General features: G+C 70.6%; 145 protein-coding genes, 2 tRNA genes and 1 pseudogene. 87 read left to right on the top strand and 61 right to left on the bottom strand.

Annotated elements, in window-relative coordinates:
* The first annotated feature begins 135 nt into the window (after nucleotides 1-135).
* Complete coding sequence (locus KIP79_RS09900; protein ID WP_308169642.1) at nucleotides 136-1,794, top strand: S8 family serine peptidase; 1,659 nt, start codon at nucleotides 136-138, stop codon at nucleotides 1,792-1,794.
* A 48-nt stretch (nucleotides 1,795-1,842) separates the two neighbouring features.
* Complete coding sequence (locus KIP79_RS09895) at nucleotides 1,843-2,241, top strand: DUF2784 domain-containing protein (RefSeq protein WP_214104398.1); 399 nt, start codon at nucleotides 1,843-1,845, stop codon at nucleotides 2,239-2,241.
* On the opposite strand, the gene KIP79_RS09890 is transcribed toward KIP79_RS09895, so the two are convergent.
* Complete coding sequence (locus KIP79_RS09890) at nucleotides 2,208-2,927, bottom strand: hypothetical protein (protein ID WP_214104397.1); 720 nt, start codon at nucleotides 2,925-2,927, stop codon at nucleotides 2,208-2,210. The genes KIP79_RS09895 and KIP79_RS09890 overlap by 34 nt on opposite strands.
* Nucleotides 2,928-3,165: 238 nt before the next feature.
* Between KIP79_RS09890 and pyk the strand changes: the two genes are divergently transcribed.
* A complete protein-coding gene (pyk, locus tag KIP79_RS09885; protein WP_214104396.1) occupies nucleotides 3,166-4,599 on the top strand; it encodes a pyruvate kinase in 1,434 nt (477 codons plus the stop codon).
* Nucleotides 4,600-4,861: 262 nt separating this feature from the next.
* On the opposite strand, the gene KIP79_RS09880 is transcribed toward pyk, so the two are convergent.
* Nucleotides 4,862-4,934 (bottom strand) — tRNA-Leu (locus KIP79_RS09880).
* A 323-nt stretch (nucleotides 4,935-5,257) separates the two neighbouring features.
* Between KIP79_RS09880 and KIP79_RS09875 the strand changes: the two genes are divergently transcribed.
* The 8 genes from KIP79_RS09875 (at nucleotide 5,258) to KIP79_RS09845 (ending at nucleotide 12,704) form a co-directional block, all read left to right on the top strand.
* Nucleotides 5,258-5,845, top strand: a complete 588-nt coding sequence (locus KIP79_RS09875; protein ID WP_308169641.1) for an ANTAR domain-containing response regulator — start codon at nucleotides 5,258-5,260, stop codon at nucleotides 5,843-5,845.
* A 190-nt stretch (nucleotides 5,846-6,035) separates the two neighbouring features.
* Nucleotides 6,036-7,328 (top strand): ABC transporter substrate-binding protein, encoded by a 1,293-nt coding sequence (locus KIP79_RS09870; protein ID WP_214104395.1) that lies wholly within the window; start codon nucleotides 6,036-6,038, stop codon nucleotides 7,326-7,328.
* A 186-nt stretch (nucleotides 7,329-7,514) separates the two neighbouring features.
* Nucleotides 7,515-8,807, top strand: coding sequence for a branched-chain amino acid ABC transporter permease (locus KIP79_RS09865; RefSeq protein ID WP_250212951.1), 1,293 nt, complete (start codon nucleotides 7,515-7,517; stop codon nucleotides 8,805-8,807).
* Between the two features lie 10 nt (nucleotides 8,808-8,817).
* The gene (locus tag KIP79_RS09860; protein ID WP_214104394.1) at nucleotides 8,818-9,804 is read left to right on the top strand and encodes a branched-chain amino acid ABC transporter permease; all 987 of its coding nucleotides are present in this window, start codon (nucleotides 8,818-8,820) and stop codon (nucleotides 9,802-9,804) included.
* Nucleotides 9,794-10,732 (top strand): ABC transporter ATP-binding protein, encoded by a 939-nt coding sequence (locus tag KIP79_RS09855; protein WP_214104393.1) that lies wholly within the window; start codon nucleotides 9,794-9,796, stop codon nucleotides 10,730-10,732. Before KIP79_RS09860 ends, KIP79_RS09855 begins: the two co-directional genes overlap by 11 nt.
* Nucleotides 10,729-11,511 carry an ABC transporter ATP-binding protein gene (locus KIP79_RS09850; RefSeq protein WP_214104392.1) on the top strand — a complete coding sequence of 261 codons (783 nt, stop codon included), beginning with the start codon at nucleotides 10,729-10,731 and terminating at the stop codon, nucleotides 11,509-11,511. Before KIP79_RS09855 ends, KIP79_RS09850 begins: the two co-directional genes overlap by 4 nt.
* Before the next feature lie 258 nt (nucleotides 11,512-11,769).
* Nucleotides 11,770-11,955: a glycosyltransferase gene (locus tag KIP79_RS46685; RefSeq protein WP_250212950.1), complete on the top strand. Its 186-nt coding sequence runs from the start codon at nucleotides 11,770-11,772 to the stop codon at nucleotides 11,953-11,955.
* On the top strand, nucleotides 11,952-12,704 hold the full coding sequence (locus KIP79_RS09845; protein ID WP_250212949.1) for a glycosyltransferase: 753 nt from the start codon (nucleotides 11,952-11,954) through the stop codon (nucleotides 12,702-12,704). The genes KIP79_RS46685 and KIP79_RS09845 overlap by 4 nt, the downstream gene beginning before the upstream one ends.
* Nucleotides 12,705-12,925: 221 nt before the next feature.
* Here KIP79_RS09845 and KIP79_RS09840 read toward each other — a convergent pair whose 3' ends face one another.
* Nucleotides 12,926-13,306: a hotdog fold thioesterase gene (locus tag KIP79_RS09840; protein WP_214104460.1), complete on the bottom strand. Its 381-nt coding sequence runs from the start codon at nucleotides 13,304-13,306 to the stop codon at nucleotides 12,926-12,928.
* A 75-nt stretch (nucleotides 13,307-13,381) separates the two neighbouring features.
* Here KIP79_RS09840 and polA point away from each other — a divergent pair, with 75 nt between their 5' ends.
* The 7 genes from polA (at nucleotide 13,382) to KIP79_RS09805 (ending at nucleotide 22,209) form a co-directional block, all read left to right on the top strand.
* Nucleotides 13,382-16,063, top strand: a complete 2,682-nt coding sequence (gene polA / locus KIP79_RS09835; RefSeq protein ID WP_214104391.1) for a DNA polymerase I — start codon at nucleotides 13,382-13,384, stop codon at nucleotides 16,061-16,063.
* A gap of 51 nt (nucleotides 16,064-16,114) precedes the next feature.
* On the top strand, nucleotides 16,115-17,191 hold the full coding sequence (locus KIP79_RS09830) for a polysaccharide deacetylase family protein (protein WP_214104390.1): 1,077 nt from the start codon (nucleotides 16,115-16,117) through the stop codon (nucleotides 17,189-17,191).
* A gap of 188 nt (nucleotides 17,192-17,379) precedes the next feature.
* Nucleotides 17,380-18,846 (top strand): 30S ribosomal protein S1, encoded by a 1,467-nt coding sequence (rpsA, locus tag KIP79_RS09825; RefSeq protein ID WP_214104389.1) that lies wholly within the window; start codon nucleotides 17,380-17,382, stop codon nucleotides 18,844-18,846.
* 95 nt (nucleotides 18,847-18,941) lie between these two features.
* Complete coding sequence (locus tag KIP79_RS09820; RefSeq protein ID WP_214104388.1) at nucleotides 18,942-19,460, top strand: GNAT family N-acetyltransferase; 519 nt, start codon at nucleotides 18,942-18,944, stop codon at nucleotides 19,458-19,460.
* 2 nt (nucleotides 19,461-19,462) lie between these two features.
* Nucleotides 19,463-20,041: a dephospho-CoA kinase gene (gene coaE, locus KIP79_RS09815; RefSeq protein WP_214104459.1), complete on the top strand. Its 579-nt coding sequence runs from the start codon at nucleotides 19,463-19,465 to the stop codon at nucleotides 20,039-20,041.
* 106 nt (nucleotides 20,042-20,147) lie between these two features.
* Nucleotides 20,148-21,914: a hypothetical protein gene (locus KIP79_RS09810; protein ID WP_214104387.1), complete on the top strand. Its 1,767-nt coding sequence runs from the start codon at nucleotides 20,148-20,150 to the stop codon at nucleotides 21,912-21,914.
* A 4-nt stretch (nucleotides 21,915-21,918) separates the two neighbouring features.
* Nucleotides 21,919-22,209 (top strand): WXG100 family type VII secretion target, encoded by a 291-nt coding sequence (locus KIP79_RS09805; RefSeq protein ID WP_214104386.1) that lies wholly within the window; start codon nucleotides 21,919-21,921, stop codon nucleotides 22,207-22,209.
* 7 nt (nucleotides 22,210-22,216) lie between these two features.
* Here the strand turns inward: KIP79_RS09805 and KIP79_RS09800 are convergent, their stop codons facing one another.
* The 4 genes and pseudogenes from KIP79_RS09800 to KIP79_RS09785 all read right to left on the bottom strand — a co-directional run bounded on the left by KIP79_RS09800 (nucleotide 22,217) and on the right by KIP79_RS09785 (nucleotide 26,362).
* Complete coding sequence (locus tag KIP79_RS09800) at nucleotides 22,217-22,702, bottom strand: hypothetical protein (protein ID WP_214104385.1); 486 nt, start codon at nucleotides 22,700-22,702, stop codon at nucleotides 22,217-22,219.
* A 107-nt stretch (nucleotides 22,703-22,809) separates the two neighbouring features.
* Nucleotides 22,810-23,583, bottom strand: coding sequence for a sporulation protein (locus tag KIP79_RS09795; protein WP_214104384.1), 774 nt, complete (start codon nucleotides 23,581-23,583; stop codon nucleotides 22,810-22,812).
* A gap of 38 nt (nucleotides 23,584-23,621) precedes the next feature.
* Nucleotides 23,622-24,851: pseudogene (locus tag KIP79_RS09790) on the bottom strand (SPFH domain-containing protein).
* Nucleotides 24,848-26,362, bottom strand: coding sequence for an SPFH domain-containing protein (locus KIP79_RS09785; RefSeq protein ID WP_214104383.1), 1,515 nt, complete (start codon nucleotides 26,360-26,362; stop codon nucleotides 24,848-24,850). The pseudogene KIP79_RS09790 and the gene KIP79_RS09785 overlap by 4 nt, the downstream one beginning before the upstream one ends.
* Before the next feature lie 153 nt (nucleotides 26,363-26,515).
* On the opposite strand from KIP79_RS09785, the gene uvrB reads away from it, so the two are divergent.
* Nucleotides 26,516-28,630: an excinuclease ABC subunit UvrB gene (uvrB, locus tag KIP79_RS09780; protein ID WP_214104382.1), complete on the top strand. Its 2,115-nt coding sequence runs from the start codon at nucleotides 26,516-26,518 to the stop codon at nucleotides 28,628-28,630.
* 41 nt (nucleotides 28,631-28,671) lie between these two features.
* Here the strand turns inward: uvrB and KIP79_RS09775 are convergent, their stop codons facing one another.
* Together KIP79_RS09775 and KIP79_RS09770 are read right to left on the bottom strand one after the other, a co-directional pair.
* On the bottom strand, nucleotides 28,672-29,289 hold the full coding sequence (locus tag KIP79_RS09775) for a DUF4126 domain-containing protein (protein WP_214104381.1): 618 nt from the start codon (nucleotides 29,287-29,289) through the stop codon (nucleotides 28,672-28,674).
* Entirely contained in the window at nucleotides 29,274-29,996 is a 723-nt protein-coding gene (locus tag KIP79_RS09770; RefSeq protein WP_214104380.1) for an acyltransferase, read from the bottom strand. The genes KIP79_RS09775 and KIP79_RS09770 overlap by 16 nt, the downstream gene beginning before the upstream one ends.
* A gap of 156 nt (nucleotides 29,997-30,152) precedes the next feature.
* On the opposite strand from KIP79_RS09770, the gene pyrG reads away from it, so the two are divergent.
* From pyrG to KIP79_RS09705, 13 genes are all read left to right on the top strand, one after another.
* Nucleotides 30,153-31,820 (top strand): CTP synthase, encoded by a 1,668-nt coding sequence (pyrG, locus tag KIP79_RS09765; protein WP_250212948.1) that lies wholly within the window; start codon nucleotides 30,153-30,155, stop codon nucleotides 31,818-31,820.
* Entirely contained in the window at nucleotides 31,817-32,425 is a 609-nt protein-coding gene (locus tag KIP79_RS09760; protein WP_308169640.1) for an NUDIX domain-containing protein, read from the top strand. Before pyrG ends, KIP79_RS09760 begins: the two co-directional genes overlap by 4 nt.
* A 33-nt stretch (nucleotides 32,426-32,458) precedes the next feature.
* On the top strand, nucleotides 32,459-33,367 hold the full coding sequence (locus KIP79_RS09755; RefSeq protein WP_308169639.1) for a site-specific tyrosine recombinase XerD: 909 nt from the start codon (nucleotides 32,459-32,461) through the stop codon (nucleotides 33,365-33,367).
* A gap of 157 nt (nucleotides 33,368-33,524) precedes the next feature.
* A complete protein-coding gene (locus KIP79_RS09750; RefSeq protein ID WP_308169649.1) occupies nucleotides 33,525-34,367 on the top strand; it encodes a ParA family protein in 843 nt (280 codons plus the stop codon).
* Nucleotides 34,368-34,394: 27 nt separating this feature from the next.
* A complete protein-coding gene (locus tag KIP79_RS09745; protein ID WP_214104378.1) occupies nucleotides 34,395-35,279 on the top strand; it encodes a segregation and condensation protein A in 885 nt (294 codons plus the stop codon).
* Nucleotides 35,272-35,901, top strand: a complete 630-nt coding sequence (scpB, locus tag KIP79_RS09740; RefSeq protein ID WP_214104377.1) for an SMC-Scp complex subunit ScpB — start codon at nucleotides 35,272-35,274, stop codon at nucleotides 35,899-35,901. Before KIP79_RS09745 ends, scpB begins: the two co-directional genes overlap by 8 nt.
* Nucleotides 35,898-37,763 (top strand): pseudouridine synthase, encoded by a 1,866-nt coding sequence (locus KIP79_RS49310; protein ID WP_214104376.1) that lies wholly within the window; start codon nucleotides 35,898-35,900, stop codon nucleotides 37,761-37,763. Before scpB ends, KIP79_RS49310 begins: the two co-directional genes overlap by 4 nt.
* Nucleotides 37,764-37,797: 34 nt before the next feature.
* The gene (aroH, locus tag KIP79_RS09730; RefSeq protein ID WP_214104375.1) at nucleotides 37,798-38,157 is read left to right on the top strand and encodes a chorismate mutase; all 360 of its coding nucleotides are present in this window, start codon (nucleotides 37,798-37,800) and stop codon (nucleotides 38,155-38,157) included.
* A gap of 120 nt (nucleotides 38,158-38,277) precedes the next feature.
* Entirely contained in the window at nucleotides 38,278-39,372 is a 1,095-nt protein-coding gene (locus tag KIP79_RS09725; RefSeq protein WP_214104374.1) for a prephenate dehydrogenase, read from the top strand.
* A 91-nt stretch (nucleotides 39,373-39,463) separates the two neighbouring features.
* Nucleotides 39,464-40,099 carry a (d)CMP kinase gene (gene cmk, locus KIP79_RS09720; RefSeq protein WP_214104455.1) on the top strand — a complete coding sequence of 212 codons (636 nt, stop codon included), beginning with the start codon at nucleotides 39,464-39,466 and terminating at the stop codon, nucleotides 40,097-40,099.
* 31 nt (nucleotides 40,100-40,130) lie between these two features.
* Nucleotides 40,131-41,540: a ribosome biogenesis GTPase Der gene (der, locus tag KIP79_RS09715; protein ID WP_214104373.1), complete on the top strand. Its 1,410-nt coding sequence runs from the start codon at nucleotides 40,131-40,133 to the stop codon at nucleotides 41,538-41,540.
* Nucleotides 41,541-41,611: 71 nt separating this feature from the next.
* Nucleotides 41,612-42,859: a sensor histidine kinase gene (locus KIP79_RS09710; RefSeq protein ID WP_214104372.1), complete on the top strand. Its 1,248-nt coding sequence runs from the start codon at nucleotides 41,612-41,614 to the stop codon at nucleotides 42,857-42,859.
* A complete protein-coding gene (locus KIP79_RS09705; protein ID WP_214104371.1) occupies nucleotides 42,850-43,497 on the top strand; it encodes a response regulator in 648 nt (215 codons plus the stop codon). Before KIP79_RS09710 ends, KIP79_RS09705 begins: the two co-directional genes overlap by 10 nt.
* Here KIP79_RS09705 and KIP79_RS09700 read toward each other — a convergent pair.
* The 6 genes from KIP79_RS09700 to KIP79_RS09675 form a co-directional block, all read right to left on the bottom strand.
* Nucleotides 43,494-45,338 (bottom strand): multicopper oxidase family protein, encoded by a 1,845-nt coding sequence (locus KIP79_RS09700; protein WP_214104370.1) that lies wholly within the window; start codon nucleotides 45,336-45,338, stop codon nucleotides 43,494-43,496. The genes KIP79_RS09705 and KIP79_RS09700 overlap by 4 nt on opposite strands.
* Nucleotides 45,335-45,787 (bottom strand): DUF6220 domain-containing protein, encoded by a 453-nt coding sequence (locus KIP79_RS09695; RefSeq protein WP_214104369.1) that lies wholly within the window; start codon nucleotides 45,785-45,787, stop codon nucleotides 45,335-45,337. Before KIP79_RS09695 ends, KIP79_RS09700 begins: the two co-directional genes overlap by 4 nt.
* Before the next feature lie 167 nt (nucleotides 45,788-45,954).
* Complete coding sequence (locus tag KIP79_RS09690; RefSeq protein WP_214104368.1) at nucleotides 45,955-47,439, bottom strand: MFS transporter; 1,485 nt, start codon at nucleotides 47,437-47,439, stop codon at nucleotides 45,955-45,957.
* Between the two features lies 1 nt (nucleotide 47,440).
* Nucleotides 47,441-48,067 (bottom strand): LppX_LprAFG lipoprotein, encoded by a 627-nt coding sequence (locus KIP79_RS09685; protein WP_308169638.1) that lies wholly within the window; start codon nucleotides 48,065-48,067, stop codon nucleotides 47,441-47,443.
* A gap of 109 nt (nucleotides 48,068-48,176) precedes the next feature.
* On the bottom strand, nucleotides 48,177-48,632 hold the full coding sequence (locus KIP79_RS09680; RefSeq protein ID WP_214104367.1) for a MarR family winged helix-turn-helix transcriptional regulator: 456 nt from the start codon (nucleotides 48,630-48,632) through the stop codon (nucleotides 48,177-48,179).
* A gap of 46 nt (nucleotides 48,633-48,678) precedes the next feature.
* Nucleotides 48,679-49,317 (bottom strand): 4'-phosphopantetheinyl transferase family protein, encoded by a 639-nt coding sequence (locus tag KIP79_RS09675; RefSeq protein WP_214104366.1) that lies wholly within the window; start codon nucleotides 49,315-49,317, stop codon nucleotides 48,679-48,681.
* 233 nt (nucleotides 49,318-49,550) lie between these two features.
* On the opposite strand from KIP79_RS09675, the gene KIP79_RS09670 reads away from it, so the two are divergent.
* The gene (locus KIP79_RS09670; RefSeq protein WP_214104365.1) at nucleotides 49,551-49,979 is read left to right on the top strand and encodes a CBS domain-containing protein; all 429 of its coding nucleotides are present in this window, start codon (nucleotides 49,551-49,553) and stop codon (nucleotides 49,977-49,979) included.
* An 81-nt stretch (nucleotides 49,980-50,060) separates the two neighbouring features.
* Here the strand turns inward: KIP79_RS09670 and KIP79_RS09665 are convergent, their stop codons facing one another.
* Nucleotides 50,061-53,369 carry a S8 family serine peptidase gene (locus tag KIP79_RS09665; RefSeq protein ID WP_308169637.1) on the bottom strand — a complete coding sequence of 1,103 codons (3,309 nt, stop codon included), beginning with the start codon at nucleotides 53,367-53,369 and terminating at the stop codon, nucleotides 50,061-50,063.
* Nucleotides 53,370-53,702: 333 nt separating this feature from the next.
* Here KIP79_RS09665 and KIP79_RS09660 point away from each other — a divergent pair, with 333 nt between their 5' ends.
* The 11 genes from KIP79_RS09660 (at nucleotide 53,703) to KIP79_RS09610 (ending at nucleotide 64,358) form a co-directional block, all read left to right on the top strand.
* Entirely contained in the window at nucleotides 53,703-53,957 is a 255-nt protein-coding gene (locus KIP79_RS09660; protein WP_214104364.1) for a Smr/MutS family protein, read from the top strand.
* Between the two features lie 377 nt (nucleotides 53,958-54,334).
* Nucleotides 54,335-55,432 carry an amidohydrolase family protein gene (locus KIP79_RS09655; protein WP_214104363.1) on the top strand — a complete coding sequence of 366 codons (1,098 nt, stop codon included), beginning with the start codon at nucleotides 54,335-54,337 and terminating at the stop codon, nucleotides 55,430-55,432.
* 3 nt (nucleotides 55,433-55,435) lie between these two features.
* A complete protein-coding gene (locus KIP79_RS09650; protein WP_214104362.1) occupies nucleotides 55,436-55,792 on the top strand; it encodes a metal-sulfur cluster assembly factor in 357 nt (118 codons plus the stop codon).
* A gap of 32 nt (nucleotides 55,793-55,824) precedes the next feature.
* Nucleotides 55,825-56,661 (top strand): mycofactocin-coupled SDR family oxidoreductase, encoded by an 837-nt coding sequence (locus KIP79_RS09645; RefSeq protein WP_214104361.1) that lies wholly within the window; start codon nucleotides 55,825-55,827, stop codon nucleotides 56,659-56,661.
* A 263-nt stretch (nucleotides 56,662-56,924) separates the two neighbouring features.
* Complete coding sequence (locus KIP79_RS09640) at nucleotides 56,925-58,055, top strand: sugar ABC transporter substrate-binding protein (protein ID WP_214104360.1); 1,131 nt, start codon at nucleotides 56,925-56,927, stop codon at nucleotides 58,053-58,055.
* Nucleotides 58,056-58,088: 33 nt separating this feature from the next.
* On the top strand, nucleotides 58,089-59,525 hold the full coding sequence (locus KIP79_RS09635) for an ATP-binding cassette domain-containing protein (RefSeq protein ID WP_214104359.1): 1,437 nt from the start codon (nucleotides 58,089-58,091) through the stop codon (nucleotides 59,523-59,525).
* Complete coding sequence (locus KIP79_RS09630) at nucleotides 59,525-60,592, top strand: ABC transporter permease (RefSeq protein ID WP_214104358.1); 1,068 nt, start codon at nucleotides 59,525-59,527, stop codon at nucleotides 60,590-60,592. Before KIP79_RS09635 ends, KIP79_RS09630 begins: the two co-directional genes overlap by 1 nt.
* 40 nt (nucleotides 60,593-60,632) lie before the next feature.
* Nucleotides 60,633-61,760, top strand: a complete 1,128-nt coding sequence (locus KIP79_RS09625) for an acyl-CoA dehydrogenase family protein (RefSeq protein ID WP_214104357.1) — start codon at nucleotides 60,633-60,635, stop codon at nucleotides 61,758-61,760.
* The gene (locus tag KIP79_RS09620; RefSeq protein WP_214104356.1) at nucleotides 61,757-62,635 is read left to right on the top strand and encodes an acyl-CoA dehydrogenase family protein; all 879 of its coding nucleotides are present in this window, start codon (nucleotides 61,757-61,759) and stop codon (nucleotides 62,633-62,635) included. Before KIP79_RS09625 ends, KIP79_RS09620 begins: the two co-directional genes overlap by 4 nt.
* 107 nt (nucleotides 62,636-62,742) lie before the next feature.
* Complete coding sequence (locus tag KIP79_RS09615; protein WP_214104355.1) at nucleotides 62,743-63,552, top strand: SDR family NAD(P)-dependent oxidoreductase; 810 nt, start codon at nucleotides 62,743-62,745, stop codon at nucleotides 63,550-63,552.
* Nucleotides 63,553-63,596: 44 nt separating this feature from the next.
* Nucleotides 63,597-64,358: an IclR family transcriptional regulator gene (locus KIP79_RS09610; protein WP_308169636.1), complete on the top strand. Its 762-nt coding sequence runs from the start codon at nucleotides 63,597-63,599 to the stop codon at nucleotides 64,356-64,358.
* Here the strand turns inward: KIP79_RS09610 and KIP79_RS09605 are convergent.
* The 5 genes from KIP79_RS09605 to KIP79_RS09585 all read right to left on the bottom strand — a co-directional run bounded on the left by KIP79_RS09605 (nucleotide 64,349) and on the right by KIP79_RS09585 (nucleotide 67,519).
* Nucleotides 64,349-64,684 carry an HPr family phosphocarrier protein gene (locus tag KIP79_RS09605; RefSeq protein WP_214104354.1) on the bottom strand — a complete coding sequence of 112 codons (336 nt, stop codon included), beginning with the start codon at nucleotides 64,682-64,684 and terminating at the stop codon, nucleotides 64,349-64,351. The genes KIP79_RS09610 and KIP79_RS09605 overlap by 10 nt on opposite strands.
* Nucleotides 64,668-65,051 (bottom strand): dihydroxyacetone kinase phosphoryl donor subunit DhaM, encoded by a 384-nt coding sequence (gene dhaM, locus KIP79_RS09600; protein ID WP_214104353.1) that lies wholly within the window; start codon nucleotides 65,049-65,051, stop codon nucleotides 64,668-64,670. Before dhaM ends, KIP79_RS09605 begins: the two co-directional genes overlap by 17 nt.
* Complete coding sequence (gene dhaL / locus KIP79_RS09595; protein WP_214104352.1) at nucleotides 65,051-65,677, bottom strand: dihydroxyacetone kinase subunit DhaL; 627 nt, start codon at nucleotides 65,675-65,677, stop codon at nucleotides 65,051-65,053. Before dhaL ends, dhaM begins: the two co-directional genes overlap by 1 nt.
* An 88-nt stretch (nucleotides 65,678-65,765) precedes the next feature.
* Complete coding sequence (dhaK, locus tag KIP79_RS09590; RefSeq protein WP_214104351.1) at nucleotides 65,766-66,758, bottom strand: dihydroxyacetone kinase subunit DhaK; 993 nt, start codon at nucleotides 66,756-66,758, stop codon at nucleotides 65,766-65,768.
* Complete coding sequence (locus tag KIP79_RS09585; RefSeq protein ID WP_214104350.1) at nucleotides 66,755-67,519, bottom strand: MIP/aquaporin family protein; 765 nt, start codon at nucleotides 67,517-67,519, stop codon at nucleotides 66,755-66,757. The genes dhaK and KIP79_RS09585 overlap by 4 nt, the downstream gene beginning before the upstream one ends.
* Nucleotides 67,520-67,670: 151 nt before the next feature.
* On the opposite strand from KIP79_RS09585, the gene KIP79_RS09580 reads away from it, so the two are divergent.
* The 6 genes from KIP79_RS09580 (at nucleotide 67,671) to KIP79_RS09555 (ending at nucleotide 74,626) form a co-directional block, all read left to right on the top strand.
* Nucleotides 67,671-68,444: a cyclase family protein gene (locus KIP79_RS09580; RefSeq protein ID WP_214104349.1), complete on the top strand. Its 774-nt coding sequence runs from the start codon at nucleotides 67,671-67,673 to the stop codon at nucleotides 68,442-68,444.
* Complete coding sequence (locus KIP79_RS09575; RefSeq protein ID WP_214104348.1) at nucleotides 68,441-70,054, top strand: thiamine pyrophosphate-binding protein; 1,614 nt, start codon at nucleotides 68,441-68,443, stop codon at nucleotides 70,052-70,054. Before KIP79_RS09580 ends, KIP79_RS09575 begins: the two co-directional genes overlap by 4 nt.
* 18 nt (nucleotides 70,055-70,072) lie before the next feature.
* On the top strand, nucleotides 70,073-70,816 hold the full coding sequence (locus KIP79_RS09570) for a lysophospholipid acyltransferase family protein (RefSeq protein ID WP_214104347.1): 744 nt from the start codon (nucleotides 70,073-70,075) through the stop codon (nucleotides 70,814-70,816).
* Between the two features lie 375 nt (nucleotides 70,817-71,191).
* Nucleotides 71,192-72,484: a DUF1996 domain-containing protein gene (locus KIP79_RS09565; RefSeq protein WP_214104346.1), complete on the top strand. Its 1,293-nt coding sequence runs from the start codon at nucleotides 71,192-71,194 to the stop codon at nucleotides 72,482-72,484.
* Nucleotides 72,485-72,523: 39 nt separating this feature from the next.
* Nucleotides 72,524-73,105, top strand: a complete 582-nt coding sequence (locus KIP79_RS09560; RefSeq protein WP_214104345.1) for a DUF305 domain-containing protein — start codon at nucleotides 72,524-72,526, stop codon at nucleotides 73,103-73,105.
* Nucleotides 73,106-73,165: 60 nt separating this feature from the next.
* The gene (locus KIP79_RS09555; protein ID WP_308169635.1) at nucleotides 73,166-74,626 is read left to right on the top strand and encodes an AAA family ATPase; all 1,461 of its coding nucleotides are present in this window, start codon (nucleotides 73,166-73,168) and stop codon (nucleotides 74,624-74,626) included.
* On the opposite strand, the gene pruA is transcribed toward KIP79_RS09555, so the two are convergent.
* Together pruA and KIP79_RS09545 are read right to left on the bottom strand one after the other, a co-directional pair.
* The gene (gene pruA / locus KIP79_RS09550) at nucleotides 74,607-76,289 is read right to left on the bottom strand and encodes an L-glutamate gamma-semialdehyde dehydrogenase (protein ID WP_214104344.1); all 1,683 of its coding nucleotides are present in this window, start codon (nucleotides 76,287-76,289) and stop codon (nucleotides 74,607-74,609) included. The two genes, KIP79_RS09555 and pruA, sit on opposite strands and share 20 nt — an antisense overlap.
* Nucleotides 76,289-77,200, bottom strand: coding sequence for a proline dehydrogenase family protein (locus KIP79_RS09545; RefSeq protein WP_214104343.1), 912 nt, complete (start codon nucleotides 77,198-77,200; stop codon nucleotides 76,289-76,291). Before KIP79_RS09545 ends, pruA begins: the two co-directional genes overlap by 1 nt.
* A gap of 75 nt (nucleotides 77,201-77,275) precedes the next feature.
* Between KIP79_RS09545 and KIP79_RS48915 the strand changes: the two genes are divergently transcribed.
* A complete protein-coding gene (locus tag KIP79_RS48915) occupies nucleotides 77,276-78,298 on the top strand; it encodes a PucR family transcriptional regulator (protein WP_214104342.1) in 1,023 nt (340 codons plus the stop codon).
* 4 nt (nucleotides 78,299-78,302) lie between these two features.
* Here KIP79_RS48915 and KIP79_RS09535 read toward each other — a convergent pair whose 3' ends face one another.
* Entirely contained in the window at nucleotides 78,303-79,364 is a 1,062-nt protein-coding gene (locus KIP79_RS09535; protein ID WP_214104341.1) for a glycosyltransferase, read from the bottom strand.
* A gap of 123 nt (nucleotides 79,365-79,487) precedes the next feature.
* Nucleotides 79,488-81,272 carry a SpoIIE family protein phosphatase gene (locus KIP79_RS09530; RefSeq protein WP_308169634.1) on the bottom strand — a complete coding sequence of 595 codons (1,785 nt, stop codon included), beginning with the start codon at nucleotides 81,270-81,272 and terminating at the stop codon, nucleotides 79,488-79,490.
* Between the two features lie 41 nt (nucleotides 81,273-81,313).
* Between KIP79_RS09530 and KIP79_RS09525 the strand changes: the two genes are divergently transcribed.
* The gene (locus tag KIP79_RS09525; protein ID WP_214104339.1) at nucleotides 81,314-82,018 is read left to right on the top strand and encodes an ANTAR domain-containing response regulator; all 705 of its coding nucleotides are present in this window, start codon (nucleotides 81,314-81,316) and stop codon (nucleotides 82,016-82,018) included.
* A gap of 4 nt (nucleotides 82,019-82,022) precedes the next feature.
* Here KIP79_RS09525 and KIP79_RS09520 read toward each other — a convergent pair whose 3' ends face one another.
* A complete protein-coding gene (locus KIP79_RS09520; protein ID WP_308169633.1) occupies nucleotides 82,023-82,373 on the bottom strand; it encodes an STAS domain-containing protein in 351 nt (116 codons plus the stop codon).
* A 187-nt stretch (nucleotides 82,374-82,560) separates the two neighbouring features.
* On the opposite strand from KIP79_RS09520, the gene KIP79_RS09515 reads away from it, so the two are divergent.
* Complete coding sequence (locus tag KIP79_RS09515; RefSeq protein WP_214104338.1) at nucleotides 82,561-83,316, top strand: SigB/SigF/SigG family RNA polymerase sigma factor; 756 nt, start codon at nucleotides 82,561-82,563, stop codon at nucleotides 83,314-83,316.
* A gap of 97 nt (nucleotides 83,317-83,413) precedes the next feature.
* Nucleotides 83,414-83,827 (top strand): ATP-binding protein, encoded by a 414-nt coding sequence (locus KIP79_RS09510; RefSeq protein WP_214104337.1) that lies wholly within the window; start codon nucleotides 83,414-83,416, stop codon nucleotides 83,825-83,827.
* A 310-nt stretch (nucleotides 83,828-84,137) separates the two neighbouring features.
* Here KIP79_RS09510 and KIP79_RS09505 read toward each other — a convergent pair whose 3' ends face one another.
* Genes KIP79_RS09505 through KIP79_RS09490 form a run of 4 tightly spaced genes read right to left on the bottom strand, consistent with a single transcriptional unit; the run spans nucleotide 84,138 to nucleotide 85,886 of the window.
* The gene (locus KIP79_RS09505; protein ID WP_308169632.1) at nucleotides 84,138-84,554 is read right to left on the bottom strand and encodes a CBS domain-containing protein; all 417 of its coding nucleotides are present in this window, start codon (nucleotides 84,552-84,554) and stop codon (nucleotides 84,138-84,140) included.
* Nucleotides 84,555-84,559: 5 nt separating this feature from the next.
* Nucleotides 84,560-84,748 (bottom strand): hypothetical protein, encoded by a 189-nt coding sequence (locus KIP79_RS09500; protein ID WP_214104336.1) that lies wholly within the window; start codon nucleotides 84,746-84,748, stop codon nucleotides 84,560-84,562.
* 5 nt (nucleotides 84,749-84,753) lie between these two features.
* Nucleotides 84,754-85,305: a hypothetical protein gene (locus KIP79_RS09495; RefSeq protein WP_214104335.1), complete on the bottom strand. Its 552-nt coding sequence runs from the start codon at nucleotides 85,303-85,305 to the stop codon at nucleotides 84,754-84,756.
* On the bottom strand, nucleotides 85,305-85,886 hold the full coding sequence (locus KIP79_RS09490) for a hypothetical protein (protein WP_214104334.1): 582 nt from the start codon (nucleotides 85,884-85,886) through the stop codon (nucleotides 85,305-85,307). The genes KIP79_RS09495 and KIP79_RS09490 overlap by 1 nt, the downstream gene beginning before the upstream one ends.
* Nucleotides 85,887-86,000: 114 nt before the next feature.
* Here KIP79_RS09490 and KIP79_RS09485 point away from each other — a divergent pair, with 114 nt between their 5' ends.
* Complete coding sequence (locus tag KIP79_RS09485) at nucleotides 86,001-86,300, top strand: DUF6458 family protein (protein WP_214104333.1); 300 nt, start codon at nucleotides 86,001-86,003, stop codon at nucleotides 86,298-86,300.
* A gap of 132 nt (nucleotides 86,301-86,432) precedes the next feature.
* Here the strand turns inward: KIP79_RS09485 and KIP79_RS09480 are convergent, their stop codons facing one another.
* Both KIP79_RS09480 and KIP79_RS09475 read right to left on the bottom strand, forming a co-directional pair.
* Entirely contained in the window at nucleotides 86,433-87,038 is a 606-nt protein-coding gene (locus KIP79_RS09480; protein WP_214104332.1) for an FMN-binding negative transcriptional regulator, read from the bottom strand.
* Nucleotides 87,039-87,092: 54 nt separating this feature from the next.
* Nucleotides 87,093-87,518 (bottom strand): hypothetical protein, encoded by a 426-nt coding sequence (locus KIP79_RS09475; protein ID WP_214104331.1) that lies wholly within the window; start codon nucleotides 87,516-87,518, stop codon nucleotides 87,093-87,095.
* A gap of 84 nt (nucleotides 87,519-87,602) precedes the next feature.
* Here KIP79_RS09475 and KIP79_RS09470 point away from each other — a divergent pair.
* Nucleotides 87,603-87,676: transfer RNA gene (locus tag KIP79_RS09470), tRNA-Pro, on the top strand.
* Between the two features lie 147 nt (nucleotides 87,677-87,823).
* Here KIP79_RS09470 and KIP79_RS09465 read toward each other — a convergent pair.
* The 5 genes from KIP79_RS09465 to KIP79_RS09445 all read right to left on the bottom strand — a co-directional run bounded on the left by KIP79_RS09465 (nucleotide 87,824) and on the right by KIP79_RS09445 (nucleotide 91,902).
* Entirely contained in the window at nucleotides 87,824-88,351 is a 528-nt protein-coding gene (locus tag KIP79_RS09465) for a tyrosine-type recombinase/integrase (protein WP_250212969.1), read from the bottom strand.
* A 130-nt stretch (nucleotides 88,352-88,481) separates the two neighbouring features.
* On the bottom strand, nucleotides 88,482-88,967 hold the full coding sequence (locus KIP79_RS09460; RefSeq protein ID WP_214104329.1) for a YxiG-like protein: 486 nt from the start codon (nucleotides 88,965-88,967) through the stop codon (nucleotides 88,482-88,484).
* Nucleotides 88,968-89,001: 34 nt separating this feature from the next.
* Complete coding sequence (locus KIP79_RS09455; protein ID WP_214104328.1) at nucleotides 89,002-89,712, bottom strand: hypothetical protein; 711 nt, start codon at nucleotides 89,710-89,712, stop codon at nucleotides 89,002-89,004.
* Between the two features lie 126 nt (nucleotides 89,713-89,838).
* Nucleotides 89,839-91,155, bottom strand: a complete 1,317-nt coding sequence (locus tag KIP79_RS09450) for an MrcB family domain-containing protein (protein WP_214104327.1) — start codon at nucleotides 91,153-91,155, stop codon at nucleotides 89,839-89,841.
* Nucleotides 91,156-91,320: 165 nt separating this feature from the next.
* A complete protein-coding gene (locus KIP79_RS09445) occupies nucleotides 91,321-91,902 on the bottom strand; it encodes a TetR/AcrR family transcriptional regulator (RefSeq protein WP_214104326.1) in 582 nt (193 codons plus the stop codon).
* A gap of 107 nt (nucleotides 91,903-92,009) precedes the next feature.
* Between KIP79_RS09445 and KIP79_RS09440 the strand changes: the two genes are divergently transcribed.
* Nucleotides 92,010-93,026: an aldo/keto reductase gene (locus KIP79_RS09440; RefSeq protein ID WP_256447183.1), complete on the top strand. Its 1,017-nt coding sequence runs from the start codon at nucleotides 92,010-92,012 to the stop codon at nucleotides 93,024-93,026.
* A gap of 348 nt (nucleotides 93,027-93,374) precedes the next feature.
* Here KIP79_RS09440 and KIP79_RS09435 read toward each other — a convergent pair whose 3' ends face one another.
* Nucleotides 93,375-93,938 (bottom strand): hypothetical protein, encoded by a 564-nt coding sequence (locus KIP79_RS09435; RefSeq protein WP_214104324.1) that lies wholly within the window; start codon nucleotides 93,936-93,938, stop codon nucleotides 93,375-93,377.
* 481 nt (nucleotides 93,939-94,419) lie between these two features.
* On the opposite strand from KIP79_RS09435, the gene KIP79_RS09430 reads away from it, so the two are divergent.
* Nucleotides 94,420-94,659, top strand: coding sequence for a hypothetical protein (locus KIP79_RS09430; RefSeq protein WP_214104323.1), 240 nt, complete (start codon nucleotides 94,420-94,422; stop codon nucleotides 94,657-94,659).
* Between the two features lie 257 nt (nucleotides 94,660-94,916).
* Here the strand turns inward: KIP79_RS09430 and KIP79_RS09425 are convergent, their stop codons facing one another.
* Nucleotides 94,917-95,738 carry an MOSC domain-containing protein gene (locus KIP79_RS09425; RefSeq protein ID WP_214104322.1) on the bottom strand — a complete coding sequence of 274 codons (822 nt, stop codon included), beginning with the start codon at nucleotides 95,736-95,738 and terminating at the stop codon, nucleotides 94,917-94,919.
* A gap of 890 nt (nucleotides 95,739-96,628) precedes the next feature.
* On the opposite strand from KIP79_RS09425, the gene KIP79_RS09420 reads away from it, so the two are divergent.
* Entirely contained in the window at nucleotides 96,629-97,414 is a 786-nt protein-coding gene (locus tag KIP79_RS09420) for a hypothetical protein (protein WP_214104321.1), read from the top strand.
* Nucleotides 97,415-97,720: 306 nt separating this feature from the next.
* Here KIP79_RS09420 and KIP79_RS09415 read toward each other — a convergent pair whose 3' ends face one another.
* The 16 genes from KIP79_RS09415 to KIP79_RS09340 form a co-directional block, all read right to left on the bottom strand.
* The gene (locus tag KIP79_RS09415; RefSeq protein ID WP_214104320.1) at nucleotides 97,721-98,326 is read right to left on the bottom strand and encodes an energy-coupling factor transporter transmembrane component T family protein; all 606 of its coding nucleotides are present in this window, start codon (nucleotides 98,324-98,326) and stop codon (nucleotides 97,721-97,723) included.
* Complete coding sequence (locus KIP79_RS09410; RefSeq protein WP_214104319.1) at nucleotides 98,323-98,997, bottom strand: energy-coupling factor ABC transporter ATP-binding protein; 675 nt, start codon at nucleotides 98,995-98,997, stop codon at nucleotides 98,323-98,325. The genes KIP79_RS09415 and KIP79_RS09410 overlap by 4 nt, the downstream gene beginning before the upstream one ends.
* The gene (locus KIP79_RS09405; RefSeq protein ID WP_214104318.1) at nucleotides 98,994-100,172 is read right to left on the bottom strand and encodes a thiolase family protein; all 1,179 of its coding nucleotides are present in this window, start codon (nucleotides 100,170-100,172) and stop codon (nucleotides 98,994-98,996) included. Before KIP79_RS09405 ends, KIP79_RS09410 begins: the two co-directional genes overlap by 4 nt.
* On the bottom strand, nucleotides 100,169-101,479 hold the full coding sequence (locus KIP79_RS09400) for an AMP-binding protein (RefSeq protein WP_214104317.1): 1,311 nt from the start codon (nucleotides 101,477-101,479) through the stop codon (nucleotides 100,169-100,171). The genes KIP79_RS09405 and KIP79_RS09400 overlap by 4 nt, the downstream gene beginning before the upstream one ends.
* A gap of 1 nt (nucleotide 101,480) precedes the next feature.
* Nucleotides 101,481-102,107, bottom strand: a complete 627-nt coding sequence (locus tag KIP79_RS09395) for a biotin transporter BioY (RefSeq protein ID WP_214104316.1) — start codon at nucleotides 102,105-102,107, stop codon at nucleotides 101,481-101,483.
* A 159-nt stretch (nucleotides 102,108-102,266) separates the two neighbouring features.
* Nucleotides 102,267-103,175: a MurR/RpiR family transcriptional regulator gene (locus KIP79_RS09390; protein WP_214104315.1), complete on the bottom strand. Its 909-nt coding sequence runs from the start codon at nucleotides 103,173-103,175 to the stop codon at nucleotides 102,267-102,269.
* A gap of 172 nt (nucleotides 103,176-103,347) precedes the next feature.
* Nucleotides 103,348-104,670, bottom strand: a complete 1,323-nt coding sequence (locus tag KIP79_RS09385; RefSeq protein ID WP_214104314.1) for an ArgE/DapE family deacylase — start codon at nucleotides 104,668-104,670, stop codon at nucleotides 103,348-103,350.
* A complete protein-coding gene (locus KIP79_RS09380) occupies nucleotides 104,667-105,623 on the bottom strand; it encodes a branched-chain amino acid ABC transporter permease (RefSeq protein WP_214104313.1) in 957 nt (318 codons plus the stop codon). Before KIP79_RS09380 ends, KIP79_RS09385 begins: the two co-directional genes overlap by 4 nt.
* Entirely contained in the window at nucleotides 105,623-106,498 is an 876-nt protein-coding gene (locus KIP79_RS09375) for a branched-chain amino acid ABC transporter permease (protein WP_214104312.1), read from the bottom strand. The genes KIP79_RS09380 and KIP79_RS09375 overlap by 1 nt, the downstream gene beginning before the upstream one ends.
* Nucleotides 106,485-107,216, bottom strand: coding sequence for an ABC transporter ATP-binding protein (locus KIP79_RS09370; protein WP_214104311.1), 732 nt, complete (start codon nucleotides 107,214-107,216; stop codon nucleotides 106,485-106,487). The genes KIP79_RS09375 and KIP79_RS09370 overlap by 14 nt, the downstream gene beginning before the upstream one ends.
* On the bottom strand, nucleotides 107,213-107,947 hold the full coding sequence (locus tag KIP79_RS09365) for an ABC transporter ATP-binding protein (RefSeq protein WP_214104448.1): 735 nt from the start codon (nucleotides 107,945-107,947) through the stop codon (nucleotides 107,213-107,215). The genes KIP79_RS09370 and KIP79_RS09365 overlap by 4 nt, the downstream gene beginning before the upstream one ends.
* Nucleotides 107,944-108,759, bottom strand: a complete 816-nt coding sequence (locus KIP79_RS09360) for an SDR family NAD(P)-dependent oxidoreductase (RefSeq protein ID WP_214104310.1) — start codon at nucleotides 108,757-108,759, stop codon at nucleotides 107,944-107,946. Before KIP79_RS09360 ends, KIP79_RS09365 begins: the two co-directional genes overlap by 4 nt.
* Before the next feature lie 12 nt (nucleotides 108,760-108,771).
* Nucleotides 108,772-110,379, bottom strand: a complete 1,608-nt coding sequence (locus KIP79_RS09355; RefSeq protein WP_214104309.1) for a gamma-glutamyltransferase family protein — start codon at nucleotides 110,377-110,379, stop codon at nucleotides 108,772-108,774.
* On the bottom strand, nucleotides 110,372-111,217 hold the full coding sequence (locus KIP79_RS09350; protein WP_214104308.1) for a polysaccharide deacetylase family protein: 846 nt from the start codon (nucleotides 111,215-111,217) through the stop codon (nucleotides 110,372-110,374). The genes KIP79_RS09355 and KIP79_RS09350 overlap by 8 nt, the downstream gene beginning before the upstream one ends.
* A 10-nt stretch (nucleotides 111,218-111,227) precedes the next feature.
* Nucleotides 111,228-112,526: an ABC transporter substrate-binding protein gene (locus KIP79_RS09345; RefSeq protein WP_214104307.1), complete on the bottom strand. Its 1,299-nt coding sequence runs from the start codon at nucleotides 112,524-112,526 to the stop codon at nucleotides 111,228-111,230.
* Between the two features lie 192 nt (nucleotides 112,527-112,718).
* On the bottom strand, nucleotides 112,719-113,471 hold the full coding sequence (locus tag KIP79_RS09340; protein WP_214104306.1) for an SDR family NAD(P)-dependent oxidoreductase: 753 nt from the start codon (nucleotides 113,469-113,471) through the stop codon (nucleotides 112,719-112,721).
* Nucleotides 113,472-113,652: 181 nt separating this feature from the next.
* On the opposite strand from KIP79_RS09340, the gene KIP79_RS09335 reads away from it, so the two are divergent.
* The 24 genes from KIP79_RS09335 to KIP79_RS09220 all read left to right on the top strand — a co-directional run bounded on the left by KIP79_RS09335 (nucleotide 113,653) and on the right by KIP79_RS09220 (nucleotide 141,745).
* Nucleotides 113,653-114,942 (top strand): type I glutamate--ammonia ligase, encoded by a 1,290-nt coding sequence (locus tag KIP79_RS09335; protein ID WP_214104305.1) that lies wholly within the window; start codon nucleotides 113,653-113,655, stop codon nucleotides 114,940-114,942.
* The gene (locus KIP79_RS09330; RefSeq protein WP_214104304.1) at nucleotides 114,932-116,065 is read left to right on the top strand and encodes an amidohydrolase family protein; all 1,134 of its coding nucleotides are present in this window, start codon (nucleotides 114,932-114,934) and stop codon (nucleotides 116,063-116,065) included. Before KIP79_RS09335 ends, KIP79_RS09330 begins: the two co-directional genes overlap by 11 nt.
* Complete coding sequence (locus KIP79_RS09325; protein WP_308169631.1) at nucleotides 116,062-117,249, top strand: M20 metallopeptidase family protein; 1,188 nt, start codon at nucleotides 116,062-116,064, stop codon at nucleotides 117,247-117,249. Before KIP79_RS09330 ends, KIP79_RS09325 begins: the two co-directional genes overlap by 4 nt.
* Nucleotides 117,250-117,848: 599 nt before the next feature.
* Nucleotides 117,849-118,610, top strand: a complete 762-nt coding sequence (locus KIP79_RS09320; protein ID WP_214104303.1) for a DeoR/GlpR family DNA-binding transcription regulator — start codon at nucleotides 117,849-117,851, stop codon at nucleotides 118,608-118,610.
* Nucleotides 118,607-119,548 carry a 1-phosphofructokinase gene (gene pfkB / locus KIP79_RS09315; protein ID WP_214104302.1) on the top strand — a complete coding sequence of 314 codons (942 nt, stop codon included), beginning with the start codon at nucleotides 118,607-118,609 and terminating at the stop codon, nucleotides 119,546-119,548. The genes KIP79_RS09320 and pfkB overlap by 4 nt, the downstream gene beginning before the upstream one ends.
* A 60-nt stretch (nucleotides 119,549-119,608) precedes the next feature.
* The gene (mtlA, locus tag KIP79_RS09310) at nucleotides 119,609-120,703 is read left to right on the top strand and encodes a mannitol-specific PTS transporter subunit IIC (protein WP_214104301.1); all 1,095 of its coding nucleotides are present in this window, start codon (nucleotides 119,609-119,611) and stop codon (nucleotides 120,701-120,703) included.
* Between the two features lie 4 nt (nucleotides 120,704-120,707).
* Nucleotides 120,708-121,016, top strand: a complete 309-nt coding sequence (locus KIP79_RS09305; RefSeq protein WP_214104300.1) for a PTS sugar transporter subunit IIBC family protein — start codon at nucleotides 120,708-120,710, stop codon at nucleotides 121,014-121,016.
* A complete protein-coding gene (locus KIP79_RS09300) occupies nucleotides 121,009-121,473 on the top strand; it encodes a PTS mannitol transporter subunit IIA (RefSeq protein ID WP_214104299.1) in 465 nt (154 codons plus the stop codon). Before KIP79_RS09305 ends, KIP79_RS09300 begins: the two co-directional genes overlap by 8 nt.
* The gene (locus KIP79_RS49305) at nucleotides 121,473-122,513 is read left to right on the top strand and encodes a zinc-dependent dehydrogenase (RefSeq protein WP_214104298.1); all 1,041 of its coding nucleotides are present in this window, start codon (nucleotides 121,473-121,475) and stop codon (nucleotides 122,511-122,513) included. Before KIP79_RS09300 ends, KIP79_RS49305 begins: the two co-directional genes overlap by 1 nt.
* A gap of 13 nt (nucleotides 122,514-122,526) precedes the next feature.
* Nucleotides 122,527-122,811 (top strand): HPr family phosphocarrier protein, encoded by a 285-nt coding sequence (locus KIP79_RS09290; protein ID WP_214104297.1) that lies wholly within the window; start codon nucleotides 122,527-122,529, stop codon nucleotides 122,809-122,811.
* Nucleotides 122,804-124,477: a phosphoenolpyruvate--protein phosphotransferase gene (ptsP, locus tag KIP79_RS09285; protein ID WP_214104296.1), complete on the top strand. Its 1,674-nt coding sequence runs from the start codon at nucleotides 122,804-122,806 to the stop codon at nucleotides 124,475-124,477. Before KIP79_RS09290 ends, ptsP begins: the two co-directional genes overlap by 8 nt.
* Nucleotides 124,474-127,074, top strand: coding sequence for an AAA family ATPase (locus KIP79_RS09280; protein ID WP_214104295.1), 2,601 nt, complete (start codon nucleotides 124,474-124,476; stop codon nucleotides 127,072-127,074). Before ptsP ends, KIP79_RS09280 begins: the two co-directional genes overlap by 4 nt.
* A 210-nt stretch (nucleotides 127,075-127,284) precedes the next feature.
* Nucleotides 127,285-127,872, top strand: coding sequence for a DUF742 domain-containing protein (locus KIP79_RS09275; protein ID WP_214104294.1), 588 nt, complete (start codon nucleotides 127,285-127,287; stop codon nucleotides 127,870-127,872).
* Nucleotides 127,873-127,966: 94 nt separating this feature from the next.
* Nucleotides 127,967-129,394, top strand: a complete 1,428-nt coding sequence (locus KIP79_RS09270; RefSeq protein WP_214104293.1) for an acyl-CoA carboxylase subunit beta — start codon at nucleotides 127,967-127,969, stop codon at nucleotides 129,392-129,394.
* Between the two features lie 218 nt (nucleotides 129,395-129,612).
* Entirely contained in the window at nucleotides 129,613-132,366 is a 2,754-nt protein-coding gene (locus KIP79_RS09265; protein WP_214104292.1) for an AAA family ATPase, read from the top strand.
* Nucleotides 132,359-135,181 carry an ATP-binding protein gene (locus KIP79_RS09260; RefSeq protein WP_214104291.1) on the top strand — a complete coding sequence of 941 codons (2,823 nt, stop codon included), beginning with the start codon at nucleotides 132,359-132,361 and terminating at the stop codon, nucleotides 135,179-135,181. The genes KIP79_RS09265 and KIP79_RS09260 overlap by 8 nt, the downstream gene beginning before the upstream one ends.
* Before the next feature lie 375 nt (nucleotides 135,182-135,556).
* Complete coding sequence (locus KIP79_RS09255; protein WP_214104290.1) at nucleotides 135,557-136,249, top strand: LuxR C-terminal-related transcriptional regulator; 693 nt, start codon at nucleotides 135,557-135,559, stop codon at nucleotides 136,247-136,249.
* A gap of 179 nt (nucleotides 136,250-136,428) precedes the next feature.
* Nucleotides 136,429-136,632, top strand: coding sequence for a DUF5988 family protein (locus tag KIP79_RS09250; RefSeq protein ID WP_214104289.1), 204 nt, complete (start codon nucleotides 136,429-136,431; stop codon nucleotides 136,630-136,632).
* Nucleotides 136,633-136,767: 135 nt separating this feature from the next.
* On the top strand, nucleotides 136,768-137,283 hold the full coding sequence (locus KIP79_RS09245) for a cold-shock protein (RefSeq protein ID WP_214104288.1): 516 nt from the start codon (nucleotides 136,768-136,770) through the stop codon (nucleotides 137,281-137,283).
* Between the two features lie 41 nt (nucleotides 137,284-137,324).
* On the top strand, nucleotides 137,325-138,353 hold the full coding sequence (locus tag KIP79_RS09240) for a GDP-mannose 4,6-dehydratase (protein WP_214104287.1): 1,029 nt from the start codon (nucleotides 137,325-137,327) through the stop codon (nucleotides 138,351-138,353).
* 20 nt (nucleotides 138,354-138,373) lie between these two features.
* The gene (locus tag KIP79_RS09235; RefSeq protein WP_214104286.1) at nucleotides 138,374-139,234 is read left to right on the top strand and encodes a 3-hydroxyacyl-CoA dehydrogenase family protein; all 861 of its coding nucleotides are present in this window, start codon (nucleotides 138,374-138,376) and stop codon (nucleotides 139,232-139,234) included.
* Nucleotides 139,231-139,500, top strand: coding sequence for an acyl carrier protein (locus KIP79_RS48200; protein ID WP_214104285.1), 270 nt, complete (start codon nucleotides 139,231-139,233; stop codon nucleotides 139,498-139,500). The genes KIP79_RS09235 and KIP79_RS48200 overlap by 4 nt, the downstream gene beginning before the upstream one ends.
* On the top strand, nucleotides 139,493-140,602 hold the full coding sequence (locus KIP79_RS09225; RefSeq protein WP_214104284.1) for an acyl-CoA dehydrogenase family protein: 1,110 nt from the start codon (nucleotides 139,493-139,495) through the stop codon (nucleotides 140,600-140,602). The genes KIP79_RS48200 and KIP79_RS09225 overlap by 8 nt, the downstream gene beginning before the upstream one ends.
* Before the next feature lie 33 nt (nucleotides 140,603-140,635).
* The gene (locus KIP79_RS09220; RefSeq protein ID WP_214104283.1) at nucleotides 140,636-141,745 is read left to right on the top strand and encodes an HAD-IIIC family phosphatase; all 1,110 of its coding nucleotides are present in this window, start codon (nucleotides 140,636-140,638) and stop codon (nucleotides 141,743-141,745) included.
* On the opposite strand, the gene KIP79_RS09215 is transcribed toward KIP79_RS09220, so the two are convergent.
* On the bottom strand, nucleotides 141,704-142,423 hold the full coding sequence (locus KIP79_RS09215; RefSeq protein WP_214104282.1) for an O-methyltransferase: 720 nt from the start codon (nucleotides 142,421-142,423) through the stop codon (nucleotides 141,704-141,706). The two genes, KIP79_RS09220 and KIP79_RS09215, sit on opposite strands and share 42 nt — an antisense overlap.
* A gap of 131 nt (nucleotides 142,424-142,554) precedes the next feature.
* On the opposite strand from KIP79_RS09215, the gene KIP79_RS09210 reads away from it, so the two are divergent.
* Nucleotides 142,555-170,559, top strand: a complete 28,005-nt coding sequence (locus KIP79_RS09210; RefSeq protein WP_214104281.1) for a type I polyketide synthase — start codon at nucleotides 142,555-142,557, stop codon at nucleotides 170,557-170,559.
* Between the two features lie 160 nt (nucleotides 170,560-170,719).
* Here KIP79_RS09210 and KIP79_RS09205 read toward each other — a convergent pair whose 3' ends face one another.
* Complete coding sequence (locus KIP79_RS09205) at nucleotides 170,720-171,631, bottom strand: RpnC/YadD family protein (RefSeq protein WP_214104280.1); 912 nt, start codon at nucleotides 171,629-171,631, stop codon at nucleotides 170,720-170,722.
* Nucleotides 171,632-171,799: 168 nt separating this feature from the next.
* On the opposite strand from KIP79_RS09205, the gene KIP79_RS09200 reads away from it, so the two are divergent.
* Nucleotides 171,800-172,009: a hypothetical protein gene (locus KIP79_RS09200; protein WP_214104471.1), complete on the top strand. Its 210-nt coding sequence runs from the start codon at nucleotides 171,800-171,802 to the stop codon at nucleotides 172,007-172,009.
* A 126-nt stretch (nucleotides 172,010-172,135) separates the two neighbouring features.
* Here the strand turns inward: KIP79_RS09200 and KIP79_RS09195 are convergent, their stop codons facing one another.
* The 4 genes from KIP79_RS09195 to KIP79_RS09180 all read right to left on the bottom strand — a co-directional run bounded on the left by KIP79_RS09195 (nucleotide 172,136) and on the right by KIP79_RS09180 (nucleotide 175,905).
* Entirely contained in the window at nucleotides 172,136-173,041 is a 906-nt protein-coding gene (locus KIP79_RS09195) for a hypothetical protein (RefSeq protein ID WP_214104279.1), read from the bottom strand.
* 79 nt (nucleotides 173,042-173,120) lie between these two features.
* On the bottom strand, nucleotides 173,121-173,315 hold the full coding sequence (locus tag KIP79_RS09190; protein ID WP_214104278.1) for a ferredoxin: 195 nt from the start codon (nucleotides 173,313-173,315) through the stop codon (nucleotides 173,121-173,123).
* 35 nt (nucleotides 173,316-173,350) lie between these two features.
* Nucleotides 173,351-174,526 (bottom strand): cytochrome P450, encoded by a 1,176-nt coding sequence (locus KIP79_RS09185; protein WP_250212945.1) that lies wholly within the window; start codon nucleotides 174,524-174,526, stop codon nucleotides 173,351-173,353.
* Nucleotides 174,527-174,543: 17 nt separating this feature from the next.
* Entirely contained in the window at nucleotides 174,544-175,905 is a 1,362-nt protein-coding gene (locus tag KIP79_RS09180) for a glycosyltransferase (protein WP_214104277.1), read from the bottom strand.
* 336 nt (nucleotides 175,906-176,241) lie between these two features.
* On the opposite strand from KIP79_RS09180, the gene KIP79_RS09175 reads away from it, so the two are divergent.
* Together KIP79_RS09175 and KIP79_RS48910 are read left to right on the top strand one after the other, a co-directional pair.
* Nucleotides 176,242-199,404, top strand: a complete 23,163-nt coding sequence (locus KIP79_RS09175; protein WP_214104276.1) for a type I polyketide synthase — start codon at nucleotides 176,242-176,244, stop codon at nucleotides 199,402-199,404.
* 39 nt (nucleotides 199,405-199,443) lie between these two features.
* The coding region (locus KIP79_RS48910) for a type I polyketide synthase (protein WP_214104275.1) at nucleotides 199,444-219,085 on the top strand (19,642 nt) is incomplete at its 3' end.

Below are 219,085 nucleotides of genomic sequence, written 5' to 3'. Positions count from 1 at the left end.
CCCCGCCTTTGGCGGGGCGCCGTCCCCATTTATCCGGCATTGGTTTGCTAAAGAGCAAATATCGCGAATGTGTTGAATGGCTTGCGGTTGTCGGGAGCGGGGGAGAAAGATCACATTCGAGCAAGGAGGCTTTAGGTGATCAAGCGGGGGCGGGCTACCCGGGTTCTGGGGCAGAGCGGGGTGGCCATGATGGTGGCCGCGGTGACGGCGTGCTCGGGAGCGGGCCCTGGGACGGCGGCGGACGGATCCTCCCGTGAGGAGTACCTGGTCTTCTACGCCCCCGGCCAGCGGGACGCCGCCGCGACGGCCGTCACCGGTGCCGGGGCCTCCGTCGAGGCCGATGACCCCCGCCTCGGCTACCTGGTCGTCCACGCCGCCCCCGCGATCCGCCTGGACACCGTCCCGGCCGTGGTCGCCGTGGCCGCCAACCGCCGCATCGGCGCCACCACCCGGGCCCGCTGGGAGTCCCGCAAGGAGCAGGCCGTCATCCCGAACGCCCGGGAGGCCGCCGCCGTCGCCCCCGAACCCCTTGCCTCCCGCCAGTGGGACATGAAGATGATCGGCGCCACCCCCACCGGCTCGTACGCCAGGGAGCGCGGCAGCCACAAGGTCCTGGTCGGCGTCATCGACACCGGCATCGACGGCAAACACCCCGACATCGCCCCCAACTTCAACCGCGCGCTGAGCCGCAACTTCGTCATCGACCGGCCCACGGACTCCAACGGCAAGAAATTCGACGGCCCCTGCGAGTACAAGGGCTGCAAGGATCCCGCCGACGTCGACGACGAGGGCCACGGCACCCATGTGGCCAGCACCATCGGCTCCCCGCTGAACGGCATCGGCATCGGCGGCGTCGCGCCCGGGGTCTCCCTGGTCAACCTGCGGGCCGGGCACGACTCCGGTTTCTTCTTCCTGAAGCCGACCATGGACGCGCTCGCGTACGCGGGCGACACCGGCATCGACGTGGTCAACATGTCGTTCTATGTCGACCCGTGGACGTTCAACTGCCCGGCCAACCCCGCCGACTCCCCGGCCGAGCAGGCCGAGCAGCGCGGCATCCTGGAGGGCATGCGGCGGGCCGTCGCCTACGCCCGCACCCGCGGCGTGACCCTGATCAGCGCCATCGGCAACGGCGCCACCGACCTGGGGCACCCGACCGCGGACCAGGCCAGCCCCGACTACCCGCTGGGCGCCGAGCGGACCCGCAAGGTGGACAACACCTGCCTGAACGTGCCGGCCGAGCTGAACGGGGTGATCTCGGTCTCCTCGGTCGGGCCGAGCGGGCGCAAGTCGTCCTTCTCCGACTACGGCATCGAGCAGACCGACGTGGCCGCGCCCGGCGGGGACCTGCTCGACAACGGCACCTCGATCAAGGGCATCCGGCGGGCCATCCTGGCCGCCGCCCCCGAGCACGCGCTCCGCGCCAAGAAGATGATCGACAAGCAGGGCCGTCCCAAGGACGGCTCGGTGGTCAGGGACTGCCGGCGGGGCACCTGCTCCTACTACCAGTACCTGGAGGGCACCTCCATGGCCGCGCCGCACGTCACCGGGGTGGTGGCGCTGCTGGTGGCCCGGTTCGGCAAGCCCGGCAGGGGCGGTCTCGCACTGAACCCGGCGACCGCGGAGCGGCTGCTGTACGCCTCGGCCAAGCCCCGGCCCTGCCCCACGCCGCGCGCTTTCCGGTACTCGGCCGGCGAGGTGCAGACTTGTGAGGGAGGGGCGAAGAAGAACGGGTTCTTCGGGCATGGGGTGGTCAACGCGCTCCGGGCGGTGTCCCTACCCATCGACAGGTGAGTAGCCGGGCTCAGGCCCCGGGCGCCGCTCCCGCCCTAACGTGAAGTCATGATTTATCGGGTTATCTGGGAATGCACGATGGTGGTGCACTTCCTCGTCATCGCGTACATGGGGCTGGGGGGCTTCCTGGCCTGGCGGTGGCCCCGGCTGATCTGGCCGCACCTGGGGTTCGCGGTCTGGGGGCTGGTGCAGCTCACCGGCGCGGTGGAATGCCCGCTCACCGCGCTGGAGAACTGGGGGCGGACCCGGGCGGGGGAGCACGCCCTGGCGCCCGGCGGCTTCATCGACACCTACATCGAGGGGGTGGTCTACCCAGCCTCCTACGTCTGGCTTGTCCGGGCGGTGGTGATCGGCACGGTGCTGATCTCCTGGGCCGGGTTCGCCGTGCTCCGCCACCGGGCGCGTACCAGGGTTCAGGTGGGCAGGTCGCACACGTCCACGGCGTAGTTCTGGAACTCCAGGCCGAGCGCGGTCGGCGGCACCACCATCATGTTGTAGATCTCCCCGCCCTCGGTGGCGGCCGCCTGGATCGAGAACAGGACCGCCTGCTTGCTCTCCGCGAACGCGTGCGGATCGCACCGGGTCGGGGTGACCAGCGCCGGGATCTCCAGGCTCGGCCCGGTCAGCACGGCCACCGGGTGGCGCCGGCCGGAGACCGGTTCCAGCCGGTAGTGGGTGGTCCCCAGCAGGTCGTCGATGGTCACCGGCCCGGTCGCGGACCTGCGTTTGACGGTGAGCACACCCCGCAGCCGGTCCCCGTCCCGGGTCCAGGCCGGCCCGAAGGCCACCTCGACCGCCTGGGACAGGATGTAGCTCGCGCACTCGGTGTGCACCAGGCGGGTCAGCAGGGGATCGGTGGCCGGGATCGGGAAGCGCACCTCCCGCGAGGGCCCGTCCCCGGCCCGCATCCGCATCACCACGGTGGCGGGCTTGGCCGGCGGGATCTTTTCGGGGTCGCAGCGGGCCGGGCCGTACGGGATGGACAGGTCGGTCCGCGGGGTGCGGCCGAGCGGCATGTCCCAGCGGCGGAAGGGGACCGTTTCAAACGAGTCGCTGACCAACTGCAGCTCTTCCACCAAGATCGTGACAGGGCCGGTGTTGGTGACCGCCACCGACAGCTTGTGCAGCGGCACGTCCGAACGCCACTGCTGCAAGGAGACCGAAACGCCGGTTGGGGGCCCGGGAGATTCGGTAGCCTGGGCACCGCACGCGAGGACGCCGAACAGTGTCGAGACGGCAGCTAACCTTATGAAATACCCCATGTGGGGAAAGGCTAGGTCACCGTGGCGATCGCGTGAAGTCACTGACAATTTGGCCACAGCAATAGAAGCCGTCACTATCAAGTGGTCTGGACCAATTAGGCTAGGAGCCGTGAGCCGTCGAGCAAAGATCGTCTGTACCCTAGGTCCCGCCACCTCCTCACCGGAACGTCTCCGCGAACTGATCGCGGCCGGTATGGACGTGGCGCGATTCAACCTCTCCCACGGCAGCCATGAGCTGCACCAGGAGATCCTCGACCGGGTACGGGAGGCGGCCGCCGACTGCGGTCGCGCCGTCGGCGTCCTCGCCGACCTGCAGGGCCCCAAGATCCGCGTCGGCAAGTTCGCCTCCGGGCCGGTACGGCTCGGCGTGGGCGACGTCCTGACGATCACCACCGAAGACGTGCCGGGCGACCGCGACATCGTCTCCACGACCTACAAGGGCCTCCCCGGGGACGTGAACCCCGGCGACACCATCCTGGTCGACGACGGCCGTCTCAACCTCCAGGTCACCAAGGTGGACGGCCCCAGGGTCACCACCCGGGTCGTGGTGGGCGGCATGATCTCCGACAACAAGGGCCTCAACCTGCCCGGCGTCGCGGTCAGCGCCCCCGCCCTCACCGAGAAGGACGAGGAGGACCTGCGCTGGGCCCTGCGCGCCGGCTTCGACATGATCGCGCTGTCCTTCGTCCGGGCTCCCGAGGACGCCGTGATCGTGCACAAGATCATGGACGAGGAGGGCGTACGCCTGCCGCTCCTGGCCAAGGTCGAGAAGCCGCAGGCGGTGGAGCGCCTCGAAGAGATCATCGACGCCTTCGACGGCGTCATGGTGGCCCGCGGCGACCTCGGCGTGGAACTGCCGCTGGAGCAGGTGCCGATCGTGCAGCGCCGGATCATCGAGCTCTGCCGGGAGAAGGCGCACCCCGTCATCGTCGCCACTCAGATGCTCGACTCGATGATGAGCGCCCCCCGGCCCACCCGCGCCGAGGCCTCCGACGTGGCCTACGCGGTGATGGACGGCGCCGACGCGGTGATGCTCTCCGGTGAGACCTCGGTCGGCAGCTATCCCACCGAGGCCGTCTCCACCATGGCCCGCATCGCGATCGCCGCCGAGAGCGCCACCCTGCACGCCACCCACAACCTCGACCGGCTGCCCGAGACCACCGGCGGCGCCATCGCCCGCGCCGCCGCCGAGGTCGGGGCCATCGTCGGCGCCCGGGCCCTGGTCGCCTTCACCATGTCCGGCGAAACCGCCCGCCGCCTGGCCCGCTACCGCAGCCCGATCCCGCTGATCGCCTTCACCTCCAACCCCCAGATCGTCGGCCAGCTGGCCCTGACCTGGGGCGTGCAAACCTTCGAAGTCCCCTTCGTCCACCACACCGACGACATGGTCCGCCAGGTGGAAGCCTCCCTCCTGGCCTTGGGCGACTTCGAAAAGGGCGACAAAATCGTCATCGTCGCCGGCTCCCCCCCAGGCAACCCAGGCTCCACCAACGCCCTCCGCGTCCACACCATCGGCTCCGCGGTAGCCCACCCCTCCGCCTAACCCACGGTTCCACCGGAAAGCGCACCACCTCCCCGGCGGTGCGCTTTCCCCTTTCACAAGGGCACACCATCTGATCTCAAAGGCGACCACGCCACTAAACCCACCCAACCACGGCAATCATCGACCATGGTCATATGTGGGGTTTGCCCGGCCGCTGCCGGTGTCTGGACTGAGTGGAGGGAGCGCCAGCGACCGGAGGGAGGGAAGACACCGGCTGCGGAGCGGCCGGGCCGGCGAGCCGGAGGCTCGCCCATAAGCACAGTGCCCTGAGTGGGATTCGAACCCACACTAGATGGTGTTTGAGACCATTTCCTCTGCCGTTGGGATATCAGGGCTAACGGGAACCAGACGTCTCATCATTATCGCCACTGGCCCCCGGGCGTGGTCCTAATTTGACGTGCTCTCCAGCATGAGCCGGAGATTCAGCCGCACCGCGTCACGCGGAGCCGCTGTGGCTTCCTGCTTCACCGACCTGTGCCACCGAAGTGGTCTTCCCAGGTCTCCACAGGCTTTCGAGCCCCGGAGGACTCCGTTCCCGCCCGTCCGACGGTACCTGACGGGGTCACTCTACCGGACGTTGATCCGTCCTGGCGGCGAATCGGCCCTTCCTGTCACCGCCGGGCGGACGATTCCGGCGGACATCGGTAACCTCTAGTGCGTGACAGGAACGCAGCGGCGAGTGGTGATCGCGGAAGACGAGGCGCTGATTCGCCTCGACCTGAAGGAGATGCTGGAAGAGGACGGCTACGCGGTCGTCGGGGAGGCGGGCGACGGCGAGACCGCTGTGAAACTCGCCACCGAGCTACGCCCTGATCTGGTCATCCTGGATGTGAAGATGCCCGTCCTGGACGGTATCTCGGCGGCCGAGCAGATCGTCTCCGAGCGGATCGCCCCCTGCCTGATCCTCACCGCGTTCTCCCAGCGTGACCTGGTCGAGCGTGCCAGGGACGCGGGCGCCATGGCGTACCTGGTGAAGCCGTTCACCAAGGGTGACCTGGTTCCGGCGATCGAGATGGCGGTCAGCAGGCACGAGGAGATCGCCGCCCTGGAGAAGGAGGTCACCACGCTCTCCGAGCGTCTGGAGACCAGGAAGCTGGTGGAGCGGGCGAAGGGCCTGCTGATGGCCCAGCACGGCTGGACGGAGCCGCAGGCGTTCCGGTGGATCCAGAAGGCCTCGATGGACCGCCGTCTGAGCATGCGCCAGGTCGCGCAGGTGGTCGTTTCGGAGTCGTCTGGTACCCCTTGACCGTTTGTGTGGGACGGATGAGACGGCCGTCGCTAAGTTGAGGACTTATTACGACTCCGCATCCAAGTGCCCTCAGTTCTGATGCACCGCTGGTCAGGGCAATGTCGGGTTATGTACGTTTCCAGCATTCGATACGGGCCCGCGTCGGCTGCGCCGCTGCGTCCCGGGCATGGATGAAGGAGAACACTGCATGATCCGCATTGCCCCCATCGGGCGCGCGCTGGCGGTCGCCACTGCGGCCAGCCTTGCCCTCACGGCCTGTGGTGGTGGGGAGGAGACCGCCGCGCCGGCGTCTTCAGCGCCTGCCGAGACCACGACCTCGGCGGCCGCCCCTGCGGCCGGTGGCGACGGCGTCCTCACGATCGGCGCGTTGCTCCCGCAGACCGGTGACCTCGCCTTCCTTGGCCCGCCGGAGTTCGCCGGTGTGAAGCTGGCCGTCAAGGAGATCAACGAGGCGGGCGGCGTCCTCGGTAAGCCGGTCGTCGAGATCGACACCGACTCGGGTGACACCAAGACCGACATTGCCTCGCAGTCGGTGGACAAGCTGCTGGCCCAGAACACCGACGTCATCATCGGCGCGGCGTCCTCCGGTGTCTCCAAGACGGTGATCGACAAGATCACGAACGCTGGTGTGGTGCAGTTCTCGCCCGCGAACACCTCCCCCGAGTTCACCACCTACCCCGACAAGGGCCTGTACTTCCGTACCGCGCCCTCCGACGTGCTCCAGGGCCGGGTGCTCGGCGACCTGATCCTGCAGGACGGCAGCGACACCGTGGCGATCCTGAACCGTCAGGACTCCTACGGCAACGGCCTCGCCGACGAGGTCGAGAAGTCGGTGAGCGGCGGCGGCGGCCAGATCGTGGCCAAGACCCCCTACGACCCGGCGGCGGCCGACTTCTCCGCGGACGTGGCGAAGATCAAGGAGGCCAACCCCAAGGCCCTCGCCCTGATCTCGTTCAACGAGACCACGAAGATCATCCCCGAGCTGAAGAAGCAGGGCATCGGCCCGGACAAGATCAAGATCTACTTCGTGGACGGCAACCTGGCCGACTACTCCAAGGACTTCCCGAAGGGCACCCTGGAGGGCGTCAAGGGCACCCTGCCCGGCGCCAAGTCGCCTGACGACTTCCGTCAGAAGCTGCTCGCCGTGGACCCGTCGCTGAAGGACTACAGCTACGCCCCCGAGTCCTACGACGCGACGATCCTGTCCGCCCTGGCCGCCGAGGCCGCCGGCTCCGACGCCGGCACCGCCGTGGCCGGCAAGCTGATCGACGTGAGCAAGGGCGGCGAGAAGTGCACCGACTTCGCGGCCTGCCTCGCCCTGCTCAAGGCCGGCAAGGACATCGACTACGACGGCGTGAGCGGTCCGGTCGAGTTCAGCGACGCCGGTGACCCGTCCGAGGCCACCATCGGCATCTACCAGTACGCCGCTGACAACACCTACGCCAACGTCACCTACCTGTCCGGCAAGGTCGCGGGCTGACGCCCTGACATGCGGTGGTGAAGAGCCCTGGTCACGAGGCCGGGGCTCTTCCCATGACCCGTAAGAAACAAAGGTCACCGATTGGTGACGAAAGGTCCCTATCGGGACCCCGGAGAAATATGCTCCGGCCAAACAAATCAGGCTGGCTGGGCACAACTCGGCCATGACCTAAGTGAGGGAATTGCTTTGCGCAGAGCCGTGATGGTTTTCACGGCCTTCATGGGTGCGCTCCTCTTCGCGCTCGCCTCGCCCGCCTTCGCGGACGGCGAAACGCTCCGGGGCACGCTCCAAAACCAAGGCCAGCCGGTGACCGGCGTTAAGATCACCGTGACCTCGGGAGACGGCCAACCCGTCGGAGAGGCCACGTCGGATGCCGAAGGAAAGTGGGAAGTCCCCGTCCCGGCGGCGGGTAGTTACCAGGTCACCCTCGACCAGGCCACCCTGCCCACCGGCACGGTGCTCAGGCTCAAGGACCGTGCGACGCTCACCGTCCAGGTCTTCGAAGGTAACTACCGCAATGTTTTGTTCGCACTGGCCAGCGGGAACGCGGACGGCAGTGGCGCCCAGCCGGACGACGGCTCGTCGGCGAGCAGCGCGTTCTGGACCCGGGTGGCCCAGTTGGCCTTCGAGGGCCTCAGTCTCGGCCTGGTCATCGCGCTCGGCGCGCTGGGCATCTCCCTGATCTTCGGCACCACCGGCCTCACCAACTTCGCCCATGGCGAGTTGCTCACCGTCGGCGCGTTCGCCGCCCTCGTCCTGAACACCACCCTCGGTCTGCACCTGCTGGTCGCCGCCCCGCTCGCGGTGCTCATCTCGGCCGCCTTCGGGTACGGCCAGGAGCGCTTCTTCTGGGGCCCGCTCCGCAACCGCAAGACCGGCCTGGTGTCGATGATGATCATATCCATCGGCGTGGCGATTTTCCTGCGGTATCTCGTCCTTTTCCTGTTCGGCGGGGAGAACGTCCCGTACGAGCAGTACGTCGCGCAGGACGGCATCCAGCTCGGCCCCATCTCCACCACCCCCAAGGGCCTGATCGCGATGGGCGTGGAGATCGTCGTACTGATCGCGGTCGGCCTCGCGCTGACCTACACCCGGCTGGGCAAGGCGACCAGGGCCGTCTCCGACAACCCCGCGCTGGCCGCATCCTCGGGCATCAACGTGGACCGGATCGTGCGGATCGTCTGGGCGATGGGCGCCGCGGTCGCGGGCCTGGCCGGGATCATGCTGGGCACCACGCAGATCCTCAACTTCCAGATGGGCCAGCAGGTCCTGCTGCTGATGTTCGCCGGAGTGACCCTGGGCGGTCTCGGCACGGCCTTCGGCGCGCTGGTCGGGGCGCTGGTGGTCGGCATGTTCGTGCAGATCTCCACGATCTGGATCCCGCCGGAGCTGAAGACGGTCGGCGCGCTGGCCGTGCTCATCATCGTGCTCCTTGTCAGGCCGCAGGGTATTCTCGGCCGCCGCGAGCGGATCGGTTAGGACGAAGATCATGGATTGGGAACTCATCTTCTCCCGGGCGCTCTCGGCCGGTATCGGCACCGAGGCCGTCATCTACGCGCTCGCCGCGATCGGCCTGAACATCCACTTCGGCTACACCGGCCTGCTCAACTTCGGCCAGGCGGGCTTCCTCGCCGTCGGCGCCTACGGCCTGGCCACCACGATCACCACCTTCGGGCTGCCGTTCTGGCTGGGCGTCACGGTCGGGCTGGTCGGCGCCGTGCTGTTCGCGCTGCTGCTCGGCATCCCCACACTCCGCCTACGCGCCGACTATCTGGCCATCGTCACCATCGCGGCGGCGGAGATAGTCCGGCTGGTGGTGCGCTCGGTGGCGCTGCGGGGGACCTTCGGCGGGACCGACGGCCTGGACTCGTTCTCCGGTGACTTCTACGCGCTGAATCCCTACTCACCGGGCTCCTACGGATTCTGGCTGATCAAGTTCGACCATCGCACCCTGTGGGTGCTGACCGTCGGCTGGATCCTGGTCGCCGCCGCCTGCGCGGTCGTCTACCTGGTCATGAAGAGCCCGTGGGGCCGCGTGCTGAAGGCCATCCGCGAGGACGAGGACGCGGTACGCAGCCTGGGCAAGAACGTCTTCTCGTACAAGATGCAGGCCCTGGTCTTCGGTGGCGTGGTCGGCTCGCTGGCCGGTTTCCTGTTCGCGCTGAGCCGGGCGGCCACCCAGCCCGACCTGTTCAGCACCGAGTTGACCTTCTTCGCCTACACCGTGCTGATCCTCGGCGGGGCGGCCAGGGTGGCCGGTCCCGTGGTCGGTGCGATGATCTTCTGGCTGCTGCTGATCCTGGTCAAGACCGGCATGGAAGAAGCGGTCAACCACCAGGTGATCACTTTCATCACGGTGAACCAGGTGGGCTCGATCAACTACATGCTGGTCGGCCTCGGACTCATCCTCCTGCTGATCTACCGGCCGCAGGGCATCTTCGGCGACAAGAGGGAGATCGCGCTCGATGCACGCTGAAACCGTGAACCGCAGAGCGCAGGCGCAGGCCGCGTTCGCCGAGGTGGCGCCGGAACCCGGCGCGCCCAAGCCGGACCCGATCCTGGTGGTGGACGACGTGATCCGCCGCTTCGGAGGCCTGACCGCGGTCGACGTCAAGCACGTGGAGATCCAGCGCGGTTCGATCACCGCGCTGATCGGCCCCAACGGCGCCGGCAAGACCACCTTCTTCAACCAGCTCACCGGCTTCGACACCGCCGACGCCGGCACCTGGACGTTCAACGGCAGGCAGCTGAACGGCCTGCCCGCCCACAAGGTCGCCCGGCAGGGCATGGTCCGCACCTTCCAGCTCACCAAGGCCCTGTCCAAGCTGACGGTGCTGGAGAACATGCGGCTGGGCGCCCAGAAGCAGCGCGGGGAGAACTTCTTCCGCGCGCTGGTGTCCTCGCTCTGGCAGGGCCAGGAGGACGAGATCACGGTCCGGGCCGAGGAGCTCCTTGAGCGCTTCAAGCTGGACAAGAAGCGGGACGACTTCGCCGGTTCGCTCTCCGGCGGCCAGCGCAAGCTGCTGGAGATGGCCAGGGCCCTGATGGTCGGCCCCGAGCTGGTCATGCTGGACGAGCCGATGGCGGGGGTCAACCCGGCCCTCACCCAGTCGCTGCTCGGCCACGTCAAGGACCTGCGTGAGCAGGGCATGACCGTGCTGTTCGTGGAGCACGACATGGACATGGTCCGCGACATCAGCGACTGGGTGATCGTGATGGCCCAGGGCGCGGTGATCGCCGAGGGCCCGCCTGACACGATCATGGCAGACCCTCGCGTGATCGACGCGTACCTCGGGGCGCACCACGACGCCCCGCTGACCGTGGCCGAGGCCGAGCAGCAGTTGCACGAGGCCGAGGCCGAACTGGAAGCCGAGCTGGTGCCGGAAGTCGAGGAGAAGGCATGAGCGCCGAAGAGTCCAGCGCGGCCGTCATCGACCGCTCCGACCACCTGGCGGGCGCGGCGAACGCGCTGCTCCGGGCCGACGAGCTGTTCGCCGGGTACCTGCCGGGCGTCAACATCCTCAACGGCTGCGACCTGTACGTCGCCAAGGGCGAGCTGATCGGCATCATCGGGCCGAACGGCGCCGGCAAGTCGACCCTGCTGAAGTCCCTGTTCGGCCTGGTCAACATCCGGAAGGGCACGGTCACCCTGAACGGGGAGGACATCACCGGCCTGAAGGCGCACTCGCTGGTGGCCCGCGGCGTCGGTTACGTGCCGCAGACCAACAACGTGTTCCCCAGCCTGACCATCGAGGAGAACCTGGAGATGGGGTCCTTCCAGGTCCCCAAGAAGTTCCGGGAGCGCTTCGAGTTCGTCTGCGAGATCTTCCCGGCGCTCAAGGAGCGGCGCAAGCAGCGCGCCGGGTCGCTGTCCGGTGGCGAACGGCAGATGGTCGCCATGGGGCGGGCGTTGATGACCGAGCCGTCGGTCCTGCTGCTGGACGAGCCGTCGGCGGGCCTGTCTCCCAAGCTGCAGGACCTGGTGTTCATCCAGGCTCAGCAGATCAACCAGGCCGGGGTCACCGTGATCATGGTTGAGCAGAACGCCCGTCGTTGCCTGCAGATCTGTCATCGCGGATACGTCCTGGACCAGGGGCGCAACGCGTACACGGCGAAGGGCAACGAGCTGATCAACGACCCCAAGGTCATCGAACTCTACCTGGGCACTCTCGCCCGGGCCTGATCTTCACGAGGCACCAGCCCTCGTGAAGTCTCCGCCGAAGGATGGACAGGCGGTCCCCAGCCGGACACCGGCTCGGGGCCGCCTGTTCTCGTTCCGGGTGCCGGCACCGTCCATAGCGGCCGACAAAAGGCAAAGGCAAGGAGATGCCACTCCTTGCCACTCTCAACTTATAGCGGGCCGGGGGGCTTGCGGCAAGACCCGGGTCATGCCTCAGCATTGACGGCCGAGGCCAGAACCTGCAGAAATGGGAGATTGCCCATGCGTGTGTTGTTGTCGACCTGGGGGTCGCGTGGGGACGTCGAACCGCTGGCGGCACTCGCGGTGCGGTTGCGGGAACTCGGTGCGGAGGTGCGGGTGTGCGCGCCGCCGGACGAGGAGTTCGTGTCGCTGCTGGCCGGTGCACCGACAACAAGGCGCTGTGGGAGCAGGACGCCCAGCGGGTGAACGCGCTGTACGGCGAGGCGGAGAACAGCCACCGGGCGTCGATCGGCCTGCCACCGGTGGACAACGTCCGTGACTACGTCTTCACCGGCCGGCCGTGGCTGGCGGCGGACCCGATCCTGTGCCCGTGGCAGGAGCCGTCGGATCTCGACGTCGTGCAGACCGGGGCGTGGATCCTGCCGGACGAACGTCCGCTCCCGGAAGAGCTGGCGGCGTTCCTGGACGCCGGCACGCCGCCGGTGTACGTGGGCTTCGGCAGCATGCCCATGCGCGCCTCGGCGGACGTCGCCCAGGTGGCCGTCGAGGCGATCCGCGCGCACGGCCGCCGCGTACTCGTCGCCCGCGGCTGGGCCGACCTGGCCCTGGTCGATGACCGGGACGACTGTTTCGCCGTCGGCGAGGTCAACCATCAGGCACTGTTCGGCCGGGTGGCCGCCGTCGTGCACCACGGCGGCGCGGGCACCACGACGACCGCCGCCCTGGCCGGCGCCCCTCAGGTGGTGGTGCCACAGATCGCGGACCAGCCGTACTGGGCCGGCCGGGTGGCCGAGCTGGGCATCGGCGCGGCGCACGACGGCCCGACGCCAACCTTCGACTCCCTGTCCGCCGCGCTCAGCACGGCCCTGACCCCCGAGACGCGGGCACGAGCGAGAGCCGTGGCCGGCGAAGTCCGCACCGACGGAGCGATGGTGGCCGCGAAACTGCTACTCGACGCGGTTTTCGGTCCTCAGTCCGCCGGTAACGCGGAATGAGCCCGTGGTACGCCTTTGGGACCATGCACCACTTCCCCGGCGATGCACGTTGTCTACTCGGTTTCCCACGGGCTCTGGGGGGTCTACCGTAGCGACCCCAGTGGCGGATGCGCAAAGAGAGCGACCAGAATGTTGCGATTTATGGTCCCTCTGGGCGGGTTTTTCGGTCGCTCGCCCGGCCGCTCAGGCGCCCCGCGTCATCTCCGGCGTCCCGAGCCGTCTCAGGCGTCCCGCAACATGCAGGTGAGCCGCGAGGTGCAGACCAGCCGCCCCTGCTCATCGGTGATCTCGATCTGGTAGGTGGCGAGCGTGCGCCCCCCGTGCACGCGGGTGGCCGCGGCGGTGACGTACCCGGCGGTCGCCGAACGGTGGTGGGTGGCGTTGATCTCGATGCCCACCGCGATCCGCCCGGCCCCGGCGTGCAGGGACGCGCCGATCGACCCGCACGTCTCGGCCAGCACCACCGAGGCGCCGCCGTGCAGCAGGCCGTACGGCTGGGTGTTGCCGTGGACCGGCATGCGGGCGACCACCCGCTCCGCCGACGCCTCCAGGAACTCGATGCCCATCCGGCCGGGCAGGTGATCGGTCCCGGCCTCGTTCATGAGTGCCACGAGCTCTTGGGTCAAGGCTCTTCCTTCCGCGGGGTTTCTGTCGTAGGGGCAGACTAGGCTGCTCGTGTGCCGAAGAACGAAGCCACCCCCACCCGTCCCCGTCTCCTGCTCCTGGACGGGCATTCGCTGGCGTACCGGGCGTTCTACGCGCTGAAGGACGCCAACCTGATGACCACCGACGGCCAGCACACCGAGGCGGTGTACGGCTTCACCTCGATGCTCACCAACATTCTCCGGGACGAGCAGCCCACCCACATCGTGGTCTGCTTCGACCGGAGCGAGCCCACCTTCCGGCACGAGGCGTTCGCGGCCTACAAGGCCAACCGCTCCGAGACCCCCGAGGACTTCCGCGGCCAGGTCCAGCTCATCTTCGAACTGCTGGACGCGCTCCAGATCAGCCGCCTCTCGGTGCCCGGCTACGAGGCCGACGACCTAATCGCAACCCTGGCGAGCCAGGCCGCCGCCGAGGGCATGGACGTGCTCATCGTCACCGGCGACCGCGACGCCCTCCAGCTCGTCGACGACCGGGTCACCGTGCTGATGACCCGGCGCGGCATCAGCGACATGACCCGCTTCACCCCCGAGGCGGTCCGGGAGAAGTACGGGCTGAGCCCCGTCCAGTACCCCGACTTCGCCGCGCTCCGCGGCGACCCGAGCGACAACCTGCCGAGCATCCCCAGTGTGGGGGAGAAGACCGCGATCAAGTGGATCGCCGACTTCGGCTCCCTGGACGAGCTGGTCCGCCGGGCCGACGAGGTCAAGGGCAAGGTGGGCGAGAAGCTCAGGGAGCACCTCGGCCAGGTGATCCACAACCGCATGCTGACCGAGCTCAAGCGGGACGTCGCGCTGGAGGTGCGCCCCGCGGGGCTGACCATGGGCCAGTGGGACCGGGAGAAGATCAACGAGCTGCTCGACTCCCTGCAGATCCGGGGCGAGCTGCGCGAGCGCCTGTTCAAGACGCTGGGCACCGCCGAGGGCGAGATCAAGGGCGGGGTCGAGGTGGAGGTCACCACGCTCGGGCCCGGCGAGGTGGCGGCCTGGCTGTCGGCGCTGCCCGAGGGGCGGTGCGGGCTCGCCTTCAAGGGCGCCTGGGGGAGCGGCACCGGCCGCCTGGAGGGCGTCGCCGTCGCCTCTCCGGACGGCTCGGCGGGCTACCTGGACCCCACCCAGCTCACCGCGGAGGACGAGGGCGCCCTGGCCGCCTTCCTGGCCGACGAGAAGCGCCCGAAGGCCGTGCACGACGCCAAGGGCCCCCTGCTGGCGCTCTGGGCGCACGGGATGGACCTGCGCGGCCTGACCTGTGACACCGCGCTGGCGGCCTACCTGGCGCTGCCCGGGCAGAAGTCCTTCCCGCTGGAGGATCTGGTCCGCCGCTACCTGCACCGCGAGCTGCTGCCGGAGAGCGAGGCCGGGGGCCAGACCAGCCTGTTCGAGACCGACGACAGCGCCGCCCAGGAGCTCGGCATGCGCGCCCAGGCGGTGCACGACCTGGCCGTGGCGCTGGAGGAGCACCTGTCGGCCCGCGGCGGCACCCGGCTGGTGACCGAGGTGGAGCTGCCCCTGGTCCGGGTGCTGGCCGAGGTCGAGCGGGCCGGAATCGCCGCCGACCGGGAGTACTTCGCCGCCCTGGAGGCCGAGTTCGCCGCCGCCGTCAAGCAGGCCGTGGAGGCCGCGCACGCCTCGGTGGGGGAGCAGTTCAACCTCGGCTCGCCCAAGCAGCTCCAGGAGATCCTGTTCACCCGGCTCAACCTGCCCAAGACCAAGAAGACCAAGACCGGCTACACCACCGACGCCGACGCCCTGGTCTGGCTGGCCGCGCAGACCGAGCACGAGCTGCCCACCATCATGCTCCGCCACCGCGACCAGCAGAAGCTGCGCACCACGGTGGAGGGCCTGATCAAGGAGATCGGCGACGACGGGCGCATCCACACCACCTTCAACCAGATCGTGGCGGCCACCGGGCGGCTGTCCAGCGAGAAGCCCAACCTGCAGAACATCCCGATCCGCACCGCGGAGGGCCGCCGCATCCGGAAGGGCTTCGTGGTCGGCGAGGGCTACGAGACCCTGCTCACCGCCGACTACAGCCAGATCGAGCTGCGCATCATGGCCGACCTGTCCGGCGACGCCTCGCTGATCGAGGCCTTCGAGTCCGGCCACGACTTCCACCTGGCCACCGCGGCCAAGGTTTTCGACGTCGGCCCGGGTGACGTCACCGGCGAGATGCGGGCCAAGATCAAGGCGATGAACTACGGGCTCGCCTACGGCCTGTCCGACTTCGGGCTCTCCGGGCAGCTGAACATCCCGGTGGCCGAGGCGCGGGCGCTCAAGGACGGCTACTTCGAGGAGTTCGGCGGGGTCCGCGACTACCTTGAGGCGATCGTGGCGCAGGCCCGCAAGGACGGCTACACCGAGACCATCCTCGGCCGCCGCCGCTACCTGCCCGACCTGACCAGCGACAACCGGCAGCGGCGGGAGATGGCCGAGCGGATGGCGCTGAACGCGCCCATCCAGGGCTCGGCCGCCGACATCATCAAGGTGGCCATGCTCAACGTCCAGCGGGCCATCCGGGGCATGCGCTCCCGCATGCTGCTCCAGGTCCACGACGAGCTGGTCTTCGAGGTCGCCCCCGGCGAGCTGGCCGAGCTCATGGAGCTGGTGGTCGCCCAGATGCGCGGGGCCTACCGGCTGCGGGTGCCGCTGGACGTGTCCACCGGCGTCGGGCCCACCTGGGAGGACGCCGGCCACTGACCCGGCTTTCGCCGCCCGGTTGGCTGGGCCCCCAGCTAACGCTAGGGTCGGATGACTGTGCGGAAGTTAGCCGGGGTGACCGCCGTCGCCAACGTGGTCGTCGTGGCGACCGGGCTGGTCGTCCTGGCGTTGCTCCCGGCTGCCGACAACCGGGCCGCGCCGAAGGAGCCCGCGGCCTCGCCGTCCCCCACGTTGCCCGCGCCCACGCTGCCCCCGCCCACCCCGGCCACCGTGGAGTCGGCCCGCAAGGTCAAGGCCAACGAGCTGGGCCAGGTGCCCGTGCTGATGTACCACCGCATCCAGAAGAAGCGGCTGGCCTCCATCGACCGGACCCCGGCGCAGCTCAAGAGCGAGCTGGAGAAGCTGGCCAAGCGCGGGTTCGTGCCGATCACGGCGGCCGAGTTCGTGGCCGGGGAGATCAACATCCCGGCCGGCGCCCACCCGGTGGTGCTCACCTTCGACGACGGCAGCCCGTCCCACTTCGCCCTGGACGCGCGGGGGCTGCCCAAGAAGGACACCGCGATCGGGATCATCTTCGAGGTGGCGGCCAAGTATCCGGCCTTCCGGCCGGTGGCCACGTTGTGGATCAACGGCACGCCGTTCGGCCTGACCGCGGAGGCCGAGCAGGCCAGGGCCGTACGGTGGCTGCTGGACCACGGGTTCGAGGTGGGCAACCACACCTACAGCCACCCGGACCTGCGGCGCCTGCCGCCCAAGAAGGTCAGCGAGCAGATCGTGCGCCAGGAGCGGCTGCTGCGCAAGCTCGGCGTGACCTCCTCCACCACCTTCGCGCTGCCGTTCGGGTCCCGGCCGAGGAAGGCCGGCGTGGCCCATGACGGAAAGTGGGACGGGACCAAGTATCATTTCGACGGTGTCTTCCTGGCGGGGGCGCAGCCGTCGGTGTCGCCGTTCGACAAGGGCTTCGACCGGTGGGCGATCCAGCGCATCCAGTCCAACGGGACGGCGGGGGACTGCCGGAAGTGGTGCTCGACGTACTGGCTGGAGTGGTTCCAGAAGCACCCGGGAAAGCTTTACACGGCCGACGGGGATCCGGAGAGCCTCTCCCTTCCGGAAAGCCTTCGGGATGATATAGGTTCAAAGTGGTCAAAAAAGGTCATCGTGTACTAAGGGACTTGTGAGGCCCTCCGATTGACCAGAACCGTCAGGTCTCATATGCTGATCGCTGCGCTGTGGGCTCGCGCGCGCCTCAAAGGGAGCGGGCTCGCGCTCGCTCATCCCTTCCGACGGTTGAACGAAACAGGGCCTGCCGCGCTTCGGTCACAACGACATCTGTCCGGTTCGGAGCAATTCCACACATGACGAGCAGCACTGAGGCCACCTCGAGCACCCCGCAGGTAGCGGTCAACGACATCGGTTCCGAGGAGGCCTTCCTCGCCGCGATCGACGAGACCATCAAGTACTTCAACGACGGAGACATCGTTGAAGGCACCGTTGTCAAGGTCGATCGAGACGAGGTCTTGCTCGACATCGGCTACAAGACCGAGGGTGTCATCCCGTCCCGCGAGCTCTCCATCAAGCACGACGTCGACCCGGCTGAGGTCGTCGCCGTGGGCGAGCACGTCGAGGCCCTGGTTCTCCAGAAGGAGGACAAGGAAGGCCGCCTGATCCTGTCCAAGAAGCGCGCCCAGTACGAGCGCGCCTGGGGCACCATCGAGAAGATCAAGGACGAGGACGGTATCGTCACCGGCACCGTCATCGAGGTCGTCAAGGGCGGTCTCATCCTCGACATCGGTCTTCGCGGCTTCCTCCCGGCCTCCCTGGTCGAGATGCGCCGGGTCCGCGACCTCCAGCCGTACGTGGGGCGCGAGCTCGAGGCCAAGATCATAGAGCTGGACAAGAACCGCAACAACGTGGTGCTCTCCCGCCGCGCCTGGCTGGAGCAGACCCAGTCCGAGGTTCGCCAGACCTTCCTCAACACCCTGCAGAAGGGCCAGGTCCGCAAGGGCGTCGTCTCCTCGATCGTCAACTTCGGTGCGTTCGTGGACCTCGGCGGCGTGGACGGCCTGGTGCACGTCTCCGAGCTGTCCTGGAAGCACATCGACCACCCCTCCGAGGTCGTCGAGGTCGGCCAGGAGGTCACCGTCGAGGTGCTCGACGTGGACATGGAGCGCGAGCGCGTCTCCCTCTCGCTCAAGGCCACCCAGGAAGACCCGTGGCAGCAGTTCGCCCGGACCCACCAGATCGGCCAGGTCGTGCCCGGCCGGGTCACCAAGCTGGTGCCGTTCGGTGCGTTCGTCCGGGTCGAGGAGGGCATCGAGGGTCTGGTCCACATCTCCGAGCTGGCCGAGCGGCACGTCGAGATCCCCGAGCAGGTCGTCCAGGTCGGCGACGAGATCTTCGTGAAGATCATCGACATCGACCTCGACCGGCGCCGCATCTCGCTGTCCCTCAAGCAGGCCAACGAGGGCGCCGGCGTGGACGTCGAGTTCGACCCCACGCTGTACGGCATGGCCGCCACCTACGACGACCAGGGCAACTACATCTACCCCGAGGGCTTCGACGCCGAGACCGGCGAGTGGCTCGAGGGCTTCGACAAGCAGCGCGAGGAGTGGGAGCGGCAGTACGCCGAGGCCCAGGCCCGCTTCGAGGCGCACAAGAACCAGGTCGAGAAGGCCCGCGCCGAAGAGGCCGAGGCCAGCGAGGCCGCCCCGTCCAGCTACTCCGGCGAGACTCCGGCCCAGTCGGCCTCCTCCGGTGGCGCTCTCGCCTCCGACGAGGCGCTGGCCGCCCTCCGGGAGAAGCTCGCGGGTGGGCAGAGCTAACTCTTGTTTCGGGAAAAGCCCCGCTCCGGCGGGGCTTTTTTCGGCCCTCCTTCTGATCTACTTTGTAAAGGCGCCCGCTCGGCCGCGTACCCGCGATGAGCGGTAAGGTGGCGCGCGTGCCGGACATCGAGCGGGCCCTGCCCGAGGACGCGGGGGAGATCCTCACCCTCCAGCGTGCCGCCTACGTGAGCGAGGCCCAGCTCTACGGGGATCCGTTCATCGCGCCCCTGGTCGAGTCGCTGGAGCAACTCCGCAAGGTGGTCGAGAGCGCCGTCGTGCTCAAGGCCGTCGCGGGCGCGCGGATCGTCGGCGCGGTGCGCGGGCAGCTCTCCGAGCCCGGTGACCAGGGCACCCGCACCTGCGTGGCCGGGCGGCTGGTCGTCGCCCCCGACCTCCAGGGACAGGGTGTCGGGACCGCGCTGCTCACCGCCCTGCACGCCGCCGTGCTGGCCGAACACCCGCAGACCCATGCCTTCGACCTGTTCACCGGCCACCTCTCCGACGGCAACCTGCGCCTCTACCGCCGCCTCGGCTACCGCGAGACCCGCAGGGAACGCCTCCAGGACCACCTGACCCTGGTCCATCTGCGGCGCCCCGCTAGGCTGCCGTCGTGAAGATCGGACTCACCGGCGGGATCGGGTCGGGCAAGAGCGAGGTCGCCAGACGCCTGGCCGCCAAGGGCGCGTTCGTGATCGACGCCGACCAGATCGCCCGTGAGGTCGTGGCGCCCGGCACCCTTGGCCTGGCCGAGATCATCGACGCCTTCGGCTCCGGCGTCCTCCACCCCGACGGCGCGCTCAACCGCGAAGCCCTCGGCAAAATCGTCTTCAACGATCCGCAAAAGCTCGCTCAACTCAACGCCATAGTCCACCCCAAGGTCGGCGCCCGGGTGGCCGAGCTCCAGGCCGCCGCCCCACCCGACGCCATCGTGGTCTACGACGTCCCTCTCCTCGCCGAGAACAACCTCGCCCACCTCTACGACAAGATCATCGTCGTAGACGCCGACGACAGCACCCGCCTCACCCGCCTCACCACCCACCGCAACATGCCCCCCGAGGACGCCCGCTCCCGGATGGCCGCCCAGTCCACCCGGGAAGCCCGGCTCGCCCTCGCCGACATAGTGATCGACAACAACGGCTCCCTGGACGCCCTCGACACCCAGGTCACAAAGGTCTGGGACGAACTAACGCAATAGCGACTCTTAGGTAACTGCTGCCCCAGATTGCTGGTATCGCGTACCTCCCCGTAGCCCCTGGCTAACCTCTGAAGGGGGCCGTCGTCTCAGGTGCGGGAGGGCACTGTTGGGCGAGTTCATGGGGATGGACCCCGCGGGGGTGCAAGCCCTGATCCGGAACATGGAGTCCGGCAAGAGCGTGCTCGCGGGCATCCGCCCGGGCCTGGAGGACGCCATCCGCGAGGCGGGCCCGGACTGGGCGGGAACGGGCGGGGTGACGGCGATGTACCGCGCCTGGGCCTTCTTCCACGAGTCGCAGGCGGATCTGCGGTGGCGGCTGGACCTCCTGAGCCAGGTCCTGCCACCGGGCTCGCCCGCGTTGACCACCGTGCGCGTGCCCTTCACCAGCCAGTCGCAGGCCGCCGCCGAGGGTGCGGCGGTCGGGACGGCGCTGGCGAAGGCGCTGGACGCCCATCTGGCCGAGGGAACGCACCAGTCCTGGGCGGCGGTGGAGGAGGCCCTGGCCGGGGCCGGGCCGGCGTCGGCCGACCCGGCGTACGCGTGGGCCCTGCTGGCGAAGCTGGGCGGGCCCGAGCGGTTACGGACGATCTTCGGGCAGTGGATGGTCATGCACAACGGCGGCCCGCGCCGTGGCCTGGACCGCGAGATGCTGGGCAAGGCGCAGCCGTCCCTGGGGGCGCTGGCACAGGCGTTCGCCGCCGCGGAGAGCTCGGGCAGGTTGCCCGAGGAGTGGCGTACGGATGTGCTGACCCGCGCCGACCCGGCGACCTTGTCGACGATGGTGGCCCTCTCCCGCCCGTCCGGGGCGCTCCTCAACGAGGTGGCGCTCCGCCAGTTCACCGCGCCGACCGCCGGGTTCAATCCCACCTCGCCTGACCCCGACTGGAACACCGTCAATGTGCTCGGTGCCTACGTCGGCGATCCGGCGGCCCTCCAGCGACTGCTGGCCGAGCACCGGGACCTGGCCGGGAAACTGCTCCACCCGAATTTGGCCAAGGGCACCGGAACCCCGCACTTCGACGAGTTGCTCGCCGATGTGCTGGGCCGCGCCCTGGATCCGCACATGGGCTCGGCCCTGACCAGGGAAAGAGCCTGGACCAACCTGATCGACGGAGTGGGGTACGACGGAACCGAAAAGTTGTCCGGCCACTACGCGACATTCGAGAACTCGGCCGTCAACCAGGCGCTGGCCAGGAATCTGACGCCGTACCTGGGCCAACTGGCACTGGGCCAGGTCTACGCCGACTCTCCGGAGCTGGGTCTTGTTCCCGCCGGCCCCTGGAAGGGCCTGCACGAGGATGTGGCCGCCCGTTTCGTCGGCGCACTGATGCAGGATCCCGCCACGGCCAAATCCCTTACAGCGGACTTCCAGGCCTACGTCCGCGGGCTGGACGTTGGCCAGGCTCATCCGTTCAGCGCGGACCCGGACGAGCGCGCCGAGTTCACCCGGCTCAGCGCCCAGGCGGGCGGCCTGGCGAATCTGCTGCTGGGCGGCTCCACCTATGCCGAGTTCAATGACGATGAGTTCATCGACATGGTGGCGGACGTCGCGCTGCTACCGGTGAACTACACCATCGCCAGGCTCGCGAAGGATGCCAAACCGTTTGCCAGCACCATGATCGATTATCGCACCGGCCCCTTCAAGGACGAGTTGGCGGACGTACTCAAAGATCACCTTGACGAGAGGACCCCGGAGACGGCCCGGGTCGTGGCGGGCCGGATCATCGAGCTCCAGGTGGGCCAGGTACTGGAGGCACTGAAGAAACACGGGCATGAACCGCTCACTGCTGAAGATCAGGAACGACTTCGGCAGGAATTCAGAGGCCGTATGTACCCCGCACTTAGCAAGGCTCTCGAAAAGCGAGGGGGGTAGCAGAGTGGTCGAGAACCCGTATCGCGTTCTACACGAAGCGGTGGCGAAAGAGGCCTTGGCGACGGTTCTGGAGAGCCGCGCCGGAGATCTTGAGGCCGTCTTCCGAGGCGTTCCGCTGGCCCCGGGCGGCAGCGACGCCTACTGGACCGGAGCCGCCGCGGAAAGGTTCGCCAACGAGGCTCGTCCCCTGGCGCGCGACATCGTTGAACTCGCCGAAGCGTGCAGGTCCACGGCGCAAAACCTCCGGCGGAGCGCCGAGCGTATTCGTGCTACGGCGATGCTGCCCTCGCCGTGAGTGAGGTTCAGCCCTCTTCCGATTCGAAGCAGTCGGTCTTTCCGACGACCAGAATGTTCGGTTCCGTGGGCCGGGCTGCGACCATGAACGTGACCGCGGACTCCGGGTTGTGAACAACGATGACCGAAAGGTTGTTGTCCCAGAAATCGAGGCTGTCGACGAGTTTGTCGTATTTCATCAGGCCTAGATAGCCGCTCGCCACCAAGGACGCCGTGCCAGGCGTTCGCGTGCCGTCGGGAAGGAAGTTTCCCTGAGCGCGGAAGAACCGCTGTCTGGACCCTGGAATGCAGCCCGTGTCTGAGTCCTTCTCCGCTTTCTCGGTTATCTGGAATCGGCCTACCTGGGAGAACGTATGGGAGGCCAGCAGCTTCTCGCCGTCGCGTACCAGGTTTTGCGTGGCCTCCGCGAATGTCGGCGGTGGCGGTTCGGACGAGCACCCGGCCAGGGCGGCTAAACAGATTCCTGCGGCGGCGATCCGGGAGGCAAGCTGCACAATCCGGAGGGTACCCGAGTTGTCCCATTGACTTGATGAGTTTCCCGTACCGGATATGGGTAACGGCTCCCGCGGGCGATCACGCGAGAGCCGTACGGGGGAAGGCGTCAGAACCAGCCGCGGCGTTGGGCCATTGCGTGGAGGCCTGCGTTCAGGGCCTGTTCGGCGGTGGCGGGGTTGCCGTTGAGGGGGATGGTGAAGCGGTTGTAGACGTCGTGGCCGGAGGTGAGGAAGCCGCCTCGTTTGTCGGCTTCGAGGATGACGTCCATAGAGTGCGGGCCGGTGATGAAGGTGAGTTCCAGCGCCTGGAAGTGGCGGTTCCACGGCGGGCCCGCGTAGTACTCGATCTCCTGGTAGAAGGGCATGCGGGAGCCCTGCAGGGTGCCCCGCTCCAGGTCGGCCTTGCTGAAACGGAAGCCCATCCGGTCCAGCGCGGTGATCAGGTGCTCCTGGATGGGGAGCGGGTTGACGAAGAGCGGGTCGAGGTCGCCCTTGTCCAGGGCCCCGGCGAGGGAGAGTTCGGTGGCCACACCGAGGGTCATGCCGCGCAGGGGGTGCCCGCCGATGGCGCTGATCGGGGTCTCCCAGGGCACGGGGATCTGGAACGGCTGGGCGTGCGCAGCGTTCGGCTGGAGGTGGAAGGGACCGGCGACCTGCTGGCGAAGGAAGCTGAAGGTCTGCCGGTACTCGTTGTCGCCGCTCTCCACCTCCACGACCGCGGTGAAGTCGACGAAGATGCCCTCGACCCGGTAGTCGCTGCCGCCGCCGCGGAAGTTGACGGTGCCGGCCAGCGTCTCGCCGGGCCGGACGGAGGTGGTGTGCAGGACGGTGTCGACTTCGACGCCGGCGCCGAAGGCGGCCATCAGCTTGCGGAAGACCATCTTTTTTCAGGCTCCTTGGAGGGGGTGGTCAGTTGTTCTCAACGGGAGGCCGGGTCTGCGGGGTTCCCCAGACCGAGCTTGGGCAGGAGTTGGGCGAGCAGCAGCGCCCCGGTCGGGTCCGCGGTGCCGGAGGTGCGGATGACCAGTGGGGTGGGGGCGTGCTCGGCCAGTTTGGCGCCGACGTCGAGCCGGCGCCGGGCGAGTTCGTACTCCAGGACGGCGCGGTTGTCGCGGTAGGCGTCGGCGAGGCGGCGCAGCGCGGTGGCCTCGTTCTCGGCGGCGGTGAGTTCGGCCCGCCCGCGCGCCTCGATCTCCCAGCGCACCCGCTGGGCCTCGGTCTCCTGCTCCTCCAGCATGCGGGCGACGTCCTTGCGCGCGGTGTTCTGCGCGGCCTTGACCTCGACGAGGCGGGCGTCGCGGGTCTTCTTGGCCCGCTCGATCTCCATGAGCAGGGTGTCGATGCGGCGCTTGCGGGTGAGCTCCCACTCCCGCTCGTACGCGCTGAGCTCCTTGGCGATCTTCTCCCGGGTGGCCAGGTGCTGCTGGTAGGCGTCGGGAAGCTGCACGTCGGGGATGTTCGCCCCGGTCACCCGCACGCCGTACCTGCCGAGCTGGCGGTTGAGGGCCTCCTGCATGTCGCCGACGTCGGAGCCGCGCAGGTCGTAGGCGCGCTCGGTGGTGACCCGGCGGCTGCGCTGCCGGATGGCGTCCTGGACGGCGCTGCTCAGCACCAGGTCGAAGTTGCCGGCGCCGATGGTGCGGACGAACGCGATCGGGTCGATGATCTTGAATTTCAAAAAGAATTCAATGGACTTCAGCGGCACGTTCTCGGCCGTGGGGCAGGCCGAGATGGGGGCCGTGTACGGGATCTCGGTGGAGGTGTCCACGACGGCGTCCACCCGGTCCCACGGGAGCTACAGGTAGTGCCGGCCGGGGCTGAGGGTGCCGGTGATCGCGCCCCACCGGCTGCGCACCCCGGTGGTGCCCTCCTCGATCTCGATGATGGCCCGGCGCCAGAGCCAGATCGCCGCGATCACCAGCACCAGCACGGCCGCGCCCCCGGCCAGGGGGCGGAGCCAGCCGGGGCCGAGCGTGGCCGTGCCGGCCAGGTAGAGGGCCAGCAGCAGTAAGGAGACCCAGGCGTAGCCGCGCCGGTCCTTGGGGATGACAACGGGGACCAGCTGGCCGCGCTCGCCGCCGCGGAGCAGCTGGCGGATGTCGGACCAGGGCGCCAGCGACTCCCTGATCTTGGAGAATTCCCGGCTCATCGCTTCAGCCCCTCGATCTCGGCCTGCCGGCCGTCCACCCGGGCCTGGATCTCGTCGAGGCGGGCCCGGATGGCGTCCATGTCGGCCTGGGTGAACAGGATGGCCTCGCCGGTGCCGATCAGGTCACGGGCGAGGGTCAGGAAGTTGAGGGTCTCCTGGTCGCCCAGCTGCACCACCTGGGGCAGCCGGTCGGCCACCGACTCCAGCTTGTCCAGCACGTCCTGCTGGTAGCGGTAGTTGAGGATCTCCGGCGCCCGGGCGCTGCTCAGTGCCCGGATGTCCAGCGCCTGGGCCTCCAGCAGCGCGGAGTTGGCCTTGGCGGTGCTCTCCGCCTCGATCAGCCGCTGCTGGGCCTGGGCCTTGGCCCGGTGCGACTCGCGTTCCAGCGCGGTGTCCATCTGGGCCTGGTAGGTGGCGATCTCGGCCTGGATGGCGGAGAGCGTCTCCTGGAACCCCGCCAGTTCCCTGGTCAGGTCGCCCTCGTTCTGCTCTTTGCGGAGCTGGAGCTCGTACTCGTAGGTGTAGGCCTCCTTGGCCACCCGGACCATCTCGGGGGCGGCCAGGTCCATGCGGTACTCCTGGCTGGACGGCTCGGCGTGGGTGATGTTGACGTCGGTCATCCGTACGGCGGGCAGGAACTGCTGGTTGAGGTTGTCCAGGATGCCCTGGGTGGATTCGCCGACCAGGTCGTAGATGTCCTCGGCGCGCTGGGAGTAGATGAGGCTCCGGGTGACCTCGCTGATGGCGTTCTGGAGCTTGGACTGGAAGCCGCCGACCGAGCCGAGCACGAAGATGAACTCGGCGGGGTCCTCGATCCGGAACTGCAGGAACAGGTCCACGGAGGCCTTGACGCCCTGCTGGGTGGGGGCCTCCCTGATGGGGGCGTTGAAGGGGTACTCGCGGGTGGTGTTGACGATGTAGCTGACCCGCTTCCAGGGGCTGAACAGGGTGACCCGGCCGGGCTCGGCCACCTGGACCAGCTTGCCGAACTTGGTGATCAGCGCGCGGCAGCCCTCGGGCACCATGACCACGCTCCGCCGCCACCACAGGAACGCCGCGGCCAGCGCCAGGGTGATCCAGTAGTGCGGGCCGAACAGGGCGTCCAGCTCGATCAGGCCGGTGACGCCGAGGCCGATGGCGCCGAGCAGGGCCAGGCCCAGCAGCGGGAAGACCACCTTGGCGGTGCCGCCCTTGGGGATGACCACGGGGGAGATGACGTGCACGGGTAAGCCGTCGGGGCCCTGGCCCTGGAAGCTGCGGTTGACGATCTCTCCGGCCTCGGCCAGCGAGGCGCTCCGGGCGTCGATCAGGGTGCCGGTGGAGGCGGTCTGCTCGCGGGCGTCCTGGAAGTCACCCGGGTCGAGCCGGAACGCGGCCGTCTCGCCGCCCGCCACGCCGCCGAACGCGTCGCCCACCGCGGTCAGCACGGCCTGCCGGGGATCACCGCCCTGGGCCACCGTCTGGGCGACGGCGCGCACACGCTGGGCGGCGCCTTGATATGGAGTCGACATCACGCTCCTCAGTCATCATCCGCTGGCGTCCGAATCCGATGCATCCGAAATCCGGTGAGAACGGACGTTAGCGGTACGGACTTGATGATCGCTTGCAGTGCGCGGAGAACCGGGGCACGGAATTGTCGGACCCGGCGCGTAAGTTAGGGAAGCGTGAGGCCGGTTACAGATTTGCAGCGCAGGGTGGCGCCTTTCGAGGTGATCACGGAGATGACGCCGTCCGGGGACCAGCCCACCGCGATCGCGGAGCTGGAGCGCCGGGTCAAGGCGGAGATGAAGGACAACGTCCTGCTCGGCGCCACCGGCACCGGCAAGACGGCCACGGTCGCCTGGCTGATCGAGCGGTTGCAGCGGCCGGCGCTGGTCATGCAGCCCAACAAGACGCTGGCCGCCCAGTTCGCCAACGAGCTGCGCCAGATGCTGCCCAACAACGCGGTGGAGTACTTCGTCTCCTACTACGACTACTACCAGCCGGAGGCGTACGTTCCGCAGAGCGACACCTACATCGAGAAGGACTCCTCGATCAACGAGGAGGTCGAGCGGCTGCGCCACTCGGCCACCAACTCGCTGCTCACCCGGCGCGACACGGTCGTGGTGGCCTCGGTCTCCTGCATCTACGGCCTGGGCACCCCGCAGGAATACGTGGATCGCATGCTCCGCCTCAAGGTCGGCCAGGAGCTGGAGCGCGACCGGCTGCTCCGCCGCCTGGTCGACATGCAGTACGCGCGTAACGACCTGGCCTTCACCCGGGGCACCTTCCGGGTCCGCGGCGACACCATCGAGATCATCCCGATGTACGAGGAGCTCGCCGTCCGGATCGAGATGTTCGGCGACGAGATCGAGAAGCTGGCCACGCTGCACCCGCTGACCGGCGAGGTGGTCACCGAGGACACCGAGCTCTACATCTTCCCCGCCTCCCACTACGTGGCAGGACCGGAGCGCATGGAGCGGGCGATCAACGGCATCGAGGCGGAGCTGGCCGAGCGCCTGGCGGTCCTGGAGGGGCAGGGCAAGCTGCTGGAGGCGCAGCGGCTGCGCATGCGCACCACCTACGACGTGGAGATGATGCGGCAGGTCGGCACCTGCGCGGGCATCGAGAACTACTCGCTGCACATCGACGGCCGGGAGCGCGGTTCGGCGCCGAACACGCTGCTGGACTACTTCCCTGAGGACTTCCTGCTGGTGCTGGACGAGTCCCACCAGACCGTGCCGCAGATCGGCGCCATGTACGAGGGGGACGCCTCGCGTAAGCGCACCCTGGTGGAACACGGGTTCCGGCTGCCGTCGGCGCTGGACAACCGCCCGCTGAAGTGGGAGGAGTTCCTGGAGCGCATCGGGCAGACCGTCTACCTGTCGGCCACGCCGGGGCCGTTCGAGCTGGGCCGCGCCCAGGGCGAGGTGGTCGAGCAGGTCATCCGGCCGACCGGTCTGGTCGACCCGGAGATCGTGATCAAGCCCACCAAGGGCCAGATCGACGACCTGATGGAGGAGATCAGGGCCCGCGCCACTCGGGACGAGCGGGTGCTGGTCACCACGCTCACCAAGAAGATGGCCGAGGACCTCACCGACTACCTGCTGGAGAACGGCATCCGGGTGCGCTACCTGCACAGCGAGGTGGACACGCTCCGCCGCATCGAGCTGCTGCGGGAGCTGCGCAGCGGCGAGTTCGACGTGCTGGTCGGCATCAACCTGCTCAGGGAGGGCCTGGACCTGCCGGAGGTCTCCCTGGTGGCGATTCTGGACGCCGACAAGGAGGGCTTCCTGCGCTCGGGCACCTCGCTCATCCAGACGATCGGCCGCGCCGCCCGTAACGTCTCCGGCCAGGTGCACATGTACGCCGACCGGGTGACCCCCAGCATGGAGGCGGCGATCGACGAGACCAACCGCCGCCGGGCCAAGCAGGTCGCCTACAACCAGGCCAACGGCATCGACCCGCAGCCGCTGCGCAAGCGCATCGCCGACATCCTCGACTCGCTCAACCGGGAGGACGCCGACACCGCCGAGCTGCTCGGCGGCGGCGGGCGGCAGCAGTCCCGGGGCAAGGCGCCGGTGCCGGGGCTGTCCTCCCGTCCGGCGGCCGGTCAGCACGCCAAGGCGATCGTCGGGGAGATGCCGCGCGCCCAGCTGGAGTCGCTGGTCGAGTCACTCACCGAGCAGATGCACGCCGCCGCCGCCGACCTCCAGTTCGAGGTGGCCGCCCGCCTCCGCGACGAGATCAAGGAACTCAAGCGCGAGGTCCGCGACATGCGAACAGCGGGGGTGAAGTAGCACGGCGGGGTGAAATAGCGAGCGTCAGGCTTGAGCGAGCGTCAGGCCGGTCCGGCGGTTCCTCGCTGGGCCAGGCGTGCCCGGCGGTTGGCGCGGTAGCGGCGGATCCTCCGGACGGCCAGCCAGCCCACCAGGGCGAAGACCACCAGGGCCAGCACCACCAGGACCGGGAGGAAGACGGCCACCAGGCTGAGGGTCAGCGCGCTGGCGTCCTCGGCCGTGCTGACCACCGGGGCGCCCAGGCCGGCCGTGCCGGCGTTCACCACCGGGCGGGCGGTGGACTTGACCACGTGCACGATCAGGGCGGTCAGGATGCCGAGCACCCAGGCGACCCCCGGATGTTCGGCCATCCAGGTGGAGTTGTCCAGCTCGGCGGCGGCCGTGGTGGCGCTGAAGACCACGCCGCCGGAGGCGGGCCGTACCGCGGTCTGGATGATGTCGTTGACGTGGTCCACCACCGGGACCTTGTCCAGCACCAGCTCGGCCAGGAGCAGCACTCCGATGATCGCCAGCACCCAGCCGCTGGACAGCCAGGCGTACTCCGCCGGCAGCCGCACCCGGTCGGTGACGTTGGCCAGCACCCCGACCACCAGCAGCGGGATGTAGGCGTTCAGCCCGGCCGCCGTGGACAGCCCCAGCCCCGTCAGCGTCGCGAACAATCAGCCTCCCGTGGTTCGCCCGTCGCACCGTCCAACGGACGAGCCCGCCCCGGGGTTACCGGCACCAGCACGGTTTCCTTGCGCTCCGGCGCGTGCCAGCCCCGCTCCGGTGTGAAGGTGCGCACGATCCGCCCGGGCACCCCCGCGATCACGCAGTGGTCGGGGAACTCCCCGCGTACCACGGCGCCCCCGGCCACCACCGACTGCCGTCCGATCCGGGTTCCGGGCAGGATGATCGCCCCCGCTCCCAGCCAGCACCCGTCCCCGATCTCGACCGGGTTGTTCCGCGGCCACTGGCGCCCGATCGGCAGCTCGGGGTCGTCGTAGACGTGGTTCTGATCGGTGATGTACACGTACGGCCCGGTGAACACGTCCGATCCGATCACGATCGACTGGTGTCCCACGATGTGCGACCCCCGCCCGATCGAGCAGCCGCGCCCGATCCGCACGATCGTCTCCGGCCCGAGGTCCACCCCCGGCCCCATGCCCGCCGAGATCGAGACCCGTTCGCCGACCAGGGTGTACGGCCCGATCTCGATCCACTCCTCGCCGAAGATGGCCCCCACCGGGAAGGACAGGCAGGCGCCCTCGCCCAGGTTCCGGAACCGGTAGCCCGCGGGGTTGTGCGGGCTGACCGCCCCCAGTTCTTTCAGGTAGGCCCAGCCGCGGTGGATCAGCCGCCCGGCGGCCCGCCTCAGAATCGACATATCCGGACAAGTTACCCGCCCGTCCGACCGCAGGCTATGGCGGGTTCGTGCACGTGGTGACCCGTTCAAGGGAAGCCTTTGATATTCTGAGAGCCCGTGGGCATGCCCGCCGTCTCTACCGACGCGTCGGCTTTACTTCGGACCACGGGAGACTCCTTGCGCAACGCCGTTCATACCAAGCATCTGTTCGTCACCGGCGGCGTCGCCTCAAGCCTCGGCAAGGGGCTCACCGCCTCCAGCCTGGGGCGGCTGCTGAAACTCCGCGGACTACGGGTCACCATGCAGAAACTCGACCCGTACCTGAACGTGGACCCCGGGACGATGAACCCGTTCCAGCACGGTGAGGTGTTCGTCACCGACGACGGGGCGGAGACCGACCTGGACGTCGGCCACTACGAGCGGTTCCTGGACACCGAGCTGCACGGCTCGGCCAACGTGACCACCGGCCAGATCTACTCCAACGTGATCGCCAAGGAGCGGCGCGGGGAGTACCTGGGCGACACGGTCCAGGTCATCCCGCACATCACCAACGAGATCAAGGAGCGCATCCGGGGCATGGCCGGCCCCGAGGTGGATGTGGTGATCACCGAGGTGGGCGGCACCGTGGGCGACATCGAGTCGCTGCCCTTCCTGGAGGCGGTCCGGCAGGTGCGGCACGAGGTGGGCCGCGACAACGTGTTCTTCCTGCACGTGTCCCTGCTGCCGTACATCGGGCCCAGCGGCGAGCTGAAGACCAAGCCGACCCAGCACTCGGTGGCCGCGCTGCGCAGCATCGGCATCCAGCCGGACGCGATCGTCTGCCGCTCCGACCGGCCGATCACCGGCTCGCTCAAGCGCAAGATCAGCCTGATGTGCGACGTGGACGAGGACGCGGTGGTCTCCGCGATCGACGCCCCCTCCATCTACGACATCCCCAAGGTCCTGCACCGCGAGGGCCTGGACGCGTACGTGGTGCGCCGCCTCGGCCTGCCCTTCCGCGACGTGGAGTGGCAGGAGTGGGACCAGCTGCTGCTGCGGGTGCACGAGCCCGCCAAGGAGGTCACCGTCGCCCTGGTGGGCAAGTACGTGGACCTGCCCGACGCGTACCTGTCGGTCACCGAGGCGCTGCGCGCGGGCGGGTTCGCCAACGACGCGCGGGTCAACATCCGCTGGGTGACCAGCGACGACTGCGCCACCCCCGAGGGCGCCGCCCGCGAGCTGGACGGCGTGGACGGGGTGCTCATCCCCGGCGGCTTCGGGGTGCGCGGCATCGAGGGCAAGATCGGGGCGATCCGGCACGCCAGGGAGCAGAAGGTTCCGCTGCTGGGCATCTGCCTCGGCATGCAGGGCATGGTCATCGAGGCCGCCCGGAACCTGGCGGGTCTGGACGGCGCCAACAGCGCCGAGTTCGACTCCGACGCCAAGCACCCGGTCATCTCCACCATGGCCGACCAGCAGGACGTGGTGAACGGCGACCGCGACATGGGCGGCACCATGCGGCTGGGCCTGTACACCGCCAAACTCACCGACGGCAGCCTGGCCCGCAGGCTGTACGGCAAGCCCAGGGCCGAGGAGCGCCACCGCCACCGGTACGAGGTGAACAACGCCTACCGGGAGCGGCTGGAGCGGGTCGGCGTGGTCTTCTCCGGCCTCTCCCCGGACGGCCGCCTGGTGGAGTACACCGAGCTCGCCGTGGACGCCCACCCGTTCTTCGTCGGCACCCAGGCCCACCCCGAGTTCCGCTCCCGCCCGACCAGGGCGCACCCGCTCTTCAAGGGCCTCATCGCGGCCGCCCTGGATTTCGCCGAGGCCCGCGCCGACGCCAAGGCGGTGAAGTCCTCGTGACCATCCAGGACCTGCACGACGCCTGGGACGTGACCGCCTCCAGGGAGCGCTTCTCGGCCCGGGTCATCTCCGTGGTCACCGACACCGTCCGGATGAAGGACGGCGAGCTGGCCGACCGCGACTACGTCGCCCACCCCGGCTCGGTGGCCGTGGTGGCGATCCGCGACGGCCGGGTGCTGATGATCCGCCAGTACCGCCACCCGGTGCGCCGCCAGCTCTGGGAGCTGCCGGCCGGGCTGCGGGACGTGCCGGGGGAGCCGCTGGCCGAGTGCGCGGCCCGGGAACTGGCCGAGGAGGCCGGGTGCCGGGCGGCCACCTGGCACACGCTGCTTGACCTGTACACCTCGCCCGGGATGAGCGAGGAGCGCATCCGGATCTTCCTGGCCCGGGACGTGACCGAGATCCCGCCGGAGGAGAACCACTACGTGCACCGGTTCGAGGAGATCGACATGCCGGTGGAGTGGGTTCCCCTGGACCAGGCGGTCCAAGGCGCGCTGGCGGGAATGATCCACAATTCCCCCGCCATCGCCGGTATTCTCGCCGCGTACGCCGCCTCCGCCAACGGCTACACGGGCCTTCGGCCCGCTGACGCGCCGGAGGCCTGACCGGAGGGAGGGACGCTGAACGAGCCCGAGGCCGTGCTGTCCAGCTACCTCTCCCATCTGGCGGTGGAGCGGGGGCTGTCCGCGAACACGCTCGCGTCCTACCGCCGTGACCTGCGGCGTTACGTCGACCATCTGGCGGCGCGCGGGCTGGCCTCGATCGCCCAGGTGGCCGAGTCCGACGTGGTGGCCTTCCTGACCTCGCTCAGGGAGGGCGACGAGGAGCATCCCGCGCTGGTCGCCAGCTCGGCCGCGCGGGCCGTCTCCGCCGTCCGCGGCCTGCACCGTTTCGCGCTGCGCGAGGGGGTGGCGGGCCACGACCCGGCCCACGAGGTACGGCCCCCGCGCCAGCTCAGGCGGCTGCCCAAGGCGATCACCGTGGAGCAGGTGGAGCGCCTGATCGCCGCCTCCGGGCCCGGCGACGCGCCGCTGACCCTGCGCAACCGGGCCCTGCTCGAGGTCCTGTACGGCACCGGCGCGCGCATCTCCGAAGCCGTCGGCCTGGCCGTGGACGACGTGACCGGCGGCGGCCCCGCCGACGAGCTGCGGCTGCGCGGCAAGGGGGGCAGGACCAGGATCGTGCCACTGGGCCGGTTCGCCCGGTCGGCGCTGGACGCCTACCTGGTCCGGGCCCGGCCGTTCCTGGCCGTCCACGGCCGGGGCACGCACGCGCTGTTCCTCAACGCCCGGGGCGGCCGGCTGACCCGGCAGGGGGCCTGGGAGGTGCTCCAGTCGGCGGCCGAACGGGCGGGTCTGTCAGGGGTGTCCCCGCACATGTTGCGCCATTCGTTCGCAACCCACCTACTGGATGGCGGCGCGGACGTTAGGGTTGTGCAGGAACTACTGGGCCATGCCTCGGTGACCACCACCCAGGTGTACACCTTGGTCACGGTCGACCGGCTACGTGAGGTCTACGCGGCCGCTCACCCCCGGGCCCAGCGATAAGATCAACCTGCTTGTCCTTATTCTGCCCGCCCGTGGCGCGTCGCCTTGCCGCATACGTGTCCACCCTCTAAATTCAGTGCGGTTCGGGACCGTCAGGGAGGTTCTTCAATTGACTGCGACCACAGACGCGACGTGGACCGCGGGGACCTCCGGCTCGCTGGGCCCCACTGGCCGTCCCCGTCCGGTCTTTCCCGACCCGATCCCGCCGGAGGAGCACGGCCCGGCCCGGATCGTCGCCATGGTCAACCAGAAGGGCGGCGTCGGCAAGACGACCACCACCATCAACCTGGGCGCCGCGCTGGCCGAGGTGGGCCAGCGGGTGCTGCTGGTGGACTTCGACCCGCAGGGCGCGCTCTCGGTCGGCCTGGGCATCGACCCCCGCCCGCTGGAGAGCACCATCTACGACCTGTTGATGGAGGAGCCGGACATCACCACCGAGGACGTGCTCCTCGGCACCAGCGTCGAGGGCATGGACCTGCTGCCCAGCAACATCTTCCTCTCCGGCGCGGAGATCCGGCTGGTCAACGAGGTGGCCAGGGAGTACGCGCTGCAGCGCGCCCTGGAGCCGCTGCTGCCGTACTACGACATCTGCCTGATCGACTGCCAGCCGTCCCTGGGCCTGCTCACCGTGAACGCGCTCACCTGCGCGCACAGTGTGATGATCCCGCTGGAGTGCGAGTTCTTCGCGTTACGCGGGGTGGCCCTGCTGATGGAGTCGATCGGCAAGGTCCAGGAGCGGCTGAACAAGAACCTCGAGATCGACGGCCTGCTGGCCACCATGTACGACCCCCGCACCCTGCACGCCCGTGAGGTCCTGCAAACGATCATGCAGGGCTTCGGCGACAAGGTCTTCCACACCGTCATCAACCGCACGGTGCGTTTCCCCGACGCCACCCTCGCCGGGGAGCCCATCACCCAGTTCGACCCCAGCTCGATGGGCGCCACCGCCTACCGCGAACTCGCCAGGGAACTGCTGGCCCGCTGGCCCGCGCGCGTCTGAGTGTGTGGGCTGCGCCACAATGGGTGAGTGAGCGAACCGGAGACGAGCGAGGGCTTCCATGTGCACCTGGAGGTCTTCGAGGGTCCGTTCGATCTGTTGCTCGGGCTGATCGCCAAGCACAAGCTGGACATCACCGAGGTCTCCCTGCACAAGGTGACCGACGAGTTCATCTCCTACATCCGGTCCAGGGGGCCGGAGTGGGATCTTGATCAGACCAGCCATTTCCTGCTGGTCGCGGCCACGCTGCTCGATCTGAAGGCGGCCCGGCTGCTGCCCACCGGCGAGGTCGAGGACGAGGAAGATCTGGCCCTGCTGGAGGCGCGGGACCTGCTGTTCGCCCGGTTGCTGCAGTACCGGGCGTACAAGGAGGTGGCCAAGGTGTTCTCGGGGCGGATGGCCGAGGAGGCGCTGCGGTTTCCCCGGGTGGTGCCGATGGAGCCGGCCTTCGCCAACCTGCTGCCGGAGCTGGTGCTCGGCATCGGGCCCGAGCAGCTGGCGAAGATCGCGATGAAGGCGTTCACACCCAAGGCGCCGCCGTCGGTTTCGGTCACCCACATGTACCAACCGCTCGCCAGCGTGCGCGAACAGGCCGCTATCCTGGTGGAGCGGCTGCGGCGGGCCGGGCGGGCCACCTTCCGCTCGCTGACCGCCGACTGCGCGGGCACCTTCGAGGTGGTGGCGCGTTTCCTGGCCGCCCTGGAGCTCTTCCGGGAGGCCGCGGTCTCCTTCGAGCAGCTGGAACCGCTCGGGGATCTGTACGTGACCTGGACCGGCAGCAGCGACGGCGACGTCTCCGTGGGTGACGACTACGACGCGGGCGCCGCCAAGCCGGGGCAGGCGGAGCAAGAGCCTCAGACGGGGCAAACGGGGCAGTTGCCGGATGAGGCCAGTGAGGAGCCGGGCGATGGGTGATCAGCGGGGCGACATCGACGGCAGAAGCGCGCCGGAAAGCCTGCTGGACACCGAACCGGACGCAGAAGTGCGCTCGGCGGAACCCGCCCTGCGGGCCGCGCTTGAGGCCATCCTGCTCGTCGTGGACGAGCCGGTGGCGGAAGTCTCGCTGGCGCAGGTGCTGGAGCGCCCGACCAGCGAGGTGGCGGCCACCCTGCGCGAGCTGGCCGCGGAATACACCTCCGCCGGGCGGGGTTTTGACCTCAGAGAGGTCGCCGGTGGCTGGCGGTTCTACACCCGCGCCGAGTGCGCCCCGGTGGTGGAGCGCTTCGTGCGGGACGGCCAGCAGGCCCGGCTGACCCAGGCCGCGCTGGAGACCCTCGCCGTGGTCGCCTACCGGCAGCCCGTCAGCCGGGCCCGGGTGGCGGCCATTCGCGGTGTCAACAGCGACGGCGTGATGCGCACGCTGGCCGCGCGCGGCCTTGTCGAGGAGGCCGGGACCGACCCGGAGAGCCAGGCCGTGCTCTACCGGACGACCAGCTACTTCCTTGAACGACTGGGGCTGCGGGACCTCGACGAGCTGCCCGCCCTGGCCCCCTTCCTTCCCGATGACGTGGAAACCCTAGAGGAGCAACCGAAGTGAACAAGCACAGCACCCCGTCCGGTGATGGACGCGGTCGAGGCCGCAGCGGCGGCGCCCCCCGAGGCGGCCGCGACGGCCGTCCCTCCTTCCGCGCCGACCGCGACGGCAACCGCGGCGGTAACAGCGGTGGCAACCGCGGTGGGTACGGCCGGCCCGCCCCCCGCGAGCGGAGCGATCGACGCGACGAGCGAGGCTCCGCCGACCGCCGCCCCTACGACGGCCCCCGCGAGCGCTCCTACGACGGCCCGCGTGACGACCGTGGCGCCTCCCGGGACTCCTACGGCCGCAGGGACGCCCGTGACGGCGGCCGGGGCGGTTACGGGCGCGACCGCTCCCGCGAGGACGTACGGGGCTCCTACGGCCGCTCCGAGTCACGCGGCTACAACCGGGGCGACTCTCAAGACCGTGGCTACAACCGGGGCGAGTCCCAGGACCGCGGTTACAACCGGTCCGACTCCCAGGACCGTGGCTACAACCGGTCCGACTCTCGGGACCGCGGCTACGGCCGTGGCGACGACAGCCGCGGTTCCCAGGGCCGGTTCACCCGCCCCGAGCGCGAGGAGCGCAGCCCGCACCGGAACGAGGGCCGGTACGAAGACCGCAACGAGCGGCGGTACGAGGGCCGCAGTGAGGGTCGCGGCGAGGGCCGTAACGAGGGCGGCGGGACGCGCGCCCGCTACGGCAGGCCGGAGGGCGGCCGCGGTGGCTACGGCGACAGCCGCTCCAACGACCGTTCCTACGACCGGGACGGCGGCTCGCGTGGCTACCGTGAGGGCAACCGCGAGGGCTCCCGTGACCGCGACTACGGCCGTCCCGGCCAGGACCGCCCCCGCCAGGACCGTCCCGGCCAGGACCGTCCCCGTCAGGACCGTCCCCGTCAGGACCGTCCCCGCTACGACCGCCCGGCGGGCGATGACCGTGGCGGCTTCCGGGGCGACCGGGGCGGCGCACGCCGCGACGTCCAGACCCTTGGCGGCGGTTCCCGGGGCCGTTTCGGACGTAACAGCTCCCGCAGCGATTTCCGTACCGCGCGCCCTGGCGGGACCGATGAAGCGTTCAAGTCCGCCCGCCAGCCGCGCCGCGACCCGGACTTCTACGACGCCGGCTACACCGACGAGCGTGACACCACCGAGGTCCCCGGTGGCGAGCGGCTGCAGAAGGTGCTCGCCCAGGCGGGCGTGGCCAGCCGCCGCGCCTGCGAGGACATGATCGGCGACGGCCGGGTCACCGTGGACGGCCAGGTGGTGCGCCGGTTCGGGGCCAGGGTGGACCCCGCCAAGCAGGTCATCCACGTGGACGGCAAGCGCATCCCGACCGCCCCCGACCTGGTCTACTACGCCCTGAACAAGCCGATCGGCGTGGTCAGCACCATGGAGGACCCGGAGGGCCGCCGCTGCCTGCGGGACTTCGTCCAGGAGCTGGCCCCGCGCCTGTTCCACGTCGGCCGCCTGGACACCGAGACCGAGGGTCTGCTGCTGCTCACCAACGACGGCGAGCTGGCGCACCGGCTGACCCACCCCAGCTACGGGGTGAAGAAGAAGTACTGGGCGAAGGTGCCGGGCCCGGTCTCCCGGGACCTGCACCGGGTGCTCCGCAAGGGCATCGAGCTGGAGGACGGCCTGGCCAAGGTGGACGAGTTCCACATCGTCCAGGAGCACGGCCAGCAGGCGCTGGTGGAGGTGGTCCTGCACGAGGGCCGCAAGCACATCGTGCGCCGGCTGCTTGAGGAGTCCGGGCACCGCGTGATCGATCTGGCCAGGATCGAGTTCGGCCCGGTGAAGCTGGGCCGGTTGAAGCCCGGTACGGTGCGGGCGCTGACTCTTCAGGAAGTGGGGGAGCTCTACGCGGCGGTAAAGCTGTAGCCTTTCCCGACGATATTCACTTAAAGGGGACAAAATGGTTCGGGCGATCCGTGGGGCCATCCAGGTGGACGGCAACGACCGTGACGCGATCATCTCTGGCACGACAGAACTCGTCAGCGAGGTAATGGAGCGCAACCGGCTCACCACCGACGAGATCATCAGCGTGATCTTCACGGCCACCCCCGACCTGACCGCCGAGTTTCCCGCCCTGGCCGCGCGCAAGCTCGGCTTCCACGACGTGCCGTTGCTGTGCGCCAGCGAGATCGACGTGCCGGGGGCGCTGCCGCGGGTGGTCCGGCTGATGGCCCACGTGGCCACCGACCGCCCGCGCCAGGAGATCCAGCACGTCTATCTCCGGGGCGCGGTGGCCCTTCGGGTGGACATCGCGCAATAACGAAGGAAAAAACAGTCAGCGAGTCAGTAATTCGCCCGCCCGGTATGTGACGGGGCCAAGGGCGCATAGTGGAAATCGCACCCGAACGAGCACGGTAAGAATCCCGAGGAACCCCGGACCATGACCCCGAACCAGGGCGGCATCACCAGCGTTGTCATCGTCGGAACCGGACTGATCGGCACCTCCGCCGCCCTGGCCCTGCGCCGCCGCGGGGTTCGGGTCTACCTCGTCGACCGTGATCCCGGCGCGCTCCGGCTGGCCAGGGAGCTCGGCGCGGGTGAGGAGTGGCACCCGGGGGACCGCGGGCCGGTGGACCTGGCCGTGATCGCGGTGCCCCCGCAGTTCGTCGCACACGAGCTGCTCGGCCTGCAGAAGAACGACGCGGCCCGCTGGTACACCGACGTGGCCAGCGTCAAGGCGCTGCCGCTGGCCCAGGCCGTGCAGCTCGGCTGCGACCTGACCACGTACGTGCCGGGGCACCCGCTGGCCGGGCGGGAGCGTTCGGGGCCGGGGGCGGCCAGGGCCGACCTGTTCCTGGGACGGCCGTGGGCGCTCTGCCCGGCCCCGGAGAGCGCGCCGGAGGCCGTACAGGCGGTGCTGGAGCTGGTGGCGCTCTGCGGGGCCAACGCGGTGACCGTGGACGCGGCCGAGCACGACGAGGCGGTGGCGGTGATCTCGCACGCGCCGCACGTGGCCTCGGCGGCGGTGGCGGCCCGGCTGGCGGAGGCGTCGGAGACGGCGCTGGGCCTGTCGGGGCAGGGGGTGCGGGACGTGACCCGGATCGCGGCCAGCGACCCGCGCCTGTGGACCGGCATCCTGTCCGGCAACGCGGGCCCGGTGGCGGCCATCCTGGAGGCGGTGGCGGACGATCTGGCCGAGGCGGCCCGCGCGCTGCGCGAGTTCGCCGCCGGAGGCGCCGCCATCGAGCCGGTGACCGAGCTGCTGCACCGGGGGGCCGCCGGGACCGGCCGCATTCCGGGCAAGCACGGCGGCCCGGCCCGTAGGTACGAGGTGGTGCAGGTGGTCATCGGGGACCGGCCGGGCGAGCTGGCCCGGCTCTTCCAGGTGGCCGAGCAGGTCGGGGTGAGCATCGAGGACGTGCGCCTGGAGCACGTGCCGGGACTGCCGCTTGGCGCCGTGGAGCTGTCGGTGCAGCCGACCGCGGCGGCGGTCTTCGCGGCGGCGCTGCGCGAGCACGGATGGCAGGTTCCCTAGCGTTTGCCGGTACCTTTGGGTGGCGGAAAACTCAAAGGGCAGCGGAAAACTCAAGGGCAAGGGAGCCGTGGTGTCGGGTCTGGTCGTCGCGATGGACGGGCCGTCGGGGTCGGGCAAGTCGAGCGCCTCGCGCGGCGTGGCCCGTGCCCTGGGGTTGCGGTACCTGGACACCGGGGCCATGTACCGGGCGGTCACCTGGTGGATGCTGACCCACGAGGTCGATCTGGCCGACCCCGCCGCCATCGCCGCCCGCGCGGGCGAGCCCCGGCTGGAGATGAGCACCGATCCCGACGCGCCGGGCGTGCGGCTGGACGGCGAGCCGGCGGACGGCCCGATCCGGTCGGCGGAGGTGACCCGGGCGGTGTCGGCGGTGAGCGCGGTGCCCGAGGTGCGGCAACGCCTGGTGGCCCTGCAGCGCGAGCTGATCGGCGCGGGTGGCATCGTGGTGGAGGGCCGGGACATCGGCACCGTGGTGGCCCCGGACGCGCCCGTCAAGGTCTATCTGACGGCCAGCGAGGAGGCCCGCGCGACGCGCCGCAACGCCGAGCTGACCGGCTCCACGGTGGCCGCCCAGCGGGTCGAGCTGGCCCGCAGGGACACGCTCGACTCGACCAGGAAGACCGACCCGCTGGCCATGGCGGCCGACGCGGTGGAGCTGGACACCACGCCGATGACCCTCGACGAGGTCATCGCGGAGGTGCTGAGACTTGTCAAGGAACGCGGCTGACTCCAGCCGCGGTGAAAGGGAACACGCGATCATGAGCGCGGGGGAGTACGACGACGACGGCTGGATCGAGGACGAGCTCGACGAACTGGAAGGCGAGCCCACCTCAGAACAGCAGGACTCTGGCCCGCTGCCGGTGGTGGCCGTGGTCGGCCGCCCGAACGTGGGCAAGTCCACTCTGGTCAACCGCATCATCGGCCGCCGGGAGGCGGTCGTGGAGGACGTGCCTGGCGTGACCAGGGACCGGGTGACCTACGAGGCCAACTGGCGGGGCCGCCGGTTCACCCTGGTGGACACCGGCGGCTGGGATCCGGATGCCACCGGCATGGCGCTGAAGATCGCCGAGCAGGCGCAGATCGCGGCCGAGCTGGCCGATGTGATCATGTTCGTGGTGGACGCCAGCGTCGGCATCACCGACTCCGACGAGGCGGTCGGGGCGGTGCTCCGCCGCTCCGGCAAGCCGGTGGTGCTGACCGCCAACAAGGTGGACAACCAGATGCAGGAGCTGGAGGCGGGCGAGCTCTGGTCGCTCGGCCTGGGCGAGCCGTACCCGGTCTCCGCGCTGCACGGCCGGGCCAGCGGCGACCTGCTCGACGTGGTGCTCGACGCGCTGCCCGCGACCCCGCCGCAGACGTTCGGCGAGCGGCGCGGCCCGCGCCGGGTGGCCCTGCTCGGCAAGCCGAACGTGGGCAAGTCCTCGCTGCTCAACCGGGTGGCCGGGGAGGAGCGGGTGCTGGTGGACCCGATGGCGGGCACCACCAGGGACCCGGTGGACGAGCTGGTCGAGCTGGGCGGCAAGACCTGGCGGTTCATCGACACGGCCGGCATCCGGCGGCGGGACCGGGAGCTGAAGGGCGCCGACTTCTACGCGGCCATGCGCACCCGGGCCGCGCTGGAGCGGGCCGAGGTGGCGATCGTGCTGATCGACGCCTCCGAGGTGCTGACCGAGCAGGACCTGCGCATTCTCTCGCTGGTCATCGAGTCAGGCCGGGCCATGGTGGTGGCCTTCAACAAGTGGGACCTGGTGGACGAGGACCGCCGGTACTACCTGGAGAAGGAGATCGAGCGGCAGCTGGTGCGCACGCCGTGGGCGCTCCGGGTGAACATCTCCGCCCGCACCGGGCGGCACGTGGAGAAGCTGGTCCCGGCGCTGGAGCTGGCCATCGAGTCGTGGGGCACCCGGGTGCCGACCGCGCGGCTCAACCAGTTCCTCACCGAGCTGGTGCAGGCCACCCCGCCGCCGGTTCGGGGCGGCAAGCAGCCCAAGATCCTGTTCGCCACCCAGGCGTCCGTGGAGCCGCCCAAGTTCGTGCTCTTCACCTCGGGCTTCCTGGAGGAGACCTACCGGCGGTTCATCGAGCGCCGGCTGCGGGAGGAGTTCGGGTTCGCCGGTTCGCCGATCGAGGTGAGCATGAAGATCCGGGAGAAGCGGAAGAAGAAGTAGGGTCTGCCCTACCTTTGGCTGGGCGGTGGACCGGCTCGTTGGCAAGGAACGAAAATCCTAGTTTGAGAGCCATGAGAACCCTGACTCGCCGCCTGGTAACCGACACCGGCTACCTCCTGCTCGGCTTCCCCCTGGGGATCATCTCCTTCGTGCTGCTCGTCACCGGCCTGTCGGTCGGTGCCAGCCTGGTGGTCATCTGGGTGGGCGTGCCCATCCTGGCCCTGACCCTGCTGACCGCCCGCGGCCTGGCCGACCTGGAGCGTGCCCGGCTGTCCGGGGTGCTCGGCCGCGAGGCGGCCCGCCCGCGCTACCCGGAGCCGCCGCCGGAGTCCGGCTGGCTGCGCCGGTCCGTCCAGCCGCTGATGAGCGGTCAGGGCTGGCTGGACGTGCTGCACGGCCTGGTCAACTTCCCGGTCGCGACGGCCACCTTCTGTGTGGCGATCACCTGGTGGGCGGCGGCGGTGGCCGGCATCACCTACCCCCTGTACGGCTGGCTCACCAGCCGCATCCCCGGCAACACCGAGCTGCCCGAACTGCTCGGCCTGGGCGACGGCTACGGGATCAACTCCGTCTGGTACGTGACGATGGGTCTGCTCTTCCTGATCACCCTCTACCCGGTGATCCGGGGCATGGCCGTACTCCAGGCCGGCCTGGGCAGGAGCCTGCTGACCGGGGTGGCCGAGCTGCGCGAGCGCATCGACGACCTGACCGAGGGCCGGCAGGCGGCCGCGCACGCCGAGGCCAACGCGCTGCGCCGGCTGGAGCGGGACATCCACGACGGGCCGCAGCAGCGGCTGGTGCACCTGGCCATGGAGCTGTCCCGGGCCCAGCGGGAGCTGGAGCGGGACGCCGGCGCCGCCAGCGCCACCATCGGCCAGGCCATCAAGGCGACCAGGGAGACCCTGGACGAGCTGCGCGCCCTCTCCCGGGGCATCGCGCCGCCGATCCTGGCCGACCGCGGCCTGGCCCCGGCGCTGGCCGCGCTGGCCGGGCGGTGCACCGTCCCCGTGGAGCTGGACGTGCGCACCGAGGAGCGGTTCCCGGCGCTGGTGGAGAACACCGTCTATTTCGTCACCGCTGAGGCGCTCACCAACGTGGCCAAGCACAGCCGGGCCACCCTGTGTACGGTCACCCTGGTCCGGGTGGACGACACGCTGCTGCTCACCATCGGCGATGATGGGGTCGGCGGCGCGCACGTCGCCAAGGGACACGGCCTGTCCGGTCTGGCCGACCGGCTGCGCGGGGTGGACGGCGAGCTGGCGGTGCGCTCCCCGGCGGGCGGGCCGACGATGATCGTGGCGGAGGTGCCGTGCGGGTAGTGGTGGCGGACGACGCGGTGCTCATCCGCGAAGGCCTGGTCCGCCTGCTTGAGGAGTTCGGCTGTCAGGTGGTGGCGGCGGTGGGCACCGGCGATGAGCTGGTGGCCGCGGTCGCCGAGCACCGGCCCGACGTGTCGGTGGTGGACGTGCGCATGCCGCCCAGCTTCACCGACGAGGGCCTGCGGGCGGCGGTGGCGGCCCGGCAGAAGGTGCCGGGCGCTCCGGTGCTCATCCTCTCCCAGTACGTCGAGGTCTCCTACGCCGACGACCTGCTGGCCGACGCCAGGGGCGCCGTCGGCTACCTGCTGAAGGACCGGGTGGTCGACGTGGAGGAGTTCATGTCCGGCCTGCGCCGGGTGGCCGGGGGCGGGACCGTATTCGACCCTCAGGTGGTGGCGCAGCTGATGGTCCGCCGCCGCCGCGACGACCCGCTGGCCTCGCTGACCCCGCGCGAGCGGCAGGTGCTGGCGCTGATGGCGGAGGGCCGCTCCAACCCGGCCATCTCCCGCGAACTGGTGGTCACCGAGGGCGCGGTCGAGAAGCACATCCGGGGCATCTTCGTGAAACTCAACCTGTACGCCGACGACACCGACCAGCACCGCCGGGTCCTTGCGGTGCTGGCCTACCTCCGTTCTTAGGCGGGGTGGTTCCCAGCGGGCCCGCCCAGGTCGTACGGGCTGGTGACCCCCTCGTAGGCGAGGTGGAACTCCATCCCCTGGACGGCGTGCGCCAGGTCGTGGCAGTGCGACATCCACATCCCCGGGTTGTCGGCGGTCAGGGCCACCTCCCAGACCTCGCCGGGGCGCACGTCGAAGGTGTCCATCCAGATCCCGTTGGCGGGCCTGCCGTTCTTGGACACGACCTGGACGTGGTGGCCGTGCGGATGCATCGGATGGGTGTCGCCGCTCCGGTTGACCACCCGGATCAGCACCCGCTGGCCCTCCCGCACGAGGGGGGTGGGGATGTTGGGGAAGCCCTTGCCGTTGACCGTGTACGCCAGCCGGGGCAGGCCGTCGACCATGGCGAAGGTGCGGTCCAGCACCCAGGTGATCTCCTGGTCGTACCGGCCGGGGGTGGCGGTGGGGGAGCCGTAGGCGGTGATGTCCAGCGTCGGCCCGGTGGCCGCCGGTGGCGGGGTGTCCCCGTTGACGAGCAGACCGGGATGGCCCTGGACGTCCAGGTAGACCGGCCCGGAAGGCATGGTGAAGGTCAGGTCGTACCTGCCCCCTGCCGCCAGGCGCAACCGGCCGCCGTTCAGTTCGGTGGCCCCGGGGACGTCGGTTCCGTCCACGGCGGCCAGCCGGTAGGCGACCCCGGTGAGGCCCAGTTCGATCGGGAGGCTGTTGGTGTCGACCACGCGGAGCCGTACCGGGCTGCCGGGCGGGATGGTGGTCTTGACCAGGGCGTCCGACGGGGGCTGGTCGTCCACGGCCATGGTCATTCCCGCGCCGAAGGAGTGCAGGGCCACCGTGTGGTCACCGTCGGCGGGTTCCACGATGAGCAGGCCGAACAGGCCCTTGGCGACGGCGACGCTGGAGTTCTGGTGGCTGTGGTACCAGTACGTCCCGGGATCGGTGGCCTGGAACCGGTACACGTGGCTGCCGCCGGGCAGGACGGCGTCCTGGGTCACCCCGGGCACCCCGTCCTCGGCGCTGGGCACGTCGTACCCGTGCCAGTGAATGGTGACGGCCTGCTGGCCGGGCAGTTCGTTGCGGAGGGTCACCTCGACGTGCTCGCCCTGGCGGACCCGGAGGGTGGGGCCGGGGGACTGGCCGTTGAAGGTCCAGGCCTCCACGGCGCGGCCGGACGGGAAGGTGATCGTGCGGGCCTGGGCGGTGAGCGTGAACCTGCGGGCGTCCGGCGCGCGCACGCCGGTGAACTGGGTGACGCTCCGCCCGGCGGAGGCGGTCTGCTCGTGTCCGGCGTGCAGCGGCGTGCCGGCGAAGGCGGCCGAGGCCGTCCAGGCCACGGCCAGCAGCAGCACCGCCGTCCCGGCCAGCCGCCACCGGTCGCCGGTGCGGCCCGCCAGGATCCGGTAGGCCAGCGCGGACGCGCCCCCGACGGCGAGCAGCAGCACGACCGCCGCCGCGACCGTGACCGGGTAGCCGATCACGATCGCGCAGGCGACCCCCGCCACCGCGCCGATCGCGGCCAGCGCGAGGGGGAGCAGCCGCGGCGGCGGCACCGGCCCGCCCCGGATCAGCGCGGGCAGGCTCACCGCCGCCGAGGCCACGGCGGGCGCCACCAGCAGCGGCAGCGCCAGCAGGACCTTCTCGGCCACGAACCACCAGCCGGACCCGGCCAGCAGGACCGTGGTGAGCACCCGGAGCGCCGTCACCAGCAACGCCGCGGCGACCAGTGCCACGGCGAGCGGGTTCCCGGCGCGCCGGGCGATGGACACCCCGGCCGCCGCCGCCCAGACGGCGGCGGCCAGGATGAGCAGGAGCTGGTCGAGGCCGGCCAGCAGGGCGGTGCTCACGCCGACACGGTCACCGGGTTCGCGGCGCCCTCCTTGACCAGGGCGCGGGACTTGCGGAACAGGTGCACGGTGACCCCCAGCAGGGCCACGCCGACCAGGGCGTGGAAGCCGAGCACGTACAGGCTGGCCGGGGTGGTCTTGTTCTCGTCGGCGCCGAGCAGGCCGGCGATCTCGAAGACCACGAACAGCTGCACGATGACCAGGCCGAGTGGCGCGATGGACAGCCAGATCAGCCGGGCGCCGGCCTTGGCGACGGCGGCCACGATCGTGGTCAGCAGGGAGAGCACCGGGAGCACCATGGTGCCGTTGATGATGTGCGGCATGATCGCCGCGTCCTCCGCGCCGGGAGCCGGAACCGGGCGCTCGAACGCCCCGAAGGTGGCGAAGTAGAACTGGGCGAGCACGGAGATGAGCATTACGGTGGCGAACCCGAAGAAGACCTTGCGCATGGGGGCTCCTGATTTATGTTCGGTCAGCCCCGGGACGGGGGCATACCGGGCAAGAGTGCGGTATCCCGCGTCCCGGCCGCCTGGGACGACTGTCCCTAATCGACCGGGAAATCCGCACGTCCCGATGGTGACCGTTCAGCGCCGGCCCGGCTTGAGCACCCCTCTACTCAATCTCCGGGCATGGCCAGCGCGAGAATCGCCCCGGCCGCGCAGAGCACCGCGGTGAGCAGGAAGATCTCCGAATACTCGGTGTGCAGCGCCGCCTTCACCGCCGCCTCGTACGCGGCGAGCTTCCGCGTGAACTCCTCGGCCGGGATCCCGAACGGCAGCGGCGTGTCCAGGTGGGCGGTGAGCGACTGGAACCGGTGGAAGCCCCAGGCCGACACCCCGGCCAGGCCGAGCAGCATGCCCATCATCCGGGCCACCACCACGGCGGCGGAGGCCACCCCGTGCCGCTGCGCGGGCAGGCTGCGCAGCACCGCCGAGGAGACCGGCGCGATCACCAGCCCGAGCCCGAGACCGGCCACGACCAGGTCCACGTCCACCCGGGTCAGCTCTGCCCCCAACTCCAGCGGCCACTGCCAGATCCTGAAATATCCGGCGGCGGCCAGCACCAGCCCGGCGACCGCCACCGGCCGCTCCCCGAACCGCCGGGCCAGCAGCCCGCCGAGCAGCGCGGCCACCGCCAGCGCCACCAGGAACCGGGTGAGCACCAGCGCCCCGCCCACCGGGTCCTTGCCGAGCAGCGTCTGCGCCACCAGTTGCACGTCCACCAGGGTCACCAGTAGCGCGGCGCCGGTTACGAAGCTCACCCCGAGCGTGGCCAGCAGCGGGCGCTTGGGTACCCCCGACAGGTCCAGCAGCCGGACCGGGGCGCGCAACTCCCAGGCGACGAACCCGGCGAACACCGCGAACCCCGCCACCACGCAGGGCAGCCCCCAGGGCGGCAGCACCGCCTTGTCCGGTTCCGGGTTGTACAGCCCGGCCACCAGCAGGCCCAGGGCCACCGCCAGCAGCAGCCCGCCGGTCACGTCGAGACCGCCCCGTACGGGCGGCTCACGCCGCGCGGGCACCCCGTAGTGGACGACGACCGCCGCCAGCAGGGTCAGCGGCAGGTTCACCCAGAAGATGGTGCGCCAGCCGTGCAGTTCCCAGCCGAACAGGGAGACCTGGAGCGCGGCGAGCCCGGCGCCGTACAGGGGGCCGAGCACGCTGCCGAGCTCCTGGGCGGCGCCCACCACGCCGAGCGCGACCGGGCGGGCGCGGGCGTCCCACAGGTCGCCGATCAGGGCCATGGTGATCGGCAGCAGGGCGCCGCCGGCGATGCCCTGGAGGGTGCGCCCGGCCACCAGGACCGGGATGGACTCGGCCAGCGCGGTGATCAGGGATCCGGCCGCGAAGCCCGCCAGACAGGCCTGGATCAGCGGGCGCCTGCCGTATCGGTCGGAGAGGCGGCCGAGCAAGGGCATCGCGGCCACGTAGCCGAGCAGGAAGCCGGTCACGATCGGGGTGGCCCGCTCCAGGTGGCCGACCGGCACGTCCACGTCGGCGGCGATGTCGATCAGGACGGTCACCACCACGTACGCGTCCAGCGCGGCCAGCAGCACGGCCGCGCCGCCGACGCCGAGGGTGATCCCGCGGGCCCTGCTCACGTCACGCCGGGGGCGGGGCGATGTCGACGGGGGCGTCGTAGCCGGCCAGCGTGACCGTCACCTTGCCGCCGGTGAGCGTCAGGTCGATGCGGCTCAGGCGGCTGGTGGCCTTGTCGATCAGCAGCGTGCCGGGCACGCCCTCGGTGACGCCGGGCACGACCTTCTTCAGCTGGTCCGGCGGGAGGGTAACGCTCACCTTGTACGCGCCGGACTCCTCCGACTGCACGGTGGGGTTCTGGGCGGCGGCCAGCAGTTCGGGCACGCCGGGGATGATGGTGCCCGGGTCGTAGATGGCGGCCAGCTGGGCGCGGCTCATCGACTTCTGGAAGCCCCCGGTCGGGCCCTTCAGGTAGACCGCGTCGCCGACCAGCACGAACTCGAACTCCTGGAGGACGCCGATCATGATCTGCAGCGAGCCCTTGGCGTCGCCCTCCCGGGTCAGGTCACCCTCGGCCCGCCGCACCGGCACCGGCGGGCTGCCCTCGGTGGCCAGCGTGAAGGCGACGGTCTTGACCGCGGCCATCGCGGCGGCCGAGCGCTTCAACAGGTCGGGCCCGGACGGCAACTCAGCGCTGGAGGAGCACGCCGCCAGCAGTCCGGCCATCACCAGCCAGAGGATTCGTCTCACCCGGCGATGGTATTAATGAAAAAGGCGTGATCTGAACAGCCACAGCGGTGAGTACTCTCGTCGGCGTCTAAGTGGCTGGTCAAGGGACGGGTTTTTCATTAAGTGCCCGCTATTTGCCCTGCAGGAGCGCGATAACCGGGCGGTAGATCTCCTCCATCGCCGCCACCTGCTCCGGGCTGAGCAGGTCGATGAGGTTGCGGCGCACCCCGGCCACGTGCTCCGGCGCTACCCGCTGGATGGTGTCCCAGCCTTGCTCGGTGAGCACCGCGAACGTGCCGCGCCGGTCGTCCTCGCAGTTCTCCCTGACGACCAGGCCGGCCGTCTCCATCCGGGAGATCTGGTGGGACAGGCGGCTGCGGGACTGGATGGTGGCCTCGGCCAGATCGCTCATCCGCATCCGCCGCTCCGGGCTCTCCGACAGGTTCACCAGGATCTCGTAGTCGTTGAAGGAGAGCCCGTGTTCCTGGAGGTCGCGGTCGAGCCGGTGGGTGAGGAGCCTGTGCGCCGCCAGGTGGGCGCGCCAGGCACGCTGCTCTTGGGGGCTCAGCCAGCGGGGTTCTGCCACCCCTCCAGCATAAAGATCAGGTACGGCCGCCGCGCGCACACGGGGGTCAGCCCCCGAGTAACCGCAGCTCACCCGGCTCGTCGAAGATTGCGGTGGCCATCACCGTGCCGGCCGTCCACTCCAGCAGGTGCCGCCCGTCCCACTGGTGGGCGCGGCCCTCGAAAGGGAGCTTGGACAGGTCCACCTCGCGCAGCCGGTCCAGGGCCAGCTCACCCCGCTTGACCAGGGCCTCCTTGCGGACCCACTGGCGGATCAGCTTCCGGTTGTCCAGCCCGACCAGCCCGGCCTCGGTGGGGGTCAGGGCCAGCGAGACCAGGTTCTCGTCGGCCTGCCCGGCGGTGGCGTGCTCGGCGTCCACGCCGACCCGGCCGGCCCCGGCGGCGGCCGAGACGTACCCGGCGGTGTGCGCCAGGCTCACCGACAGTTGCGGGGCCTCGGCGATGGCGGGGCGGCCGTGGCCCTTCCCGCACCGGTCGCACCGCTGCACCAGGGTCAGCACGCAGGGCCGTACGCCAAGGAGTTCGGCCGCGCAGTACCGGACCAGGAGGTGGGCCGCGATGAAGTCGAGCTTGTCCTGTTTCCGGGTGAAACGCTCGGCACGCTCGTGCTCCACCTCGGTCAGCGTGCCGCCGACGGCGTCAAGGACCTCGTCGGTGTAACCGGCGACGGCCAGAGGGGCGCGCATCACCCCAGATTAGGGAAGGTATATGTCGATCAAGTGAACTACGGGCGGTAGCCGGAAGGCGGGGGATTCGCGGTGACTTTACCGAATCGTGGGGAAGAGGGCACGCACACACCTTGACGGAGTGTGATCGGCGGATGTTCCGTGTTGGGACAGGTTTTACCCCGGTGTCGGGTTAGCTGTCGCGCCGTGTGGGGATTCCCGAGGGAACCCCCGGGCGAGAAAGGTGGTGTCGATTGCTCATCGGTACGATCTTGCAGGGCAAGGGAACCGGTGTGGTGACCGTGACTCCGAAGTCCACGGTCGCGGAACTGCTCGGCGTGCTGGCCGAGCGGAACATCGGCGCGGTGGTGGTCTCCGAGGACGGAGTCACGATCGCGGGCATCGTTTCGGAACGTGACGTCGTACGACATCTGAACCAGCGCGGTGCGGATGTCCTGGGTGGGCCGGTTTCCGCGATCATGACGTCCGAGGTGCGCACCGTCGCGCCGGACGCGAACGTCGAGGACCTCCGCCAGACCATGACCAACCATCGGATCAGGCACGTCCCCGTGGTGCGGGACGGACGGCTCATCGGCATCGTCAGCATCGGCGATGTGGTGAAGAGCGCCATCGAGGAGCTGGAGAGCGAGCGGGAGCACCTGGTCGGATACCTGCGGGGCTGATCCCCCGGCGGCACCAGGCGGCGGAAACCAGACGTGGAACGGGCCCGGCGAAGATCCGCCGGGCCCGTTCGTCGTGTGCCGCTACTGGACGGTGATCTTGTCCACTTCCACGGTGATGCCCTTCACCTGATCGGTGTCGGTCGCCGTGGTGATCGAGCCGACGCCCTTGGTGACGCCCTTGACCTTCATCGTGTAGGTCAGGGAGCCGCCGGGGGCACCCGGCGTGCTGGTGATCCGGTAGTCCGACGACGGCCCGGTGCCGGCCGGGATCTGGCCGCCCGCCGTGCCCTCGGAGTTCTCCGCGCCCACGGTCAGGCCGTAGGCGTCACCCGGGTAGGCGATCGGGCCCGGGTAGGCGAAGGTGACGTCCTCGGTGCCGTTGATGCCGATCCAGAGCTGGAACACCTTCTGGTCGGTGGTGCCGTACAGGTTCAGCTTCCACTCCGCGACGATCCAGGTGGCGACGCCGTCGGTGAGGGTGGCGACCTGGATGCCCGGCGCGCCGGTGCCGTTCAGGTCCGTCCAGAACGGGGCCAGCACCCCGTTCGGCGGGGCCACGTCGGGCAGCGACTGCGGGGTGAACTGGATGTCGGCCTGGCCGGTGGTGCCGCCCGCGACCGCGTATCCGTTGGAGGTGAAGCCGATCCGGTTGTAGGTGCGCCCGGCGTACTGGAACGGCGGCACGTTGAAGTTCAGCGCCTCCTCGTCGCCGACCGGGTTGGTCGCGATGCCGAAGGCGTCCAGCGGGATGTAGCCGAACAGCGCGCCCGGCGCGATGGCCGGGGCGTCCGGCTGGCGGCCCTGCAGCGTCTTCTTCACGGTGGCGATCTGGGTGCCCACCTTGGTGGCGCCGGTCACGCTGTTCAGGCGGAGCTTGCTGTCCAGCGTGCTCAGCGCGGTGACGTCGGTGGTCTGCAGGGTGTTGTTCTGCACGGTGACCGTACAGGTGGACTCGCCGGTGTTGCGCGCGATGGTGGTCGGCGCGCAGGTCTGCTCGATCGGGACCGCGCCCTGCTTGCGGTAGAACGCCACCGGCAGGTGCTGCTCGGTCTTCCCGCCGACCTGCTTGAGGTCCACCTGGCCGAAGTACTGCCCCTCGGGCACGTCCGGCGCGGCGATGACCACGGTCAGGTTGGCCGACTTGCCCGGCTGGAGGATGAACAGCGGCGGCAGCACCGCGATGGTCGCCCCGCTCACCGTCTTGCCGGTCGCGGTGAAGGTCACCGTCTTGTTGGTCACGTTGGTGACCTTGCGCTTGGCGGTGATCAGGCCCGGCATGGTGGGCGCGTTCACCGACGGGATGTTGAGGTCGATCCGGTTCAGCGGGTCCCCGGCCGAGGCCGCGAACTTCGCCGCCGTCTCGTCCAGGGCCAGCGCCGCGTCCCCGGCCTTGGTCAGGTCGATGCGGCCGCCGCCGAAGTCGAACGGGTCGGCCGGGGTGACCCGGTCCTGCTTGGTCACCTTGGTGGTGGCCGTGGTCTCCAGGGCCGACTTGACCTGGCCCGGCGTCCAGTCCGGGTGCAGCGCGAACAGCAGGGCCGCCGCGCCCGCCACATGCGGGGAGGACATCGAGGTGCCCGCGATGACCTGGTAGAGGTTGCCCGGCGGGCCCTCCAGCGGGGATTCCGGCGTCGGCGTGTGCCCGGCCAGGATGTGCAGGCCGGGGGCCGTCACGTCCGGCTTGAGGAAGTCGCCGCCGGGGCCGCGCGAGGAGAACGTGGTGATCGCGTCACCCTGCCAGGTCGCCTTGGCGCCCTGGGTGAACTTGGCCGTGCTCCCCGGGTTGGCGGCCAGGTGTGCCAGCAACTGGTCGGTCTGGGGCTTGTCGATGTGCACCGTCGGCAACCAGTGGTTGTCGGTCATGATGTCCAGCGACGTGGAGTTGTACAGGATCAGCCCGGCCGCGCCGCCCTGCCGGACGTTGAAGCCCTTCAGCACCCGGTTGGGCCCGCGCTCACACGCGACGATCTTCCCGGTGAACAGCCCGGGCGGCGCCGGGTTCGTGCAGAGCGCGTTGCTGTACGGCGGCGCCGAGGCCAGCACCACCGGCAGCGGCGAGGCGATGCCCTGGGTGATCGACGAGCCGGTGAGGGTGGGCCCGCCGGTGAGGGTGATGGTGGACTGGTAGGTGCGGGTCTGGGTGGAGGCGGCCACCGTGGTCACCCACGGGCTGCGGTGGTCGGTGGTGCTCGCGCCCGGGCCGGAGTTGCCGGCGGAGGCGGACACGAAGATGCCCGCCGCGTACGCGTCCAGGAAGGCCAGCTCGACCGCGTCGCTGTACGGGTCGGAGCCGCCCGAGATGGAGAAGTTGATCACCCGCACGCCGTCCAGGATGGCCTGCGCCACGGCCGCCACCGAGTCGGACTGGAAGCAGCCCTCGGCGCCGCAGACCTTGTAGACGGCCACGTGCGACGCGGGGGAGATGCCCTGGATGGGGCCGCGGGAGATGCCCAGCGGGTTGGCGTCGGCCACCGGAGCACCGGCCGAGGTGGTCGCGGTGTGCGTGCCGTGACCGTTGGAGTCGCGGGCGCTGCCGGCGTAGACCTCGCCGCCCACCAGCGCGTTGTAGGTGTCGATGAACGGCTGGCCGGAGATCAGCTTGTTGTTGCAGACGAACACGTCGGTGGCCGGGGTGAGTGGGTTGTCACCGAAGTTACAGGTCCTGGGGGTGCCGTCGGCCTTCGCCGGAGGCGCCGGGAGGGAACCGGCCGCGGCGAACGACGGGTGCTCCGGCCACGCGCCGGAGTCCAGGATGCCGACGATCACGCCCTTGCCGGAGTTGGCGGCGCCGCCCAGCTTGCTGTAGACGGTCGGGGCGCCGATGAAGGCGGGGCTGGAGTCGGTGAGCGGCTTCTCCATGCGGTCGGCCTGCACGGCCGCCACACCCGGCAGCCGGAGCAGTTCGGCCGCCTTGTCGCCCGGCACGGTGAGCGCCACGCCGCCGTACACGGTGCGCAGCTTCTGGCCCACCTTGGCGCCGGAGACGCGCTTGGACAGCTCGCCCAGGAAGGTGTTCTCGATGCCTTCGATGTGCTTCAGGTAGTTCTTGGCTGCGGTGCTCTTCAGATCGAGCGCCTTGCCGGTCACGTCGGGGCTGGTGCCCGGCAGTCCGGCCACGTCGCCTTTGTACGCGGCCAGTGAGTCATAGTCCAGCTTGACCACCACGTTCACCGGCGCCGAGGACTGCGACCGGAGCAGGGCCTCATCGCTCTTGGCGAGCTGGCCGCTGGTGGACTTGGCGCCGACCATGCGCTCCGGGTTGGTGAGCGCGGTGGCGGTCAGCGAGGGAGTGGGGGACGGGGTTGGATCGGCGATCGCCGATCCCGCCGGCACCACCGCCGCGACCAGGCCGAGCACGGCCATGGTCGAGGTCAGGCGTAAGTGCCTCAAGCGTGGCTTCCTTGACACGACACCTCCATTTGGGGCTGCGGGACTCGTCACCGCACAGCAAGAGGCGTCGCGCCACCCCCGGGAGGCGCCATGAGGGCGCGCGGAAGAGACTCAACCCTCCCCGGTTTGGTTGACGACAACCGGTTGTCCCACGCGGGACCCCCGATCTGACAGGGAGTCTAACTAGCCACAATTTCCGCCGCTAGATACCGCATTGCCGGGCACCGTGCCTATTTTGGACAGTGCCATCGCCCAATCCTTCGGATCGGCGGACTTGACTGTGTCAATGACCGCGCCTCCGGCACGGCGGGCTTGGCTCCTAGACTCAAGCCCATGAAGCTCAAGCTCGATCTCCATGACGTCTTCAACAAGGGCGACCAGATCGACCGCGCGCTCAACGCGATCATCCAGGAGGCCATCCAGAAGAAGGCCACCGAGGTAGAGATCATCCCCGGCAAGGGCTCCGGCCAGCTCAAGAAGCGCGTCCTCCGCTTCCTCGACCAGAAGCACATCAAGGCCCTGTACCACCGCATCGACAAGGACGCCAAGAACCACGGCCGTCTCTTCGTCTACTTCCGCCACAAGTAACCACCCGGGGTGGCCGTAGGTGCTGACCATCTGCGGCGGGTGTGGCCTGGCGCCCTGAGCTGTTCGCACGCCGTGGTCGCGCGCAGTGCGCGGGACCACGGCTTTCGCATGCCCGGAAACCGGCCCTGAGCTGCGTTGTTTCCAACAGCGCACCGGTCGTGGAGGGCGTTCGTGAAGTGCCATTGTCTACCAAACGTTCGGCTGATAATGTCCGGGTCATGGTGAGACCGGCGGAATGAACGCGTCGCGATCATCGGCGGCACCCAGATCGTCCTGGTGTCCGCCCCGAAAACTGTTGACGATGCTGTAACACGACGTCTAGCCTCACCAATCGATTGGTAGGCAAATCGCCAGTCTCCGCCCTGAGAGGACCGGTCATGCTCAACGGCAAATTCGTAATCGACGCGGTCGCCCACGCATTCAACCTCACCGAGGACAACTTCGCCTTCCCCAAACACGCCCGTCCGATAACGGACATGATCTACGGGGTCATCAGCGCCGCTCCCGAGGGCTACCGGCTGGCGCCCGAGGCCACGTTCCGCGACTGGGACATGGCCGACACCGCGGCCATGTTCTTCCGGGAGAGCGACACCGACGTCGCGGTCTTCCACCCGACACCGATCTTCGCGTACAAGGACGGCCTCTCCGGCGTGGAGAAGGGCGTGGACGCGCTCCGGCGGTATCCGCAGCGGTTCATCGCGTCCTACGCGGCGGTGGACCCGCTCATGGGCAAGAAGGCGTTCGAGGACCTGGAACGGCAGGCGGAACTGCTCAACCCCATCGGCCTCAAGCTCTACCCGACCAGCTGGGTGGGCGACCGCGCGGGCTCATGGCGGATGGACGACCCCAAGATCGCCTTCCCGCTCTACGAGCGGGCCGCCGAACTCGGCATCAAGGTCGTCGCGGTGCACAAGGCGATCCCGCTCGGGCCCGCCCCGACCCAGCACTCCTTCGACCCGGTCGACGTGGACGGCGCGGCGGACGCGTTCCCCGAGCTGGAATTCCAGATCGTGCACGGCGGCGCGGCCTTCACCGAGGAGACCTCCTGGCTGCTCGCCCGGCACACCAACGTCACGGTGACCATGGAGAGCCTGAACATCATCCTGGCCAACCAGCCGCGCACCTTCGCCAAGATCCTGCTCGGGCTGCTGCACGTGGGCGGCGCCCCGGTGATGGAGAAGCTCTACTGGGCGACCGGCACCATGCAGTACCACCCCCGTCCCTGCCTGGACATGTTCGAGGATTTCACCTTCCCCGAGGACCTGCTGGAGAACTACGGGCTGTTCGGCCCGATCCCGCAGATCACCGACCGGGACAAGGCCAACATGCTCGGGCTCAACTACGCGCGGGCGCACGGGCTGGACGTCGAGGCGCTCAAAGCCGGGATCAAGGGCGACGAGTTCGACACCGGGGCCTCGGCCCGGGACGCCTCGCCGTACTCGACCACCTCGGTGGCCGACCTGGTGGTGGGCTGAGCGATGGGCGCGGTGGACGCGGGCTCGCTGGAGCGCGCGATCAGGGACGGGCTCGCGCGCGTGAAGGACCCCTGCAGCCTCGCCTCCGTCTTCCCGATGAACCTGGACGAGATGGGGCTGCTGGAGGACATCGAGATCGGCCAGGACGGCGACGTCGTGGTACGGCTCCGCCTCACCTCGCCGTCCTGCCTCATGATCGGGTTCCTGGCCACCGAGATCGAACGGTTCGTGGCCCCCGTGGAGGGTGTGCGCACGGTCACCGTGACGCACGACACCGGGATGACCTGGGATCCCAGCATGATCCGTGCGGACGTGCGGGAACGCCGCCGCCTCGCGCTGCTCGACCGGTACGGCGGCTGAAGCTCCCAGGCACTCATCTGGAGGAGAACCATATGACAACCCCATCGTTGGCGGGCAAGGTAGCCCTCGTCACCGGTGCGGCCCGCGGCAACGGGCGCGCCATCGCGGCGGCCTTCGGGGCGGCCGGAGCCGACGTGCTGATCGCCGACATCGCCCGGTCGGTGGACGGCGTCCCGTACGCCGGGGCCACCGGCGACGACCTGGAGGAGACCCGGGCCCTGGTGGAGAAGCACGGGGTGCGGTGCCACGCGGTGGCCGCCGACGTCCGTGACATCGACCAGCTCAGGCGAGGCGTGGCCGCGGCGGTGGAGCATCTGGGCGGACTGGACGTGGTCGTGCCGAACGCCGGGATCCTGTCCGGCGGGGTGCCCACCCACGAGCTGTCCGAGCAGCAGTGGTCCGACCTCATCGCGGTGAACCTCACCGGGGCCTGGAACACCGTGCGCGCCGCCGTGCCGGCGCTGCTCGACCGCGGCTCGGGCGCGGTGACGTTCGTGGCGTCGGGGGCCGCGCTGGGCGGCATCGCCAACTTCTCCCACTACGTCACGGCCAAGCACGGGATCGTCGGCCTGATGCGCGCCGTCGCCGCCGAGTACGGCCCGGCGAACATCCGCTCGAACGCCGTCTGCCCGACCGCCGTCGACACCCCGATGACCAGGAACTCCTTCTACACCAGCCTGTTCACCGGCGGGCAGTCCGAGTCCCGGGAGGCGATGCTGGAGGCGCTGCGCGGCCTGCACCTGCTGCCGATCTCGGTCATCGAGGCCGAGGACGTGGCCAACGCGGTGGTGTGGATCTCCAGCCCCGCCGCCCGCTACGTGACCGGCACGGTCCTGCCGGTGGACGCGGGCAACCACATCAAGCTGTAGGGGTGTCGGGGGATATGCCCCGGGCTCGGCAGGCCCGCGCCCGCCGAGCCCGGGCCGCCGCCGTATGTTCTCCGCTGGTTTTGGAACGATCCATCACCATGTGTCCCGTTATCAATCGGTGACGGCCGGGTTTCCATCTGCTCTCTTGTGAAATCAACCATTCGTTTGGTAGAAATCCGACCTATCGGCTCCAGGCGGAGCCGTACCCCCAGCAAGACTCCCGCCGGGCACAGCCCAAGCGGGTGATCGGAAGGAAGTTCAGAATGAGACGAACCTTCCTCGTCGTCACGGCGGCCGCGATGGTGATGGTGATCGCCGGTTGTTCCGCGGGAGGCGGCGACACGTCAGCCGTGAGCACCACCACGGGCGGCGCCGACGCCGTCGGCGTCGCGGAGGCGACCGCGGCCTTCCAGAAGTCGCTCGAGCCCCTGACGCCGCCCACGGACGCCACCCCGGTCACGCCGCCGCAGGGCGGCAAGACGATCGGCGTCCTGTCGTGCGGCCAGACCGCGCCGGCCTGCGCGCTCATGGCCGACCAGGCCAAGAAGGCCGTCGAGTTGCTCGGCTGGACCCCGGTCGTGGTCGACGGCAAGCTCAACCCGCAGGACTGGTCCAACGGCGACCTGCAGCTCATCAACCAGAAGGTCGACGGGATCATCAACATCGTCGCGGCCGACGCCACCGTCCCCGCCGCCCTGGAGAAGGCCAAGGCCGCCAACATCCCGGTGGTCTGCATGATCTGCGCCAACCCGGCCCAGGCCCCCGTGCCTAACCCCTCGGTGGCCAACGTCGACGCCGACTACGCGCTCCAGGGCAAGCTCGTCGCCGACTACATCATCATGAACAGCAAGGGCGCCGGCAAGGTCGCGATCATGGAGAACCAGACCGCGCCGCCGGTGGTGCTCCGGCATGACGCGCTCAAGCAGGAACTCAAGACCTGCTCCGGCTGCTCGGTCGTGTTCGCCGAACAGCTCGGCCAGAGCGGCGACATCATCGCCTCCGCGCGGACCATGGCCACCAGCATCCTGCAGCGGCTCCCCAAGGGCGAGGTCGGCTACCTCGTCCCGCCGTCCGACTCGCAGGTCTCCGGTGTGGACCAGGCGCTCTCCGCCACCGGGCGGTCCGAGGTCCAGATCACCAGCTTCGACTGCAACGCCGAGAACCTGGCGCTCATCCGCAAGGGTCAGAGCGAGACGCTGTGCGTGGTCACCCCGCTCTCCTGGGCCGGCTGGGCCGCCGTCGACCAGATGGTCAGGGTGCTGGCCGGCCAGCCGGGCCAGAACGTTCAGCTCCAGGTCCAGTCCATCACCAAGGACAACGCGCCCGCCGAGGGCACCGAGCCGGGCACCTTCGACTTCGCCGGCTTCTACGGGAAGCTCTGGGGCAAGTTCTAGCCCTTCCGATCACTGACCAGGAGGTGGAAGGCCATGTCCGACGTGCTGGTCGACATGTCGAAGGTCACCAAGTCCTTCGGCGGCACCGAGGTGGTGCGCGGGCTGGACTTCCGGCTCAGGGCCGGCCGCCTGCACGCCCTGCTGGGGCCCAACGGCGCCGGCAAGTCCACAGTCATCAAGATTCTCTCGGGGGTGTACCGGGCCGACAGCGGCTCGGTGCGCACCCGGGGCAGGCGGCCGGGCGCGCCGGGGCGGATCGGGTTCATCCACCAGAACCTCGGCCTGGTCGACGCGCTCACCGTGCGGGACAACCTGAACATGGGCCGCGGCGGCCTCACCCGGCGCGGTGGCCTGATCAACCACCGGGCCGAGCGCGCCGCGGCCCGCGCGAGTCTGAGCCGGGTGAACCTCGACGTCGACCCCGACCGTCCACTCAGCGAGCTCAGCCTCGGCGAGAAGACCATGGTGGCGGTGGCGCGCCTGTTCGGCACCGAGGCCGACGTCATGGTCCTCGACGAGTCGTCCGCGGCGCTGACCCGCCGCGAGAGCGCCTGGCTCTACCAGGAGGTACGGCGTTTCGCCGAGGGCGGCGGCGCCGTCCTGGTGGTGACCCACCGGCTCCACGAGGTCGTGGAGTACTGCGACGAGGTGACCGTAATGCGGGACGGCCGGGTGGTCTTCGAGGGCGCCACCCCCTCGCTGACCGAACTGCACACCCTCATGGCGGCCACCGACCGGCCCGATGCCGCGGTCGCCGGCGGCCGTCACCGGGACGGCCCTCCGGCGATCCGCCTCACCGACGTCCGCGCCGCCGGCGTCGGACCGGTGAACCTGGAGGTCCGCCACGGCGAGGTGGTCGGCCTGATCGGCCCGCTGTCCGCCAACCCGTACGCGCTCGGCCACGTGATCGCCGGGCGGACGGCGGTCGAGGCGGGTCGCCTGGAGATCGTCGCGGCCGGCGGCGGCCCCGGCCGGGTGGCCTTCGTCCCCGAGAACTGTCAGCAGCAGGGCGTCTTCCCCGGGCTGACCGTGGCGCAGAACATGATCCTGACGCAGCTCAGGGGGATCTCCCGGGCCGGTTTCGTCAGCAGGCGCCGGGAACGGGACCTGGTCGACGGGCAGATGGCGGTCCTCGACGTACAGCCGCCCGATCCCTCGGCCGGGGTGACCGGGCTCAGCGGCGGCAACCAGCAGAAGGTGCTGATGGCCCGCGCGGCGCTCACCCGGCCCGACTGCTACGTGCTCTGCGAGCCGACCCGTGGCGTCGACATCAGAACCCGCCACACGATCTACCGATTCATTCAGGACGTCCGTGAAGCTGGTGCCGCCGTGGTGGTCATCACGATCGACGTCGACGACGTGCTCGCCGTCTCCGACCGCGTCGGCGTGGTGGAGGACGGCGCGCGGGTGACGCGGCTGCGGCACCGCACCGAGATCACGGCCGAGCAGATCCTGGAAGAGGTCGACTGATGGCGAACGACAACGGCTCCTCCTTCGTGGCGACCGCGTCCGCGGCGGAGTCCGGCGCTCCCGCGGGCTCCCCGGGTGGCGCGCCCGCCCGGAGAGCCGCCGGGCGCGGCGTGGACATCCAGCGCTTCGCCACGCTGGGCTTCTTTCTGGTCTTCTTCCTCGTGGTCGCCGCGATCAAGGGAAGCGTGTTCCTCTCGGTCGACAATGTCATCCTCACCCTGGGTCAGAACGCGCACCTGGCGTTCGTGGCGGCGGCCGCGACGATCACGCTGATCGCGGGTCAGTTCGACCTGTCCGTCGGGGCGGTCGCGGGTCTCGCCGCGACCCTGGTGGCCGGGTTCACCTCGATCCAGCAGCTCCCGGTGATCCCGGCGATCCTGCTGACCGTGGTGATCGGCGCCCTGGCCGGTCTGGTGAACGGCCTGCTCGTGACGAAGCTCAACATCAACGCGTTCATCGCCACGCTGGCCAGCGCGAGCGCGATCGGCGGCGTCGCGCTGATCTACGCGAACAACCAGATCATCTACAACGGCATCCCCGAGGCCCTCACCACCCCGGGCAAGTTCGAGATCCTGCACGTCCCGCTACCGGTCTTCTACGCGGGCGCACTGCTCTTCCTCGGCTGGGGGCTGACCCGCCACACCGTGCTCGGACGCTTCTGGTACGCGGTCGGCGCCAATCCGGAGGCGGCCAGGCTGGCCGGGGTCAACGTGGGCCGGATGACCATGTGGGCCCTGGTGACCGCGGGCACCGTCGCGGCGATCGGCGGCGTGATCATGACCGCCCGGTTCGGCTCGGCGGACCCGACCACCGGCCCGGGGCTGCTGCTACCGGCCTACGCCGCCGCGTTCCTGGGCTCCTCGATCCTCTCCGACGGAAAGTTCACCGTGGTCGGCACGATCATCGCCACCTTCCTGGTCGCCTTCGCCCAGAACGGGATCGACGTCCTCGGGCTCTCCGCCGGGGTCAAGCCGATCTTCAACGGCTTCGTCCTCGCCGCGGCCGTGGCCCTCTCCGAGGGCCTGCGCCGGCGCGGCCGCCGTCTCGTCCGCTCCGGCAGCCGGTAGGTCCGCGATGCGCACAGAACAGGGTCGGGGTGACCGAGCGGTGACCACCACAGCGGCGACAGGCGCGGCGGACGCGTTCCGGCTCAGGGCCGAGCAGTGGCTCGGCCGGAGCGTCCCGGAGCGCTGGAAGGCGGAGCGCGGCGCCCTGAGCGAGGCGGAGATCGACGAGATCCGGCTGGAATGGGACCGCCGGCTCTTCCGCGGCGGCTTCGCCGGGATCTCCCTCCCGGCCGAGTACGGCGGTCAGGGACTCGGGCTGCGCGAGGAGGTCGCCTTCCACGAACTGGCCGCCCGGGCGCACGCCCCCGAGGGCTTCGGGCGGATCGGCAAGATCCTCGTCGCCCCTGCGCTCATCGCCGACGGTACGCAGGCGCAGCGGGCCAGGTACCTGCCGCCGATCCTCCGTGGCGACCACGTGTGGTGCCAGGGCTTCTCCGAGCCCGGCGCCGGGTCGGACCTGGCCAGCGTGTCCACGGTGGCCCGAGCCGTCCCCGGCGGCTACCTCGTCCGCGGCCAGAAGGTGTGGACCAGCTTCGCGGACAAGGCACGCAAGTGCCTGCTGCTGGCGAAGTCGGACCCCGAGGCCCCGCGCTACCGGAACCTGACCATGTTCCTGGTCGACATGGACCAGCCCGGGGTCACCGCCAGCCCTATCCGGCAGATCTCCGGCGCCTCGCACTTCTCCGAGGTCTTCTTCGAGAACGCCTTCGTCGCCGAGGAGGACCGGCTCGGCCCCGAGGGCGAGGGGTGGCGCGTCGCGATGGGCGTGCTCAACCACGAGCGGGGCGCCGTCGAGGGCGTCACCAGGTACGTCGAGATGCGCGGCGACCTGGACCGGCTCATCGCCTGCTGTGCCGGGCGCGCCGGGACCTGCTCGCCCGTCGCCGACTTCGACACCCGCCTGGAGCTGGTGCGCTGGCAGATCTCCAAGACCGTGGCCTACCAGGAGGACCAGGCCAGGTCCGCGGCCGCCGCGTCGGTGCTCAAGGTCACCTGGAGCGAACTCTGGCAGGAGATCGCCGAGTACGGCCTGGGCGCCGCCTGCCCGGACCACCACGCGCACTGGCGCAACCAGTATCTGGAGACCAGGGCGACGAGCATCTACTCGGGATCCAACGAGATCCAGCGGAACGTCATCGGCGATCGGATTCTGGGGCTGCCGCGATGAGCGTGAACATCCTGGCCGGAGAGGTCGGCGTCGTCGCCGCGACGGCGCTGCGCGAGCTGGCGGCCAGAGCGGTGGGGGTGCTGCCCGTCGCCGAGTACGCCGACGGCGCCCCCCTGCCGTGGTCGGTGGTCGGCGACGGCGGCTGGGACCTGGTCGGGGTGCCCGGGGACGGCGCGGCCTCGCTGCGCGATCTCGTCGAGATCGCGCAGACCTGGGGCGAGTTCTGTGTGCCGCTGCCGCTGCTGCCGACCATCCTGGCCAAGCGCTGGTCGGCGGCCGCTCGGGAGCGTACCGGTCCGGTGACCGTGTCCGTGGCCGCCCCCGGGCGACCCCCCGGCCGGTTCCTCGCCCCGTACCTGGGCGAACCGGAGGTGGTCCTGGCGCTCGGACTGGGTGCGGGCGAGGATCGGGTGGCACCGCCCGCCGTCGCGGCCCGGGACGGCTTCGCGCCCACCCTCCGGCTCGCCGAGACCGACCTGCGCAGCGCGTTCTCCGCCGAGGCGGCCCGCGAGCAGGCGGTCGTGTGGGCGGCCGAGGCGGTCGGCTGCGCGCGGCGGACTCTCCGCGACTCGGTCGGGTACGCGCGGGACCGGCACCAGTTCGACCGTCCGATCGGCAGCTTCCAGGCCGTCAAGCACCGGTTGGCCCGGGCGCACGAGCAGGTGGAACTGGCCGAGAGCGCGCTGCTCTGGGCGGTCGCGGCACCGGCCGACACCGCGCGGCCGGTGCGCTTCGCCGTCGACTCCTCGATCGGCGTGCTGCAGACCGCCATCCAGGTGCACGGCGGGATGGGGTTCACCTGGGAGATGGGCATCCACTTCTTTCTGCGGCATGTGCTGACCCTGCGGGAGCTCGTCCGGGGTGTCGGGCTCTGATGGCCGGACTCCTGACGCGGACGGCGGGCCTGCCCCGCAATCTTGACTCTACCTACCGATCGGTTGGATTCTAGCCAACGCGTCGTACGTACCAGGAGGAAACCGTTATGGCATCGGTGGAACAGACCGGCCGCGCGGGAAGCGGTGGCCCGCGATTCGCCGGTCAGGTGGCGCTGGTCACCGGCGCGGGGCGTGGCATCGGCCAGGAGACCGCGTTCCGTTTCGCGGCGGCGGGGGCCAAGGTCGCGGCGGTGGACCTCGACCAGGCCACCGCCGAGGAGACGGCCGGGGCGATCCGCGCCGACGGCGGCGAGGCGGTCGGCCTCGCCGGCGACGTGCTGTCGTCGGCGTCCGTCACCGCCTTCGTGGCGGAGGCCGTGCGGCTACTCGGGCCGGTCTCCGTGCTGGTCAACAACGCGGGTGGCGGAGCCGGGTTCACCATGGACTCCCCCGAGCAGGAGTGGGACCGGCAGCTCGACCTCAATCTCAAGTCGGCCTACCTGGTCGCCAAGGCCGTCTGGCCGGTGATGCGGGAGAACGGCGGCGGAGTGATCCTGAACGCCTCGTCGGTGGCGGGCCGGTGGGCGATGCCGGGCCTGACCGCCTACTCCGTGGCCAAGGCGGGCATCGTGATGCTCACCAAGTCGCTCGCCCTGGAGGGCGCGCCGTACGGCATCAGGGTGAACTGCGTGGTGCCGGGGAACGTGCTGACCCCCGCGCTCCGCGCCTTCTTCGACAGCCAGGACGACCCGGACGCCGCGTACGCGGCGGCGGCGAAGGCGGCGGCGGTGGGCAGGCTGGGGGAGGGGCAGGACATCGCGGACGCCTACCTCTACCTGGCCTCGCCGGAGGCGTCCTGGGTGACCGGCACCGACCTGCTCATCGACGGCGGATTCACGCTGGGCGTGCACGGCTGAGCCGACGTTTCGATCAGGCGAACCTTGTTCGGCATAATCGAATTGTGATCCAGTCTGTTGAGCGGGCGGCGTTGATACTTCGGGTGCTGGGGGCGGGGGCGCCGCGGCTGGGGGTTACCGAGATCGCGGAGCGGGTGGGGTTGGCGAAGCCTACGGTGCACGGGCTGTTGCGGACGCTGGAGCGGCACGAGCTGGTGGTGCAGGACGCGGAGACCGGGAAGTACGCGCTGGGGGCGGCGGTGCTGCAACTCGGGAACGCGTATCTGGACGGGTCGGAGTTGCGGGCGCGGAGTCTGTTGTGGGCGGATTCGCTGGCGCAGCGGGCCAATGAGTCGGTGTGGGTGGCGACCTTGTCGGGGTCGCGGGTGATCGTGTTGCACCATGTGTTCCGGCCGGACGACATGGTGCAGATCCTTGAGGTGGGGGCGGCGATTCCGTGGCACGCGTGTGCGCTGGGGCACGCGATCGCGGCCTACCATCCCCGGCTGGAGGAGTTGCTGGCCGAGGAGCTGGAGCCGTTGACCGGGCAGACCCGGACCAGCCGGGCTGACCTGGAGGAGGCGCTGACCGCGGTGCGGCGGACGGGGATGGCGGTGGAGGACCAGGAGGCGGCGCTGGGGGATGCGGGGATCGCGGCGCCGGTGTTCACCCGGGGCGGGGCGGTCGCGGGGGCGATCGGGGTGGTCGGCCCGTCGGAGCGCCTGCTGGGCACCCGGCGCAACGATCTTCTGTTGGCGGTGCGGGAGTCCGCGCGTGCGCTCTCCCGCGACCTGGGGGCCCCGCGGAGCAACTCCCTCTATTCCTGAGGTGTGGTCAGGGCGGCGGTGAGGGCCGCCAGGGCGGGCTCGGCGTCCGGGCCGTCGGCGTGGAAGGTGATGGTCTGGCCCTTCACGGCGGTCAGGGCGATCACCGCGAGCATGCTCCGGGCGTCGGCCTGGCGGGTGGGGGTGGCGATGGTGACGGTGGCGGTGAAGCGGGCGGCGGCGCGGACCAGGGTGGCGGCGGGGCGGGCGTGCAGGTCTTCGGTGAGGGTGACGGTGGCCGTCGCCTGAACCGGTGGGCTCCCAGGCTCGTCCGGCCCGGCGGCCTGTGTCTGGACTGTCTGGGCGGGGGAGTCAGAGCTTGCCGACAACACGGGCCTCCTCGGCGGCCGCGGTGACGGCCTTGGCGTTGGCACCGGCGGCGGAGGCGACCAGGGCGGCGATGGCGCCCTCGACGAAGGGGGCGTCGGCCAGGTGCACTCCGGCGTGGGGGTGTTCGTCCAGGTAGGTCTTGGCGGTCAGGACGGCGCTGCCGAGGTCGAAGAGCAGAACCACGCCCTGGCCGCGGTCGACGGCCGCGACGGCGTCGGCGACCTTGGTGATGCTGGTGCCGAGCCCGCCGTCGTCGGTGCCTCCGGCGGCCGCGATGGGGGCCTCCCGCCCGCCGATCTGGCACGCGAGTTCGGCGACCTCCTCGGCGAGTGGCGCGCTGTGGGAGATGAGCACGATCCCGACCATCAGCGGGACCCCGCCGTCCGGAGGGCGCCCAGGATGAGCGCGGTGGAGGCGGCCCCGGGGTCCTCGTGCCCGGCGCTGCGCGAGCCGAGATAGCTGGCCCGGCCCTTGCGGGCCTGGAGCGGGATGGTGGCCCGCGCCCCTTCGGCCGCCGCCTCGGCCGCCGCGGCGATCGCGTCCGCCGGTTTGGCCCCGTCCTGTACGGCCCCGGCCAGCGCCCGCACCGCCGGCGCCAGCGCGTCCACCATGGTCTTGTCCCCTTCGACGGCGGCCCCGAGCTTCTGCACCCCGGCCAGGGCCGCGTCCAGCGCGGTGGACAGCTCCGCCAGGGAGACCTCCGGCGCGTCGCCCAGCGTCTTGCCCATCTGGCGGAACGCGGTGCCGTACAGCGGGCCGGAGGCGCCGCCGACGCGGCGGATCAGGGTGGAGCCGGCGAGCACCAGCGCGGCGCCGGGGGTGTCCGGCGGGGTGTCGGCCAGGGCCTGCCGGACGGCGGTGAAGCCGCGGTCCAGGTTGGCGCCGTGGTCGGCGTCGCCGATGGCGGCGTCCAGCTGGGTGAGGTGGTCACGCTGAGTCTGCACGACCGAGGCGACCTCCTCCAGCCAGGTGACGAAGAACTGTACGTCCAACAGATCTCTCCCACTAAATACCGATATTTCGGGACAAAGGGGCTGCCGGGTGGGGGTACCCGGCAGCCCGAGCGGTCGTCAGCGGTCGTCAGCGGCCCCAGCGCAGCGCGGGGGTCTCCACCGGCGCGTCCCACAGCCGCGTGAGCTCCTCGGTCAGCGCGCATGTGGTGACCGAGAAGCCCTGCATGTCCAGGCTGGTCACGTAGTTACCCACCAGCACCCGCGCCGGACTGGCCCCCTTCTCCCGAAGATAGGCCGCCACCTCGGCGAACGCGATGTACAGCTCCAGCAACGGCGTCCCGCCCATGCCGTTGACCAGCACCAGCACCTCCCCGGAGAGCGGCAGGTCCTCATGGATGGCGTCCATCGCCACCCGGACGAGCTCCCGCGCCGGCCCGTGCGCCGCCCGGGTCCGCCCCGGCTCACCGTGGATGCCGATGCCCAGCTCGATCTCGGATTCGCCCAGCTCGAAGGTGGGCTTGCCGGCCGCCGGGACCGTACAGGCCGACAGTGCCACGCCGAAGGAGCGGCTGCGCTCGTTGACCTCGCGGGCCACCCGGGCCACCTCGCCCAGCGGCGCGCCCGTCTCGGCCAGCGCCCCGGCGATCTTCTCCACGAACAGGGTCGCGCCGGTGCCCCGGCGACCGGCCGTGTAGAGCGAGTCGCGCACCGCCACGTCGTCGTTGACCAGCACGCTGACGACCTCGACCCCCTCGTCCCCGCAGAGCTCGGCGGCCATCTCGAAGTTGAGCACGTCCCCGGTGTAGTTCTTCACGATGTGCAGCACCCCGGCGCCGCCGTCCACACCCTTGGTGGCCTCGATCATCTGGTCGGGCACGGGGGAGGTGAAGACCTCGCCGGGGCAGGCGGCGTCGAGCATGCCGTACCCGACGAAGCCGCCGTGCAGGGGCTCGTGGCCGGAGCCGCCGCCGGAGACCAGGCCGACCTTCCCTGGCCGGGGGCCCGCCGCGCGGAACACGATCTTGTTCTCGACGTCCACGCGGAGCGCCGGGTGCGCGGCGGCCAGCCCGGTGAGCGCGTCGGTGACCACGGAGTCGACGTTGTTGATGAGCTTCTTCACGGTGCCGTCCTCACTGGAGTGGTGCTCTGAACCTCTGCCCTGTTCCGGGTGACGGCAAGCCCAAGATAGGCCAGCGCGCCCAGCAGCCCACCGGCGAAATCCCCGATCAGATAGGCGGGCAGCTGGTCCCAGCCGACCGTGCCGCCGAACGCGGCGGTGATCAGGAAGGGGCCGACGTACCGGGCGGGGTTGATGGCCGCGCCGGTGGCCGGGCCGACGATGATGATGATCGCGAAGACGATGGAGCCGATCGCCATGGGCGCCCAGCCGGGGGTGGCCCGCCGGTCGATCACCCCGAAGATCACGAAGACCAGCATGAAGGTGCCGATGGCCTCGATCAGGCTGCCGCGCAGGAAACCGGTCTCCGCCGCGTACGAGGTGACGCCGCCGCCGGCCGCCTTGGCGGCGTCGGCGCCGAGGGTGACGAAGATGGCCAGCGCGCCGGTGACCGCCCCGGCGACCTGGGCCACGATGTAGCCGGGCACCTCGCGCCAGGGGAAGCGGCCGGTGGCGGCCAGGGCGAGGGTCACGGCCGGGTTGATGTGGCCGCCGGAGATGTGGCCGATGGCGTACACCGTGCCCACGATGACCAGCATGAACGCGAAGCTGATGACGCCCAGCTGGGCCATCGAGAAGGGCACGCCCGAGCCCGCGCCGATGACGCCGGTGGCGGCGGCCGAGCCTGCTCCGACGTAGACGAGGAAGGCGGTGCCCAGGAACTCGGCGAGGAGCTTCTGGGGGGTGGTGGGGGAGTCGTTCATGGCACCGTCCAGCTTGAACGTTGTTCGACATTGTCGAATCAGATTTCATTGACGTTAAATCGGGGGGACCGTGCCGTCAAGGCGTCGGGCTATACCGGGCCGTACGGCCTGTAGGAAGATCGGTGCCAGTCGATGAGCAGGAGGTAGGACCATGTCGGTGCTGCGGGAGCTGGTGGCGGGCATCCGGGGCGGAACCATCGAGGTGATCGACCTGACCGCGCCGCTGGCGGAGTCGACGCCGATCCTGAAGCTGCCCGAGCCGTTCGGAAACACCGTCCCGTTCAGCCTCCAGGAGATCAGCAAGTACGACGAGCGCGGCCCCGGCTGGTACTGGAACAACATCGCCACCGGCGAGCACACCGGCACCCACTTCGACGCCCCCATCCACTGGATCACCGCCAGGGACGGCGAGGACGTCTCCCAGGTGCCGCCGTCGAAATTCCTGGCCCCGGCCGTGGTGCTGGACTTCGCCGCCGAGGCGGCCGCCGACCCCGACTTCCTCCTGGAGATCGACCACGTCACCGCCTGGGAGAAGGAGCACGGCCCGCTCCCCGAGGGCGGCTGGCTGCTCTACCGCACCGGCTGGGACGCCTACGCCCATGACCAGGGCGCCTTCCTCAACGCCAACGAGACGGGCCCGCACACCCCCGGCATCTCCGTGGAGTGCGCGCGCTACCTGGCCGAGCAGACCTCCATCGCCGGGGTCGGCGTGGAGACCGTGGGCACCGACGCGGGCGCCGCGCACTCCTTCGACCCCGCCTTCCCCTGCCACACCTTCCTGCTCGGGGCCGGCAAGTACGGCCTGACCCAGCTGCGCAACCTCGACCGGCTGCCGGTCACCGGGTCGGTGGTGGTCGCGCCGCCGCTGCCCATCGCCGGGGGCTCGGGCAGCCCGCTGCGAGTGCTGGCCCTGGTCGAACGGTGAACGCAGCCGAGGCCGTCGGCCGCACGCTGGCCCGGCTCGGCGTGCGTACCGCGTTCGGGGTGGTGGGAAGCGGCAACTTCCATGTGACCAACGCGCTGGTGGCGGGCGGGGCGCGGTTCGTCGCGGCCCGGCACGAAGCGGGCGCGGTGACCATGGCCGACGGGTACGCCCGGGTGGGCGGCGAGGTCGGGGTGGTGAGCGTGCACCAGGGGCCTGGGCTGACCAACGCGATGACCGGGCTGGCCGAGGCGGCCAAGAGCCGTACGCCGCTGGTGCTGCTGGCGGGGGAGGTGACCTCGCCGCGCTCGAACTTCTACGTGGACCAGGCGGGGCTGGCGGCGGCCGTGGGGGCGGTGCCGATGCGGGTCTCCTCGGGGGCGGACGCGGTGGCGGACACCCTCAGGGCGTACCGGACGGCCTTGCACGAACGCCGGACGGTGCTGCTCAACCTGCCGCTCGACGTGCATGGGGAAGCCGCTCCGGAAATATCCGGACTTGATCTCGGCGCGCCGGAACGAGTGCCCGTGGCCGGGCTCGATGTGCTGGTGTCGGCGCTGGAGGTCGCGCGGCGGCCGGTGTTCGTGGCCGGACGGGGGGCGCGGGCGGCGCGGCGGGAGCTGGAGGCGCTGGCGGAGCGTACCGGGGCGCTGCTGGCCACCTCGGCCGTGGCGAAAGGGCTGTTCCGGGGGAACGCCTGGGATCTGGACGTGAGCGGGGGATTCGCGACACCGCTGGCGGCCGAGCTGATCCGGGGCGCGGATCTGATCGTGGGGTGGGGGTGCGCGCTCAACATGTGGACGATGCGGCACGGCACCCTGATCGGGCCGGACGCCACCGTGCTCCAGGTGGACCTGGACGCGGACGCGATCGGCGCCCACCGGCCCGCGCAGGGGGTAGTCGGCGACGTGGCCGAGGTCGCGCGACTCGCGCTCGCAGGGGTGGCGGCCGCGGCGGGCTACCGTTCGCCCGAGCTCGCCGCCCGCATCGACCGAGAGCGCCGGTGGCGGGACGTCCCCTACGACGACTGGGGAAAGGACGGGCGAATCGACCCCCGTACCCTCTCCATCGCCCTCGACGACCTGCTCCCCGCCGACCGCCTCATCGCCACCGATTCCGGAAATTTCATGGGATATCCGGCGATGTTTATGGATGTCCCCGACGAGCAGGGGTTCGTGTTCACCCAGGCGTTCCAGTCGATCGGGCTCGGCCTGGCCACCGCGATCGGCGCCGCGCTGGCCCGTCCCGACCGCCTCCCGGTGGCGGCCGTCGGCGACGGCGGGCTGCTGATGGGCGTGGCCGAGCTGGAGACCGCCGTACGGCTCGGTCTGCCCCTGGTCGTCGTGGTCTACGACGACGAGGCGTACGGCGCCGAGGTGCACCACTTCGGGCCCGACGGGTACCCGTTGGACACCGTCACCTTCCCGCCCGCCGACCTGGCGGCCATCGCGCGGGGTTTCGGGTGCGCGGCGGTGACCGTACGGTCCGGGGAGGATCTCGCCGGGGTGGCGGAGTGGCTGGCCGGGCCGCGGGAGCTTCCCCTGGTGGTCGACGCGAAAGTCGCCGCCGACCGCGGTTCGTGGTGGCTGGAGGAGGCGTTCCGGGGGCAGTGAACTGTTACGGTTTCCAGCATGGCTGAGATCGTGTACCCCCCGGTCATCGGGGCCCTCAAGACCCTTTTCAAGGTGCTTGGCACGCGGATCCACATCGAGGGGTCCGAGCATGTCCCGGCGAGCGGGGGGGCCGTGCTGGTGAGCAACCACATCAGCTACCTCGACTTCATCTTCGCCGGCCTGGCTGCCAACCCGTCGCGGCGGCTGGTCCGGTTCATGGCGAAGAAGGAGGTCTTCGACAACCGGATCTCCGGGCCGCTGATGCGGGGCATGCACCACATCCCGGTGGACCGCGCGGAGGGTGCGGGGGCGTACGTGGCGGCGCTGCGGGCGTTGAAGGCGGGCGAGGTGGTCGGGGTCTTCGCGGAGGCCACGATCAGCCGCTCGTTCACGGTCAAGGAGATCAAGAACGGCGCGGTGCGGATGGCGGCGGCCACCAACGCGCCGATGATCCCGATCGCGCTCTGGGGCACCCAGCGGCTCTGGACCAAGGGGCGCAAGCGCCGGCTGACCCAGCGGAACATCCCGGTCTCGATCCTGGTCGGGGAGCCGATGTACCCCAAGCGGGGCGAGGACATGGAGGCGCACACGGTCGAGTTGCGCCGCCGCCTGAGCGAGATGGTGGACAAGGCGCAGCGGAGCTATCCGGAGATTCCCGAGGGCGTCTGGTGGCAGCCCGCGCATCTGGGCGGCACCGCGCCCACCCCCGAGGAGGCCGAGGCCCTCGACGCCGCGGAACGCGAGGCCCGCGCCAGTAAGTGATCAAGAAGAAAACGCTCCCTGGGTAAGGCTTGCGACAGGCTGCCCTGGGAGCTGGTGGTCAAGATTTTTAAGAGCTTGATTGAAGTAGGAAAAATCAGGATGCCCAGATGCGGCATTTGCGCAGTTCAGTAGGGGATTGACCGGCTTGGGAGAGCGCTCTCCGAACCTTCGCTTGGAGCGTGCCAACCGGTCTCTTACGTTACATGCCGGTTAACCGGACCCTTGACATGCCCTATCGCCTCAGGTGACATTCTGCGTGCAGGGAGCGCTCCCCGAAGCACGCACACCGCCTTTCCCGAGGATGTCCTCGGGTCCGGCACGCGGCGGCGACCCGCGTGTGTCCCCGTGGCCGTCCGCTCACGCCTGGAGTCCCGCATGACCATGTCCTCCCGCGCCCGCGTATGGGGCAGGACCCGCTTACGCCTGGCCGCCCTGTTCGCCGCCCTCGTCGCCCTGCTCGTCAGCTCGCTGGTCACCACCGCCCAGCCCGCGGCGGCGGCCGGGGCGCTGCTCTCCCAGGGCCGTCCCACCCTGGCCTCCTCGGTGGAGAACGCCGGATTCCCCGCCGGCGCCGCCGTCGACGGCAACCTCGGCACCCGCTGGTCCAGCGCCTTCTCGGTGCCCCAGTGGCTCCGGGTCGACCTCGGCTCCGCCCAGGCCATCGGCCAGGTCCAGCTCAACTGGGAGGCCGCGTACGCCACCGCCTTCACCATCCAGACCTCCAACGACGGCAACACCTGGACCACCATCCAGACGGTGACCAACGGCACCGGCGGCAACCAGACCTACAACGTCACCGGCAACGGCCGGTACGTCCGGATCAACGCCACCGCCAAGGCCACCGCGTACGGCGTGTCGCTCTGGGAGTTCCAGGTCTACGGGCCGGACAACGGCGGAGGCGGCGGCCCGATCGTCCGGGTCGCCGAGTTCCTGGCCGACTGCCCGTTCAGTCACCGGCTGCCCGACGACCCGATCGTCGCGCCCAACCTGCCCGGTGGCTCGCACATGCACAGCTTCTTCGGCAGCACGATCACCAACGCCTACACCACCCTGACCGACCTGCAGAACGCGCCCAGCAACTGCAACCCGTCGGTCGACCTGTCCTCGTACTGGGTGCCCACCCTGTACGTCAACAACGTGCCCGTCGAACCGACCGGAACCACCTTCTACTACCTGGGCGAAGGCGTACGGGACGACGTGATCGCCCGGACCCAGCCGATCCCGCTGGGGCTGCGCATCGTGGCGGGCAACGCCAAGGCGACCGGGCCCGACGCCAGTTCCACCGCCCGCTGGTCCTGCCTGCACGCCGGGCAGGTGGCGCCCAGCAAGGACTTCGTGACCTGCCCGGCGGGGACCATGCTGGAGTCGTACCTGGACTTCCCGCAGTGCTGGAACGGGACGTCGCTGGACTCGCCCGACCACAAGAGCCACATGGCCTACCCGGTCAACGGCGACTGCCCCGCCACCCACCCCGTACCGGTGCCCAAGCTCCGCCAGGTGCTCCGCTACCCGGTGAACGGCAGCCCGGCCACCTTCCGCCTCGCCTCCGGGCCCGGCTACACGATGCACGGCGACTTCTTCAACGCCTGGCCGGTCGCCGAGATGGAACGGCGGGTCCGCGACTGCATCCGCCCGATCATCAAGTGCGGCGCCAACGGCACCCCGTGATCCCCTGACGGCACACCCGCGAGGAAGGACAACCCACCAATGAGCCTCCGCACCACCCTGCTCACCCTGTCCTTCCTCGCGACCGCCTGCGCCGCCCCCGCCCCGCCCGGCGCCGCCACACCGTCGACCGTGGCGACCGCCGCCGCCCTCAACGCCGACCTGTCCGTCGGCACCCTCAACGCCACCGACATCGCCTGGGCCCAGCTCATGGTCCCGATGAGCGAGGGCCTGCTCACCCTCCTGGACTGGGCCCCCGACCGAGTCACCGACCCCGACCTGGCCCGCCTGGCCGCCCAGGTCGGGGCGGCCCACCGCGACGAACTCCCTGCCCTCCAGGAAATCCTCACCCGCGCCGGCGTCGCCCACCTCAACCCCCACGAGGGCCACGACATGCCCGGCATGGTCACCAAGGCCGACCTAACCCTCATAAAACCCATCAAAGGCCGCCCCTTCGAACGCCTCCTCATCACCCACCTCCGCGACCACCTCAAACAGGTCCTCCTCCTCGCCAACTCCGAAACAAAGGCCGGCACCGACCCCGCCACCCACACCCTCGCCGCTGCCATCGCCCAAACTCGCACCGCAGAACTGAGCGCCTTGAACCGCCTCGCACCCTCCTGACGACCGGGCGCTCCTGTGAGAAGTACAGTTATGAGAACTACACTTCTCACAGGAGGCTGGGTGCGGAAGCCGTCCGACATGTTCGACCGGGATCGAGAATGGGCGGCCCTGGCTAGATTCGCGGAGGATGCGCAGCCTGGGGCGACGCTTGGTGTGGTGTCCGGGCGGCGGCGGCAGGGGAAGAGTTTTCTGCTGGAGTCGCTCTGCCAGGAGGCCGGCGGGTTCTATTTCTCGGCGCAGGAGGCTACGGATGCCGAGTCGCTAGCGTCGCTGGGGGAGGCGCTCACCCGCTTCCTCGATCCGGTGGTGCCGATCACCCTGCCCAACTGGGCGGCGGCGATCGACGCACTGCTCTCCCTCGGCCGGGATCGGCCGGTTCCGGTGGTGATCGATGAGTTTCCCTACCTGGTCCGGGCGCATCCCGCACTGCCGTCCATCATCCAGGCGGCGTACGCGCCCCGCCGGGAGGAGCGGACCACCTCCAGGACCCGCCTGCTGCTCTGCGGTTCCGCCATGTCGTTCATGGGGCGGTTGCTGTCGGGGAACGCGCCGCTGCGCGGCCGGGCCTCGCTGGATCTGCCTGTGGACACGCTGGACTTCCGGCTGGCCCGGCGGTTCTGGGAGATCGAGGACCCACGGCTGGCGCTGCTCGTGCACGCCATCGTGGGCGGCACTCCCGCGTACCGGACCGAGATGATCAGGTACGACACCCCACGCGATCTGGCCGACTTCGACGACTGGGTGGTGCGTGCGGTGTTGTCACCGGGCAGCCCGATGTTCCTGGAGGCCAGGTATCTGCTCGCCGAGGAGCCGGATCTCCGGGACGGCGCTCTCTACCATTCGGTGCTCGGTGCGATCGCCGACGGCAACACCGGACGAGGCGGCATAGCCGGATATGTCGGGCGGAAGAGCAACGACCTGCATCACCCGCTGACCGTCCTGGAGGACGCCGGACTGATCATCCGCGAGAACGACGCCTTCCGCGGCAACCGCACCGACTTCCGGATCAAGGAGCCGCTGGTCACCTTCTACCACGCGATCATGCGGCCGTTCTGGCCCCAGCTCATGCGCGCCACCGCCACCGCCCGGATCTGGCAGCGCGCCGAACAGCGGTTCACCGGCAACGTGGTCGGCCCGCACTTCGAGCGCGTCTGCCGGGACTGGACGCTGCACTTCGCCGAGGACCGGTTCGGCGGGTGGCCCGCCCAGGTCACCGCCGGAACCGTCAACGACCCCGCCCAGCGCGGCACCCACGAGCTCGACGTCGTGGCGGTCGGCGCCGCCGACGGCGGCAGAGCCCCGCTGCTGGCCATCGGCGAGGTCAAGTGGGGTGACACCATGGGCCAGGGCCACCTCGACCGGCTCCGGCACATCTCCCAGCTCGTCACGGCGAACGACCGTTACGACACCTCCGCCACCCGGTTGGTGTGTTTCTCCGCCGCCGGGTTCACCCCGGACCTCCTCGCGGCCCGCGACCGCGGGGAGGTCGACCTGGTCGGGCTCAGTGATCTGTACGAGTGAGGTCGTCCAAATCAGGGGCGAGCCAGCCGGACTGGGGGATGTCGCCGCGGTAGGGGGCCTGGACCACCGGTGGGGTGAAGGTTTCCTTGATGGTTCGGGGGCTGGTCCAGCGGATGAGGTTGAAGATGGAGCCGGCCTTGTCGTTGGTGCCGGAGGAGCGGGCGCCGCCGAAAGGCTGCTGGCCGACCACGGCGCCGGTGGGTTTGTCGTTGATGTAGAAGTTGCCGGCCGTGAAGCGGAGGCGGTCGGTGGCGGCGGTGATGGCGTGGCGGTCCTGGGCGATGATGGAGCCGGTCAGGGCGTAGGGGGTGGCGGCATCCAACTGGTCCAGGACGGTGTCGTAGGCGGGGTCGTCGTAGACGTGGACGGCCAGGATGGGGCCGAAGTACTCCTTGGTGAAGATCTCGTCGGTGGGGTCGTCGGAGACCAGGACGGTCGGTCGGACGAAGTAGCCGGTCGAATCATCGTAGGAGCCGGTGAGCACGTCGATGCCGGAGGTGGCGCGGGCGCGGTTGATGGCGGCCTGGTGCTTGGCGAAGGCGCGGGCGTCGATGACGGCGCCGAGGAAGGTGGACAGGTCCGCGGAGACGTCGCCCACGGTGAGGGATTCGGCCGTGCCGACCAGTTGGTCGCGGAAGGTTCCCCAGAGCGAGCGGGGAATGTAGGCGCGGGACGCCGCGGAGCACTTCTGACCCTGGTACTCGAAGGCGCCGCGGACCAGCGCCGTCAGCAGCGCGGCCGGGTCGGCGGAGGGATGGGCGACCACGAAGTCCTTGCCGCCGGTCTCGCCGACCAGGCGCGGGTAGCTCCGGTAGCCGGCGATGTTGGATCCCACCGTCGACCACAGGTGCTGGAAGGTCGCGGTCGACCCGGTGAAGTGGACGCCCGCCAGCTCGGGGTGGCGGAGCGCGACCTCGGAGACGGCCTGCCCGTTACCGGTGACCATGTTGATCACCCCGGGCGGCAGCCCCGCCGCCTCCAGCAACCGCATAGTGAAGTGCGCCGCGAACTGCTGCGTGGGTGACGGCTTCCAGACCACCACGTTCCCCATCAGCGCCGCCGAGGCGGGCAGGTTCCCGGCGATCGCCGTGAAGTTGAACGGCGTGATGGCCAGTACGAACCCTTCCAGCGGCCGGTACTCCATCCGGTTCCACACCCCGGGCGAGGAGGTCGGCTGCTCGGTGAGGAGCTGCCGCGCGAACGCCACGTTGAACCGCAGGAAGTCGATCAGCTCGCAGGCCGCGTCGATCTCCGCCTGCTGGGCCGACTTGGACTGCCCGAGGATGGTGGCGCCGTTCAGGGTCGTCCGCCAGGGGCCCGAGAGCAGGTCGGCCGCCTTCAGGAAGACGGCCGCCCGGTCGTCGAAGGACAGCGCCCGCCAGGCCGGGGCCGCCGCCAGCGCCGCCTCGACGGCCGCGGACACGTCGGCGGCGGTGGCGTCAGCCGTACGACCGAGTACGGCCTGGTGGTTGTGCGGCTGGACCACGTCGATGAGAGCCCCGCCACCCATCCGGCGCTGCCCGCCGATGGTCATGGTGAGCTCGGGGCCCGCCGCCACCAATTCCTTGATCCGCGACTCCAGCGCGGCCCGCTCGGCGCTGCCGGGGGCGTAGCCCTGCACCGGCTCGTTGGCGGGTACGGGCACGTTCGACACGGAATCCATCACTTACTCCCAAGGGAACGCAGGAAAAAGGCGACATTGGCCGGGCGCTCGGCCAGGCGGCGCATGAAGTAGCCGTACCAGTCGTCGCCGTAGGGCACGTAGACGCGCACGTTGGCGCCGGAGGCGGCCAGCGCCCGCTGTTTGTCGGCGCGGATGCCGTACAGCATCTGGAACTCGTAGCTGTCCCGGCTCCGTTCGTGCCGGTCGGCCAGGAGTTCGGCGATCGCGATCATCCGGTCGTCGTGGGTGGCCACCATCGGGTAGCCGTCCCCGGCCATCAGCAGTCGCAGGCACCGCACGTACGCCAGGTCCACCTCGCTCTTGCGCCGGTACGCCACCGAGGCGGGTTCGCGGTAGGCGCCTTTCACCAGCCGCACCCGGGAGTCGCGCAGGTCGACGCAGTCGGCCTCGGTGCGGAACAGGTAGGACTGCAACGCCACCCCGGTGTCCGGAAAGTCGGTCCGGAGCGCGCGCAACACCTCCAGCGTGGCGTCGACCGTGGTGTGGTCCTCCATGTCCAACGTGACCGTGGACCCGTTCTCCCGCGCCGCCTCGCAGATCCGCCGCGCGTGGTCCAGCGCCATCGCGCCGTCCAGCCGCTGCCCGACCGCCGACAGCTTCACCGACACCTCGGCCCGGTCTCCGAACTCCAGCGGGCGCAGGGCCTCCAGCAGTCCCACGTACGCCTTGACCGTCTGCACGGCCGCCGCGGTGTCCCTGACCTCCTCGCCCAGGTGGTCGATGGTGACCATGAGCCCCGCGTCGGCGAGCCGCCGGGTCGCAGTGACGGCGTCGATGGGCTGCTCGCCCGCGACGAACCGGTCCACCACCCGCCGGGTGAGCGGAGAACGAGAGACCACGCGCCGGGCCACCCGGTTCCGAGAAGCCGCCAAAAACACGCCACCGACCATGAATTCAGCGTAAAACGGCACTTCAGCGGCGTTCCACGGACATCCGGCCAAGGGTATTCAGACAGATGCTCAATAATGGGTCACGTGCAGGAGCTCGTCGATGAGATCGCCCGGCTGCTGGACGCCTCGGTGACCCTGGAGGACCGGTCCTTCCAGCTGATCGCGTACGGCGCGCAGAGCGGCCACATCGACGCGGTCCGCGAGGAGGTCATCCTCCGCCGCCGCGCCACCCCGGCCACCCGCGCCCACTTCGAGGCGTACGGCATCGCCACCGCCGAGGGACCCGTGCGCATCCCCCCGCTGGGCGACCTGCTGGGCCGGGTCTGCGTGCCACTCCGGCACGGGGGCGTCACCTACGGCTACCTCTGGCTGCTCGACTCCGGCGACCTCACCGACGACCGCCTGGCCGCGGTCGCCCCGCTGGTCGCCCGGGCCGCCGCCGAACTGGCCAGACAGACCCGCACCCGCCAGACCCCGCTGGGCGACCTGTTCTCCGCCAACCCGGAAACCCGCGCCGCCGCCGACGTCTCCGCCCTGGCGGGCCCGCTGGTCGCGCTCGCGGTCAAGGCCGCACCCGGCCAGGTCGCCGCCCTCTGGACCCTCCCGCACGAGGTCCGCACCGACCTGTCCCTGGCCCACCCCGCCTTCCTGGCCCCCGCCGCCCTGACCCGCGACCTGGCCACCCGCCTGCACGGCCTGTACGGCACCGCCATCGGCGTCGGCGCCCCCCGCCAGGATGCCGAGGACGCCTGGGAGAGCTGGCGGGAGGCGCTGGGCGCGCTCCGGGTCGCCGAGGCCCGCCGCCTGCCGGTCGCGTACTGGACCGAACTCGGCGTCTACCGCTACCTGGTCCGCCTCCCGCACAGCGAGCTGGCCGAGCTGGCGGCCGAGTCGGCCCCGCTGGGCGAGCTGGCCGCCACCGTGGAGTGCTACCTGGACCACGGCGGCCACGTCCAGGAGGCCGCCGCCGAGCTCGGCGTGCACCGCCAGACCCTCTACTACCGCCTCGGCCGGGCCGCCGAGCTGACCGGCCTCGACCTCGGAAAAGGCGAGAGCCGCCTTCTGCTCCATCTGTCGCTGAAGGCGGCCCACCTGTAAAGGGTCACGCACAGACGTTCTCGTACACCCGGATCAGCTCCTGGCTGATCCGCTCCAGTGAGTAGCGGGACCGGGCCCGGTCGGCGCCGGCGAAGCCGAGCGCGGTGCGGAGCGTCTGGTCGCCAAGCAGCTGGCGCACCCGCACCGCCACCTCGCCGGGCCGCCGCACGTGGAAGCCGGTGACGCCGTGCACCACCGAGTCCAGGTGGGCGCCGGTGGCCGACACGATCACCGGCACGCCGCAGGCCATCGCCTCCAGCGCGGCCATCCCGGTCGGCGCGGACGGCGCCAGCGAGAGCGCCACGTCGGCGCTGCGGATCAGCTTCGGCATCGACTCGTGCGGCACCGGCCCGAGCAGGTCCACCCGGTCCGCCACCCCCTTGTCCCCGGCCAGCATGCGCAGCCGGGCCACGGCGGGCTCGTCGCCGCCCGCCACCACCAGCTCGGCGCCGGGGACCCCGGCCAGCGCCATGATCGCGAGGCCCGCCCCCTGGTGGCCGATGTGCAGCAGCCGGGCCTGCTCGCCGCGCGGGAACGCCGGCCCCTGGCGGCGGAACCGCGCCACGTCCACCCCGCTCGGCACCACCGCGATGTTCCGGCGCGGCACGCCCATCCGGATCAGCTCCGACTCCTCCCCGGCGCAGGCCGCGATCACCGCCCGGGCCCGCCGCCCGATCGCCCGCTCCAACCGCTGCACCGGCGCCGACGGGGCGTCCCCATGGTGGAAGGTCTGGGTGACCGGCACGCCGAGCCCGTCGGAACCGGCGATCGCGGCCAGCCCGCTGGTCCAGGAGTGCGCGTGGATCACATCCGGCCGGTCCTTCCGCCAGCACCGCTTGAGCCCGTCACTGAAGTCCGAGATGTACGGCAACAGGTCGTTCTCCGAGAGCTCCTCGGCGGGCCCGGCGGGCACCTGCTCCACGGTCACGCCCTTGATGGCGGAGCTGGCCTTGATGGCGGAGTTGGTACGGGTGTAGACGGTGACGCTGTGACCCCGGCCCAGCTCACGGGCGATGGCGGGGGTGTCACTGGACAGCACGTGCGTGGAGACAATGGCGATATGCATGGCACACCTCATGGCGGAAAGCGCGATGAAAAAGGTGTGCCTGCGTCTTAGGCACGAGCTACAGAACCCTGTCTACCGTACAGCCGGGAGATCTAAACACAATCCGCGGAAAAACTTCCCAGATCATCGGGACCGGCGCAGGGTGAGCACCGTGATCTCGTCGATCACCCGGTCCCCGGTGAACGCCCGGTGGTCCTCCTCGATCGCCTTCACCACCGCCGCCGGGGCCTGGCTCGCGCACCGGGCCAGCACCTCGGTCAACCGGCCCTCGCCATAGCTGACCCCTGCCGCGCTCCGCGAGCCGACCAGGCCGTCCGAGTAGAGCACCAGCGTCTCCCCGACCGCCGGCACCAGCTCCTCGGTGGCCGGTTCCGCGCCCTCCTCGAAGCCCAGCGGCACCCCGCCGCCGTCGGTGAACCGCACCCCGCCGTCCGGGGTGAGCAGGGCGGCCGGGTGGTGTCCCGCGGAGGCCAGCCGGATCTTCCTGCCGCGGACGAAACCCGCCGCGGCCATCACGAACAGGCCCGTGTGCTGGGCCAGGAGGGCGTCGTTGACCTTGCGCAGGACCATGCCGGGGTCGCGCTCCATGGCGCTCAGCACCCGGACGCCGCCGCGCACCAGCGAGGTGACCGAGGCAGCCTCCTCGCCTCGGCCTGCCGCGCTGCCGATCACGAAACCCCAGCCGCCCGGCATCGGGAAGACGTCGTAGAACTCTCCGCCGATGGCCCGCATGCCCGAGCCCGGGTGGTAGACCGCCGCGGTCTCGAAGCCCTGGACGTCCGGGAGGGTGCGGGGGAGCACCCCGCTGCGCAGCGCGTCGGCCGCGTTGGAACTGCGCTGGAAGGTGCGCTGGGCGCGCAGGGCCAGGCCCAGGTGGCCGCCGATCTCCTCCAGCAGGCCCAGGTCGGCCAGCCCGAACGGGGCACGGTCGCGGTGCCGTACCAGGGTGAGCACGCCGCTCATCTCGTCGTCGGTGCGGATCGGGACCGACACCAGCGAACCGGCCCCCATCCGGGTGAGCAGGTCCCCGCCGAGCAGGGTCTCGTCGGTCAGCATCTCGTGGATGATCCCGCTCCGGGTGGCCAGCACGTGCGCCACGATCGGCGCGGCCGACGGGGGCAGCCCCTCGATCTCCCGGTGCAGCCTCGCCACCGGGTGGCTGCTCGGCGCGATCACCGCCGCCCGGCTCGGCACCCCCGCCCGGACCACGTCGGCGATCACCCAGTCCGCGGTCTCGGCGGCCAGCAGCCGGGCCGCCCGGATCAGCGCCACCGGCTCGCGCAGGCTCTCCTCGTCCAGCAGCAGCCGGGTCAGCCGGGACAGCAGCTCGTGCCGCTGCGCGGCGGCCAGGAACAGCGACTCGTCCTGCGGGCCCGCCTGGTCACGCGTCTCGGGCAGCTGCACCTCTGTGGGCAGCGCCACCGCCGCCACCATCTCCTGCGGCTCGCCCGGCATGCGCAACCGGCTGAGCACCAGCCGCACCGTGTGGGTGCGCCCCTGGTGGGCCAGCCGGGTCTCGAAGACGGCGCTTTCCTCGCTGCGCAGCGCCGCGTTCAGCCGGGACCGGAACGCCGCCCGCCGGGAGGACTCGATGAGCAGCGGGAAGGCGCGGCCGATCAGATACCCGGCCGGGCTGCCGAGCAGCCGGGAGGTCTCGTTGTTGATGCGCCGGACGGTGCCACCGGGGTCCATGACGATCACCGGCACCGGGAGCGTGCGGAAGAGCTGGCGGAGCAGCTTCTGCTCGCGCTGCGGCCCGCCGTCCCGCCGCCGCCGGGCCCGGCCCAGCTCGGCCAGCGCCTCCCTGACCAGGTCCTCGGCCGCCGCCAACTCCGGGCTGTCCGGCAGCGCGGCGACCCGGTCGGCGAACTCGGCGAGCCGTTGCTCAAGCGCCGGCGGATCGGTCACGGACATGTACTCCTTCGGGGATTAACCGGCACACTAGGGGCATGGGCACCCCTGTGACATCCATTCTGGCCCGGGATCTCGCCGCCCTCGGCCGGGTGCGTGAAGGGGCGTCCTGCGAGAGCGTACTGCGCGGAGTTACCGAGGCCATCGCCCGCGGGGTTCCCGGCTGCGCGGGCGGCACCGCACAGCTCTGGCTGGAGGAACGGGTGCTCTCGGCCGCCTCACACAGCGAGCTCATCGCGATCATCGACCGCGAGCGCGAACTGCGCGAAGGCCCCTCCCGGGAGGCGTACGCCACCGGCCGCCCTGTCCTGGTCGCCGACGTGATGCGCGACCGGCGCTGGCCCCGGTACGCGGCGGCCGCCGTGCGGCACGGCGTGCGGTCCGTGCTGGTCCTCCCCGTCCAGGCCGACGGCGCCGTCGCTATCATCGGCCTGTACGGCGTGCGCCCCGGCGCCTTCGCCGGCCACACCGCCCTGACCGAGCTGCTGCGCGAGCACGTCACGGTGGCGCTGGCCAACATCTGGGAGTTCGACGACGTGCTCACCGGGGCCGCGCAGCTCCAGGAGGCGATGGCGGGGCGGGCCCTGATCGACCAGGCCAAGGGCATCATCATGCAGGCCAGCGGCTGCTCGGCCGAGGAGGCCTTCGACGAGCTGCGCCGGATCTCCCAGCACCACCAGGTCAAAGTGGCCGACCTGGCCAAACTTCTGGTCACCGAACACCAGCAGAAGAACGCGAAGTAGCCGCTCAACTGGTGGCGAAGGCGGCCAGCGCCTCCTCCAGGGTGTCGTAGAGCGGGAGCCGCTGGGACAGGCCGGTCACCCACATCACCTTCGAGTTCGGGTACTGCACCGAGATCAGCGCGAAGTGCCCGCCGGCCTCGATCGAGCGCTGCCAGTGGTGCACGATCAGGCCGAGCGCCCGGGAGTCCATGAACGAGACCCCGCCCAGGTCGAGCACCATGTCGGGCCCGTGATCCTCGGCCGCGGTGTCCAGGTACTCGGAGAACTGCTCCCGGGTGGTGGCGTCGAGGATCCCGTCAATATGGATCACCACGATGCCCTCGGCAGCGGTCGAGTGCATGGTGAGGTTGGCCACCGTGTTCCTCCTTCGCCGCAACCTTACTGTTATAGCGAGGGTGGTGAAACTCCCGAATGTGGGGCATCATGGCGCGAGAGGTCCAGCAGAGGGCTTCGTCTCGAATCGTGAGCGAGGCGCGCCTTCTGCATGGCATCAGCCAGGTTCCCCGGCGCGACCCCGCAACGTACATGAGGGGATTGCGTAGATGGAAACCGTCTGCGAACCGACCGCCGAGGACCTGCTCGCCGAACTGGCCGACCCCGCCATCAGCACCGAGCGGCGCACCCGCCTCCGGGAACTCGTCGTCGAGATGCACCGCCCGATGGCCCGCGACATCGCCCGTCGCTACCTGCACCGCGGCGAACCCATGGAGGACCTGCTCCAGGCCGCGTACGTCGGCCTGATGAAGGCCATCAACGGCTTCGACCCCGACCTCGGGCACAGCTTCCGCGGCTACGCCATGGTCACCATGACCGGGGAGGTCAAGCGGCACTTCCGGGACCGTACCTGGGCGGTCCGGGTGCCCCGGCTCTACCAGGAGCGGCGGTCGGAGCTGAACCGGCTGGTCGCCGACATGACCCAGGAGCTGGGGCGTTCGCCCAAGGTGCCGGAGCTCGCCGAGCGCATGGGCCTGTCCGAGGAGGACATGATCCTGACGCTGGACGCCTCCGCCGCCTACAGCACCCTCTCGCTGGACGCGCCGCTCGGCGCGGACGACGACGCGGCCGCGCTCGGGGACGTGATCCCCGACAGCGACGACAGCCTCTCCGTGCTGGTGGACCGGGAGGCGGTGAAACCGCTGATCGACGAACTGCCCGAGCGGGAGAAGACCATCCTGCTCCTGAGGTTCTATGGGAACATGACGCAGGCCGAGATAGCCGCCGAGTTCGACATCTCGCAGATGCACGTCTCACGCATCCTGCGCAAGGTGCTCGACCAGCTCAGGGCGGAGCTGAGTTGAGCGTGATCTGCGGTGATCCCCGGGGCATCGGCCCGCTTTGGGCGATATCCCGGGGTATCTTCATCGGTGGGTCGCCAGGACTGGGAGGCGTTAGCGGGTGAACGAGGACGGCGCCGCGCCGGCCGCGCGAGGGGGCGGCAGGGAGATCACGTTCTCCTTGGCCGACCTTCCGGACGTGCGGGAGTTCGCCGCTGCCCTGGCTCGTCGCGGGGGAATGTCCGAGGAGCGCCTGGGGGATTTCCTGGTCGCGTTGAACGAGGTCACCACGAACGCGGTGACGCACGGCGCGGCCAAGGCGCGGTTGCGGGTCTGGTACGACTCGGGGGCGCTGATGGTGGACGTGCACGACGAGGGGCGGCACTGGGTGCCGGACGGGGTGCCCGGGCAGCGTCCGCCGCGGGAGAACGCGACCAGCGGCATGGGGTTGTGGGTGGCGCGGCGGCTCAGCGAGTCCCTTCAGGTGTCGGCGGGGTCCGGGGGAACCACTGTGGTCATGCGTTTCCCGCTCTGACATTCAGCGGTCCTGAAGGCACAGGCCGACCAGGGCCTGACGGTGCCGGAAGGGGTGATCGGCGACTACGAGAAGGTGGTCGACCAGGTCGACCTGGAGTCGATCGCGGCCCGTGATTCCCTCTTCCGGGGCATTCCCTCTTCCGGGACGTTTCTTCTTCCGGGACACCTTCTTCGGGGACGTTTCTTCTTCGGGGACACCTTCTTCGGGGACGTTTCTTCTTCCGGGGGCATTCCTTCTTCCGGATATTTCCGGACATGGTGGTGCCGCGTGGCCTCGGCGGGTCACGCGGCACTGTTTGCATTTTGGCTTAGCCGTTTGGGGGAGCGGAGCTGATGTCCGAGAGGGCCGAGTCCGGGTCCCGCTCCAGCGCCATGTCGCCCAGGCTGACGATGCCGACCGGCCGGTCGTCCTCGACCACCGGGATCCGGCGGATCGCCCGTTCCCGCATCAGCCGGACCACCTCGTCGGCGTTCTGGTCCGGCCGTACCGTCACCAGGTGGGCGCTGCAGAGCGCGCCCACCGGGGTGATCCCGATGTCGCGGCCCTCGGCCACCGCCCGGACCACGATGTCCCGGTCGGTGACCAGGCCGCAGAGGCGGCCCTCCTTGGTGACCAGCACGTCGCCGATCCCCTGGTCGCGCATGAGCCGGGCGGCCTTGATAATCGGCGCGTCCACCGGCAGCGTGGTCGGGCGGGCGGTCATCACGTCCCGTACCGTCTGCACCGGGCTCACCTCCGGACGCGGCCGCGGTAGCCCCGCCAGCTGTTCATGCCGGCCGTACCGATCCCGCCCTGGTGCAGGGCGAGCAGGCAGAGGCCGAGCGCGACCAGTGCGGTGATGCCGATGCCGATGCTGGCGTCGAGCAGGTCGAGCAGGAAGGCGATGCCGAATACGACGGCCGCCGCGATCGCGAGCATGTCAGTTATCCCTTCAGCCGGGCGAACAGCTCGTGGTACTCGCGCAGCGCGAGCCGGAGCTGCTCGGTGTCGTTCTCGTCGTTGTTCTTCCAGCCGTCCAGCAACGCCTGACGCCGCGCGGCCAGCGCGCTGACCGCCTCGTCGAGCATCGTGTCGGCCTTGGCCACCGAGTCGCGCGGATCGTCCACGAAACCGGCCTTGATGTCCCGCCACCGGGCCTCGAAATCCTCCACCGGTACGGCGTCCGCCGGGGGATAGCCCTGCTCCGGGGTGCGCTGTTCCGGGATGATCGTGTCGGCTTCGGCCGCGAGGATGTCGTGCGCCGGATCCGGGTGGGGGTCCGCCAACGCGTCCCGGTTGTCGAGGGGTTCATTGTCGGGGTCGGTTTCCGCCTCGGGGCTTCCTGGAGTCTCGGCGCGGCCGGCGACGAGGGCGTCCTCGCGGCGGGCCTCCTCCGCCAGCGGCTCCGGCGATTCGGGCACCGGCTGTTCCACCTGCTGGTCGGGGTCGTACTCGGTTCTGGTGTCGTAGGGCGAGGTGTACGGGTTGCGCTCCATCAGCGATCGGCCTCCTTCGGGTGCGGTGTCGGGCGTGGTGTCGGGCGCGGGGAATCCGTGAGCAGTTCCTCGAAGAGCGCGCGGTAGTGGACCATCGCCTGGCGGAGTTCCTCCGTACCGGCCTCTTGGCGGGCGGCCCGGGCGCTGATCCCGTGCGCCTCGCGGTACCGGTCGAGGGTGGCCGCATGGCCCACCGAGAGCACGCTCACCCGCTCCTCGAACTCCTCCGTCGGGTAGCCGCGATCCGCCATGACCGCCGTGACCAGCGCGTCCGCCTCGGTGACCGTGTACCCGGGCGCGTCCACGAACCGCTCCTGGACCTCTCTCCACTTCTTGGCGTACGTCTCCCGCGCCTCGGCCTCAAGCGGACGGATGTCCAGTTCCGCCACCCGGGCCTCACGGGCGAGCAGGTCCTGCTCGGCCTCACGGCGGGTGTCGTTCTGCTGGAGGGCACGGTCGTACTCCGGGCCGAACCGGTCCTGAAGATGACGGCGGCGATTCTGGGTCACGACGAAGTAGCCGACTGCGCCCAGCGCCACCACCGCGACCACGACGACCGCCACCCAAGCGATGGCACTCATGTCTGCCTCCGGGGGTTATCTGGCGAGTTGTCCCTCCGCACTGCCCTCGAAATCCGGGCGTAATCCACGTTCTCCGGGGTAGAGCGGCAGACCACCAGTCAAAGGAGGTACGCCATGGGCTTCGGAGCCAGTCTCGCCTTCATCGCGGTCGGCGCGGTGCTGGCGTTCGCCGTGAAATGGGATGTGCCGGGCATCGACCTGCAGATGATCGGCTGGATACTGATGGGCGTGGGAGCCGTCGGGGCGTTCCTCACCTGGCTCTACACGCGCCGTACTCCGCTGGAGGAGTCCGTGGAAACGGTCGAACCCGACCTCATGTACACGGTCGACCCGGCGGAGGCGCATCGGCACGTACACGAGGATGACGTCCGCACGCACACCCATCCGATCATCCGACGCGACCCACCAAGCTGACCCTCCGGCCGCTCCCGAGGACCAGGTAGAACGAGGTTCGGCCAGGAGCAGCGCTGGAGACGGGGTTGGGCTAGGGGTGGCCGCTGGAGACGGGATTGCGCTGACAGCGGCATCGGAGACGAGATCGTCGGGCTAAGGGCGGCGCTGGAGGTGACTGATCGCGGCGGTGTCACCAGGTCCGTCGCGTTCCGCCAGCCGCTCTGCCACGTACGCCCGATGCGCGGCGTCCACATTGCCGCCGTACTTGAACTTGCCGTTGACTTCGAGCACGGTCAACTCCAGCCCCAGAATGCTGGAGAACCGCCGCGCATGCTCACCCGGATCCACCAGTCCCGCGTCCACCGCGCCAACCTGCAACCGCAGGATCTCCGCCTTCTCGTCAGCCTCGGTCACCACCCGCGCCCGGCAGACAAGCTGAACCGCCGCGTAGTACGTCGTGGGGATCCCGGCCGCCGGATCTCCCTCGCCCGGCAGCACCTTCCACGCCCCCGGCACGTACGCCCAATCACCCGCCACCGACAACAGAACGACCGAATTCTCCTCGATGGCCTTCCACACCGGATTCGGCCGGGCCAGATGCAACACCACCCGCCGATCCCCAACCATCAGAAACTGCGTGGGCACCACAACCGGAACATCCCGCCCCCGCCCACCCGCAATCAACTGCCCAAACCCCTGCTCCCGCACGAACGCCAGCGACTCGGCCTCGTTCCCGGCATCCCACGGATGAATAAGCATGCACTCAACGTTAAGAGAATGAACTCGTCCACACAACAGCCACGCTCGCCCCCGTCACTCCTCCCTGTCGAGAACTTCTTGGGCGGCCGCCAACATCTTCTCGACATGCGACGACTCCCCAGCCGTCACCTCGTAGAACCCCTTCTCGGGCTCGTACGCGATGTCCAGCCCCCGCTCCGCCAGCCGAGACGCCCACCGCAACGCCGTGTTCAGCTTCTCCTTAGGAATCGCCCGCCCCTGCGCCACCGCCGACAGATTCCTCAAATTGGTAGCCGGCCCCGTCTGACTGTGCTCCCGCCTCAACTTCCACGGCAACGCCGAACGATGATCGCTCATTGGCTTCGACAACCCCGCAGCCCGCTTGGCCTGCAGAATCCCCGACTCAGTCACCCCAAAATGCCCCGCCAACTCCGCATTGGACCACCCCCGCCCCACCAGCCGCGCAAGCTCCTCATGATCGACCCGAGCCTTCCGTCCCATGATCGCCACCCTAGGCCCGCAGCCATAACCCCGTGCGCACCAGCCCCGAATCTGCGCTAAGGTTAATCACGCCCGCAAGGGCAACGGGACGTAGCGCAGCTTGGTAGCGCACTTGACTGGGGGTCAAGGGGTCGCAGGTTCAAATCCTGTCGTCCCGACAGATCATCACGACCTGTCGGCCAGGGCGAAAGCCCTGGGAGGTGGGTCGTTTGTCATTTTCGACCACGATCATTGACTCACTGTGCGGATCCCATTTGGGGACCACGCGGGGACCAGCTGGCGAACGCCGGCTGCCAGGTGAGCGCTCAGCGCAGTCCGGAATCGGTCAGCGATCGGACATCGAGGTGAAGGTAACGCTGTGTCGTGGTCAGCGACCCGTGATCCGCGATCTTGCGTAACACGTGCACCGGTACACCAGCATCGGCCATCCAGGTCAGCCCGGTGTGACGGAGATCGTGACCCCGCAGGTGCTCGTACCCCAGCTTGGTCACCACCCCATCCCAATGGGTGGCATCGCGCAGCACCGCGGTGCTGATGCGTCCGCCTTGAGGACCGGTGAACAGACGGGCATCCGGGTTGGAGCCGAGCAGTTCCAGGCGCCGGGCGACCAGGTCGCGAACCTCGACGATCAGCGGCACCTTCCGGGCAGGCTTGCCTCTGGTGCCTTTGTCCATGAGCTCGCCAGGGCCGGGTGTGGTCTGCCAGCGCACTGTCCAGATCCAGGTGTCGGGGTTGATGTCGCGGACCCGCACTCCGGAGACCTCGCCGATCCGTGCTGCGGTGCAGGCCGCGAAGATGGCCACGTCGCTGTCCGAGTACTCGATGCACTGCATGGAGGGCTGCCCGCTGTCAGGGACCATGACGGCGTGCATCTCATCTGTGTCAGGCCTCAGGACCCGTGCGACAGATTCGGCTCGGGAGGCGGGTGACACTCCGGCTAGATGATCTGTCGTTCTCCGACGCCTATTGAATCGGAAACTTGTGGTCCGGTCCCTGCCATTCGGACGGGAGTTCTTCGATCTGCAGGTCGGAGAAGACCAGGGTCAGATCGTGGGCGTTGGTCTGGATCCGGACCTCGTGGAACTCGATGCCGACAGCTGCGGCCCAGTTCTCGGCGGTCGGCGAGTCGGTGACGAGCGTGGCCCCGGGATAAAGCAGCTGCCAGTTGACGCCCCAGACGTATCCGTCGAGGTCGACGCCGGTTTGGTAGGTGATGAGCCGATCATCGATGGACTCGCGCCATATGTCGGCCGACACGGTTGTTGTGCAGTCGGCCTGCACGCAGTAGCGGAACAGGTAGCGCAGCGTCGCCGGCGCGATCCCGCTTCGAGGGTCGGCGGTCGCGTGGATCACGAGCTGGTAGTCGCGCATGTAGTCCGTGAAGCCGTGGCGGAGCAGGGCCTGGTCGAAGACATCGTCCAGAGCCTGCTGCAGCTTCACCGGATCCATGCACGCAGTTCTACCCGCTGATGCGATCTTCCGGTTAGCGCTGGGGTTTGCGGACTTTGAACCGGGCGATCGTTTGGGTGGTGGTGCGAGCTACCTCGGCGATGACCTGGCCGGCGCAGGTGATGCGGAAGATCCCGTCGGCCTCCTCGACGGTCACGGTCGCTCCAGCATGACCGATCCCCGACGCCGATGCGCTGCCCGGCGATGGCGATCCAGCCGCGGCTGCTGACCCGCCGCTGCACCCGCACCGGTTCGGCGGCTGGCCGGGGCGCGCATCGCGCAGGCGGGCCGCCTCATCACCGGTGAGCGGGTTGGGCAGGGTGCGCAGCAGCGTGGAACCGTCACTCAGGTGCAGCACGGCGCCATCGAGGCGGACGGTCAGCCGGCGTCCGGCGAAAGGGGAGCCGACCGGATATTGCCGGCCACCGAGGGAGACCAGATCGGAGGCGTTGACGGTCCGCTCCACCTCGACCGCCCCGTCAGCGCCGGGACGGGCCGGTCCGGGCGCGGGCTGGATACGGGTGCCGCCCCCGGCGATCAACTGCCGCAGATGCTGGATGGTGAGTCGAGACGGCACCTTCTTGATTCGGGCCCCGGCGGCCAGCAGTTCGACGGTGCCAGTATCGGCCCGCAGCGTGAGCGTCAGACCGGCCCGGTGGGTGCCGAGCCAGAACTGCTGCCCGCAGACGGCCAGGTTGCCTGAGGCGGGCACGACGCGGCTGAACTCCACCGGGAACATGTACATACGAAGCCAGGCTTGATCTTCCGTCGCTAGCCTACTGCCCCTCTGGGCCGGGTCGACAGCGGCCGGGAAGATCAGGACAGGGGAAGAGTGCGGCTCAGGGAATCGGCAAGCGTGGGCTTGATTCGCTTACAAGCCTGTCTGGTAAAAGTACGAGACGACGAGTAGATCATCGTCGGCTATATCCCATGGAGAAACACATTGCAGGACTCCACCACTTGCACACGGAGGATCTGCCTTGCGGTCCAGATCGATGGAATGCACGACGACCAACGCGTTATGGGGAGCAAGTCGCCGTTGCGTCTCGACTTCAGAACGAGTCAGCACAACCTGTGTGCCACTTGAGGTCGTACCTTTTACTTCGGCGTGTAGTTGCTGTGCGCCCTTAGTCAGGAGTAGGTCGTAAGATTCTTTATCCCCTACGTCCTTTACCGACCATCCTTGCGCGGCGAAATAGTCACTGGCCATCCGTACGCTATGCCGTTCTACGGCGCGCTTTTCGTCGGTGGTTAGCCGGAACCCCTGTCCCATAGGCATCGAACTCCGCCGGCCAGCCGTTAAGGCTGCGACTTCCTGAATCTCGATGATCTCGGGTGCCAAGTTTCCTGGAACATGTGGTACTGATTCTTCGGTTCGATACAGAACGCCAAGAAGACCGGCCATAAAGACGAGGTCTCGGATAAGCAAGTCTGGGCTCGGAATGTTGGAACGCTCGTACTCGATGGCCAGCACATTTCCAGCCTCATAGCCCCGCCCTAGGTGGCTTTTGAGGGCGTCAAGGTTAATCTGGTCTTTCAAGTCATCGCGTCCAGCAATCTCTTGATGGATAAGAGGCCGCGCCCACTCTACCCGCGCCCTCAGCTCCTCCGGGGCTCTTGGAACGAACTCTCCGCCGTTCCAAACGGTGGTCCCCTGGTTGAGCGATAGATAGACCCGATCGCCCTTGGCGCTGAAGAGATAGACCACGTACCAACCGATGGTGGCACTCGGCGAGCGCTCGCGGGAGTGGACTCTTGTCCAGGGGATCTCGGTTTTCAGTCCTGTACCGTCCTTCCCTTGCACGCCCAGGTCCTGCAAGGGGATGCGCATGGCGGCGGCCATCTGACTGGAGTGCTCCCGGAGCAGGGTTGCAAGCTCAGTGCGGATGATGCGGCCGCGACGCTGCATCTGGGGGGTGTTCTGTGAAGACCACCATGCCTGTAACTCCAGAGCTTCCCTTAAGAGATCGTCCACGTTTGGGAGCGTACGCAACGCCACTGACAGTTCAGGGTGATTTGCTAGATTTCTGGCATCTGCGAACATCTGGGTGACCAACTGCGTGACGACGCCCATGAACGACCAGCGACACTTGTGGCTGTTGCTGGACGATTCCGGCAGGTAGACCGCCTGTGCGGCCAGTTCGATGACCTGTCGCGGTTGCCTGGGGGCAAGGGGTCGCAGGTTCAAATCCTGTCGTCCCGACGTAGCTCAGAGGGCTGATCCGAGACATCGGGTCGGCCCTTTCGGCGTCACAGGGACCACGATCATCTTGTGTCCGGCCTGGTGGCGCTGCATGACCGGTGGTCAAGCAGCGGTGGCACCCGAGTGCCTGTGCCGCTCTTGGAGTGGCGGTCAGCGGGGGCGCAGACCGTCGAAGACGATTGCCAGCGTCCGGGCTCGGAGTTCATCGCCCCACTGGTTGCGTTCCGCCGCCAGGCATGCGGCCCCGAGCAGTGCCAGCAACTCCGGCATGCGCAGGTCCTCGCGGACGGCGCCGGCCTTCTGGGCACGGACCAGTAGCCTCTCGACGACGTCTCTCATGTCCCGGCTGACGTCCGCCGTGTCGGCCTTGGGATCGAGACCGGCCTTGGTGAGCACGTCGGAGAGGGTTTTGTTCCGAGTGGCGTTCTCCACGATCCGGGTGAAGAACTCGAAAAATGCCCCGCCGGGGTCGTCCGCGTCCGTCAAGGCGTCCGTCTCGGCGATCAGGCGCTGCGCGCGATCGATGATGACGGCCTGGTAGAGCGCCTCCTGCGTGGGGAAGTGCCGGTAGATCGTGCCCAACCCCACCCCAGCGTGCTGGGCGATGGTCCGCATCGAGGCCGACAGGCCGTCACGGGCTAGGACCGTTTCAGCCGCCTCCAGTACACGCGTCCGGTTGTGCCGCGCGTCGGCGCGTAACTGCCTGCCCTCGTTGGTCATCGCCCTGCTCACACGTTGACAACCGGAACGAATGTTCCGTATGTTCTCGATCCAAAGTTACCGGAACAGTTGTTCCGATCCTAGCTGATTCCCCGTTCTGGCATTGGAAGGGCTTCGCTATGGAGTACACGACGCTGGGCCGTTCAGGTCTCAAGATCTCCTCTGTGTGCCTGGGAACCATGAACTTCGGGACCTCCGACGCGGTGGCCGACTGCGACGAGACCGAGGCCGCCCGCATCATTGACGCTTTCCTCGACGCCGGCGGCAACGTCATCGACACCGCAGACGGTTACACCGGCGGCCAGTCCGAAAGCATTGTCGGCCGGGCCGTCAAAGGCAGGCGCCAGTCGGTCGTTCTGGCTACTAAGGCGTTCCTCCCACAGGGTCCGGGCCCGAACGACAGGGGACTGTCGAGGGCCCACCTGACGAGAGCGCTGGAGGCGAGTCTGCGACGGCTCGGCACCGACTACGTCGACATCTACCAGTGCCACCAATGGGACGACTCGACCCCCATCGAAGAGACGATGGTGACCCTGGACGGCTTCGTCCGCTCCGGCAAGGTTCGCTACCTCGGCTGCTCGAACTTCACCGCGGCCCAGATCGTGGAGTCCCAGTGGGCGGCTCAACGCCTCGGCGCCGTACCTTTCGTCAGCCTCCAGTCGCAGTACTCCCTGCTGGCCCGCGGCATCGAAGCTGAGGTTCTGCCGACCTGCCAACGTCACGGCTTGGGCACGCTGGTCTGGTCTCCGCTTGGAGGTGGAGTGTTGACGGGCCGGTACCGTCGTGGGGCCGCCCCGGGTGCCGACACGCGGATGGGGCGGCTGCGGGCCTCCACGCTACCGATGGCCCGTGCCTGGGCCGACGGCCTGCTCAACGAGCCAAACCTTGAGGTCGCCGACCAGGTCGTCAGGATCGCCGCCGACCTGGACACCACTCCGACTGCCGTAGCCCTGGCCTGGGTGCGGTGGCGGCCGGGTGTCACCTCCGTCATCATCGGCCCTCGCACCCTCAACCAGTTTCATGGCAACCTCACCGGGTTCGCCCTGGACCTGCCCGCCGAGGCCGTTGGCCACCTCGACGAGATCTCCAGGTCCGCAGGCCTCATGCCCGTCAATGGCATGGACACCGGGCGATAGGGGACGCGCCGACCATCGCGAGAAGAAGCCGGCTTACAGGCCCGGGCATCGGGGTGAAGGTAACGCTGCGTCGTGATCAGCGACCCGACCTCGCACCAGAGGAGGACCAAAGACGGGGTCACCACTGTTCGGTCTTATGTCCGAGGTGGCTCCACGGTGGTCTGAAGCCGACTGCGCTCCCGCCCGGCCTCCCGGCGTCGGTCAGCCCCCGCCCTGCGCATCTCTGAACCAGCCAGAACTACAGGAACCGGCACTACTGTCAGGGCGATGCCCCCGACATCACCCAATCAAGTTCAGGTAGCAGCGAAACCGCTAGAAGATGGACGGCTGCTGGCTCGGCCATTCCGATCAGCGGGTGTTGGGAATGCCCACCTTGGCCGCGAACTCGGTGGTGAAGACCACCATGACATCGTCGGTGCCCAGGTAGTAGGCCCCGCTCGGTGGATAGTCCGCTGGCCGGCCGACGGCGATCCACACTGCCCTCTCTCGCGAGCACAACCGGATGGCGTCCGGCACCCGGATGCCGGGCTTAGGGCCTTCGGCCCAGGCGATGTCAACGGAGGTCAGCTTTCTGCCGACCAGGGTTGACCAGCGCACATGATCGGTCACATCCACCTGCGCCGAGCCTCCTGGTTCTCCGATTCTTAGCAGGTGAGCGGTCATCGGCTCAGGGAAGAGTTCAAGCCCGTAGTGTTCGAAGCTGCTTCCCCACACGGCCGAGAACCGAGCGCGGTCGTCGGTGAACAACTCGACGCCCATGGTCGGCTGGTGCCACGGCCCGAAATCCCAGTCTTCGACTTCGCAACCGTCCTCCCCGACCATCAGGGGGTAGTAGATGACCCTCTGGATACGCCTGCCCCGCAACAGAGCAACCGTACGCTCATACTCCAGCGTGGTCAGGGGCGATGACACCGGTACAGCATCGCTCAGTGCAGGTAACCTCGGCCACGCAATATGCGGTCTGAGGGTTCGCGAATGCCTGACGGGCCGGGGCACTTTGGGGGCACATGACTCCGAAAAGCGTTGGCAAGCGATGACAACGAATGAAAGCGTTATCGCAGGTCGTCTATGGTGTAGGGCGAATCCGTGCAGGTAGGGAGCGTGCGCAATTTGTATCCGGCCTACAGGCCGACTGGTTGCGTCCCATCCCGCCCGAGTTGGGCCTTCTCTCGCGCGGAGCCGCACAAGCGTCTATCGTCAACGTGTTGCGCCCGCTAGGGAGTCCGCTCGTTTCCAACACCAGGGCGAAGGCATGAAGAACGATCGTAGGCTGCGTCGCCTGGTCGATGGTGACGCCGTCTGGCTCTGGTCGGTGCGTCGGAAGCTCGACAGGGACCGGTATGAGAACTGTCGTCTAACCCTGTCGCTCCGTCGAGACGACTCACGTTCTCGCTTGTCGATCGTCTTCCGGCCCGGCCCCGGCAGGTTCATTTCCAACACCTACTTCGAGGCTGGCACCGTGGTTGCCGGCCCCGAAGGGGACTGGTTGAACCTGTACGAGCCGAAGACGGTCCGCCGCCTGATTCAGATTGCAGCAGCGTGTGGAGAGTTGCCCACGGAGCCCGGCACCAGGGAAGTCGATGGGTGGTACCTCTATGAAGCTTCGATGGCTGCCCAGCGCGCCGAGGCTTGACGACGCAACTGCTGTACAGCAGCGAAGTACAGCAACCGTGCCGCACGACCCCTCACCACTGACGTCCTCTAGCGGGACGTCGTGCGCGCTCAGAATAGGTGCGAAATTGTGCCGCAGCTCACTCCGTACTGGCGGACCTCGGTCCCCCAGAAGGTCCGGTAAGCCCTGCGGCGGCTGTCGGCCGGTTAAAGCGCGGCTGTCGCCGGGCGGTCAGGCGGGTACGGAGACCGGGGCGCACGTGGCTGTCGGTGGGTGGTTCAGGCCAGGACGGTGACTGGGTCGCCGAGTCGTAGTTCGCCGCGGGCTCGGGGGATCAGGCGGATGCCGAACCAGGTCTTGCCGTTCCAGCGGCGGTGGCGGGCGAGGGTGCGCAGGGGTTCCTTGCCCTTGTCCAAGGTGACCGGGTCGTAGGTGGTGGTGGCGCAGCGGTCGCAGCGTTCTGAGATGCGGAAGGTGAGCGGGCCGATGCGGATCTCGCGCCACTCGTCCTCCGCGTACGGCGGTGCGCCGTCGATCACGAGGTTGGGGCGGAAGCGGGCCATGTCCAGTGGGCCGGGCGGGGCCTCCTGGCGTTCCAGGGCGCCTTCGATGATCCAGTCGTCCAGTTGCCGCAGCGAGGAGCGGGAGGTGAGCAGGATGGGGGCGTCCCCGGCGAAGTTGACGACCTCGCCGGGCAGGCCGCCGTGGGAGGCCGGGACGGCGCAGCGGTTGGGGTCGTCGAGCCAGACCAGGTGGGCCGGTTTGCCGAGCAGCCTGGTGAACCAGGCGTGCGCGTCGGGGGCCGCTAGCACGGCGGTGTCCAGTTCGACGAAGCCCACGGGAACGCTCTCTCCGGTGGCTGGGGGGATCTTCAGCTGGGGTAGTCCCGGCGCGTCGAGCAGCAGCCCGTCTTCGGCCGTGGCACTGGCTACGACGGACAGCAGTCGGGGATTCTCCCCGACCCAATGCAATTCCCCCTGCTCGTCCACGACGGCCCAGCGGCGGTCTCCTGCCAGCCCCCAAGGCTCGACGACCGCTGAATCCACCACCCACCCTGAAACTGACTTAACCGGATATTTCCGGATCTCAGCTAGCTCCATCCCGATACGATACGTCTGAGAGAGCGCTTTCACGATTGGTTGGCATCTACCCGAGCTCACCGTCCGGAGGCCAGCTGTCTAGATGTCGCCGGTCTCGAACGGGATGAGCTCCGGTCTTTTCGCGGTGACGTTGTCGCCGCAGGGGGTTCCGCACAGGCGCCGTCCGAGCCACGGCCTGAAATGTTCACGGAGCCACCGCGCGTCCTCCCGGCGTTTGGCCGCGAGATCCTCGACGCACCGAGAATCACCGAGCACGGCGTCGCGCGCAGCGCGGGGCCCGGGGTGTCGCCGCGGCGGGCGTAGAAGGCGGCACGGGAGACTCCCAGCAGTTGGCCACCTGGCCGACCGAACGATCGCCCCGCCGGCACAGCTCGACGATCTCGGCTTCGAACTCCGGCGTGAACGAGCGGCGAGGACGCCCTCTTCTTGCCCATGCTGTCCATCATGGACACCTTTCCGGGGACGAACCCCTGATCTTAGGCGTCCGTCAAACCGGATCAAGTCCAAATTGCAGTCGCATTCCTTTTCGGCTGCATACGTTTAGGAGGCAAGCTCGGCGTTGTCGGTGGCTTCATGTAGCTTCATAAGGCTTGCCAGCGTTCTGATATCACTCTTCTTCACCAGCCGCCCGGTCGGCGGCCTCGACACAACGAATTTCATCACGCGGTTCAGTGACGAGGTGTCGGGATGCCGGAGGTTAGCGTTTGTGCCAGCACAGTTAGGCCTGCTGCTCTGGCGTCAGTAGATATACGTGTACCGGAACAGGCGACGCTGTCGGCAAGCATGACACGCATTATCTACACTGATACATCGTGTTACGAATGCACCGTTTGCGTTGGTGGGTCGCCGCAGGGATGGCAGTGCTCTTGCTCGCCCTAGCCATACCGCAGTTGAGCGCCACCGTGCCGTTGGCGGAGCCCGCGAAGCAGCATGACTGCCCCATGGGCCTGGGACTTGGTGTTCCGCCAGGAGCCGCAGCGGTCGAACCCAAGGACTGGCAGTGGATGTACCTGTGCTTCGCTCATCGGCAGTTCGGTGACCTGCCGGACGAGGAACTGCTCGCGCGCGGCGGTGCCCTGTGCGGCTCCGAGGTCCGTGACGAGGAGTTGATAAGGCTGCTCGAACTGCGCTGTCCCGGCCTGTACGAGCGCAATCAACAGATCTACCTGGCCGAGCGGAACGCCCAAGAGGTCGAGGACAAGCGGCGACTGGCGGTGGCGAACGCTCGGTGTCCACGCAGAAAGCCGATCGGCAAGCCGGTACGGCAGGTTCGGGCCGCCATGTGGGTGCAAACGGGCGGCATCCAGGCGTGGGAAGAGGGCTACAACGGCCTCGACTACACGAACAGGTTCCTTGCCAAGGGCAAGGGCACGGTGCACCTCACCTGGGGAGGAAATGAAGAGGGGCCGGTTTGCGTCACGGGAGAGGCCTACAGGAAGCGTCCGCCGCAAGCGAAGGGCTGGCAGCGGTCGGGAGAGATGAGATTTCACAGCCCAACCGGTGTGCTGGAGTTCTTCGGTGACGGCGGCAACGCGCTAGGCGATGTGACCGTCGCAGGAGCGGGCTCCTACTGGATCCGCGCCTATGTCCGGGGGGTCGAGCGCGCCCCGGATTTGGCCGAGGCGGAGGCGGTCAGGGAAGTGCTGATTGTCGTCTTCCCCGCATCGGCGCGATAGCGACTCTTCCCTGGGGCTGCGCTCGTAGTCGTCCGGCACGACCCAGGGTGGCGCGAACCTTTACCTGGACAACCCGGACGCCGGCTAGCAAAGCCGGGACTACTGACCCCAGGCAGATCGAACGCCCATCTGACCACACTGACGCCCGGATTGCCTGCACCATTAGCCGCGCTGGTGGGTCCGTCCACGTCCAGGGCTGTCGTGTCGGTTGTCACTCACACCCCGGCGTTGCTCCGTCGACAGAGTTAACTCCAGGACCCCTCTCTAGCAATGCCGAAGGCTGAAGACCACCTACGTTGGCCAGCGTTACCGATCGCCCTCGCCGCGTGCGGCGAGGGCCTCGCCGAGTTCGTCGGCGTGGCGTAGGGTGCGGACGAGGAAGGGCACCACGAAGGCCGTGATCGAACGGTGTGCGTCGCGTGCCTTGGCGGCCTCGCGTACGTCGGTTGCGATCGTGGACAGTACGGCCACCGACTGGAGTGTGAGTCCGACGAGCAGGCCGATCCGGTCGGGCCGCGCCCCTAGGCGCCGAAGCGGGCGCAGCCCGCGCTCGACCGCCGACACCACGTCGTCCACCCGGGTGGTGATCGTGAACAGGTTCGCGGCGGCCAGCGCCGCGACCATCCGCAGGCATACGACCAGGGCCGGGCCGGGGCCGAGCAGCCACCATTGAATCGCGAACACCGAGGCCACGATCACTCCGAGTGTGCCGAGGAGTTGTCGGCAGCGCCGGGGGGAGACTCGTGCCACGACGTACCCCAGGACGACCGCGGCGCAGACGCCGGCGAGCCAGGCCGGGGCGCGCAGCACGAACACCGCCGCCGCGAGCCCGAGCAGGGCGAGGAACTTCCACCCGGCCGGCATGCGGTGCAGCGGGGTCGAGCCCGGCTCGTACCAGCCACCCGCCGTCATCCGGCGAGTTCCCGGTAACGGCGCAGCGCGGGCTCCGGCTCGTCGTCGGCGACGACGCGGCCCGCGTGGAGCACCAGGACGCGGTCGAAGCCGCCGAGCAGGTCGAGGTCGTGCGTCACCAGCACGACCTGCTGTTTCAGCGTCCCGAGCAGGTCGACGAACCGTCGCTTGTTGCGTAGGTCGAGCAGGGTGGTCGGCTCGTCGCAGACGAGCACCTCGGGTTCCAGTACGAGCATCGCGCACAGCGCGAGCAGCTGCTTCTGACCGCCGGAGAGCTGGTGCGCTGGGTGGTCGGCGTAGCCGTCGAGACCGTGTTCGGCGAGGACCTCGGCCGCCCGCTGCGCGCGCTCTCTTCTGGACAGCCCGCTGCGGCGCAGTGAGAACGCGACGTCCTCGCCCGCCGTCGGCATCACGATCTGGCTGTCGGGATTGGTGAAGACGAATCCGACCCGTCGTCGCACCGCCGGGCCGTCATGGCTCGGGTCGAGCCCGTCGACCAGCACTCGTCCCGTGGTCGGCCGCACCAGGCCGTTGATCATGCGGGCCAGGGTGGATTTGCCGGAGCCGTTCGCGCCGACGAACGCCACCCGCCGCTCGGGCAGGCGGAGGTCCACGCCGGACAGGACCATCCGCTCGCCGTAGCGGTGCCCGACGCCCTCGAACTCGATCACTGCACCACTTCCCACATCGTCGCTACGCCGAGGCCGCCCCCCGCCGACAGGGCGGCCAGCCCGCGACCGGTGCCGCGGGCTCGCACAAGTGTCGCGAACAGCCGTACGACCAGTACGGCGCCCGACGCGCCCCAGGGGTGGCCCAGCGCGATCGCGCCGCCGTCCGGGCTGACCGTGTGCTCGTCGATGCCCACCGCGTCCAGGCAGGCCAGTGCCTGTCCGGCGAAGGCCTCGTTGAACTCCACCACGTCGGGTGTGCGGTCGAGCACGGCCTTCATCGCCGGGACCGCGCCCAGGCCGAGCCGGTTGGGGTCGACTGCGGAGGTCGCCGAGGCGACGAGCCGCAGACCGGGCAGGCCGAGCCTGCGGCGCAGCGCCTCGCTCACCAGCAGTACGGCGGCGGCCCCGTCGTTTATCCCGCAGGAGTTGGCCGCGGTGGCGGTGCCGTCCGGGGTGAAAGCGGGCCGGAACCTGGCCAGCCGTTCGACCGTGAATCCGGCGCGGGGGCGCTCGTCCCGCCCGACGCCGCCGAGGGGGACGAGTTCGCCGTCGAACCGGCCGGCTCGCTGGGCCGCGACCGCCCTGGCGTGGCTGCGTACGGCGAAGGCGTCCTGCCGCTCCCGGGTGATGCCGGCCTCGGCGGCCACCAGGTCGGCGGCCGGTCCCATGTCGGGGTCGCCGATCTCGGCGGGTGCGAACGGCGCCCGGGTGTAGCACCGGGGGGTTTCGGCCGCGGACTGCGGACGCCACGCGCGGTAGGGCGCGGTGGAGGCGCTCTCCACGCCCCCCGCAAGATAGGCCTCACCCTCCCCGGCACGGATCATCGCCGCCGCGAGGGTGATCGCGGCCAGACCGCTCGCGCACTGCCGGTCGATCGTCACGCCGGGTACGGCTTCGCACGGTCCGTTGCCCAGCCCGTTGGCCCAGCGGTTGTGTAGTCCCGCGCGCAGCGCGGCGACGCGGGCGGGGTTGCCTCCGGGGCCGAAGACGTTGCCCAGGACGACGTCGTCCACCCCGCCCAGCCCGTCCACACGTTCCAGCCCGGCGTCGTCGAGGACGGCGCGCAGCACCGGCGCGGCGAGCTCGTCGACGGTGAACGCGCGCAGCGCGCCGCCGGTGTTGCCGATCGGAGTGCGGCGCGCCGCCACCACCACGGGCGTCCGGTCCTCGCTCATCGCAGCGGCTCCGCGGCCAGGGTGCCGTCCCGCAACTGCCGCGCGATGGCGGCGCGGGCGGGCTTGCCGGCCGCCGTTCGGGGCAGCGCCTTGGTCACCAGCCATCGGCGGGGTCTCTTGCCGGGTTCGAGGCTCGCCCGCGCGGCCTCCCGCAGCTCTCGCAGCGCGGGCCACCGATCCGGGGCGGCCTCGACGACGGCGGTTACGATCGCGCCGAGGGTCGGATGCGGAGTGCCGGCGACGACCACGTCTTCCACGTGCCGCACACTGCGCAGCACCGCCTCGACCTCCTCGGCGGACACGAGCCTGCCGCCGCTGGACACGACCGCACCCGTCCGGCCCCGCACCACCAGGGCGCCGGTGCCGTCCAGCTCGACCCGATCGCCCACTGTGGACCACTCGGTCTCAGGCGGGTGAAGCACGCCGCTGCGCAGGTAGCCGCTGAACGCGAGAGGGGAGCGGACCCACAGGATGCCGTCGCGGATGTCGAGCCGCACGCCGGGGACGGGGCGCAGCCCGTCCGCGCCGCGCCGGATCGCGATCAGGGAGTGCTCGGCCGAGCCGTAGTACTCGACCAGATCAGCCTCCGGCAACAGCCGCGCCACCCGTGCCCGCACTTCCTCGGGCAGATGGGCTCCCCCGCACACCACCGTCCGCAGGGCGCAGTTCTCCCGCAGCTCGGACCGCCGGTCCAGCACGTCGAGCAGCGCCGCCAGCATCGCGGGAACCACATGGATCGCGCCGGCCCGTCGCGTGGCCTCGGCCGCTGCGTTCGGCTCCCATCGCGGCAGCAGCCGTACCTCCTGGTCGCACCAGAGCGCGTGCAGGGCGCCGAACAGGAACAGCGACGAGCTCAGTGGTCCGGGGATCAGTACCGGTCCGTGGAGGCGCCCGAGGGCGGCGAAGCTGCGCAGCCACGAGCCGCGGGTACGCAGGAGCACCTTCGGACGTCCGCTGCTGCCCGAGGTGGTCGGCAGATAGAAGAAGGTGTCCTCGTCTCCGGCGGGAAAGACGCCGTCGGCGGCGACGACGTCCGCGACTCTGGGATGGACCACGAGATCGGGCCTGGCGTCGGCGAGCACCGCGTCACGCTCCCGCGGTGTCCACGACGGCTCGACGACCAGGGCGGCGGCGCCCAGCAGGTCCGCGCCGAGGAACCACGGCAGCACGTCCGCCGAGTCCACGGCGATCCGCGATCCCTCGGTGATCCCCCGAGCGGCCAGCCATCGGGCGGCTCCGTGCGCCCGAGCCAGCAGACCGGCCGGAACGGTGCCCGCGCCGACAATCGGTGGCGTGATCGCTGCCACGTCAGGTGTTCGCGGCGATCTCGCCGGTCTCATCCGCTTCGCCGGGCCCGGGCCCGGCATCGGGGCTGTTGCGCGATCCCGGGAGCTGGCTGGGCAGGGCGCGGTGAACCACCGAGGCGATCAAGGACGCCGCCACCACCTTGGCCGCGTCGCCCGGCAGGAACACCAGCGACTGCACGGCCGCCGCCGGCAGGTCGCCGGTGTACAGGCCGAGGAACGGAACACCGATCAGGTAGTCGACGACCAGCCCGGCCGCGCTGGCCAGCAGCAGCACCGGCAGGCCGACGCGCCGCGCACGTGTCACGATCAGGCCGGTGACCAGTGCCGACAGGATCCAGCCCAGCAAGAACCCGCCGCTTGGGCCGATGAACGGCGCGATCCCGCCCCGTCCGCCGGACAGCAGTGGCAGGCCGATCGCGGTCAGTCCCAGGAAGAGCACGACGGACGCCGTGCCGCGGCGGGGGCCCAGGATGCCGCCGGCCAGCAGCGGCCCGATGTTCTGGAGCACGATGGGTACGCCGGAACTGCCGACGTAGATCCCGGGGAAGATCCCCAGCACCGCGATGAAAGCCGCGAAGACCACCGTTTTAGCAAGATCGACGGGGGAAGCGATCTGAGATCTCGACACGCCAGACACGATATCCCCCAACGTCAGCGGCGTTGTCGGCCCCTCGGCCGAGCGGGGGAGGGGCCATCAGGCACCTGCGGGGCCGGGTGGCAGTTGCCGGGCGGGGGTCCATCAGGCACCCGCGGGGCCTGGTGGCCGTTGCCGGGGCTTCGGGGGAGGTTACGGGGTGGCGGGTTGGGAGGTGGTGTCTTCCTCGCGGAGTACGTCGTCGGCCATTTGGTCGTACTTGGCGACGCGGGCACGGCCGGTTTCGCCGAGTTGTTCGACTACGGCGGCGACCAGGGTTTCGATGAGTGCTACGGCGGGGGTGAGGGAGTCGAAGGGGGAGGGGGAACGGACCTGGCCGGGGAGGACGACGTCGGCTACTGCCGCGGCAGGGGAGAGCCAGGGGTCGGTGAAGAGGACGATCTTTACGTTGCGGGCGGCTGCCGCGCGGGCGAAGGCGATGGTTTCGCGTTGGTAGCGGCGGTAGTCGAAGAGGACCAGGACGTCGCGGCGGCCCATGTCGAGCAGGTGGGCGGCGTGGTCGGCGGTGGAGCCCGCGATGTAGGTGGCGTTCGGGCGGAGCTGGTGGAGGTGGGCGATGAGGTAGTGCGCCAGGATTGTGCTGAATCGGCCGCCTGCGGCCGACACGCGCCGGGCGGAATCGGCCAGCAGCCCGGCCGCTTTGACGAGTTCGCCTTCGGGGAGCTGGTCGAAGGTCATCGCGGTGGCTTCCAGCAGGACGCGCCGGGAGCGGCCGAGTACCCCGTCGTCGTCTTGACCCGTGCCCTCTTCGGCGGTGGGTTCGGCGTACTGGATGAGCGGGGAGGAGTAGCGCTGCTGGGTTTCGCGTTTGAGCGCCTGCTGGAGTTCCGGGTAGCCCTGGAAACCCAGGCGGTAGGCCAGCCGGAGCACGGTGGCCGGGCTGGACTGGGCCAGGGTGGCCACGGTGGCCAGTGGCTCCAGCCCCGCCGTGGGGTAGCCGGCCAGCAGTGCGCGGGCCACCCGCTGCTCGGCCCGGGGAAGGCTGGGAAGCACGTCGCGCAGCTGGGCCGCCACCGTACGCGGCTCGGTCGTGCCGGGCATGCCGTCTCCTTCAGCGTGACCGGTCATCGCGGCAGACCAGCTCGGGGGGAGCCGGCTCCGGCCGGTCGCATCAGGGATACTCGCACGGATGGGTGGACGGCGCGAACCTCCCGCGGAAGGCCGGTGCGGAAAACCTCCGGGGCCTGATTCAGCCCGGGGGGACAGGTCGTGGTCATCCGGCCTCCGCCAGGCCGCACCAGCTGACCGCGGTCAGCGCGTAGGTCTTGGCCGACTGGACGAGCTGGGCGATCTCGACGTACTCGTTCTCGGCGTGCGCGGTGTAGCCCACTCCCGGGCCGTACACCAGGCCGCCGATGTCCTTGCGGTCCATCCAGGTCAGATCGCACACGCCCATGAAGCCGCTGGTCAGCGGGACCTGTCCGGCGGCGGTGGCGTGTGCGTGCGCGACGGTGGCGGCGATCGGCGCGTCGTCGGGCAGCGCGTACGGCGGCCAGAGCAGTTTCCACTCGAACACCGGGGGATGCGCGCGCAGCCACGGGTCGCGGCGGCAGGCGTCGGCGACCCGGGTCTCGATCTCGGCCATCACCTCCTCGTTGGTACGGCCGGGGTGATGGTAGACGCAGTACTCCACGGTCAGCTCGTCGGCCAGGAAGAACGGCACCAGGATCCCGGACGGATTGGCGCGCAGCACGCCGGGCAGCAGGTTGAAGTAGCCGGGCGGGAAGAGCGGGTGCCGGTCGTGCCCGGCCCACTCCTCCTCCAGCGCGCGCAGGGCCTGGTAGACGATCCAGAACTTGTCCACCGTGTTGACGCCCAGGGCGTCCCCCTCCAGGGTCGGGTGCACGGTCATGCCTCGCAGCCCGGAATGTGCGGTCTTGCCCTCCATGGTGATGGAGAACCACAACAGGCCGGGCGTGACCGGCACCACCGCGGGCAGCGTGCCACGCTGACCGGACGGTTCGCACACGATGGCCGCGTCCGCGCCGAAACCGGCCTCCAGCACTGCCGTGGTGCCGGCCTCGTGGTCGCCCACCTCTTCGCCGACGACCGCCTGCAGCACCAGGTCACCCGCCAGGCGCAGGCCCGCGCGGCGCAGCGCGACGGCGGCGTACGCGGCGGCGACCAGACCGGCCTTCATGTCGGTGGCGCCGCGGCCGGTGACCGTGTCGTCGGTGACCACCGCCCGGAAGGGGTCGCCGTGCCAGCGGTCCAGCCGCCCGGGCGGCACCACGTCCACGTGCCCGTTCAACAGCAGTGAGCGCCCGCCGCCCGCGCCGGGCAGGACGCCGACCACATTGTCCCGGCCGCGTTCCACGGTCACCGTGGTGAGGTCGGCGCCCGCCTCGGCGTACAGGTCGGCGAGGAGTGCGCTCATCTCGCCCTCGGCGCCGACGACCTTGTCGTACTCCTGGCCGGGGTAGCGGGGGTTGATGCTGGGCACGGCGATGGCCTCGGCGAGGGTGTGCACCATCCTGGCCGCCAGGCCGTCCACCTCGTCGAGGATCCTGGTCGTCAGGGCGTCCTGGCTGGTCATGCGTTCTCCTTTACACGAGGGGCGATGGCTCGGCGGGCGAGCCCGGCCAGGCCTTTCGGGGCGATCCAGAGGACCACCAGGATGAGCAGCGCGACCGTCACGTCGCGCCACGCCCCGGCGTCCTGGAGCGCGTCGGTGACCAGGGTGACCACGACGGCGCCCGCGATCGGGCCGTACACGCTGCCGCTGCCGCCCAGGAAGATCATGCTGAGCAGCAGGGTCAGGTAGCCGAAGCCGAACACGTCGGTGCTGACCACGCCGTTGAGGTAGGTGTTGAAGGCGCCCGCCACTCCGGCCAGCGCCGCGCCGATCATGAAGATGATCAGGTGCTGCCGTACCCGGGAGACGCCCCGGCTGGTGGCCAGGGCCTCGTTGTCGCGGATCGCCAGCAGGGACAGGCCGAGCGTGGAACGGCTGATCAGGCGGACCAGCAGGGTGGTGGCGAACAGCAGCGCCGCGCCCAGGAAGTAGTAGCCGATCCGGCCGTCGGCCCGCAGGCTGGTCTCCCCGAGGGTCAGCCGGGGAATGCCGACGATGCCGCCTGCGCCGCCGGTCAGGCCCGCCTGGCCGAGCACCAGGTAGATGCAGAGCTGGGAGAAGACGTAGGTGGCCAGGCCGACGTAGATGCCGCGCAGCCGCAGCACCGGCAGGAAGGCCACCAGCGAGGCCAGTACCGCCGACACCGCGGAGATCGGCAGGGTCAGCCACGGGTCGATCCCGGTCTGGGTGGCCAGGATGCCGGCCGTGTAGGCGCCGATCCCGAAGAAGCCGATCTGGGCGAAGTTGAAGATGCCCGCGAAGCCGAGGGTGAGGTTCCAGCTCAGCGCGAGCATGCCGTACATGGTGATCAGGATCAGCAGCAGGCGGCTGTGCGGGTCGGTGAGGACCAGCGGGAGCACGGCCAGCACGATCGCGTATGCGGGCCACCCGGCCCAGGTGCGCAGGTTCGCCATCACGCGCTCCTCACCTGGCTGCGCAGCAGACCCTCGGGGCGGGCCAGCATGATGACGATCATGGCCAGGAAGACCAGGACCGGGCTCCACGACAGCCCGAAGTAGTACGTGGTCACCGCTTCGAGCAGGCCGATGGCGTACGCGCCGGCGATGGTGCCGCCGAGGCTGCCGGCGCCGCCGAAGGCGAGCACGACGAAGGCGCGCAGCAGCGGATCGTCGCCCATCGTCGGCGAGATGAACCGCATGCTGCCCAGCAGCACCCCGGCCACCGCCGCCAGCGCGATCGCGACGGTCACCACGAACAGGTAGACCCGGCGCGGCGAGATGCCCAGGAGCTGGGCGTGCTCGCGGTTCTGTTCCAGCGCCCGCACGGTCAGCCCGATGCCGGTGCGTTTGAGTGCCAGGGCCAGCAGGCCGACCAGCACCGGCGCCAGGATGATGGTGACCAGCTGGGTGCCCTGGACGACCGAGCCGCCCAGCTCGATCCTGGCCGAGCCGAGCGGCGGGAGCTGCTTGATCTCCGGCCCCCACAGCAGCAGCGCGCCGGACTGCAACAGCATGGTGGCGGCCAGCGTGGCCACCATCACCAGCATGTCCCCGTTGGGCCGCCGGATGAACGGGCTGACCAGCAGGAACTCGTAGACCACGCCGAGCAGGGCCAGCGCCAGCACGCCGCCGACCAGGGCGGGGAGCAGCGGCAGCCCGGCGCGGTCCAGGAGCGTCCAGGACAGGTACGCCCCGAACATCAGCAGCGCGCCGTGCCCGAAGTTGAACACCCGCAGGGTGGACCAGATCAGGGTGAGCCCGGCCGCCATGAGCAGGTAGAGCCCGCCCAGGACGAGGGCGCTGGTCAGGATGGCGCTAATGCCGCTCATCGGTGGACCCTCCCAGGAAGAGCGACATCATCGCGTCGCGGCCGACGGTCGTGTCGGAGGCGCCGCTGTGCACGATGTCGCCGTGCAGCACGACGTGGTAGCGGTCGGTGAGGCTGAGCACCAGGTCCATGTCACCGTCCACCAGGATGATCGAGGAGACCTCGGTGCGGATCCGCAGGATGCACTCGCTCAGCTCGTGCTTGACCTTGGGCGACAGGCCGAGGGTGGGCTCATCGAGGATGAGCAGGGTGGGCCGGGCCATCAGGCCCATCCCGAGGCTGACCATCTGGCGTTCGCCGCCGCTCAGCGTGCCGGTGAGCTGGCCTCGGCGTTCGCCCAGGCGGGGGAAGACGGTGAAGACGTGGTCCAGGCCGTCCCGCCAGGTCGCGGTGTGGCCGCTGGAGGCGGCCGACATGCGCAGCGCCTCCTCCACGGTGAGCTGCGGGAACAGCCGGGAGCCCTGGGGGACGTGGATGAGGCCGCGGCGGACCAGGTCGCGCGGGGAGCGGCCCCGGGTGTCACTGCCCGCGTAGGTGATGGAGCCGGAGGTGGCCCGGTGCAGGTTGGACACGCAGCGCAGCAGTGTGGTCTTGCCGTGCCCGTTGGGGCCGAGCAGCCCGATCGCCTCGGCCGCGCCGACGCGCAGCGAGATCCCGCGCAGCACCTTTGTATGGCCGTAGCCCGCGGTGAGACCGTCTACTGTCAGCAGGTCGTTCATCGTGCCGCTCCCGGTCCCAGGTAGGCCTCGACCACGCGGGCGTCGGTGAGCACGTCGGCGGGGGCGCCGGTGACGATCACCCGGCCGCTGTCCAGTACGGACATCCGGTCGGCGAGCGCCTCCAGCACGGACAGCACGTGTTCGATGATCACCATCGTCGTGCCGGTGGCGTGGATCCGGGTCAGCAGGCGGATCAGGGCGTCCTGGTCGGCGGGGTCCAGCCCGGCGGCCGGCTCGTCCAGCAGGAGCACGGACGGGCGGCTGACCAGGGCGCAGGCGATCATCAGGCGCTTGCGGTCGATCAGCGACAGCTCGTCGGCCGGGCGGCCGGGGTCGCCGCCCAGCTCCACCTGCTCCAGCGCCTCGGCGCAGCTGGCCCGGTTCCACCGGGCGGCCCGGCCCGCCCCGCCGTACGCGGAGCCGATCCGGACGTTCTCCAGGACGGTGAGGGACTCGAAGACGGCCTCGGTCTGGAAGGTGCGCTTCAGCCCGGCCTTGGCGATCCAGCGGGGGGAGCGGTGCTGGACCTCCCGGCCGCGCAGGAGCACCCGGCCGGAGTCGGGCCGGATCGGGATGCCGGTCAACAGGTTGAACAGCGTGCTCTTGCCCGCGCCGTTGGGACCGGCCAGGCCGAAGACCTCGCCCTGCCGTACCTCGATGGACACCCCGTCCACGGCGCGGAGGCTGCCGAAGGACTTGGTGACCTGCTCGGCGGCCAGCAGTACGGTCATGACGCCTCCGGTCCGCGCCAGTCGCCCTGGGCGAGGAAACCGCCGTCCACCGGCAGCAGCACGCCGGTGACGAAGGAGGCGGCGGGCGAGGTGAGGAAGGCCACCACGGAGGCGATCTCGTCCGGGGAGCACTGGCGGGCGATGGGCTGGCGGGCGGCGGCGGCCTCCCGCTGGCGCAGCGCCTCGGCGGCGTCCTCGGGGGTGAGCCGGCTGCGCGAGTCGCCCATGTCGTTGGCCACGTAGCCGGGGAGCACCGCGTTGACCCGGATGCCCTTCGGGCCGCCCTCGATGGCGAGTTGCCGGGTGAGGTTGGCGATAGCGCCCTTGGCGGCGGAGTAGGCGGGGTAGGCGGGCAGGCCGGTCACCCCGAAGATGGACGAAAGGTTTACTACCGCGCCGTCCCCGGCACGGGCCAGCAGCGGGAAGGCGGCCCGGCTGCACAGGAAGGTGCCGGTCACGTTGACCTCCATCACCCGCCGCCACTCGGTCACCGGCACGCCGGTCACACCGCCGCCGCTCTCGGCCACCCCGGCGTTGTTGACCAGGATGTCCAGGCCGCCCAGCTCTCGCGCGGCCCAGTCGAACAGGTCGGTCACCTCCTGTTCCGCGGAGATGTCGGCCGGCCGGAATCGGCAGACCGGCCCGCCGGGGACGGTCAACTCGGCCGCGGTGCGCTCGCCGCGGGCGGCGTCCACATCCACGATCACGACCTGGGCGCCCTGGCCGAGCAGGGCGCGCGCGATGGCCGCGCCGATCCCGCCGGCCGCGCCGGTCACCAGGGCTCGTCGGCCCGCAAGAATGCTGCTCGCCATCGCGATCTCTCCTCAGTGCGCTGCGAGTGACGGTGTGCTGTCCTGGACGCCCACGCCGTGGGGCTTCATCCGGTCCACCCCGGGCGCCCAGCCACGCCCCGGGCGGCGTTCGACGCCGCCCGGGCGGGCGAAGTGCCAGGTGGTCGGCTCCTCCTCGACCACCTGGACGTCGTGTCCCGCCGCGGTCAGGTCCGCGGCGGCGCTCTCCCGGCGGCGGTCCAGCCAGACCGTGCGTCCCTCGGCGTGCAGCCGGGGGGCCTCGACGGCGGCCTGGAGGGTGGCGCCGTCCCGCCAGCGGGCGATGATCTGGGCGACGGCGGAGATGATCCGCCGGCCGCCGGACGCGCCGAGCACGGCCTCGCCGCCGGGGCCGCCGACGATGACGGGGCAGACCGCGCTGAGCCCCGCCGCGCCGGGGGAGATGCTGGTCACCTGGCCGGGGCGCGGGTCGAAGTACATCATCCCGTCGTTGAGCACGATGCCGGTCTCCGGTTCGACCAGACGCGAGCCGAACAGGTCGAGCACCGTCTGGGTGAGCGCGACCGTCATGCCGCGCCCGTCCACGGCCGACAGGTGGGAGGTGCACCCGGCCCTGGCCGGTCCCCCGGTCACCGGCAGGGGACGGTCCCACTCCGCGACGACCCGCTCGGCGTGTTCGGCCCCGGCCAGCCGCTCCCAGCCGGAGTTCTCCGTGCTGACCTCGCGCAGCCGGTCGTCGAAGGCGCGGGCCAGGGCGCGGGCCCACAGCCGGGGGCCCGGGTCCAGGCCGCGTCGTCCGGCGGCCTCGACGATCTGCAACGCCTCGGCGGCCGTCACCACGCCGGTGGCCGGCGGGCCGTACAGGCTCAGCGGGCCGATCTCGACCGGATCGATCTCGGTCTCGGTGGCCTCGCAGGTGGCCAGGTCGTCGGCGCGCAGGGTGCCGCCCCGCGCTTCGACGAAGGCGGCGACGGCCCGACCGGCCCGGCCCCGGTAGAACCGCTCGGCGCCGCCGTCGGCGATCTCACGCAGGACGGCGGCCAGGCGGGGTTGCACCAGCCGGTCGCCCGGTCCCTGCGACGGGCCGCGCAAGGGCAGCCCGCCGGGGAGGAACAGGGCCGCGCTTTCTGGGAATCTGCGGAGGTTCCGGGCTTCGCCGCAGATCGCCGACGAGGCGAACCAGTTGGTCTGGTGGCCTTCCTCGGCCAGTTCGATCGCCGGGGCCAGCACCTCGGCCAGCGGGAGCAGGCCGAAGCGGGCGTGGGCCCGGCAGAGCGCGGCGACCGCGCCGGGCGTCCCGACCGACAGTGGGCCGAGGATGTTGGCGTCGCCGGCCACCGCGGGCCAGCCGTACAGGCCGGTCGGGTCCGCGCCGGGCGCGAGCCGGAACATGTCCGGCCTGGCCAGGCCGGGGGCCCGGATCGGCCCGGACACGGTGGTCGCGCTCCTGGCCCCCGGCCGGCGGATCACCAGCCAGGCGCCGCCGCCGAGGCCGCTCATGTACGGCTCGACCACGCCGATCGCGAAGGCGGTGGCCACGGCGGCGTCCACGGCGCTGCCGCCCGCGCGCAACATCAGCGCTCCGGCGTGCGCCGCCCGTGGATCGGGCGCCGTGACCATCCCGCCGGTGGCTTCACCCACGCCAGGCATCGGCGATCTCGCTGAGGGTCGCGAACCAGACGGTGCCCGTCTCCAGCATGCGCTCGATCAGCTTCTCCAGCACCAGCAGGTGGTGGGAGCGGCCGATGGTCTGCGGATGCATGGTGAGCACGTAGACCGCGCCCGGCACCCGTTCGTGGGCGTACTCGAAGATCGTGTGCCAGCGGTCCTCCATGTCGCGGTGCGGCCCGAGCGCCGAGATGCCCGCGACGTACTCCACCGAGGGCCAGTCGTCCAGGTACCAGGAGACCGGGATCTCGATGATCCGGCTTTCCGGGCCGAACTCGTTGGCCGACTCGTAGTTGACGGTGACCCGGCGCGGCCGGTACAGCTCGAACTCCCGGCCCATCAGCGAGCTGTCCCAGTCGAAGCCGTACTCCTCCAGCAGGTCCAGCGTGGTCTCGGAGAAGTCCCAGGCGGGGGAGCGGTAGCCGCGCGGGCGGCGGCCGACGACGCGCTCGTGCTGGCCGAGCGCCACCTCCATCAGCCGCCGCTCCTCCGCAGGACCGAGGCTCGGCACCACCTCGTGGTAGCAGCCGTGCGCGGCGATCTCGTGGCCTGCGTTCAGGATCTGCTCGATCCGGTGCGGAAAGGTCACCAGGTCGTGGCCGGGGGTGGCCCAGGTGGCCGGCAGGTTGTTGCGGCCCAGCAACTCCAGCAGGCGCGGCACGCCCTGCTCGGCGCCGAAGTCCCCCCGGGACAGGTAGGTGGGCGAGGTACGGCCCACCGTGCCCATCCACGGGGAGTGCGCGTCGAAGTCGAAGGTCAGCGCGACCGCCATGCGCTTGCCGGGCGGCAGCGTCAGAAGGTTGTCCGGCACGGTGTTCCTCTCAGCTCATCCAGGGCGGCAGCCGGAAGGTGCCGGAGGCGTACTTCTCCGGAGCGATCAGGACCTTCTTCTCGTCCTGGAACTGGAAGGACTGGAGCGGTACGTAGTCGTCGCCCTGCCTGGCCAGGTGGGTGGCCGGGTCGAAGGCGATCCGGCCGGAGGCCTGCTCGGTGTCACTGGCGCCGATCGCGGTGCCGATCGCCTTGGCGTCGTCGGGGTCGCCGACCTGGCGCAGCGCCTCGGCGTAGATCATCATCTCGACGTAGGTGAGCACGCCCTGCGGGTCCACCTCGCTGGTGCCGTACGCGGCCTGCCAGTCCTTCTGGAGCTGGGCGGCGGGCGCGTAGCCGGCCGAGGGCACCAGGCCCGCCAGGTTGTTGAACAGCACCCCTTCGGCCTTCTGCTTGGTCAGCTCGAAGAACTGCGGCTGGTTGGGGCCGTACTGCATGAAGACCAGCGACTTGGTGGGGTTCTGCAGGAACTGCTGCATGAAGCTCGCCTCATTGGCGACCTGGTAGTCGGTGTTGACGATGAAGTCGGGGTCGGCGGAGCGGATCTTGCTGATCACGGTGCCCCAGTCGTTGACCGCGCCGAACGGTACCTTCTCCTGCCCGGCGACCTTCCACCCCTTGCTCTGGAACTCCTTGGCCAGGCCGTCGGCGATGCCCTCGCTGTAGGGGTTGTCGGAGCGGACCAGGAAGACGCTCTTGGAGCGCGGCTTCCACAGCCCCTGGTCGGCCCATTTCAGGGCCAGGGTGACCGGTTCCACCCCGTACGCGTCGTAGTTGGGGGTGATCGACCAGACGGTGGGGTACTTGGCGGGGTCCTTCTCGATGATCGCCTGGGTCTGCGCGGTGTTGCCGCCGATCAGGTAGACCTTCTCGGCCGCGGCGAACTCGTCGATCTCGAAGTTGGAGGTGGAGGCGTAGCCGGTGATCACGGCCTTGATCTCCGGGTCGTCGATCAGGGTCTGCACGCCCTTGGTGACCGCGTCGTTGGACTGGCCCTGGACGTCCACGCTCTTCAGCTTGAAGGTGTGGCCGGCGACGCCGCCGCGCTCGTTGAGCTGCTTGATGGCCAGTTCGGCGCCCTGCAGCATGCCCTTGCCGTCGGAGGCGGAGCCGCCGGTCAGCGGGGCCAGCAGGCCGATCTGGATCTCCTTGCCGGCGGGGTCCGCGGCGACCTGGCCGTCGCCCGCCTCGGTGGTGGCGCCGGAGGAACAGGCGGCCAGCGTGGTGACGGCGGCCAGCAGGGCGGCGACGACGGGTGGCCGGGAGCGAAGGAAGGAAGGACGGTCCATGGGGGAACCTCTCTGCGTGATCAGGGCTGGGTTGATCGGAGGCCGGTCGGATCGAGGAGGGGCCAGGCCGCGCACGGAACGATCAACTGTCCGATTTGCACCATTCCACTACTCCGAGCAAATTGAAATGTACGTTGCATCTGATGTGGAAGAACAGACGCATTAAGTATTTGTTACTAACGATGAGGCGGCTCAGCTCGGCGGTAGCGGTGTGCCGGCCAGGAAGCCTCCGTCCACGTCGAGCACGCTCCCCGTGATGAACGAGGAATCCGGATCGGCCAGGAACAGGCAGGCCCGCGCGACCTCGGCGGGCGTGCCCATCCGCTGCACCGGCTGCCCGGCGACCAGGGCTGTGACGTATTCCGGGGCCAGCGCGGCGGTGGCCGGGACCTCGATCAGGCCGGGCGCGACCGCGTTGACCGTGGTCCGCGCCGGCGCCAGCTCCAGGGCCAGCACCTTCACCAGCATGTCCAGGGCCGCTTTCGAGGCGCAGTAGTGCGCGGCCCCCACCCGCGCCGACCGGCCCGCCCCGGAGGAGATCGCGATGATCCGGCGCTCGGCCCCGGAGGCGCCCGGGGCCCGGGCGAACGCCCGCGCGGCCAGCATGACCCCGCGGGTGTTCACCGCGAACACCTCGTCCCACTCGGCCGGGTCCATCTCCAGCACGGGCGTGTTCGGGTAGACGCCCGCACTGGCGACCAGGATGTCCAGGCCGCCGTGCCGTGCCACGACCTGTTCGGTCGCGCCCGCCACCGACGCCGGATCGCGCACGTCCATGCGCACCCGGTCCACCCCGGGCAGGTCGGCGCGGGCCTCGTCGAGGTCCGCGACCACCACCGTGGAGCCGGCGTCCCGGAAGGCCGCGGCGACGCCTCGGCCGATGCCCTGGGCGCCACCGGTGACCAGGGTCACCGCGCCGGCCAACCGGCCGTCGGCGTTCGCCATGAATTACCTCCCTGCCTAAGTCGGATTTGACGCCAACCGTCTGACCTGGGGTTATTTCGCCAGGTCTGGCAGGCTACACGCAGGATTGATTTCATATCAATACCTTGACCGGAGTTATGAACCGTATGTTTCACTAGGTCGGCTGGCACGCGGACGTCGAGCCGGCACGGGAGGAAAGCCGATGATGACCGGGACCGTCTTCGTGGCGACCTGTGACCTCGCGGCCCAGGTACGCGGCCGGGCGATCCCGGCGGCACGACTGGAGCGGACCCTGGCGACAGGGGTGGGCTGGGTGCCCGCCAACCTGGCGCTGACCGGCTTCGGGCACCTCGCCGGAGGCAGCCCGTTCGGCTCCGTCGGTGACCTGCGGCTGCTGCCCGATCCGGCCAGCGCGATCGAGCTGCCCGCCGACGGCGAGACGCCCGGCACCCGGCTCTACCTGGCCGACCAGACCGGCCTGGACGGCGCGCCATGGCCGGGCTGCCCGCGTACGTTCCTGGCGGCGGCCCTGCGGGAGCTGCGGGAGAGCGCCGGACTGGAGGTGCGCGCGTCCTTCGAGCACGAGTTCATGCTCGACGGGCCGGACGGCGAAGCCCCGTTCTCCTTCCAGCGGCTGCGCGCGGCCGAGCCGTTCGGCACCGACCTGGTCGCCCTGCTGGAACACGCGGGCCTGGAACCGGAGTGCTGGCTGCCCGAGTACGGCCCCGGCCAGTTCGAGATCACTCTCCGCCCGGCCCCGGCCCTGGTCGCCGCCGACCGCGCGGTCCTGCTCCGCGAACTGGTGCGCGACCTCGCCAGGCGGCGTGGGCGACGCGCCACCTTCGCCCCCATCACCGACCCCGGGGCCGTCGGCAACGGCGTCCATGTGCACTTCTCGCTGCATGCCGTCGACGGCGGCCCGGTCATGTACGACGCCGGGGCGCCCGGCCGCCTGTCCGCCCTCGCGGCGCGGTTCGCGGCCGGGATCCTGCGCCACGCCGCCGCCGTGGTGGCGGTCACCGCGCCCAACCCCGTGTCCTACCTGCGGCTCACCCCGCACCGGTGGAGCGCGGGCGGCGTCTTCCTGGCCGAGCGCAACCGGGAGGCGCTGCTCCGGATCGCGCCCACGGTGCACATCGGCGGCGCCGACCCGGCTGCCCAGCTGCACCTGGAGTACCGCGCGGCCGACGCCACCGCCAATCCCTGGCTGGTGCTCGGCACGCTGGTCCGCGCCGGGCTGGCCGGGTTGGCCGGCGGCGAACGCGCTCACGTCTGGCCGGAGAGCGCCACCGAGGCCGACCTGGCGGGCGAACCCGCGCTGCCCGACACGCTGGAGACGGCGCTGGCCGCGCTGGAGCGCGACCCGGTCGCCCGCGGCTGGCTGCCGCCCACGCTGCTGGACGCTTTCCTCGCCGTACGCCGGGCCGAGCTGGCCGGGACGGTCGGCCTGTCCGCCGCCGAACTCTGCCGTAAGGTCGTCGATGTCTACTGACCTGGAAGCGGTCCTGGGCGCCCTGCCGCTGGTGGACCACCACGTGCACGGCGCCGCCACCGTCCCCCTGGACCGGACCGCCTTCGAGACGCTGATCACCGAGTCCGACCGGCCGATCCCGGCGTTCATGACGCAGTTCGACTCCCAGCTCGGCTTCGCGATCCGCCGCTGGTGCGCCCCCGTACTCGGGCTGCCCGCGCACGCCTCGCCCGCCGGCTACCTGGCGCGCCGCGGCGAGCTGGGCGCGGACGAGGTCAACCGGCGGCTGCTGGCGGCCAGCGGCATCGGGCGGTTCCTGGTCGAGACCGGCTATCGGGGCGATGAGGTCCTGGGCGTGGCGGGCATGGCCGCCGCCTCGGGCCGTCCGGCCCACGAGATCGTCCGGATCGAGCGCGTCCTGGAGGAGGTCGCCGCCGGCGGGGTGAGCGCCGCCGAGCTGCCTGATCGGTTCCGCGCGGAGCTGGCCGCCCGGTGCGCGGGCGCGGTCGGGCTGAAGAGCATCGTCGCCTACCGGTACGGTTTCGCCTTCACCCCCGAGCCGCCGGCCGAACGTGAGGTGGTGGCCGCCGCCGGGCGCTGGCTCGCCGAAGGCACCCAGCGGGTGGAGGACCCCGTCCTGCTCCGTTTCGGCCTGTGGACCGGGGTGGCCCAGGGTCTCCCGATCCAGTTGCACACCGGCTACGGTGATCCGGACGTGGAGCTGCACCTGTGCGACCCGCTGCTGCTGACCCGCTGGCTGAAGCTGGTGGAACCGTTCGGCGTGGACGTGCTGCTCCTGCACTGCTACCCCTACCAGCGCAACGCGGGCTACCTCGCCCAGGTGTTCCCGCACGTCTATTTCGACGTCGGGCTCGGCGTGAACTACACCGGCAGCCGTTCCGACGCCGTGATCGCGGAGTCGCTGGAGCTGGCCCCCTTCGCGAAGATCCTCTTCTCTTCCGACGCGTGGGGGCCCGCCGAGCTGCACCACCTCGGCGCGCACCTGTTCCGGCGCGGTCTGGCCCGGGCGCTGCGCGGCTGGGTGGACGCCGGCGAGTGGACCGAATCGGACGCGATCCGGGTCGCTACCATGATCGGAGTCACCAACGCGCTGCGCGTCTACGGCCTGGAGCCCGCCCCGTGACCGAGTCGATCCCCACCATTCCCCCCATCGCCACGGGTCTCGCCGACCGCCTGAAAAGCGCGTTGCAGGACGAGCTGCCCGCGGCGGTTGAGCTGCGCCGCCGCCTGCACGCCGCGCCCGACCCCTCGGGAGCCGAGGGCCCGACCCGGGACCTGATCCTGGCCGAACTCTCCGGCCATCCGGCCGACCTGGTGGCGGGGACCGGCGCGCTGGTCCGGATCGGCGGTCCCGGCCCGGCCGTCGGCGTACGCGCCGAGCTGGACGCGCTGGCCGTGACCGAGCGGACCGGTGTCCCGTGGGCCTCCACCCGGGTGGGGTGCATGCACGCCTGCGGCCACGACGTGCACCTGGCCGCGCTGGTCGCCCTGTGCCGGGCGGTCGCCGCCACTCCGGGCGCGCAACCGCTGGTGGCGGTGCTCCAGCCGCGCGAGGAGACCTACCCCTCCGGCGCTCGCGACATCGCCGCCTCGTCGCTGCTGCGCGAGCACCAGCTGACCGCGATCATCGGCGCGCACGTGCAGCCCACCCTCCCGAGGGGGGAGGTGGCCGCCACCCCCGGCACCGTGAACGCCGCCGCGGACGAGTTCATCCTCACCGTCCGCGGGCACGGTGGCCACGCCGCCTACCCGCATCTGACCAGCGATCCCGTGCTCGCGCTCGCGCACGTCATCATCGGGCTCCAGCACATCGTCAGCCGGAACGTAGACCCGACCAGCTCGGCCGTGCTGGGCGTCTCCACGCTGCGCGCGGGCAGCGCGTCCAACGTGGTGCCGGACCAGGCGGTGGCGGCCGGGACCGTACGGGCGATGAACGAGACCACCAGGAAGCAGGTGCACACCCAGCTGGCCGAGGTCGCCGACCTGCTCGCCCGCGCGCACGGCTGCACCGCCGAGGTGACCATCACCCGGGGTGAGCCCGTGCTGCACAACGACTCCCGGCTGGCCGCGCGGGCGGGCGCCGAACTGGCCGGGCTGGGGCTGACCACCTCCCGGCCGATGCTCTCCTTCGGCGCCGACGACTTCTCCTACCTGTCGACGGCACTGCCCGGCCTGATGATGTTCGTCGGGGTCGACACCGCCGATCGGGTCCGCCTGCACGGAGCCGACTTCCTGCCACCGGACGAGACCGTCACCGACGTGGCCCTGGCGATGCTGGCCGGCTACCTCGCCGCCACCGAAGGCTGACGAGGCCGAATCAGTACTGTCCATCCAGGACTTCGACCAGGCTTCGTAGTTCGCGCGCCTTCCGTCGAGTCGAACCTCGGCGAGGGCTGCTGAGGACAGGCCAGGGATGACCGTGATGTCGTCGCGCGTCCGGGGCCGGCGTGGAAGTTCGGCGCGGACGCGGCCGGGCCGTCTACGCGGCATTGGCCTTTCTGGTACTCGTCATGCCGGGTATCTTCCCATCTCCACGATCGTGTGGATCGTTGTCCGATCTTCGGGAGTGCCCGGATGAGTCGGAGTCGGCGCTGAGCCGGGAGATCCGCGTGGCCGGAGACTAGGGATTGCCTAGTAGTGAATTGCCTACTATTCAGCTGTTCGGTAGTGCCACTATCCAAAGCTGATCAAAGTTCGGAGGGGTTCGCGCCGCCTCCTTGTCAGCGGAACGGCGTATGTGGTGACCAGGGCAGACGCCGCTTGCCGCAGGAATCGATCAGCTGCCGGCCGCGGGTGGGCGGCCCGAGAACCCACGACAGCTTCCTTACTAACTGACTCTTGACTGGCAACATGGTCGGGTATAAAAACAAACGGAACAACATCGAAACGGCGGTGAATCAACAGCAATGTACGCCGAGGAACGGCAGCAGGAGATCCTGCGTGAAGCCCGGGCCGCGGGGCGGGTCAACGTGGTGAGCCTGGCGGAACAGTTCGGCGTCACGACGGAGACGATCCGCCGGGACCTGACGGTTCTCGAGCGCGCGGGGGTGCTGCGGCGCGTGCACGGGGGGGCGATCCCGGTCGAGCGGCTTGGCTTCGAGCCCGCTCTCGCGGCGAGGGACGAGGTCATGACAGCGGAGAAGGAGCGCATCGCCAAGGCGGCGCTGGGCGAGTTACCGCAGGACGGAGCCATCATCATCGATGCGGGCACGACGACGGGCCGCCTGGTTCAGGCCATACCGGCCGATCGCGAGCTCACCGTCATCGTCAATTCGCCGCCCCTGGCCACGACGCTGGCCGCACGCGCCAATGTGACGGTGTTCATGCTGGGGGGCCGGGTACGGGGGCGTACGCTCGCGACGGTCGAAGACTGGGCACTCCAGCAGCTCTCCCAGTTGCACATCGACGTGGCCTTCATGGCGACCAACGGTTGTTCGGTAGCCAAAGGCCTGACAACGCCCGACCCGGCAGAGGCAGCGATCAAGCGGGCGATGATCGCCTGCTCGCAGCGGGCCGTACTGCTGGCGGACCACACCAAGTTCTCCGACAACTACCTGACGCGCTTCGCGACGTTGTCCGAGATCGACGTGATCATCACTGACACGCGGCTGGATCTCCAACTCGCTGGAGATGTGGCGGCAGCCGGACCCGAGGTTGTGCGCGTATGATCCTCACGCTGACGCTGAACCCAAGTTTGGACCGCACCATCGAGGTCGGCTCACTGACTCGGGGAGCCGTCCACCGGGCGGCGGCCGCTCACCTCGACCCCGGCGGCAAGGGGGTCAACGTGTCGCGCGCGCTGCTGGCCAACCGGGTGCGGTCGCGCGCGGTCATCCCGTTCGGCGGGGCCGAAGGGCAGCAGCTCGTGGCCCTGCTCGCCGCCGAGGGGATCGACATGATCTCCGTTCCGGTGGCGGGGGCGACCCGTTCCAACGTCACCCTGGCGGAACCCGACGGAACCGTCACCAAGATCAATGAGCCTGGCACCCCCCTCACGGCGGCCGAGCTCGACACGCTGGCGAGCGCCGTCCTCGACGCCGCCGGATCGGCCGACTGGGTCGTCGCCTCGGGCAGTCTGCCGCCCGGTGTGCCGACCGAGGTGTACGCCGTTCTGTGCGAGAGGTTCGGCAGCGCCGGCATCCAGGTCGCGGTCGACTCGAGCGGCCCGGCCCTGGTCTCCGCGCTGGCGGCGGGCCCCACGCTGATCAAGCCCAACCGCGAGGAACTCGCGGAGGCCACCGGCACACCGATCACCTGCCTCGGCGACGTCATCGACGCCGCGGGCAAGCTTCGGGCGATGGGCGCACGCTCGGTGCTGACCAGCCTCGGCGCCGATGGAGCGCTCCTAATCGAGGGCGACCAGGTCTGGTACGGCCAGTGCCCCGTCGAGGAGCCGCGCAGCAGCGTCGGCGCCGGCGACGCCATGCTCGCGGGATTCCTGGCGGCGGGCGCACGCGGCGAATCGGCGCTGGCCGAGGGCCTCGCGTGGGCGAGCGCCGCCGTGGGACTGCCGGGCAGCCGCATGCCGAGCCCGGCCGACATCGATCGCACAGCTGTCCGGATCTGCACCGCCGATCCGGCTATGCCGCTCATGCCCGGGGGATGAGCGGCACTCTCCCCCCACTAGGCGGCCGGTGAGGCCGCCCACCCCGAAGGAGTACATCAGTTGGCCACCCCATATACCCCAACGGTTCAGGGAACCGGAATCCGGGCCACCATCCAGCGCTTCGGCGGTCACCTCGCCGGCATGATCATGCCGAACATCGGCGCCTTCATCGCCTGGGGTCTGATCACCGCTCTGTTCATCCCCACCGGCTGGCTGCCCAACGAGACGCTCGCCGCCCTCGTGGGCCCGATCATCACCGTTCTGCTCCCCGTCCTGATCGGCTACACCGGTGGGCGGATGGTCCACGGCCAGCGCGGCGCCGTCGTCGGCGCCGTGGCCACCATGGGTGTGGTCGTCGGCGTGGACATCCCGATGTTCCTCGGCGCCATGATCATCGGCCCGCTCGCCGCGTACGTGATCAAGCTGGTGGACAAGTTCACCCAGCAGCGTACCCGCGCCGGCTTCGAAATGCTGGTGGACAACTTCACCGCCGGCATCATCGGCGGTGGCATGGCCATCGTCGGCGTCTGGGGCATCGGCCCGGTCGTCAAGGTCATCACCGACGCCGCGGGCGAAGCGGTGGAATACCTGGTCAGCCACAGCCTGCTGCCGCTGGCCTCGGTGCTGATCGAGCCGGCCAAGGTGCTGTTCCTCAACAACGCGATCAACCACGGCGTGCTCGGCCCGCTGGGTGTGGCCGAGGCGGTCAAGCACGGCCAGTCGGTCCTGTTCATGCTGGAGTCCAACCCCGGCCCCGGCCTGGGCCTGCTGATCGCCTACATGCTGTTCGGCCCGCGCTCGCTGCGTCCGAGCACCCCGCCCGCGATGATCATCCACTTCCTGGGCGGTATCCACGAGATCTACTTCCCGTACGTGCTGATGAAGCCGCGTCTGATCCTGGCCGTGATCGCCGGTGGCGCCTCGGGCATCCTGACCTTCCTGGTCACCGGTGCCGGTCTGGTCGCCACGCCGTCGCCGGGCAGTATCTTCGCCTACCTGGCGGTGACCCCGAAGGGTGGCTGGTTCGGCGTCATCCTGGGGATCATCGTCGCGACCGGGGTGTCGTTCATCGTCGCTTCGGCGCTGCTGGGCTTCGGCCGGGGCGCCAAGGACGAGGAGACGCCCAGCACCGAGACCGCAGCGCAGGAGGCGTAAGGCGATGGCCAGCATCGACAGCAAAGATGTCCGCAAGCTCGTCGTGGCCTGTGACGCGGGGATGGGCAGCAGCGTGATGCTGGCCAGCCAACTCCGCAAGCAGCTCAAAGGCACACCGGTCGAGGTGGTGCACACCCCGGTGAACTCGATCCCGCAGGACGCCGACGTGATCGTCAGTCACGTCGGGCTGGCGGACCGGGCCCGGGCGAGCGCTCCGGGGGTGGTGCTCGTACCGTTCCAGATCTTCATCGGTGACCCGGCGGTGACCAGGCTGGTCACCACGCTCAAGAACGGCGGCACCATCGATGGCTGACCTGCCCGACACGGCCCCGCTCCCGCTCGATCCGCGGGCCGTCCGCCTCACCGCCGTCGCGGACAGCCGCGATGACGCGATCCGCCAGTGCGGACAGGCCCTCGTCGACGTGGGCGCCGTGGACGAGAGCTACATCGGCGCCATGCTCGAGCGAGAGCGCTCGATCTCCACGTACGTCGGTGAGGGTGTGGCCATCCCGCACGGCACCCTCGCGGCCAAGGACGCCGTCCACCATGACGCGATCTGCGTGCTGCGCTTCCCCGACGGCGTCGACTGGAACGGCGAGCAGGTCACCGTCTGCGTCGGCATCGCGGCGCGGGGTGACGGCCACGTGCGGCTGCTGGCAGAGCTCGCCCAGATCCTGCTCGATCCGGACAGCGCCCGCGCCCTGCGGGACGCGACGGAGATCTCCGAGGTCGTCGACCTGCTTCAACCCTCAAGAGAGGAAGCTTCCTAGTGAAGGTCGCCCGTTTCCACGCTCCCGGCGACATCCGCATCGAGGACGTTGCGGAGCCCGTCGAGGGCGCCGGTGAGGTGAAGATCCGTGTCCGCAACTGCTCGACCTGCGGCACGGACGTCAAGATCTACAAGCACGGCCACCACCACATCAGGCCGCCCAGGGTCATGGGCCACGAGATCGCCGGCGAGATCGTCGGCGTCGGCGACGGCGTGGCCGGGTGGGCACCGGGCGACCGGGTGCAGGTGATCGCCGCGATCCCGTGCGGCCGGTGCGAGGAGTGCCGCCGCGGCCACATGACGGTGTGCCCGAACCAGGAGTCGATGGGCTACCACTACGACGGCGGTTTCGCCCAGTACATGATCGTTCCGGCTAAGGTGCTCGCCGTGGGAGGTCTCAACCGCATCCCCGACCAGCTCGGCTTCGCCGAGGCCTCGGTGGCCGAGCCGCTCGCCTGCGTGCTGAACGGCCAGGAGCTGGCCCGGGTCGGCGAGGGCGACGACGTGGTCGTCATGGGGGCGGGCCCCATCGGCTGCCTGCACGTACGGCTGGCCCGCTCCCGCGGCGCGGGCCGGGTGTTCCTCGCCGATCTCAACGCCGAACGGCTCGCGATGGCGGCCGATCTGGTACGGCCGGACGCCACGATCTGCGCCGGTGAGACGGACGTCGTGGACGAGGTACTGAAGCTCACCGGAGGCAGGGGAGCGGACGTCGTCATCACCGCCGCCGCCTCCGGAGCCGCCCAGCAGCAGGCGCTGCAGATGACCGCACGCCAGGGGCGCATCAGCTTCTTCGGCGGCCTGCCCAAGGACGACCCGATCATCTCGGTCGACTCCAACCTGGTGCACTACCGGGAGCTGACGATCGTCGGCGCCAACGGCTCCAGCCCGGCACACAACGCGCGCGCGCTCCAGCTCATCGCCGAGGGCGCGGTGCAGGTGTCCGACCTGATCACACATCACCTTCCCCTCGCGGAGGTCCTGGACGCCATCGACATCGTGAGCCGTGGCGCCGCGATCAAGGTGACCATCGAACCCTGAAAGGAGCCCGCAGATGCCGGAAAGGACAGTGGCCGTCGCCTCGCGGTCCGGTCTGCACGCACGCCCCGCCAAGATCTTCGTGGAGGCGGTGGCGCGCCAGGGGATGGCCGTGCGCATTCGGGTCGGTGACGGCAAGCCGGTCCCCGCCAACAGCATGCTGGCCGTACTGTCACTCGGCGCCGGGCACGGCACCGAGGTCACCCTGGCCGCGGAAGGGCCGGGCGCGGACGAGGTGCTGGCGTCCCTCGCCGAGCTGCTCGCCCAGGACCTGGACGCCGAGGCGGTGCCGGATGCCTGAGCCGGTGGCGGCCGTGCCGGGCGCCGAGACGCTGCGCGGCCTGGGCATCAGCCCCGGCCGCGCCGCGGGCCGGGTGTACCGGATGGCGGGCCCCCCGCTGCTGCCGAACCCCGTCCCGGTCACGGACACGGTCGCGGAGATCGCCCGGGCCGTGCGGGGGCTGGAGGAGGTCGCGGACGAGCTGGCCCTACGGGCAGAAAAAGCGGCCGATCCGGCCGCACGCGACATCCTGGAGGCACAGGCCGCGATCGCGGGTGACCCCATGCTGCGCGAGTCGGTCGACGAGCACGTCAGAGCGGGGATGGACGCCGCGCACGCGATCGACACCGCGTGCGCCCAGAGCCGCCAGATGCTGCTGTCGGCGGGCGGCTACTTCGCGGAACGCGCGAGCGATCTCGACGACATCAGGAACCGCGCCGTCGCGGCCGTTCTCGGCCTGCCGATGCCGGGCGTCCCTTCGCCGGGCTACCCGTTCATCCTGACGGCCGAGGATCTCGCGCCCGCCGACACCGTGAACCTCGACCCCGACACGGTGCTCGCCCTGGTCACCGAGAAGGGCGGGCCGACCAGCCACACCGCCATCCTCGCGCGGGCCCTCGGGCTGCCCGCGGTGGTGGCGTGCCATGGCGCGACCGGCATCGCCGACGGGACGTGGGTGTCCGTCGACGGCGACACCGGCGAGGTCGGCACCGGCATCGGTGAGGAGGCGGCCGCTGAGATCCAGCGGCGCGCGCTCGCCGAGCGCGACCGGCTGGGCAAGGCGAGCGGGCCGGGCCGGACCGCCGACGGGCATCCGGTCAAGTTGCTGCTGAACATCGGATCCGTGGCGGATCTCCAGGCCGGGGTGGACGCGGAGGGCGTCGGTCTCTTCCGCAGCGAGTTCCTCTTCCTCGACCGTCGCACGGCTCCCACCCATGAGGAGCAGACCAGCGCGTACGAGGCGGTCCTGCGGGCCTTCCCCGGCGGGCAGGTCGTCATCCGCACCCTGGACGCCGGCACGGACAAGCCGCTGCCCTTCCTGGGTCTGGCCGACGAGATCAACCCCGCGCTGGGCGTCCGGGGGCTGCGTGTGTCACGCCGCCAGCCGGACGTGCTCGACGCCCAGCTCGACGCCATCGCCGAGGCCGCCCGCGCGAGTGACACCTCGCCGTGGGTGATGGCGCCCATGGTCACTACGCCAGGGGAGGCGGCCGACTTCGCGCGAGCGGCCCGTTCCCGGGGAATCGCGCACGTCGGCGCCATGGTGGAGGTTCCGGCCGCGGCTCTGCACGCCCGTCGTCTCCTCGACGAGGTGGACTTTCTGAGCATCGGCACCAACGATCTCAGCCAGTACACCTTCGCCGCGGACCGCCAGCACGGCGACCTCGCCGACCTGCTCGACCCCTGGCAGCCGGCGCTCCTCCACCTGATCGCGGAGTGCGCCGAGGCGGGGCGTGCCGTGGGCAAGCCGGTGGGAGTCTGCGGCGAGGCCGCCGCCGACCCGCTGCTGGCCACCGTCCTGGTGGGGCTCGGCGTCACGAGCCTGTCCATGTCGGCCCGTAGCGTGCCCGCTGTACGGGATGCTCTCGCCCGTCACTCCATCGCCCAGTGCCGGCACAACGCCGAACTCGCACTGGCGGCCCGTGACCCCGACGGAGCACGAAGGGCAGTGCGGGAGGCCTGGTGAGCGCCAGGCTGGTGGGCAGGGAAGCGGAGTTCCGCGCGCTGGTGTCCGGATTGGACCTGGCCCCACAAGGGCCGGCGCGCATGATCCTGATGCGGGGTCCCGCGGGGTCCGGCAAGACCGCCCTGCTGGACGCCCTGGAGCGGCACGCCCGGTGCGCGGGAGTGACGATTCTGCGCGGCGCCTGCTCGCCGGCCGGGGCCCGCCTGCCCTGGCACGCCGCGGAAAGCCTGTTCGGCGGGGCGCCGCTGCAAACCGAGAGCACCGCCGTGCCGCTGTCACACCGGTTGCTCCGGCGGGTCACCAAGGCGACCGCGTCGGGACCGGTGGCCATCATGCTCGACGACACGCAGTGGTGTGACGAAGAGTCGCTGGCCTGGCTGGACTTCCTGATGAACCGCGGGCACCATCTGCCGCTGCTCGTCCTGCTCGCTCAGCACCGCTCCGGCCTGACGAACTGGCGGCAGGCGGTGCCCGGCGTCGCCGCGCGCGGACACCGCACCATCGACCTCGGGGCACTGCTCGGGGAGGACGCGGGAGAGCTGGCCAGGCAGTGGTGGGACGCCGTACCGGAGAAGCCGTTCGTCCGGGTGTGCCACAGCGTCTGCCGTGGCAACCCCTCACTTCTCGTTCAGCTGTTCGCACGCCTGAGCGAGGAGGGCGTACCGGCCGATGCCCGGGGCGAGCTCAGGGCCCATGAGCTCGGCGCCGAACTCTTCGCCGGGCATCTGCTGGCGACGCTCGACCGGCAGCCCGAGTACGTACGCAAGGTCGTGGAGGCCCTCGCCGTGCTGGGGCAGGCCGACGAGGAACTGGCGGGCATGCTGTGCGGGGTCTCGGAGCCGCTGGTGACCGCCGCGATCGACATCCTTCGCGACGAGGGGATCATCGACGCCGGCCTGACGGAGCTGAACGACGATCAGGTACGTACCAGGGTGCTGAAAGCCATGCCGACCGGCACGCTCGACCGGTGGCGGAGCCAGGCCGCCCGCCTGCTCAACGACAGCGGCCGGCCGGTCGAGGAGGTCGGCGCGCAGCTGGTGCTGCTGCCCAGGCTTCCCGAACCCTGGATGCGGGACGTGCTCCGTGCGGCGGCGCGCAGTGCCGAGCGGGACGGGTCACTGGGGACGGCGGCGCGCTACCTGGGCCGGATGGTGGTGGCCGATCCCGCCGACATCGACGCGCAGGCCGACTTCGCCCGGCTGATCGGGCACGACGATCCCAACGACAACCTGCCGGAACTCGACGGCGTGGTCGCCGACAATCCCGAGCTGCGGACGATGGTCTGGTCGGCGCTGTCGATGGTCGGCGGCAGACGCCGGTCCGGCAAGGTGATCTCCGAGCGCGTGCTGGCGATGGGGATGCCGGAGGCGCCCGCCGCGGGCGAGCGCGAATCGCTCGCCATGCGATCGATGATCTGGGCGATGTCCGGTTCCTCGGCCGAGGTTTGCGTCGCGCTGGCCCGCCAGGCACTCAGCGGTGCGGACGGTATCTGGGCCTTGGGCCCTGCCGCCTGCGTACTCTCGCTCGCTGACAAGGTCGAGGAAGCGGTTCAGGCCATGGACCCGATAATCGCGCGTGCCACCGAGCACGGCGACGATTGGGTCTGGATGATGGCCTTGTCCACGCGGGCGCGGATCCTGGGCGATGCGGGCGACCTCGACGCGGCCCTGGCGGACGCGACCCGTGCCGTCGAGCTGGCGGATGAGCGGTCGTGGTCGAAAGGCGCCGCGGCGTCACGGGCGGCCCTGGCGGCGGTGCTCGCCCAGCGCGGCGACATCGACGAGGCCGCTTCCGCGCTGGCGCGGCTGCCCGCGCTGGACGCGGCGGAGTCCTTCCCCGACTACCCATGGGTGCTGATGACCAGGTCGCACCTGGCGGCGTCGCGAGGTGACCTCGAAGGTGCGCTGTCGTCGCTGACCGCCTGCGGCACGCTGCTGGCCGAGGCCGGCGTCAGGAATCCGAAATTCATGCCGTGGTGGCTGGAAGCGGCCTGTGTGCTCGCCGACCTGGGCCGGCCTAAGGAGGCGGAGGAGTTCGTCCAGCATGGTGAGCGGCTCGCCGCGGACTGGGGGGACGCCTCCGGCCGGGGATTCGCGCTGCTGGCGAGGGGGGTCATCACCGAAGGAAGCGCTGGGGTGGAGCTGCTCACCGAGTCGGCGGAGACGCTGGCGGGCACCTCGGCGCGCTGGTATCGGGTTCGGGCCGAAACTCTGCTCGGCGAGGCGCTGCTGCGAAGGGACGATCGCGAGGGCGCCCGCAGGCATTTCCGCCAGGCCGTGTATCTGTCGGTACGGTGCGGGTTTCGCGCACTGGCCGCGAAGGCGCGCGAGGGGCTGGTCGCCGCGGGCGGCTGGATGAACCAGGGAGTCGGCGGCGTCGAGGAGGTGCTGACCACGGGCGAGCGGCGCGTCGCGGAACTCGCGGCGGCCGGCGCCACCAACCGGGAGATCGCCCACGCCCTGCGCATCGCGGTGCGCACCGTCGAGATGCACCTGACCAGCGTTTTCCGGAAGCTGGACGTGAGTGGCCGCACGGACCTGGGCCGGGCGCTGGAACTACTCGGGAAGGCGGGCCGTAACACGCCGACAGCCAGGTGACGTGGATTCCCTGAAGACTGCGCAAATGCCTAGGAATTGGCGGAGACAATCAGCAGACCTTGGCATTAGGCGACAACCGCGCGACGGAATCGCGGGGGTGACGGTGGGAGGTGATCGCAGCAGCATGTTCACCTCCCACCGTCGCGCGAGTTCGATATCGGTAGCAAGCTGATATCGGACGATATTTCGAGAGCAGGTGAAATCCCCCCGATGTCCGCCCACAGGAGGCGACGACGGCGCGCCGACGGACCGAAGTTTCACCCACTAGCCTTCGGCGGCTGGGGTGACTACAAGACCTGGGCCGAGCACCAGTTCCTGCCCAAGCCCGTCGAAGACGCGTCAGACGACGAGGTGCTGCACGGCGAAGTGGTGCAGGGCGAGGTGCTGGACGACAAGGCGCTGGACGAGGACCCTCGGGAGGGTGACGCCCCCGCGCAACTCATGCCGGCCCAGCAGCCGGTCGAAGTGCGGCCGTACGCTCTCGCCGCGGGCGGCACCCCCCGTGACGATCTGCTCCGCATCGACTCGCTGATCTCGCTGACGCCCGAGGGCGCCATGACCGCCCACAGTTCCACGCTGTCCGCGGAGTACCGCCAGATCTTCGACATCTGCCAGCGGCCCACGCCCATAGTCGAGATCGCGGCTCGCCTCAGGGTGCCGCTCGGGGCGGCCCTCGTCCTGATCAGCGATGCGATCGGCTGGAACCTGCTCAAGGTGCCGCCGCCACCGGAGATCGACGGTCAGCCCCCGCTTGAGTTGATCCTCCGGGTGTACGAAGGACTGCGTCGGCTGCCCTGACGAGGAGTGTGCGCACGGCCAAAACTAGGGTTTTCTCGACATCGCTCCTGCTTCACTTGCGGCTCGGACAACGGGCGATTCGCAGAGGTGAGCGATGACACTTCCCACACTGGCCGTGGTGCACCGAGACGAGTCGAGCCTTGATCACCGCGTGCCTGCGGTCCGGATGGCACGGTTGGTGGATCCCGACTCACTGGAGATCATCCACCAGCGTGAAGGCGTCGGGGTGGTGGTCGCCTATGGGCGGGTCAACGGTGCCAGAGTGGTGGTCTACTGCACCGACGCCACGCTGAAGGGCGGCGCGATCGGGATCGACGAGTGCCCGGTGATCGCCAACGCCATCGATCTCGCGGTGCACGAACGCTGCCCGGTGATCGGCGTGTGGCACTCCGGTGGCGCCAAGCTCGGTGAAGGCGTCGCGGCGATGCACGGGATCGGGGTGATGTTCGCCGCGATGGTCCGTGCCTCGGGCGAGATCCCGCAACTGTCCGTCGTACTCGGGCCCGCGGCGGGTGGCGCTGCCTACGGTCCGGCGCTGACCGACATTGTGATCATGTCTGATGCCGCCCGCATGTTCGTCACCGGACCGGACGTCGTCCGGTCGGTGACCGGCGAGCAGATCGACATGGAAAGCCTGGGCGGGCCGGACGCGCACGGCCGGAAGTCCGGAGTGGCCCACATCGCCGCGGGTTCCGAGGAGGCCGCCTTCGCCCGCGCCCGCCAGCTCGTCACGCTGCTGGCCAAGCCGGGATTCGTGGACGTGGACTCGGTCCGGGAGGAGAAGCCGCTGCGCCACCTGCTCCCCGACTCGCCCAGGCGCGCCTATGACGTGCGCCCGCTGGTCAAGGCGATTCTCGATGAGGAGCACGGATTCATCGAGTTACAGCCCAAATGGGCGCCGAACGTGGTGATCGGGTTCGGCAGGCTCGCCGGGCGCACGGTAGGGGTGATCGCCAACAATCCGCTGCGCAAGGGCGGCTGCCTCGACTCGCTGTCTTCGGATAAGGCGTCCAGATTCGTCCGGATGTGCGACTCGTTCGGCGTGCCCTTGCTCGTGCTGGTCGACGTTCCCGGCTACCTGCCCGGCGTCGGCCAGGAATGGGAGGGCGTGGTCCGCCGGGGCGCGAAGCTGTTGCACGCCTTCGCCGAGGCCAGCGTTCCGCGGGTCACGCTGGTGACGCGCAAGTCCTACGGCGGCGCCTACATCGCGATGAACTCCCGCTCTCTCGGCGCCACCGCCGTGTTCGCGTGGCCGGAGGCCGAGGTGGCGATCATGGGGGCGAAGGCGGCGGTGGAGATCCTGCACCGCAAGCAGCTCGCCGCCGTGGCGCCGCACGAGCGCGAGGAACTGCTGAACCGCCTGGCCGTCGAGCACGAAAGGAACGCGGGGGGCGTGGCCAGGGCGGTGAGCGAAGGGGTCGTCGATGACGTGATCGATCCGGAGTGGACCCGACTGCGGCTCGGCGAGGCGCTGGCCGCGGCTCCGGCGCGCCGAGGCCGCCACACCAATATCCCGCTCTGAGCAGGGGAGATCACAGGCAAACAAAGGAGACCACATACAAACCAACGCCCAAATGCTTGCAAACAAAACAGGAGATGATTAAAGTTTGCTCATTAGGCGATTGGGGTGCTTGAGCTCAGGCGCATGCATCGTCGATTTGAGGTGCGGAAATGCCCAGCGGAAGTGGACATACAGTCCGAATCGGGGTCACAACCGGACCGGCCGAGCCGTGGGGCACGATGTTTCTGCCTGTCCGCGGCGGCGGCGCGGTCGTAACCGAACTTTCCGACACCGCACCGGAGTTCCTGGCCGAGCGGGAAGGCCAGATCCATCGGCTGGACAGGCAGCTGTCCGAGCTCCAGCTCGGACAGTCCAGCCTGGTGACCGTGCTCGGCGAGCCGGGTACGGGAAGGAGCGCCCTGCTCAGGGCCGCTGTCGCACGCGCCAGGGAAGCGGGATTGCCGGCCGTCCTCGCCCGCTGCTCGCCCGCTGAGACCGATCTTCGCTTCGGCGTGGTCTCGCAGATCACCGCTGGGCTGGCCGGCGCCGGATATCCGGCCGTCTCGCGGCGATTATGGGCGGAAGACCAGACGACCGCGACCTTGATCCCGGCGCTGTGCGGGGCGTTCGCGGCGCTCGCCAGGAAGCATCCGCTGCTGATCGCCCTGGACGACGCCCAGTGGGCGGACGAGGAATCGAAGGCGTGGCTGGCCGCCATGGCACAACGGCTGCGCTACGTTCCGATCCTCCTGGTGCAGGCCGGCACGCCCGCGGAAGGCGGCGCAGCCGGATCGGCCACCGAGCCAGGACCGGTGCCCCACAGCGTCATCCAGGTGCCGCCGCTGTCCGAGCGCGGGGTCCGGCAGGTGATCGCCTCCCGGTACGCCGGGCCCGTCGACGGAGCATTCGTGACCGCCGCCACCGAGGCCACGGCGGGCAGCCCGGCGGTCCTGCTCGCCGTACTCGACCATTTCGCGCTGGCCTCCCTGTCGCCCGTCGCGCGACATGTCCAGGTTCTGTTGGAGCGGGCCGCCGAGGTGAGCGGCGACCGGGTGGCGGGGTCCCTCTCCCGCCTGCCCGCGGACGCTCTCGCGCTGCTGCGCGTGATAGCGGTCTGCGAGGGCGGCCTCGGCTTCGACCTGCTCACCTCCCTGGCGGAACCGCGGACGATGTCTCCTGAGCAGGCGCTGTCCTTCCTCCTGCGCCTGGGTCTGGTGACCGGCGGAGAGCACCCGCGGCCGGTCAGCCCCCTCATCGCCGACCTGGCGCTGGCGGGGATGGACGCCGGGGAGCGGCAGGCGCTGGCGACGCGCTCCGTCGAGCTCGGGTACCGGGCGGTGATTGCGGAGGACCTGCTGGCCCGGTTGCTGCTCAACGCTCCGCCGGTAGGTGCCGGATGGGTAACGAACCTGTTGCGCCGGGTGGCCAGGCGGTATCGTCTCGATGATGATCACGAGAGTGCCGCCGTCCTGCTCGGCCGCGCGCTGCGGGAGCCGGTGGAGGGTGAGCAGCGGCAGCGGCTGCTCATCGAGCTCGCCATGACGGAGGTGGGCCGCAGCCCGGCGACGAGTGACCGGCGATTACAGCAGGTGCTGCTGAACAGCGGGCCCGAGGTGCCGGTCTCGGTGCTCCTGCAGGCGGCCGATCTGCTCAACTCCAGGGGCGACGCGTCCGCCGCGTACCGCGCTGTCGCGACGGCTTACGCGCGGCAGGAGGCCGGTGGGGCGGACGCCGGGTCGCTGGCGGCCATCGGCTGGCTGGCGGAGAACGAGTGCGCCACCGACCCGGTGCTGCCCGTGCGGTCCTTCCCCGACCCGCTTGACCGGTCGGGAGACCCCGTGCCGGCGGGCGTCGCGGCCTGGATGCTGGCCGCCCGCGGCCGGCACATGTCCCGGGCGCGGGAACTGGCCAGGGCGGCCTTCCGGCTCAAGGGCGAGGACCAGCCGTTCGGGCCGAGGATTCACGCCGCCAAGGCGCTGTGCCTGGCCGACGAGGTGGCCGAGGCGGTGATCGGGCTGGACGAGGTGCTGGCCGACGCCCGGCGCTGTGGCGCGCGGGCACCGGCCGCGCTGGCGCTGATCCAGCGCAGCCGATGCGAGATGCGGCGGGGCAACCTCGGGCAGGCGTGGTCGGACCTGGCGGCGGCGCGGGCGGAACTGCCGCTCACCTCGTGGCACCCGCGAGTGGTTCCGTACTTCGTCTCGATGGAGGCACGCTTGCACCTGGCGGGTCAGTCGGTCGAGGAAGCAAAGCAAGCGCTCGCTCAGGAGCTGCCCGCGGGGGCGGACCAGGGCGCGGCCTGGGCGATGCTGCTGTACGCGCGGGCCAGTGTGCACATGGAGCTGGCCGATCCGGAGGCCGCGCTGCGCGACATCAACGAGTGCGGGCGGGTCCTGTTGTCCAGGGGCTGGACCAATCCCGCGGTGCTGTCCTGGCGATCGGTGGCCGCCGCGGCGCACAGCGCCTGCGGGAACGGCGAGGCCGCCAGGCGGCTGGCGGTGGAGGCCGTCGAGCGGGCGCGGGAATGGGGCGCCCCCAGCGCGCTGGGGTTGGCGCATCTGTGCGCGTCGCGCGTGCTGAGCGGTGCCGAGGCCATGAGCGAACTCGAACACGCCGTACGGGTGCTGCGGGACTCGGTGTCGCGCGGCTCCTACGCGCGGGCACTGAGCCTGCTGGAGGCCGCGAGGAAGATCCCCACGCCGCTCGGCGGACTCACCATGGCGAGCCGGGACCGGGCCGAGACGGCTGTCGCGGAAAGATCGCCGACACCGAAACAGACGCCGCAGCACCTGCTGACCGCCCAGGAGGAACGAGTCGCCGTCCTTGCCGCCACTGGCCGCTCCAACGCCAACATCGCGAGCATCCTGTCGGTGAGCGTGCGAACCGTGGAGCTGCGGCTGACCGGGATCTACCGCAAGCTCGCCATCACCAGCCGTAACGAGCTCGCCTCGCGACTGGCCCCGATCCCGGCGACGCGGAACGTGGGTGACTGATTCCATGCTGCTGGAACGCGGAAAGGAGTTGGCGCGGGCGGAACAGGCGCTCCGCCTTGCCGTGGCGGGTGACGGATCCATGATGGCGATCATCGGTTCGCCCGGCGTCGGCAAGTCGGCGCTGCTGCGCTCCGTCGCCGACGCGGCCGCCCCGCACGCGCGGGTCCTACGCGCCAGCGGCACGCTCGTCGAACAGGACTTCACCTTCGGCATCGCCCAGCAGTTGTTCGAGCCGCTCGTGGCCGGCGCGCCGGAGGCCCTCTGGGCAGCCTGCTTCGGGGGCGCGGCGGGCATGGTGCGGGAGATGTTCTTCGGCGGGTCGTGGTCCGCCGGCTCCTACCGCTCGCTCGGGCAGGAGGCGATCCTGCAGGGTCTGAACTCGCTCCTGGTCAATCTGAGCAAGGACCAAGCCCTGCTGATCATGGTCGACGACCTCCAGTGGGCGGACCCGCCGTCCCTGCGCTGGCTGGCCTACCTCGCCAAACGTCTGGGCGGCGCGCGGGTTCTGGTCGCCGGAGCGTGGTCGGAGGAATGCGCGGCCTCCGACCAGATGCTGCTCAGGGACATCGCCGCCTCGGCGGCGCGCACGCTGTACCCGATGCCGCTGTCCACCGGGGGAGTGCGCCAGTTGATCGGCGAGGAGCTCGGGGAGCCGTGCGACCCCGACTTCGCCCGAGCCTGTCACCAGGTGTCCGGTGGCAATCCCGCGTTACTGGTCGCGATGCTTCGCGGGTTGCGCACGGCCGGCGTCCACCCGGTCGCGTCGCAGGCCGGCGAGCTGCCCGCCGCCGGCCAGCCCTACCTGCACGACCGGCGCATGTTCTGCCTCAGCATCCAGCCCGAGATCGTCCGGGATCTCGCCCAGGCGATGGTGGTGTTCGGCGACCTGGCCGAGCCGGAGCTCATCAGCGAGCTCGCCGGCCTGGACAGCATCGACTACAAGTCCGCGATGCAGACCCTGGATCGCCTCGGCCTGCTCGCTCCCGGTGACTCCCCGCAGTTCGTCCACCAGAGCGTGCGGCACGGCATCGAATCGGCGATGAGCGTCAACACGCGAACCCTGATGCACCGCCGGGCGGCGGCCCTGCTGCACAACGCCGGGCACCCGGCCGAGCAGGTCGCCGACCAGCTCCTGCTGGTCACCTCCGGGTACGAGCCGTGGGAGATCGACACGCTGCGCGCGGCCGCCGGTACCGCGCTCGAACGCGGCTGCGCGCGGGAGGCGGTCCGTTATCTCCGGCACGCGCTGCTGCACAGCCCGCCCGACAGCGAGATCCGGGGCCGGCGCCTGGTCGACCTGGCCGCCGCCGAGCGGGGATTCGACCTCGCGTCCTCGGTCACCCACATCGCGCAGGCCGTGCCGATGCTCACCTCGGCGACGGAACGCGCGGCGGCGGCGCTGTGGATCCCGCCCGCGCTCGGCGCGGTCAACCCGTCGCTGGACGCGCTCGTCCAGGACACGGCCGGCCGGCTCCACGACTTCGGATCGGCGTACGCCCGGGGCGATCTCGGCCTGCGGCTGGAAGCCCGTACCCGCTACCTCCGCCTCCAGGACCCCGCGCAGCTCGGCGCGGCGGCCGACCGGTTGCGGGGGTTCGGCGCGGATGTGCCGGTCTCCACCGGTGCGGGGCGCGAACTGCTGGCCGTGCTCGCGTACGCGGCGGCCGTGACCGGCGGGGTCACGGCCGGTGAGATCTCCGCCCTGGTCACCCGGATCCTGGAGCGCGAGCCGCCGCGCGCCGGGCACGCCTACACCGCCTTCCCCCTGCTGGTCCCGGCCCTTGTCCTCGCCGACGCGGCGGCACCGGTGGCCCAGTGGCTGGACGCGGTGCGGGACCAGGCTCAGTGCCAGGCACTCGATGGAGTCACCGCGCTGGTCAACGCGGAGCGGAGCGCGGTCCTGCGCGCGTCAGGACAGCCGGCCCAGGCGAAGACCGCCGCGCTGAGCGTGCTCGACAACGCCGACCCGGCCTGGCCGGAGGCGACGACGCTGTCCCTCTGGACGCTCGCCATGGTCGCGCTCGAGACACGGGACGTCGAGCTGGGCGAGCGAGTGATCCTGACGAGTCCGGAGAGCGGCGACCTGCGCGTGCTCGTCGCGCACCGCATGGTGCGGGGGATGCTGGACGCGGTGCGCGGTGATCTGCCTGCCGCGCTGGACAGGTTCCTCGACAGTGGCAAGCAGCTGTCGCGCTGCGGATGGACGAACACGGCGCTGTACCCCTGGCGGGTGTGGGCCGCGGCGGTGAGTCACCGGCTCGGGTACACGCGGGTCGCGGCCGAGTTGGCCGACGAGGAGCATGCCTTGGCCCGGGCCTGGGGCGCACCCGCCACATACGGCCGCGCGCTGCGGCTGCGCGGCATGATCACCCCCGGTGCGGAGGGGATCGATCTCCTTCGCCGGGCCGTCGACACGCTTCGCGGTTCGGAGGATCGGATCGAACTGTCCCGAACGCTCACGCTCCTCGGCAGAAGGCTTGCCGAAACCGGTTCCGGCAGCGCGGAGGAGTTCATCTCCGAGGGCAGGCGGGTCGCCCAGGAACGGGGCGTTTCCTGGGCCGAGGGCGATGAGGACTCGGAACTGAACGGCCCGGCGCTGCGACTGGGCGCGCCGGAACGCGGTGATCTCACCAGGACCGAGGAAACGGTCGTCGCCTTCGTGCTGCAGGGTTGGACGAACCAGCAGATCGCCGATTCTCTCGGCGTGACCCGCCGCGCCGTCGAAAAAAGTCTGACGAGCACCTATCGCAAGCTCGGGGTGAGTGGCCGGGCGGCGCTCATCGAAGAGTTGAGCGCGCGGAACACCGGCGAATAGGCCGCGCAAAGGTCGCGCGCCTTTATCTTTTTTGCCGCGGCGGGGCTGCCGCGGAACCGCCCCGGTGCTGACGGGCGTCGCCGTTCGCCGACGCGATACTTCATTTCTTAATGCCTGCCGGCCTGCTCCGGCTTCGCTTCTTCGTGGTGCGGACGCGAACCCTCATGACCAGCGGGAGTTCGGTACCGAACACGACCGAACGACCGAACCGCAAGCTCCGAACCTACCGTCCTGCATACCACAGTCTTTTACCGTTTATGCCGCATCTGCGTTGACTTGGTTTCGGGTGGGTTAATATCATGCTAATAGATCATTCGATCGTTGCTCCGAAGCTTAACAGAGCATCGTCTGTCACCAGAGGAGAGTGGTCATCAGATGAGCATTGATATCGGAGCCGCCCTCATTGATGAGGAACCGGGTTTCCTCCCGGTTGGTCAAGAAGTCAATGACAGTCTAGGCCAGTATCGTTCATTCCTCGACCAGCCCGGGATATGCGTGGCGAGTCTCGACCACGCGACCAGAGTAATCGAGGCCAATCTCGAATTCACTCGGCAGTTCGGGCGTTCCCTGGCGGACATCCGCGGACGGGCGTTCTGCGAACTGCTGCATCCGAGCGTCCGCGACAAGATGGGGCAGCAGTTCACCCGTCTGACAGATCACCACCGCGCCCGATTCGAAGAGCGCGTACTCGCCGTACGGCCGGACCACACGGTGCTTGGCGGTGAGCTGACCGGCCTCGCGCTGCACGGAGAGGCCGGCTACGTCGAGAGTGTCATGGTGCTGGTGCGGCCCGACCGGGAGCAGCGGGACGACCTGCTGATCGGCCGGAAGAAGCTGCTGAGCAACATGGAAGCACGCGTCATCGAAGGGGTGGCGGCGGGAGTGTCGACCGTGCAGCTCGCGTCGATGCTCTACCTCAGCCGCGGCGGTGTGGAATACCACGTGACGACGCTGCTGCGGAAGTTGAAGGCCAGCAACCGCCCGGCCCTGGTCTCCAAGGCCTACTCCATGGGCATTTTCCGGCTCGGCTCCTGGCCGCCCCGGGTGCTGCCCGAGTTCGTGAAATAGGTCCAGGCGGCCAGGCCATAGATCCGATGGCTTGATCGGATCTCCTCGCGGTATTCATCATTCTGGTGCGGCGATTCCGGCGGCACCCGACCGGATGGATCGGGCCGATTTCCATGGGGAAAGGCGCCGATCCCGATCACATTCTCTCCATCGGCCTGCCATGTTAGGGAGGTGTCATCGTGACCAGTACAAGAATCGTGCTCGACGGTGGACCGGAGTTCAAATACGGCCACGTTCGACCGTCGGACGATGGTTACGAGAAGGTGAAGATTCTCCTCGGCTCGGGGTATGAGCACTTCGTGCACAACGGCGAGTTCGTGGAGATCGACGGGGAGAATCTCCCGGTGTTCCAGTGGTCCCAGCGGACCAAAATAGCCGAGTAGGCGTGGTCGGTTCCCGAAACGAGCGGGAGCCAATGTGGTCATATCATCGGCGGTCCGATCCCGGGTGGTCGTGACGGGTGGTTCTCCTGGCAGGGCTCCCCATTCCGGGGGGCGTGGTTCTCGTGAGGTGTGGTCATGGCAAGGGGCAAGGTAATCAGCTTCGACGAATTCCGCGGTTTCGGTTTCATCGCCCCGGACGAAGGCGGTGAAGACGTTTTCATGCACGTCAACGACCTGGACAGCGACAAGCGTCTCATCTCGGTCGACGCGCAGGTTGAATTCATGGTCGAGAGCGGTGGAAAAGGTCTGAAGGCCTCACATGTCCGCGTCCTGGACCGGCCCAGCGCACCGAAAGTCACCCTGGTCCCGCCCCCGCTGCCGAGCCCCACACCGAAACTCACACCGGCGCCGACGCCCACACCGACACCTGCGACGATCGCGGCGATGGTGTCACCAGGACCGGTCGTCGCCACCCCCGATCGTCAGGCGAACGACGCCGGTTTCTGCGACGTGCTGTCCGTCAAGGAGTTCACGCGCGAAATCACGGAAGCCGTGCTCGCGGCCGTACCGACGATGACCGCGCAGCAGATTCTGGGCGTCCGCGAATGTCTCGTCGGCCTCGCGCAGACACACAGCTGGGTCGACGGGTAGCCGTCACGGCTTCCCGCCGGCTCCGGGCGAAAGGAAAGTGCATGTCCAGGCGCGCGCTGATCACCGGTATCACCGGTCAGGACGGCTCCTATCTGGCTGAGCATCTGCTGTCCCTGGGATACCAGGTCTGGGGACTGATCAGAGGGCAGGCCAACCCCCGCAAGTCCCGCATCAGCCGCCTCGTCAGCGATGTGTCGTTCGTCAACGGCGACCTGCTGGACCAGGGGAGCCTGGTCGCGGCGGTGGACAAGGTGCAGCCCGACGAGGTGTACAACCTCGCGGCCATCTCCTTCGTCCCCATGTCGTGGCAGCAGGCCGAGTTGACCACCGACGTCAACGGCATGGGCGTGCTCCGGACGCTGGAGGCGATCCGCCTGGTGTGCGGGCTGGACAAGTCCCGCAGCAGCACCGGTCAGATCCGCTTCTACCAGGCGTCGTCTTCGGAGATGTTCGGCAAGGTCGTGGAGAGTCCGCAACACGAGATGACGAACTTCCACCCGCGTAGCCCCTACGGGGTGGCGAAGACCTACGGCCATTTCATCACCCGCAACTACCGTGAGTCGTTCAACATGTACGGCGTCTCCGGCATTCTGTTCAACCACGAGTCGCCCCGCCGCGGCGCGGAATTCGTGACGCGGAAGATTTCGCTGGCCGTCGCCCAGATCAAACTCGGCTTCCAGGACAAGCTGTACCTCGGAAACCTCGATGCGGTCCGTGACTGGGGATTCGCCGGTGACTATGTCCGCGCGATGCACCTCATGCTGCAGCAGGACGAGCCGACCGACTACGTCGTGGGCACCGGTCGCACGCACTCGGTGTACGACGCCGTACGGATGGCTTTCGAGTACGTCGGGCTGAACTGGCGGGACCACGTCGTCATCGACCCGGGGCTCGTACGTCCCGCCGAGGTGGAGACCCTCTGCGCCGACCCCAGCCGGGCCAGGGACGAACTCGGCTGGGAGCCGACCGTCTCCTTCGAGCAGCTCATCCACATGATGGTGGAGGCCGATCTCCTGAACGTCTCGCGTGAGCGGGAGTTGGGAGATCTCATCCTCGCCTCGAGCTGGTGAGCCGAGATGAGTGAACCGAGATGAGTGACGCGGCAGGAGCCCCGCTGGGAGTGCTGGGCGCAGGCGTGATGGGCACCGGGATCACGGCCCTGGCGATCGGCCACGGCATACCCGTGGTGCTCGTCGACGTGTCGGAGGACAGGCTCGACGCCGCCCGGCGTCGCGTCGACGCCCAGCTCCGGCACGCGCGGCTGATGGGCGCGGTGCCGGCGCAGGGCCCGGCCGCTCTGACGACGACCGTGGAACTCCCGGCCGTCGCCAGGGCCACCGCGGTCGTCGAGGCGGTCACCGAGGACACCGAGATCAAGGCGAAGGTGCTGGGAGAGGCGTCGAGCCTGGTCGCGGCCGGCACCCCGATCGTCTCCAACACCTCGGGCATCCCGATAGGGGAGCTGGAGAGGTTCGTCAGCCGCCCCGACGAACTGGTCGGCATCCATTTCATGAATCCGGCCTACCTGATCACGATGGTGGAGGTGATCAGGAGCGCGCGGACCAGCGACGAGACCATGGCCGCGGTCACCGGGCTGCTGGCGCGGATGGGACGCCGCGGGATCGTCGTCCGGGACGCCCCGGGGTTCGTCACGAGCAGGCTGCTCCACCCCATGATCAACGAGGCCGCACGGATAGTCGAGGCCGGCGTGGCCACCGCCGAGTCGGTCGACGACCTCATGCGAGGCTGCCTCGGGCATCCCACCGGGCCACTGCGCACGGCCGACCTCATCGGACTGGACAACCTGGTCGACGCGCTGTCGACCCTGTGGGAGCGAACGGGCGAAACGAGCCACCAGCCCTGCGAACTGCTGCGGGAGAAGGTGGCCGCAGGACACCTCGGACGCAAGTCCGGCAAGGGTTTCTACGATTACGAGAAGGTGCTGTCGTGACCACGGGATCAGAAGAGACGATCCAGCAGCGGATCCGGGAGTTCCTCGAAGAGCGGATCAAGACCAACATCGTCGTCGACAAGGATCTGTTCGCCTCCGGGCTCGTCAACTCCATGTTCGCCATGGAGCTGGTCGTCCACCTGGAGCAGGAGTTCGGCGTCGCCATCGTCGGGGAGGACCTGAAGCTCGACAACTTCCGCACCGTCGAGCGGATGACCTCGCTGGTGTGCCGGCTGCGTGACGCGCCGGTGACCGACCATGCCTGACTGGCGCGCCGACGCCGAAGAACGGGTCACGCGGCTGGTCGGCGACCAGGCCGCGGCCTGGGACCTGGCAGGCGTCCTCCCCGTGGAGACGCTCAGAACCCTCGGCAAGCAGGGTCTGCTCTGCGCCGAGGTGCCGGTCGAACACGGCGGCATCGGCGCGGGCAGCCTGGACAACGGCGCCTTCACCGCCCATGTGGGCAGCCTCTGCAGTTCGCTGCGGAGCGTGATGACGTCACAGGGAATGGCGGCGTGGACGATCCAGCGGCTCGGCGACGCCCGCCAGCGGCAGGAGTACCTGCCCAGGCTGACCGGCGGCGAGCTGGCCGCGGTCGCGTTCAGCGAGCCCGATGCCGGCAGTGACGTGACCGCGATGGCGACCGAGATCCGCTCCGACGGCGACACGGTGGTGGTCGAAGGACGCAAGTCGTGGATCACGGTGGCCCGCTACGCCGACCTGATCGCCGTCTTCGGACGGTACGGGGACGGCGGCGGCGTCGTCCTGGTGCCCGCCGGCGCACCGGGGGTCACCATACGGCCGGTGCCCAACCCGAGCGGCTGCCGAGCCGCCGGGCACGCCGAGGTCGTCCTCGACGCGGTACGGCTGCCCGCGAGCGCCGTGCTGGGCGGCGGCGGGCAGTCGCTCCCGCTGCTGGTCACCACGGCTCTGGCGTACGGCCGGATCTCGGTCGCCTGGGGTTGTGCCGGGATCCTGCGTGCGTGCCTTTCCGCCGCGGGCGCGCACGCGGGCGGCCGCCGGCAGTTCGGCCGGCCGCTGGCCGAGCACCAGCTCGTGGCCCGGCACCTGGCCGAGCTCGTGGCGGCGGAACAGGTGGCGACGCGGGTCTGCGAGCACGCGAGCCGGTGCTGGGACGCGAGATCGCCGGAGATGGTGATCGCCACGGTCCTGGCCAAGTACGTCAGCTCGACCGAGGCCGCACGCGGTGCGGCGGCGGCCGTGCAGGTGCTGGCCTCGGCGGGGGCGCAGGACGGCCACGTCGTGGCGCGGGCCTACCGGGACGCCAAGCTCATGGAGCTCATCGAGGGCAGCACCGAGATCTGTCAGATCATTCTCGCCCAGCACGCTGTCGCCCAGGCGATCTGAAGCAGACGACCTGAAGGAGACGAGGAGAAACACGTGGCCGACACGACCGTGACGGTGAAATGCCTGGTATGGGATCTGGACAACACGCTGTGGCAGGGCACGTTGCTGGAGGACGGCGAGGTACGCCTATACCCCGGCGTACGCGAGCTCATCCAGCTCCTGGATTCCCGCGGCATCCTGCAGTCCATCGCGAGCAAGAACGACCACGACCATGCCTGGGCGAAGCTTGAGGAGCTGGGCGTCGCGGAGTATTTCGTGCTGCCGCACATCGGCTGGTCGCCCAAGTCCGGCTCGATCCGGAGCATCGCCGAGGAACTACGGTTCGCCCACGGCACGATGGCGTTCGTGGACGACCAGGCCGCCGAGCAGGCCGAGGTGGCATTCCACCTTCCCGCCGTACGGTGCTACTCCGCCGACGAGGTCGCCGGGCTGGCCGAGCTGCCGGAGTTCAACCCGGAAACGGTGACCCAGGATGCCCGGCGCCGCAGAGAGATGTACCAGGCCGGTTTCCGGCGGGAGGCCGCGCAGGCCGACTTCACCGGTCCGGACGAAGAGTTCATCCGCTCCCTCGACCTGGAGATGCGCATCGAGCACGCGACCGTGGAGCACCTCGACCGCGTCGAGGAGCTGACCCTGCGCACCAGCCAGATGAACGCGACCGGCGTGCACTATTCGCGGGAGACGCTGGCCGGGCTGCTCGACGATCACAGGAACCGAGTCCTGGTCACCTCGATGAGCGACCGGTTCGGGCCGCACGGCGCGGTCGGGGTCGTGCTGGTGGAGACGGGGGCCGACGTGTGGCACCTGAAGCTGCTGGCCACCTCCTGCCGGGTCGTGTCCTTCGGCGCGGGCTCGGTGATCCTGCGCTGGCTGACCGATCAGGCCGCGCAGGCCGGCGCGCACCTGGTGGCCGACTTCCGCAGGACCGAGCGCAACCGGATGATGGAGATCGCCTACCGGTTCAGCGGGTTCACTGGCGAGACCTGCCCGTGTCTGGCGAGCCTGCCCGCCGATGACGTCAGCGGCCTGCAACGGCTGCATCTCGTCCCCGTGCCGCAGGCCCCGCCCACCACGATGAACCTCATCGCGCCGAACCTCACGTCAGTGCCGGGGAACCGGCTCTCCGACGTGCTCAGGCCCTAGAAGGCCCTGGAGTTCCGCCCTCTTACGCACCAAGGTGATGCCGTCCGCCATCGGCAGCAGCGAGACGTCCACCCGGCGGTCCTCCAGCAGCAGGGCGTTGAACGCGCGAATCGCCTCGGTGTCCGCGTCCTGCGCCGCCGGGTCGGCGACCTTGCCGAAGAACAGCGTGTTGTCCACCACGATCAGGCCGTTCTCCCGCACCAGCGCGAGAGCGGCCTCGTAGTACTTGGGGTAGCCGGGCTTGTCGGCGTCGATGAACACGAAGTCGACCGAGCCCGGCCCCTCCTCGTACAACAGCGTGGCAAGGGTGTCCGACGCGTCGCCGATCCGCGAGTCGATCCGGTCGAGCACTCCGGCCCTGCGCCAGTAGGGCACTCCGACGCGGGGCCACCGCTCGGTGATGTCGCAGGTGATGACGCGGCCTCCGGGGGCGACCGCGCGGGCCAGGCAGAGCGTGCTGTAGCCCGTGAAGGTGCCCACCTCCAGCACGGTGCGGGCAGAGGTGAGCCGGACGAGCAGCTCCAGGAGTTGCCCCTCCTCGGCCATGATCTGCATCGCCTTCCCCGCGGGCAGGGCGGCGGTCTCCTCGCGCAGGGCGCGCAGGATCTCGTCCTCCCGTAGCGACACCGTACGAACGTAGTCAGACAGTTCTGCTGTGATGTTGAGCTGACCGGCCATTGCGCGAGCGTATGGTCCGCGCGCTGGTCTTTTCCCCAGACTCCCCGGCCGTGTGGTTCTAGTGATTTTCAGGGAGCCCGGGTTTGAGACTGGGCTCCGCGATCCGGCCGTCGAAAAAGGGTTGAGCTGAAATGGACAATGAGGCGAAACTCCGGGAATACCTCAAGCGGGCGACGGCCGACCTCCGGCGCACCCGGCAACGCGTCCACGACCTCGAAGAACAGAACCTGCAGCCGATCGCGATCGTTGGTATGAGCTGCCGGTACCCCGGAGGCGTGTCCTCGCCGGAGGACCTGTGGCGGCTGCTCGCCGAGGGCGGTGACCCGATATCCGAGCCGCCCGCCGATCGCGGCTGGGACCTCGACCGGCTCCGGGATCAGCACGGCGACGCCGTGCCGGGGTCGTTGTCCGGTGGTTTCCTCCATGACGCGGCGGACTTCGACGCCGGCTTCTTCGGCATCTCGCCGCGCGAGGCGCTGGGCATGGATCCGCAGCAGCGGCTGCTGCTCGAAGCGTCATGGGAGGCCGTCGAGGGGGCCGGAATCGACCCGATCGCGCTACGAGGCAGTCTGACCGGGGTGTTCGTCGGGGCGATGTCGTCCGACTACCGCGAGAGCCTGCCGCGCGACATCGACGCCTTCGGGCTCACCGGTACGGCCAACAGCGTGTTGTCCGGCCGGGTTTCGTACACGCTCGGCCTGGTCGGCCCGGCCGTGACGGTGGACACGGCCTGCTCGTCGTCCCTGGTCGCGTTGCACTGGGCCGTTCAGTCGCTGCGTACGGGCGAGTGCACCCTGGCGCTCGTCGGCGGGGTGACCGTCATGACGAGTCCCAGCACCTTCGTCGAGTTCAACCGCCAGGGCGGCCTCTCGCCCGATGGGCGATGCAAGGCGTTCGGCGACGGCGCCGACGGCACGGGCTGGTCCGAGGGCGTGGGCATGCTGGTGCTGGAGCGCCTGTCGGACGCACAGCGCAACGGGCACAAGGTGCTCGCGGTGGTGCGCGGGTCGGCCGTGAACCAGGACGGGGCGTCCAACGGTCTGACCGCGCCGAACGGGCCGTCGCAGCAACGGGTGATTCGCGACGCCCTGGCCAACGGGCGGCTGTCGACGGCGGACATCGACGTGGTGGAGGCGCACGGGACGGGCACGACGCTGGGCGACCCGATCGAAGCCGAGGCGTTGATCTCCACGTTCGGTACGGACCGTGATCGTCCGTTGTTGCTGGGGTCGATCAAGTCGAACATCGGTCACACGCAGGCGGCCGCCGGTGTGGCGGGGATCATCAAGATGGTCCTGGCGATGCGGCATGGGGTGCTCCCCAGGACGTTGCACGCGGACGCGCCGTCGTCACGGGTGGACTGGGCCTCAGGTGTGCTCGAACTGCTGACCCGGCAACGGGACTGGCCGGAGACCGGCCGTCCGCGCCGGGCGGGTGTGTCCTCGTTCGGAGTCAGCGGCACCAACGCGCACGTGGTGGTGGAGGAGGCGCCGCAGGCTGAGGTGGCGGCGCCCACGGCGGATATGCGTGTGCTGCCGGTGCTGGTGTCGGGTCGGACGGGGGAAGCGCTGTCCGCTCAGGCGGCCCGGCTGCTGGCGTACCTGGACGGTGCGCCCGAGATGTCTCTCGTCGATGTGGCCTTTTCGCTGGCGACGACGCGGTCGGCCTTCGAGCATCGGGCGGCCGTTGTGGCCGCCGATCGTGCCGGGTTGCGCGCGGGTCTGACGGCGCTGGCGGATGGCGGTGCCGCCGCCGGAGTGATCAAGGGCCATGGCAGGCAGGCCAAGCTCGCGATGTTGTTCACCGGCCAGGGGAGCCAGCGGGCGGGGATGGGCCGGGAGTTGTACGACCGGTTCCCGGTGTTCGCGCAGGCACTGGATGAGGTGATCGCCGAGCTGGATCCGCTGCTCGATGGGTCGCTGCGTGAGGTTTTGTTCGACGACCAAACTGGGCTGTTGGATCAGACCGGGTGGGCGCAGCCGGCGCTGTTCGCGCTGGAGATGGCGTTGTTCCGGCTGGTGTTCTCGTGGGGTGTGCGGCCGGATGTGCTGGCCGGGCATTCGATCGGGGAGATCACGGCGGCGCATGTGGCCGGGGTGTTGTCGCTTCGGGATGCGTGTGCGTTGGTGGCGGCCCGGGCGCGGTTGATGCAGGCGTTGCCGTCCGGCGGGGCGATGGTGGCGGTGCAGGCGTCCGAGGATGCGGTCGCCGGCCTGCTGGCCGGGCGCGAAGACCAGGTGTCGGTCGCGGCGGTGAACGGTCCTGCCTCGCTGGTGCTCTCCGGTGTCGAGGAGGCGGTGCTTGAGGTGGCCGCCGCGCTGGAATCCCAGGGGATCAGGACGCGGCGGCTGCGGGTGTCGCACGCGTTCCATTCGCCGTTGATGGACCCGATGCTGGCGGACTTCCGCGCCCTGGCCGGGACGCTCACCTACAACCCGCCGCGAATCCCGATCGTGTCCACCCTGACCGGAGACCAGGCCACGGCCGAGCAGTTGTGCTCGCCGGATTACTGGGTGGACCAGGTGCGTGGCACGGTCCGCTTCGACGACGGCGTCCGCACGCTGCACGCGCAGGGTGTGCGGGCCTATCTGGAGCTCGGCCCCGACGCGGTCCTGAGCACCATGGCCGCCGACGCCGACCCGGATGCGGTGGCGGCGTCGGTGCTCCGCAGGGACCGCGACGAGGAGCTCGCGGTCATGTCGGCCCTGGCCGCCCTGCATGTGCGTGGGGTGGCGGTGGACTGGCAGGCGGTGATTTCGGGCGGGCTCCGGGTCGACCTGCCGACGTATGCCTTCCAGCGGCAGCGGTACTGGGCGAGCCCCACCGGGGCCGGGGATGCCCGCGGGCTTGGCCTGACAGCCGCCCGGCATCCCCTGCTGGGGGCCTCTGTGGGGTTGGCGGACTCCGATGAGGCGCTGCTGACCGGAAGGTTGTCACTGGGGTCGCATTCGTGGCTGGCCGACCACGCGGTGGGCGGGACGGTGGTGTTCCCCGGCACCGGATTCCTGGAGCTGGCCATGCGGGCGGGTGACCAGGTCGGCTGCGATCTGGTGCAGGAGCTGACCTTGACCGCGCCGCTGGTGCTGGGTGAGCGGGACGCGGTCGCGGTTCAGGTGCGGGTGGGGCCCGCGGACGGGCAGGGCCGACGTGACCTGAGCATTCACGCCAGGCAGGACGAGGGCGACGATCACGACGGCTGGGTACGGCACGCGGTTGGCGTGCTGGCCAGTACCGCTCAAGAGGAGCCCGGCATCGCGGACATGGCGGTGTGGCCGCCCCCGGGGGCGTCGGCGATCGACGTCGAGGGGGCCTACGAGCGGCTGGCCGAGAGCGGGTTCCATTACGGACCGGTGTTCCAGGGCTTGCGGGCGGCCTGGCGGGGTGCGAGCGGTGAGGTGTTCGCCGAGGTCGCCCTGGACGAGCAGGCGGCGTCGAACGCGGGCCTGTTCGGGGTCCATCCGGCGCTGCTGGACGCGGCGTTGCACGCCATGTCGTTCGCCGGGCTGGCGGACGCGCAGCCTGCCCGGTTGCCGTTCTCCTGGGGCGGAGTGTGCCTGCACGCGGCCGGCGCGTCGGTGCTGCGCGTGCGGCTGGCCAAGGCGGGCGACGACGCGGTCTCGGTGAGCGCGGTGGACGCCGCCGGGGAGCCGGTGCTGTCGGCGAGGTCACTGGTGCTGCGCCCGTTCTCAGCCGATGACCTGCCCGACGGGAGTGGGCGGGACCCGCTGTTCGCCCTGGAGTGGACGGTGTCGCCGCAGCGTGCCGACGCCGAGACCGGCGCGGTGGTGGTGCTGGGCGTGGGAGCTTTGGGCACGCTCGCGGCCTGGCGGCCCGGCGGGGATCTCGTGCGGATTCACACAGACCTGGCGTCGCTGGTGGAGGCGGGTCCGCTCCCGGGCGCGGTGCTGACCGAGGTGGTCTCGGATCCGGCGTCCGGGGTGGTGGAGTCGGCGCACGAGTTGGGCGCCCACGTCCTGAATCTGCTGCAGAGGTGGCTGGCCGATGAGCGATGCGGCGACTCCCGCCTGGTGATGCTCACCCGGGGTGCGGTGGTGGCGCGCGAAGAGGACTCGCTCACCGACCTGGCGGCTGCGACGGTGTGGGGTCTGGTCCGTGCCGCGCAGTCGGAGAATCCCGGCCGCTTCGTGCTGGTAGACGTGGACGAGGCGTCCGCGATGTCGGCGTTGCCCGGGGTCCTGGCCGGGACGGTGGCCGGGGTGCTGGCGTCGGGGGAACCGCAGGTGGCGATACGCCACGGCGAGGTGCGGGTGCCCCGCCTGACGCGGGTGACGGCCGACGATGCCCAGGACGGCGGTGGCTGGGACCCGGAAGGGACGGTGTTGATCACCGGCGGCACCGGTGGCCTGGGGGCGTTGTTCGCGCGGCATCTGGTGGCCGAGCGCGGGGTACGGCATCTGCTGCTGGCCGGCCGCCGGGGCCTGGACGCACCCGGCGCGGCCGAGTTGCGGGCCGACCTGATCGCCCAGGGCGCCGACGTCACGATCGCCGCCTGCGACGTGGCCGACCGCGACCAGGCGGCGGCGCTGCTGGCGCGGGTGGACCCCGAGCACCCGCTGACCGGGATCATCCACACTGCCGGTGTGCTGGACGACGGGACGATCCCGTCGTTGTCTCCGGAGCGTCTGGACGCGGTGCTGCGGCCCAAGGTGGACGCGGCCTGGCACCTGCACGAGCTCACCCGCGATCTGGACCTGGCCGCGTTCGTGCTGTTCTCGTCGGTGGCCGGCACCATGGGAGCTTCCGGCCAGGGCAACTACGCGGCGGCCAACGCGTTCCTCGACGCGCTGACCCAGCACCGGCGGGCCGAGGGACTGCCCGCGCTGTCGCTCGCGTGGGGTCCCTGGGCCCAGGACACCGGGATGACCGGCGCACTGGACGACGTCCACGCACGGCGGATGACCCGCGCCGGGGTGTCCGCGCTCACTCCGGAAGAGGGCGTCGCGCTGTTCGACGCGGCCCTCCGCGCAGGGGAGCCGGTCGTGGCCCCGGTCCGGATCGACCTGGCCGCGCTGCGGACCCAGGGCGAGGTGCCGCACCTGCTCCGCGGGCTGGTACGAGCACCACGCCGGTCGGCGGCGTCGGTGTCCGGCAGCGCACTGGTCCGCCGCCTGGCGGGAATGGAGCGCGCCGATCGGGTCAGGGTCCTGGTGGACCTGGTACGGGCCGAGGTGGCGCTGGTGCTGGGGCACACCTCGCCGGGCCTGGTGGACATCCGGCGGGAGTTCCGCGAACTGGGCTTCGACAGCCTCACCGCGGTCGAACTGCGCAACCGGCTGAGCACGACGACCGGGTTGCGCCTGCCGGCCACCCTGGTGTTCGACCATCCCACGCCCGCCGTACTGGCGGAGTTCCTGCTGGACGAGGTGCTGGGCGAGCAGCACGACGTGGCCGTGCCCGCCGCCGTCACGCCGGTCGCCGACGACCCGATCGTGATCGTCGGGATGAGCTGCCGCTACCCGGGCGGCGTCGCCTCGCCGGAGGACCTGTGGCGGCTGGTGGCCGAGGGTCGTGACGCGATCACGGAATTCCCGGCCAATCGTGGCTGGGACCTGGCCGGGCTCTACCATCCGGACGCCGACCACCCGGGCGGCTCGTACACCAGACAGGGCGGTTTCCTGCACGACGCGGCGGAGTTCGACGCGGACTTCTTCGGGATGAGCCCGCGGGAGGCCATGGCGACGGACCCGCAGCAGCGACTGCTGCTGGAGACCTCGTGGGAAGCGGTCGAGCGGGCCGGAATCGACCCGGTCACGCTGCGGGGCAGCCGGACGGGCGTGTTCGCCGGGGTGATGTACACCGACTACAGCGGCATGCTCGGCGCGGAGGAGTTCGAGGGCTACCGGGGCACCGGAACCGCCGCGAGCGTCGTCTCCGGACGGGTGTCCTACACCCTGGGCCTGGAGGGCCCGGCCGTGACGGTCGACACCGCCTGCTCGTCCTCGCTGGTCGCGGTGCATCTGGCGACGCAGGCGCTGCTCTCGGGTGAATGTACGCTCGCGCTGGCCGGCGGTGTGACCGTGATGGCCACGCCCGGGGCGTTCGTGGAGTTCTCCCGGCAGCGGGGGCTGTCCCCGGACGGGCGGTGCAAATCGTTCGCGGACCGCGCGGACGGGGTGAGCTGGGCCGAAGGCGTCGGGGTGCTGGTGCTGGAGCGCCTGTCGGACGCCCGGCGCAACGGTCACCAGGTGCTCGCCGTGGTGCGCGGATCGGCGATCAACCAGGACGGCGCCTCCAACGGGCTGACCGCGCCGAACGGCCCCTCCCAGCGGCGGGTGATCCGCCAGGCCCTGGCCGGAGCGCGGCTTTCCCCGTCCGAGGTGGACGTGGTGGAGGGGCACGGGACCGGGACCACCCTGGGGGATCCGATCGAGGCGCAGGCGCTGCTGGCCACCTACGGCCGGGACCGGCCGGAAGGGCCGCTGCTGCTCGGGTCGATCAAGTCGAACATCGGCCACACGCAGGCGGCGGCGGGTGTCGCGGGCGTGATCAAGATGATCATGGCCATGCGGTACGGCATCGTGCCCAAGACCCTGCACGTTGACACGCCGTCCACGCACGTGGACTGGTCCTCGGGCGCGGTGGAACTGCTGACCCAGGCGCGGGAGTGGCCGGAGACCGGGCACCCCCGCCGGGCCGCCGTGTCGTCGTTCGGCTTCAGCGGCACTAACGCCCACCTGATCATCGAGCAGGACACCGAGCAGGACACCGTCGAGCGGACGCCGCCGATGGCGGGCCTGCCGCTGCCGGTCTCGGGCAGGACCGAGCAGGCGGTCCGGGAGCAGGCCGCGCGGCTGCTGGCCCACCTGGAAGACCGTCCCGAGGCGGATCTGGCCGACGTGGCGTTCTCGCTGGCGACCACCCGTTCCCCGTTCGAGCACCGGGCCGCGGTGCCGGCCGAGGACCGTGCCGGGGTATTGGCCGGGTTGCGGGCACTGGCCACCGGCCAGACGGCACCGGGAGTCGTACGCGGCCGGGCCAAGGACGACCAGAAGACGGCGTTCCTCTTCACCGGCCAGGGCGCTCAGCGAGTGGGCATGGGCCTGGAGACCTACGAGCGGTTCCCGGTGTTCGCCGAGGCCCTAGACGGTGTGCTCGCGGCGCTGGACCCCCATCTGGACCGTCCGCTGCGGGAGGCGTTGTTCTCCGACGCCGAGCTGCTCGACCGTACGGCGTACACGCAGCCGGCGCTGTTCGCCCTGGAAGTCGCGCTGTACCGGCTGGTGGAGTCGTGGGGCGTGCGCCCGGACGCGCTGGCGGGGCACTCGATCGGGGAACTCGTCGCGGCGCACGTCGCAGGCGTGTTGACGCTGGAGGACGCCTGCGCGCTGGTGGCCGCGCGGGGCCGGTTGATGCAGGCGCTCCCGGCCGGCGGCGCGATGGTCGCGATCCAGGCCGCCGAGGAGGAGGTCCTGGAGTCGCTGGCCGGGCGCGAGGACGAGGTGTCCATCGCGGCGGTCAACGGCCCGGCGTCGGTGGTGATCGCCGGAGCCGAGCCCGCGGTGCTGGAGGTCGCCGCGGAGTGGGCCGCCCGGGAGCGCAGGACCAAGCGGCTGCGGGTGTCGCACGCGTTCCATTCACCGCTGATGGAGCCGATGCTCGCGGAGTTCCAGGCGGTCGCCGAGACGGTCGCCTACCAACCCCCGCGGATCCCGGTCATCTCCAACGTGACCGGCGAATTCGCCACCGACGAACTGTGCTCACCGGCCTACTGGGTGCGGCACGTGCGGGAGGCGGTCCGGTTCCGCGACGGCGTACGGGAGCTGCATCGGGCGGGCATGACCGCGTTCCTGGAGCTCGGCCCCGACGGCGTGCTGACCGCGATGGCCCTGGACTCCCTGCCCGACGAGGCGGACGCGCTGCTGCTTCCCGTGCTGCGCGGCGACCGCGACGAGAGCACCGCCCTCATGACCGCGCTGGCCGAACTGCACGTGAACGGCGTGCACGTCGACTGGCCGGCCCTGCTTCCCGAGGCCCGTCGGGTGGACCTGCCGACGTACCCGTTCCAGCATGAGTTGTTCTGGCCGGAGCCGGTGCCCGCCGCGAACGACGCCGTCGCCGATCCGGCGGACGCGCGGCTCTGGGACGCGGTCGAGCGCGGCGACGCCGGAGACGTGGCCGCGATCCTTGGCCTGGGTAACGAGCACTCCTCCTCGCTGGACACCCTGCTCCCGGCCTTGTCGTCGTGGCGGCGGAGCCGGGGGGAGGCGTCGACGCTCGACTCCTGGCGCTACCTGGTCGAGTGGAAGCCCCGCCGTACGCCTCCGCTCGCCGTACTGGCGGGCACCTGGCTGGTGGTGACCGCGGCCGGGATCGTGGACGGCGACGTGGTCGCCGCGCTGGACGGCCACGGGGCACAGGTGGAGCGGCTCCTGCTGGAAGGGACGGACGACCGCGCGTCGCTCGCCGCCCGGCTCCGTGAGCTGGGCGAGATCTCCGGCGTGGTGTCGATGCTCGCGTCGGCGGAAGCGCCGGTCGCGGACGGTGGCGCGGTGCCGGGCGGTTTCGCGCTCACGGTCGCGCTCCTGCAGGCGCTCGGTGACGCGGAGATCGACGCGCCGCTGTGGTGTCTCACCCGCGGCGCCGTGTCCGCCGCTCCCGGGGACAGGGTGGCGAGCCCGGTCCAGGCGCAGGTGTGGGGCATGGGCCGCGTGGCCGCCTTGGAGCACCCGAAGCGGTGGGGCGGCCTGGTCGACCTGCCCGAAATCGTCGCCGGGCGTACCGCGGCGGGCCTGGCGAGCGTGCTGGCGGGCCTGGACGGCGAGGACCAGGTGGCGGTGCGGGCGTCGGGTGTGTTCGGCCGGCGGCTGCGGCGTCGTCCGGTCACTCCCGATCCGGTCGGCTCGGCAGGCGCGACCGGCGGGACCGTGCTTGTCACCGGTGGGACGGGCGCCCTCGGCGCGGCCACCGCGCGGTGGCTGGCGCGTGGTGGCGCCGCGCATCTCGTGCTGACCAGCCGGCGCGGCATGGACGCCCCGGGCGCGGCCGAGCTGCGGGACGAACTGCTCGCACTGGGCGCCCAGGCGAGCATCGTCGCCTGCGACGTGGCCGATCGCGAGGCGCTGGCCGGCGTGCTGGCCGCGATCCCGGCCGAGCACCCGCTCACCGGGGTCGTTCACGTGGCCGGCGTGGGCCAGGCCGTCGCGCCCCTTGAGCAGGCGGACGCCGCCGAGTTCGCCGAAGTGATGACGGCGAAGGTGGCCGGTGCCGCCAACCTGGACGCCCTGCTCGGAGAACTCGACTTCTTCGTACTGTTCTCTTCGATAGCCGGGATGTGGGGCAGCGCGGGGCAGGGCGCTTACGCGGCCGCCAACGCCTACCTCGACGCGCTGGCCGAGCACCGGCGTGCGCGAGGTCTCGCCGCCACGTCGGTGGCCTGGGGTGCGTGGGCCGAAGCCGGCCTGGCCGTGGGCGACACCGACACCACGGCGGACACCATGGCCGACTACCTGGTCAGACGCGGGCTGGCCCTGCTGCCGCCCGGCCTCGCCATCAGAGAGCTGAGCCGGGCCGTCAGCGGCGCGGACGCGGTGGTGACGGTCGCGGACGTCGACTGGGACCGGTTCTATCCCATCTTCACCTCGGCCCGGCCCAGCCACCTGTTCAGCGACCTCCCGGAGGTCCGGGCACAGCTCGCGAGCACGAACAGGACAGCGACCTCCGGCGACCCCGAGTTCGTCACGCGGCTGCGGCAGCTCACCGAGAAGGAGCAGCGGCGCAGTCTGCTGGAGCTGGTACGCGCCGAGGTGGCGGCCGTGCTGCGGCACGCCTCAGCCGAGGCGGTCTCCGAGCGGCGCGCCTTCCGCGAGATGGGGTTCGACTCGCTGACCGCGGTGGAACTGAGAAAGCGGCTGGTGGGGGCGACCGGCCTGGCCTTGCCGAGCACGCTGGTGTTCGATCACCCGAACCCGGCCGCGCTGGTGGAGTTCCTCCGGTCGCAGGTCGTGGGCCCGGCGGACGCGGACGTCACCGGGGTCCCGGCAGCCGCCCACACCGACGAACCGATCGCGATCATCGGGATGGCCTGCCGTTTCCCCGGCGGCGTCGGCTCCCCCGAACAGCTGTGGGAACTGGTGACCGGCGAGGTCGACGCGATCTCCGGATTCCCCGCCGACCGGGGCTGGGACACGGCAGGGCTCTACGACCCCGACCCCGATCACTCCGGCACGACGTACTCCGTCGAAGGGGGGTTCCTGCACGACGCCGGCGACTTCGACCCCGGATTCTTCGGGATCTCACCACGCGAGGCGCTGACCATGGACCCGCAGCAGCGGCTGCTGCTGGAGACCGCGTGGGAGGCCATCGAGCGGGCCGGGATCGCCCCCTCGTCGCTGCACGGCAGCACGACCGGCACGTTCATCGGCTCCAGCTACCAGGAGTACGGCTCGGCCGCCGCCGACGCCGAGGGACACCAGGTCACCGGCTCCAGCCCGAGCATCCTGTCCGGCCGGTTGTCGTACGTACTCGGCCTGGAAGGGCCCGCGGTCACGGTCGACACGGCGTGCTCGTCGTCGCTGGTGGCGCTGCACCTGGCCTGCCAGTCGCTGCGCAACGGTGAGAGCTCCCTCGCCCTGGCGGGCGGTGCGACGGTGATGACCACCCCGGCCGCCTTCGTGGCTTTCAGCCGCCAGCGGGCGCTGGCCGCCGACGGCCGGTGCAAGGCGTTCTCCGACGCCGCCGACGGGATGAGCCTGGCGGAAGGCGTCGGCCTGCTCCTGGTGGAGCGGCTGTCCGACGCGCGGCGCAACGGCCACCCGATCCTCGCGGTGGTGCGCGGTTCCGCGATGAACCAGGACGGCGCGTCCAACGGGCTGACCGCGCCCAACGGCCCCTCCCAGCAGCGGGTGATCCAGCACGCCCTGGCAAGCGCGCGGCTGTCCCCGTCCGAGGTCGACGCGATCGACGCGCACGGCACGGGTACGGCCCTGGGCGACCCCATCGAGGCCCAGGCCCTACTCGCCACGTACGGGCAGGGCCGGGAGCACCCGCTCCTGCTCGGGTCGATCAAGTCGAACATCGGCCACACCCAGTCCGCGGCGGGCGTGGCGAGCGTCATCAAGATGGTCATGGCCCTGCGGCACGGCCTGCTGCCGAAGACGTTGGGGGTGGGCACGCCGTCGGCGCACGTGGACTGGACGGCGGGCGCGGTCGAACTGCTCACCGAGGCCACGCCGTGGCCGGAGACCGGACGGCCGCGCCGGGCCGCCGTGTCCTCCTTCGGGATCAGCGGCACCAACGCCCACACGATCCTGGAACAGGCGCCGGCCACGGCGGAACCGGCCGACGCCGATGCCGCCACTCCCGGGACGGTGCCGTGGGTGGTGTCGGCCCGGACGGCGGAGGCGCTGCGCGCGCAGGCGCGGCGGCTGGCCGACCACGGCGTGCTGAACCCGGTCGATGTGGGCTTCTCACTGGTGACGTCGAGATCGGTGTTCGAGCACCGCGCGGTCGCGGTGGGCGATGACGGCGACGCGCTCCGCGCCGCCGTCCAGGCCGTGGCCGCAGGCGAGCCGGCGCCGGGCGTGGTCCAGGGCACGGCGGATGTCGAGGGCAGAACGGTCTTCGTGTTCCCTGGGCAGGGCGCGCAGTGGGCGGGTATGGGCGCCCGGCTGCTTGAGCAGTCCCCGGTGTTCGCCGAGTGCGTCGCCGAGTGCGGACTGGCCCTGAGCCGGTACGTCGAGTGGTCGCTGCTGGACGTGCTGCGCCAGGCGGAGGGCGCGCCGTCGCTGGACCGGGTGGACGTCGTGCAGCCGGTGTCGTTCGCGGTGATGGTCTCGCTGGCGGCGATGTGGCGTGCGCACGGGGTCGAGCCCGACGCGGTGATCGGGCATTCCCAGGGCGAGATCGCCGCCGCCTGCGTGGCGGGCGCGCTGTCGCTGGACGACGCCGCCCGAGTGGTGGCGGTGCGCAGCCAGGCCATCGCGCGGCGGCTGGCCGGCGCCGGCGGGATGATGTCGATCTCGCTGCCGGTGTCGGACGTCGAGGAGCGGCTGCGCCCCTGGGACGAGCGGATCTCGATCGCGGCGGTGAACGGACCGCGTACGGTCGTGGTGGGCGGCGATCCCGGCGCGCTCGACGAACTGGCGCGGCGGCTGACCGAGGAGGGCGTGCGGTCCCGGCGGGTCGCGGTCGACTACGCGTCGCACTCGGCCCACGTCGAGCCGCTCCAGAACGAGCTGCCACAGGCCCTGTCGGCGATCCGGCCGCAGCGGGCCGAGGTGCCGTTCCTGTCCACGGTGACCGAGGACTGGCTGGACGGGACGGAACTGGACGCGGACTACTGGTACCGCAACCTGCGGCGGACCGTCCGCTTCGAACCCGCCGTGCGCCGCCTGCTGGACACGGGGCACCGGGCGTTCATCGAGGTCAGCCCGCACCCGGTGCTGACGGGCGCGATCCAGGAGACGGCCGAGGACGCCGGTGGGAGCACGGTCATCGCCGGGACGCTGCGCCGCGACCAGGGCGGCGCGGAGCGCTTCCTGACCTCCCTGGCGGAGGTGTTCGTGCGCGGCGTGCCGGTCGACTGGCGAGCCGCCTTCGACGGCACGGGCGCCCGCCCGGTGGAGCTGCCGACGTACGCCTTCCAGCGTGAGCGGCTCTGGATAAAGCGCGCGGAGGCGCCGACGGGCGCGACGGACCCGGCGGACGAGCGGTTCTGGGCGGCGGTGGGACAGGAGGACCTGGACTCGCTGGCCGCGGAACTGGACGTGGACACACCGACGCTGGCCGAGGTGGTGCCCGCGCTGTCCGCCTGGCGTCGCAGGCAACGGGCACGGTCCACCGTCGACTCCTGGCGCTACCGCGTCGTGTGGCGACCGGTGACCGATCTCGCCGCCGCCTCCCTGTCGGGCACCTGGCTGCTCGTCACCACGGAGGGCGTCGCGGACGAGGACGTCGCCGACGCGCTCACCGCGCACGGCGGACAGGTCCGCAGGGTCGTGCTCGACGAGGCGTGCCTGGATCGCGCTGTGCTGACCGGCGTGCTGCGCCGGCAGGAGCACGTCTCCGGTGTGGTGTCCCTGCTGGCCCTGGCCGAACAGCCCACCGAACGCCACCCGGAGCTGGCCACCGGCCTGGCGCTGACCGTCGCGCTCGTCCAGGCCCTGGGCGACGCGGACATCGACGCGCCGCTGTGGTGCCTCACCCGCGGCGCGGTCTCCACCGGCCGGTCCGATCAGGTGACCAACCCCGTCCAGGCACAGGTCCACGGCGTGGGCTGGACGGCCGCACTGGAGCACCCTCGACGGTGGGGCGGCCTGATCGACCTCCCCGGGACGCTCGACCAGCGCGCGGCGCGGCGCCTGGCGAGCGTCCTCGGGGCCGGTGGCGAGGATCAACTGGCGATCCGGCCCTCCGGCGTGTTCACCCGGCGGGTGGTGCCGTCGCCGGCGGACCGGGAGCCGATGGCCGGGTGGACGCCACGCGGGACCACCCTGGTGACCGGAGGCACCGGAACGCTCGCCCCGCACGTGGCCCGCTGGATCGCGGCCCAGGGAGCCGAGCACCTGGTGCTGGTCAGCCGCAGCGGCATGGACGCCCCCGGCGCGGCCGAGCTGGTGGCTGAGCTGAACGAGCTCGGCACGACCGCCACGGTGGCGGCGTGCGACGTGTCCGACCGCGACTCGCTCGCCGCCCTGCTCGCCCGGTTGCGGGCGGAGGGCCACACCGTCCGTACGGTGGTGCACGCCGCCGCCTCCATCCAGCTGCACACCCTGCAGGACACGGGCATCGAGGCGTTCGCCGAGGTGGTGCGGGCCAAGGTCATGGGCGCCCGCCACCTGGACGAACTGCTGGACGACGAGCTCGACGCCTTCGTGCTGTTCTCCTCGACGGCGGGGATGTGGGGCAGCGGGCGACACGCGGCGTACGTCGCGGGCAACGCCTTCCTCGGCGCGCTGGCGGAGAACCGGCGCGCCCGCGGGCTGCCGGCCACCTCGATCTCGTGGGGCATCTGGTCGGACGACCGCGAGCTCGGGCGGGTCGATCCCGAGCAGATCCGGCGCAGCGGTCTCGTGTTCATGGAGCCGGACCTGGCACTCGAAGGGTTCCGGCACGCGCTGACCGGCCAGGAGTCCGTGCTGGCGATCGCCGACATCGACTGGGAGCGGTACTTCCCGGTCTTCACCTCCGTACGGCCGAGCCGGCTGTTCAGCGAGGTGCCCGCCGTACGGCGGCTGGCCGAGACCGCCGAGCGGTCGGTCGGCGCCCCGGGCGCGGGGGAGTTCGCCACCCGGCTGCGCGGGCTGCCCGCGGCCGAGCGGGACCGCCTGCTGCTGGAGCTGGTGCGCGCCCAGGCGGCGACCGTGCTCGGGCACGCCTCAGCCGACGCCCTCGCCGAGCGGCGTGCCTTCCGTGACCTGGGTTTCGACTCGGTGACCGCGGTCGACCTGCGCAACCGGCTGGTCGCCGCCACGGGCCTGACCCTGCCGAGCACGCTGGTGTTCGACCACCCGAACCTGGCGGCGTTGGCGGAGTTCCTGCGCGCTGAGATCGCCGGGGCCGAACCGGCGTCTGTGGCCGGCCCGGCGCGGGCCGGCTCGGACGAGCCGATCGCGATCATCGGGATGGCCTGCCGCTACCCGGGCGGGGTCCGCTCGCCGGAGCAGCTGTGGCAGATCGTGGTCGACGGAGTGGACGCGATCTCCGAGTTCCCCGGCGACCGCGGCTGGGATGCCGAAGGACTCTACGACCCCGACCCGAGCCGGACCGGGAAGACGTACTCCACGCGGGGCGGCTTCCTCTACGACACGGCGGAGTTCGACGCGGACTTCTTCGGGATCTCGCCCCGCGAGGCGCTGGCGATGGATCCGCAGCACCGGCTGGTGCTGGAGACGGCGTGGGAAGCCGTCGAGCGGGCCGGGATCGCCCCGTCGTCGCTGCGCGGCAGCGTGACCGGCACCTTCATCGGCTCCAGTTACCAGGACTACGGTCAGGCGATGGCCGGCCAGGGGGACGGCCTGGAAGGCCACCTGGTCACCGGCACCGTCCCGAGCGTGCTGTCCGGCCGGGTGTCGTACCTGTTCGGGCTGGAGGGCCCGGCCGTCACGATGGACACGGCGTGCTCGTCGTCGCTGGTGGCGCTGCACCTGGCCTGCCAGTCGCTGCGCGACGGTGAGAGCTCGCTGGCGCTGGCCGGTGGGGTGACCGTGATGTCCACCCCCGACGCCTTCATCGGGTTCAGCCGGCAGCGGGCCATGGCCCCCGACGGCCGCTGCAAGGCGTACTCCGATTCGGCGGACGGGATGAGCCTGGCCGAGGGGGTCGGCCTGCTGCTGGTGGAGCGGCTGTCCGACGCCGAGCGCAACGGGCACCCGATCCTCGCGGTCATCCGCGGGTCGGCGATCAACCAGGACGGCGCCTCCAACGGGCTGACCGCGCCGAGCGGGCTGGCGCAGCAGCGAGTGATCAGGCAGGCGCTGGCCAACGCCGGGGTCTCACCGGCGGAGGTCGACGCCGTGGAGGGACACGGGACCGGCACGGCGCTGGGGGACCCGATCGAGGCGCGGGCGCTGCTCGCGACCTACGGCCAGGAGCGGCATCGCCCGCTGCTGCTGGGGTCGGTCAAGTCCAACATCGGGCACGCCCAGATGGCCTCCGGCGTGGCCGGAGTGATCAAGATGGTCATGGCCATGCGGCACGGCCTGCTGCCCAAGACGCTGCACGTGGACACGCCGTCGTCGCACGTGGACTGGTCCACCGGCGCCATCGAGCTGCTCACGGAGTCGAGGGAATGGGTGCGCGCCGGACACCCGCGCCGGGCCGCGGTGTCCTCGTTCGGGCTCAGCGGCACCAACGCCCACGCGGTGCTGGAGGAGGCGCCGCCCGCGGCCGCACGGGTGCGGTCGGCTGAGCCGGTCGTCGTCCCCGTGCTGGTGTCGGGCAAGGACGCGCAGGCCCTGAGCGCCCAGGCGGAACAGCTGCTGTCCCTGCTCGCGGAGTCCGCCGAGCTCCACCTCACGGACGTCGCGTTCTCCCTGGCGACCACGCGGTCGCACCTCGACGAACGCGCGGCGCTGGTCGGACGGGACCGCGAGGAGATCGTCGACGGCCTGCGGGCGCTGGCCGAAGGCACCGGCGTTCAGGGAGCCGTCGTCCGCGGTTCCCTGGCCTACATGTTCACCGGCCAGGGCGGCCAGCGCGCGGAGATGGGCCGCGACCTGTACGGCCGCTTCCCGGCCTTCGCCGACGCGCTCGACGAGGTGCTGTCCCACCTGGACGCGCACCTGGACCGCCCGCTGCGGGAGGTGCTGTTCGCCCCGGCCGGTACGGCTGACGCCGCCCTGCTGGACGAGACGGGCTACACCCAACCGGCGCTGTTCGCCTTCCAGGTGGCCGTGTTCCGCCTGCTGGAGTCCTGGGGCATCAGGCCCGGCCACCTCATGGGGCATTCGGTCGGGGAGATCGCCGCGGCGCATGTCGCGGGCGTGCTGTCCCTGCCGGACGCCTGCGTCCTGGTGGCCGCCCGCGCCCGGCTGATGCAGGCGCTGCCCACGGGCGGGGCGATGGCCGCCGTCCAGGCCGGCGAGGCGGAGGTGCTCCCGCTGCTGGCCGGGCGCGAGGATCAGGTGTCGATCGCGGCGGTCAACAGCCCGGCCTCGCTGGTCGTGTCCGGCGAGGAGGACGCCGTCCTGGAGATCGCCGCGCACTTCACGGCCGAAGGGCGCATGACCAAACGGCTGCAGGTCTCCCATGCCTTCCATTCCCCGCGGATGGACGCCATGCTCGACGACTTCCGCCGGGTCGCGCGCGGCCTGTCGTACGCGCCGCCGGAGATCCCGATCGTGTCGAACGTGACCGGCGAGCCGGCGACCGCGGAGCGGCTCTGCTCGCCGGACTACTGGGTGGAGCACATCCGGCGGCCGGTCCGCTTCGGCGACGGCGTGCGCTGCCTGGCCGAGCAGGGCGTCGTCACGTTCCTCGAACTGGGCCCCGACGCCGTGCTCACGGCCATGGCCGCCGACTGTCTCACCGACCGCCCCGGCGTCCAGACGGTCCCCGTGGCGCGCCGGAAACAGGCCGAGGAGCAGGCCGTCACGGCGGCGGTGGCCCGGCTGCACGTCCGTGGCGTCGAGGTGGACTGGCGAGCGTTCTTCGGCGGAACCGGCGCCGAGGCGGTCGACCTGCCGACGTACGCCTTCCAGCGTCGGCGGTTCTGGCCGGACGCCAGGGTGGTTGCTACACCCGCGACTTCCGATGCCGTGGACGGCTGGCGGTACCGGTCCGTCTGGAAGCCGTTGCCCTGGCCCGCGTACACCGCGTCGTCGCCGCATGCCCGGTTGCTCGTGGTGGTGCCGGCGGAGCTGGCGGGTGAGGAGTGGCTGACCTCGCTGGGCGCGGAGGCCGACCGGATCGAGGTCGGCGAACCCGATCGGGCGGCGCTGGCCGCGCGGCTGGGGGAGCTGTGCTCCGCAGGACCCCGGCCCCTCGGGATCCTGTCGCTGCTGGCCCTGGACGAGCGGGACCTGGCAGAACATCCAGGGGTTCCCAGCGGTCTGGCGCTGACGGTCACGCTGGCGCAGGCACTCGGCGACGCCGAGATCGAAGCGCCCTTGTGGTGCGTGACCCGCGGCGCGGTGTCGGTGGGGCGCTCGGAACAGGTGTCCCGGCCGGTGCAGTCCGCCGTGTGGGGTCTCGGCCGGTCCGTGGCGCTGGAGCAGCCGCGGCTGTGGGGCGGGCTCGTCGACCTGCCCGAGGACCTCGACTCCGTCACGATCTCCCGCCTGGTCGACGTGCTGTCCGGCCTGAAGGGCGAGGACCAGCTCGCCGTACGCCCCTCGGGGGTCTTCGGCCGCCGCCTGGTGCACGCTCCGCTCGGCGGAGACCTCGCCGAGGGAGACGCCGAGCTGTTCGGCGAAGGCACCGTACTGATCACGGGCGGCACCGGTGGTCTAGGGGCGCAGGTCGCCCGCTGGGCGGCCGGCGCCGGTGCCGCGCACGTCCTGCTGGTCGGCCGACGCGGACTGGACGCGCCGGGCGCGGCCGAGCTGCGGGACGAGCTGACCACCCTCGGCACCCAGGTCAGCGTCGTGGCCTGCGACGTCGCGGACCGCGACGCCGTGGCCGCGATGCTCGCCGGGATCCCGGGGGATCTGCCCCTGACCGCGGTCTTCCACGCGGCGGGCGTGGTCGACGACGGGGTGCTGGACGGCATGACGCTGGAACGCCTCTCCACGGTCCTGCGGTCCAAGGCGGTCGGCGCGCTCAACCTGCACGAGCTGACCGAGCATCTGGACCTGTCGGCGTTCGTGCTTTTCTCGTCCTCGTCCGCCACCTTCGGCTCACCGGGGCAGGCCAACTACGCGGCCGCGAACGCCATGCTCGACGCGCTGGCGGAGCACCGGCGGGCGAAAGGGCTCGCGGCGACGTCGATCGCCTGGGGGCCGTGGGCCGGGTCCGGCATGGCGGTGGACGACGTCGTGGCGAACCGGCTGCGCCGGGCCGGCCTGCGGATGCTGGCCCCGGACCTGGCGATCCGCGCGTTGAAGCGGGCGATGAAGCACGGCGACACGACGCTGACCGTCGCGGACGTCGACTGGTCCCGATTCGTCGGCGCCTTCGCGGCGGTCCGGAACAACCCGCTGGTGAGCGACCTGCCGGAGGTCGCCGGGGTCATGGGCACCGGGGCGGACCCCGTCGGCACGGCGGAGCCGGCGTTCCGGCGGCGGCTGGCCGATCTGTCCCCCGCCGAGCAGGGCCGGGCCGTCCTGGACCTGCTGCGCGGCATGGTGGCCAAGGTGCTTGGACACGCCGGCGCCGACGGCGTAGCGCCGGACCGCCCGTTCAGGGATCTGGGCTTCGACTCGCTGACCACCGTCGAGCTGCGCAACGCGCTGGCGGCGGCGACGGGGCTGACCCTGCCCGCGACGCTGCTGTTCGACTATCCCGCCCCGAGCGTGCTGGCGGACTTCCTGCTGGGCGAGCTGTCCGGCACGAGGTCGGCCGCCCAGGTCCCGGTTGTACGGGCCCAGGCCGACGACGGCGATCCCATCGTGATCGTCGGCATGAGCTGCCGGTTCCCCGGCGGGGTGAGCTCCCCCGAGGATCTGTGGCGGCTGCTGGCGGACGGCGGGGACGCCATCTCCTCCTTCCCCGACGACCGGGGATGGGACCTGGAGGCGCTCGCCGGGGGGATGTCGTCCACGAACATGGGCGGGTTCCTCAGCGACGCGACCGAGTTCGACGCCGAGTTCTTCGGGATCTCACCACGCGAGGCGCTGGCGATGGACCCGCAGCAGCGTCTGGTCCTCGAAGCGTCCTGGGAGGCGCTCGAACGGGCCGGCATCGACCCCGCGGGTCTGCGCGGCGGCGACGCCGGAGTCTTCGTGGGCACCAACGGCCAGGACTACGTCGCCGTGCTCAAGGGATCGGACGCGGATGTGCGGGGCCACGTGGCCACGGGTACCACCGCGAGTGTCATCTCCGGGCGGCTGTCCTACACGCTGGGTCTTGAGGGTCCCGCCATCACCGTCGACACCGCGTGCTCGTCCTCCCTGGTCGCCCTGCACTGGGCCACCCTGGCCCTGCGCGGCGGCGAATGCTCGCTGGCGCTCGCGGGCGGCGTGTCGGTGATGTCGAGCCCGGACTCGCTCGTCGAGTTCAGCGTCCAGGGGGGTCTGGCTCCCGACGGGCGGTGCAAGGCGTTCTCCGACACGGCGGACGGCACGGGCTGGTCCGAAGGGGTCGGCATGCTCGTGCTCGAACGCCTCTCGGACGCCAGGAACAACGGCCATCCGATCCTCGCCGTCGTACGCGGGTCGGCGATCAACCAGGACGGCGCGTCCAACGGCCTCACCGCGCCGAACGGCCCGTCGCAGCAGCGGGTGATCCGTCAGGCCCTGGCCGCGGCGGGGCTGTCACCGGCCGAGGTCGACGCGGTCGAGGCGCACGGCACCGGTACGGCGCTCGGCGACCCGATCGAGGCCCAGGCCCTGCTCGCGACCTACGGCCAGGAGCGGGATCACCCGCTGTGGCTGGGGTCGATCAAGTCCAACCTCGGCCACACGCAGGCGGCGGCGGGCGCCGCCGGTGTGATCAAGATGGTGCTCGCCATGCGGCACGGCCTGCTGCCCAGGACGTTGCACGTCGAGGTGCCGTCCTCGCATGTGGACTGGACGTCCGGGGCCGTCGAGCCGCTGACCGAGGCCCGGGAGTGGTCGCGGAACGGCCGACCGCTGCGGGCCGGCGTCTCCGCCTTCGGGATCAGCGGCACCAACGCCCACGTCATCATCGAGCAGGCGCTCCCGGAAGAGCGGTCCGACGAGCATGGCCATCGCAAGCCGTCCGGGGTCGTGCCGTGGGTCGTCTCCGGCCGCACCCAGGAGGCGCTGCGAGCCCAGGTCGAGCAGGTTCTGGCCGCCACGCGCGACCTCGACCCGGTGGATGTCGGCTACTCGCTGACGAGCAGGTCGATGTTCCGGCACCGCGCGGTGCTGCTGGCCGGCGCCGACGGAGTGACGGAGATCGCGCGGGGCGAGGCCGCCGCCGTCGTGGGCGGGTCGGCGATGCTGTTCACCGGTCAGGGCTCCCAGCGCCCCGGCATGGGCCGGGAGCTGTATGACCGGTTCCCGGTGTTCGCGCAGGCGCTCGACGCGGTGCTCGCGCAGCTCGACGTCGAGCTGGACCGCCCGCTGCGGACGATCCTGTTCGCCGAACCGGGCTCGCCCGAGGCGGAGCTGATCGACCAGACGCAGTGGACGCAGCCCGCGCTGTTCGCGATCGAGGTGGCCCTGTTCCGCCTGGCGGAGTCGTGGGGGCTGCGGCCCGACCTGGTGGCCGGGCACTCGATCGGCGAGATCGCCGCGGCGCACGTCGCCGGTGTGCTGACGCTGGCGGACGCGTGCACCCTGGTCGCCGCCCGGGGCCGCCTGATGCAGGCGCTACCGGCCGGGGGCGCGATGTTCTCCGTCCAGGCCACCGAGGACGAGGTACGCCCGACGCTCGCCGGGCGCGAGCACGAGGTGTCGATCGCCGCGATCAACGGGCCGTCGGCCGTCGTGATCGCGGGCGCGGAGGGGGCGGTCACCGAGATCGCAACCCGGTTCGCGGCACTCGAGCGTAAGACCACCCGGCTGACCGTCAGCCACGCATTCCACTCCCCCCTGATGGACCCCATGCTGGAGGAATTCCGGCAAGCCGTCCGAGGGCTACGGTTCTCGCCGCCGGCCATCCCGATCGTCTCCAACCTGACGGGCGAGCCGGCCGCCGTCGAGCGGATCTGCTCACCCGACTACTGGGTCGACCACGTCCGGGAGGCGGTCCGCTTCGCCGACTGCGTACGCACCCTGCGCGGTAAGGGAGTGAGCACGTTCATCGAGCTCGGCCCGGACGGCGTGCTGTCCGCGATGACGCAGTACTGCCTCGCGGGTGACGGCTCCGAGGCCGGGACGCTGGTGGTGCCGGTGCTGCGGAAGGACCGGGGCGAGGAGGAGTCGGTCGTGGACGCGCTGGCCCGGCTCCATGTCCACGGGCTGCCGGTGGACTGGGGATCCCTCTTCACCGGATACGGCGCACGCCGGGTCGACCTGCCCACGTACGCGTTCCAGCGGCGTCGGTTCTGGCCGGAGGCCGTCGCCCCGGCCGGCCTGGCGCAGGACCCGGTGGACGCCGAGTTCTGGGCCGCGATCGAGCGTGCCGACCTGGCGTCTGTGGCGGCCACGCTGGAACTGGAGGCGGACTCGCTCTCGACAGTGGTGCCCGCCCTGTCGACTTGGCGCCGCTCGCGCCGGGAGCGCACGCTCGTGGACTCCTGGCGGTACCAGGTGGCGTGGAAGCCCCTGGCCGCCCTGCCCTCCGGCAGCCCGTCCGGGAGGTGGCTGGTAGCCGTCCCGGCCGGTCGGTTCGAGGACGGGCAGTGGGCTGAGGTGCTCGACGCCCTTCCGGGCCCCGATGCGCTGGTGCGTTTCGAGGTCACGCATGCCGACCGCACGAGGCTGGCCGCACAGCTCGCCGAACTGCTCGGGCCGGAAGCGGACGGACAGGCACCGGCCGGCGTGATCTCCCTGCTGGCGCTCGCGGGAACGGACACAGCCGATCTGCCCGGGGTGGCGTTGACGACCGCCCTCGTGCAGGCACTGGGCGACGCCGGTGTCCACGCGCCGCTGTGGTGCCTCACCCAAGGCGCGGTGTCCGTGGGCCGCTCCGATTCGCCGCCGAACCCGGGTCAGGCCGCAGTCTGGGGCCTTGGCCGGGTGGCCGCGCTGGAGCATCCGCAGCGCTGGGGCGGCATGATCGACCTGCCTGAGACGATCGACCGGCGGGCCGTCGCCCGGCTGGCCGCGATGCTGGCCGGCGGACCTGACGGCGAGAGCGAGATCGCCCTGCGCGCCTCCGGAGTGTTCGGTCGCCGGGTCGTCCAGGCCCCGGCAGAGGATGCCGGACGGTCGTGGCGGCCACGCGGCACGGTGCTGGTCGCCGGGGACACGGGAATCTCCGGCGAGCGCATCGCCCGATGGCTGGCCGACGCGGGCGCCGAGCGGGTGGTGCTGGCCGGGCGCCCCGGCCCGGCGGAGTCCGCGGACCCGGATCCCCGCGTGACGATCTGGCACTGCGACCTGGCGGATCGGGAGGCGCTGTCCGCCCTGCTCGTGGAGTACCCGCCGGACGCGGTCGTGTACGCCGACGAACCGCCGGCCGCCGCCCTCCTGGACGGAGCCGAGCCCGCGGACCTGGCCGCGGCCGCCGCGGCGCACGTCGCGGGCGCGGCGAACCTGAACTGCCTGCTGACGGACTGGGACCTGGACGCGTTCGTCGTGTTCTGCTCGCTGTCCGGTGTCTGGGGCCTCGCCGGCCGTGCGGTCGCGGCCGCCGCGGAGGAGGTCAGGAACGCGCTGGTCGAGGCGCGCCGGGCGCGAGGTGCGGCGGGGACGGCCGTGTTCTGGTCGGCCTGGGCGGACAGCGGCGTGATCACCGCCAACGGAATGGACCTGCACCTGCGGCTGAACGGGCTGCCCGCCCTGGCGCCGGAGCTCGCGCTCAGCGCCCTGGGCCGGGTCGTCGCGAGCGGAGAGAGCGCGGTGACGGTCGCCGAGGTGGCATGGGACCTGTTCACCCCGGCCTTCCTCGCGCTGCGGCCGACACCGCTGCTGGACGAGCTGCCGCAGGCCCGGCAGGCGAGGGCGGCGGCGAACGGCGAGGCCCGCGACGGCGAACCCGCGCTCCGGGAACGTCTGCTCGGGCTGCCGGCGGCCGAGCGAACCGGGCTCGTCCTCGACCTGGTGACGACCAAGGCGGCCGCCGTTCTCGGGCACGCGGACGGCGGCGCGATCGAGGCCGACCGGGCCTTCCGCGACTTCGGGTTCGACTCGCTCACCGCGGTCGACCTGCGCAACCAGCTCAAGGCCGAGACCGGGCTCACCCTGCCGGCCACGCTCGTCTTCGACCATCCGACACCGGAGGAACTCGCCGAGCACCTGGTGGGACAGCTGCTCGGGGAGCAGGGCCCGCGCGAGGAGACCGGGGCGGGCACGCGGGCGCCCGTTCCGGCCGTGCTCTCCGACGACCCGATCGTCATCGTCGGCATGAGCTGCCGGTATCCGGGCGGCGTCCGCTCGCCGGAGGACCTGTGGCGGCTGGTCGGCGACGGGGTGGACGCGATCGGCCCGTTCCCCGTGGACCGGCACTGGGATCTCGCCGTCCTGTCCGGCGGCGACTCCGGCGGACGTGGCCGCAGCGCGGCCGCCGGTGGTGGGTTCCTCTACAACGTCGCCGACTTCGACCCGGGCTTCTTCGGCATCCCGCCCCGTGAGGCGATGGTGATGGACCCCCAGCAGCGGCTGGTCCTGGAGGCGGCCTGGGAGGCGTTCGAACGCGCCGGTGTCGACCCGGCCGGCCTGCGGGGCGGCGAGGTGGGCGTCTACGTCGGCGCCACCAGCGGCGACTACCAACCGCCCCGCGACCATCAGGGCCACGCGCAGACCGCTCAGGCGGCCAGCGTGATCTCCGGCCGGCTGTCCTACGCCCTCGGCCTGGTGGGGCCCGCGGTGACCGTGGACACCGCCTGCTCCTCCTCGCTGGTGGCGTTGCATCTGGCCGCCCAGGCGCTGCGGTCCGGTGAGTGCTCGCTGGCTCTGGCGGGCGGGGTCACCGTGATGTCCACCCCGGTGGGATTCGTCGAGTTCGGCGAGATGGGGGCGCTGTCCCCGGACGGCCGGTGCAAGGCGTTCTCCGACGCCGCCGACGGCACGGGCTGGGCGGAGGGCGTCGGCATGCTCGTGGTCGAACGGCTGTCGGACGCCCGGCGCAACGGCCATCGCGTGCTCGCGATCCTGCGCGGTTCCGCCGTCAACCAGGACGGCGCGTCCAACGGGTTCACCGCGCCGAGCGGCCCCTCGCAGCGCAGGGTGATCCACCGTGCCCTCGCCGCCGCCGGTCTCGCCCCCTCGGACGTGGACGTGCTGGAGGCCCACGGCACGGGTACGAAGCTGGGCGACCCGATCGAGGCCCAGGCCCTGCTGGAGACCTACGGTCAGAACCGCGAGCGGCCGGCGCTGCTCGGGTCGGTCAAGTCCAACATCGGTCACACGCAGGCGGCGGCGGGCGTCGCCGGAGTGATCAAGATGGTCATGGCGATCAGGCACGGCGTCGCGCCGAAGACGCTGCACGTGGACGAACCGTCCTCGCATGTGGACTGGTCGGCCGGCGCGGTGGAACTGCTGACCGAGGCCAGGCCGTGGCCGGACGCCGGACGCCCGCGCCGTGCCGGGATCTCGTCCTTCGGAGCCACCGGCACGAACTCCCATGTGATCATCGAGGAGGCGGGTCCCACCGATCCGGCCGCCGTACCGGAGGCGTCGGACCCTGGCCTCCTGCCGGTCCCGCTGTCGGCCACTAACCCGGACGCGGTGCGGGCGCAGGCGCGACGCCTGCTCGACCACCTCGCCGAGCACCCCGAGCTCGGCCTGGCCGATCTCGCGTTCTCCCTGGCCACCACCCGGTCGAGCTTCCGGCAGCGGCTCGCCGTACTGGCCGGGAGCCGCGAGGAGCTGGTGGACGGCCTGACCGCGGCCGCGGACGGCAGCCCGGCGCCCCACGTGATCGAGGGCCGGGCAGGACGACCGGGCAAGACGGCGTTCCTGTTCACCGGCCAGGGCGCCCAGCGGGCCGGGATGGGCCGCGAACTCTACGACCGGTTCCCGGTCTTCGCCGACGCGCTCGACGCCGTGCTGGCACATCTGGACGTGCGGCTGGACCGGCCGCTGCGGGAGATCATGTTCGCCTCGGCGGACACGCCCGAAGCCGGGCTGCTCGACCAGACCGGCTGGACCCAGCCGGCGCTGTTCGCGGTCGAGGTGGCCCTGTTCCGCCTGCTCGAGTCGTGGCGTCTCACCCCGGACGTGCTGATCGGGCACTCGGTTGGCGAGCTGGCCGCGGCGCACCTCGCGGGCGTGCTGTCACTCGAAGACGCCTGCGCGCTGGTGGCGGCCCGGGCCACGCTCATGCAGCGGCTCCCCGCCGGTGGCGCGATGGTCGCCGTCCAGGCAGCCGAGGACGAGGTCGCGGAACTCCTGGCCGGGCGCGAGCACGAGGTCTCCCTGGCCGCGGTCAACGGCCCGGAGTCGGTGGTGATCGCGGGAGTCGAGTCCGCGGTGCTCGACCTGGCGGGCACGCTGGAGGAGCGCGGACGCAAGACGCGGCGGCTGCGGGTCTCGCACGCGTTCCATTCACCGCTCATGGACCCGATGCTGGCGGACTTCCGGGCGGTCGCCGAACGGCTCGCCTACGCGCCGCCGCGCATCCCCGTGATCTCGAACGTGACCGGCGCACCCGCCACGGACGAGCTGTGCTCGCCGGACTACTGGGTGGAGCACGTGCGCAGGACCATCCGGTTCGCCGACGGGATCCGCTCGGCGCACGAGGCCGGGGTGACCCGCTACGTCGAGATCGGCCCCGACGGCACGCTGACCGCGATGGCCGGCGACACCCTCCCCCCGGAGGCCGAGGTCGAGCTGGCCCCCCTGCTGCGCAGGCACCGCGACGAGCACGAGGCGGTCGTCACCGCGCTCGCCCGGCTGCACGTGCACGGGATGAGCCCGGACTGGACCGCCGTCTTCGCCGGCACCGGCGCCAGGCCCGTGGACCTGCCGACGTACGCGTTCCAGCACGAGCGGTTCTGGCCGGCGCCGGCGCTGTCGTCGCGGCACGGCGAGGGGGGCCCGAGGTCCGCCACCGACGGCTGGCGGTACCGGATCGCCTGGCAGCCCCTCGCCGGCGACGGCGCGGAAACGCCTGGCCGGACCGCGGCGAGCGGCCCCTGGCTGGTCGTGCTTCCCGAGGAACAGGCGGCGGACGCCTGGACGGACGCGGCGGTCGACGCGATCGGCGCCCTGGGCGCGGACGTCGTACGCCTGGAGCTGCCCGCCCTCACCGGCACACCCGAAGACCGGGCCGCTCTGGCCGAGCGCCTGCGCGCACACGCCGCGGCCTACAGCGGAGTGGTGTCGCTGCTGGCTCTGCGGGAATCCTCTTCTGACGCGGGAGTGCCCACGGGGCTCGTCCTGACGACCCTCCTCCTCCAGGCACTGGGCGACGCCGGGGTGGACGCGCCGCTGTGGTGCCTCACCCAGGGCGCGGTCGCGGCCGGTCCCGGCGATGTTCTGCGCAGCCCCGCACAGGCCGCCGTCTGGGGCCTCGGCCGGGTCGCCGCGCTGGAGCAGCCGCAGCGGTGGGGCGGCCTGATCGACCTGCCCGACAGCGTCGAGCGGGGCGCGGCGCGACGGCTGGCGAGCGTGCTGTCCGGGGAGGCAGGGGAGGATCAGGTCGCCCTCCGGCCTTCCGGCGCCTACGTCCGGCGGCTCGTGCAGGCGCTGCCCGGTCAGACCGGCGAGTGGGAGCCGCGGGGAACTGTACTGATCACCGGTGGCACCGGCGCGCTCGGCGGGCACCTGGCCCGCTGGCTGGCCAGGAACGGCGCCGAGCACCTGCTGCTGGTCAGCCGCCGGGGGATGGACGCCGACGGCGCCGCCGAGTTGCGGGACGAGCTGGCAGGGCTGGGAGCCCAGGTGACCGTGGCCGCCTGTGACGCGGCCGACCGGGGCGCGCTGGCCGCCGTGCTGGACGGCATTCCGGCGGAGTTCCCGCTCACCGCGGTGGTGCACGCCGCGGGCGTGGTCGACGACGGCGTGGTGGACGGTCTGACCCCCGAGCGGTTCGAGACGGTGTTCCGCGCCAAGGTGGGTTCGGCGGTCGTGCTGGACGAGCTGACCCAGGATCTGGATCTGCCGGTGTTCGTGCTGTTCTCGTCCGCTTCCGGAACGCTCGGCAGTATGGGCCAGGGCAACTACGCCGCCGCCAACGCGGTGCTGGACGCGCTGGCCGAGCGGCGGCGCGAGCGCGGGCTCGCGGCCACCTCGGTGGCGTGGGGCGCCTGGGCCGGCGGCGGCATGGCGGACGTGGCCGCGGCGCAGGAGGCGTCCCGGCGCCTGGGTGTGCGGCCGATGGACCCCGCGCTGGCGGTCTCCGCCCTGAGCGGCCTGGTCGCGGGCGGCGAACCGGTCGGCGTGGTCGCCGACATCGATCACGAGAGGTTCGTCCGGTCGTACACGGCTGGCCGGCCCAGCCGGTTGCTGCGTGAGCTGCCGCGCTACCGGGAGCTGACCGAGCTGAACGGCTCGGCGAACGAGCAGCCGGTGGCCGCGCTGCGGGACAGGCTGACCGGTCTTCCCGACGCCGAACGGCCTGGCGTGCTGCTCGACCTGCTGCGCGACCAGATCGCGATGGTCCTCGGGCATTCTTCCCGCAGGGCGATCGGCGCCGACCAGGCGTTCCGGGACCTCGGGTTCGACTCGCTCAGCGCGATCGAACTGCGCAACCGGCTCACGGCGGCGACGGCGCTGAAGCTGCCGCCCACGCTCGTCTTCGACTACCCGACTCCAGAGGCCCTGGCCGGTCACCTGATCGCCCAGCTTGTGCCGGAGACGGCCGGGATCTCGGGCGTGGACGAGGAGGAGGCGCGGGTCCGGGCGCTGTTCGCGTCGCTGTCCATGGCCCGGCTGCGGGAGATCGGCGTGCTGGACGCGCTGCTGCACCTGACCGACGGCCCTGCGACGGCGACCACCGACGACGCACTCGACTCGATGGGACTTGAGGAACTGGTACGCGCGGCCCTCGAGGGCGACCGATAGGTAGATCTGGTATGAATTCTTACGACTTCTAATCCGTAGCTTCAGGGTCCAAATCCCTGGCACCCCACCACCTTTGACCCGATTTGCCCAGGTTGGCTGCTATGTAGGTGATCGATTGTGCGGCTGGCACGGGGCCGCACAATCATGCGCGTTTCGGCGTTCAGGTGAAGATTTCGTCGGTGGAGTTCACGATCGCGGCGCGGCGGACCCAGGTCTTCAGTAGGGCCGGGTCCTCGCAGCGCGTGATTCGATCATGCGCATCGGGGGAGATCTCCAAGCCCCGGGCGTCGAGCACGGCAAGGATGGATTCCGCCTCGCCCTTCGCGAGTCCTTCTGCGAGCCCTTCTGCGAGTCCCTCTTTGCGGCCTTGCTCGACCCAGTGGGACAGGTACTGCCGGGCGGCGGCCTCGTATTTGTCGCTTTTGTCGCCCGCTATTGTCACGATCTCCTCCAGGTGCTTGCGCGCCACGCTTGGTAGCGCGTCGAACACATAATTCAAATATAGCTTGACTCGGTCCTCGTCCAGGGTGTCCATGGCCGAGACCATGGCCTCCAGCGCCGGTCGGCACTCGGGCCGCTCCGCATGGGCCAGGGCGGACAGCATGGCCAGTTCAGGACAGGCGCGCGCCCGGTTCGGATCGGTGATGAGGGGGATGCGGTCGGGGTGCACGGCCAGTGGGGTGATGGTTCCGCTGGGGCCCAGGCCGATGGCCTGTTCGCACCAGCGGGCCACCGCGGGGTCGGGGCAGATGACCATGAGGGCGGTGGCGCACTGCAACCGTGCCCGCAGCGTTGTCGCGTAGACGGGCCAGCTGAATCGCTTGCGTGCGTCGTGTCGGTTCTGCACCTCCACGATGAGGGCCAGCAGGGCCGTGCCTTTCGCGTCGCGTAGGACCACTACGGAGTCGGCGCGGAACTCCACCGGGGCCAGTTGGGTGCAGTCCACCGCCTCGACCGTGGCGGTGGCGAACGGGGGCGGCTGAACTCCTGCGGCATCCCGTAACAGCTCCACCGCCATCGCGGGGCGGGTGTGGATGAACTCTATGGTCATCTCGTGATCGAGTCCTGGCATAGACGGAAGGATACGGGTAATACCTGTCTGCATACATGCTGTACTGCGAGAGTAGGGTTTGATCTGTTCACCCTGGTGGAGGTTTTTCAACCTGGCTTTTTGAGCTGAAGCGAACACGAGGGGAGAAGAGGACGCGGTCAACCGCGTCGTCGGCATGGGCCGCCGTGGGTGCCGCTGCACGTCGTCGTCGGCTACGGCACCGACTTCGACCTCGACGTCAACCTCGACGTGATCCGCGCGTGGTGGTCGTTGCGAAGCCTGCTGGCGGTCCGCTGGCTGGTCAAGCGCGGCTTCGACTCGTCCATCAGCAGGGGGGCTCCAGACGTGTCGGGGTGCGCTCCTGTCGGGTGGGGGTGCCGCCGAGGAGGGCGCGGGTAAGGGCCTGGGTGTCGCTCGACATGCCCTGCAGGGCAGTGTCGAAATGGTCGTCGGTCAAAGTCCGCTCCTGCGCGCGCAGCGCGATCAGGACCGTCTGGCGCAGCAGTTCCTTGATGAAGGACGCCGTTACGTCGTCGGTGGCTGCGACGACCTTCGCGACGTCGGCCTCGACCGCGCGGCCGCGGGCGTACTGGTGTGATCCTTGAGCGCGCCGATCAGGTAGCGCGTGGTGTGGGTTTTGCCGGTGCCGGGCGGGCCGTACAGGAGCAGGCCGCGCCGCAGGTGCTGGCCTGCTTCCAGCAAGTGCCCGGCCTCCCGGGCGATGCCGACGACGTGCTGCTCGATCGCCTCCAGGCGCCCGGCGGGCAGGATCACCTCGTCCCGGGTGAGCTGGGGGCGCGGCAGGAATGTCAGCAGCTCGTTCTCGCGGTGTTCGCTGAAGCCGAAGCTGAGCACCTTTCCCCGGAACGGGTCGTTCTCGCGCTTGAGCCGGTCCACCTCGTCCCGTACGGCTCCCGCTGCCGCTCGGTCGGCCGAGATCACCGTCATCAGGCAGAGTTGTTTGCTGTAGTCCTCGCGGTCGCTGATGCCGAGGATCACCGGCGTGCCGTCGGGGGCGTAGGTGGCGACCAGGCCGAGTTGGAGGACTTCGATGGTCTCGTCATGGTCCACCGGCGCGGTGCCGTAGTCGGGTAGGCCGAGCAGGCGGCTGCCGTCCCGCATGGCGCCGAGCAGCATGTTGATCATGCTCTCCCAGCGCCGTTCCCCGCCGACGACACCGAACCAGCGCGCGTCCGGCGTGTGCGCGCGTAGGTAGTGGTCGGCGCCGATCTGCAGGGCGACGTGCTCGTAGAGGCGGTATTTCTCCTCGACCACGACCACGTCGCTCAGTGGGCAGCCCAGGTGCTCGGTCACTTTGGCCACCAACGGCGAGCGGGCGTTGTCCTCGGTGATGCGCTGGGCGACCGCGTCGTACACCTGGCGCAGGCTCTCGGCGAGGGTCCGCGCGTCGTGCGGCTCGATTTCCGTCACCCGTCCATAGTGCTCCAGGCGAGGAAACTTCGCGCAGCGTCGAGGTCCCCGGCCGGCGGGTACCCGCGCGGTACGGCCCTCAGCTTTCCGCCAGTGAGACGGACCTGGACGGGCAGGCGCGGACGGCCTCCCGCACCACCGTCTGGGCCGAGTCGTCCAGGGTGTCGACCAGGACCATGGCGGTGCCGTCGTCGCTCTGGTCGAAGACCTCCGGCGCGATGAGCACGCACTGGCCGGCGCCGATGCAGCGCTGGGCGTTCACGTTGACCCGCATGACCTTCCTTATCCTGTCGGGGACGTGCAGGTCCGTTACCAGCGGACGGGGAGCGCGTGCAGCCCGAACAGCACGCCGTCGTACTTGAACGGCAGGTCCTCGACCGCCTGGTCGAGCTCAAGGGTCGGAATCCGCCGGAACAGGGACCCGAAGACGGTGTCCATCTCGATCCTGACGAGGTTCTGCCCGAGACACTGGTGCACGCCGTACCCGAACGCGACATGGTGGCGGGCCGAGCGGCTCGGATCGAACTGGTCGGCGTGCCCGAACGTGGCGTCGTCGTGGTTGGCCGCGGCGCCGAGCGGCACGATGCCCTCGCCGGCCCTGATGAGCTGCCCGCCGATCTCGACGTCCTCCACCGCCACCCGCAGCGCCACCCGGTCGGCCACCGACAGGTAGCGCAGCACCTCCTCGACCACCCCGGGCGCGTTGATCCACTGCCGGTTCAGCAGCAGCATGACCACGCCGAGCGCGATGTTGTTCGCCGTCGTCTCGTGCCCGGCGATCAGCAGCAGCAGGGCGACGCCGGAGATCTCCTTGGGGGTCAGCACCCCGGCACGCAGCAACCGGCTGGTCAGATCCCGGCCGGGGAAGCGCTGCTTCATGGCGATCAGCTTGTTGATGTAGAGCAGCAGGTCCTGGGCCGCGGCGTCGCGCTCGTCGTCGGTCGAGGTGAAGGTCACCAGGATCTGCGTCCTGGACTCGAAGAGCTCGCGGTCCGTGCGCGGCACGCCGAGCAGTTCGCAGATGACCAGCGACGGCACCGGCAGCGCGAACGAGGCCACCAGGTCGGCGGTGGTGCCACCGGCGAGCATGGCGTCGATGCAGCCGTCGACGATCCGCTGGACCGCCGGGCGCAGCTCACCCACCCGCCGTACGGTGAACTCCGGGATCAGCGCCTTGCGGAACCGCGTGTGGTCCGGTGGGTCGTAGGCGACGAACCAACCGGGGATCTGGTCGGGGTGCGGCACCGTCCCGTTGCGCCCGATGGTCGGAAACCCCGGGTGCGTGGGGCTGGCACTGATCCGCGGGTCGGTGAGCACGGTGCGCACGTCCTCGTGGCGGGTGACCAGCCACACGGTGCTGCCGTTGGGCAGCGCCGACTTGACCAGGCCCGGGCGCGCCCGCAGTTCGGCGTACGCGTCCGGGGGAGATATTTGCCCGCGCCGTCGCGTCGGGAACTCGATGGAGATCGGATCGCTAGTTGGCATGCTGTCGCCACGTCCTGTCATTTCAGCGCCGGACTGCCCAGGATCAGATCGGCGGCGGCGTGGACGCCCCCCGCCTCTCGCATCGCCTTGGCGAAATGCTCGGCGCGTTCACGGAAGGTGGGGGTGTCGAGGACTCGGGTGATCTTGCTCAGCCAGTCTTCGACATCAATGGTCTGCGGGTCGTCCACGGTGAGGCTGACCCCGCTGTCCACGCCGCGTATCGCCTGGTCGTAGCAGTCGACCCAGAGCGGCCGGATGACCTGCGGCTTGCCGAAGTACAGTCCCTCGTGGAACGCGTTCCCGCCCGCGTGGTTGACGAAGAGCTTGACGTTGGGATGGGCCAGCACATCGAGCTGCGAGGGGACCCAGCTCTCGATCCTGAGGTTCGCAGGCAGCTCGTCGCTCGGCGGCAGCAGGTGTTGCTGCTCCTTCGGGAGTTTCCACAGCACGGAGTGCCGGCCGTCCAACCGGCGGGCGATCTCCGTCATGGCGTGGACTTCGGGGCGGGTCAGCCGGGTGATCGTGCCGAATGCCATGAAGACGACGGAGGGGTTGGCGTCCAGCCACTGCGTCAGGTCATGGTCGCCCGGCGCCTCCGGTAGCGGCGGGATGACCGCGCCAACCAGGTGGACGTTCTCGGGCATGGGGATCGGATAGTCCAGTCCGGGCACCGTGCAGCACACGACGGCCTCGGCGAAATCGGTTTTGGCCGTCGGACGGAGCACCTCCGCCGGAAGCTGCAGTTCCTTCACGGTGGTCAGGACGTGGCGAACGATCTTCAGCATCTTCGGGTGCAGGAACATCAGCTTGGCCCGGGTCTTGAAATAGGAGTTGTAGACCCGCTGCTGGAACGACATGTTCAGGGGCAGCCCGGAGTGCATCATCGGATACCCGCGCGGCGCCGCCGCCGCGAGCAGATTGCTCGGCAGGAACGGCGAGATGAGGATGAACGGGATCTTCAGCTTGACGGCCACGGTGATCGCGATGGGGTTCACGGTGTCGAAGACCATGAGGGCAGGCTTGATCTCCTTGACCAGGGCCTCGACCACCGGGTACCTCTGCTGCGTCGGCACCGGACTGAACACCTGGCGCACCACCGCGTGGTGCGCCTTCCACCGGGACCGCTGGGTGACCTTGCGGTACACCTCGGCGTCCCAACAGTCGGGGGTGATTTCCGGGATGGGGTCACCGAGGGAGACGAAGGTGATGCCGCTTCCCTCGTCGATCTTCTCGATGTCCGCCTTGTGCTCCGCCTCCGCCGCGAACCACAGATCCTCCGTGCCACGCCGGGCCAGTTCGGCGGCGACGACACGCAACGGATTGATAATTCCGTGCCCCGTGGAGCTGAGGAACAGCACCCGCTTGCGGCTCTCGTTCATCGTGCACACCTCCATGGCGGGAGTCGGACCGCCGAAAGTCGGTGACACGCCGGGGTCTGCTCCGGTGGCGGATCCGTCATCGCCGCAAACGTCTTTCGTGGCCGGACGTCGGCGTGCCCGCAAGGTACCGCGGCGAAATTAGGGGGATCACTAGTGTTCCGGGGACCTGGCCTCGTGGGCGCCGCCGGCTGGGCGGGCCGCGCAAAGACTAGGCGTTTGCCGGGTCTCCACCGGGTTCACTTCTCCAACGGATGGCATGCTCGGCGACTTCTTCCTGCGAGGTCCGGCCGGGGTCCCCCTCCCCTTGGCCGCCTCGCTCGATGCACGGAGGTTGTGATGGATACGCCCAGTGAGCAGGTGGTACAGGCGCTCCGGACGTCCATGAAGGAGGCGGAACGGCTGCGGCGCCAGTACCAGAAGCTGGTCGCGGTCACCACCGAGCCGATCGCCATCGTGGCGATGAGCTGCCGGTTCCCGGGCGGTCTTGCTTCGCCTGAGGATCTGTGGCGGCTCGTCGCCGAAGGCCGGGACGCCATTTCGGGCTTCCCGACCGACCGCGACTGGGATCTCGACCAGCTGTCCGATCGTGATGCCGATGGCCGGGCGCGAACCGACACGCGCGAGGGCGGTTTCATCCACGACGTCGCGGGCTTCGACCCCGGGTTCTTCGGTATTTCGCCGCGTGAGGCGCTGGGGATGGATCCGCAGCAGCGGCTGCTGCTCGAGGTGTCGTGGGAGGCCGTCGAGCGGGCCGGGATCGACGCCGCCCGGCTGCGCGGCAGCCGTACCGGGGTCTTCGTGGGGATGAGTGGGCAGGACTACTCCTACCTGATGGTGAACTCGCTGGCCGACCTCGAGGGCAACGTCGGGACCGGCCTGGGCGCGGGCGCGGCCTCCGGACGGCTTTCCTACACCCTCGGGTTGGAGGGCCCGGCGGTGACGGTGGACACGGCGTGTTCGTCGTCGCTGGTGGCGATGCACCTGGCGGTGCAGGCGCTGCGGGCTGGGGAGTGTTCGCTGGCGCTGGCGGGCGGAGCGACCGTGATGGCCACCCCAGGCGCGTTCGTGGAGTTCTCCCGCCAGGGCGGGCTGGCCCCGGACGGCCGGTGCAAGGCCTTCGCCGACGCGGCCGACGGCACGGGCTGGTCCGAGGGTGTGGGCATGCTGGTGCTGGAGCGGCTGTCGGACGCCCAGCGTAACGGGCGTCAGGTCCTCGCGGTCCTGCGCGGGTCGGCGGTGAACCAGGACGGCGCCTCCAACGGCTTCACCGCGCCGAACGGTCCGTCGCAGCAGCGGGTGCTCCGGCAGGCGCTGGGCAGCGCCGGGCTGACTCCCGCCGACGTGGACGTGGTGGAGGGGCACGGTACGGGGACCACGCTGGGTGATCCGATCGAGGCGCAGGCGCTGCTGGCGACGTACGGGCAGGATCGGCCGCAGGACCGGCCGCTCCTCCTGGGTTCGGTGAAGTCGAACATCGGCCACACCCAGGCCGCCGCCGGCGTGGCGGGTGTGATCAAGATGGTCATGGCGCTCCGGCACGGGGTGCTGCCCAAGACGTTGCACGTGGACGGGCCGTCGTCGCATGTGGACTGGTCGGCGGGCGCGGTGGAACTGCTGGCCGAAGCCAGGCCCTGGCCTCAGGTGGATCGGCCGTGGCGGGCCGGGGTGTCCTCATTCGGGCTTACCGGCACCAACGCCCATGTGATCATCGAGCAGGCGCCGGAGAACGCGGGAATCGCGGCGGGCGCGGAGGATCCTGCGGCTGCCGGTGTGACGCCCGTGCTGGTGTCAGGCCGTACGGAGGAGGCGCTGCGGGCGCAGGCCGAGCGGCTGGCGTCCTTCGTCGAAGATGAGCCTGATCTGGCGCTTGCCGACATGGCTCTTTCTCTTGTCACGACGCGATCGGTCTTCGAGCACCGGGCCGCCGTGCTGGCCGGTGATCGCGAGGATGTCGTGGCCGGGCTTCGGGCCCTGGCCGAGGGGCGGCCGGGCGCGGGCGTCGTGGTGGGGCAGAGCGGGCAGCGGGGCAAGCTCGCATTCCTGTTCACCGGTCAGGGGAGTCAGCGGGCGGGGATGGGCCGGGAGTTGTACGACCTGTTCCCGGTTTTCGCGCGGGCGCTGGATGAGGTGATCAGCGAGTTCGACCCCTTGCTGGATGGGTCGTTGCGTGAGGTGCTGTTCGACGAGCAGGCCGGGCTGCTGGATCAGACGGGGTGGGCGCAGCCGGCGTTGTTCGCGGTGGAGACGGCCCTGTTCCGGCTGATCGAGTCGTGGGGTGTGCGGCCGGATGTGTTGGCCGGTCATTCGATCGGGGAGATCACGGCGGCGCATGTGGCCGGGGTGCTCTCGCTGAGTGATGCGTGTGCGCTGGTGGCGGCCCGGGCGCGGTTGATGCAGGCGCTGCCCGTGGGTGGGGCGATGGTCGCGGTCCAGGCGTCGGAGGACCAGGTCGCCGATCTGCTGGCCGGACGCGAAAACCAGGTGTCGGTCGCGGCGGTCAACGGTCCTGCCTCGCTGGTGCTCTCCGGTGTCGAGGAGGCGGTGCTTGAGGTCGCCGCCGCGCTGGAATCCCAGGGGGTCAGAGCGCGGCGGCTGCGGGTCTCGCACGCGTTCCACTCGCCGTTGATGGACCCGATGCTGGCGGACTTCCGCGCCCTGGCCGGGACGCTCAGCTACAACCCGCCGCAGATTCCGATCGTCTCCACTCTGACCGGCCAGGCGGCCACGGCCGAGCAGTTGTGCTCGCCGGACTACTGGGTGGACCAGGTACGCGGCGCGGTCCGCTTCGCCGACGGCGTCCGCACGCTCCAGACTCAGGGCGTACGGGTGTATCTGGAGCTGGGCCCCGACGGCGTCCTGACAGCCATGGCGCAGGACACTCTCGATGACGGCTCTGCCGTGGATGTGTTCGGCGCGGATGTGGCGCTGGTGTCGGCGCTGCGCAGGGACCGCGACGAGGAGTCCGCGGTCATGGCGGCGCTGGCTCAGCTGTATGTGCACGGCGTGGCGGTGGATTGGCGGGCGCTGCTGCCGGGCGGGCGCCCTGTCGATCTGCCGACCTATGCCTTCCAGCGTCAGCGGTTCTGGCCTGATGGGGCAGGTTCACGGCTGGGGAATGTGGCGGCGGCGGGCCTCGCTGCCGCGGGACACCCGCTGCTGGGCGCGGCGGTGGGGCTGGCCGGTGCGGACGGGGTGTTGCTGACCGGCAGGTTGTCGCTCCGGTCGCATCCGTGGCTGGCGGATTACGCGGTGCTGGGTTCGGCGGTGGTGCCGGGCTCGGCGTTCGTGGAACTGGCTGTGCGGGCGGCCGATCAGGTCGGCTGCGATGTGGTGGAGGAGCTCACGCTCAACGCGCCGCTGGTGCTGAGTGAGCGGGACGCGGTCGCGGTTCAGGTGTGGGTGGGGGCGCCCGACGAGTCGGGCCGGCGTGAGCTGGGCGTCTATGCCCGGCCGGCCGAGGCTGCCGATGAGGAGCCGTGGATCCGGCACGCCACCGGTGTGCTGACGGACGGCGGCCGGGTGGCCGAGGCGTTCGACGCGACGGTGTGGCCGCCGGAGGGCGCGTCCGTGATCGAGCTCGATGGGCTGTATGAGCGGCTGGACGCGAGCGGGTTGAGTTACGGTCCGGTGTTCCAGGGACTGAAGGCGGCTTGGCGTGGCGCCGATGGTGACGTGTTCGCCGAGGTCGTGTTACCGGGGCAGGTGGAGTCGAGCGCGGGTTCGTTCGGGGTGCATCCGGCGCTGCTTGACGCTGCCCTGCACGCGCTGCCGTTCGCCGGTCTGGGTGATTCCGAGGGTGCGCGGACGCCGTTCTCCTGGGGCGGCGTGTGCCTGCACGCGGGTGGTGCGTCGCTGTTGCGGGTGCGGCTGGCCAGGACGGGCGCGGATTCGGTGTCGGTGCTCGCGCTGGATGCCGCCGGGGAACCGGTGCTGTCGGTGCGGTCGCTGGTGCTGCGCGCGATCTCGTACGACTGGTTCGCCGCTGCCGGTGGCAGCCGCGGGGTGGAACGGAATGCGCTGTTCGAGGTGGAGTGGACGCCACTGAAGGAGCTCCCTGCGGCCGATCCCGTGCCGGTGATGGCACTGGACCTGGACTTTCTGGGTGTGGCCGAGGTTGTGCCGCCTGTGGTGGTGATGGAGGCGGTCTCGGATCCGGCGGCCGGGGTGGTGGAGTCGGCGCATGAGCTGACCGCCCGGGTACTGGAGGTCGTGCAGCAGTGGCTGGCGGACGAGCGGTTCGCCGATTCACGGCTGGTGTTCCTCACCCGGGGTGCGATCGCCGCGGACGGCGGCGAGGTGGTCGCGGACCTGCCGGCTTCCGCGGTGTGGGGGTTGGTCCGCACTGCGCAGTCGGAGAATCCCGGCCGGTTCGTGCTGGTCGATACGGACGATCAGGAGATCTCCGCATCGGTGCTGGCCGGGGTGCTGGCGTCGGGCGAGCCGCAGGTGGCGGTGCGCGGTAGTGAGGTGCGGGTGGCCCGGCTGGCACGGGTGGTGCCCGGCCCCGAGGTCGAACGGCCGTGGGACCCGGACGGGACGGTGCTGATCACCGGCGGTACCGGTGGTCTGGGCGCGCTGTTCGCCCGGCATGTGGTGGCCGAACGCAACATACGGCACCTGCTGCTGGTCAGCCGCCGAGGGGCGGACGCTCCGGGCGCGGTGGAGTTGCAGGCCGAGCTGATCGCGCACGGCGTCGAGGTCACGATCGCGGCCTGCGACGTGGCCGATCGGGATCAGGTGGCGGCGTTGCTGGCTCTGGTACCGGCTGAGCATCCGTTGACCGCGGTGATTCACACGGCGGGTGTGCTGGACGACGGGACGATCGGGTCGCTGTCGGCGGAGCGGCTGGAGAGCGTGTTTCGCCCGAAGGTGGACGCGGCCTGGCACTTGCACGAGCTCACCCGTGATGGCGACTTGGCCGCGTTCGTCATGTTCTCGTCGGTGGCGGGGACGTTCGGCGGTGCGGGCCAGGCCAATTACGCGGCGGCGAACGCGTTCCTGGACGCGCTGGCCGAGTACCGGCGAGCCGAGGGACAGGCAGGGCTGTCGCTGGCGTGGGGTCCGTGGGCGCAGGACAGCGGGATGACCGGCGCGCTGGGCGAGGCCGATATGCGGCGGATCGCGCGGGCCGGGATGTTGCCTTTGTCGGCGGCGCAGGGGTTGGCGTTGTTCGACGCGGCGGGTGCGGTGGGTCGCGCGGCGGTTGTGGCGGCGCGGTTTGACGTGTCGGCGGTGCGCGCGCAGGGGTGGGTGCCGCATCTGCTGCAGGGGCTGGTGCGAGGCGTGCGCCGGTCGGCGGCGTCGGCGGGGGCTGACGGGGCGCTCCTTCGGCGACTGGCCGGCCTGGGCCAGGCCGATCGGACGCGGCTGCTGGTTGAGCTGGTACGCACCGAGGTGGCCATGGTCCTGGGCCACGTTTCGCCCGGCACGCTGGAGATGAGACGGGAGTTCCGCGAGCTGGGTTTCGACTCGCTGACCGCGGTGGAGTTGCGTAACCGGCTGAACAGCGCGACGGGGCTGCGGTTGCCGTCCACGCTGGTGTTCGACTATCCGACACCGACCGTGCTGGCGGAGTTCCTGCTGGGCGAACTGCTCGGCCGGCACGCCGACGTGATCAGCCCGCCCACCCTCGCATCGGTCGCGGACGATCCGATCGCCATCGTGTCGATGGCGTGCCGCTATCCGGGCGGCGTGAGCTCTCCGGAAGACATGTGGCGGCTGGTCGCCGAGGGCGGGGACGGGATCAGCGGGTTCCCGACCTCGCGTGGCTGGGATCTGGGGGAGTTGTACAACCCCGATCGGACGCGCCGGGGGACCAGCTATGTGCGTGAGGGCGGGTTCCTGCACGAGGCGGGGGAGTTCGATCCGGGGTTCTTCGGTATTTCGCCGCGTGAGGCGTTGGCGATGGATCCGCAGCAGCGGTTGCTGCTGGAGACGTCGTGGGAGGCTTTCGAGCGGGCCGGGATAGACCCGGTCTCACTGCGCGGCAGCCGTACCGGCGTGTTCGCCGGCGTCACGTATCACGACTACGCGTCCAGCGCGGAATTCCCGCCGGACGTGATGAGCTTCTTCGGCACCGGCAACGCCGGAAGCGTCCTGTCGGGCCGGATCTCCTACACGCTGGGCCTGGAGGGTCCGGCGATGACGGTGGACACCGCCTGTTCGTCGTCCCTGGTCACCATCCATCTGGCCGCGCAGGCGCTGCGCCTGGGCGAGTGCGGTCTGGCGCTGGCCGGTGGTGTGACCGTGATGGCCACGCCGGGTGCTTTCATCGACTTCAGTGAGCAGGGCGGGCTGGCGCCTGACGGGCGGTGCAAGTCCTTCGCCGACGCGGCCGACGGCACGAGCTGGGCCGAGGGCGTGGGTGTGGTGGTGCTGGAGCGCCTGTCGGACGCGCGGCGAAACGGCCACCGGGTCCTGGCCGTGCTGCGCGGGTCGGCGGTCAACCAGGACGGCGCGTCGAACGGGTTGACCGCGCCGAACGGCCCGTCGCAGCAGCGGGTCATCCGGCAGGCACTGGCCGACGCCGGTCTGTCGCCGTCCGAGGTGGACGTGGTCGAGGCGCACGGCACCGGTACGACGCTGGGTGACCCGATCGAGGCGCAGGCGCTTCTGGCGACCTATGGGCAGGATCGGCCGGGGGATCGTCCGCTGCTTCTTGGGTCGATCAAGTCGAACATCGGCCACACCCAGGCGGCGGCGGGCGTGGCAGGCGTGATCAAGATGATCCTGGCCATGGACCATGGCGTGCTGCCCAAGACGTTGTATGTGGATGCGCCGTCCTCGCACGTGGACTGGGCCGCTGGCGCGGTGGAGCTGCTGACCGAGCAGCGGGCCTGGCCGCAGGTGGAGCGGCCGTGGCGGGCCGGCGTGTCGTCCTTCGGGATCAGCGGCACCAACGCCCACGTGATCATCGAGCAGGGCGACCCCCAGGAGGCTCCGCGGACCGCGGCGGAGCCGGGGGTGTTGCTGCCGGTGCTGGTGTCGGGCCGTACGGCAGGGGCCCTGCAAGCGCAGGCCGGACAGCTGGCCGCGCATGTGGAGGACCATCCCGAGGTGGCGCTGGCCGACACCGCGTTCTCGCTGGCTACGACGCGGTCGGCGTTCGAGCATCGCGCGGTGCTGCTGGCGAGCGACCGCGAGAGTGTGCTGGCCGGTTTGGGCGCGCTGGCTGAGGATCTGCCGGGTGCGGTGCGTGGGGTGGCCGATGCCGAGCCCCAGTTGGCGGTGCTGTTCACCGGTCAGGGCAGCCAGCGGGCAGGAATGGGCCGCGAGCTGTATGAGCGGTTCCCGGTGTTCGCCAAGGCGTTGGACGCGGTGGTCGCGGAGCTGGACCCGCTGCTCGACAGGCCGCTGCGCGACGTCATGTTCGCCGAGACGGAGTTGCTGGACCAGACGGGGTGGGCGCAGCCGGCGCTGTTCGCGCTGGAGACCGCCCTGTTCCGGCTGATCGAGTCCTGGGGTGTGCGGCCGGATGTGTTGGCCGGTCATTCGATCGGTGAGATCACGGCGGCGCATGTGGCCGGGGTGCTCTCGCTGAGTGATGCGTGTGCGCTGGTGGCGGCCCGGGCGCGGTTGATGCAGGCGCTGCCCGTGGGTGGGGCGATGGTCGCGGTCCAGGCGTCGGAGGACCAGGTCGCCGACCTGCTGGCCGGACGCGAAAACCAGGTGTCGATCGCGGCGGTCAACGGTCCTGCCTCGCTGGTGCTCTCCGGGGTCGAGGAGGCGGTCCTTGAGGTCGCCGCCGCGCTGGAATCCCAGGGCGTCAGAACGCGGCGGCTGCGAGTGTCGCACGCGTTCCACTCGCCGCTGATGGACCCGATGCTGGAGAACTTCCGGGCGGTCGCCGAGACGCTGACCTACCGTGCCCAGGAGATCCCGATCGTGTCGACGCTGACCGGACAGCCGGTGGCCGAGGAGCTGTGCTCGCCGGGTTACTGGGTGGACCAGGTTCGCGGTGCGGTCAGGTTCGCGGACGCCATCCACGCCCTGCACGCCCGAGGCGTACGGGCCTATCTGGAACTGGGCCCCGACGGGGTGCTGACCGCGATGGCCGACGACACCCTCGCCGCGCTGGCCGACTCCGCGGCCGCCGAATCGGACCCGGTGCTGGTGCCGGTGCTGCGGCGAGACCGCGACGAGCAGTTGGCGGCCATGACCGCGCTGGCGGAGCTGCACGTGCACGGCGTACCGCTCGACTGGCGGGCGGTCTTCCCCGGCGCCGGCAGGGTGGAACTGCCCACCTATGCCTTCCAGCGGGAGCACTACTGGCCGAACGGCAAGAAGATCGGGGATGCCCGCGGTCTGGGCCTGGCCGCGGCGGAGCATCCGCTCCTGGGCGCCGCCGTTCGCCTGGCCGACTCCGACGGCGTGTTGCTGACCGGGCGGCTGTCCGTACAGTCGCACCCCTGGCTGGCTGACCACGTGGTCGGCGGGATGGTGTTCTTCCCGGGCACCGGGTTCCTTGAGCTGGCGATCCGGGCCGGTGACCAGGTCGGCTGCGACCTGGTCGAGGAGCTGACCCTGGCCGCCCCGCTGGTGCTGGGCGCGGAGGACGCGGTCGCGGTGCAGGTGTCGGTGGGTGCCCCGGAGGAGTCGGGTCGTCGTGCCGTGAACATCTACGCCCGACCGGCGGAGGCCGAGGACCACCTGCCGTGGGTACGGCACGCGGTCGGCGCCCTCATCCCCGGCGACCGGCGCGCCGAGCGGCTCGACACCGAAGCCTGGCCGCCGCAGGGCGCGACCGAGATCGAGCTCGACGGCCTGTACGAGCGGCTGGCCGAGGACGGGCTCGCCTACGGGCCGGTGTTCCAGGGCCTGCAGGCGGCTTGGAAGGGCGCGGGCGGCGAGGTGTTCGCCGAGGTCGCCCTGCCCGAGCAGGTCGCCGACGGCGGTCTGTTCGCCCTGCATCCGGCGCTGCTCGACGCGGCCCTGCACTCGGTGCCGTTCGTCGGGATGGAGACGGCCGGCGGCAGGCTGCCGTTCTCGTGGAGCGAGGTGAGCCTCCGGGCCGCGGGCGCGTCGGCGTTGCGCGTACGGCTGGCCCAGGCCGGTGACGATTCGGTGTCGCTGATCGCGGTGGACGCGGCCGGAGAGCCGGTGCTGTCGGCGCGCTCGCTGATACTGCGGCCGGTTTCGGCCGATCAGCTGGCCGCCCACGATCACGGCGTGGAACGCGACTCGCTGTTCCGGCTGGACTGGGTCACCGTACCGATGACGGTCTCCCCGGTGGACGCCGTGATCGGGTTGGAGGTGGCCGAACTCACCGGCGACCTCGATTCCCTGGACCTGCCGGCCGGCAGGGTGCCCGACCTGGTGACCGTCGAGATCGACGTCGCCGACTCCGCGAACATGGCGGAATCGGCGCACGAACTGACCACACGTGTTCTGAGCCTGCTGCAGCAGTGGCTCGCCGATGAGCGATTCGCCGACTCGCGCCTGGTGTTCGTCACCCGGGGCGCGGTCGCGACCGGTCCGGGCGAGACCGTCTCGAACCCGGCTGCGGCCACCGTGTGGGGGCTGGTCCGTAGCGCGGAGGCGGAGAATCCTGGCCGCTTCCTGCTGGCCGATGCGGAGGAGCAGGAGACCGCCCTGTCGGCGCTGCCCGTCCTGCTGGCCAGCGGTGAGCAACAGGCGGCGGTGCGCGACTTCGAGGCGCGGGTTCCCCGCCTCGCCCGCCTGTCACCGGACGAACACGACGTCCGAGCCTGGAACCCCGAAGGCACGGTGTTGATCACCGGTGGGACCGGAGGCCTGGGCGCGCGCGTGGCCCGGCACCTGGTGGCCGAACACGAGGTACGGCACCTGCTGCTGGTGAGCCGCCGGGGCCTGGACGCCCCGGGAGCGGAGGAGCTACAGGCGGACCTGGTCGCCGGCGGTGCCCAGGTGAGCGTGGTGGCGTGCGACGTCTCGGACCGGGACGCGCTGGCGGAGCTGCTGGCGAATGCCGACCGGCCGCTGACCGCGGTGATTCACACGGCCGGTGTCCTGGACGACGGGACGATTCCCCTGCTGACGCCTGAGCGCGTCGCCGGGGTGTTGCGTCCCAAGGTGGACGCCGCCTGGCACCTGCACGAGCTCACGCGGGACATGGACCTGGCCGCCTTCATCGTGTTCTCGTCGGTGTCCGGCACGTTCGGCGGGTCCGGGCAGGGCAACTACGCGGCGGGTAACGCGTTCCTGGACGCGCTGGTCCAGCACCGGAGAGGAGCGGGCCTGCCGGCGCTGTCGCTGGCCTGGGGGCCGTGGTCGACGGAGGCCGGGATGACCAGCCGGTTGTCCCAGGTGGACGTCAACCGGTTGACCATGAGCGCGCTGCGGCTGATCTCACTCTCGCAGGGCATGGCGTTGTTCGACGCGGCCGTCGCCTCCGGCGAATCGGCGGTGGCCCCGGTACGGCTGAACATGTCGGCCCTGCGGGCGTACGAGGAGCTACCGCCGATGCTGAGCGGGCTGGTCCCCGCCGTACGCCGCACGAAGGCGGTCGCACCACAAGGCCAGAGCAAACTCCTGCGGCAACTCGCTCCCCTGGGCGCCGCGGAACGCATCGAGGTCCTGCTGGACGTGGTGCGGACCGAGGTGGCGCTCGTGCTGGGCCACGCCACGCGCGACACGGTGGAGGTGCGGCGGGAGTTCCGGGAGCTGGGTTTCGACTCGCTGACGGCGGTCGAGTTGCGCAACCGGATGAACGCCGCGACGGGTCTGCGTCTGTCGGCCACGCTGGTGTTCGACTACCCGACCCCGACCGTGCTCGCCAGACATCTGCTCGACGAGCTGATGGGTACGCAGGCGGAAGCCCTGGACGCGGCGCCGCGGGTGGTGCCGCCGGTGGCCGATGACCCGATCGTGATCGTGGGGATGGCGTGCCGGTATCCGGGTGGGGTCGCCTCGCCGGAGGACCTGTGGCGTCTGGTGGCCGAGGGCGGGGACGGGATCAGCGCGTTCCCGACGACCCGTGGTTGGGATCTGGCCGCGCTGTTCAACCCGGATCGGGACAATCGCGGGACCAGTTATGTGCGTGAGGGCGGCTTCCTCCACGAGGCCGGGGAGTTCGATCCGGGGTTCTTCGGCATTTCGCCGCGTGAGGCTTTGGCGATGGATCCGCAGCAGCGGCTGCTGCTGGAGACGTCCTGGGAAGCGGTCGAGCGGGCGGGGATCGAGCCGGGTTCGCTGCGCGGCAGCCGTACCGGTGTGTTCGCCGGAGTGATGTATCACGACTACAACCCGGGCCGTCTGGACTTCCCGCTGGAGGTGATGAGCTTCGTGGGGACCGGGACCGCCGGAAGTGTGTTGTCCGGCCGTCTCTCGTACACGCTGGGGTTGGAGGGTCCGGCGGTGACGGTGGACACCGCGTGTTCGTCGTCGCTGGTGGCGCTGCATCTGGCGGCGCAGGCGCTGCGTGGTGGTGACTGCTCGCTGGCGCTGGCCGGTGGCGTGACCGTGATGGCCACCCCGACGCCGTTCATCGGCTTCAGCGAGCAGGGCGGGCTGGCCGGCGACGGCCGGTGCAAGTCCTACTCTGACGCGGCTGACGGGGTGAGCTGGTCCGAGGGTGTGGGTGTGGTGGTGCTGGAGCGGCTGTCGGACGCTCAGCGCAACGGGCATCAGGTGCTGGCGATCGTCCGTGGTTCGGCGGTCAACCAGGACGGCGCGTCGAACGGGTTGACCGCGCCGAACGGTCCTTCGCAGCAGCGGGTGATCCGGCAGGCGCTGGCCGGTGCCGGTTTGTCGGCGTCCGAGGTGGACGCGATGGAAGGGCACGGCACCGGTACGACGCTGGGTGACCCGATCGAGGCACAGGCGCTTTTGGCGACCTATGGGCAGGACCGGCCGGAGGACCGGCCGCTGCTTCTTGGGTCGATCAAGTCGAACCTCGGCCACACCCAGGCCGCCGCCGGGGTCGCTGGTGTGATCAAGATGGTCATGGCCATGCGGCATGGCGTGCTACCCAAGACGCTTCACGTGACGGAACCGTCCTCGCACGTGGACTGGTCGGCCGGTGCGGTGGAACTGCTGACCGAGCCGGTGGAGTGGCCGCGGAATGGTCATCCGCGCCGGGCGGGTGTGTCGTCGTTCGGGATCAGCGGCACCAACGCGCACATCATCCTCGAACAGGGACCGGAAACACCGGAAGGGGAGGACACTCCGCAGGACCGGGCGCCGGGTGTCGTGCCGTGGGTGGTGTCGGCGAAGACCCCTGAGTCGTTGCGTGGTCAGGCGCGTCGTCTGGCGGCGCATGTGGAGGCCGGCGAGCTGGACCCGGTTGATGTGGGGTCGTCGCTGGTGGTGTCGCGGTCGGTGTTTGAACACCGTGCGGTGGTGGTCGGACGTGACCATCAGGAACTGCTCGCGGGCTTGGGCGCGGTTGCCTCGGGCGAGCCCGCGGCCGGTGGCGTGGTCCAGGGCGTGGCCGATGTCGTCGGGAAGTCGGTGTGGGTGTTCCCGGGTCAGGGAGCCCAGTGGGCGGGTATGGGCAGGCAGCTCCTTGAGGAGTCGCCGGTCTTCGCGGGCCGGATGGCGGAGTGCGCGGCGGCGCTGGAGCCGTTCGTGGACTGGTCGCTGCTGGACGTGATCCGCCAGACCGAGGACGCCCCGTCGCTGGACCGGGTGGATGTGGTCCAGCCGGTGTCGTTCGCGGTGATGGTCTCTTTGGCTGCGGTCTGGGAGTCCTTGGGGGTCCGCCCCGACGCCGTGGTCGGTCACTCGCAGGGCGAGATCGCGGCTGCGGTGGTCGCGGGTGGTCTGTCGTTGCAGGACGGCGCGCGCGTGGTGGCGTTGCGCAGCCGCTTGATCGCCGACCGGCTGGCCGGGCTCGGCGCGATGGCCTCGGTGGCGTTGCCGGTCGAGCAGGTCCGTGAGCGGCTGGCCGTATGGGACGGGCGGCTTTCGGTGGCGGCGGTCAACGGTCCTCGCTCGGTGGTGGTGGCCGGTGAGGTCGCGGCCGTGGAGGAACTGGTCGAGCGGCTTGCTGCTGAGGAGGTGCGGGTCCGGCGGATCGCGGTGGACTATGCCTCGCATTCGGCTCAGGTTGATCTGATCGGTGAGGAACTGGCCCAGGTCCTGGCAGGGGTAGTGGCGCAGCCGGTCCGGGTGCCGATGCTGTCGACCGTGACCGGCCAGTGGGTGGAAGGGCCGGAACTCGACGCGAGGTACTGGTGTGACAATCTGCGCAACACGGTGGCCTTCGCCCCGGCGATCGGGCAGTTGCTGGAGCAGTGGTATCGGGCGTTCGCGGAGGTGAGTCCGCATCCGGTGCTGACGGTCGGCATCGGCGAGTGCGTGGACGAGGCCGCGGTGGATGCGGTGATCTCCGGTACGTTGCGTCGGGATGAGGGCGGGCTGGACCGGCTGCTGGTCTCGGCGGCTGAGCTGTTCGTGCGCGGTGTGGCCGTGGACTGGCAGGCCGTACTGCCGGGCGGGCGTCAGGTCGATCTGCCGACCTATGCCTTCCAGCACCAGCGGTTCTGGCCGAACGCCAGGCAGGGCGGTGATGCCCGTGTTCTGGGCCTGTCCGCGACCAGGCATCCTCTGCTGGGGGCGGCCGTGGGCCTGGCCGATTCCGACGGGGTGGTGCTGACCGGGCGCCTGTCGATCGCTTCGCATCCGTGGCTGGCCGATCACCTGGTGGCCGGGATGGTCTTCTTCCCCGGCACCGGATTCCTTGAGCTGGCGATCCAGGCGGGTGACCAGGTCGGCTGCGATGTGGTCGAGGAGCTGACGCTGGCCACGCCCCTGGTACTGGGCGAGGGCGAGGCGGTCGCGATCCAGATCGCGGTGGGTGCGCCGGAAGAGTCGGGCCACCGGAGCGTGAACATCTATGCCCGCCCGGCGGAGGCGGGCGGCGATGCGCAGTGGGTGCGGCACGCCACCGGGACGCTCGCCACGGGGGGCAGGGCCGAGGTGCCGTTCGATGCGGCGGTGTGGCCTCCGGCCGGCGCGACCGCGATCGAGCTGGACGGGCTGTATGACGCGCTGGCCTCCGGGGGGCTGGGCTACGGCCCGATGTTCCAGGGGCTGCGGGCGGTCTGGCGTGGATCTGACGGTGAGATCTTCGCCGAGGTCGCGTTGCCCGAGCAGGCGCATTCGGAGGCGGCTGCGTTCGGGTTGCATCCGGCGTTGCTGGACGCGGCCTTGCACGCGGTGACTTTCGTTGGGCTGGACGATTCCGAGGGCGGCCGGTTGCCGTTCTCGTGGGGTGAGGTGTGCCTGCACGCCGTTGGTGCGTCGATGTTGCGGGTGCGGCTGGCTCGGACGGGTCCGGATTCGGTGTCGCTGGCGGCGGTGGACACCGCTGGAGAGCCGGTGGCGTCGGCGCGGTCGCTGGTGTTGCGGCAGATCTCGTCCGATCGGCCCGTGGGCGGTCGCGGAGCGGAAGGGGAGGGGCTGTTCCGGCTGGAGTGGTCGGAGCTTTCTGAAGTCTCTCCGGCCGATCCGGTGTCGATGGCGGTGGTTGGTTTCGCCGGGTCCGAGCTACTGGGGCTTGTGAGGATAAGGGAGTCGGTCGCGGTTCATCGTGACCTCCCGGCGCTGGCTGAGGCGGGTCCGGTGCCGGATGTGGTGCTGGTCGAGGTCGTCACCGAGCCGATGGCGGATGCGGTGGGCGCGGCGCACGGGGTGACCGCTGGAGTGTTGAGCCTGCTGCAGGGCTGGCTGGCCGAGGAGCGGTTCGGCGATTCGCGTCTGGTGTTCGTGACGCGGGGTGCGGTGACCGCGGGTGAGGGCGAGGTGGTCACTGATCTGGCTGCGGCTGCCGCGTGCGGGCTGGTGCGGTCGGCGCAGTCGGAGAATCCGGGGCGGTTTGTCCTGGTGGACGTTGATGGGGAGCTGTCCGAGTCGGTTCTGGCCGAGGTGCTGGCCTGCGATGAGCCGCAGGTGGCGCTACGTGCCGGTGCGGTGCGGGTGCCGCGGTTGGCGTCGCTGGTGTCGGGGGCGGGTCTGCTGCCTCCGTCCGGTACGGCGTGGCGGCTGGGCAGCCAGGCCAAGGGCAGCCTGGACGCTCTGGAACTGCTTCCCTTCCCGCAGGCGGCCGGGCCGTTGGAAGCCGGTCAGGTGCGCCTGGAGGTGCATGCGGCGGGGGTGAACTTCCGTGACCTGCTGGACGGGTTGAACGCGCTGGGCTGGTTCCAGGACTTCCAGGACACGGTCAGTCTGATGGGTGGTGAGGCGGCCGGGGTGGTGCTGGAGGTCGGCCCGGGGGTGGAGGACCTGCGCCCGGGGGACCGGGTGATGGGTCTGGCCTCCGGTTCGTTCGGCCCGGTGGCGGTGGCCTGGGCCCATTACCTGACCAAGATGCCCGATGGGCTCACCTTCGAGCAGGCGGCGACGATTCCGGTGACGTTCCTGACGTCCTATTACGGGCTGATGGATCTGGCCGGGTTGAAGCCGGGCGAGTCGCTGCTGGTGCACGCCGGGACGGGCGGCGTGGGCATGGCGACGATTCAGCTGGCCCAGCGGCTGGGGGTCGAGGTGTTCGCCACGGCGAGCCCGGCCAAGTGGGATGTGCTGCGCTCGCTGGGCATCCCGGACGATCACATCGCCTCGTCGCGGAGTCTGGAGTTCGAGGAGCGCTTCCGGGAGGTGTGTGGCGATCGGGGGATCGATGTGGTCCTCAACTCGCTGACCGGGGAGTTCATCGACGCCACTGCGCGGTTGCTGCGTCCGGGTGGTCGGTTCATCGAGATGGGCAAGCTGGACATCCGTGACCAGGAGCAGTTCCCGGGGCTGGTGTATCACTGGTTCGATGTGATGGACGCCGGACCGGAGCGGTTGCACGAGATCCTGGTCGAGCTGGCGGGGTTGGTCGCGGCTGGCGAACTGCGGCCGTTGCCGTTGACGGCGTGGGATGTGCGCCGGGGCCGTGAGGCGTTCCGGTTCATGAGCCAGGCCCGGCACACCGGCAAGATCGTCCTGACGATGCCGCGCCGCTGGAACCCGGAAGGCACCGTGTTGATCACCGGTGGTACGGGTGGTCTGGGTGCGGAGGTGGCCCGGCATCTGGTGGCCGAACATGGCGTGCGGCATCTGCTGCTGGTCAGCCGAAGGGGCCTGGAAGCGGCCGGCGCACGCGAGCTGGAGCAGGAACTGGGTGCGCACGTGACCATCGCCGCCTGCGATGTGGCCGATCGGGACCAGGTGGCGGCGCTGCTGGCGGGGATCGGTGCCGAGCATCCGCTGACCGCCGTGATCCACACCGCAGGTGTGCTGGACGACGGGACCGTCGCGTCGCTGACGCCGGAGCGGCTGGATGTGGTGTTGCGGCCGAAGGTGGACGCCGCCTGGCACCTGCACGAGCTGACTCAGGACCTGGATTTGGCCGGGTTTGTGGTGTTCTCCTCGCTGTCCGGGCTGATGGGTGCCCGTGGTCAGGGCAACTACGCGGCGGCCAACGCCTGGCTGGACGCGTTGATGGCTGCCCGCCGGGCTCAGGGATTGCCGGGCCTGTCCCTGGCGTGGGGGTTGTGGGCGCAGGCCACCGGAATGACCGGGGGCATGTCGCAGGCCGACATAGAGCGGATGACCGCCGCCGGGCTGCCGCCCATCACCACCGACCAGGGGCTGGCACTGTTCGACACGGCCATCGGTTCGGATTCACCGTTCGTCGTCCCGGTACGGGTGAACATGCCGGCGATGCCCGCTCAGCTGGTCCCGCCGCTGTTCCGCGGGCTGGTACGCGGCACTCGCCGCACGGCCGCGTCGGCGGCGGCGGGTGGTGGCGCGAGCGGGGCGCTGTCCCGGCAGCTGGCGGGTCTGGACAATCCCAAGCGGGTCCGCCTGCTGGCCGACCTGGTACGCACTCAGGCCGCCGCCGTCCTCGGACACTCCGACCCCGCGGCGGTGGAAGTCCGTCGTGAGTTCCGCGAGCTGGGCTTCGACTCGCTGACCGCGATTGAGCTGCGCAACCGGCTCAACGCCGCCACCGGGCTGCGCCTGCCGTCCACCCTCATCTTCGACTACCCCACGCCCACTGTCCTCGCCGAATATCTGCTCGACGAGCTGATGGGTACGCAGGCGGAAGCCCTGGACGTGGTGCCGCGGGTGGTGCCGCCGGTGGCCGATGACCCGATCGTGATCGTGGGGATGGCGTGCCGGTATCCGGGTGGGGTCGCCTCGCCGGAGGACCTGTGGCGGCTGGTGGCCGAGGGTGAGGACGGGATCAGCGGGTTCCCGACGACCCGTGGTTGGGATCTGGGCGGGTTGTTCAACCCGGATCGGGACAATCGCGGGACCAGTTATGTGCGTGAGGGCGGCTTCCTGCACGAGGCGGGGGAGTTCGATCCGGGGTTCTTCGGGATTTCGCCGCGTGAGGCTTTGGCGATGGATCCGCAGCAGCGGTTGCTGCTGGAGACGTCCTGGGAGGCGATCGAGCGGGCGGGGATCGAGCCGGGTTCGCTGCGCGGCAGCCGTACCGGTGTGTTCGCCGGAGTGATCAACCATGACTACACCTCGGGCCATCTGGAGTTCCCTCTGGAGGTGATGGCCTTCTTGGGGACCGGGACCGCCGGAAGTGTGCTGTCCGGCCGGATCTCTTACACGCTGGGTCTTGAGGGCCCGGCGGTGACGGTGGACACCGCCTGCTCGGCCTCCTTGGTGGCTGTGCATCTGGCGGCGCAGTCACTGCGTGGTGGTGACTGCTCGCTGGCGCTGGCCGGTGGCGTGACCGTGTTGGCCACCCCGGGAGCCTTCATCGATTTCAGCGCGCAGGGCGGACTGGCTCCTGATGGGCGGTGCAAGTCCTTCGCTGACGCGGCTGACGGGGTGAGCTGGTCCGAGGGTGTGGGTGTGGTGGTGCTGGAGCGGTTGTCGGACGCTCAGCGCAACGGGCACCAGGTGCTGGCGATCGTCCGTGGTTCGGCGATCAACCAGGACGGCGCGTCCAACGGGCTGACCGCACCGAACGGTCCTTCGCAGCAGCGGGTTATCCGTCAGGCGCTGGCTGGTGCCGGTTTGTCGCCGTCCGAGGTGGACGCGATGGAGGCGCACGGCACCGGCACAACGCTGGGTGACCCGATCGAGGCACAGGCGCTTTTGGCGACCTATGGGCAGGATCGGCCGGAGGACCGTCCGCTGCTTCTTGGGTCGATCAAGTCGAACATCGGTCACGCGCAGGCCGCAGCCGGTGTGGCGGGCGTGATCAAGATGGTGCTGGCCATGCGGCACGGCATGCTGCCCAAGACCCTGCATGTGGACGCGCCGTCGTCGCACGTGGACTGGGACTCGGGGGCGGTCAAACTGCTCACCGAGCCGGTGGAATGGCCGCGGAACGGTCACCCGCGCCGGGCCGGTGTTTCCTCGTTCGGACTCAGCGGCACCAACGCCCACGTGATCTTGGAGGAAGGGCCGGAGGTTCCGCAGTCCGAGCCGGAGGAGCAGGCGCCGACCGCTGGTGTGGTGCCGGTGCTGGTTTCGGCCAAGACGGATCAGGCGTTGCGGGCGCAGGCCGGACGTCTGGCGTCGTATCTGGACGGCGAGTCTGACCTGCGGCCCAGCGATGTGGCGTTCTCGCTGGCCACGACGCGGTCGGCGTTCGCGCATCGTGCGGTGGTGCTGGCCGGTGACCGTGATGGTCTGCTGGCCGGGCTGGGCGCGCTGGCGGAGGACCGGCCGGGTGCGGGTGTGGTGCGTGCGGTGGCCGGGGCGGAGCCGCAGCTGGCGGTGTTGTTCACCGGTCAGGGCAGTCAGCGGGCGGGCATGGGCCGGGAGTTGTACGACCGGTTCCCGGTGTTCGCGCGGGCGTTGGATGAGGTGATCGGCGAGCTGGATCCGCTGCTCGATGGTTCGCTGCGTGAGGTCCTGTTCGCCGAGCTGGGTACGCCCGAAGCGGAGGCGCTGGATCAGACGGGGTGGGCGCAGCCGGCGCTGTTCGCGGTGGAGACCGCCCTGTTCCGGCTGGTGGAGTCCTGGGGTGTGCGTCCGGATGTGCTGGCCGGGCATTCGATCGGGGAGATCGCGGCGGCTCACGTGGCCGGGGTGCTGTCCCTGGCCGATGCGTGTGCGCTGGTGGCGGCCCGGGCGCGGTTGATGCAGGCGCTGCCCGCGGGCGGGGCGATGGTCGCGGTCCAGGCGTCCGAGGAGCAGGTCGCCGGCCTGCTGGCGGGGCGTGAGGCTGAGGTGTCGGTCGCGGCGGTCAACGGCCCGGCCTCGCTGGTGCTCTCCGGCGTCGAGGAGGCGGTCCTTGAGGTCGCCGCCGCGCTGGAATCTCAGGGGATCAGAACGCGGCGCCTGCGGGTCTCGCACGCGTTCCACTCGCCGTTGATGGACCCAATGCTGGCGGACTTCCGCGCCCTAGCCGGGACGCTCAGCTACAACCCGCCGCAGATTCCGATCGTCTCCACCCTGACCGGAGAGGCGGCTACGGCCGAGCAGTTGTGCTCGCCGGGCTACTGGGTGGACCAGGTACGCGGCGCGGTCCGCTTCGCCGACGGCGTCCGCACGCTACAGACTCAGGGCGTACGGGCCTATCTGGAGCTGGGCCCCGACGGCGTCCTGACCGCCATGGCGCAGAACACTCTCGATGACGGCTCTGCCGCGGATGCGTTCGGCGCGGATGTGGCGCTGGTGTCGGCGCTGCGTAAGGACCGTGATGAGCACACGGCGGTGCTGACGGCGCTGGCCGAATTGCATGTGCACGGGGTGCCGGTGGACTGGCGGGCGCTGCTGCCGCGCGGGCGCCGGGTGGACCTGCCGACGTACGCCTTCCAGCGTCAGTGGTTCTGGCCCAAGGGGCTGGCATCTCGGGTGGGTAATGTGGCGGCGGCGGGGCTGGCGGTGGCCGGTCATCCGCTGCTGGGTGCGGCGGTGGGCCTGGCCGACTCCGACGGTGTGCTGCTGACCGGGCGCCTGTCGGTGCGGTCGCATCCGTGGCTGGCCGATCACATGGTGTCCGGCACGGTGATCTTCCCAGGAACCGGGTTCCTGGAGCTGGCGATCCGGGCCGGTGACCAGGTCGGCTGCGACCAGGTCGAGGAGCTGATGCTGGTCGCACCGCTGGTGCTGGGCGCGGACGACGCGGTCGCGGTGCAGGTGTCGGTGGGCGCGCCGGAAGAGTCGGGCCACCGGAGCGTGAACATCTACGCCCGCTCGGCGGAGGCCGGCGACGATGTGCAGTGGGTGCGGCACGCCACCGGCACGCTCGCGACCGGTTCTCCGGAAGCCGTGTCGTTCGATGCCGAGGTCTGGCCGCCGCGTGGCGCGACTGCGATCGAGCTGGACGGCTTGTACGAGGACCTGGCCGCGGGCGGATTCGGCTACGGTCCGGTGTTCCAGGGTCTGCGGGCGGCCTGGCAGCGCGATGGTGAGATCTTCGCCGAGGTCGCGTTGCCGGAGCAGGCGCATTCGGAGGCGGGTGCGTTCGGGTTGCATCCGGCGTTGCTGGACGCGGCCTTGCACGCGGTGACTTTTGTTGGGCTGGAGCCGGTGGAGGGCGGCCGGTTGCCGTTCTCGTGGGATGGCGTGTGCCTGCGCGCTGTTGGTGCGTCGGTGTTGCGGGTGCGGCTGGCCAAGGTGGGCGAAGACGCGGTGTCGCTGGCGGCGGTGGATACCGCTGGGGAGCCGGTGGTGTCGGCGCGGTCGCTGGTGCTGCGGCCGTTCTCGCCGGATCAGCTCGCGGGCGGTGGCGGTCGCGGAGCGGAAGCAGAAGGGCTGTTCCGACTGGAATGGACCGCGCTTTCCGATATTCCGGAGGCCGACCCGGTGCCGATGGCGGTGGTCGGTCTGGCGGGGTTCGAGCGGGACATGCTGGGTCTTGCCAAGAGTGGGGAGCGGGTCGAGGTTCATCCAGATCTGTCGGCGTTGGCCGAGGCTGGTCCGGTGCCGGATGTGGTGCTGGTCGAGGTCGTCACCGAGCCGATGGCGGATGCGGTGGGCGCGGCGCATGGGGTGACCGCCGGGGTGCTGGGTCTGCTGCAGGGGTGGCTCGCCGACGAGCGCTTGGAGGGCTCGCGGCTGGTGTTCGTGACGCGGGGCGCGGTGGCCGCGGGTGAGGGTGAGGAGATCACCGATCTGGCGGCTGCTGCGGTGTGGGGTCTGGTGCGGTCGGCGCAGTCGGAGAATCCGGGCCGGTTCGTCCTGGTGGATGTGGACGACCAGGAGTCCTCCCTGCCTGCGGTACTGGCCGCGCTCATGGTCTCGGGCGAATCGCAGGCGGCGGTCCGGCGCGATGAGGTGCGGGTGCCACGATTGGCGTCGCTGGTGTCGGGGGCGGGTCTGGTGCCTCCGACAGGGGTGCCGTGGCGGCTGGGCAGCCAGGCCAAGGGCAGCCTGGACGCCCTGGAGCTACTCCCCTTCCCGAGAGCGGCGGAACCGCTGGGGGCCAGGCAGGTGCGCGTCGCGGTGCACGCCGCAGGACTCAACTTCCGTGACCTGCTGGACGGACTCAACGCCCTGGGCTGGTACCAGGACAAGGTCGGCCTGATGGGCAGCGAGGCCGCCGGCGTGGTGCTGGAGGTCGGCTCCGAGGTCGACGACCTGTGTCCCGGGGACCGGGTGATGGGTCTGGCCGAGGCCGCGTTCGGGCCGGTGGTCGTCATGGAGGCCAGGGCCTTGGTGAAGGTCCCCGCCCAGATCTCCTTCGAGCAGGCGGCGACGATTCCGGTGACGTTCCTGACGTCCTATTACGGGCTGATGGATCTGGCCGGGTTGAAGCCGGGCGAGTCGCTGCTGGTACACGCCGGGACAGGCGGTGTGGGCATGGCGGCGATCCAGCTGGCTCAGCGCCTGGGGGTGGAGGTGTTCGCCACGGCGAGCCCGGCCAAGTGGGACGTGCTGCGCTCACTGGGCATCCCAGATGATCACATCGCCTCCTCACGAACCCTGGAGTTCGAGGAACGATTCCGCGACCGGGAGATCGACGTCGTCCTCAACTCGCTGACCGGAGAATTCATCGATGCCTCGGTGCGTCTGCTGCGCCCGGGCGGCCGGTTCATCGAGATGGGCAAGCTGGACATCCGCAACCAGGACCAGTTCCCGGGGCTGACGTACCACTGGTTCGACATGATGGACGCCGGACCGGAGCGGTTGCGGGAGATCCTGATCGAGCTGGCAGAGTGGTTCGCGGCTGGCGAGTTGCGGCCGCTACCGGTCAACGCCTGGGATGTGCGACGAGGCCGTGAGGCGTTCCGGTTCATGAGCCAGGCCCGGCACACCGGCAAGATCGTCCTGACGATGCCCCAGCGCTGGAACCCGGAAGGCACCGTGCTGATCACCGGTGGTACGGGTGGTCTGGGTGCGGAGGTGGCCCGGCATCTGGTGGCCGAGCATGGGGTGCGGCATCTGCTGCTGGTCAGCCGAAGGGGCCTGGAAGCGGCCGGCGCACGCGAGTTGGCGCAGGAACTGGGCGCGCAGGTGACCATCGCCGCCTGCGATGTGGCCGACCGGGACCAGGTGGCGGCGCTGCTGGCCGGAATCGGCGCCGAGCATCCGCTGACCGCGGTGATCCACACCGCGGGTGTGCTCGCGGACGGGACCATCGCCTCGCTGACGCCGGAGGGCCTGGAGTCGGTGCTGCGGCCGAAGGTGGACGCCGCCTGGCACCTGCACGAGCTGACTCAGGACCTGGATCTGGCCGGTTTCGTGGTGTTCTCCTCGCTCTCCGGGCTGATGGGCAACGCCGGTCAGGGCAACTACGCGGCGGCCAATGTGTGGCTGGACGCGTTGATGGCCCACCGTCGGGCTCAGGGACTGCCGGGCTTGTCCTTGGCGTGGGGGATGTGGGCGCAGGCCACCGGGATGACCGGGGGCTTGTCGCAGGCGGACGTGAAGCGGATGACCGCTGCCGCTCTGCCGCCCATCACCACCGAGCAGGGGCTGGCCCTGTTCGACACGGCCATCGGCTCGGACTCCCCGCTCGTCGTCCCGGTACGGGTGAACCCGTCCGCCCTGCCGCAAGGGCAGGTGCCGCCGCTGTTCCGCGGGCTGGTACGCGGCACCCGCCGTACGGCCGCGTCGGCGGCCGGGGGTGGTGGCGCGGGCGAGGCCCTGTCCCGGCAGCTGGCCGGTCTGAGCCACCCCAAGCGGGTCCGCCTGCTGGCCGACCTGGTACGCACTCAGGCCGCCGCCGTCCTCGGACACTCCGACCCCGCGGCGGTGGAAGTCCGTCGTGAGTTCCGCGAACTTGGCTTCGACTCGCTGACCGCGATCGAACTGCGCAACCGGCTCAACGCCGCCACAGGCCTGCGCCTGCCGTCCACCCTCATCTTCGACTACCCCACACCCACTGTCCTCGCCGAACATCTCCTCGCGGAAATCGCTCCCGGGGAAACCGCAGCCGAGAAGCCGTCGTTGCTGGCCGACCTCGACCGATTCGAGGACATGCTTTCCGAGGACGGGCTCGACGAAATCACCCGGAACGGTATCGAGACACGGCTGCGGCAGCTGTTGGCGAAGGTGACCGCGAGCGGTTCAGAGACTAGTGAAATGGCGGTTGCCGACATGCTCGAATCGGCGAGTACCGAGGACATCCTCGGCATCATCGAGAGCGAACTGGGCCAACTCAGAGACCTGTGATCCTGGGCTGGCCTCGGAACACTTCGGAGGTCAGCCCCGATGTCGGAAGACCGGAAGCTCGTTGACTACCTCAAGTCGGTCGCCGCTGATTTGCGCGAGACCCGTCGACGGCTCCAGGAGGTCGAGTCGGGCAGGCACGATCCGATCGCGATTGTGTCGATGGCGTGCCGCTTCCCGGGTGACGTCGGCTCTCCGGAGGATTTGTGGCGTCTGGTGGCCGAGGGCGGGGACGGGATCGGTGAGTTCCCGACCTCCCGTGGCTGGGATCTCGGGGTGCTCTACAACCCGGATCGGGAGCGCCGGGGGACCAGCAGTTATGTGCGTGAGGGCGGGTTCCTGCACGAGGCCGGGGAGTTCGATCCGGGGTTCTTCGGTATTTCGCCGCGTGAGGCTTTGGCGATGGATCCCCAGCAGCGGTTGCTGCTGGAGGTGTCGTGGGAGGCGATCGAGCGGGCGGGGATCGAGCCGGGTTCGCTGAGGGGCAGCCGTACCGGTGTGTTCGCCGGTGTGATGTATCACGACTACGGCCCGAGTGTTGAATTCCCGCCGGAAGTGCGGAGCTTCGCCAGCACCGGCACCGCGGGGAGCGTCGCGACCGGCCGTATTTCGTACACGCTGGGGCTGGAAGGCCCGGCGGTGACGGTGGACACCGCGTGTTCCTCCTCCCTGGTGGCGTTGCATCTGGCGGCGCAGGCACTGCGCTCGGGCGAGTGCAGCCTGGCGCTGGCCGGTGGTGTGACCGTGATGGCCACGCCGGGCATGTTCATTGACTTCAGCGCCCAGGGCGGGCTCGCGGCCGACGGGCGGTGTAAGCCGTTCGCCGACGCGGCGGACGGCACGGGCTGGGCCGAGGGCATCGGCATGCTGGTGCTGGAGCGGCTGTCGGACGCCCGCCGCAACGGGCATCAGGTGCTGGCGGTCGTCCGTGGTTCCGCGGTGAACCAGGATGGCGCGTCCAATGGTCTGACCGCGCCGAACGGTCCTTCTCAGCAGCGGGTGATCCGGCAGGCACTGGCCGGCGCCGGGCTCACTCCCGCCAACGTGGATGTGGTCGAAGGCCACGGTACGGGTACGACGCTGGGTGACCCGATCGAGGCGCAGGCGCTGCTGGCGACGTACGGGCAGGATCGGCCGGAGGGCCGCCCGCTGCTGCTGGGGTCGATCAAGTCGAACATCGGTCACACCCAGGCCGCGGCGGGTGTCGCCGGTGTGATCAAGATGGTCATGGCCATGCGGCATGAGGTGCTGCCCAAGACGCTGCACGTCGATGCGCCGTCCTCGCATGTGGACTGGTCGACGGGCGCGGTGGAACTGCTGACCGAGCCGGTGGAGTGGCCGCGGAACGGCCGTCCGCGCCGGGCGGCTGTGTCGTCGTTCGGGATCAGCGGCACCAACGCCCACGTGATCCTGGAGGAAGGACCGGAGGTTCCGGCCGAACCGGTTGTGCAGGAGCCGGCTGCCGGTGTGGTGCCGGTGCTGGTGTCGGGCCGTACGGCAGAGGCGCTGCGGGCGCAGGCCGGACAGCTGGCCGCGCATGTGGCGGACCACCCCGAGGTGGCGCTGGCCGACACCGCGTTCTCGCTGGCTACGACGCGGTCGGCGTTCGAGCATCGCGCGGTGCTGCTGGCGAGCGACCGCGAGAGTGTGCTGGCCGGTTTGGGCGCGCTGGCTGAGGATCTGCCGGGTGCGGTGCGTGGGGTGGCCGATGCCGAGCCCCAGTTGGCGGTGCTGTTCACCGGTCAGGGCAGTCAGCGGGCAGGAATGGGCCGCGAGCTGTATGAGCGGTTCCCGGTGTTCGCCAAGGCTTTGGACGCGGTGATCGCGGAGCTGGACCCGCTGCTCGACAGGCCGCTGCGCGACGTCATGTTCGCCGAGACGGAGCTGCTGGACCAGACGGGCTGGGCGCAGCCGGCGCTGTTCGCGCTGGAGACCGCCCTGTTCCGGCTGGTCGAATCGTGGGGCGTGGTGCCGGATGTGCTGGCCGGCCATTCGATCGGGGAGATCACGGCGGCGCACGTGGCCGGGGTGCTCTCACTGAGCGATGCTTGTGCGCTGGTCGCGGGCCGGGCGCGGTTGATGCAGGCGCTGCCCGCGGGCGGGGCGATGGTCGCGGTCCAGGCCTCGGAGGAGGAGGTCATCGCGCTGCTGGCCGGGCACGCGGGCGAGGTGTCGATCGCGGCGGTGAACGGCCCGAACGCCGTGGTGATCTCCGGAGTTGAGGGCCCGGTCCTCAGCGTCGCGGCGGTCCTGGAAGAGCGTGGGGTGCGAACCAAGCGGTTGCGGGTGTCGCATGCGTTCCATTCGCCGTTGATGGACCCGATGCTGGCGGACTTCCGCGCCCTGGCCCGGACGCTGACCTACAGTCCGCCGGAAATTCCCGTGGTCTCGAACGTGACCGGCGAACTGGCCACGGACGAGCAGTTGTGCTCGCCGGACTACTGGGTGGACCAGGTCCGTGGGGCGGTCCGCTTCGCCGACGGAATCCGTACGCTGCACGCACAGGGCGTACAGGCATATCTGGAGCTGGGCCCCGACGGCGTCCTGACCGCCATGGCCGGCGAGACGCTTCCCGCCGACGCGGACGCCGTGCTCGTCCCGGTGTTGCGCAAGGACCGCGAGGAGTCGGCGGCGTCCATGATGGCGCTGGCAGAACTGCACGTGCACGGGGTGCCGGTCGACTGGCAGGTGGTGCTCCCGCAGGGTCGCCGGGTTGACCTGCCCACCTACCCGTTCCAGCACGAGTTGTACTGGCCCCGCACCCAGCGCATGGGCGACGCCCGGAACCTGGGGCTGACCGCGGCAGGGCATCCTTTGCTGGGTGCCGCCGTGGCGCTGGCCGCTTCGGACGGCGTTCTGCTGACCGGCCAGCTGTCGTTGCGGTCGCAGGCCTGGCTCGCCGATCACGTCGTGGGCGGGCGGGTGCTGTTCCCCGGCACCGCGTTCCTGGAGCTGGCCATCCGGGCCGGTGACCAGGTCGGCTGCGACCTGGTGGAGGAGCTCACCCTGGCGGCGCCGCTCGTCCTGGGCGAAACCGACACCGTGGCCGTGCAGGTGTGGGTGGGCGCGGAGGAGTCCGGCAGACGCGACCTGAGTATCCACACCCGGTCGGCCGAGGCCGCCGACGACGAGCCATGGGTACGGCACGCCGTAGGCGTCCTCGCCGCGGGCGGCCAGACCGCGGAGCGACTCGACACCGAAGTCTGGCCGCCGCAGGGCGCGTCCGCGATCGAGCTGGACGGGCTGTACGACCTGCTCGCCGAGGGCGGGATGAGTTACGGGCCGCTGTTCCAGGGCCTGCGGGCGGCCTGGCGGCGTGATGATGAGATCTTCGCCGAGGTGAGCCTGCCGAGCCGGCTCGAGTCGGACGCCGGCTCCTTCGGCGTACATCCGGCTCTGCTGGACGCGGCGTTGCACGTGGTGACCTTCGCCGGGCTGGACGATTCCGAGGGCGGCCGGTTGCCGTTCTCCTGGGGTGAGGTGTGCCTGCACGCCGGTGGCGCGTCTGCTCTGCGGGTACGGCTGGCCAGGACCGACGGCGATGCCGTCTCGCTGGCGGTGGCCGATGCGGCGGGCGAACCGGTACTTACGGCGCGGTCGCTCATTCTGCGCCCGATCACGGCGGACACCGGTGAAGGTGGCCGGAGAAGCGAGCGGGACCCCCTGTTCCGGGTGGAGTGGACGGCGTTGCCGCTGGCACCGGTGACAGAGCCCGCTCCGCTGACGGTTGACCTTCACACGTTCGACCTCGCGTCGGGGTTCGTGGACGCGGATCAGGCGCCGGGTGTTGTGGTGACCGAAGTGATCTCCGACGGCGCGGCGGTGCAGGCCACGCACGAGCTGACCGCGCGCGTTCTGACCGTGTTGCAGGGATGGCTGGCCGACGAGCGGTATCGCGATTCGCGGCTGGTGTTCGTGACGCGGGGTGCGGTGGCCGCGGGTGAGGGCGAGGCGGTTACCGATCTGGCGGCGGCTGCCGCATCCGGGTTGGTGCGGTCGGCGCAGTCGGAGAATCCGGGGCGGTTTGTCCTGGTGGATGTCGATGGGGAGCTGTCCGAGTCGGTTCTGGCCGGGGTGCTCGCCTCGGGTGAGCCGCAGGTGGCGGTGCGCGATGGTGGGGTGCGGGCGGCCCGGCTGGTACGGGTCGTGCCCGGCTCCGAGGTCGAACGGCCGTGGGATCCGGACGGCACGGTGCTGATCACCGGCGGAACCGGTGGTCTGGGCGCGCTGTTCGCGCGGCATCTGGTGGCCGAGCGCGACGTACGGCACCTGCTGCTGGTCAGCCGGAGAGGCCTGGATGCTCCGGGCGCGGTGGAGTTGCGGGCCGAGCTGATCGCGCACGGTGCCGAGGTCACGGTCGTGGCGTGTGACGTGACCGACCGGGACCAGGTGGCGGCCCTGCTGTCCGAGGTGGACGCAGAGCATCCGCTGACCGCGGTGATCCACACCGCGGGTGTGCTGGACGACGGGACCATCGCCTCGCTGACGCCGGAGCGGCTGGAGTCGGTGCTGCGGCCGAAGGTGGACGCCGCCTGGCACCTGCACGAGCTCACCGCGGATCTCGATCTGGCCGAGTTCATCGTGTTCTCGTCGGCGGCGGGCATGATCGGAGCTCCCGGCCAGGGCAACTACGCCGCGGCCAACTCCTTCCTCGACGCGCTGACCCAGCACCGCCAGGCTGCCGGACTGCCCGGGCTGTCGCTCGCCTGGGGTGCGTGGGCTCAGGACAGCGGGATGACCGGCACCTTGAGCGAGGGCGAGATGGCGAGGCTGGCCCGTGCCGGTACCCCGCCACTCTCACCGGAACAGGGCCTCGCCTTGTTCGAGTCGGCGGTCCGTTCCGGCGAACCGGTCGTGGCACCGGTCCGGCTGGATCTGCCGGCGCTGCGCACGCTGGGCGATATCCCGCCGCTGCTGCGCAAGCTGGTGCGGGGAAGGCGCCGGTCCGCCATCGGAAAGTCGGCGACGGCCAGCACGCTGCTGCAGCGGCTGGCTCGGCTGGGCGCGGCCGAGCGCGCCGAGGTCCTGGTGGACCTGGTACGGACCGAGGTGGCCATGGTGCTGGGGCACCTCTCGCCGGAGACGGTGGAGGTGCGTCGGGAGTTCCGCGAGCTGGGCTTCGACTCGCTGACCTCGGTGGACCTCCGCAACCGGCTGAACGGTACGACCGGGCTGCGGTTACCGGCCACGCTGGTGTTCGACTATCCCACGCCGATGCTGCTGGCCGAATTCCTGCTGGCCGAGCTGCTCGGCGAGCACGCCGACATGGTGGTTCCCACCGAGGCCCGGCCGGTGGCCGACGACCCGATCGCGATCGTGGGCATGGCCTGCCGCTATCCGGGCGGGGTCGCCTCTCCGGAGGATCTGTGGCGGTTGGTGACCGAGGGCGGAGACGGGATCTCGCCCTTCCCGACCACGCGCGACTGGGATCTGGGTGCCTTCTACAGCTCGGATCGGGAACGCCGGGGCACGAGCTATGTCCGCGAAGCCGGCTTCCTGCACGAGGCGGGGGAGTTCGACCCCGGGTTCTTCGGGATCTCGCCCCATGAGGCGCTGGCGATGGATCCGCAGCAGCGGTTGCTGCTGGAGGTGTCGTGGGAGGCGATCGAGCGAGCCGGGATCGAGCCGGTTTCGCTGCGCGGCAGCCGTACCGGGGTGTTCGCCGGACTGATGTATCACGACTACGCGAACAGCGTGTCGTTCCCGCCGGAAGTGATGGGGTTCGTCGGTACCGGTAGCACGGGCAGCGTCGCGACCGGCCGGGTTTCCTACACCCTGGGTCTTGAGGGCCCGGCGGTGACGGTGGACACCGCGTGTTCGTCGTCGCTGGTGGCGATGCACCTTGCGGCGCAGGCGCTGCGTGGCGGTGACTGCTCGCTGGCGCTGGCCGGTGGCGTGACCGTGATGGCCCACCCCGGGCCGTTCATCGATTTCAGCGCCCAGGGCGGGCTGGCCGCCGACGGCCGGTGCAAGTCCTACTCCGACGCGGCCGACGGGGTGAGCTGGTCCGAGGGTGTCGGCATTCTGGTGCTGGAGCGGCTGTCTGACGCTCAGCGCAACGGTCACCAGGTGCTGGCGATCGTCCGTGGCTCGGCGGTCAACCAGGACGGCGCGTCGAACGGTCTGACCGCGCCGAACGGTCCTTCGCAGCAGCGGGTGATCCGGCAGGCGCTGGCCGGTGCCGGGCTCTCGCCGTCCGAAGTGGACGCGGTCGAGGGGCACGGTACGGGTACGACGCTGGGTGACCCGATCGAGGCGCAGGCCCTGCTGGCGACCTACGGGCAGGAGCGGGACGAGGACCGTCCGCTGCTGCTGGGTTCGATCAAGTCGAACATCGGTCACACGCAGGCCGCCGCGGGCGTCGCAGGTGTGATCAAGATGGTGCTGGCCATGCGGCACGGGCTGCTGCCCAAGACGCTGCATGTCGATGCGCCGTCCTCGCACGTGGACTGGGCCTCTGGCGCGGTGGAACTGCTGACCGAGCCGGTGGAGTGGCAGAAGAACGGTCATCCGCGCCGGGCGGCTGTGTCGTCGTTCGGAATCAGCGGCACCAACGCCCACGTGATCCTGGAGCAGGGGCCACAGGTTGTGGAACCGGCGGAGCCGGGCGAGCCTGCCGGTGGTGTGGTGCCGTGGGTGCTGTCCGCGAAGACCGAGGAGTCGTTGCGTGGTCAGGCGCGTCGTCTGGCGGCGCATGTGGAGGCCGGCGATCTGGACCCGGTCGACACGGCGTTCTCGCTGGTGGTGTCGCGGTCGGTGTTCGAGCACCGTGCGGTGGTGGTCGGCGAGGATCGCGGCGAGCTGCTGGCGGGCCTGTCGGCCGTCGAGTCCGGTGAGCCGGCGGCTCGCGTGGTCGCGGGTGTGGCCGACGTCGTCGGGAAGTCGGTCTGGGTGTTCCCGGGTCAGGGAGCCCAGTGGGCGGGCATGGGTGCCGCCCTGCTTGAGGAGTCGCCGGTCTTCGCCGGTCGGATGGCCGAGTGTGCGGCGGCCCTGGAGCCGTTCGTGGACTGGTCGCTGCTGGATGTGATCCGGCAGTCCGAGGGTGCTCCGTCGCTGGATCGGGTGGATGTGGTCCAGCCGGTGTCGTTCGCGGTGATGGTCTCCTTGGCGGCGGTCTGGGAGTCGCTGGGTGTTCGCCCCGACGCCGTGGTCGGTCACTCTCAGGGTGAGATCGCGGCTGCGGTGGTCGCGGGTGGTCTGTCGTTGCAGGACGGCGCGCGGGTGGTGGCGTTGCGCAGCCGCCTGATCGCCGACCGGCTGGCTGGGCTTGGCGCGATGGCGTCGGTGGCCTTGCCGGTCGAGCAGGTCCGTGAGCGGCTGTCGTCCTGGGACGGACGGGTGTCGGTCGCGGCCATTAACGGCCCTCGCTCAGCGGTGGTGGCCGGTGAACTGCAAGCCGTCGATGAGCTGGTGGAGCGTCTGACCGAGGATGGGGTGCGGGTTCGCCGTATCGCGGTGGACTATGCCTCGCATTCGGCTCAGGTCGATCTGATCGGTGAGGAACTGGCCCAGGTCCTGGCGGAAGTGGCTCCGCGCGCGGTGCGGGTGCCGATGCTGTCGACGGTGACCGGCCAGTGGGTGGAGGGGCCGGAACTCGACGCGGGGTACTGGTGTGACAACCTGCGCAACACGGTCAACTTCGCCCCAGCGATCGGGCAGCTGCTGGAGCAGCGGTACCGGGCGTTTGTCGAGGTGAGCTCGCATCCGGTGCTGACGATCGGCATCGGGGAGTGCGTGGATGAGGCCGCAGTAGATGCGGTGATCGCCGGTACGTTGCGTCGGGACGAGGGCGGGCTGGACCGTGTCCTGGTTTCGGCGGCTGAACTGTTCGTACGCGGCGTGACGGTGGACTGGCGGGCACTGCTGCCGGGCGGCCGCCGGGTCGACCTGCCGACCTACGCCTTCAAGCACCAGTGGTACTGGCCCGCGAGGGCAGGCTCCCAGATAGGGAACGTGGCGGCGGCGGGTTTGGCGACAGCGGGTCATCCGCTGCTGGGCGCGGCGGTGGGCCTGGCCGACTCCGATGGGGTGCTGCTGACAGGCAGGTTGTCGCTGTCGTCGCATCCGTGGCTGGCCGATCACGCGGTGGCCGGCACGGTGATCTTCCCGGGTACCGGGTTGCTGGAGCTGGCGATCCGGGCCGGTGACCAGGTCGGCTGTGACCTGGTCGAGGAGCTGACCCTGACCGCTCCGCTGGTGCTGGGCGTGGACGACGCGGTTGCGGTGCAGGTGTGGGTGGGCGCCGCACAGGAGACGGGCCACCGGAGCGTGAACGTGTACGCCCGGTCGGCGGAGGCCGCCGCCGATGTGCCGTGGGTACGGCATGCCACCGGCACGCTGGCTGCCGGCACTCCCACCACGGCTGCCGCGTCGCCCGCTGCGCCGTTCGATGCGGCGGTGTGGCCCCCGCAGGGGGCGACCGCGATCGACCTGGACGGGCTGTACGAAGAGCTCTCCACGGGCGGGTTCGAATACGGCCCGGTGTTCCAGGGGCTGCGGGCGGCCTGGCGCGGTGCCGGCGGTGAGGTGTTCGCCGAGGTCGCGCTTCCCGAGCGGACGCAGTCAAGCGCCGGCGCGTTCGGGTTGCACCCGGCGTTGCTGGATGCGGCGTTGCATGCGGTGGCTTTCGCCGGGCTGGATGATTCCGAGGGCGGCAGGCTGCCGTTCTCCTGGGGCGGGGTGAGCCTCCAGGCCGCGGGCGCGGCGATGCTGCGCGTGCGGCTGGTCAGGACCGCCACCGACTCGGTCACGCTGACGGCGGTGGACGCCGCAGGAGATCCGGTGCTGTCGGCGCGGTCGCTGGTGTTGCGGCCGTTCTCGCCGGATCAGCTCGCCGCTGCGAGTGGTGGCCAGGCGACGCTGGGGGACGGGCTGTTCCGGCTGGAATGGGCCGCCCTTTCCGATGTTCCGGTGGCCGAGCCGGTGCCGGTGGCGGTGGTCGGTCTGGACACGCTGGGTCTTGCCGGGGAGTCGGTCGAGGTTCATCCGGATCTGTCGGCGTTGGCCGAGGTGGGTCCGGTTCCGGGAGTGGTGCTGGCCGGGATCGCGACCGATCCGGCCGCGGACGCGGTGGACTCGGCGCATCAGGTGGCCCGTGAGGTGCTGGGACTGTTGCAGGGCTGGCTGGCCGAGGAGCGGTTCGGCGATTCGCGTTTGGTGTTCGTGACGCGGGGCGCGGTGGCGGCCGGTGAGGGTGAGGAGATCACCGATCTGGCTGCGGCGGCGGTGTGGGGTCTGGTGCGGTCGGCGCAGTCGGAGAATCCGGGCCGGTTTGTCCTGGTGGATGTGGACGACCAGGAGTCCTCCCTGCCTGCGTTACTGGCCGCGCTCATGGCCTCGGACGAGCCGCAGGCGGCGGTGCGTGCGGGTGAGGTGCGGGTGCCGCGGCTGGCGTCGCTGGTGTCGGGGGCGGGCTTGGTGCCTCCGGCCGGTGGGGTGCCGTGGCGGCTGGGAAGCCAGGCCAAGGGCAGCCTGGACGCGCTGGAGCTGCTCCCCTTCCCGCAGGCGGCCGGGCCGTTGGAGGCCGGGCAGGTGCGCGTGGAGGTGCACGCCGCAGGAGTCAACTTCCGTGACCTGCTGGACGGACTCAACGCGCTGGGCTGGTTCCAGGACAAGGTCGGCCTGATGGGCGGCGAGGCCGCCGGCGTGGTGCTGGAGGTCGGCCCGGGGGTGGACGACCTGCGCCCGGGGGACCGGGTGGTCGGCATAACCGAGGGCGGCTTCGGCCCGGTGGTGGTCACCGGTGCCGGCGGGGTGACCAAGATCCCCGATGGAGTCTCCTTCGAGCAGGCGGCGACGTTCCCGGTGTCGTTCCTGACGTCCTATTACGGGCTGATGGATCTGGCCGGATTGCAGCCGGGCGAGTCGCTGCTGGTACACGCGGGCACCGGGGGGACCGGTATGGCCGCCATCCAGCTGGCCCAGCGCCTGGGGGTGGAGGTGTTCGCCACAGCCAGCCCGGCCAAGTGGGACGTCCTCCGCTCGCTGGGCATCCCGGACGATCACATCGCCTCCTCCCGCACCCTGGAGTTCGAGGAGAAGTTCAGCGGGCGGGAGATCGATGTCGTCCTCAACTCGCTCACCGGCGACTTCATCGACGCCTCCGCGCGACTGCTGCGCCCAGGCGGCCGGTTCATCGAGATGGGCAAGCTGGACATCCGAGACCAAGAGCAGTTCCCTGGGCTGACGTACCACTGGTTCGACATCCTGGATGCCGGACCCGAGCGGCTGCGCCAGATCCTGGCCGAGCTCATGGAACTCTTCGCGGCTGGTGAATTGCGGCCGCTACCGGTCACGGCGTGGGATGTGCGGCGGGGCCGCGAGGCGTTCCGGTTCATGAGCCAGGCCCGCCACACCGGAAAGATCGTTCTGACGATGCCCCGTCGTTGGAACCCGGAAGGCACCGTGCTGATCACCGGTGGTACGGGCGGTCTGGGCGCCCTGTTCGCGCGGCATCTGGTGACCGAGCACGACGTACGGCACCTGCTGCTGGTCAGCCGAAGGGGCCTGGATGCGGCCGGCGCACGTGAGCTGGAGCAGGAACTGGCCGCGCGGGGCGCGCACGTGACCATCGCCGCCTGCGACATGGCCGACCGGGATGCGGTGGCCGGCTTGCTGGCCGGGATCGACACCGAGCATCCGCTGACCGCGGTGATCCACGCGGCCGGAATCCTCGATGACGGAACCATCGCCTCACTGACACCTGAGCGGCTGGAGTCGGTGCTGCGGCCGAAGGTGGACGCCGCCTGGCACCTGCACGAGCTCACCCAGGGCCTAGACCTGGCCGGGTTCGTGGTGTTCTCCTCGCTGGCCGGGCTGCTGGGCGGCGGCGGTCAGGGCAACTACGCGGCGGCCAACGCCTGGCTGGACGCGCTGATGGCCCACCGCCAGGCGCAGGGGCTGCCGGGCCTGTCACTTCCCTGGGGATTGTGGGCACAGGCCACCGGGATGACCGGGGGCATGACGCAGGCCGACGTACAGCGGATGACCGCCGCCGGACTGCCGCCCATCACCACCGAGCACGGACTGGCCCTGTTCGACACGGCCATCGGCTCGGATTCACCGCTCGTGGTCCCCGTACGGCTGAACATGCCGGCGATACCCGCTCATCTGGTGCCGCCGCTGCTGCGCGGGCTCGTGCGGAGCACCCGCCGTACGGCGGCGTCGGCGCCCGCCGCCGGAGAAGGGGTGCTGCTGCGGCAGCTGGCCGGTCTGGCGCAGGCCGACCGCGTCCGGTTCGTCGTCGATCTGGTCCGGGCGCAGGCCGCCGCCGTCCTCGGGCATCCTTCGCTGGAGGCGGTGCAGGGGCGCCGTGAGTTCCGCGAGCTGGGCTTCGACTCGCTGACCGCGATCGAGCTGCGCAACCGGCTCAACGCCGCCACCGGCCTGCGCCTGCCCTCCACGGCCGTCTTCGACTACCCCACCCCCACCGTGCTCGGCGAGTACCTGTTGAGCGAGGTGCTCGGCGCGCACGGCGACGCCATGCTGCCAGTGGCCACGGCCTCGACGACGGACGACCCCATCGTCGTCGTCTCGATGGCCTGCCGCTTCCCTGGCGGGGTGAACTCTCCGGACGATCTGTGGCGGCTGGTCGCGGAGGGCCAGGATGCCATCACCCCGATCCCGACCGACCGTGGCTGGCAGAGCCACGGCGACCTGAAGGGCGGGTTCGTCTTCGACGCGCCCGAGTTCGACGCGGAGTTCTTCCGGATCTCGCCGCGTGAGGCGCTGGCGATGGATCCGCAGCAGCGCCTGCTGCTGGAGACGTCCTGGGAGGTCTTCGAGCAGGCGGGCATCGATCCGGACTCGTTGCGGGGCAGCGACACCGGCGTCTTCATCGGTTCCGTCGGCTCGGGTTACCTGCCGGGGGAGGAGTCCCGCGGCCACATCATGACCGGCATGCTGGCCAGTGTGGCCTCCGGCCGGATCTCCTACACCTTCGGTCTTGAGGGCCCGGCGGTGACGGTGGACACCGCCTGCTCGTCGTCGCTGGTGACCATCCACATGGCGGCCCAGGCTCTGCGGAACGGGGAATGCTCGCTCGCGGTGGCGGGCGGCGTCACGGTCATCTCGACTCTCGCGGGGTACGGCGAGCTCGGAGAGCAGGGCGGGCTGGCGCCGGACGCCCGGTGCAAGGCGTTCTCCGACTCGGCGGACGGCATCGGCTGGTCCGAGGGCGTCGGCCTGGTGATGCTGGAGCGGTTGTCGGATGCTCAGCGCAACGGGCATCAGGTGCTGGCGATCGTGCGTGGGTCGGCGATCAACCAGGACGGTGCGTCCAACGGCCTGACGGCGCCGAACGGCCCGTCCCAGCGCCGGGTGATCCGGAAGGCGCTGGCCGTCGCGGGTCTGTCGCCGTCCGAGGTGGACGCGGTCGAGGCACACGGCACGGGTACGGTGCTGGGTGACCCGATCGAGGCGCAGGCCCTGCTGGCCACCTATGGTCAGGATCGCGATCGGCCGCTCCTGCTGGGGTCGATCAAGTCGAACATCGGCCACACCCAGGCCGCCGCCGGTGTCGCCGGTGTGATCAAGATGGTCATGGCCATGCGCCACGGCGTGCTGCCCAAGACGCTGCACGTGGACGCGCTGTCCTCGCACGTGGACTGGGACTCCGGCGCGATCGAAGTGCTGACCGATCAGCGGGAGTGGCCGCAGACCGACCACCCGCGCAGGGCCGCCGTGTCGTCGTTCGGCATCAGCGGCACCAACGCCCACATGATCCTTGAGCAGGGGCCGGCGGAGGTCGCCGAACCGGCGGTCGCCGAGCCTGCCGGGGTGGTGCCCTGGGTGATCTCGGGCCGTACGGGTGAGGCATTGTCGGCGCAGGCGCGTCGTCTGCGCGCCCACCTCGACGTACACAGTGATCTGGACCCGGCCTTCTCGCTGGTGGTGTCGCGGTCGGTGTTCGAGCACCGTGCCGTGGTGGTCGGCCGTGACCGCGAGGAACTGCTGGCGGGCCTGTCCGCGGTCGAGGCCGGTGAATCGGCCGCTCGCGTGGTCGCGGGTGTGGCCGACGTCGATGGGAAGTCGGTCTGGGTGTTCCCGGGCCAGGGAGCCCAGTGGGCGGGCATGGGCAGGCAGCTCCTTGAGGAGTCGCCGGTCTTCGCGGGCCGGATGGCCGAGTGCGCGGCTGCGCTGGAGCCGTTCGTGGACTGGTCACTGCTGGATGTGATCCGCCAGACCGAGGGTGCTCCGTCGCTGGATGGGGCCGATGTGGTCCAGCCGGTGTCGTTCGCGGTGATGGTGTCGCTGGCCGCGGTGTGGGAGTCGCTGGGGGTCCGCCCCGACGCCGTGGTCGGCCACTCTCAGGGCGAGATCGCCGCCGCGGTGGTCGCGGGTGGTCTGTCGCTGCAGGACGGCGCCCGCGTGGTGGCGCTGCGCAGCCGCCTGATCGCCGACCGGCTGGGCGGGCGCGGGGTGATGCTGTCGGTGATGGCTCCGGCGGAGCAGGTTCGCGAGGCCCTGGCCGCCGCTGATCTGCTGGACCGGATCTCGATCGCGGCGGTCAACGGGCCCCGGGTGGTGACCGTGGCCGGTGACCCGGAGGCCATGCGGGTGCTGGAGCGCCGCCTGTCGGCCGACGGGGTGATGCGCTGGCAGCTGGCCGGAGCCGACTTCGCAGCGCACTCGCCGCAGGTCGACGCACTCCGGGACGAACTGCTGGCGGACCTGGCGGAAGTGTCGCCCCGTACCGCGCGGATCCCGATGCTGTCGACGGCGACCGGCCAGTGGCTGGACGGCACCGAACTGGACACCGGCTACTGGTACGAGAACGTGCGCCGGACCGTGGAGTTCGCGCCGGCGATCGAGCGGCTGCTGGAGGAGCGGTACCGGGCGTTCCTCGAGGTCGGCCCGCATCCGTTGCTGACGCTGGGGATCGAGCAGGCGGTGGACCAGGCGGGCGTGACCGCGGTGGTCGCCGGGACCCTGCGCCGTGACGAGGACGGGATGGACCGGGTCCTGGTCTCGGCGGCCGAGCTGTTCGTCCGCGGGGTGGCGGTGGACTGGCTGCCGGTGCTGTCCGGCGGACGCCGGATCGACCTGCCCACCTACGCCTTCCAGCACCACAGGTTCTGGCCGAGCGGGATGCGGATCGCCGATGCCCGAGGGCTCGGCCTCGCCGCGGCGGGGCATCCGCTGCTGGGCGCCGCCGTCGGGCTCGCCGACTCCGATGGCGCGCTGCTCACCGGCCTGATGTCGGTACGCACGCACCCGTGGCTGGCCGATCACGCGGTGGCCGGCACGGCCCTGTTCGCCGGCACCGGGTTCCTCGAACTGGCGATCCGGGCCGGTGACCAGGTCGGCTGCGACCGGGTGGAAGAGCTCACCCTGGCCGCCCCGCTGGTGCTCGGCCTGGACGACGCAGTCGCCGTCCAGGTGGTGGTGAGCGCATCCGACGAAACAGGCCGCAGGAACCTGGCCATCTACGCCCGCCCGGCCGACGCGCCGGACCGGCCCTGGGTGCGGCACGCGGCCGGCGTGCTGGCGGTCGGCGCGCGTACGGCGCGGTTCGACACGAGCGTGTGGCCGCCCGCGGGCGCGGCGCCGATCGCACTGGACGGGCTGTACGACGACCTGGCCGAGGGCGGCGTGAGCTACGGGCCGACCTTCAAGGGACTGCGGGCGGCCTGGCAGCGTGACGGGGAGATCTTCGCCGAGGTCGCGGTGCCCGAGGAGGTCGGCGACGCCGGCTCGTTCGGCCTGCATCCCGCCCTGCTCGACGCGGCGTTGCAGCCCGCCTCGTTCATGGACCTGGTGGAGCCGGGCCAGGGGCGGCTGCTGTTCTCCTGGGCCGGCGTGTGCCTGCACGCGGGCGGGGCGTCGGCGCTGCGGGTCCGGCTGGTCAGGACCGGAGGCGGTTCGGTGTCGCTGGCGGCGGTGGACGCCGAGGGCGCGCCGGTGCTGACGGCGGAGTCGCTGGTGTTCCGCCCGGTGTCCGCCGACCAGATGCTCCTGTCCGGTGCGCAAGGGCTGGAGCGGGACGCGCTGTTCACGCTGGAGTGGACGGTCGCGCCGACGGTCGTCTCCCCGACGGACGCGATGGCCGGGCTGGACTGCGTCGAGCTGGACTGGTCCGAACTGAACCGGTCCGGACTGGACGATCTGCGCTGGGCCGGGTCCGGCCTCGCCTCGCCGGACCGGGTGCCGGACGTCGTGGCCGTCGAGATCGCCTCGCCCACGGCGGCGGTCGGCGCCGCGGCGGCACAGGAGGTGACCGGCCGGGTCCTGGAACTCCTGCGGCAGTGGCTGGCGGATGAGCGGTTCACCGAATCCAGACTGGTGCTGGTCACCAGGGGCGCGGTCGCCGGCACGGAGGACGAGGCGGTCACGGATCCGGCGGCGGCGGCCGTCTGGGGCCTGGTCCGCGTCGCGCAGGGCGAGAACCCCGACCGCTTCCTGCTGGTCGATGTGGACGAGCGGGAGACCGCGCTGTCGGCGCTGCCCGAGGCGCTGGCCTGCGGCGAGCCCCAGGTGGCGATTCGCGGCCACGTGGCCCGCGTGCCCCGGCTGGTCCGCCTGACGCCAGGGGGAGGCGCCACGCCGCGGCTGGATCTCGACGGCACCGTCCTGATCACGGGTGGCACCGGCGGCCTGGGCAGCCACCTGGCCCGGCATCTCGTGGCCGAGCACGGGGTCCGGCACCTGCTGCTGGCCGGCCGCAGGGGCACGGACGCCCCAGGCGCGGTGGAACTGGCGGCCGAGCTGATCGCCCACGGCGCCGAGGTCACCATCGCCGCCTGCGACCTGGCCGATCGGGATCAGGTGGCGGAACTGCTCGCCGGCGTGCCCGCGGGGCACCCGCTCACCGCGGTCGTGCACACCGCGGGCGTACGCGACGACGGCATGATCCCGTCGCTGGACGAGCGCCGGCTGGCCACCGTGTTCGGGCCCAAGGCCGATGGCGCCTGGCACCTCCACGAGCTGACGCGGGACCTCGACCTGGCCGCCTTCGTCATGTACTCCTCGATGGCCGGGCTGGTCGGCGGCCCGGGCCTGGGCGCCTACGCGGCGGCCAACGCCTACCTGGACGCGCTGGCTCAGCACCGCCAGGCCCAAGGCCTGCCGGGCCTGTCCCTGGTGTGGGGTCCATGGGCGGCGGACGCCGGCATGGCCGGCGAGCTCAGCGAGACCGACCTCCGCCGGCTGTCGGCCGCGGGGTTCCACCTGTTCTCCTTCGCCGAGGGCTTGGCGCTCTTCGACGCGGCCCTGGGCTGCGACACGCCGGTGGTCGCGCCGGCCCGGCTCAACCTGCCGGCGTTGCAGGCGCTCGGTGAGGTCCCGCCACTGCTCCGCGCGCTGGTACGGAGCACCCGCCGTACGGCGGCGGCCCCGGTGTCGGGCGCCGACCAGGCGTTGCTGCGGCAACTGGCCGGGCTGGCCCACGCCGACCGGAGCCGCCTGGTGATCGAACTGGTCCGGGCCCAGGCGGCCACGGTGCTCGGGCACACCTCGCCGCAGATGGTGGAGGTGCGCCGGGAGTTCCGCGAACTGGGCTTCGACTCGCTCACCGCGGTGGAACTGCGCAACAGGCTGAACGCCGCCACCGGGCTGCGGCTGCCCGCCACCCTGGTGTTCGACTACCCGACCCCCGTGGTGCTGGCGGAGTTCCTGCTGGCCGAGCTGCTGGGTGAGCACGGCGATGTCATCGCCGCGACGCCGATCGCGTCGGTGGCCGACGATCCGATCGTGATCGTGGGCATGGCCTGCCGCTACCCCGGCGGGGTGCACTCTCCGGAGGATCTGTGGCAGCTCGTCACCGAGGGGCGCGACGCCGTCTCCTCGCTGCCGGTCGACCGGGGCTGGCAGGTGACCGGCGAGCTGGACTTCCAGGGCGGGTTCATGCCCGACGTCGCGGAGTTCGACGCCGGGTTCTTCGGGATCTCGCCGCGTGAGGCGCTCGCCATGGACCCGCAGCAGCGGGTGCTGCTGGAGACCACCTGGGAGGCGGTCGAGCGCGCCGGGATCGACCCGCTGTCGCTGCGCGGCAGCTCTACCGGTGTGTACGTCGGCGCCGGCGGTTCCGGCTACATCCCGTCAGAGGAGGCCCGCGGCTTCATGGTGGTGGGCCAGTCCGGGAGCGTGCTCTCGGGCCGGCTGTCCTACACCTTGGGGCTTGAGGGCCCGGCGGTGACCGTGGACACCGCGTGCTCGTCCTCCCTGGTGGCCATGCACCTGGCGGCGCAGGCGCTGCGCTCGGGTGAGTGCTCGCTGGCGCTGGCGGGCGGTGTGACCGTGGTGGCCACGCCGATGGGGATCATGGAGTTCAGCGCCCAGGGCGGGCTGGCCGCCGATGGGCGGTGCAAGTCCTACTCGGACGCCGCCGACGGCACCAGCTGGGCCGAAGGCGTGGGCTTGGTGGTGCTGGAGCGGCTGTCGGACGCGCGGCGCAACGGGCATCAGGTGCTGGCCGTCATGCGCGGGTCCGCGGTCAACCAGGACGGCGCGTCCAACGGTCTGACCGCGCCGAACGGTCCCTCGCAGCAGCGGGTGATCCGCCAGGCGCTGGCCGGCGCGGGGCTGGCTCCCGCCGATGTGGACGTGGTGGAGGGCCACGGTACGGGCACGGCGCTGGGTGACCCGATCGAGGCGCAGGCGCTGCTGGCGACCTACGGGCAGGGGCGGCCGGAGGACCGTCCGCTGCTGCTGGGGTCGATCAAGTCGAACATCGGTCACACCCAGGCCGCGGCGGGTGTCGCCGGTGTGATCAAGATGGTCATGGCCATGCGGCACGGGATGCTGCCCAAGACGCTGCACGTGGGCGAGCCGTCCTCGCACGTGGACTGGGCCTCCGGTGCGGTGGAGCTGCTGACCGAGCCGGCCGAGTGGCCGGAGACCGGTCACCCGCGCCGCGCGGCGGTGTCGTCCTTCGGGATCAGCGGCACCAACGCACACGTGATCATCGAGCGGGTCGAAGCACCGGACGCCGAGGACCAGGAATCCGAGGGCGCTCCGCCCGCGTCGGACGGAGCCGTGCCGGTCCTGGTTTCCGGCCGGTCGGCGGAGGCGTTGCGCGCACAGGCCGGGCGGCTGGCGTCGTACCTGGACGGTGAGCCTGATCTGCGGCTCGGCGATGTGGCGTTCTCGCAGGCCACCACGCGCTCGGCGTTCGAGTACCGGGCGGCCGTGGTGACCGCCGACCTCGCGGGCGCGGTCGCCGGCCTGCGGGCACTGGCCGAAGACCGCCCGAGCGCGGGTGTGCTGCACGGGCTGGCCGCGGCCGAGCCGAAGCCGGCGGTGTTGTTCACCGGTCAGGGGAGCCAGCGGGCGGGCATGGGCCGGGAGCTGTACGACCGGTTCCCGGTGTTCGCCGAGGCTTTGGACGCGGTGATCGCGGAGCTGGACCCGCTGCTCGATGGGTCGTTGCGGGAGGTGCTGTTCGCCGAGCCGGGTACGGCCGAGGCGGAGGCGCTGGATCAGACCGGGTGGGCGCAGCCGGCGCTGTTCGCGGTGGAGACCGCGCTGTTCCGGCTGGTCGAGTCGTGGGGTGTGCGGCCGGAGGTGCTGGCCGGGCACTCGATCGGAGAGATCACCGCGGCGCATGTGGCCGGGGTGCTGTCGCTCCGGGACGCGTCCGCTCTGGTCGCGGCCCGGGCACGGCTGATGCAGGCGCTTCCCGCCGGTGGGGCGATGGTGGCGGTGCAGACCTCCGAGGAGGAGGTCGCCGGCCTGCTGGCCGATCGTGCGAACGAGGTGGCGATCGCCGCCGTCAACGGTCCGGCCGCGGTGGTGATCTCCGGGGCTGAGCAGGCCGTACTCGAACTCGCGGACACGCTGGCGGAGCGGGGGCACAAGACCCGGCGGCTGCGGGTGTCGCACGCGTTCCACTCGCCGTTGATGGACCCGATGCTGGCGGACTTCCGCGCCCTGGCCGGGACGCTGACCTACAACCCCCCACGCATCCCGATCGTGTCCACCCTGACCGGAGAGCAGGCCACGGCCGAGCAGCTGTGCTCACCCGGCTACTGGGTGGAGCAGGTACGGAACGCGGTGCGCTTCGCCGACGCCGTACGGGTGCTGCACCGGGAGGGAGTGACCGCCTACCTGGAGCTCGGGCCGGACGGCGTACTGACCGCGATGGCCAAGGACATCCTGGCCGAACCCATCGCTTCCGACTCACCGGCCCACCTCTCCGACGCCGATCCGGTACTGGCGCCGGTCCTGCGCAAGGATCGGGACGAGCAGACCGCGATCACAGCGGCTCTGGCCCAGCTGCACGTGGGCGGGGTGCCGGTGGACTGGCAGGCGGTGCTCCGGGGCGGGCGCCGGATCGACATGCCGACGTACGCGTTCCAGCGGCAGCATTTCTGGTCCGACGGCAGCGCCACCCAGCAGGGAAACGTGGCGGCCGCGGGGCTGGCCGCCGCCGGGCACCCGCTGCTGAGCGCGGCGGTCGGGTTGGCCGACTCGGCGGGAGTGCTGCTGACCGGGCGGTTGTCGCTGCGGTCGCATCCGTGGCTGGCCGACCACGCGGTCGCCGGCACGGTCATCTTCCCGGGCACCGGGTTCCTCGAACTGGCGATCAGGGCGGGTGACCAGGTCGGCTGCGACCTGGTCGAGGAGCTGACCCTGACCACGCCCCTGGTGCTCGGCGAGCGGGACGCCGTCGCGGTGCAGGTGTGGGTGGCCTCGGCGGCCGAGTCCGGCCGCCGCAACCTGAGCATCTACGCCCGTCCGGCCGAAG

This window comes from Acrocarpospora catenulata (assembly GCF_018476525.1).
Taxonomy (GTDB): Bacteria; Actinomycetota; Actinomycetes; order Streptosporangiales; family Streptosporangiaceae; genus Acrocarpospora; species Acrocarpospora catenulata.
Note: the sequence above shows the minus strand (reverse complement) of the source record. Positions and strands in the feature narration are given on the sequence as shown.

Bases quoted from the DNA above. Each gene is read 5' to 3' on its own strand.
- KIP79_RS09460 (WP_214104329.1), bottom strand. From the start codon at position 88,967: ATGGATCCGGTGAAGCTGCAGCAGGCTCTGGACGATGTCTTCGACCAG.
- KIP79_RS09465 (WP_250212969.1), bottom strand. From the start codon at position 88,351: ATGCAGTGCATCGAGTACTCGGACAGCGACGTGGCCATCTTCGCGGCC.
- KIP79_RS09345 (WP_214104307.1), bottom strand. From the start codon at position 112,526: ATGGACCGTCCTTCCTTCCTTCGCTCCCGGCCACCCGTCGTCGCCGCC.
- KIP79_RS09495 (WP_214104335.1), bottom strand. From the start codon at position 85,305: ATGGAGCGCAACCCGTACACCTCGCCCTACGACACCAGAACCGAGTAC.
- KIP79_RS09475 (WP_214104331.1), bottom strand. From the start codon at position 87,518: ATGGGACGGAAGGCTCGGGTCGATCATGAGGAGCTTGCGCGGCTGGTG.
- ptsP (WP_214104296.1), top strand. From the start codon at position 122,804: ATGCCTGAGCCGGTGGCGGCCGTGCCGGGCGCCGAGACGCTGCGCGGC.
- KIP79_RS09860 (WP_214104394.1), top strand. From the start codon at position 8,818: ATGGATTGGGAACTCATCTTCTCCCGGGCGCTCTCGGCCGGTATCGGC.
- KIP79_RS09455 (WP_214104328.1), bottom strand. From the start codon at position 89,712: ATGTACATGTTCCCGGTGGAGTTCAGCCGCGTCGTGCCCGCCTCAGGC.
- KIP79_RS09480 (WP_214104332.1), bottom strand. From the start codon at position 87,038: ATGCTTATTCATCCGTGGGATGCCGGGAACGAGGCCGAGTCGCTGGCG.
- cmk (WP_214104455.1), top strand. From the start codon at position 39,464: ATGGACGGGCCGTCGGGGTCGGGCAAGTCGAGCGCCTCGCGCGGCGTG.
- KIP79_RS09515 (WP_214104338.1), top strand. From the start codon at position 82,561: ATGGAAACCGTCTGCGAACCGACCGCCGAGGACCTGCTCGCCGAACTG.
- KIP79_RS09615 (WP_214104355.1), top strand. From the start codon at position 62,743: ATGGCATCGGTGGAACAGACCGGCCGCGCGGGAAGCGGTGGCCCGCGA.
- KIP79_RS09565 (WP_214104346.1), top strand. From the start codon at position 71,192: ATGACCATGTCCTCCCGCGCCCGCGTATGGGGCAGGACCCGCTTACGC.
- KIP79_RS09725 (WP_214104374.1), top strand. From the start codon at position 38,278: ATGACCCCGAACCAGGGCGGCATCACCAGCGTTGTCATCGTCGGAACC.
- KIP79_RS09240 (WP_214104287.1), top strand. From the start codon at position 137,325: ATGTCCAGGCGCGCGCTGATCACCGGTATCACCGGTCAGGACGGCTCC.
- KIP79_RS09850 (WP_214104392.1), top strand. From the start codon at position 10,729: ATGAGCGCCGAAGAGTCCAGCGCGGCCGTCATCGACCGCTCCGACCAC.
- KIP79_RS09585 (WP_214104350.1), bottom strand. From the start codon at position 67,519: ATGAACGACTCCCCCACCACCCCCCAGAAGCTCCTCGCCGAGTTCCTG.
- KIP79_RS09335 (WP_214104305.1), top strand. From the start codon at position 113,653: ATGATGACCGGGACCGTCTTCGTGGCGACCTGTGACCTCGCGGCCCAG.
- KIP79_RS09660 (WP_214104364.1), top strand. From the start codon at position 53,703: ATGAAGCTCAAGCTCGATCTCCATGACGTCTTCAACAAGGGCGACCAG.
- KIP79_RS09225 (WP_214104284.1), top strand. From the start codon at position 139,493: ATGCCTGACTGGCGCGCCGACGCCGAAGAACGGGTCACGCGGCTGGTC.
- aroH (WP_214104375.1), top strand. From the start codon at position 37,798: ATGGTTCGGGCGATCCGTGGGGCCATCCAGGTGGACGGCAACGACCGT.
- KIP79_RS09840 (WP_214104460.1), bottom strand. From the start codon at position 13,306: ATGAACGAGGCCGGGACCGATCACCTGCCCGGCCGGATGGGCATCGAG.
- KIP79_RS09185 (WP_250212945.1), bottom strand. From the start codon at position 174,526: ATGCCAACTAGCGATCCGATCTCCATCGAGTTCCCGACGCGACGGCGC.
- KIP79_RS09770 (WP_214104380.1), bottom strand. From the start codon at position 29,996: ATGTCGATTCTGAGGCGGGCCGCCGGGCGGCTGATCCACCGCGGCTGG.
- KIP79_RS09385 (WP_214104314.1), bottom strand. From the start codon at position 104,670: ATGACCAGCCAGGACGCCCTGACGACCAGGATCCTCGACGAGGTGGAC.
- pfkB (WP_214104302.1), top strand. From the start codon at position 118,607: ATGATCCTCACGCTGACGCTGAACCCAAGTTTGGACCGCACCATCGAG.
- KIP79_RS09785 (WP_214104383.1), bottom strand. From the start codon at position 26,362: ATGTCGACTCCATATCAAGGCGCCGCCCAGCGTGTGCGCGCCGTCGCC.
- KIP79_RS09695 (WP_214104369.1), bottom strand. From the start codon at position 45,787: ATGCGCAAGGTCTTCTTCGGGTTCGCCACCGTAATGCTCATCTCCGTG.
- KIP79_RS09500 (WP_214104336.1), bottom strand. From the start codon at position 84,748: ATGCTCGCGATCGCGGCGGCCGTCGTATTCGGCATCGCCTTCCTGCTC.
- KIP79_RS09405 (WP_214104318.1), bottom strand. From the start codon at position 100,172: ATGAGCGAGGACCGGACGCCCGTGGTGGTGGCGGCGCGCCGCACTCCG.
- KIP79_RS09300 (WP_214104299.1), top strand. From the start codon at position 121,009: ATGGCTGACCTGCCCGACACGGCCCCGCTCCCGCTCGATCCGCGGGCC.
- KIP79_RS09175 (WP_214104276.1), top strand. From the start codon at position 176,242: ATGGATACGCCCAGTGAGCAGGTGGTACAGGCGCTCCGGACGTCCATG.
- KIP79_RS09265 (WP_214104292.1), top strand. From the start codon at position 129,613: ATGTTTCTGCCTGTCCGCGGCGGCGGCGCGGTCGTAACCGAACTTTCC.
- KIP79_RS09415 (WP_214104320.1), bottom strand. From the start codon at position 98,326: ATGACGGCGGGTGGCTGGTACGAGCCGGGCTCGACCCCGCTGCACCGC.
- KIP79_RS09635 (WP_214104359.1), top strand. From the start codon at position 58,089: ATGTCCGACGTGCTGGTCGACATGTCGAAGGTCACCAAGTCCTTCGGC.
- KIP79_RS09560 (WP_214104345.1), top strand. From the start codon at position 72,524: ATGAGCCTCCGCACCACCCTGCTCACCCTGTCCTTCCTCGCGACCGCC.
- KIP79_RS09620 (WP_214104356.1), top strand. From the start codon at position 61,757: ATGAGCGTGAACATCCTGGCCGGAGAGGTCGGCGTCGTCGCCGCGACG.
- KIP79_RS09795 (WP_214104384.1), bottom strand. From the start codon at position 23,583: ATGGTCTTCCGCAAGCTGATGGCCGCCTTCGGCGCCGGCGTCGAAGTC.
- KIP79_RS09870 (WP_214104395.1), top strand. From the start codon at position 6,036: ATGATCCGCATTGCCCCCATCGGGCGCGCGCTGGCGGTCGCCACTGCG.
- KIP79_RS09425 (WP_214104322.1), bottom strand. From the start codon at position 95,738: ATGGAGCTAGCTGAGATCCGGAAATATCCGGTTAAGTCAGTTTCAGGG.
- KIP79_RS09245 (WP_214104288.1), top strand. From the start codon at position 136,768: ATGGCAAGGGGCAAGGTAATCAGCTTCGACGAATTCCGCGGTTTCGGT.
- KIP79_RS09275 (WP_214104294.1), top strand. From the start codon at position 127,285: ATGTCCGCCCACAGGAGGCGACGACGGCGCGCCGACGGACCGAAGTTT.
- pruA (WP_214104344.1), bottom strand. From the start codon at position 76,289: ATGGATTCCGTGTCGAACGTGCCCGTACCCGCCAACGAGCCGGTGCAG.
- KIP79_RS09365 (WP_214104448.1), bottom strand. From the start codon at position 107,947: ATGACCGTACTGCTGGCCGCCGAGCAGGTCACCAAGTCCTTCGGCAGC.
- KIP79_RS09650 (WP_214104362.1), top strand. From the start codon at position 55,436: ATGGGCGCGGTGGACGCGGGCTCGCTGGAGCGCGCGATCAGGGACGGG.
- KIP79_RS09360 (WP_214104310.1), bottom strand. From the start codon at position 108,759: ATGGCGAGCAGCATTCTTGCGGGCCGACGAGCCCTGGTGACCGGCGCG.
- rpsA (WP_214104389.1), top strand. From the start codon at position 17,380: ATGACGAGCAGCACTGAGGCCACCTCGAGCACCCCGCAGGTAGCGGTC.
- KIP79_RS09490 (WP_214104334.1), bottom strand. From the start codon at position 85,886: ATGAGTGCCATCGCTTGGGTGGCGGTCGTCGTGGTCGCGGTGGTGGCG.
- KIP79_RS09855 (WP_214104393.1), top strand. From the start codon at position 9,794: ATGCACGCTGAAACCGTGAACCGCAGAGCGCAGGCGCAGGCCGCGTTC.
- KIP79_RS09640 (WP_214104360.1), top strand. From the start codon at position 56,925: ATGAGACGAACCTTCCTCGTCGTCACGGCGGCCGCGATGGTGATGGTG.
- KIP79_RS09440 (WP_256447183.1), top strand. From the start codon at position 92,010: ATGGAGTACACGACGCTGGGCCGTTCAGGTCTCAAGATCTCCTCTGTG.
- KIP79_RS09380 (WP_214104313.1), bottom strand. From the start codon at position 105,623: ATGGCGAACCTGCGCACCTGGGCCGGGTGGCCCGCATACGCGATCGTG.
- KIP79_RS09485 (WP_214104333.1), top strand. From the start codon at position 86,001: ATGGGCTTCGGAGCCAGTCTCGCCTTCATCGCGGTCGGCGCGGTGCTG.
- KIP79_RS09210 (WP_214104281.1), top strand. From the start codon at position 142,555: ATGGACAATGAGGCGAAACTCCGGGAATACCTCAAGCGGGCGACGGCC.
- KIP79_RS09190 (WP_214104278.1), bottom strand. From the start codon at position 173,315: ATGCGGGTCAACGTGAACGCCCAGCGCTGCATCGGCGCCGGCCAGTGC.
- KIP79_RS48915 (WP_214104342.1), top strand. From the start codon at position 77,276: ATGGGTCACGTGCAGGAGCTCGTCGATGAGATCGCCCGGCTGCTGGAC.
- KIP79_RS09305 (WP_214104300.1), top strand. From the start codon at position 120,708: ATGGCCAGCATCGACAGCAAAGATGTCCGCAAGCTCGTCGTGGCCTGT.
- KIP79_RS09630 (WP_214104358.1), top strand. From the start codon at position 59,525: ATGGCGAACGACAACGGCTCCTCCTTCGTGGCGACCGCGTCCGCGGCG.
- KIP79_RS09330 (WP_214104304.1), top strand. From the start codon at position 114,932: ATGTCTACTGACCTGGAAGCGGTCCTGGGCGCCCTGCCGCTGGTGGAC.
- KIP79_RS09525 (WP_214104339.1), top strand. From the start codon at position 81,314: ATGGGCACCCCTGTGACATCCATTCTGGCCCGGGATCTCGCCGCCCTC.
- KIP79_RS09340 (WP_214104306.1), bottom strand. From the start codon at position 113,471: ATGGCGAACGCCGACGGCCGGTTGGCCGGCGCGGTGACCCTGGTCACC.
- KIP79_RS09645 (WP_214104361.1), top strand. From the start codon at position 55,825: ATGACAACCCCATCGTTGGCGGGCAAGGTAGCCCTCGTCACCGGTGCG.
- KIP79_RS09830 (WP_214104390.1), top strand. From the start codon at position 16,115: ATGACTGTGCGGAAGTTAGCCGGGGTGACCGCCGTCGCCAACGTGGTC.
- KIP79_RS09205 (WP_214104280.1), bottom strand. From the start codon at position 171,631: ATGCCAGGACTCGATCACGAGATGACCATAGAGTTCATCCACACCCGC.
- KIP79_RS09255 (WP_214104290.1), top strand. From the start codon at position 135,557: ATGAGCATTGATATCGGAGCCGCCCTCATTGATGAGGAACCGGGTTTC.
- KIP79_RS09180 (WP_214104277.1), bottom strand. From the start codon at position 175,905: ATGAACGAGAGCCGCAAGCGGGTGCTGTTCCTCAGCTCCACGGGGCAC.
- KIP79_RS09580 (WP_214104349.1), top strand. From the start codon at position 67,671: ATGTCGGTGCTGCGGGAGCTGGTGGCGGGCATCCGGGGCGGAACCATC.
- KIP79_RS09375 (WP_214104312.1), bottom strand. From the start codon at position 106,498: ATGAGCGGCATTAGCGCCATCCTGACCAGCGCCCTCGTCCTGGGCGGG.
- KIP79_RS09895 (WP_214104398.1), top strand. From the start codon at position 1,843: ATGATTTATCGGGTTATCTGGGAATGCACGATGGTGGTGCACTTCCTC.
- KIP79_RS09215 (WP_214104282.1), bottom strand. From the start codon at position 142,423: ATGGCCGGTCAGCTCAACATCACAGCAGAACTGTCTGACTACGTTCGT.
- KIP79_RS09390 (WP_214104315.1), bottom strand. From the start codon at position 103,175: ATGCCCGGCACGACCGAGCCGCGTACGGTGGCGGCCCAGCTGCGCGAC.
- KIP79_RS09290 (WP_214104297.1), top strand. From the start codon at position 122,527: ATGCCGGAAAGGACAGTGGCCGTCGCCTCGCGGTCCGGTCTGCACGCA.
- KIP79_RS09710 (WP_214104372.1), top strand. From the start codon at position 41,612: ATGAGAACCCTGACTCGCCGCCTGGTAACCGACACCGGCTACCTCCTG.
- scpB (WP_214104377.1), top strand. From the start codon at position 35,272: ATGGGTGATCAGCGGGGCGACATCGACGGCAGAAGCGCGCCGGAAAGC.
- KIP79_RS09270 (WP_214104293.1), top strand. From the start codon at position 127,967: ATGACACTTCCCACACTGGCCGTGGTGCACCGAGACGAGTCGAGCCTT.
- der (WP_214104373.1), top strand. From the start codon at position 40,131: ATGAGCGCGGGGGAGTACGACGACGACGGCTGGATCGAGGACGAGCTC.
- KIP79_RS09535 (WP_214104341.1), bottom strand. From the start codon at position 79,364: ATGCATATCGCCATTGTCTCCACGCACGTGCTGTCCAGTGACACCCCC.
- KIP79_RS09370 (WP_214104311.1), bottom strand. From the start codon at position 107,216: ATGAACGACCTGCTGACAGTAGACGGTCTCACCGCGGGCTACGGCCAT.
- KIP79_RS09820 (WP_214104388.1), top strand. From the start codon at position 18,942: ATGAGCGGTAAGGTGGCGCGCGTGCCGGACATCGAGCGGGCCCTGCCC.
- KIP79_RS09545 (WP_214104343.1), bottom strand. From the start codon at position 77,200: ATGGTCGGTGGCGTGTTTTTGGCGGCTTCTCGGAACCGGGTGGCCCGG.
- dhaM (WP_214104353.1), bottom strand. From the start codon at position 65,051: ATGGTCGGGATCGTGCTCATCTCCCACAGCGCGCCACTCGCCGAGGAG.
- KIP79_RS09675 (WP_214104366.1), bottom strand. From the start codon at position 49,317: ATGCGCGCCCCTCTGGCCGTCGCCGGTTACACCGACGAGGTCCTTGAC.
- KIP79_RS46685 (WP_250212950.1), top strand. From the start codon at position 11,770: ATGCGTGTGTTGTTGTCGACCTGGGGGTCGCGTGGGGACGTCGAACCG.
- KIP79_RS09655 (WP_214104363.1), top strand. From the start codon at position 54,335: ATGCTCAACGGCAAATTCGTAATCGACGCGGTCGCCCACGCATTCAAC.
- KIP79_RS09235 (WP_214104286.1), top strand. From the start codon at position 138,374: ATGAGTGACGCGGCAGGAGCCCCGCTGGGAGTGCTGGGCGCAGGCGTG.
- KIP79_RS09320 (WP_214104303.1), top strand. From the start codon at position 117,849: ATGTACGCCGAGGAACGGCAGCAGGAGATCCTGCGTGAAGCCCGGGCC.
- KIP79_RS09570 (WP_214104347.1), top strand. From the start codon at position 70,073: ATGGCTGAGATCGTGTACCCCCCGGTCATCGGGGCCCTCAAGACCCTT.